This window comes from Streptomyces sp. NPDC020845, from assembly GCF_044334165.1.
Taxonomy (GTDB): Bacteria; Actinomycetota; Actinomycetes; order Streptomycetales; family Streptomycetaceae; genus Streptomyces.
On the sequence record NZ_JBIRSJ010000022.1, the window covers coordinates 1 to 196296 of the forward strand.

The window sequence follows — 196296 nt, forward strand, 5'->3', positions numbered from 1 at the left end:
CAGAATGATCAGACGATCGCGAGAAGAATCGGATCTACTCCGGCGGGTCCCGTTTCATCCGTCGTATGGCGGTCAGTTTTCGCCCGTCGCCGACAATTTTCCGTCGCGGCTCCCTGAGCATCTGATCGCTGCGAGTGCAGGACGACGGTTGATCCTGCATGCGATGCACAGCGTGGTCGACTGGTTCGCGTTCGCCGTGTGGTGCGACGGACGCCTTATCCGCTCCTTGAGCCTGTCGCCGGACGATGGGGTCATCGAGAATATCGGGGATTCGTTCCCCTTCGAGCTTCCTTACTGGTCCGGCGAGCGTCCCGCAGACGTTGTTCCCTGGCCGGGCGAGGAGAAAGAGCCATATCCGCTGCCCTTCCACCCCCTGGACCTCGGTGAGGACGCGCTGCGGGCGCTCTGCGGGTTCATTCAGGAGGGCTGCCCCGAACCTGACGACGTCGACGCGGATGGCATCGAACTTCATGGTTTCCGCGTCCAGGACCCGGACGGGCCCGGTCCCCAGGTGGGGGAAGCAGCGCTGCGGAGGGCTGTTGAGCCGACCTGGTGCGCTTCTGGTGCGGAACCTGGCGCACTGCCGACCAGTCCGCGCTGGGGTCTAGTCCCTCGAAGCGAGATTTGTTCACCTGCTAAAGATCGGAGAATGGGGGGATCACTCGCGTGATCGCGATGAGGCGCAGCCGGGGGAGGGGCAGCGCGTAGAACCAGCCGTCGACGAGCAGGGGGATGCGCCGCACTCCGCCCGGCACGCCCCGTCGCGGTCCTTGACCAAGATCCGTGACGTCAACGCCGACGTCGGCCAGTGCAACCATCTCTCCCGCAAGGCGTTCAACCTCGGCGACCACCTGCGGGGGCAGGCCCGACACGACGTGCTCGGCGTCCGGGTCATACTCCCAACGCCATGTGTCCCGGTCGCTCACGCTGCACCCTGCTCCTGGTCGATGCCGGCTTCAGCGCATGCTGTGTCAAGGATGCGGCCGATCTCCGCCGCAAGTTCGCGAGCCTCGTGGATATCGCCGGTCTCGGCTGCACGGGCTTCCAGCGCCCGCAGTCGGGCGGCTCGGTCCGGGTGGCGCTCGACGGCCACGTAGACGGCCCACTGCCCGACGAAGCGACGCATGGGTGCCGCGCTCACCTGCTCTCGGGACTGCCGGAGTGCCGCGGCGCGCTCGGCATCAAATGTCGGCAGTGCGTCCGGGGCGATCAGCGCAAGAGCAGCGCGCAGTTCCTCAGGTGTGCTCGCCGGCTGGGCGATGCGGTGGGCTTCCGGATCACTGTCGGCGATGTCGTGCATCGGATGTTCGGGCTGCGTGGTCATCGCGGTCTCCAGTAAGGATCGGCAGGTCCGCTGTGCGCCCTACGGTACGTGTTCGTCCCTCTCGTGCGCATGGAGATGGTCCGCTTCAGCTCACTCGGCGGGCTGCTGACCGCCGCCACTTTGACGGCGGCGAGTCGTCTTGACTGAGAGGGGGAGGAGTCGGCCCGCCCGGCTTGGCAAGGCGATCGGTCGGCATGCCCGGCGCTTGATCTGGCACGCAACGGGCACGGGTGCCACGGAGAGGGCTGGACAACAAACAAGGCCCGGGTCGCTGACCTGGGCCTTCGTCGTGGAGCGGGTGACGGGAATCGAACCCGCGCTCTGAGCTTGGGAATCAACGGTTGTTCAAGCCTGAATGTGGCTCTGAGCTGCGTAAATGACTCTCGATGCAGCTCAGGACCCAGGTTCGTAGTGACCGCTATTGTCCGCGGCTCACCACCCGTTCTGGCACGCATCTGGCACGCGACCTCTTCGTTCTGAAGTAACTCGGGAGCCTCTTCGACCTTGGGCGGTGTGCCTCTCACCTGCGGCGGTGTTCCGCAGGTGTGCGCGCTTGCCCGCCGCCGTTCGATGCGGTTGTCACGCGGTTAGACACTTCGGGCCGTTCCCGCTCAGGTCATGGCCGGGTCAGCCCCGTAACGTTGATAGAGCCGCTTCACTTGCTTGATCCAGAAGGCGAACTTCTCGTCCTTGGATGCGCTCATGGGGAGAAGCTGGAGCTCCTTGGCTAACTGATAAAAGCCGGGCCCAGCGTCGTTGGCGCTCAAGTAGTTCACCAGAGCCGAGAGCATCAGAGGAGGATCAGAGGGAGCGATCTCCTGATCTCGTTCCACGATCAGTCCCAGCAGACGCCCCATGGCGGCCCGCTCGTCAGCGCGTGCGAAGTTGAAGGCGCGGCAGCCGGTTCGCCCGGCCAAAGTAACGTTGAGCTCCGTGTACGAGGTGAGCTTGCCAAGTTTCGCGCGTTCAACGAGGAACTCCCGCCCGGCGGCTACGAGCAAGTCCCACTCGCTGTCTGCACGGCCGTATCCAGGCATCTCGCCCCTCCGAGCCGATTCGATCCGTAGGCGGGAACGTACAGTGCTGGCGGGGTACCCACAATCGCCCAACGGGTTTGATGACTGCGCTGCCGGCCCAGATCTGGTACGCGTGTCTCTGCGGGACCTTCGTCCATGTGGTGAGGAACGCCCTACCTTGCCCGCGCCGCCGCGCGACGGAAACCCGTTTGACCGGTTGGCCCTGACCTGCGATTTCGCTACTGGCGGCTGTGGTTCGACTGTCGCTGTTGGTCATCCTTGGTCGACCTCGGAGAGCCTCGGACGGCCCAAGAATCAGCAGCCTCGTCTGCGACGCTAGGTAGACAGCCCTCGCCGGTTACTCCATCGGCTGAGGAACGACTGGGAGCTGTTCGCTGTGGTGCCACGTGAAGGTGCGGTCTGGTTCGAGGTGGGTTTCTCCCCAGTGGATGGCATGAATGCCGTTCTCCACGTCGGCCGTGAAGAAGATGCAGACGAGCTTTGTGGATGCCCCCAACTCCTCGAACGCTTCGTGTAGCTCCAGGTACTCCTCCGTTGTCAGGTCGTCGTCGAGGTCAAACAGCCCCTCCTGAGGCTGCGGCCCGTGCGCCCGCAACAGCCGACGGCGCGTGGGGGAAGTGTTGGAGGACAACCGGGCGCGATCGAGAGGCCTCGGCCTGTCTGCGTATCTAAAGGGGAAGAGTGCGTGATCGTTGATCACCGCATATTCGTACCCGCGCACGTCTCGCACGGACTCGCCCAGCTCCCGCGCCGTGTCCGCCAGGTTCTCGCGTACGGCCTCCGCGAGGGTGACTCCGTAGGGGCTTCGCTTCTTCAAGCCCGCCGTCAGGTGCACGGCATGAGCCCGAGCGTGAGCCCGAGCCAATTGCACCGGAACCGCAGCAGCGAGCTCCCCGGCGTGCCGCCCAAACAGCTCAGCCGCCCAAGCCGATGGCACAGCTCGATCCTCGTTCAATGAAGACATGCAGCGTCCCCCTCCCCGACACCCGTTCATGAACTGTGTGACACGCCTACGAAGCGCCCACAAGGGAGCGATCTGGCCACAGGTGACGGAGCGGCTCTACATGCGTGTAGGCCCGTCCTGAGTGCTCGCGGGAAGAGCTCGCCGTTCAACAGCAATTGACCCAAAGTGTCCCATCAAGGCGTTACTGGCCCTATCATCACCACATGGCATCCGGACTGTCTCCTTTGAACCGAGCTCTCAATCTTGTACCCAAACGGGCTGAGTCGCGCCAGTCCGAGCAGTTGAGGGACACTTTTGTTGACTCGGGTGTTGCTGTCGTCATGGAAGCGGTCGATCACCAGATCATTTACGGTCGACGAGGCACGGGAAAGACTCACGCGTTCAGGTACCTTGAAACGATTTTAAGGGCTAATGGGGATATTCCTGTCTATCTTGACCTGCGTACCGTAGGATCTCCCGAGGGCCTCTTCTTGGGAGAGGAGGTGAAACCCACGGAGCGGGCCTCCAGGCTGCTAGTCGACTTGCTTAATCAATTCCATGACTCTCTAATGGAAGCAGCCCTCGAGGACGACGATCTAATCACGGATGTTGCGCTGATTTCCAAACTCGACGCTCTTCTCGATTCCATCTCGACGGTCCGAGTGTCCGGCGAGGTTGAGGTATCGAAGGAGGGTGAGAGGGTTAAGGCGTCGAAGTCAGGATTAGCTGTCAAGCTCGGCTTTAAAGCCCCTGAGGTGGATCTTTCGGCAGAAGACTCCGACGAAACCAGAAGGATGACGACGGAGATTCGTCGTGGCACTGAGGGGATATCGCTAAATTTTAGCGATATAGCGCGAAGCTTGCGTTCCCTGTTTGGGTCACTCAGGAGTCGTCGCGTATGGCTTCTACTTGACGAATGGAGCAGTGTTCCTGGTGAGATTCAGCCTTACATGGGCGAATTCCTGGTTCGATGCCTTCTGCCGATTCAGGGGCTGACCGTAAAGATCGCGGCGATCGAGCAGCAGACCAACTTCCGTGCCACGCTACCATCCGGCCAGTTGATCGGTCTCGAGCTTGGGGCTGATATTGCAGCCAACGTAAGTCTTGACGAATTCATGGTGTTCGAAGAGAACAAGGAACGGTCTCGTGAATTCTTCAAGAGCCTATTCTTCAACCATCTAACCTTGGGCGGTGCGCCCAACTCTCCCTTGTCTGGCATATCTAGTCCGCAAGGGGTTGTTCGTCAAGGGTTTACCGATACGCGCGCTTTCGATGAATTGGTGCGCGCGGCTGAAGGAGTTCCGCGTGATGCTTTGAATATCGCGGCAAAGGCGGCGGTTAGGGCTGCTATGGATAAGATTTCTGTTCACGATGTGCGGGCTGCTGGTCGAGGGTGGTTCCAGTCGGACAAGGAGGCGGCTCTCAGAAGTAAAGAAGAGGCCTCCAGGCTGTTGAACTGGATTATCGACAAGGTAATTCGCGAGCGACGCGCCCGCGGGTTCTTGGTCAATCAGCGCGATGCCAATAACTCGCTATTGCTGGCGTTGTTTGATGCACGTGTTCTCCATGTTGTCCGACGGGGTTACTCTGCGCAGGATGAACCTGGCGAAAGGTATGACGTGTATGTGATTGACTACGGCGCTTATGTCGACCTCATGCAGACTCGTTACGCGCCACAAGGAGTGCTGCCAATCGGGCCGGAGGATGAGGAGCCCCATTACGTCGAAGTGCCGACCCAGGATCTTCGCGCTATCAGGCGAGCAGTGCTTGATGTCGATACATTCATCTCGACGCTGCCGGGAACCCGCACCGTCTCCTAACGAGACACACGAAAGCCGCCGCTCGCGGTCGGTGGAGCAGGTGTGAGCGGTGGCCTGCCTGATTTGGGGTCGGGCATGGTCACGGGGTCGTACGCTGGCCCGAAACTCGGGCAGGCTTTGGACCTGCCCGCAATGAGCATGACTGGCCCCCTGGCCTTGTCCGGCGCGGACCCGGACCGGGGAAGTGCATGGAGCCGATCCCCAGCCACGACGGCGCTCTTCTCCTCAGCCAAGGTGTCTGATGCGGTCGGGCGGTCGGGCCGGAGAGGGGCGGAGCAGGAGCAGCGGTTCGTGCCGCCGGACCGCACGCCCCGCGCTTGCTAGGCGCTTGAACTTGTCGGTTCCCTTGGGCTGCGTGGGCTTGGACCCGGTGCTGCTGATGGCGGCCTCAGCGCGCACTGTGAAGTGTTGCGGGACGGCCGAACGGGGTGCGGAGCGCGGTTCAGAGCAGTTGCTGCTGCCAGTTGGCGAAGGTTTGCCGAATTGCCGTGGCCTCGTCGGCCGTGATGTCGTAGGCGGCGAACTGTTTGTCGGTGTAGCGCTGGATGCGGCCGAGCGAGTCAGCGAACATGCGGCGGTCGAAGCCGGCGTCGTTCTGGGCGGCGAGTTCCATGAGCTGTTCGCGTGTGTAGCCGACCTTCAACAGTCCCGCGACGTCGATGGCGTCGCGGACCTCGGCTCGGGTGAACAGTGCGCTGGTCTTGCCTGCGGCGACGTCGTCGCGGTGTAGTACCGGGCCGAGGTCGGATTCGACTGGTGTGTGGTGCAGGAATTCGGCGACGAGCTCCACCTTGCTCTGAGTGCCTGAAGTTGGGTCGGTGACGTTCAACCTGGTGTAGGTGCGGGTCAGATGGGCCTGCGAAACGGTGTAGCCGGCGGCTTCGTAGGCAGCGGTGATCCGCTCCGCAGCCTGGCTCATCTCGTGACTCGCCCTCTCGAAGGGGGCGAAGAGGTCCACATCGTCGCTGACTCGGTTGACGATGTGGTGGGCCTGGACGGCGTAGCCGCCCGCGAGCGCGTATCCGTAGTCCTTGGCGAGTGCGTCCAGGCCGATGCGAATCAGTTGACGGTGCAGCTCGTCCACTAGGCAGCGGCTGTCGTCGTGCCGGACTCGCGGAGTTCAGGAAAGCGGGCTTCCCAAGCGGCCCTGACAGGGAAGGGGAGAAACAGCTCCTGCCATACCTGCCGCAGAGACGTCGCGTGCAGGTACGCACTGAGGTCGTCGCGCGTCTGGGCCTCGCGGATGACGCGTTCGTACATCAGCCGGAAGTCCGCCTCGTCGGCCAGGTCGTAGACGTAGTGCGGTCCCCAGTCGATGTGGCGCGGCAGCGTGACGCCACCGGTGGTGGGCCCGTTCAGCTCGGCGAGCGACTCCGGCAGTACGTATGGCTTCGCCGCTGCATACCTGCTCATGGCTCCAGCATGCCTGATAGAGCCTGCCAACGGCACTGATATCGCAGCCGAGTGCACTACGGAGTGAACGTCGGCTGCGAGGGATTGGTCGGTATGCTCGGCGCCTGATAGGGCACGCAATGGGCACGGGCGGCATAGAGAGGTCTAGACAATAAACAAGGCCCGGGTCGCTGACCTGGGCCTTCGTCGTGGAGCGGGTGACGGGAATCGAACCCGCGCTCTGAGCTTGGGAATCACAGGGTGCTCGACGCTGATCATGCCGCTGACCAGCGTAAACGAGTGCTGACGGCGGGCTGGTGTGCCCGCCGCAGTACCCGTCATTGACCGCTGTTTACCGCTGTATCTGGTGCGCATCTGGTGCGGACCGACGTGGGGATGCGGTCGCTGTGTCGGACGCCGCTGGCCCCGCACTTACCTGTCGGCGTATCTCTCGTTGCCGTCCGTGCCTGCAGAGAATCTCGTGTACGCGGTCCATGGGGCTAGCTACGATCTCCACATGGCTAGCAGTGGTGAGCTCTTCGATGTGGGCAAGTTCCTTGCATCTTCGAGGCGTTGGATGCACGAGGCCATGCGGCATGCCGCTGCTGAGCCGCCTGCGTACGATCTCGCTGTTCACCATGCCCAAGTTGCAGCTGAGCATCTCCTTAAAGCGTTCTTGTTTAAGGTGGAGCCCGCACTTATTGCAGACAACACCACGATGCTGCTGCATCTAACAGGGGCGATTAGCCAACGAACCCAGCACGCTGCGGAACGTCGATTGGAGACGGGGGCGTCGATTACCGCGAGAGACGCCTTGGAGCTCGCGCGAGAGTTCACAAAAGGTCTCGACCGCGTAAGTAAGCAACGCTGGACATCTGCCCTAAATGCGCGCAATAGTGTTGCGCATCTCGGTGTTGTTGATATTTCCATGGCCGAGAATAATATAGCTACATGCTTCGAAATCGTAGAGGCGCTGATAAAGGAACTAGGGGAATCAAGTAGTGCTTACTGGGGTACGTGGATGGACATCCGGGAGAGTCTTGGGAAGGCGCATCTAGACGATGTCACTCGTCGTATGCGTGCGCGACTGGCAAAAGCGCGTGCGCGCATCAGGGAGAATTACGGTGAATCAAACGCGCCGGTTCCTCAAGGGCCAATCCTTTGGGGCTATACAGGGATGTTTGGTCCTGGGGGATCCGGGCACGGCGTGCCATGTCCGACGGAGGGGCACACCGGAATGCTGGTTGGCCACTCGATGCCCGCTGATGAGAACTCAGTAAGCGTATTCGTAGCGCACTCCTATTTCTGTCAGATCTGTGGGTTGAAGGCGGACGTCGATGAATTCGAACCACTTGGAATCCCCTTCAGTCTCGACGTAGGCAAGCAAGGGCTTGTGTCTTCTCCTGCAGACCGCGACCCGGTTGAGTGGCAGGCTCGCTTGGCCTCGGAGAGGGAGGCGGAGGAGGCTACACTTCGCCAGGAGATTGCTGAGGGGCGATGGTGCGGTTTTCCCGACATCGAATGCCCATGCGAACTGGGTGAACCTAAGCCAAAATTGTGCTATCAGTACGAGCAATCTTGAAGCCCAGGCGGAGCAGATGGCGGTGTGCATCGTCCGTCAGGCGGCGGCTGTCGCGATGTCGGGTCCGTCGAGTTCGGGGAAGTGCACTTCTCAAGCAGCTTTGACCGGGCGGGGGGTTTTGTGGTGGAGCGGGTGACGAGAATCGAACTCGCGCTCTGAGCTTGGGAATCACGGGGCGGCGGAGCTAGATCACTGCTTTGACCTGTGGAAACGGCTCCTGGGGTGATCTTAAGCCCGACTCGTGGTTGCCTGTGTTTACCGTGGTTCACCGCTCGTTCTGGCACGCATCTGGCACAGGCGAGCTATGCCGGGAGCCAGCGCAGGAGCCTGGGTGCTGCGGCCGTGATCCCTTAAGCGGGGACGAGCTACCGGTTACTCCAGCTTCCGTGAAGGCGGCGACGGTCAACTTGGCGCCGATCCCTCCCACGAAGTTCGAGATCATACCCACCACCACCTCTCGAATCGTCGACTTGCTGATGCGCTCCCGCGCTTTGATCGCCTTCGGCTCGATCACTCGTGTGATGAGCCATTTGGTTCCCGTTGCTATGACGATCCCGGCGACGAGATAGATGGTCAGCACTTTGCAGTCGACCACCCACGGAAGCCCCAGGGTCGAACTGGGACCACCCCCCTTAAGGGATCACGGACGCATCTGATCCTATGTGAAGCGCGGCATCGTGAAGTGAGGTCGGCGGGGTCTCAAAGACCGAGCCAAGGTCTGTCTTCTTGCCCTGGGTCTTGCCGGGGATCTTGGCGACCTGCGTTATCCCTGGTGGCCGCCCTGATCACTCCGCTCTGAGCGGCCGTCATCGGTCGTTGTTGGGTACTGCCGAGCGGCCTCGGACGGCCCAGAGACGGCCCAGCAACGAGGGGGCCGCTTCCTTGCTAAGCCGGGCTATCGTGCCCTCGTGACAAGCGCGACGGAGCATCCCCTCCTCTTCCTCGACGTCGACGGTCCACTCATCCCGTTCGGTTCATCGTCCTGCCACCCGCAGACCGCTGCCGCCGTCCCCTCGACATTTCCCGATCAGGGGAACCCACTGCTGAAGCGGCTCGATCCTGGGCTCGGAGCGCGTCTCATGGCCCTGGGCTGCCATCTTGTGTGGGCGACGACCTGGATGGAGGAGGCGAACGAGGCTGTCTCCCCACGCATCGGACTGCCGAGGCTGCCCGTGGTGGAGTGGCCGGCCCCCTGCGCCGACGAAGGCCCGCGCGGCCTGCACTGGAAGACCCGCCGCCTTGTCGAGTGGGCCGACGGCCAGCCGTTCATCTGGGTCGATGACGAGATCAGCGCCATGGACCGCCTGTGGGTCGACGCCAGTCACCTCGCGCCGTCATTGCTTCATCGCGTCGACCCAACCACGGGCCTCGTGGACGCCGACTTCTCCGCGCTCGCCGACTGGCTCCGTTCCGTCATGCTGAGATGAGCACCGCATTAGGAGTTCGATACGGGCACGGCCCGAAGGCGCCCGCGCAAGGTCGGGTGGTACGTGACAGGCCGTACGCGGATGTCTGCGTCTGCTGCTGTTGATGTCAGCCGTGGATGTCAGCCGAAGCTAGCGCTTACTGAGGATCTCGCGCTTCTCTTGGCTTCCTTCTCTCTGCCTTGGGCGAGACCGTACGGGGACCACGGTCCCTGGTGGATCGGGCACAGAGACGTGCTGGTCGGTACTGGCCGCTGGCACCGCCCCCGGCCTTGGTCGGGGCGCCACGTTTGGTCATGCTGCTTCCCCGTCGGGTCTCGTGAAGCTCTACGGTGGTTTGGCTTCGGCCGGCAGGGCCTCGGCGTTCGCTGACGGGGCACCCTGGCGCTCCACTGCTGCCACCCCATCTGGTGCGCCTAAGGTCTGGTGGCTGAGTGACGCACTGCCGAGGACACCACTGCCGCTGAGAAACTTGCAGGTTTCACTGACGGGTGCACTAGGCGATGGCAAAATTGTCGGCTCGACGGTGCCAACCTGGGAGACTGAGTGATTCCCCATACTCGTATGACAAGGTCTCGACTCTACGTTCTCGTTGACTCAGTTGAAGCCGACATGCGGAACCTCCTAGTCCGCTACGTGCTCGATCACATGGACGAAGAGTCCGCTCTGGGGCCAAACTACGACAAGGCAAATTTGCGCCGCGAGGCGGAGGGGCTAGGGGAACCCATTAGTGCAGTCCAATATTTGGACATGCGTGAGGCTTATGACGTTCTCAACAGGCATCGCGAATCTCTGCCCGCAAACCTAGGGAGAGAACTGCGCGAGAATACTCCGTCCATGGATCTACTCGTGCCTATCAGAAATCGAGTGATGCATGGGCGACCATTACGGGCTGGGGACCCGGAGACGGCTGTCAGTGTTTGCAGGAACTTCCAAACCCGTTACTGGAACACTCTAAAGGGCATTCTGGATCATCTCGACGCAGACCCCACTTGGGAACCCGCTTTCGAAACCCAAGGGCGACGCTCAGATCGAGTCTTGCATAACCTGCCTCTTCCGGAGTACGACGAAACGGGGCTGATTGGTCGATCCGAGGACTGCAAGAAGATCGTCTCTCATCTCGTCAAGCGGCGGGAATCAATGCTTACGATTACGGGCGAGGGAGGAATCGGTAAGACGGCAACCGCGCTTGAGGCGGCTTACACGCTGGCAGATGATCCAGAGTCGCCCTACGAATGCATTCTCTGGGTTTCACTCAAGACGGAGCGACTGACTGCCTCGGGAGTTGTTGGTATCGTGAACTCGATTAGAGATCTCACAGGTGCTGCGAGAGAGCTCGGTCAGGCTTTTGATGCCGATTTCCGTGGCGGCATCAACGATCTTGCAGAGGCTCTTGAAGGGATTGAGACCCTCCTCGTTATTGACAACTTGGAAACTGTTGACAGTGAAGAGGTGGTGGCGCTATACGAACGGCTACCGGACAGCGTCAATTATCTGTTCACAAGTCGTGTTGGGGTGGGGCAGTTCGAGCGTCGAATTCTTTTGGGTCCACTGAAGGAAAAGGACGCCTCAAGTCTCTTCCGTCACTTCGCTCGATCGCGAGATGTTTCTAGGCTGGTACGCCTAGCTCCCAATACAGTAAATGAAGTGGTCAAGAGGCTTAGGTATAGTCCCTTGGCTATTCGGTGGTACATCCTATCCGTGGAGGCAGGTGAACAGCCTAACTTGGCCCTGGCGAACCAAGAAGAGCTTTTGGACTTCTGTGTGAGGTCTGTATACGAGAGCACGACACAGAGCGCGCAAGGTGTTCTCTTGGCGCTGTTCGCTCTCGAAAGAGAAGTCGCCTTCGAGGAGTTGGCCGTACTCACGGAGGTTGATATTGATTCGCTGCGTAGGTCGATCCAAGAGCTCCTCAAGGGTTCTATGGTACGCCTGGAGAACGATCCAGATGGGTCGCTGATCTCGCGAGTTAGCCTCACGGAGACTGCTAAGTCGTACCTACGGCGGGTGAATACGCCGAACCCAGTCGCAGTAAACGCGATCTTGGAAAAAGAGCAAGACTTCAGGCGTTCTGCCGAGCGTCGACGTAACGACGAAAAGGCGAGGAAGCTCGCGCCTAACGTCGTGCGCACGCGCACAAATAACGATGAACCCGTGGCGCACCTTCTCCGGAAGGCTCTATCGGAATCAAAAGAGGGTGCCTTCGGGCCGAGCCTAACGTTGGTGGAGAAGGCGCGATCCATGAGCCCAGAATTTTGGGAGGTGGATCGTGTTCAAGGCTTCATCCTGTCGGCGCAAGGAAACGTTGAGACGGCGACGTCTGCTTATCTAGCGGCTTTTAGGAAGGCCAGGGCAAGTGACGGTGGTCTTGCTGAGGCGGTTGTGGCCTATTTCTTCGCCGGTCATCTCGCGAGGAAGGCGCATGAAACTGACAAAGCCGTGGAGTACGCGCGAATTGCGCACGAGTACTTCAACAGTGCAGAGACGGCGCAAACGCTCGGATCTTACTTGATTTGGGTAAAGGAATTTGGCGAAGGTCAGCAGTTGCTTGAGTGGGGGTTAGATCGCGCCGAAGGGAGGATCAAGCTCATTACGCTTACTGCCCTTGTGGACTCCTGGCGACGCTGGTCAGAGTACCTTGTCGACCACGAACACAGAGCACTGGAGGCCGCAGACAAGGCTCACGCCGGCTTCTCCATCGGCGACCAGGAGATCCGGGGCGGCGTATCCGACCTACGTCTCTTCGATGCAGTTCTGGAAAGTGTGTCGCAGTATATTCGGTGTATAACGTCACCGGGCGTTGATGGCGCCACAATGGACTCTCAAACAGTTCGCATGATGAAGCGCGTCAGCACACAACTTTTTGCATTTGAGGCATGCCGGGTGTGGCGTTACTTTCCTGGTCGTGTTGCTAAGCTGCGGCGCACGACAAGCAGTTCCGAAATCCAAGAGTTGTGTGACAGGATTTTGGAATATGCTCGACCGTCAGTAGATGCGGAGCTAACGGATCAGGATGTACAACGCGACGACGTGGTCGAAGGTGCGGTGAAAGCTTGGTGCTCTACATACGGGTTTATCGCTCACCCGCGATTCCCTAAAGACGTGTTCTTTCACGCTTCGGCACTGGAGGATGGCAATCGGGGCGCGGGCCTCGAGGACCTCGCAGGGTGCGTCGTTCGGTTCATTCCGAGGATTGAATCCGATGGACGCGTTCGCGCCAACTGGGTGCAAGTCGCCCAAGGCGACTAGCAGTATTTCGCAGAATGCTCTTGAGTACGGTGCTGTACGTAAGCGTCAGGTCGGCGGAGCGGCTTTGGGGTGGCGCTGCTTTGGGGCGAGTGATCATGGCCCCGTAAGCTTGCGGCGCGTCGGGCAGTCTGTGGACCTGCCCGGTAAAGCACGACGTTGGGGCCATGATCTTAGAGGCTCGCCCCAAAGTGGCTCCGTAAAGCCGTGGAGCCGACCGCCCCAGCCACGATGTACCCCTTCTCTGACGTCAGGCGGCTGCTTGCTGTGTGCGCGGCACGGGCGGCGGCCGGGCTGGAGCGGGGCGGAGACAGGAGCGCAGGCCCGGCCGGGGGCCGGGCCGCGCGCGGTGAGCGGAGCGAGCCGACTTGAACCTGTAGAGAAGGTTGTAACTCACTGCTTGCGCTTGGCGCTGTCCGGTCACGGGAGATGCTTGACACTTCGGTCCCAGCTGATGGTTGACAGTGGCCGTGATCGGCTTTTCTGTGCGCGTCGTTGCGGCGCGTGGCAGGAGGCCGGGATTGGCGCTGGTGGAGTTGTCGGTCGTTGAGCAGAGATATCGGGCTGTCCTGGCAGTGCTGGCGGGTGCGACGGTGACGGAGGTTGCCGCTCAGCTGGGGGTGTCGCGGCAGACGGTGAGTGGGTGGAAGTCGCGTTATGCGGCTTCGGGATTGGCGGGGTTGGCGGATCGTTCTCGTCGGCCGGCGTCGTGTCCGCATCAGGCATCTGCTGAGGTGGAGGCAGCGGTGTGTGAGCTGCGGCGCAAGCATCCCGGTTGGGGACCGCGGCGGATCGCGTATGTGTTGGAGCGGTCGGGGAAGGCGGATCCGGTGCCGTCGCGGATGACCGTGTATCGGATCTTGGTGCGGCATGGGCTGGTAGAGCCGGGTGTTCGGCGTCGGCGGCGGTCGGATTACAAGCGCTGGCAGCGGGATCGGCCGATGCAGTTGTGGCAGATGGACATCGTCGGCGGGGTGATGCTGGTCAACCCGGTGACCGGGGAGCTGACCGAGGCGAAGATCGTGACCGGTGTGGACGATCATTCCCGGTTCTGCGTGATCGCCAAGGTGGTCGAGCGGGCGACCGGGCGTGCGGTGTGCTCGGCGTTCGTGGGCGCACTGCGGGCGTTCGGGGTGCCGGAGGAGGTGCTCACCGACAACGGCAAGCAGTTCACCGACCGGTTCGGGCAGGGTGGTGAGGTGTTGTTCGACCGGGTCTGCCGGGAGAACGGGATCGCGCACCGGCTGACCCAGCCGGCATCGCCGACCACGACGGGGAAGGTGGAGCGGTTCCATCAGACGCTACGGCGTGAACTCCTTGATGACTGCGGCCCGTTCGAGAGCATTGAGGCGGCTCAGTCGGCGTTGGATGTGTGGGTGGAGGAGTACAACTCCTCGCGTCCGCATCAGGCGCTGGAGATGCAGGCTCCTGCAGACCGGTTCTCGCCAGTTCCTCAGGAGGAACGGGATGTGCTGGGCCTGAAGGTGCCCGGGGTGCTCTCACTCGTGCCGAAGCAGCGGACGGCTCCTGTAGCGGCGCCTTCTGCGGCGGAGCCGGTTGAGCGGGTGCCCGCGATGGTGGCGCCGGAGGCGTCCGACCTGCCGGTTCAGGGGCCGGATGGGGTGGCGTCGGTCGGGCATGGCGGGCCGGTGGAGTTCGATCGGGTGGTGCCTGCGAGTGGGAATCTGCAGGTCGCGGGCAAGCAGTTCTGGCTCGGTCCGGCCCGCTCAGGGCTGACGGTGACGTTCTGGGCCGACACGCAGGTGGTCCACCTGCTGGTCGCTGGGGCGCGGATCAAGACGGTGCGTTCGCACCTGTCGGTGGCGGACCTGGCGCAACTGGCGGCTCGGGGCGGGCGTGCGGCGGGGCCGTCGCCACTGCCGGCCGGGGATGGGGCCGCGTTCGAGGTGGACCGGAGCGTGAACAACAGCGGGCTGGTGGGCCTGGGCGGGCGTCAGGTGCTGGCGGCGGAGATCCTGGGCGGACGGCAGGTGGGCATCCGGATCGACGAGGCCACGCTGTCGTTCTTCGATCTGTCCTCGCGGGAGCTGCTGCGGGTGCGGCCCAACCCGCTCAGGGCTGAGGAGGTCCAGCGCCTGCGCGGGCTGCGGCCGGCCGGTCCGCCGCCCCGGACCCCGGTGGAGCCGGTGCGGGTCCAGCGGCGGGTCAGCGCGGTCGGTACGGTCATGGTCTGCCGCCAGGTCGTCTCCCTCGGCCGCCCGTACGCGGGCCGGACCGTAACCGTGCACGTGGCGGAATCGACTCTCACCGTCGAGCTGGACGGCCAGGTCCGCGTCATCCAGCGCACCACCGACATCCCTGTCCGCCACGTGAAGGCGAACAAGCCCCACAAGGTTTCCGATGTTGTCTAGGCCCACCGTCAAGCAACAGCTGGGACCAGAACGTCGCGCATCAACTGGGACTAGACAGCTTGCGCTTGGCGCGCTCGTGCTCGACCTGGTGCATGACGAACTGGGCCCCCTCGATGATCCGTTGGAGCTTGTCGAGTACATCCGTGCGGGCCGTCTGCATGAGCTGTTCGGGTGAAAGGGTGCCGTCGTTGGTGCTGGCAGGTGCCCAGAACGTCTTGTGGCTGCGGTCGCGGACGATCTGCTGACACGTGCGGATGACCCAGTTCATTGCCACGGTGATCTCGTCGCGGTGGAGCTGGTCCATCTCCCAGCCGTCGTTGCGGCCCGAGGTCGGCGGGGTGGTCATCGGGCCCCTCCTTGTGGGACGAGTGCGGTTGGTGTGAGGAGTTCGGCGGTGACGGTGCGGCCGTGCTCGTCGCCTGTGATGCCGAGGTGGTTCGCGAGGGCCATGACGATGCTCAAGCCCCGGCCGTGGGTGGCGTCCTGGTCCGGCTCGGCAGGATGGGGTGTCTCGGGTTTGCCTCCGTCGTCGGTGACGGAGATCGCTACGACCTGCTTCGACAGGGCCAGAGCGACATGGAAGGTGCCTGTGGGGCTGCCGCTGGCGGTGTGGGTCACGGCGTTGGTGCTCAGCTCGCTGACGATGAGGGCGGCGATGTCTGCGCATGGGTGGGCGCTGAGGATGTCGCGGGTCCAGCGGCGGGCGCGGCCGATCTCTTCTGGGAATCCTGGGCAAGTCAGTCCCCAGGCACGAACGCTACTCATATACTCGTGCATACAAGTTCCTCTATGCTGGTAGGGGCCATGGGTCATGGGTTCGTGCTAGATGAGTCGAACGCCGTCGTGGGCACGGACGGCCGGCGGGCTGGTGTTGTCGAGCGCGTCCAGGACGCGGATCGCGTACGCCTCGTCGGCGAGCTCGATGACCTCCTCGCGGGTGGCCCAGCGCAGTGCCCGGGTCTCCGCTCCGGTGGTCGGGGTGCCGTCGATCGCCTCGCAGCGGAAGACCATGGAGACGATCAGGCGAGTCATGTTCTTGTAAACGCCGGTAAGGGTCGCGGGAAGCGCGATCTTGACGCCGGTCTCTTCGAGGACTTCCCGTTGCAAGGCATCGGGGATGGTTTCTCCGGGTTCCAGCACGCCGCCGGGCGGTTCCCACTTACCGTTGTCCCGTCGCTTGATCAGCAACGCGCGACCGGCGTCATCGACGATGACCCCGGCGACGCTCACGGAGTGCGGGCGATCAGTGCTCACGTTCCTCTGCCCTTCCGGCTGGCTAGGCTCTCCACCGTAGCAACCAGGGTCAGCCGCTCGTCTAGACACCTAAAGGAGTACAAACACATGCCTTCTCTGACTTCCGTCCTGGGAGCGCTGGACCCGACCAGCGATCGGGCCGTGTTCCGGCAGATCGCTGACCGGCTGCGCGAAGCGATCGACAAGGGCCGCTTCAAGGAGGGTGACAAGCTGCCCTCGGAAACTGAGCTGGTCGAGCACTTCGGCGTCTCACGGATGACCGTCCGCAACGCGCTGGCCCTGCTCCAACAGGAAGGCTTGGCGGTCTCCGAACACGGCAAGGGTGTTTTCGTCCGGCCCCGGCCGCCCGTGCGGCGCCTGGCCTCGGACCGGTTCGCGCGGCGTCATCGTGATCAGGGGAAGTCGGCGTTCACGGTGGAGGCGGAAGCCGCGGGAAGCCGTCCCGAGGTGGACAGCCTGGAGGTCAAGGAAGAGCGGCCCTCGCAGGACATCGCCGCCCGGCTCGGATCGCCCCGGAAGGTGCTCGCCCGTCGGCGCCGCTATCTCCTCGATGGACGCCCGGTGGAGTTCGCCGCGTCCTATCTGCCGCTTGACCTCGCCCGGGACACCCCGATTGCTCAGCCCAACCCCGGCCCCGGCGGCATCTACGCCCGGCTGGAAGAGATGGGTCACTGCCTGGACCACTTCGATGAGGAGATCCGCGCCCGGATGCCCTCGCCTGCCGAGGTGCGGACGCTGCATCTGGCCTCGGGTGTGCCGGTGATCCATCTGATCCGCACTGCCTACGACGCCGAGGGGCGGGCAGTCGAGGTCTGCGACACCGTGATGGCCGCTGACGCGTACGTCCTCTCTTACCAGCTGCCTGCCACCTGACAGGCTCGCCGGATGGCGCGCTGCGCGGCCGTGGTGGGCCGCTTCTCTCGACTCGTACACACGAAGACACATACTCGTATAGACGAGTGGGCAAGTTGTGTGGCATGGTGGTCCCCGTTCCCGCCCGTTCGGGTCGGAGGACGGCAACTCGTCTAGATGACTAGATGGTTGAAGTGTGAGAGAAGGAGAAGAAGTTGCGTTCCATCCGTGTTGAGACGTCTACCGCGACGATCCTGCTGACTGAGGCGCCTGAGCCGAAGGTGAAGGACCGGCAGACCGGCGAGATCGCCAAGGATGCCCAGAGCGGTGAGGCCCTGATGCGCCTGGGCGTCGTCTTCATCGACGGCGGGGAGTCTTCCCTGCTTCAGGTGACCGTGCCGGAGAGCGGGGTGACCGACGGGCTGGCTCTCGGCTCGCCGGTCACGCTGATCGGGCTGATTGCTCGGCCGTGGGAGAGCGTGTTCAACGGGCAGCAGCGGCACGGCATCGCCTTCCGGGCCGACGCCATCGCCCCGGCCGTCATACCCGTGGGTGCGGGGGCCTGAGCCTGATGACCGATGTGACAACGCTGCTGGAGGTGGGTGGTCCCGTTGCCGCGACGGTCGGCGGGGCCGCCTACCTCCGGGTCAAGCACCCGGCCGCGTACTGGTCGACGGTCGGGCTGCCGGTCTCCACGGTGAAGCTGCTCGGCTCGTACGGGGCGGTCATGGATGCCTGCGGGCTGACCGTGCCACCGTCCCGGCTCCGGGCCTGGGCGATTCACGCGCTCACCCGCCGAGAAGTCCGGCCGGTCCCGCCGCGACGCGGGATCATCCGGCCGACATCAACCGGGCTTCGGGTCCGGCTGCGGCTGGCCCCAGGCCAGGAACCCGCCGACGTGGCAGCCTCGGCCGAACGGCTCCGGCACGCCTGGGGCGTCCACGGCGCGTATGTCGAGGAGATCAAGCCGGGTGTGGTCGAGTTGCGGCTGATCGGCTTCGACGTCCTGCGGAAGGTCCGGATGCCTCGCAAGACGGCGGGCGGGTTCCTCAAGGTGCCGGTGGCGCTGCGGGAGGACGCGACGCCGTTCGTACGGGACTACCGGGCTATCCCACATCAGCTCACCCTCGGCGCGACGTTGTCGGGGAAGTCGATGTTCCTGCGGCACTTGATCACCGGCCTGGCGCGGCATCCGGTCGCGCTGGTCGGGATCGACTGCAAACGGGGTGTGGAGCTGGCGCCGTTCGCTCCCCGGCTGTCGGCGCTGGCGACCGATCCTGTGCAGGCGGCCGAGTTGCTGCCTGTGCTCGTTGAGTTGATGGAGGACCGGTACGACTTGATCAAGGCTCGGCAGGGCATCGCCCCCAGCACTCCGGATGAGGAGATCACCTCTGACATCTGGGGCTTGCCGGAGGATGAGCGGCCGGTGCCGGTGGTGCTGCTCGTGGACGAGGTGGCCGAGCTGTTCCTCGTCGCGACCCGGAAGGACGAGGAGCGGCGGGATGAGATGGTCACCCAGCTCATCAGGCTTGCCCAACTCGGCCGGGCGGCGGGCATCTACCTGGAGGTGTGCGGGCAGCGGTTCGGCGCCGAGCTGGGCAAGGGTGCAACGATGCTGCGGGCTCAGCTGACCGGTCGGGTCTGCCACCGCGTGAACGATGAAGCCTCCGCCAAGATGGCGCTGGGCGACATCGCCCCGGAAGCGGTCGGCGCGGCCTGCGCTATCGCCCCCGAGCGGCCCGGCCTCGCGGTCGCCGGGGACACCTCCGGCGGCTGGTCCCGCACCCGCACCCCTTACCTGTCCCTCGCCGACGCTGCCGCCACCTGCCGCGACAACGCGCACCTGGTGCCGGACCTGCCCGCGCTCCAACCGTTCCGGCCCGCCGTGCCGGCCGTCCCGGTGAACGCTCCGACGCTGGTCAAGCCGGTCACGGTCACCAAGTAACCCGCCTTCCTCTCACGGTCGGCGCGACCGCTTCGCGCCAAGTCCCTACCCCCGCCATGCCAAAACGTGGAGATGAACCCTGATGACCGCCTCGATGGCCTTCTACGCCGACGCAGGAACCACCGTCCGCCTGAACGAATACGGCACCAAAAGCCCTCCGATCCTCACTCTCGATGGCCGGGACCACACGCTGTCCGTCTCGTCCTTCGGCCGGATTCCCGTGGCCGATCAACTCGCCTTCGCTCACGCGCTCGCCACCACCGCCGCCGACTACGTCAAGGCACTGGAGACGTACACGGCCGCGCGGGCCGACGGCGACCAGAAGCCGGACGGACAACCGTGATGCGGCTGCCTGTCCGCCTCGACGCCGTACTGATCCAAGCGGTCATCGCCGCCGCGCTGTCCTTCGCCCACCTGCACGACCTCGCCTCGGCGGCCGGACAGGACGGCTGGAAAGCCTGGGCCTATCCGGTCTCCGTGGACTTGCTGCTCGTCGCGGCCTGGAGGCGGTTGCGGTCCGGGGCTTCCAAGGCGGCGGGCTGGTGCTGGTTCCTCGTCGCCTTGGCCGCGTCGCTCGGCGCCAACGTCGCCACCGCCGGGCTGCTCGACCTGGACAACGTACCGGCCTGGCTGCGCATCCTCGTCGCCGGATGGCCCGCCGTGGCCTTCCTCGGCGGAACCCTGCTGGCCCATACCGCGCCCGCTGCCGCTTCCGTGCCGGTGGCTGTCGAGCCGGAAGCCGCGGGGCCACTCGCCGAACCGGAACCCGAGAAGCCGCAACTGCCTGTCCCACACGTTCCGGCCGCGCTCGTCACCCACGCGCGCAAGCTCGCCGACGAACACCACGCCCGTACCGGCTCGCCCATCGACCCCGACACTCTGCGCGCCCGCCTCGGCGTGCCCGCGCCGCTCGCCGACGCCATCGCCGCCCGTCTCTGAGAAGAGTCCCCATGTCGCTCCGTCGCTTCCGCAACATCGCTCGCATCGGCCCTGTCCGGGTCGGCACCGCCTACGACCAGCGGGGCCGCGAGAAGCACACCGCCGTATGCACCGCGCCGCGCTGTGACTTCTCCGCCGACTACGACACCCGGGCCGCCGCCGAGCTGGCCGCCCGTACCCACCGCTGCCCCGTTCGCTGAAGGAGATCCGTCCGTGACTATCAGCCTGCCTCTGATCTTCGTCCTCGGAGGCATCACCTGGTTCGCCATCAAGTTCCTCGGTGTTCGTGTGTGGGTGGTCGTCGTGATCGCTCTGTTCGGCTTCTGGCTCTCCCACACCGTTCTCGCCCCGGTCATTGAATCCGGTACGCGCTCCGGCGTGGACGTCGTCAACCGCTGATCCAACTCGCCTAGACGAGTAGCTGAGAGGAGATCCATCGTGTTCCGACCCAAGTTCCCCGAGGCCCCCGCCCTGCCCTCAACCCACGTGATTAGCCCGAGCGTCCCGGCCGTCCAGCACGGGCACGCCCCGGCCTGCTCCTGCCAGCACACCGCCCCCGCGCCTGCGCCCGCTCATCGGATGTTGCCCGGGCTCAGCGCTGGGACCGTCGCCGCCGTGGTCACGGTCGGCATCGTCCTGACGGCTCTGCTCGCCGCCGTCGCCGTCACGGCTATCTCCGTCGCGGTCGCCGCCGTCGTCATGCGCTCACTGCTCAGCAGCCAGCGGCGCCGCTGAACCACAACACGACTGCCGGGGCGGCCTCGATACCGCCAAGCATCCGCCACCCCGGCAGCCCAACCCCCTCCCGACCAGAGCCGAAAGAGGAGACCCCATCATCACCCGCACCACCCCGCCACCGCTGCCCGAACTGGGCACCCTGGCAGCACTCGGCACCATGCCCGCCCTGCTCCGCCAACTCTCCGGCCTCGGCGGCTGCACTCGCCCGATCCGCCTCGACGGCCACCGCACCGAGCACCAGGTCGACCGGCAGACCGGCGAGATCGGGCGCGTCCTCCGCCACCTGGACTCCGCCGAGCTGCCCGCCGGGCATCTGCTGGTCCGCTGCAACAACCGCCGTGTCACCCGCTGTCCGGCCTGCGCCGAGGTCTACCGCCGCGACACCTTCCACCTGATCACCGCCGGACTACGCGGCGGCAAAGGCACCCCTGAGGACGTAGCCACGCACCCGCGCGTCTTCGCCACCTTCACCGCACCGAGTTTCGGCCCGGTCCACAACCGGCCCACCGGCCCCGGCGGCACCGTCCGGCGCTGCCGCTGCGGCGTCCGCCACGACCAGGACGACGACGTGCTTGGCGCTCCGCTGAACCCGGACACGTACGACTACGAATCCGCGGTGCTCTGGAACGCCCACGCCGGGCCCCTGTGGCGGCGGTTCTCGATCTACCTGAGGCGAGAGGTCGCCAAGCGCGCCGGGCTCACGCAACAGGCCTTCCGTGACCATGCTCGGCTGTCCTTCGCCAAAGTCGCCGAGTACCAGAAGCGCGGCGCCGTCCACTTCCACGCCGTCATCCGGCTGGATGGTCCGGAGGGAGGTGACACCCCGCCGCCGGCCTGGGCCACCACCGAGCTGCTGACCGAAGCGATCCGCGCTGCGGCAGCAAAAGCACAGGTGAAGGGGCCGGTGATCCATGGTCGGGCTTACCGTTTCGCCTTCGGGGCTCAGCTCGACGTGCGGCCTATCCGTGGGCCCGAACTCGACGGCGGAACGGCCCTCACCGATCGGGCGGTCGCCGCGTACATCGCCAAGTACGCCACCAAAGGCGCCGAGACGGCGACCGGTGCCCTCGACCGGCCGATACGGCTCATCGCCGAACTCGCTCAGATCGACGTCCCCGAGCACACCCGCCGCCTCATCCGAACAGCCTGGGCCCTCGGCGGCCGCAAGGACCTGGAACACCTCCGGCTGCGCGCCTGGGCTCACATGCTCGGCTTCCGGGGCCACTTCTCCACCAAGTCCCGCCGCTACTCCACCACCCTCGGCGCGCTCCGTGATGCTCGCGCCGCTTGGCGTCGGGCCCAAGTCGCCGCCGAGTTGGAGCAGGAAGACACCACGCTCGTCCTCGCCCACTGGGTCTACGCCGGGACCGGTCTCACCCCTGCTGAGGAATGGCTCGCCGCCACCGTCACCCCCGCCCCTGGAACGGAAGGAGAACCTACCCATGCGTGACCGGTACCTCAGCGTCAGAGAGGTCGCCGAGCTGCTGGGCACCACCGATCGTTTCCCTCGGCGCCTGGTCGCCGAGCGGCGCATCGCCTACGTCAAGGTTGGTCGCCACGTCCGTATCCCGGCGAGCGTCATTCAGGAGTACATCGACGCCAACACCGTGCGGCCGGTACAGCCTCGGCGGCGTCGCCTCGGGAGGGCTGCCTGATGGGGAACAGGAAGGGCAACCGGCGCCGCTTCGGCTCGGTCCGTCAGTACCGGTCGGGGCGTTGGACCGCGAGCTACCTGGCGCCGGACGGGCAAGAGCAGCGTTCGCCGGGGACGTTCGACACCAAGAAGGACGCTGAGGTGTGGCTGTCTCAGGTTGAGGCGGATCTGACGCGCGGAGACTGGCAGGACCCCAACGCGGGCGCCGTCAACTTCGAGGAGTACGCCTTGCGGTGGGTGAAGGAGCGTGGGCTTTCGCCCACCACAGAAGAGCTGTACCGGCGGCTCCTGCGGCTGCACATCCTGCCGACCTTCCAGGTCTGGGACCTGGGCGAGATCACGCCTCCGCGTGTGCGGACCTGGCGCGCTGAGCGTTTGGAGGCGACTGGGACAACGACCGTTGCGAAGTCGTACCGGTTGTTGAAGGCCATCTTGGAGACGGCCGTTGAGGATGAGCTGATCCGCCGCAACCCGTGCCGGATTCGCGGTGCGGGCAAGGAGTCTGCCAGCGAGCGGCCCATAGCCACTGTTGAGCAGGTGGACGCCTTGGCGGACGCGATCGGGCCCCGGTGGCGGCTCATGGTCTACATCGCCGCGTACGGCCCTGCTCGCCCCGAGGAGCAAGCCGAGCTGCGGCGGCCTGACGTGGACCTGGACGCGGTCGGGGTGTGGGTGCGCCGGGCTGCGCCTGAGCTGACAACCGGTCGGCGGGTGGTGGGCGATACGAAGTCCGAGGCGGGGAAGCGGTTCATCGTGTTGCCCGGCTTCATGCGCAAGGACCTGGAGCGGCATCTGAAGTGGTTCGCCGAGAAGGAGCCGAACGGGCTGCTCTTCGTCGGTGAGAAGGGCGCGCCGTTCCGGCGGTCGTCGTTCGGGCGGAAGTGGCGTAGGGCGCGGGCGAAAGTCGGACTTCCTGATGACTTCCGTTTCTACGATCTTCGTCACACCGGGCACACCCTCTCGACCCAGTCCGGCGCGACGCTCAAGGACACCATGGTCCGCGCCGGGCAGTCCTCCGAACGAGCCGCGTTGATCTATCAGCACTCGACCACAGAGCGACAGAAGGAGGTGGCCGCCGGGATCGATGCTCTCGTGCGCGCCGACCGGCAGAAGGCTGCTGAGGCGGCATCTGGTGCGGATCTGGTGCGCGACGCTTAGAAGGCGCTAAATAGGTCTAGACAACAAACAAGGCCCGGGTCTCTGACCTGGGCCTTCGTCGTGGAGCGGGTGACGGGAATCGAACCCGCGCTCTGAGCTTGGGAAGCTCATGTTCTACCATTAAACTACACCCGCGAGGCACACCATCCGTCGGTGTCGCATCGTCGCACACTGTACCCCATGCCCGACCCCCGGCGCATTTGCCGTGGGGTTTTCGTGTTCTTCGGGAGGGTTTGACGGGGACTTGAGGCAGGGGCGGGACGGGCGGGAAGCCGCTATAAGGGTGGGGGAGTTGGGGCGTACCGTGGGGGCGGAGTGCCGCGTGGAGTGGTGGGTGGTTGATCCCCTAATGTGGCTTTTGTTGTCCACGTTGTTTATGGGGAAGGGACTCAATGGAGCGCACCGTCGTCCGTTGTGCCGAAGGGCATGTGTTCAGCACCGCTTCGTTCCCGATGCAGCACCTCACCGTCGACCGGATCGGCCCCGGTCGGCTGCTGCGCTGTCCGCGTTGTGCGCGGTTGCGGCAGGCGGTGCCGGTGGCCGGTGGGAAGCGGTAGGGGCCGCTGCGGTCTGATGGCCGCCGGGTTCTGATCATTGCGGCGGGGGCCCGGTCCGGATGGGCCGGGCCCAGGTCATGGGTTTGGTTGCGTATCCTCGTTGCGTGCTTCTCTCAGACAAGGACATCCGGACCGAGATCGACGCCGGGCGGGTACGGATCGATCCGTTCGATCCCGTGATGGTGCAGCCGTCGAGCATCGATGTGCGGTTGGACCGCTTCTTCCGGGTGTTCGAGAACCACCGTTATCCGCATATCGACCCGGCGGTGGAGCAGCCGGATCTGACGCGGCTGGTGGAGCCGGAGGGGGATGACGCGTTCATCCTGCATCCCGGGGAGTTCGTGCTCGCCTCGACGTACGAGGTGATCTCGCTGCCGGATGACATCGCCTCGCGGCTGGAGGGGAAGTCGAGCCTCGGGCGGCTGGGGTTGCTGACGCACTCCACGGCCGGGTTCATCGACCCCGGGTTCTCGGGGCATGTGACCCTGGAGTTGTCGAATGTGGCCACGTTGCCGATCAAGCTGTGGCCGGGGATGAAGATCGGGCAGCTGTGTATGTTCCGGCTGACCTCGCCGGCCGAGCATCCGTACGGGTCGGAGCGTTATGGCTCCCGCTACCAGGGGCAGCGCGGGCCGACGCCGTCGCGTTCGTATCAGAACTTCCACCGGACGAAGGTGTGAGCCGGTGAGTGAGCAGCGGGAGAACCTGACGTACGAGCGCTTCGGCACGGCGGTGCGGGAGCTGGCGCAGACGATCGCGGATGACGGGTACGAGCCGGACATCGTGCTGTCCATAGCGCGCGGCGGGGTCTTCGTCGCGGGTGGGCTGGCGTATGCGCTGGACTGCAAGAACATCCATCTGGTGAATGTGGAGTTCTATACCGGCGTCGGGACGACGCTCGATATGCCGGTGATGCTCGCGCCCGTGCCCAACGCGATCGACTTCTCCGAGAAGAAGGTCCTGATCGCGGACGATGTCGCCGACACCGGCAAGACGCTCAAGCTCGTACGCGACTTCTGCGTCGGCACGGTCGCCGAGGTGCGCAGCGCGGTGATCTACGAGAAGTCGCAGTCGCTCGTGAAGTGCGAGTACGTCTGGAAGCGCACCGAGGATTGGATCAACTTCCCCTGGAGCGTCGAGCCGCCCGTCGTACGGCGGGCCGGGCAGGTTTTGGACGCCTGACCTGCCTGCACCTGCCTGCACCTGCCTGCCCGAGGTCTGCCGAGGAGAGTCGGGTGAGGGGCCCTGCGGGGCCCCTCTGCGCGTTTCTTACAGGGTGCCCAGCTTCAGCAGCGACAGCAGCGCGATCAGCTGGATCGCCGACGCCCCCAGCGCCTTCTGCCACGGCAGGTCGTGCGACTTGCTCACCATCGACGTGAACAGCGCGCCCGCCGCCAGCCAGGTCGCCCACCCCAGCACCTGCACCGTCGGGCTGTCCCCGCCCAGGAACAGCGCGAACACCAGCCGTGGTGCGTCCGTGATGGACATGATCAGCATCGACAGGCCGATCGTCGGGGCGTACGAGCCGTCGCCGCCCAGCTGGCGGGCCAGGGTGTGGGTGACCGCGCCCAGGATCAGGCCGCTGATCACGACGGCGACGCCGGTGACGAGGATCCACGGGATGCTGTTGCCCATCGAGGCGTTCAGCACGTCCTCGCGGGCCTGGTCGAAGCCGAAGACCACGAGCAGGCCGTAGACGAACGTCACGATCAGGGCCGGGCCCCACATCGCGTAGTCGCGCATCTGCCAGAAGGTGGCCGACGGGCGCAGCACGATGCCGCTCAGCAGCTGCTTCCAGGGCAGGCGGGGGCCGGCCGGTGGGGCGGTGGAGGCGCCGGCGCGGTAGGTGTTGCCGTAGCCGTCGTCGTACGAGCCGGGGCCGGGGCCGTAGCCGGGGTCCTGGCCGTACGGGTCGTAGGCGTCGGGCGCCTCGCCGACACTGAACTGCTGCGTATGGCCCGGATTGTTGTTGCTGTACGAGCCGCCGCCCTGGCCATAGCCCGGGCCCTGGCCGTGGCCCTGCTGCGGGCCGTAGTACGGGTCCTGGCCGCCGAAGTACTCCGGCTCTCCGTGTGAGGCGGGCTGCTGCCACTGCGGCGGCTGCCCGCCGTGCGGCGGCGGCTGCCGGCCGTACGGCTGCTGCTGCGGTGGTTGCTGCTGCCCTTGTTGCGCGGACCGGGAGTCCCGTCCGCGTCCGATCCTGAATCCAGCCACGATTCGAACGTACCCGGTCGTAGCGACTGGGGTGCCGGACCTCTCAGAACAGGTCCGGCATTGCGGCCGACCTGTGACATCCCTTAGGGGGACCCTGAGGGGTTTTCCCCCGGGTGGGCGGGGGTTTGCCGGTCGGTCGGTGACCGTCAGTGGGTGTCCGTGGTGAAGGGCTTGGCGTTGAACGCGGTCTTGTCGGCCGTGCCGTCGGTGATCCACCACCACTCCGGCCGGTCACCGTACAGGGCGAAGACCGCCTCGCGGCCCCAGGCGAGGACGACCTCGTCCTGGTCGAAGTCGCGGGCGCCGTAGAGCCGGGCGGCGCGCCGGGTCTTCCGTATCTTCTCGCTGTCCACGTGGGCGGGGGCCGTACGGGTGAGGGTGTGGCGGCGCGCGATGTCGCCCGGGGAGTCCGGCTGGACGGTGATGAGCTCGACGCCGCCCGTATCGAGCGCCACGGCCAGCTCGTCGGTGCCGTTCCCGTCGGTGTCGGCGGCTGCCAGGCCGCCCGCCATGTTCGCGATCTTGATGGGCGCGTCCTTGGGGGTCTTCTTCGTGTAGACGGTCAGCGTGTGGTCCACATCCGGCGCTTCCGTCTCGTAGCCCGGCTCGTCGTTACGGGTGCCGCTGTCGCCGACCGCCACATCCCGCGTGCCGTCCCCGTCGAAGTCGCCGAAGGCGATCGCGTTGCCCTTGCGCAGCGTGTGCGGGTGGCGGGGTTGGCGCCGCGGGACGAGCCGTGGACGTCCCGAGTGAGCCAAAGGGCGCTCCGGTGTCGAAAGCGATGAGACCAAGGGAGCGAGGAACGAGCGAGCGCAGTGTCGAGGAGTGTCGGCACCGGACCCGAGCGCCCGGAGGCGAACCGAGGGTCATTAGGGGCGAGCCGGGTGGGCTGGGTCTCTTCCTTGCTCCCGACGAGCGGGAGCGCGAGTTCGGGGTAGCCGTCGCCGTTGAGGTCGTCGGGCAACTTGCTGCCCTTGCCCCGGGGGATGGGCGCGGTTGCGGTGGGGGTGATGACCGGGGCGCCGGAGCGGGAGCCACCGGGCGCCGTGGTCCGCTCGTCCCCCTTCTGGCCCCTGGGGTCCTTGGGGTCCTTGAGGCCGTCGTCGCCGGAACCGCCGGAGCTGCCGCATGCGGTGAGCAGCGCCGCCAGAGTCGCCGCGGCGCAGGCCAGCGCCCCGGGGCGGCGGCGGGCGCGGGGTCCTTCGGCTGCGGGGGTGCATGGGCGGGCTCCTCGGGGGTGCGGTGGTGGTACGTGTGCGGCTGTTGCTTCTTGTGACGGCGCCGCCGAGGGGGCGCGCGGGGCGTAGGGGGCGCACGGGGGAGCGCGTACGTTACGGCCTCCCGGGGGCGGCCTTATGTGGAGCCGGGAACTCCTGGCGGGTGTGACTCGTGGGGCGTTCGGAGGGTTGCGCGTCCATGGTGCGGGGGGTGTTGTGAAGGCGAACTGGCAGGGAGCGCGAGTCAGTTGTCGTTGTTCCGGGGTGAGGGGAGTGGAGCCGAAGCGCTCTCTGTATCGGTGGGACAGGGGGTGTATATCGGTATCTTCCGAGCGTTTCGGTTTCGGAAGATCTGGTTGGCTGTAGAGATGACTTTTGGTGCGGAAGGGCTGTTCAGGACATTCCTGTGCGGAGGTTTGGGGCATGATCCTGTAGAGATCCGCAACGTTGTTGTGAGAAGGGCCAATTCGCGGTCAGGATCGAGTCATGTTCGGAGCGGTTGAGGCGGGGGCGGCCATGGTCGTACTGCACGGCATGCGGGTGGTTTTTGAGCGGGTGAAAAGGACGCGGGGGAGGGGGGTGGGTGGAGCGTAGACAGATGTCGGATACAAGTGGTCGGCCGGCCGCGGCGGATGCCGCCCGCCCGCCGGAGGACGAGAGCGACAGAAGCGGTGACGGTGACACGGCCGGACCCTTCGGCCTGTCCCGGGTGCCGCTGGCCCGCGCGCTGACCGACCGTCGGCAGCGCGGGCGCCGCGCACGCCCGCGCGCGGAGGCCGAGGGCGGGGCTGGGGCCGAAGCAGGGGACGGGGCCGGGCCGTGTGCGGAAGCTGTGGCCGGGGCCGGGGCCGGGGCCGGGGCCGGGGCTGGGGCCGGGGCCGAGGTCGGCGAGCACCATGGCGAAGCGATTCCGCAGCCGTTACCGTCGCCCGACGGCGGCCCTGAGCCGCCCCCGGAGCCCGACGGCCGAGACGGCCGCGACCTGGGAAGCGATGAACCGGGCGGCCGTGCCCCGGGCGGCCGTGCCCCGGGCGGCCGTGCCTCGGAAGGTCGCGCTTCGGGCGGCCGTGCCCCACGCAGCCGAGCCCCACGCGGCCGTGCCCCACAAAGCCGTGCCCCGGAGACCCGCGAGCCCGCCGGCCGCGTCGCCCGGCCCGCCCCCGCCCCCGCCCCCGCCCCCGCCCCTGCCCCCTTCTCCCGCCCGACCCGCCCCGCCCGGTCCGTGCGGCGCGCCGTGCTGCGCGGCGTACTCCGCCTCACCCGTACGGTCGCGAGCCAGGTGTTCTTCCTGCAAGTGGCGGTCGTGCTGCTGCTCGCCGTCGCCGCCGCGGCGGCCCTCGTGCTGCAGTCCAGGCACGACACCGACCTGGAGGCCCGCCGCCGCTCGCTGGCCGTCGCCGAGGCCTTCGCCAGCGCCCCGGGCATGGTCGAGGCGCTGCGCTCCCCCGACCCCACCGCGATCCTGCAGCCGCGCGCCGAGCGCGCCCGCAACAGGGCCGGCGTCGACTTCATCGTCGTCCTGACGACGGACGGGATCCGCTACACCCACCCCACCGCGAGCGAGATCGGCCACCACTTCCGCGGGAGCTACCGCGAGGCCGCGGAGGGCGGCACCGTCACGGAGACGTCCACGGGCACACTGGGCCCCTCCGTACGGGCCGTGGTGCCCGTCACCGACAGCCGGGGCAAGGTCGTCGGACTGGTCGCCGCCGGGATCACGGTGAAGAAGGTGAGCGGCGCGGTCGACCGGCAGCTGCCGATCCTCCTCGGCGGTGTCGCCGCCGCCCTCACCCTGGCCATGGGCGGTACGGCGCTGGTCAGTCGGCGGCTGCGGCGGCAGACCCATGGCCTGGACCCGGGCGAGATGACCCGGATGTACGAGCACCATGACGCGGTGCTGCATGCCGTACGGGAGGGCGTGCTGATCGTCGACGGCGACCGGCGGCTGATGCTGGCCAACGACGAGGCGCGCCGGCTGTTCGACCTGCCGCCGGACGCCGAGGGGCGCCCCGTCGCCGACCTCGGCTTCGACGAGAGCACGGCCGAGCTGCTGGTGTCGGGCCGCGCCGCCACCGACGAGGTGCACAAGGCGGGGGAGCGGCTGCTGACCGTCAGCCACCGGCCGACCGACCGCAACGGCGGGCCGCCCGGCAGCGTCGCGACCCTCCGGGACACCACCGAGCTGCGCACGCTGTCCGGCAAGGTCGATCTGGCGCGCAAGCGGCTGAAGTTGCTGTACGACGCGGGCCTGCGGATCGGCACCACGCTGGATGTGGTGCGTACGGCCCAGGAGCTGACCGAGTACGCGGTGGAACGGTTCGCCGACTATGTGGCGGTGGACCTGGTGGACCCGGTGCTGCGCGGCGAGGAGCCGAACGGTGCGGCGACGGGCAGCGGCGCCACGGCGCGCACCTCGCTGCGCCGCACCGCCCTCAGCGGTATCCGCGAGGACGTACCGCTCTATCCGCTGGGCGGGATGATCCGTTACGGCCCGGCCACGCCCCAGGCCAAGGGCTACGCCAGCGGTGAGACGACGGTGGAGGCCGTACTTCCCGACTTCGCCGGGTGGCATGAGCACGATCCGGAGCGGGCGCGGGCGATCGTCGACCGCGGCATCCACTCCATGATCGCGGTCCCGCTGCGGGCCCGGGGCGTGATCCTGGGCATCGCCACGTTCATGCGCTCGGAGAAGCCCGAGCCCTTCGAGGAGGACGATGTCTCCCTCGCGGAGGAGCTGGTCGCCCGGGCCGCGGTGTCCATCGACAACGCGCGGCGCTACACCCGCGAGCACACGATGGCCGTGACGCTGCAGCGCAGCCTGCTGCCGCAGGTGCTGCCCGAGCAGAGCGCGCTGGATGTGGCGTATCGCTATCTGCCGGCGGAGTCGGGGGTGGGTGGTGACTGGTTCGATGTGATTCCGCTGCCGGGGGCTCGAGTGGCGCTGGTGGTGGGCGATGTGGTCGGCCATGGACTGCATGCCGCGGCCACGATGGGGCGGCTGCGTACCGCCGTGCACAACTTCTCGACCCTCGACCTCCCGCCCGACGAGATCCTTTCCCACCTGGACGATCTGATCGCGCGGATCGACCAGGACGAGACCTCGGAGAGCCTGGACGGCGGCGGTGTGATCATCGGCGCCACCTGTCTGTACGCGATCTACGACCCGGTGTCCCGGCGCTGCACGATGGCCCGGGCCGGACATCCGCCGCCCGCGGTGGTCGCCCCCGACGGCTCGGTGGAGTTCCCCGAGGTGCCCGCCGGGCCGCCGCTGGGCCTGGGCACCCTGCCCTTCGAGACGGTGGAGCTGCAGCTGCCCGAGGGCAGCCATCTCGTGCTCTACACCGACGGCCTGGTCGAGAAGCGCGACCGGGACATCGAGGAGGGCCTGGAGCTGCTGCGCGCCTCCCTCTCCCACGCCGGGCGGACGCCGGAGGAGACCTGTACGGCGGTGCTCGCCGAGATGCTGCCCGACACCCCCGGCGACGACATCGCGCTGATCGTCGCGTGTACGCGGGTGCTGGAGCCGGAGCGGATCGCGGACTGGGAGGTGCCGTCCGAACCGGCCCTGGTCTCCGCGGTGCGCGCCGCCGTGGCGGCGCGGCTGGCCGAGTGGGATCTGGGCGACGTCGCGTTCACCACCGAGCTCATCCTCAGCGAGCTGATCACCAACGCGATCCGGTACGCGACCGGGCCGATCCGGGTGCGGCTGCTGTGCGACCGCAGCCTGATCTGCGAGGTGTCCGACACCAGCAGCACCTCGCCGCATCTGCGGTACGCGGCGACGGAGGACGAGGGCGGGCGCGGGCTGTTCCTCGTCTCGCGCTTCGCCGACCGGTGGGGGACGAGATACACGGCGGAGGGCAAGGTCATCTGGACGGAGCAGACGCTGCCGGAGCGCGGTAAGCGGCGGGGGTAGGGCGGTCTGCCCCAGCAGCGTGAAGGCGCCGTGGCCCCAACGCCCGACGGGCTTGATCCGGTCAGTCGGATCAAGCCCGTCGGCACGTTCGGAGATCGGCGAGTCCGCGGTGATCGGCGGCTACTTCACCGGCTCCGGCTCCGGTTCCTCCGCCGTCTCACCGTCGTCCTCCGGCTCCGCGGGCGTCTTGACGGAGTCGAGCAGCAGCTGCGCGACGTCCACGACCTGCAGCGACTCCTTTGCCTTTCCATCATTCTTCTTGCCGTTGACGGAGTCGGTCAGCATGACGAGGCAGAACGGGCAGGCGGTGGAGACGATGTCCGGGTTGAGGGACAGCGCCTCGTCCACGCGCTCGTCGTTGATGCGCTTGCCGATGCGCTCTTCCATCCACATCCGGGCGCCGCCCGCGCCACAGCAGAAGCCGCGTTCCTTGTGGCGGTGCATCTCCTCGTTGCGCAGCCCCGGCACCTTGGCGATGATCTCGCGCGGCGGGGTGTAGACCTTGTTGTGCCGGCCCAGGTAGCAGGGGTCGTGGTAGGTGATGAGCCCTTCGACCGGGGTGACCGGGATCAGCTTGCCCTCGTCGATGAGGTGCTGGAGCAGCTGGGTGTGGTGGATCACCTCGTAGTGGCCGCCGAGCTGCGGGTACTCGTTCGCGATGGTGTTGAAGCAGTGCGGGCAGGTCGCGACGATCTTCTTCTTGGACTTCTCGACGACCACACCGTCGGAACCCGCGGCGGAGCCGCTATCGGACACAGTTTCGCCGAAGGCCATGTTCAGCATCTCGACGTTCTGCTGGCCGAGCTGCTGGAAGAGGAATTCGTTGCCGAGGCGGCGGGCGGAGTCACCGGTGCACGCCTCGTCGCCGCCCATGATCGCGAACTTGACGCCCGCGATGTGCAGCAGTTCCGCGAAGGCCTTGGTGGTCTTCTTCGCGCGGTCTTCCAGGGCGCCCGCGCAGCCGACCCAGTAGAGGTAGTCGACCTCGGACAGGTCCTCGACGTCCTTGCCGACGACCGGGACCTCGAATTCGACTTCCTTGGTCCATGCGAGCCGCTGCTTCTTCGCGAGCCCCCAGGGGTTGCCCTTCTTCTCCAGGTTCTTGAGCATCGTGCCCGCCTCCGACGGGAACGAGGATTCGATCATCACCTGGTAGCGGCGCATGTCCACGATGTGGTCGACGTGCTCGATGTCGACCGGGCACTGCTCGACGCAGGCGCCGCAGGTGGTGCAGGACCACAGCACATCGGGGTCGATGACGCCGCCCGCGGCAGAGCCGCTATCAGATGCAGCCGCCAGCGTGCCGATCAGCGGCCGCTCGGCCTCGGCGAGGGCGGCGGCGGGCACGTCCTTGAGCTGTTCAGCGCTCGCCTTCTCCTCCCCCTCGGCGTCCTTGCCGCCGCCCGCGAGCAGATACGGCGCCTTGGCGTGCGAGTGGTCGCGCAGCGACATGATCAGCAGCTTGGGGGAGAGCGGCTTGCCGGTGTTCCAGGCGGGGCACTGCGACTGGCAGCGGCCGCACTCGGTGCAGGTGGAGAAGTCGAGCAGGCCCTTCCAGGAGAAGTGCTCGATCTGCGAGACGCCGAACTGGTCGTCCTCGCCCGGGTCCTCGAAGTCGATCGGCTTGCCGGCCGAGGTCATCGGCTGCAGCGCGCCGAGCGCCACGTCCCCGCTCGACTCGCGCTTGAACCAGATGTTGGGGAAGGCGAGGAAGCGGTGCCAGGCGACGCTCATGTCGATGTTCGTGGAGACCATGATCATCCAGACCATCGTGGTGCCGAGCTTGATCATCGCGAACAGGTAGGTCAGGTTCTGCACCGTGCCGACGCTGAGGCTCTTGAAGAGCAGCACCAGCGGATACGAGGCGAAGTACTCCGGCTCGTACGAGTCGACGTGGTGCAGCGCGCCTTCCGTGCCACGCAGCGCCATGATCGCCAGGCCGATGATGAGGATGACGTACTCGACGAAGTACGCCTGCCAGGCCGTGGAGCCGGCGAACCGCGACTTGCGGCCTGCCCGGCTGGGCAGGTTGAGCAGCCGGATCACGATCAGGGTCGCGATGCCGAGCGTGGTCATCGTGCCGATGAACTCGACGTACAGCTCGTACGGGAGGAAGCCGCCGAGGATCGGCAGCGTCCAGTCCGCCTGGAAGAGCTGGCCGTAGGCGTTGATGATGGTCGGCGGCAGGGTCAGGAAGCCGATCGCGACGAACCAGTGGGCGATGCCGACGATGCCCCACTTGTTCATCCGGGTGTGCGCCAGGAACTCCTTCACCAGCGTCACGCTGCGCTGATAGGGGTTGTCGGTCCGGGCGCCCGCCGGCACCGGCGCGCCGAGTTTGAAGAAGCGCACGAACTGCGCGATGGCGCGGCCGAGCAGGGCAACGCCGACCGCGGTGAGGACCAGCGACACGATGATCGCGGCGAGTTGCATGGGGGCTCCTCGAACCTGCGAGAGCGGAATTACTAAGCAGTAACTTATCGGGTCTTGACCGAGATTACCCGGGGAAGCGCTGGCCTATGTAGTCGACCGGCCGGTGATCTGCGTCGCTTGGCCGTCGCTTGGCCGCGCCTTTGGTCGCGTCCGCGGGGGTCGTGTGGGGGTCGCATGGGGGGTCATGTCCTCGGCCCTCCCCTCCTCTTGTCCGTGTCCTGTCCATAAGAGCCATATAAAAGTTGAGCCTGCTGGACTCAGGTCTGTTGACACACAGAAGTTGATCATGCACTCTTGAGCCTGTTCCACTCAATGCTGTGTAGCTGGAGGATTGCGAAATGGCTCGTGCGGTCGGCATCGACCTGGGTACGACGAACTCCGTCGTCAGTGTGCTCGAAGGCGGTGAGCCCACCGTCATCACCAACGCCGAGGGCGCCAGGACCACGCCGTCCGTCGTCGCCTTCGCCAAGAACGGCGAGGTCCTGGTCGGTGAGGTCGCCAAGCGCCAGGCCGTGACCAACGTGGACCGGACCATCCGGTCGGTCAAGCGCCACATGGGCACCGACTGGCACATCAACCTCGACGGCAAGAACTTCAACCCGCAGCAGATGAGCGCCTTCATTCTGCAGAAGCTCAAGCGGGACGCCGAGGCCTACCTGGGCGAGAAGGTCGCGGACGCGGTCATCACCGTCCCGGCGTACTTCAACGACGCCGAGCGCCAGGCCACCAAGGAAGCCGGTGAGATCGCGGGCCTCAACGTCCTGCGTATCGTCAACGAGCCTACCGCCGCCGCCCTCGCCTACGGGCTCGAGAAGGACGACCAGACCATTCTGGTCTTCGACCTCGGCGGCGGCACCTTCGACGTCTCGCTGCTGGAGATCGGCGACGGCGTGGTCGAGGTCAAGGCCACCAACGGTGACAACCACCTCGGTGGTGACGACTGGGACCAGCGCGTCGTCGACTACCTGGTCAAGCAGTTCAACAACGGCCACGGCGTCGACCTGTCCAAGGACAAGATGGCCCTTCAGCGCCTCCGCGAGGCCGCTGAGAAGGCGAAGATCGAGCTCTCCAGCTCGACCGAGACCACCATCAACCTGCCCTACATCACGGCGTCCGCCGAGGGCCCGCTGCACCTGGACGAGAAGCTCACCCGCGCCCAGTTCCAGCAGCTGACCAGCGACCTGCTCGAGCGCTGCAAGGTCCCCTTCCACAACGTGATCAAGGACGCGGGCATCGCCCTCTCCGAGATCGACCACGTGGTCCTGGTCGGCGGCTCGACCCGGATGCCCGCCGTCGCCGAGCTCGTCAAGGAGCTGACCGGCGGCAAGGAGGCCAACAAGGGCGTCAACCCGGACGAGGTCGTCGCCATCGGCGCCTCGCTCCAGGCCGGTGTCCTCAAGGGTGAGGTCAAGGACGTCCTGCTGCTGGACGTCACCCCGCTGTCCCTCGGTATCGAGACCAAGGGCGGCATCATGACCAAGCTGATCGAGCGCAACACGACCATTCCGACCAAGCGCTCGGAGATCTTCACCACGGCCGAGGACAACCAGCCGTCCGTGCAGATCCAGGTCTACCAGGGCGAGCGCGAGATCGCGGCGTACAACAAGAAGCTCGGCATGTTCGAGCTGACCGGCCTGCCGCCGGCCCCGCGCGGCGTGCCGCAGATCGAGGTCACCTTCGACATCGACGCCAACGGCATCATGCACGTCGGCGCCAAGGACCTCGGCACCGGCAAGGAGCAGAAGATGACCGTCACCGGCGGCTCCGCGCTGCCGAAGGACGACATCGACCGCATGATGCGCGAGGCCGAGCAGTACGCGGAGGAGGACCACAAGCGCCGCGAGGCCGCCGAGACCCGCAACCAGGCCGAGCAGCTGGTCTACCAGACCGAGAAGTTCCTCAAGGACAACGAGGACAAGGTCCCCGGCGACGTCAAGACCGAGGTCGAGACCGCGCTCGGCGAGCTGAAGGAAAAGCTCAAGGGCGACGACACCGCCGAGATCCGCACCGCCACCGAGAAGGTCGCGGCCGTCAGCCAGAAGCTGGGCCAGGCGCTGTACGCCAACGCCCAGGCGGACGGCGCGGGCGCGGCGGGTGGAGCGGGCGCGGCCGGCGGCGGCCAGGCCAAGGCCGACGACGACGTCGTGGACGCCGAGATCGTGGACGACGAGAAGGCTGACAACAAGGGCCAGGGCCAGGGTGGTGCCGCGTGACGGAGGAGACCCCGGGCTTCGAGGAGCAGCCCGACGTCCCCTCCGAGGCCGCACAGACCCCTGACGATGCGGCCAAGGGTGCCGCCGGGTCCGCCGACAAGGCGGGCCCGGCAGCCCCGGCAGGGGACCTCGAGCAGGTGGCCATCCAGGCCCAGCTGGACCAGGTCCGCACCGCGCTCAACGAGCGGACGGCCGACCTCCAGCGGCTCCAGGCGGAGTACCAGAACTATCGACGCCGGGTCGAGCGGGACCGGGTCACGGTCAAGGAGATCGCCGTGGCGAACCTCCTGACCGAGCTGCTGCCCGTGCTCGACGACATCGGCCGCGCCCGTGACCACGGCGAGCTCGTCGGCGGCTTCAAGTCCGTCGCCGAATCGCTGGAGACGGTCGCGGGAAAGATGGGGCTGCAGCAGTTCGGCACGGAGGGCGAGCCCTTCGACCCGCTGGTGCACGAGGCGCTGATGCACTCGTACGCGCCGGACGTCACCGAAACCACGTGCGTGCAGATTCTGCAGCCGGGGTATCGAATCGGCGAGCGTACGATCCGCCCGGCGCGGGTCGCGGTCGCCGAGCCCCAGCCGGGCGCCCAGCCCAAGGGGGACGAGACGCCGGACGAGGAGAGCGGTGGCCCGGACGAGGGCTGACGTGACAGCTGACGTGACAGCGGTGGCAGGAAAGGAGGGACGTCGAGGATGAGCACCAAGGACTTCGTCGAGAAGGACTACTACAAGGTCCTCGGCGTCCCCAAGGACGCCACCGAGGCGGAGATCAAGAAGGCGTACCGGAAGCTCGCCCGCGAGTTCCACCCGGACGCCAACAAGGGCGACGCCAAGGCCGAGGAGCGCTTCAAGGAGATCTCCGAGGCGAACGACGTCCTCGGCGACCCCAAGCGGCGCAAGGAGTACGACGAGGCCCGCGCCCTGTTCGGCAACGGCGGATTCCGCCCGGGGCCGGGCGCGGGCGGCCCCGGCAGCTTCAACTTCGACCTCGGCGACCTCTTCGGCGGCGCCCAGGGCGGCGGCGGAGCGGCCGGCGGCTTCGGCGGCGGCCTCGGGGACGTCTTCGGCGGACTCTTCAACCGTGGCGCCGGCACCCGTGCCCAGCCGCGCCGCGGCCAGGACATCGAGTCCGAGGTGACGCTGAGCTTCACCGAGGCGGTGGAGGGCGCCACGGTCCCGCTGCGGATGTCCAGCCAGGCCCCGTGCAAGGCGTGCTCGGGCACCGGCGACAAGAACGGCACCCCCCGCGTGTGCCCGACCTGCGTCGGCACCGGCCAGGTCAGCCGCGGCGGCGGGGGCGGTTTCTCGCTCACCGACCCGTGCGTGGACTGCCGCGGCCGCGGCCTGATCGCGCAGAACCCCTGCGAGACCTGCAAGGGCAGCGGGCGCGCCCGCAGCGCCCGCACCATGCAGGTCCGGATCCCCGCGGGCGTCAGCGACGGCCAGCGGATCCGGCTGCGCGGCAAGGGCGCCCCGGGCGAGACCGGCGGCCCGGCCGGCGACCTGTACGTGGTGGTCCATGTGGACCCCCACCCGGTCTTCGGCCGCAAGGGCGACAACCTCACCGTCACCGTGCCCGTCACCCTCCCGGAGGCGGCGCTCGGCGGCGAGATCAAGGTCCCCACGCTCGGCGGCCCCCCGGTCACCCTCAAACTGCCGGCCGGCACGCCCAACGGCCGCACGATGCGCGCCCGCGGCAAGGGCGCGGTGCGCAAGGACGGCACCCGCGGCGACCTCCTGGTCACCGTCGAGGTCACCGTCCCCAAGGACCTCAGCGACGAGGCGCGCGAGGCGCTGGAGTCGTACCGAGAGGCGACCGCGGGGGAGGACCCGCGGGCGGAGCTGTTCCAGTCCGCGAAGGGAGCGTGACCCGATGGAGACGTCTGGCCGAGGGCCCGGAGGCAGAAGTGGCATGGGCGGGGCGAGGAGCCGCAACCCGTACGAGCTGACCGACGAGTCGCCGGTGTACGTCATCTCGGTCGCCGCCCAGCTCTCCGGGCTGCACCCGCAGACCCTGCGCCAGTACGACCGTCTGGGTCTGGTCTCCCCCGACCGCACGGCCGGCCGCGGCCGCCGCTACTCGGCCCGCGACATCCAGCTGCTCCGCCAGGTGCAGCAGCTCTCCCAGGACGAGGGCATCAACCTCGCCGGTATCAAGCGCATCATCGAACTGGAGAACCAGGTCGCCGCCCTCCAGGAGCGCGTCGCCGAACTCCAGTCCGCGGTCGAGGGCGCGGCCGCGGCGATGCAGCAGCGCGAGGCCGCGGTCCACGCCTCCTACCGCCGCGACCTGGTCCCCTACGACCAGGTCCGGCAGACCAGCGCGCTGGTGGTATGGCGGCCCAAGCCCAAGCGGCCGGAGTAGCCCCCGGCCTGATCCCGACTCGGTGGCCCGGTGACCGATCCTTCGGTCACCGGGCCGTTTCGCTGCCGGCCGGGCGATGGCCGCGCGGTGCGCTCTCCGCCGGTGAGCCGACGGTGAGCGCGCGGTGAGCCGCCGTCGGCACTGTGGGGCCATCGCCGGGTCCACCGAGGACCGGCCTTGGAAACGCGGAGCAGAGTGATGGGCATGCTGACCGGCAAGACGGCGCTGGTGACGGGTGGATCGCGGGGGATCGGGCGGGCGGTCGCGCTGCGGCTGGCGGCCGAGGGCGCTGAGGTCGCCGTTCACTACGGTGGCGACGAGGACGCGGCCAAGGAGACCGTGAGGCGGATCGAGGAGAGCGGCGGCCGGGCGTTCGCCGTACGGGCGCGGTTCGGCGAGGACGGTGCGGTGGACCGGCTGTTCGAGCAGCTGACCACCGGTCTGGCGGGACGCGGGCTGGACATCCTGGTCAACAACGCGGGCATCGGCTCTGGCAACCCGATCGCGCGGGTCACCGAGGAGGAGTTCGGCAGGCTGCTGGCGGTCAACGTCGCCACGCCGTTCTTCGTGATCCAGCGGGCGCTGCCGCTGCTGAACGACGGCGGTCGCATCGTCAACATGGGTTCGACGGCCAGCCGGTTCGCCGTGTCCACGCAGATCGGCTACACCATCAGCAAGGCGGCACTGGAGTCGATGGCCCCGTCGCTGGCCAACGAGCTGGGCCGGCGCGGCGTCACGGTGAACACGGTCGCGCCCGGCGCGGTGCGGACCGACATGACCGCGGGATACACCTGCGTGCCGGAGGTGGTCGCGGGGCTGGAGGCGATCACGGCGCTGGGGCGGCTGGGCGAGCCGGAAGACATCGCCGATGTCGTGGGGTTCCTGGCGGGGCCGCGGGGCCGGTGGGTGACCGGCCAGACCATCGATGTCTCGGGCGGGACCTATCTCGGTCCGATCGCCCCCGCGTGATCTTCGCCGGTGGATAATCACCGGCATGCGGTTCGGAATCCTCGGCGAGACCCGGGCGTGGCGCGACGACGGGGCCGAGGTTCCGCTGGGCGGGCCGGCCCGGCGGGCGCTGCTGGCGCTGCTGCTGGTCCGTCCCGGTGAGGTCGTGTCGTCCGACCGGCTGGCCGAGGAACTCGACCCGGGCGGCGGGGTATCGGCGCATGCGCTTCAGTCCCAGGTGTCCAGGCTGCGCACGGTACTGGGCCCGGCGGCCGCGATCGAGCGGGCCGGAGCGGGCTATCGGATCGTGGTGGCGCCCGAGGACGTGGACGCCTGCCGGTTCGAGCGACTGGCCCGGGAAGGCCGGGCCGCGCTGGGCGACGGCAACCCCGGGCACGACGACCCCGGGCGGGCGGTCGCGCTGCTGCGCGAGGCGCTGGGGCTGTGGCGGGGGCCCGCGTTGGCCGAGGTCGCCGAGAGCGAGACGGCCCGGGCCGCCGCCGTGCGGCTGGAGGAGCTTCGGCTCGGGGCGCTCGAGGACCGGATCGAGGGCGAGCTGAGGCTCGGTGAACACCGGAGCGCGGCCGTAGCGGAGTTGCGCGAGCTGGTCGACCGCCATCCGCTCAGGGAGCGGCCGGCGGGGCTGCTGATGCGTGCCCTGTTCACCGAGGGCGGGCAGGCCGAGGCGCTGGTGGTGTTCGAGGAGACCCGGAGACACTTGGCCGAGGAACTGGGCGCCGATCCCTCGGCCGAACTCGTCGCACTGCACCGGGAGCTGCTGAGCGCCGCTCCGTCCCCGTCGCCCGTCGCGCCACCCGCCCAGCTGACGTCCTTCGTGGGCCGGACCGAGGAGGTGGCCGAGGTCGCCGAGCTGTTGCGGGTGGCCCGGCTGGTCACGCTGATCGGTCCCGGCGGGGTCGGCAAGACCCGGCTGTCGGTGGAGGTCGCCGGGGTCGCGGCCGACGAGGTGTGCTTCGTGGCGCTGGCTCCGCTGCGCGACGGCTCGGGGCCGGCGCAGGCGCTGCTGGGCGCGCTCGGCCTGCGCGCGAACGGGCTCCAGCTGGGGGGCGGCCCCCAGATGCCGGTCGAGCGGCTGATCGCCGCGCTGTCGGACCGGATGCTGCTGCTCGTCCTCGACAACTGCGAGCATGTCGTCGAGGAGACCGCCGCCCTGGCGGCGCGGCTGCTGGCGGCCTGCCCGCGGCTGCGCGTCCTGGCGACGAGCCGGGAACCGCTCGGCATCATCGGCGAGCACGTCCGGCAGGTGCGGCCGCTGGCCGACGAGGCGGCGATACGCCTGTTCACCGACCGGGCCGGAGCTGTACGGCGCGGCTTCACCGCCGACCCTCGACTCATACGGCGCGTCTGCGCCGCCCTCGACGATCTGCCGCTGGCCATCGAACTCGCGGCGGCACGGCTGCGCACGCTGGACCTCGACGACCTCGCGGGCCGGCTGGACGACCGGCTCGGGGTCGCGGCCCGCGGCAGCCGTACGGCCGATGAGCGGCACCGGACGCTGCGCTCGGTGGTCGCCTGGAGCTGGGACCTGCTCCCGGAGCCCGAGCAGCGGGCCGCACGTCGCTTCGCGGTGTTCGCGGGCGGCGCGACGGCAGAGGCCGCGCTGCGAGTGTGCGGCACGGACGGCGAAACGCTGGAGTCGCTGGCCGACAAGTCGCTCCTGGACGCCGCGGGCGGCGGGCGCTACCGGATGCTGGAGACGATCCGCGCGTACGGCGCCGAGCGGCTGGACGAGGCGGGCGAACGCGAGTCGGCACGGCGCGCCCACGCCCGGCACTTCCTGGAGCTGGTGCGGACCGCCGATCCGCACCTGCGCCGGGCCGAACAGCTGGAGTGGCTGCGGGTCCTGGCGACCGAGCACGACAACCTGCTGGCGGCCCTGCGCTGGGCGGTCGAGACCTCGGATGTACCGACGGCCCTGGAACTGCTCGCCTCCGCCTCGACCTATCTGTGGATCCGCGGCGCCTCCGCCTCGGCCGCCCCGTACGCGATCGCGCTGCTCGACACGGTCGGCGACACATCCCAGCAGGGGCTCGGCGAGGAGTACGCGATCTGCGTGCTGCTTGCGGCGTCCGGCAGCGCCGGACGACCGGTCTGGCGGCGGCACCGCGCGGCGGCCGAGAAGGCGCTGGCCGCCTCCTGGCCGGGCGGCCAAGCGGGCCGATATCCGGCCGCCCTGCTCCTGTGGCTGATGCGGAACGCGAGCGAGACCGATCCGCAGGGCGCGTTCGCGCTCGTATCGTCCCAGCGGGACTGCCCCGAGCCGTGGGCACGGGCGGTCGCCTGGTACGTGACGGGGTTCGGGGCGCTCGGTGAGGGAGACTTCGAGGCGGGTGAGCGCGCCTTGGGCACGGCCGCGGACGGGTTCCGCTCGCTCGGCGACCGCTGGGGCACCGCGCTGGCCCTGGACGTGCTGGCCGGGCTCGCGGGCGGGCGCGGCGACCGGGCGCGGGCCATCGCGCTGACCGACGAAGCCCTCGCCCTCACCGGGGAGCTGGGGGCTCTGGAGGACAGCGCCGACCTGCTGGTCAACCGGGGCGACCACCTCGACGACCCGGCCGCGGCCCGCGCCGACTACGCGAGCGCCGCCGAGCTGGCTCGTCGCGCCGGCAGCCCCACGTGCCTGGGGGCGGCCCTGCGCGGACTCGGTGACATCGCCGCGCTGGAGGGAGACCTGGACGAGGCGGAACGGCTTTACGGAGAGGCCCTGGAGCGCATCGATCCGCACTGGGTCAAGAGCCTCGGCAACCGGGTGCGCACCCTCGCCGGACTCGGCCGCGTCGCCGAGGCGCGCGGCGACCGGCCGACCGCCCGGACGCGCTACCAGGAGGCGGCCGAGGCCGCGGGAGACTCGGACAGGCTCCGCCTGATGGGCCTCCCCGAGTCCGTCGTCGAGCCCGTCATCGAGGCGGTGAGTCGGCGGTGAGCGTGCGGTGAGCCCTCCCGGCCAAGCTCTCCGCCATGACAAACCACAACGCACTGAAGAACCGCAACGTACTGATCTCCGGCGCCTCCATCGCCGGCCCCGCCCTCGCCTACTGGCTCCACCGGCACGGCTTCAACCCCACCATCGTGGAACGCGCCCCGGCGCTGCGCGACGGCGGCTACGCCGTCGACTTCCGGGGCGAGGCCCACCTGTCGATCCTCCGCCGCATGGGCATCCTGGACGACCTCGAGCGGGCCCGCACCGGCATGGGCTCCATGTCGTACGTCAACAGCGCGGGAAAGCCGGTGTCCGAGATGCCCGCCGACCTGTTCGCCGGAGACCTCGAAATCCTCCGCGGGGACCTGGCCCGCATCCTCTACGACGCCACCAAGGAGTACACCGAATACGTCTTCGGAGACTCCATCACCTCGCTCACCGAGGACCCCGACGGCGTGACCGTCACGTTCGAACGCTCCGCGCCGCGCAGGTTCGACCTGGTCATCGGCGCAGACGGGCTGCATTCCAACACCCGCCGGCTGACCTTCGGGCCCGAGGAGCGGTTCGTCAAGCACCTCGGCGTGCACTGCGCGATCTTCACCACGGCCAACCACCTCGGCCTCGACCACACCGGACACGCCTACCGCACCGCGGGCAGGCTGGTCGCGATGTACAGCGCCCGCCACAACACCGAGGCCAAGGCGGTCTTCTACTTCGCCTCACCGCAGCAGGACCTCGACCGCCGTTATGTGACGCGGCAACAGGCGGTCCTTGCCGAGCACTTCACCGGCAACGGCTGGCAGAGCGACCGGCTGCTGCACGATATGCGCCACGCGCCCGACTTCTACTTCGACTCCGTGGGCCAGGTCCGCATGGACAGCTGGAACCGCGGCCGGGTCGCCCTGGTCGGCGACGCCGCCTACTGCCCCTCCTCCCTCTCCGGCATGGGCTCGGGCCTCGCCCTGGTCGGCGCGTACGTCCTCGCCGGCGAACTGGCCGCCGCGCACGGCGACCACCGCGTCGCGTTCGCCCGCTACGAGGAGGAGATGCGCGAGTACGCGACGGGCTGCCAGAAGATGGGCGACGGCGTCGCGGGGCTCATGGTCCCCCGTACCCGCGCCCTCGCCGCGCTGCTCAACGGCTACTACAGGCTTATCCCCTACCTGCCGGGGAAGAACATGGCCGCCAAGATCGCCCGCAAGACAGCCGAGAACATCACGTTGCGCGACTACGACGTCCTCGCCAGGCGCTAGGTGAGCGGAGCCCGTCAGGAGCGGTTGAGAAACGGCCGTACGTGCGGCAGCACATCCCCGGCGCGCTTCCAGCTCGCGAGGTGGTCGGCCCCGGGTACGGAGAAGAAGCCGGCGCCGATGCGCTCCGCGGCTTCCCGCAACGGCGCATGCCAAGAGTCTTCCGTACCGCAGTACATGAGCATGGGGACGGTGGCGGACTCCAGCCGGGAGGCCAGTTCTCCCTCCCGGGAGAACGCCACGAAGTTCGCGCGGAAGGCCGCCTGGTCCCCGGCGTCGATGACGGCGGCCTGGGCCGGGTCGGTGTGGGCGGCCTGGGTGAGCAGGGCGAACACGTCGGTGTCGGCGGGAAGTCCGAAGTGGTGCAGCGCGTGGGCGACGCCGGAGGCGAAGCCCTCGACGGGGTCCCAGGCGCCGACGACCAGCCGGGTGCACCGCTCGGGGGCGTGGATGGCCATGCCGAGCGCGGTCAGGGCGCCCATCGAGTACCCCCAGAACGCGGCCCGCTCCGCCCCGACCTCGTCCAACACGGCGGTCACCGACGCGACGCGCCGCTCCAGCGCGTACGCGGCGGCGTCGTGCGGGCCGTCGCTGGCACCGAGGCCGAGCGGGTCGATGGCGATCACCGTGTGGGTGGCTTCCAGGACCTCGGTGTAGCCGGCGGCGCGCCAGCTCGCGCCGGTCTGGAACATCCCCGGATGCAGGACGAGCGGCGGCCCGTCCCCGGAGACCTCATAGGAGATTTTGAACCCATGGCTGCGTGCGATCGGCACCCGTGACTCCTCTACCAGGAACGTTACGACTTGTAACGAGCGCCATCCTGAAGCAAGCTCAGGCCGTGCGGAAGGAGGCACTTTTATGTCGCAACGGCACACCGAAGTTACGGACCAGCTCACCCCACCCCTCGATGGCGCTCCCCACTCCCACCCGCTTGCCGACTGCCCCCTGCGCGAGGTGCTGGCGCTGATCGGCGACAAGTGGAGCACCCAGGTGCTGGTCCAACTGGGTTCCGGCCCGCGCCGGTTCACCGAGCTGGAGCGGGCCATCGAGGGCGTCAGCCGCCGCATGCTGACCCTGAGCCTCCGCAGCCTCGAACGCAACGGCCTGATCACCCGCACCGTCCACCCCGACGCGCCGCCCCGCGTGGAGTACGCCACGACCCCGCTGACCAACGGGATCCGCGAGCCCCTGGAGGCCCTGGCGGCCTGGGCCGACCGCAACCGCCCGGCCATCGCGGCCGCGCGCCGGGCGTACGACACGCATCACTGAGGCGGCATTCCCCGCAGGGAATTGCCGGCTGCGCGCGGCTTCCGCAGGATCGTTCCCCTCACCACGAGAGGGGAACGAATCCATGTCAGACATCGACACCGCTGAGGTGATCCGCCGCTTCAACGAGGCGTTCACCAGCCATGACCCCAGCGGCCTGGGTGACCTGCTGGCCGACGACTGCGTGATGGTGTCCGTCCAGCCCGCCCCGGACGGCACGCGCTACGAAGGCCGCGAGGAGTGCCTGAAGTTCTGGGCGGCGCTCGCCGCCGACCTCAACACCAGCTTCACTCCGCACGACGTCTTCGTCGCGGGCGACCGCGCGACCATCCAGTGGCGGGCCACCTTCACCGACGGCGAGGCCACGTTCGGCGAGGGGCATACGACATCGGTGCTCGGCGTCAACGTCATGCGGGTGCGTGACGGCCGGATCACCGAGGCGCTGGGCTACTCGAAGACTCCGTGACGACCGATGACTTTCGCCCTGTCGCGACGTCCTACCTGCTGACCGGACCGCCCGCAGACAGCAGGGAGCTTCCCATGTACGCAGCCCTGGTGACGTTGACCATCGACCCGGCCCAGGCCCCCGCTGCCGCCGCCGCGCTGATGGACGACATCCTGCCGAGGATCCGCTCGGCGCCCGGCTTTCTCACCGGGTACTGGCTGGAGCCTGTCGACGGCCGTGGCTTCTCGATGACCGTCTTCGAGACCGAGGAGCAGGCCCGCGCGGCCACCCCGCCCGCCGTCGGCTGGACGGCACCGGGCGTCACCATCGAGTCCGTCGAGTTCCGCCGCGTGGCCGTCGCCGTCCCCTGACGGCGCCGGGCCCGCTCAGCCCCAGCCTGGGGGCGGCGTCCGGCTGATCTCGCACCAGACCACCTTGGACGCGGGACCCCACAGCTCGCCGGTGAGCGGGAAGTGATTCCAGCTGTCGGCGAGCAGTTCCAGCAGCTGCAGCCCCCGCCCGCATTCGCTGTCCACGCGGATCTCCCGGCGGCTGGGAGGCGTCGCGCTGGTGTCCCAGACCGTCATGCGCAACCTTTCGGCGTACCACTTCACCCGCAGGTCGGCCTCCCCTTCGGCGTGCACGATCGCGTTGGTGAGCATCTCGCTGGCCAGCAGCTCGGCCCGGTCGATCAGTTCGGGTAGCTCGTGTGTGGTGAGGGCGGTACGGAGGGAGGCCCGGGCGACGCGGATGGCACGGGGGTCGTGGGGGATGTGCAGGCAGTATTCGAAGGGCGCGACGGCAGGGGTGACGAGGGGCATGTGGGCCTCCTGGGGCGCGGTGGGGTGTGCGAGCTCGGGTCTGCCGAATGTTTCATTCGGTGAGCGTCGCGATACTCAACGTAGGGTGCTATGTAGCACCGGCGCAACGTAGTACGCCAAGTTCGCCCAAACGGGGTGGCTCATGGCATCGTGGCGCCGCAGCCGCTGAGTAGCAGGGAGTAGGCACATGCCGCCAAGGAGTAACCCCACCGCCCGTCAGGAGCGGCTGGGCGCCGAGCTGCGGAAGATGCGGGAGCGGGTCGGTATGACCGCACGAGAGGCCGCCAAGCGCCTGGGCGTGAGCCCCATGCAGATGAGTCACATGGAGGTCGGCCGTCTCGGCGTCAGCGAGGAGCGACTGCGCACGCTCGCCGACCAATACCGCTGCGGGAACGGCGAGTTGGTGGACGCGCTGGCCGCGCTGGCGACGGAGCGGGTGCGCGGCTGGTGGGAGGGGTATCGCGGCACCCTCGCCTCGACCTCCCTGGACCTCGCCGCCCTGGAGTGGCACTCCATCCGCATGGAGAGCCTGCAAGTGGTGCACATCCCGGGCCTGCTCCAAGTGGAGCCGTACATGCGGGCACTGTTCACCTACGCGGGCTCCATCCACGCCTCGGACCACCTTGAGGCGGTCATCGACTTCCGTCTACGGCGTCGTGACGTGCTTGAACGTGAAGATCCGCCCGGCTTCGCAGCGATCATCCACGAGGCCGCGCTGTTGATGAAGGTGGGCGACCGTAAGGCGGCGCGTGAACAGTTGGACTTCATCATGGAGAAGTCGGAACTCCCCAACGTGACCGTGCGGGTGGTTCCCTTCTCGGCAGAAGGATTCGCGGGCATGGGGTATGCGATGACCTACGCGGCCGGCCGCCTCCCTCAACTCGATACCGTGCAGATCGACCACATGCACGGCATCGACTTCCTGCACGCCGAGGCCCAACTCGACTACTACCGAGCCCTGCTGCGCACCGTCGAGGCGTCGGCACTCAATCCGGAGAAGTCGCGAGACTTCATCCACCGCATCGCACGAGAGCTGTAAGGGATCAGGACATGCATCAGGCCCACTGGCGAAAGTCCTCCTTTTCCGGGACTGGCCCCGACAACAACTGCGTAGAACTCGCGGCCGCCGACGGCGCGATACACCTCCGCGAGAGCGAAACCCCCGGCACAGCCATACGTACCGCCCGGCGCCCGCTCGCGGCCTTCATTCGGGCGGCCAAGGCGGGGGAGTTCGACCGCTTGCGGTGAGTAAGGGGGCCGGTCTCGCTGACCGGGCTGGTCGGCGCCGAGGGCGGCGTGGTGCTGACGGCGCAGGCTTTGGCGGGCGGGTGGGAGGCCGTAGTCCTATCATCGGCCGATGCGCGCACACCCTATCGACCGCCCGGCCGATCTCGACGTGGTTCGTGAGTCCTATGACCGCGTGGCTGACAACTACGCCGACATGGTGGTGACGACGGGAGTCGGCGACATCCGTCGCCATCCATGGCTCAAGGCGTCAATCGACGCCTTCGCCGATACCGTGAGCGACTTTGGGCCCGTTCTCGACGTCGGTTGCGGACCCGGAACGGTGACGGCCTACCTTGCCGAACGCGGACTCGACGTGTCCGGGGTGGATCTCTCCCCTCGTATGATCGAGAACGCACGCCGTCTTCATCCGCAATGCCGCTTCAGCGTCGCCTCTGTCACCGACCTCGACCTTGATGAAGCGTCCCTTGGCGGCGTGCTCGGGTGGTGGTCACTGTTCAACCTCCCCCGCGACGTCCTTCCTCAGGTTCTCGCCCTGTTCGCGCGCGCCCTGAAGCCAGGCGGGCACTTCATCACGGCAACACACGTCGGCGACGAAGACGCGGTGCGCACTGAGGCATACGGGGGCGTACCCGTTCGTTGGACGACGCACAAATGGCGGCCGGAACAACTCGTGGACCTGATCGAGCAGGCCGGCCTGCACCCGGTCGCCGAACTCCGGCTCCCCCCGGAGGAGTACAGCGGGCCGGGTCTGATCGTCATGGCCAAGCGACCCGGCTGAGAATCAGACGTCGGAAGCGGCACAGGATCCCGTGCCGGGCAAGGCTCCACCGGACCGCCCCGCCCCTTCTTAAAAAAATGCTTGCTCTACATCAAGTACTGCATCAAGCGATTATTTAAGAGGGGGTGGGTGGAGAGCCGACTGACCGGCTTGGCCACCGCGCGGCAGCAGCTGCGGCGGAGCGCAGCGGAGCCTCCTTGAGCCCAGCCACCCACCGGGCCGAGGAACCAGGACGTAGGGCCAGCCGCCCCCGTTCCCCCTTCTCGCCGGCGCTTTGGACCCGGAGGGTCCGAGACGAAAGCCGTACTCGCGTGAGCCGAATGCCGCGAGACGGCGCACAGGCGCAGGCGAAGCGAAGCGCAGCCCACGCGCAGCGCAGCGGAGCGCTGTCCGCACAGGAGCCGGACGATGAGCAGGCCACGGCCGTGGGTGTCGTCGACCTTGGTGGCGGCCTCGGTGGGGCGGTGAAGCGGTCGAGGCGTCCGGGTGGGGTGTCGAGGGTGCGGGGACGAGCGGGTTGGTGTCCCAGATGCCGGTGTCCCAGATGCCGGTGTCCCAGATGCCTCCCCGAAGGCGGCTCTCGCAGAGGTGCCGCAGGTGCTGGCTAGCGGGTATGGACTTGCGATGAGCAGGGGCTCTTCACCGCAGTGCGGAGGCGAGCGCAGGCCGGTTAATGACCGTGAAGGCGTGTTCGCGTTCCGACCATGCGATGCGGGAGAGGATTTGCTCTGCTGAAGCGACCCGGGAACGCCTCGGACCGTCAAGCTGCTCGCGCCACCAGCGGGCATTGCGCGTTTGGCGGTCGAGCATGGCGTCAATGAGGTCGCCACGCTCATGCGCGTGAAGTCCGTAGGCGTCGGCCACGGTTCGTACCTGCGCGGCTTGCTCGTCGGCGGGTGGGGCATCGGGTTTGGATGAGACGCACCAGGTCCAGGCCATGTATCCGAGGTCTTCGAGTGGGTCGCCGGGGGCTGCGGTGTCGAAATCGATGAAGGCCGCGGGCCGGTTGCCCACGAAGACGGTGTTGTTCGGTCCGGGGTCGTGATGGCACACGACGGGAGAAGACGCCGCAAGCGTGCTGCCGCGGGTCGCGTCGTGCAGTGAGCGGAGCAGGGCGCCGGCGGCGGCCACTTGGGCATCCGTCCAGCGCTGGAACCTGGCCGGGACCCACCCGGGCAGGTAGCTGAACGTGTCCCGCCCGGCCTCATCGAGGCCCAGATATCGCGGTGCACCTGCGAATCCGCGCTGCTTGAGCTGGTCGAGCAGTGCAGCGACGAACGCCGACGCGGCCGTAACGGGCCGCCGGACAGTGTCGCCCACCAAGACCACTCCCGGCGTGACACGCCCGCCCGACAGCCGCACTTCCCGCTCCATGCCTTGATCCTGCCCACGCCTGTGGAGTGACCTGCCTCACAAGGTGTCACAGCGGTCGATGACCCGGTGTCTTGAGCCCGAACCCTCGCAACGGAGGAGACACCATGGCTGAGAACACCGAGAACACCGAGAACACCGAGAACACCGAGAACACCAATGTGATCGTGATCGGCGGCGGATACGCCGGCGTCATGGCGGCCAACCGCATGACGCAGCGCGACGACGTGACAGTGACCCTGATCAACCCGCGCCTGAACTTCGTCGCACGGCTCCGCCTGCACCAGCGGGTGGCCGGGACCCATGACGCGGTCGTCGACTACCAGGACATCCTGGGCAAGGGCATCCGGTTGGTCGTCGACACCGTGACGCGGATCAACGCTTCCGAGCGCAGCGTGACCTTGGCGACCGGCGACAGCGTCGGCTACGACTACCTGATCTACGCGGTGGGCAGTGGCAGCGCCGACCCGCGCGTGCCCGGGGCGGCCGAGTTCGGATACCCGATCGCCACTCTGGAGGAGGCGCAGCGGCTGCGGCCGGTTCTCGACGCCGCGTCCGCCACGGCCGCGGTGACCGTTGTCGGAGCCGGTCCGAGCGGCATCGAGACTGCCGCGGAGCTGGCGGAGCAGGGGCGCCGGGTGACCCTGGTCTGCGGAGGTCTGCTCGGCCCGTATCTGCACCCTCGGGGGCGACGCGCGGTTGCCAAGCGGCTCGCCAAGCTCGGTGCGACCGTGCTCGACGGCCCGGACACGAAGGTGACGGCCGTGACGCGCGATGCCGTGCGGCTCGGCGATGGCCGCGAGCTCCCGAGTGAAATCACCATCTGGACCGTCGGATTCGGTGTGCCGGACCTGGCCGCGCGTAGCGGGCTGAGCACCGATGCCCTGGGACGACTGCTCACGGACGAGACGTTGACCAGCGTCGACGACGAGCGCATCGTCGCGGCCGGGGATTCGTCGGCGCCGTCGGACCTGCCGTTTCGGATGAGCGCCTATGGCGCGGGTTGTCTGGGCGCACACGCCGCCGACACGGTGCTCAACCGGATCGCGGACAAGCGGCCCGCGCCCATCAACCTGTCGTTCCCGGCCATGTGCGTCGGCCTGGGGCGTGGCGCCGGTGTCTTCCAGCTCGCCAACAAGGACGACATCGCGATAAGGCTCTACATCGGCGGCCGCCCGGGCGCGAAGCTCAAGGAAGTCTCCTGCAACTTCAGCGTCAAGCATTTGGCGGTCGAGGCACACAAGCCCGGTTCGCACCACTGGCCCAGGGGCGACAAGCGCCGGCAGCTGCTGCAGGCCGAGCGCGGTGCGGCCTCGGCCACCCTGAACGCCGAACCGGCAGCCTGACCAGGAGCAACATATGAGTGACCACTCCGTCAACGAAGCCACCGAGACCTTCGTCGGCTACCGCAACCTGCTCTTCACCGTCGCCTACGAGATGCTCGGTTCGGCCGCCGACGCCGAAGACGTCCTCCAGGAGACCTGGCTGCGCTGGGTCGAGGTCGACCTGGAGCAGGTGCAGGACCAGCGCGCGTATCTGGTGCGGATCACGACCCGCCAGTCGCTCAACCGGCTGCGCACCATGACGCGCCGCAAGGAGGCGTACGTCGGACCCTGGCTGCCCGAGCCGCTGTTGACCTCGCCGGACGTGGCCCGGGACGTCGAGCTCGCCGAGAGTGTGTCGATGGCGCTCATGCTTGTGCTGGAGACGCTGTCGCCGACGGAGCGCGCGGTCTTCGTGCTGCGCGAGGTCTTCGACGTCGGCTACGACGAGATCGCGGCCGCCGTCGACAAGAGCCCCGCGGCCGTGCGTCAGATCGCGCACCGCGCCCGTCGGCACGTGGATGCCCGCCGGCCTCGTACGGTGGTCTCCGCGAGCAGGACTCAGGCGGCCCTGGAGTCGTTCCAGCGGGCGCTCGCCACCGGGGACATCCAGGGTCTGCTCGACGTACTCGCCCCCGAGGTCGTCCTGATGACCGACGGCGGCGGCGTCAAGCAGGCCGCGCGGCGGCCGGTCGTCGGCGCCGACAAGGTGGCCCGTTACATCGTCGGCGGCTCGGCCGGAGTCACGCTCACCGGTGAGCCCACCGTGGTCAACGGCAGCCCGGGGCTCGTCCTGCGGGTGGACGGTGAGACGGACGGTGTCATCGCGATTCGTTTCGAGGACGACCGCATCGTCGGCCTCTACTACGTCCGCAACCCCGAGAAGCTGACCCGCGTAGGGTCCGAGACCCCGCTCACCCTGCGGTAGTCACTCGGACACGCACCGGGCGGCCCGTTCCAGCAGAAGTTGGCGTTCGCGGGCGTTGTGGGTCTGGGTGGCGGCCCGCTCGAATTCGGCGCGGGCCTCCGCGGCGCGGCCCAGGCGTTCCAGGAGGTCGCCGCGGACGCTCGGCAGCAGGTGGTAGCCCTTGAGAGCCGGTTCGTCGGCGAGGGCGTCGACCAGGGGGAGGGCGGCCGCGGGGCCCTGGGACATGGAGATGGCGACGGCGCGGTTGAGCTCGATCACGGGGGAGGGGGTCAGGGCCATCAGCCGGCCGTACAGGGTGGCGATGGTGGCCCAGTCGGTGTCCTCGTAGCGGACGGCCTGGGTGTGGCAGGCGGCGATGGCGGCCTGGAGCGAGTACGGACCGTGGCCGGCGCGGTGGAGGGCTTCGACGCCGCGGCGGATGAGGAGGCGGTTCCATTTGGCGCGGTTCTGGTCGGCGAGGAGTACGGGTTCGCCGTCGGCGCCGGTGCGAGCCGGGATACGGGAGGCCTGGAACTCCAGGAGCGCGGCGAGGCCGTGGACCTCGGGCTCCTTGGGCATCAGTCCGGCCAGGACGCGGGCCAGGCGGAGGGCGTCCTCGCACAGGGCGGGGCGGACCAGGTCGTCGCCCGCGGTGGCGGAGTAGCCCTCGTTGAAGATGAGGTAGATGACTTCGAGGACGGAGGCGAGGCGGGCGGCGCGGTCGGCGCCGTACGGGACCTCGAAGGGGACGTCGGCCTTGGCCAGCGCGCGTTTGGCGCGGACGATCCGCTGGGCGACGGTCGGCTCGGGGGCCAGGAAGGCGCGGGCGATCTCCTGGGTGGTCAGCCCGCCGAGCAGCCGCAGGGTGAGCGCGGCCCGGGCCTCGGTCGACAGCACGGGGTGGCAGGCGGTGAAGATCAGCCGCAGCAGGTCGTCGTCGATGTCCTCGGCGGGATCCTCGGAGTACTCGGGCGGGGAGGTGTCCGTGAGGGCCCGGCCGACCTCGGCCAGCTTGCGCGCGTACGTCTCCTTGCGGCGTACGAGATCGATCGCGCGGTGCTTGGCGGTGGCCATGAGCCAGGCGCCCGGCTTGTCCGGGACGCCCGACTCCGGCCACTGCTCCAGCGCGGCGACCAGAGCGTCCTGTGCGAGCTCTTCGGCGATGCCCACATCCCGCACGATGCGGGTGACACCGGCGATGATCCGCGCGGACTCGATTCTGAAGACCGTCTCGATCGCCTGCGTTGCCTGCGTCGCCTGGGTCGCCTGGGTCGCTTCCGAGCTTGCTCCCGTCACGTCCACCCATCAGAGCAGCCGCACCACAACGGGGCAAGCGCGACCGGTCAGCCCTCGGCGATCTCGCGGACCTCGGCGGTGATGGTCCAGTAGTCCTCGTGGGTCTGGAGGAACCGCTTGGTCCACTCCAGCGCCTCGGCCTTGTCCTTGGCCTGGACGATCGAGTAGCCGCCGATGACCTCCTTGCTCTCGGTGAAGGGCCCGTCGGTGTAGCTGAGCTTGCCGCCGGACCAGGTGACCCGGGTGCCCTCGGAGGTCGGGGTGAGCCCGGCGGTCTCCAGCATCACCCCGGCCTTGGTGATCTCCTCCAGCAGCGCGCCCATGCGCTCCATGAGCTCGGGGCTGGGGCCCTCGGCGGGGGCGTTCTGCTCGTCGATGCGGATCAGCGTCATGAAGCGCGGCATGGTGACTCCTTGGTTCCTTGGTTCTTTGTTTCCTGCTCTCACCCTTGCGTCGAACGGGAGTCGGCCGGATCGACAGCCCCGGCAAAAAATCTTGGAAGAGTTTTCGCCCCGTGCGGCCCCGTGCGGCCCCGCGCGCGCGGGCGCACGATGGTAGGGACGTCGGCAGGGAAGTAGGGACGTCGGCAGGGAAGAGGATGAGTACCGGTCGCCCACCACCCCGTCATCCCCTACGCCGCACCCGCCAGGCGGTGCGCGGCGGCGGGAGCGAGCGCACCGATCGGATGCTGCGGACGCTGCTGCGCCGCCGCAAGGAGCCGCTGACCATCTCGGATGTCACGGTCGTCGACCGGCCGCGGCTGCGCCGGGCGGTCGCCGCGACGGCGGTGGGCAACATGATGGAGTGGTTCGACTTCGGCGTCTACGCGTATGTCGCGGTCACCCTCGGCAAGGTCTTCTTCCCGTCGAGCTCACCGGCGACCCAGGTGGTCTCGACCTTCGCCACCTTCGCGGTCGCGTTCCTGGTGCGCCCGCTGGGCGGGCTGGTCTTCGGGCCGCTGGGGGACCGTATCGGGCGGCGGCGGGTGCTCTCGACCACCATGATCATGATGGCGATCGGCACCTTCGCGGTGGGGCTGCTGCCCAGTTACGCGTCCATCGGCTTCGCGGCCCCGCTGCTGTTGCTGGCGTGCCGGGTGGTGCAGGGGTTTTCGACCGGGGGTGAGTACGCGGGGGCGACCACGTATATCGCCGAATTCGCCCCGGACCGGCGCCGCGGCTTTCTGGGCAGCTGGCTGGACTTCGGGACGTTCGTCGGTTACTCGCTGGGGTCCGGGGTGGTCACAGTACTGACCGCCGTGCTCGGCGACCGGGGGATGGTGGACTGGGGCTGGCGGGTGCCGTTCCTGATCGCGGGGCCGCTCGGGCTGATCGGGCTGTATATGCGGCTGCGGCTGGAGGAGACCCCGGCGTTCCGGCAGGAGGCCGAGCGGGCGGCGGAGGCGGTCGGCGCCGGGCGCGGGGATGTGGACCCGGTGGAGGAGGCGCGCCAGTCCGGCAAGGGCAGGCTGAAGGAGATCTTCACCCGGCACTGGCAGGCCGTGCTGGTCTGTATGGGTCTTGTGCTGCTCTACAACGTCACCAATTACATGGTGACGTCCTACCTGCCGACGTATATGACCTCCACTCTCGGCCAGGACGCCACCACGGCGCAGGTGCTGGTGCTCGCCACCATGATCCTCGTCGCGCTGACGATCACCGTGGTGGGCCGCTCCTCCGACCGCTGGGGGCGGCGGCCGATGTTCATGGCCGGCAGTGTGGCGATGATCGCGCTCGCGATCCCGGCGGTGCTGCTGATCCAGGCGGGCGGGATTCTGATGCCCGCGGTGGGCTGTGTGATCCTCGGGCTGCTGCTGGTGATCTTCGCGGGGACCAGCGCGGCCACGCTGCCCGCGCTGTTTCCGACCCGGCTGCGCTACGGCGCGCTGTCGATCTCGTTCAATATCTCGGTGTCGCTGTTCGGCGGCACCACCCCGCTGGTCGCCTCCTGGCTGGTCGCCACGACCGGCGACAACCTGGTGCCGGCGTACTACCTGATGGCCGCGGGCCTGATCGGGCTGGTCTCCGCGCACTTCCTGCACGAGACGGCGGGCAAGCCGCTGCGTGGTTCGGGGCCCATGGTGGAGACCGTCGAGGAGGCGCGGAGGCTGGTGGCCGTGAGCCGGGCCCGGGCCGGGCGGCGGGCGCGGGATGTGTGGATCAGGCTGCGCCACCCGTGGGCGGCGCAGCGGTACCGGGACCACGACGGGGACGGGGAACGGTGACCTGGGCCGGGGGCGCGCCGGCGGCAGACGGTCATGATCAGTTCCCCACTTTCCAGAGGACTACGGCCGCGATCACCATGATCAGGAACGAGGTGGTGACCCAGGCCATCGCCCCCTTGCCCGGCTTCGTCGTCGGGTCCTGGACCCACCGGTAGTAGTCGCGGGTGATCTGGCGGCGTACCGGGGCGAGCGTGACCGGCATGATGATCATGAGGGCCGTGTACTGGTAGCACGTGCTGGCCGGCCCGTCGCCCTGGGCGAGGCTGTTCCCTCCCACCGCGATGATGCCGATGACCGGCATCCAGAGCTGCCTCGTGCGGTACTGCGGGATTTCGATGATCCACTGCATGGCGGCGAGGTTGAAGAGAGTGGCGCCTGCGGCGATCAGTATCCATGTGCTGGTGGACAGCGACTGGAACATGGAAGTCCTCCAAGCCGGTGCGTGACGCCGCGTTATATCAGCGTTGGCCTGGACTTTACGCGGAGTGACCCGAGTTGCCGTCGGCTGCCCTCTGATCGGGCTGTATATGCGGCTGCGGCTGGAGGAGACCCCGGCGTTCCGGCTGGAGGCCGAGCGGGCGGCGGAGGCGGTCGGCGCCGGGCGCGGGCCGGGCGGCGGGCGCGGGATGTGTGGATCAGGCTGCGCCACCCGTGGGCGGCGCAGCAGCACCACGACGACAGCGACCACGGTGGTGGGCGGTGAGCTTCGCCGGTTTGTCCGGCATGTGCGCGGGCGGGGTGTTCAGGCGCACGATGGAAGTACGGCATAGGAGGTACCGCCATGTTGGAAGTCAAGACGATCGAAAAGCCCGACGAGCGGCGTGACTTTCCCCGGGGCCATATCGAGGTCCTGCACCTGAGCGGTCTCGATTTCGCCGTGGGCACCTTCGAGCCCGGCTGGCGCTGGACGGAGTCCGTCAAGGAGATAGCCGGGACGGACAGCTGCGAGGTGGAGCACCGCGGGATCGTGACCCAAGGGCGGATGCGCATCCGGATGGACGACGGGGCGGAGTCCGAGGTCGGACCCGGCGATGTCTTTGTCGTCCCGCCGGGGCATGAAGCGCGGGTGGTCGGTGACGAGGCCGTCGTGTTGTACGACGTCGCCGGCGAGATGGCCACCGAGTACGCGAAGGCGAAAGGTCCGAGCTGAGTGGCGATGGGGGACAGGGGCGGCGCCGGGCGAGGCCCGGCGGCGTCCCTCGTGTTCACCCCCGGCCCAGCGCCCTGGTGAGCGTGATCTCGATCAGCACCCGGTCCGGGTTGGGGGAGGGGGTGCGCTCGTAGCGCTCGGCGTAGCGCCGCACCGCGTCGTCGATGAGTTCGGCCTCGGTACGGATCACCGCCCGGCCCTCGAGCGTCGCCCACCGCCTCCCGGCCAACTGGCAGACGGCGACAGGTGCGCCGGAGGGGCCGGCCGCCTGGATATGGGCGACCTTCCGGCTGTGCTTGTTGGCGATGACGCGAGCGATTCCGGCCGCCGGGTCGTATGTGACACCGACGGGGACCACATGCGGCGTGCCGTCGGGGCGCGGTGTGGTCAGGGTGCACACATGGCGCTCGCGCCAGAAGGCGAGGTAGTCGGGGCCGGGGTCGCGGGGGTCGAGGGCCATGGTGGTCAATCTATCGGCTGTGCTGTTCATGGTGGCCGCCGCTCCGACCTCTCGCACTCGAGCACTTGAGTGGAATAGACTCAACTTTACGGATGTTGGGCACGGCAGGGATTGAGTGCCACCAGCGCGATGAGGAGGAGCACGGGGACGTGGACGCCGAGCTGACGAACAAGAGCCGGGCGGCGGTGAGCGCCGCCAATGACCGAGCCGTCTCCGCGGGGCATGCGGACCTGACGCCCGCGCATCTGCTGCTGGCCCTGCTGCAGGGCCAGGACAACGAAAACCTGATGGATCTGCTGGCCGCCGTGGACGCCGATGCGGCCGTCGTACGGGACGGCACCGAGCGGCTGCTGGCCGGACTGGCGAGCGTGCGCGGGTCGACCGTCGCCCCGCCGCAGCCGAACCGCGAGCTGCTGGCGGTGCTCGCGGACGCCGCCGAGCGCGCCAAGGACCTGGGCGACGACTACGTCTCCACCGAGCATCTGCTGATCGGTATCGCCGCCAAGGGCGGCCGGGCCGGGGAACTGCTGGCGGAGCAGGGGGCGGGCGCCAAGAAGCTGCTCGCCGCGTTCGAGAAGGCGAGGGGCGGACAGCGGGTGACCAACGCGGACCCGGAGGGCACGTACAAGGCCCTGGAGAAGTTCGGCACCGACTTCACCGCCGCCGCGCGCGACGGCAAGCTCGACCCGGTCATCGGCCGGGACCAGGAGATCCGCCGCGTCGTACAGGTGCTGTCGCGGCGCACCAAGAACAACCCGGTGCTGATCGGCGAGCCCGGCGTCGGCAAGACGGCCGTCGTCGAGGGCCTGGCGCAGCGGATCGTCAAGGGCGATGTGCCCGAGAGCCTGCGGAACAAGCGGCTGGTGGCGCTGGACCTGGGCGCGATGGTCGCGGGCGCCAAGTACCGCGGTGAGTTCGAGGAGCGGCTGAAGACCGTCCTGGCCGAGATCAAGTCCAGCGACGGCCAGATCATCACCTTCATCGACGAGCTGCACACCGTGGTCGGCGCGGGCGCCGGCGGCGACTCGGCGATGGACGCGGGCAATATGCTCAAGCCGATGCTCGCCCGCGGCGAGCTGCGCATGGTGGGCGCCACCACGCTCGACGAGTACCGCGAGCGGATCGAGAAGGACGCCGCGCTGGAGCGCCGCTTCCAGCAGGTGCTGGTCGCCGAGCCGACCGTCGAGGACACCGTCGCCATCCTGCGCGGGCTCAAGGGCCGCTACGAGGCGCACCACAAGGTGCAGATCGCGGACGGCGCGCTGGTCGCCGCCGCGACCCTGTCCGACCGCTACATCACCTCCCGCTTCCTCCCCGACAAGGCCATCGACCTGGTCGACGAGGCGGCCTCCCGGCTGCGTATGGAGATCGACTCCTCGCCCGTCGAGATCGACGAGCTCCAGCGCTCGGTCGACCGGATGAAGATGGAGGAGATGGCGCTCGCCCGGGAGACCGACGAGGCCAGCAGGCAGCGGCTGGAGAAGCTGCGCCGCGACCTCGCCGACAAGGAGGAGGAGCTGCGCGGGCTGACCGCGCGCTGGGAGAAGGAGAAGCAGGGCCTCAACCGGGTCGGCGAGCTGAAGGAGAAGCTGGACGAGCTGCGCGGCCAGGCCGAGCGGGCCCAGCGCGACGGGGACTTCGACACCGCGTCCAAGCTGCTGTACGGGGAGATCCCGGCGCTCGAACGCGAGCTGGAGGAGGCCTCCGAGGCCGAGGCCGAGGTCCAGGAGGGCCGCGGCACGATGGTCAAGGAGGAGGTCGGCCCGGACGATGTGGCCGATGTGGTCGCGTCCTGGACCGGCATCCCCGCCGGGCGGCTGCTGGAGGGCGAGACCCAGAAGCTGCTGCGCATGGAGGACGAGCTCGGCAAGCGGCTGATCGGCCAGCTCGAGGCCGTACGGGCCGTCTCCGACGCCGTACGCCGCACCCGGGCCGGAATCGCCGACCCGGACCGGCCGACCGGATCGTTCCTCTTCCTCGGCCCGACCGGCGTCGGCAAGACCGAGCTGGCCAAGGCGCTCGCAGACTTCCTCTTCGACGACGAGCGGGCCATGGTCCGCATCGACATGAGCGAGTACGGCGAGAAGCACAGCGTCGCGCGGCTGGTCGGCGCGCCCCCCGGCTACGTCGGCTACGAGGAGGGCGGCCAGCTGACCGAGGCGGTGCGCCGCCGCCCGTACAGCGTGGTGCTGCTTGACGAGGTCGAAAAGGCCCACCCCGAGGTCTTCGACGTGCTGCTCCAGGTCCTGGACGACGGGCGGCTCACGGACGGCCAGGGCCGGACCGTGGACTTCCGGAACACCATCCTGGTCCTCACCTCCAACCTCGGCAGCCAGTACCTGGTGGACCCGCTGCTCGGCGACGAGGAGAAGAAGCAGAGCGTGCTGGAGACCGTGCGGACCTCCTTCAAGCCGGAGTTCCTGAACCGGCTGGACGACCTGGTGGTCTTCACCGCGCTCAGCGGCCCCGAGCTGGCCCGCATCGCCGAGCTCCAGATCGACCGGCTTGCCGAGCGCCTGGCCGAGCGGCAGCTGAAGCTGGATGTCACCCCGGCCGCGCTGGCCTGGCTCGCGGAGGAGGGCAACGACCCGGCGTACGGGGCGCGGCCGCTGCGCCGGCTGATCCAGACCGCGATCGGCGACCGGCTCGCCAAGGAGATCCTGGCGGGCGAGGTCAGGGACGGCGACACGGTCCGGGTGGACCGGATCGGCGACGACCTGCTGGTGGGCCCGGCGCAGTAGGGGCGAGGGAGCGGCGGATGGCCCGCGGCGGAGGTTTCGCCGCGGGCCATCCGTGTGCTCACCCCGCATGCTCACCAGCGGGCCGCCGTGGATTGGATACGGGAACAGCCCGCCCGCACTTGCACGCCGGGGGCGGGTGTGAGGGAGGATGGCGGTATCCAGACGAAGGGAAATCCACGGTGAGCATCGACCCGTCCTCGATTCCGAATTTCGGGGGCCAGCCCGAGCCGCAACCGACGGGTCCGACGGGCCCCGTGCTGCCCGACCAGGACCTGGTCAAGCAGCTGCTGGAGCAGATGGAGCTGAAGTACGTCGTCGACGAGGAAGGGGACCTCGCCGCGCCGTGGGAGCAGTTCCGCACCTACTTCATGTTCCGTGGTGAGGAGGAGCAGCAGGTCTTCTCGGTCCGGACCTTCTACGACCGGCCGCACGAGATCGACGAGAAGCCGCGACTGCTCGAAGCGATCGACGACTGGAACCGTCGCACGCTGTGGCCGAAGGTCTACAGCCACACCAACGACGACGGCACGGTCCGGCTGATCGGCGAGGCGCAGATGCTGATCGGCACCGGCGTCAGCCTGGAGCACTTTGTGTCCAGCACGGTCAGCTGGGTACGGGCCTCGATCGAATTCGACAAGTGGTTGGTCGAGCAGCTGGGCCTGGAGGCCGATATCGAGTCCGACGGCGACGACAAGCCGGACGACGACGAGGCCTGACGGCGACGAGGCCTGACGGCGAGGTGGCCTGAAGGCCTGAACCGCCCCGGCTTGATGAGGCTTGTCTACATCGGGATGCGGGCCACGGTCAGCAGATACGTCCCATAGACGAAGGAGAGCCCGGCCAGCGCGCCGCCGGTCAGCATGGCGGTGCGCGGCCGGGCTTTCGCCATCGCCACGGCCACCGGGAGCAGCAGCGGGAAGGCGGGCAGCAGGAAACGCGGCTTGGAGGCGAAGTAGTTGCTGCCGCCGAGGGTGATGGTGACCAGCACCAGCGTGTAGATCAGCAGCGAGAGCGGCGGCCGGTCGGCCGTGAGCAGCGCGAACAGCACCAGCGCGACGCCCAGGATCACCAGCGCCACGAAGTACGCGAACGACGCCTTGCTGATCAGCAGGTACCGGATGAACCGGAGGGCGTTCACCCCGAAGTCGAACCGGGACCCCCATTCGTCCTGGACGGCGAAGTAGCCGTGCCAGCTGCCGCGCCGGTAGCCCACCCAGGCCAGATAGCCGAGCCACCCCAGCGGCGAGAGCGCGGCGCCCGCCCACACCCGCCACGACGACCGCCAGGACGTACGGCGCTCCCACAGCTCGGCGGCGGCTGAGCAGCAGACCGCCGCCACGACGGCGATGCCGTTGGGCCTGGACGCCCCGGCCAGCAGGGCCAGCGTCCCCGCCCACAGCCAGCGCCGGGTCAGGACCGCGTACAGCGACCAGGCGGCCAGCGCGGTCAGCAGCGGTTCGGTGTACGCCATGGACTGCACGATCGCGTGCGGCAGCAGCCCCCACAGCACCACCAGCGCCGTGCCCACGCGCCGCCCGTGCAGCCGCTCCCCGACGGCGTAGATCCCCCAGGCCGCCACCCCCGCCGATACCCAGGCGACCACAAGCCCGGCGGTCACCGCGGTGATGGGCAGGAGGGTGGTGAGGGTCCGCATGAGCATCGGGAACAGCGGAAAGAAGGCCATGTCGCTGAAGGTGACGCCGTGCTTGGCGGGGTCCGGCGGGAGGGTGCTGTTGTAGCCGTGCCGGACGATGCCCACGTACCAGACGCTGTCCCAGGAGTAGCCGAGCAGCGTACGCGGATGCTTGCCGACCCACCCGGCCCAGACCGTCATGCACACCAGCCCGATCAGCCGGCCGGCGGCGTACAGCCCGAGCGCGGGCGCGGCCCGGCGCAGCGATGCGCACAGGCGGGTTGTGGCACTGAGCGGCGCCGGGGGCGGCGCCGGGGGCTCCGGGGCCCGTATGGGCGCGCTGGTGTCGGCGGACACGGGGCACCTCCGGAGAGGGTACACGCGGCTGTCGCGTGCCGAGCCCCGGGAATGCGGCGGGGCCCGGCACACCACGACCATGCGCGACGCCGCGCCCGCCCGCGACCGGGGTGACCCGTACGGGGGGCTGGGGCCGGCTCAGCCCGCGAGGCTCTTGAGGCGGGTCGCCGCCTCTTCGAGGACGCTCTCGCGCTTGCAGAACGCGAAGCGGACGAAGGGGGCGCCCTGGTCCTGGTGGTCGTAGAAGACGGCGTTGGGGATCGCCACGACGCCGCAGCGCTCGGGGAGGGCGCGGCAGAAGGCGAAGCCGTCGGTCTCGCCGAGGGGGCGGATATCGGTGGTGATGAAGTACGTACCGGAGGGGCGGAAGACCGTGAAGCCCGCGTCGGCGAGGCCGCCGGCCAGCAGATCGCGCTTGGCCAGCAGGTCCTCGCGGATGGTGTGGAAGTAGCTGTCGGGCAGGCGCAGCGCCTCGGCGACCGCGTACTGGAAGGGGCCGGAGGAGACGTAGGTGAGGAACTGCTTGGCGGAGCGTACGGCCGCGACCAGCTCCGCCGATCCGGTCACCCAGCCGACCTTCCATCCGGTGAAGGAGAAGGTCTTGCCCGCCGAGCTGATGGTGACGGTGCGCTCGCGCATACCGGGGAAGGAGGCGAGGGGGGTGTGCTCGGCGCCGAACACCAGGTGCTCATAGACCTCGTCCGTCACCACCAGCAGATCCCGCTCGGTGGCGAGCTGGGCGACGGCGGCCAGCTCCTCGCGGGTGAGGACGGTGCCGGTGGGGTTGTGGGGGGTGTTGAGGAGGATGAGCCGGGTGCGGTCGGTGACCGCGGCGCGCAGCTCGTCCAGGTCGAGCCGGAAGGCGTCACCGTCGGGACGAAGGGTGACCGGGACGCGGGTGCCGCCGGCCATCGCGATGCACGCCGCGTACGAGTCGTAGTACGGCTCCAGGGCGATCACCTCGTCGCCCGGCTCCAGCAGCGCGAGCAGCGATGCGGCGATGGCCTCGGTCGCGCCCGCGGTGACCAGCACCTCGCGGTCCGGGTCGTACGACAGTCCGTACCACCGCCGCTGATGCTCGGCGACGGCGGTGCGCAGCTCGGGGATGCCAGGACCCGGCGGGTACTGGTTGCCGCGGCCGTCGCGCAGCGCGCGGACCGCCGCCTCGCGCACCTCTTCGGGGCCGTCGCTGTCGGGGAAGCCCTGGCCGAGGTTGATCGAGCCGGTCTCCACGGCGAGCGCCGACATCTCCGCGAAGATCGTGGTGCCGAATTCGGCCAGGCGGCGGTTGAGCAGCGGTCGTCCCATGGGGGTCATCCTCCGCCCAACCTCTGGACTTCCTCAACTCCGCTTTGACCCCTCAGGGGCCCGGGCATCGTTCTTAACAGGTACGGACCGGTACCTCGCTACGGGGGAAACGGAAGGGAGAGTGAGGTCCGATGGCCTTCATGGTCGTGCTGATCGTGGTGGCGTTCGCCGTCGCGGCGCTGGCCGCGCTCGGCACCGCGCGGACCCGGCGGGCCAGGGCCTGGGGCACTTCCGCGTACGGCGGCAGGTCCCATGGCAGCTGGTGGGCCGGCTCCGACGGGTTCGGGGGACACAGTCACGGGGGACACGGGGGACACAGCGGAGGACATCACCACTCTTGCGGTGGCGGCGGGTCGTCGTGTGGGGGCGGCTCGTCTTGCGGCGGCGGCGGAGGTGGTGGCTGCGGAGGGGGCAGCTGACTCACGGGGGGTCGGCTTCTCCATCCGCTCCGTGCGCCCGGCGTGCCAAGGCACGCCGGGCGCACGGCTGTTGAGCGCCAGTGCCTATTGAACACATGAACTGATAGGCGCCCGCAGGGGTGGAAACCTGGCGAAGATGGGTAAAAACGATGTGGCGCGCGCTCATTCCATGATTCTGTATACCACCGACCCTACGGACCCCGCGTGAGCCCGAGTCGGCGCATCCGAACGCGCCCGGCTCACGGCGGGGCGGGCCGGCCCATCTCTTCCCCCTGCGCTGTTTGCGGAGCCGACCCATGCTCACGACCCTCAAGACTGCCTACACCGACACCCGCGCCGACGACCTCGCCTGGTCCCTGGGGCGGGAGCCGCTCCCGGCCCTGGCCGTGCTCGATCTGCGACTGCGCGAGTTCTCCGTACAGTTGAGGCTGCTCGGGGCCTCCCATCAAGTCCTCATGGAGGGCGAGGAGGGCTCCTGTTCGGAGACCGTGGCCTGTATGTCGGGGAACAGCACCCCGCTGCCGATGGGCGTCTCCACGGTCGTCGACGGCCGCGAGTACGAATTCGCGGCGCGCGTCGAGGAGCTGTCGCGCGGTTCGTTCGCGGGGCGCGCGCAGGAACTGCTCGCGCTGGTGGCGGACCATCCACACGGGCTGGCCGGCACCTTCCCCGGCAGTCCGCACGCGTTCACGGCGATGGTCGCGCAATGCCGCGAAGGGGCGCTGAGCTGGCGGACCTGGCACGCCTATCCGCAGGAGGGGCGGCTGGTCGCGACGCGTACATGGGTGGGGGCGCGGGTGGCGGCGGCGCTGTGAAGTCCCCTTCCGGTAGGGGGCTATGCACGGATGAGCGGCGGGCAATGCATCCGTGTGGGTGACGGGGCGTGGGTGATATGTAACGTAGCGTGCCCTTCGTGATCGATTCGCCGGTGCCCGCCGCCCCGAGTACCGCCCCGAGTGCCGACGGGAGTACTGCTCCGATTCCCGCCCCGGGCGCGCCGTCTCTCGCCGAGCCGGAGCGCCCGGCGCCGCTGCCCGTCCCGGCCGGGCTCGGCCGCTTCCTCGTGCTCGGCACCGTCTTCGTCTGCGCCGCCTGCGGGCTCGTCTACGAGCTCGAACTGGTCGCCCTCGCCTCCTACCTGATGGGTGATTCGGTCACCCAGGCGTCCGTCGTGCTGTCGGTCATGGTCTTCGCCATGGGCCTCGGCTCGCTGCTGGCCAAGCGGCTGCGCTGCCGCGCCGCCGTCGGCTTCGGCGCGGTCGAGGCGGTGCTCGCGCTGGTCGGCGGCTGCTCGGCGATGGCGCTGTACGCGTGCTTCGTATGGTCCGGGCAGTCGCGCGCCGCGCTCGTCGGCTTCTCGCTGGCGATCGGGGTGCTGATCGGCGCCGAGGTGCCGCTGCTGATGACCCTCATCCAGCGGGTGCGGCGGCAGGACGCGGGCGGCGCGGTCGCCGATCTGTTCGCGGCGGACTATGTGGGCGCGCTGGTCGGCGGGCTGGCGTTCCCGTTTCTGCTGCTGCCCGCGCTCGGCCAGCTGACCGGCGCGCTGGTGACCGGCGCGGTCAACGCGGTCGCGGGCGGGGCGCTGGTGCTGTGGCTGTTCCGCCGCGATCTGAGCGCGCGGGCGCGGTGGACGCTGGTCGTGACCAATGTGGTGGTGCTCGCGCTGCTGGCCGCCGCCGCGGCGCTGACCCCCGCCTTCGAGCGGGCCGCCCGGCGGGCCGTGTACGGGCCGGACATACGGGTCGCCGTACGGACCGGCGTCCAGGAGATCGTGCTGACCGGCGGCGGGGCGGACGGGCGGACGCTGTCCCTCTTCCTCGACGGCCGGCTGCGGGTCAGCGGGCGCGATGAACTCCGCTACCACGAGGCGCTGGTCCACCCCGCGATGACCGGACCGCACCGGCGCGTGCTGGTGCTGGGCGGCGGCGACGGACTCGCGGTGCGCGAGGTCCTGCGGTACGGCGGCGTCGGCTCGGTCACCGTGGTCGAAATCGACGCCGAGGTGGTGCGGTTGGCCCGCACCGACCCCGGGCTGACCGCCCTGAACGCGCACGCCTACCGCGACCCGCGGGTGCGGGTGGTCACCGCCGACGCGTTCGACTGGCTGCGCCGGGCGGACGGCGGGGGCGGTGCGTACGACTCGGCAGGCGAGCCCGCCTCGCTTACGCCCGGTGCGTACGACGTGGTGGTCTGCGATCTGCCCGACCCCGGCATCACGCCCAGCACCAAGCTCTACTCCCAGGAGTTCTACGGGCTGGTGGAGCGCGCGCTGGCGCCCGGCGGACGGCTCGCGGTGCACGCGGGAACGCTGAGTGCGCGCCCGCGGGCGTACTGGACGGTCGAGGCGACGGTGCGCTCGGTCGGCCTGCGGACCGCGCCGTACACGGTCGGCAGACAGCCGCCGGGCTCCTCCGGCGGGCCGGACCGCACCCCGGACCGCGCCCCGGGCGGGGCCGCCGCGGCGCCGCAGGACTGGGGCTTCGTCCTGGCCGGGCGCACCCCCGTACGGCTGGGCCTGCCCGGCCACGGTCCGCGCCCGCGGTCCCTCACGCCGGGCGCGCTGCGCGCGGGCGGGCGGGAGGCGGCGCGGCAGCGGGAGCCGGGGCTGCCCGCCTCGACGCTGACGCACCCCCGGTACACGCCATGACGGCACCGCACACGCCATGACGGCACCGCACACGTCATGACGGCACCGGCGCACTCGCCGTATCGCATATCGCCGGGTCGCGGGGAATTCATGGCCGCACACGGGGAAAGTCGCGCCGGAACGGGTCTCACGGGAGGCGCGATGGGTAGTGTCTTGAGCTATGGAGCATGAGGTGTTCGTTCCGCTTCCCGTCGACACCGTCCGGCTGGCGCTCACGGAGTCGGACCGCGTCGCCCGCTGCGTCCCCGGGCTCCAGCAGGACGCCGACGCGGCGGCCGGGGGTCCGCTCGCCGGGCGGCTCCGGGTGCGGATCGGCGGCTCGACCATCACCTACCGCGGCTCGCTTCGGATCGCCGAGCGCGGCGCCGGCTTCGAGGTGGCGGGCGAGGGGACGGAGGCGCGCGGCAGCGGCTCGGTGAAGCTCGCGCTGACCGTGGTGCCCAAGGCCGTGTCCGGCGGGACCGCGCTGGTCTGCTCGGGGACGGTGCGCAGCGAGGGGCGGCTGGCGGAGTTCGATGAGCAGGCGGCCGTCATGGTCGCCCGCCGGCTGCTGGACCGCTTCGGCGCGGCGCTGGCCACCGGCCTGGAGAAGGAGCCGGTCGCCACGCCCGACGATGTCGAGGACGTCGAGGACATCGATACGGCCGACGACGGGGTCGCCGTGGACGACGTCGGGGACCTCGACGACATCGACGATGTCGAGGACGTGGCCGAGGTCGGCGACCTCAGTGAGCTGAGCGAGCTCGAAGAGCTGGGCGAGCTCGACGACGAGCCCCCCGCCGAGGCCGCGCACGCGCGCCGCACCATGATCGGCCGCAGCACGGAGGAGGTCGACCACGCCCCGCCGCGCGGCCGCTACGCCCCGGTACCCGCGCCCCAGACCGTGTCCTCCGGTATCGCGCTGCGCTGGGCCGCGCCCGCCGCCGCGGTGGTCCTCGCCTCCGCGGTCGTGGTCAGCCGGGTGCTGCGCCGCAGAAAGTGACCGCCGCAGAAAGTGACCGCCGCGGAAAGTGACCGCCGCAGAAGGCTCGGAGAAGGTGAGCGAGGCGCGCGCGGGCGCATAAAGTCGGGGCGTGACCACCGAAGAGAGAACGGATACCCGCGGCGTACGGCTGAGCGCCGGGGATGTCGAGCTGACCGTCGCCCCCGACAACGGCTGCCGCGTCGCCTCGCTGCGCATCGACGGTACGGAGCTGCTGCGGCAGGGCCCGAGGTTCGGATCGTTCCCGATGGTGCCCTGGTGCGGCCGGGTCGAGCTCGGGCGGTTCCGCACCGGCGGCCGTAGCCATCAGCTGCCCGTGAACGCGCCCCCGCACGCGATCCACGGCACCGGGCGGGAGGTCGCCTGGCGCACGATCAGCGCCGACACCACCGCCGCGGCCTTCGCCTACGACCTCGCCGACCCCTGGCCGTACAGCGGCCGGGTCAGCCAGACCTTCCAGCTGACCCCGGACTCGCTGACCACCACGATGAGCGTGGAGACCGAGGGCGACTCCTTCCCGGCGCAGGCGGGCTGGCACCCGTGGTTCCTGCGTGATCTCGGTGAAGAGGCTGCTGACGGCGCCGGCGGTGGCGAGGCGGAGATCTCCTTCCAGCCCGAGTGGCAGGAGGAGCGCGGCGAGAACCACCTGCCCACCGGCCGCCGGATCGAGCCCCGCCCCGGGCCCTGGGACGACTGCTTCGGCATGCCGGACGGCGTGGACGTCACGCTCACCTGGCCGGGGCGGCTGGAGCTGAAGGTCACCAGCCGCAGCGAGTGGGTCGTGGTCTACGACGAGCAGGCGGAGGCCGTCTGCGTGGAGCCGCAGTCCGGCCCGCCCAACGGTCTGAACACGCTGCCGCGCCTCGTCACCCCCATCGACCCGCTGGAGATGTCCATGACCTGGAGCTGGCGGCGGCTCGGGTAAAGCACTAGAGGGGCAGCGCCTAAGCTCATGTCCATGAGCGATGCGCGTGACGCCCTGCTACAGCAGATCAAGGACAAGGCCGTGGTCCACGGCAAGGTGACCCTCTCCTCCGGGCTGGAGGCCGACTACTACATCGACCTGCGCCGGATCACCCTGGACTCCGAGGCGGCGCCGCTGGTCGGCCAGGTCATGCTCGACACCACGGCCGACCTGGAGTACGACGCGGTGGGCGGGCTCACCCTCGGCGCCGACCCGGTGGCCACGTCCATGCTGCATATCGCCGCCGCGCGGGGCCGCAAGCTCGACGCCTTCGTCGTACGCAAGGCCCAGAAGACCCACGGTATGCAGCGGCGCATCGAGGGCCCGGACATCAAGGGCCGCCGGGTGCTGGTGGTCGAGGACACCTCCACCACCGGCGGGTCGCCGCTGACCGCCGTCGAGGCGGCGCGCGAGGCGGGTGCGGAGGTGGTCGCGGTGGCGACGATCGTCGAGCGCGGGGCCGCGCCGGCGATCGCGGAGGCAGGGCTGCGGTACGTACCGGCGTACTCGCTGGCCGACCTCGACCTGGGCTGAGTTGAACGGCGGTGGTGGTTTCACGTGAAACCACCACCCTCCGTCCGAGTCATCCCGCCGTGCGCCGTGTGGAGCAATCCGCAGAGTCTGGGAGGATGGCCACGACGGCGACGTCGCCCCCACATCCCTTAGGTCAGGGCCAAGAAACAACACCCCGCACATCACAAGGAGCGGACAGATGCCCATCGCATCCCCCGAGATCTACAACGAGATGCTCGACCGGGCGAAGGCAGGCAAGTTCGCCTACCCGGCGATCAACGTGACCTCCACGCAGACTCTGCACGCCGCGCTCCGCGGCTTCGCCGAGGCGGAGAGCGACGGCATCGTCCAGATCTCCACCGGTGGTGCGGAGTTCCTGGGCGGTCAGTACAGCAAGGACATGGTGTCCGGTGCGGTCGCCCTTGCCGAGTTCGCGCACGTCGTCGCCAAGAAGTACCCGGTCAATATCGCCCTGCACACCGACCACTGCCCCAAGGACAAGCTCGACGGGTATGTGCGCCCGCTGATCGCGATCTCCCAGGAGCGCGTCGCGGCCGGGCAGAACCCGCTCTTCCAGTCCCACATGTGGGACGGCTCCGCGGAGAAGCTCGACGAGAACCTTCGGATCGCGCAGGAGCTGCTGGCCGAGGCCGTCAAGGCCAAGATCATCCTTGAGGTCGAGATCACCCCGACCGGCGGCGAGGAAGACGGCGTCAGCCACGAGATCAACGACGAGCTGTACACCACCGTCTCCGACGCCGAGCGGACCGCCGAGGCGCTCGGCCTGGGCGAGAAGGGCCGCTACCTGCTGGCCGCCTCCTTCGGCAACGTCCACGGCGTCTACAAGCCCGGCAATGTCGTGCTGCGCCCCGAGCTGCTGCGCGAGCTGCAGGACGGCGTGGCGGCGAAGCACGGCAAGACCGACCCGTTCGACTTCGTCTTCCACGGCGGCTCCGGCTCCACGGAGGAGGAGATCCGTACCGCGCTGGAGAACGGCGTGGTGAAGATGAACCTCGACACCGACACGCAGTACGCCTTCACCCGCCCGATCGCGGACCACATGTTCCGCAACTACGACGGTGTGCTGAAGGTCGATGGCGAGGTCGGTGACAAGAAGACGTACGACCCGCGCAGCTGGGGCAAGCTGGCCGAGAAGGGCATGGCCGCCCGCGTCACCAAGGCCTGCGCGGACCTGCGCTCCACGGGCACCAAGCTGAAGTAACCCGCGCCGCGGTTTCTCGGCTTCTCCGGGCCCGGCACCCCACCGTGGGGTGCCGGGCCCGCTGGTTCCCCTTTGCTGGCTTTCCTCGTTGCCGAGGTGGCGGGGAGGGGTGGGGGCGGGGAGGATCCAGATATGGGTGACTCCGGGCCGGGGCCCGGCCCACGGCGTGAGCATCGCGCTCCGCCCGGCGCGCCGGCGGTGGTGGGAGGGGCCGGGGGCGCGGGCACGATGCGCGTGTCCTCGCCGGTCGGGCGCTGGGTCCTGCTGACCACCGTGCTCGGGTCGTCGATGGCGCTGCTCGACAGCACCGTCGTCAATGTCGCGCTGCCCCACATCGGCCTCGACCTGAACGCCGATCTCCCCGTCCTGCAGTGGACCATCAACGCCTACATGCTCACCCTCGCCGGACTGATCCTGCTGGGCGGTGCGCTGGGGGACCGGTTCGGGCGGCGGCGGGTCTTCGTCATCGGTGTGGTGTGGTTCTCCGTGGCCTCGCTGCTGTGCGGGCTGGCGCCCAACGCCGGATTGCTCATCGCCTCCCGCGCCCTTCAGGGCATCGGCGGGGCGCTGCTCACACCGGGGTCCCTGGCGCTGATCCAGGCCACCTTCCACCCCGACGACCGCGCGCGGGCGGTCGGCCTGTGGTCCGGATTCGGCGGGGTCGGGGCGGCGATCGGGCCGTTCGTCGGCGGCTGGCTGGTGGACGGACCCGGCTGGCGCTGGGTGTTCTTCCTCAATGTGCCGCTGGCGGCGGTGTGTGTGCCGGTCGCCCTGCGCCATGTGCCCGAGTCCCGCGATCCGCGCGCGCACGGGCGGTTCGACGTCCTGGGCTCCGCGCTGGGCGCGCTCGCGCTCGCCGGGGTGACGTACGCCCTGATCGCCGCGCCCGGCCAGGGCGTCTCGCCCGCCGTGATCGTCCCGGCCGTCCTGGGGGTGCTGCTGGGCGTGGCCTTCGTGTACGTGGAGCGGCGGCGGCCGGACCCGATGCTGCCGCTCGACATCTTCGCCTCCCACCAGTTCACCGCCGTCAACGCGGTGACCCTGTGTGTGTACGCGGCGTTCAGCGGCTTCTTCTTCCTGTCCGTGCTCCAGTTCCAGGTGGTCGTCGGCTACTCCGCGCTCGCCGCGGGCACCGCGCTGCTGCCGACCACCGTGCTGATGCTGCTGCTGTCCGCGCGCTCCGGCGAGCTGGGGCGGCGTATCGGGCCGCGTATCCCGCTGACCGTCGGCCCGCTGCTGGCTGCGGCCGGGATGCTGCTGATGACGCGGGTCGGGGTGGGGGCGGTCTACTGGCGCGATGTGCTGCCCGCGCTGCTGGTGCTGGGCCTGGGCATGGTGGCGTTGGTCGCTCCGCTCACCGCGACCGTGCTGGCGTCGGTGGAAGTCGAACGCGCGGGCCTGGCCAGCGGCATCAACAACGCGGCGGCGCGGGCGGCGGGCCTGATCGCGGTGGCGGCGCTGCCGCTGCTGGCCGGTATGGGGCCGGAGGCGTACCGCTCGGCGGCCCGGTTCTCGGAGACGTTCGGACGCGCGATGCCGATCTGTGCCGGGGTGCTGGTCGTGGGTGCCATCATCGCCTGGTGCACGGTGCGGTCCGATGTGCTGGAGCAGGCGCCCCCCGAGGCCGCCGCCCCGCCCGCCGGTGCGCCACCGGTGGAGAAGGCTGCGGAAGAGGCTGCGGGGGAAGCTGCGGAGGAGAAGGCTGCCGTGCCGCGGCGGCCGTGCCGCCCCGAGTGCGCGTACCACTGCGGCGTCGGCGCCCCGCCACTGGACCCCGGCAATCTGGGCAACCCCGGCGGCCCGGGCACCTGAGCGCGCCGGGCGAGCCCGGGCGGATCGGCCGGCCCCGCCCCGCCGCGCCCCGCCCCGCCCCGCCGCGCCCACCCCGCCGCGCCGCGCTGCGCGCGGCCCGGGCCGCTGACCCGCCGAGCGGGTGTTCCGGACGTGCCCCGCCCGGCCGCGGACCAGGCAGACTGGGGGTCATGGCCATTCATGAGAACCTGCTCGGGGGACCGCCCCCGACCCAGCTGCCCGATGACCCCGAGCCGCGTGAGCTGCTTGCCTCCGGTGCCGCTCCGACCGAGGTGGCGGCGAAGTATCCGGCCTCCTCCCTCGCCTGGGCGCAGCTCGCCGACGAGGCCTTCGAGGCCGGACGCGTGGTGGAGTCGTACGCGTACGCGCGTACCGGATACCACCGTGGGCTGGACGCGCTGCGGCGCAACGGCTGGAAGGGGCATGGGCCCGTGCCCTTCGAGCACGAGCCCAATCGCGGTTTTCTGCGTGCCCTGCATGCGCTGGCCCGCGCCGCCCAGGCGATCGGCGAGCAGGAGGAGTACGAGCGCTGCTCGACGTTCCTGCGGGAGAGCTCCCCGACGGCGGCGGACACCCTCTCCTGACGTCCGTCCCGCTGCTTGGGCCCGTCTCTGCTGAGAGGCGGGCCGCTTCCCCTGTCAGGCCCTCCTCTGGCCGACAGCGCACTTGCGGATGAGTGCGCATGACACGCATGATGCGCTCGGGGCCCGCCCAGGGCGGGTCCCGAGGGGACCGGGGCTCCGATGCCGAGTACGAAGGGGCGGACCGCTACCCGGTAGCAGCATTCTCAGGAGACGGCGATGTCGCATCAGCCTGCCCCGCACGAAGCCGAGCCGGATACCCCGAATCTCGACTTCCAAGGCACGACCCCATACGAGGACTACGTCCAGGCGTCCGTGCTCACCCACCTCCAGCACCCGCTCTCCGACGACCCCGGAGAGATGGTTTTCCTGGTCACCACCCAGGTCATGGAGCTGTGGTTCACCGTGATCGTCCACGAGTGGCACACCGCAGCGCAGGCGCTGCGCGAGGACGATCTGCCCACCGCGCTGGCCGCGCTCAAGCGCTCCACGTACGAGCTCGAATCGCTCAACGCGTCGTGGAAGCCGCTCGCGCATCTCACGCCCGGCCAGTTCAACTCCTACCGCTCCGCGCTCGGCGAGGGCTCCGGCTTCCAGTCCGCGATGTACCGGCGGATGGAGTTTCTGCTCGGTGAGAAGTCCGCGTCGATGCTCGTCCCGCACCGGGGTGCGCCGCGCGTGCACGCGGAGCTGGAGAAGGCCCTGACCGAGCCCAGCCTGTACGACGAGGTGCTGGGCTATCTGGCCCGCCAGGGCTTCGCGGTCCCCGACTCCGTGCTGGACCGCGATCCCACGCGGCGGTACGAGCCGGACGGCGCGGTCGAGCGGGTGTGGCAGGAGATCTACTCCGGCCCGGACGACACCGCGCCGGCCCGCCTGGGCGAGGCGCTGACCGAGGTCGCCGAGCTGGTGTGGCGCTGGCGCAACGACCATCTCGTCGCGACCCGGCGGGCCATGGGGGCCAAGGCCGGTACGGGGGGCTCGGCGGGGGTCGCCTGGCTGGAGAAGCGGGCGGCGAAGAACGTCTTCCCCGAGCTGTGGACGGCTCGCAGCCATGTCTGACCTGTCTGAGCAGCACACGTCCGCCGCGTCCGCCGCGTCCGCCGCGTCGGCCCGGCCGCTGGCCGAGGAGGCGGCGAAGCTGGACGCCGCCGACGAGCTCCACGCCAAGCGCGCCGACTTCGTCCTCGACGACACGATCTACCTCGACGGCAACTCGCTCGGCGCCCTGCCGGCCGCCGTCCCCGCCCGGCTGGCCGACGTCGTGGCCCGCGAGTGGGGGGAGCTGCGCATTCGCTCCTGGGAGGAGAGCGGCTGGTGGACCGCGCCGGAGCGGATCGGCGACCGCATCGGGCGGATCGTCGGCGCCGCGCCCGGGCAGGTGGTGGTCGGCGATTCGACCAGCGTCAATGTCTTCAAGGCCCTCGTCGGCGGAGTACGGATCGTCCAGGGGCGAGATGCGGCCCGGGACGAAATTCTCGTCGACGAGTCCACCTTTCCCACTGACGGCTATATCGCCGAGTCCGCCGCCCGGCTGACCGGCTGCACCCTGCGGCCCGTACCCGCCCCCGAGATGGCCGCCGCCGTCGGCCCGCGCACCGCCGTCGCGCTCGTCAACCACGTCGACTACCGCACCGGCCGCCTTCACGACCTGCCCGGCACCACGGCGGCCGGGCACGCCGCGGGTGCCCTCGTCGTCTGGGATCTGTGCCACAGCGCGGGCGCGCTGCCGGTCGGGCTCGATGCGCACGGGGTCGACCTCGCGGTCGGCTGTACGTACAAGTACCTCAACGGCGGACCCGGTTCGCCCGCCTATCTGTACGTCGCGCACGAACACCAGCCCCGCTTCGACTCCCCGCTGCCCGGCTGGAACTCCCACGCCGACCCGTTCGGCATGGCGCCCGCGTACACCCCGGCCGACGGCGCCGTCCGCGGCCGGGTCGGCACCCCCGACATCCTGTCCATGCTCGCGCTGGAGGCCGCGCTGGACGTCTGGGACGGCGTCTCGACGGCCGCCGTACGGGCCAAGAGCCTCGCCCTGACGGACTTCTTCCTGCGCTGTGTGGACACCTACGTCCCGGTGGGGCGCGTCGAGTCCGTCACCCCCGCCGCGCATGAGCGGCGCGGCAGCCAGATCGCGCTGCGCTGCGCCGATGCGGGTGAGGTGATGGCCGAGCTCATCCGCCGCGGCGTCGTGGGCGACTTCCGCCGTCCCGATGTGCTGCGCTTCGGCTTCACCCCGCTCTACACGGGCTTCGCCGACACGGAGCGCGCGGCGCGCGTGCTGGCCGCGGTGCTGGCGGGCGAGCCGGGTGCGCCGGGCGAGCCGGGGGAGGTGGCCTAGCCGTGCCGCGCCGCCGCGCCTGGTCATGCGTGGGGCATCACCCCGTCTGGCCCGACGCACCGATGACCGGCCAGGCCGGCCAGGCCGACCTGGCCGACCAGACCGGCCCGACGGCGTCCGCCGAGGCCGAGGAGGCGTCCCTCTTCGGCCTCGCGCCCGTGTCCCCTGACCGCGTCGCGGCGTACGGCGACCACCGCGACCAGATGGTCGACTTCTATCTGCCCGAGGCGGAGGCGGAGGCGGGCGCGGCGGCGCTGCCCGCCCCGCTGGTGCTGCTGTTCCACGGCGGCGCCTGGCGCGCCCCGTACGACCGGCGTCATATCTCGCCGTTCGCCGCGTATCTGGCGGGGCGCGGGTTCGTGGTGGCGTCGGTGGAGTACCGCCGGGGCGGCCCGCACAGGGGAGACGGCTCCCCGCCGCGGGCCGGGCGGTGGCCGGAGACGCTGGACGACATCGCGGCCGCCGTGGACACCGTGCCCGGGCTCGCGCGGGGTCTTGCGCTGCCCGTGGACCCTGCGCGCGTGGTGCTCGTGGGGCACTCGGCGGGCGGGCATGCCGCGCTGTGGGCGGCGGCCCGCCATGTCCTGCCGCCGGACTGCCCCTGGTATCTCCCCTCGCCTCCCCCCGTGTGCGGCGTGGTCGCCCTCGCCCCCATCGCGGACTTCGCCACCGCCCGCGAGCTGCGGGTGTGCTCGGACGCCGTCAGCCAGTTCCTCGACCTCGACATCCCCGGCAACCAGGCCCACCACGAGGACCGGCTGCCGCTCGCCGATCCCGCCGCGCTGCTCCCCACCGCCGTCCCCACCGCCATCGTGCAGGGCGCCACCGACATCGACGTCCCGCCGCAGGTGGCGTACGCGTTCACGGAGACCGCGCGGCGCGCCGGACAGCCGGTCCGGGCGGTGCGCCTCGCCTCCACCGGGCACTTCCCGCTGATCGACCCCACGGCTGCCGCCGTACGCACGGTCGCCGACGAGATCGCCCACGTCGCCCGTAACACCCGTAACACCCGCCGCTGAGGCGATGGGAAAAGGAAGTAGCGTCCCCGGCATGAGCAGCAGCGCAGCCCCCGCCCCCGTCTTCGATCCCTGGCAGCCCTCCTTCGTCGCCGACCCCTACCCGGCGTACGCGGCGCTGCGCGAGCGTGGCCGCGCGCACTATTACGCCCGCTCCCGGCAGTGGCTGATCCCGCGCCACGAGGACGTCCGGGCCCTGCTGCGGGACCGCCGCCTCGGCCGTACCTATCTGCACCGTTTCAGCCATGAGGAGTTCGGCCGCACCGCCCCGCCGCCCGAGCACGAGCCGTTCCATACGCTCAACGACCACGGGATGCTGGACCTGGAGCCGCCGGACCACACCCGGCTGCGCCGTCTGGTGTCCAAGGCGTTCACGCCGCGTACGGTCGAGCGGTTGGCGCCGGTCGTCGAGCGGCTGGCGGACGAGCTGGCGGAGGCGTTCGTCGCCGAGGGTGGTGGCGATCTTGTCGCGGCGGTAGCCGAGCCCCTGCCGGTGGCCGTCATCGCCGAGATGCTGGGCATTCCGCCGGAGGATCGTTCGGCGCTACGCCCCTGGTCGGCGGATATCTGCGGGATGTTCGAGCTGAACCCGAGCGACGAGGCCGCGCGGCGCGCGGTCCGTGCCTCCGTCGAGTTCTCGGCGTATCTGCGTGAGCTGATCGCCGCTCGCCGCCGGGCCCCGGGGGAGGATCTGATCAGCGGGCTCGTCGCGGCGTACGACGAGGGGGACCGGCTCACCGAGCAGGAGATGATCTCCACCTGTGTGCTGCTGCTGAACGCCGGTCACGAGGCCACGGTCAACTCCACGGGCAACGCCTGGCTGGCCCTCTTCCGCCACCCCGATCAGCTCGCGCTGCTGCGGTCCGACCCCGATGCGCTGCTGCCCACCGCCGTCGACGAGCTGCTGCGCTACGACACGCCGCTCCAGCTGTTCGAGCGGTGGGTGCTGGACGATATCGAGGTCGGCGGGACGGTCATCCCGCGCGGCAGTGAGGTCGCGCTGCTCTTCGGTTCGGCCAACCGGGACCCGGAGCGCTTCCCCGCCCCCGACCGGCTGGACCTGTCCCGTACGGACAACGCCCACTTCAGCTTCGGCGGCGGTATCCACTACTGCCTGGGCGCGCCCTTGGCCCGCCTCGAACTGGCCGCGTCCTTCGGTGCGTTGCTGCGGCGGGCGCCGGGGCTGCGGCCGGTCGCGGAGCCGCGGTGGAATCCCGGGTTTGTCATCCGGGGGCTCCGGGAGCTGCTGGTCGAGGTCTGAACCCGCGAACGGCAGAACCCGCGAACGGCAGAACCCCCGTCGTCGTCCACAGCCTGTGGACGACGACGGGGGTTCTGCCATTCAGGGACCGGTCAGTTGGTCATGTCGCGGCGCCGCAGCCCCCACAGCCCCGCGGCCGTCAGCACGGCCGACCCCAGGATCAGCCATACGAAGGGCGCCGCCGAGACGCTTTCGCCCGGGAGCTTCGGCAGATGGCTGAAGGGGGAGATGTTCAGGACGCCCTGGGGCGCGTCGAGCGCCGGGCCGAGCCAGCCGATGGCGACGACCACTCCGACCACGGCCCAGCCGAGGGACGTGGTGTACGAGGGCAGCAGGCCGAAGAGCAGGACCACGACGCTGGTGACGAGCCACACCGCCGGGATCTGGGCGAGGTAGGCGCCCAGGACGCGCGGCAGTTCACCGCCCAGGTCGTCGGCCCCGACTCCGTAGACGATGGCCGCCCCGAGGCCGCCGGCGGCGAGGATGACGACCGGGCCGAGGTAGGCGAAGACGAGGTGGCTCATGGCCCAGTGCAGTCGGCTGACGGCGTTGGCCAGCAGCGGTTCCGCGCGCTGGTCGGTCTCCTCCGCGCGCAGCCGCAGCACGGCGGTGGCCGTGTGGACCGTGACGATCACGCCGATGACGCCGATCATGGCGGCGAGGAAGGCGTCGTCGATGTTCTGCGCCCCGCCCATCCGCTCGATGATCTCGCGGTTCTTGTCGCTGTCCCCGACGACGTCGCCGGCGCCGTTGGCGACGCCGGCGAGCATGGCGGCGGAGAGGGCGACGCCGATGACCCAGCCCAGCAGGGTGCCGCGCTGGAGGCGCCAGGCCAGGCCGTACGCGCCCGTCAGAGAGTTACCGGCAGTCGCGGGGCCGGGGCGCGATGCGAAGAAGCTGGCACCGACGTCACGGCGCCCCGTGAGGGCGTAGGCGACGGCGAACGAGGCGGCCGCGAGGACGGCCAGCAGCAGCAGCGTCCACCACCGCTCCTGTGCGTAGGGCCGTGTGTTCTCCGCCCAGCCGATGGGCGAGAGCCACACCAGCACATGGCTGGAGCCCTCCGAGGCGTCCTTGGCCGCGTCGCCCGCCATGCGCAGCAGATACGCGACGCCGACCGCGGCGGCGGCCAGGCCCCTGGCCAGCCGCGCGTTCTCGGTGATCTGGGCGGCGACGGCGGCCAGACCGCCGAAGACCATGCCCGTGAGGCCGATGGACAGGCCCAGGGCGAGCGCGCCGCCGCTTCCCTCTCCCGCGAGGGTGGCCACCACCAGCAGGGTGATGGCGGCGTTGGCGATGGCGACGGTGAGCAGGGCGGCGGTGAGGCCGGCGCGGCGGCCGACCATGCCGGCGGACAGCGCTTCCTGGCGCCCCGTCTCCTCTTCCTCACGGGTGTGCCGGATCACGATGAGCACGCTCATGATCCCGGCGAAGGCCATGAGGAAGGTGCTCACCCGCCAGGCGGTGAGGGCGCCGTACGAGTCGCCGAACGCGACCCCGAGCATGGACCGCATGGCGCCGTTGCCGTTCATGTCCTCGGCGACCTTGGCCCGGTCGGCGGCCGTCTCGTACGAGCTCTTCATCCGGCTGAGGGTGCTGCTGCCGGTCATGCCGAGGGCCAGCACCCACACCGCGATCATGATCCGGTCGCGGCGCAGCGCGAGCCGCAGCAGCGTGCCGGTGCCGGCCAGGTCGCGGGAGCCGGTGCGCTCGGGCGCCGAGACGCGGGTGTCGGCTACGGCGGTCATCGGGCGACCGCCTCTGCCTCGTCGTGGAGGTCGTCCTGGTAGTGGCGCAGGAAGAGCTCTTCCAGGGTGGGCGGGGTGCTGATGAGGCTGCGCACGCCCGACTCGCCGAGCTGCCGCAGCACGGCGTCCAGCTTGTCGGTTTCGACCTGGAGCTTGACGCGCTTGCCCTGGACGTCGAGGTCGTGGATGCCGGGGAGGGCGGAAAGACCGTTGGGCGGGCCGGACAGTTCGGCGGTGACGGAGGTGCGGGTGAGGTGGCGGAGCTCGGCGAGCGAGCCGGTCTCGACGGTGCGGCCCTTGCGGATGATGCTGACCCGGTCGCAGAGCGCCTCGACCTCGCTGAGGATATGGCTCGACAGCAGCACCGTACGGCCCCGCTCCCGCTCCTCGATCACACAGTCCCGGAAGACCTCCTCCATGAGGGGGTCGAGCCCGGAGGTGGGCTCGTCCAGGATCAGCAGGTCGACGTCCGAGGCGAAGGCCGCGACCAGCGCGACCTTCTGCCGGTTGCCTTTGGAGTAGGTGCGTCCCTTCTTGGTGGGGTCGAGCTCGAACCGCTCCAGCAGCTCCGTGCGCCGGTCGTGGTCGAGGCCGCCGCGCAGCCGCCCGTACAGGTCGATGACCTCGCCGCCGCTGAGGTTGCGCCACAGGGTGACGTCGCCGGGCACGTAGGCGATGCGGCGGTGCAGCTCGACCGCGTCGTGCCAGGGGTCCTTGCCCAGGAGCTGGACCGCTCCGCTGTCCGCCCGCAGGAGGCCGAGCAGGACGCGGATGGTGGTGGACTTGCCGGCCCCGTTGGGCCCGAGGAAGCCGTGGACTTCGCCTGTCTCGACCTCCAAGTCGAGGCCGTCCAGCGCATGCGTGCGGCCAAATGACTTGTGGAGGCCGGAGGTGGAGATTGCCGTTGTCATGCTTCTGAAGCTACGCTAGTTTCACAAAATTGTGAAGTTAGCGAAGTGTATAAACTGATATTGAACGAGTGAACGAGTGAGCGAAGGGAGATGAGGCGGCGGTGACGGAGGTGACGCGGCAGGAGAGCGCGCGCGACGGCGAGGGCGAGGACTTCGAGCGCGACGAGGAGGCGGTGTCGCAGTTTGTTGAGCGGTTCGCCGCGGACATGACCGAGGCCGGGATGCAGCGGATGGGCGCCCGGGTCTTCGCCGCCCTTCTCGCCTCCGACTCCGGCAAGCTCAACGCCGCCGAGATCGCCGAGATGCTGCGGATCAGCCCGGCCGCGGTCTCGGGCGCCGTCCGCTACCTCGCCCAGGTGAACCTGATCACCCGCGAGCGCGAGCCGGGCTCGCGGCGCGACCAGTACCGCCTCTACAACGAGGTCTGGTACGAGGCCGTGTCCAACCGCGACCAGATCCTCACCCGCTGGCACCACACGATGCAGGACGGTGCGAAGATCCTCGGCCCGCACACCCCGGCGGGGGCGCGGGCGATCAGGACCGCGGAGTTCTACGAGTTCATGCAGCAGGAGCTGCTCGACATGCTGGCGCGCTGGCGGGCCCACTTGGAGAACACCCGCCATGAGGCGCCCCGCGTGGGAGATCAGAAGACGGGCTAACTCTCCCGGCATCCGCTCACTCCCCCCGGGGGACCATCAGGCGCCAGGCCTCGGTGAGGACCGTCCAGGTGCGGGTGCGCACCGGGCCACGGGTCAGGGTGTCCGCGTGGTAGCGGAAGTCCGGGCCCGAGACGGTGACCGCCCGCGCCCGCGCGCGGACCGGGCCGGACCCGGCACACGGGTGCACCACGACATCGGCCAGGCCGCCGCGGCCCGCCACGGACGTGGACACCGAGACCCGTTCGACCGGCCGGTCCAGATCGGCCAGCAGCATCCCGTCCGCCTCCACCCGCAGCCGCTGCGCGGGCGGCCGGGTCCGCCGCCGGGAGCCGCCCAGGCCGCCGCCCGGCAGCGACAGCAGCGTCAGCGCGGTGCGCGCGGTACGGGCCGCGGGGGTCCACCACGGCTGATGGCCGCCGTCGTACCCGTCCGTACCGCCGCCCGCGCCGCTGCCCGCCCCGCTTCCCTCCCCGTCCCCGTCTCCGTCTCCGTCCCTGCTCCCGTCCTCGTCCGCGCCCCTGCTCGCGTCCCCAGCCCCGCTGACGTCCCCGTCCCCGCTGCCCGGCTGCTCCCCGCCGAAGATCCGCAAGCCTCCGAGGACCACCCCGCCGCTCTCGTCGACCAGCAGGTCACGCCGGTGCGCGGTGCCGTCGAGCGCCGTACGCGCCGCGCTCACCGCGTCCGTGGGCAGGCCCAAGGCGCGGGCCAGGGCCACCGTGGCCGAGCCGCCCACCGGCACCACCGACAGCGCCGCGTCCGCCAGCTCCCGCTTGCGGTGCAGCAACTCCACGGTGCGCAGCAGGGCCCGGTGGTCACCGACCACGACGGGCCGGCGGCTGCCACGGCGGGCGAGCGCCCGCTCGACCTCGTCGGGCCCCTCCGGCAGGCAGATTTTCGCAGGCGCGCCCGCACACAGCACATCTTTCGCGATCCGCACCGACTCCCCGTCGGTTCGACGGGCGGTGGGGTCGATGAGCACAAGCAGGGGGCGCCCCCGGACGGCGTCCGGGGAAACCTGCCAGGGATCTGGAGCCGACACCTCGGTCCTTCCTCAGGTAATCTCTCGGTGCAAGAGCCCCTGTCGCTGTTGCGCCAGGGGCTTCGTCTATCCGGGGCACCGGTTCGACGGCTCTTGTGGTGGCACAAGCCACCGCGCACGTTGGACATGCCCCGCCCGGAAGGGGTGTACGCCTGTGCCCGCACTTGTGCTGCTCGGTGCTCAGTGGGGTGATGAAGGCAAGGGAAAGGCCACCGACCTGCTCGGTGGCTCGGTGGATTATGTGGTGCGCTACCAGGGCGGCAACAACGCCGGCCACACGGTCGTCGTCGGCGACCAGAAGTACGCGCTCCACCTCCTCCCTTCCGGAATCCTCTCCCCGGGATGCACCCCGGTCATCGGCAACGGCGTCGTCGTGGACCCGGCGGTCCTGCTCTCCGAGCTGAGCGGGCTGAACGCGCGCGGCATCGACACGTCCAAGCTGCTGATCAGCGGTAACGCGCATCTGATCACTCCGTATCACACCACCCTCGACAAGGTGACCGAACGCTTCCTCGGAAAGCGCAAGATCGGCACCACCGGTCGGGGCATCGGCCCGGCGTACGCCGACAAGATCAACCGTGTCGGCATACGGGTGCAGGACATCTTCGACGAGTCGATCCTGCGGCAGAAGGTCGAGGCGGCCCTCGACTTCAAGAACCAGGTCCTCGCCAAGCTCTACAACCGGCGCGCCATCGCCGTCGAGCAGGTCGTCGAGGAGCTGCTGGGCTATGCCGACCAGCTCAGCGGCTTTGTCGCGGACACCACGCTGCTCCTGAACAACGCCATCGACGACGGCAAGGTCGTCCTCTTCGAGGGCGGCCAGGGCACGCTGCTCGACGTCGACCACGGCACGTATCCCTTCGTCACCTCCTCGAACCCCACCGCGGGCGGTGCCTGTACGGGGACCGGGGTCGGCCCGACGAAGATCAACCGCGTGATCGGGATCCTCAAGGCCTACACCACGCGCGTGGGCGCGGGCCCCTTCCCGACCGAGCTCCTCGACGAGGACGGCGAGAAGCTGCGCACCATCGGCGGTGAGCGGGGCGTGACGACCGGCCGCGACCGGCGCTGCGGCTGGTTCGACGCGGTCATCGCGCGCTATGCGACCCGGGTCAACGGCCTGACCGACTTCTTCCTCACCAAGCTGGACGTGCTGACCGGCTGGGAGCGGATTCCGGTGTGCGTCGCGTACGAGATCGACGGCAAGCGGGTCGACGAGCTGCCGTACAGCCAGACCGACTTCCACCACGCGAAGCCGATCTACGAGACGCTGCCGGGGTGGTCGGAGGACATCACCCAGGCCAAGTCCTTCGACCAGCTGCCGAAGAACGCGCAGAAGTACGTATCGGCGCTGGAGGAGATGTCGGGCGCGCCCATCTCGGCGATCGGTGTCGGACCGGGCCGCGACGAGACGATCCAGATCAACTCGTTCCTGTGATGAGCCGCTGAGGTGCGGCCTTGAGCCTGTGAGCCACGGCAAGCCTGTGAGCCACGGCCGCACCTCAGGGGCCACGGCCCGAAGGGCCTCCTGGCGCATGACGGGCCCGAAGGGCCTTCCTAGCGCATGACGGGAGGCCCGAAGGCCGCCCCTTCCGGCTGCCACTGCTGGGGCTGCTGCATCTTGGTGATACGGGCCACCACGACCATCGCGAGCACGGACGCGGGGATCGAGACCAGATCGTCGAAGATGGCCAGGCCGGCGACGACCTGGTTGTCCTCGGGCGACCGGGCCAGGGCCTCCGCCAGCGTCGAGACGGCGACGATGACGAACATCGCCACGTACAGCACCCACCACCAGTTCAGCACCGCGCGGGAGGCGGGCCGGGTGCCCGGGGCGGTGCTGGAGGTCCAGATGTCGTTGGCCATCTGCTTGGGCATCCACAGCTGGGCGACCGGGATGAACCACGAGCCGATCGCCATGCCGCTGTCGTAGCGCTGGCGGCCGGGCGCGAGGAAGGTGGCGTTCAGGTACACGCGCCGGAACCACACCGGGAACGTCACGACGAGCACGATCGCCAGCACCCCGGTGAAGACCTCGAAGATCTCCAAGGAGTTCTTGGCGTCGTTGATCGCCCCCTTGGCATCGTTGCCGGCCAGGTAGTCGTCGTACGCGCCGAACAGCGTGCCGCTCAGGCCCAGATGGGCGACGGACAGCAGCGCGAAGGCGCCGAGCAGCCATCTCAGGGCGGAGCCCAGGCCCCGCGAGGTCCGCAGGCTCCGGGCGGGCGGGGAGGAGATGGGGCCCGGAAAGTGGTGGTGGGCGGCGCCCGGCCAGGGCTGCCCGGCTCCGCCGGCCATCGGATATCCCGGCTGGGCGGCGGAAGCGGGGTAGCCGGCCGCACCGGGTGTGGCTGGGGTCGCGTAGCCGCTCGGCGTGCCGGGCGTCGCCGGGCCGGGCGCAGCGGCCCCCACGGCCCCGATCGGCCCGGTGGTCCGCAGCGTGGCGGTGTCGGAGTCCGTAGCTGACTCGGCTGAGTCGTCTGAGTCTGCTTCCATCTCGAGCAGCTGGAGCGCGTCCCGCCCGAGTTTGGCGAGCAGTTCGCCCGGCAGCCAGGTGCCCGCTGTGGCCGGGTCGGCCTCCGGGGCCGTACGCGCCACCACGTCCTCGACCGAGAGCCGGACGGCCGGGTCCTTGTGCAGACAGCCGGTGACCAGCTCGCGCAGCCCCTCCGGCAGGCCCGCGAGGTCGGGCTCCTCCTGGGCTATCCGGTACAGCAGGGCGTGCACCCCGCTGGTCACATTGCCGAACGGCTGCCGGCCGGTGGCCGCGAACGCCAGCACCGACCCGAGGCAGAAGACATCGCTCGCGGTCGTCACGGTCTCGCCGCGCACCTGCTCGGGCGACATGAAGCCGGGCGAGCCGACGACCCCGCCCGCCACCGTCAGATTGGTGCCCACACCGGCGATGGTCTCCAGCGCCCGCGCGATGCCGAAGTCGATGACGCGCGGCCCGTCGATGGTGATCAGGATGTTGGAGGGCTTGAGATCGCGGTGGATCAGCCCCGCGCCGTGGATATCGCGGAGCGCGAGGGCCAGTCCGTGCGCGAGGGTCCGTACGGAGTGCTCGGGCAGCGCCCCGAACTGCTCGGCGACGACGTCGTGCAGGGAGGGGCCGCCGATATAGCCGGTGGCCACCCAGGGCACCTCGGCCTCGGTGTCGGCGTCCAGGACGGGGGCGGTCCACTGTCCGCCGACCCGTCTGGCGGCCGCGACCTCACGCTTGAAGCGGCTGCGGAAGTCGGCGTGGCGGGCGAGTTCGGCCTTCACCAGCTTCACGGCGACCGTGCGACCGCGGGCGGAACGGGCCAGGTAGACCCTGCCCATTCCGCCCTCGCCCAGCCTGCCGAGCAGCCGGTACTCGCCTATCCACCGCGGGTCCTGGGCCCCGAGGTTCTCCATTGCCGTGCGGCTCCTGTCCGTGTGCGCTCGGTCGACGACGGGGCGATCGACTGACGGACGCTCAGCCTACGCGGGTGAACGTCTGCGTCTTGGTCTCATCGCTGCTGTAGTCGTCCGGATCGTCGTACTGCACCCGGAGTTTGTCAGATCCGTCGGCGGTGAAGGTGAGCATGCTGCTCGCCGGACAGGAATCCGCCGGAGTCTCGTCGACGATCTCGCCGACGCTCAGGACCAGTCCCTTGTCGACCGAGACCAGAATCCGCTTGGTCTCGCACTGGTACCTTTCGCTCTCCCCGAGGTCCTCGGTGACCACCGTGCCGATCGCACCCTGCTTGATGGTGATCTTCAAGGTGGCGCCGGACACCCCGAACGCGTCCTTGGCCAGCCAGGTGCCCAGGTACTTGTCGGGGATCGGCTTGTCGTCGGGCTTCGACGGGCTCAGCGTGGCCGAGGCGGAGCCGTCCGAGTTGTTCCAGGCGATGGTGCCGTTGTTGCCGAGCTTCAGGGTCTGTTCCCCGACTGCGCTGCAGTCGTCCGTGGGGATGCTGGTGTTCACCTCCTCGTCCTCGATGACCAGAAGGCTCTTCACCTCCTTGAGCGTGGCCTTGCTCGCGCAGAAGGAGCTCGAGGTGGCGGTGAAGGTCTCGATGATCTTCGAACCGGTGGTGCCCTGGCTGATCACGATGCGGCGGATCTTGCCGGTGGCCGAACCGCTCTCCATGATCTCGCCTTCCCAGGCGCCCACGTACTCGTTGGGGACATCGCCGCTGGAGCCCAGGGACGTCGAGGACGGCTCGGGCGAGGCCGAGTCGTCGCCGGACGGTGACGCCCCGTCCGAGGGCGAGGACTTGGCGGGGGGTGTGTGGGTCATCTTGCTGTAGTCCCGCTTCTTGTCCTTGCCGTCGTTGGAGGCGATGTAGGCGAAGGTGGCCGCGCCCGCGACGACCAGGGTCGCGGCGATGGCGGAGGCGATGATGACCGGCTTGCGCCTGCTGCGCTTGGCGGCGGGCGGGGGTGTGGGCGTAGGCGTAGGCGCGGGTCCGAACGGCCCACCGGGTCCGCCGGGTCCGCCGGGTACGCCCGGGCCGCCGGGTCCGCCCAGGCCGACGGAGCCCAGGCCCGCGGGGGGTGTGCTGGGCGTGGCGTCGAAGGAGGTGACCTCAGGCGGCCCGAACGCCTGCGGCGGCGTGGGCGCCGGTTCGGCGCCCTGCGGGGTCGCGGCCTGCGGGGCCGCGGCCTGCGGGGTCGCGCCGGGCGGGGTCGCGCCGGGAACCGCGGCCTGCGGAGTGGCGGCCGGCGGAGTGGCGCCCGGCGGCGTCGCGCCCGGAGTCGTGGCCTGTGCCGGCTGGGCGGCCTCCGGGGTCGGCGCGCCCGGCGCGGCGGCGGCGTTCTCCGCCCGCGGCTCGGGCACCGCGCCCGCGGGCGCGGCAGCCGCCTGTGGCGGTGCGGCGGGCGTCTGCGGCGCCTGCGGCGTCTGGGCCGCGGCGGCGGGCGCCACGGGCCCCACCGGCGGTGCGGCGGGCATGGCGGGCGGAGCGGCCGGAGGCGTGGCCGGGGGAGCGGCCGGGGGAGCGGCCGGAGGCGTGGCCGGGGGAGCGGCCAGAGGCGTGGTGGGGGCCGTCTGCGGCGGCGGGTTGGTCGGCGGCGGGGGCGTCGGCGGCTCCGCGGGCGCCAGCGGGTACGACGTGGCCGTCGGCGGCGTGGCGGGGGGTGCCGGAACGCTCGGCTTGGCCGGCGGGAAGGCGGGCGGGCCGACGGGCGGGGTGGACGGCGGCGCGGGGACACCGTGCGCCGCCGGCGCGGCCGGGGTCTCCGCGTCCAGGAGCTGTACGGCGTGCCGCCCGAGCTGGGCGACGAGGCTGCCCGGCAGCCAGGGCTCGTCGGCGTCCTCCGCGTCGTCGGCGCCGTCTGCGTTCTCGGGTCCGGCCGTACGGGCCAGCAGCTGCTCCAGGGTCGGCCGGGCGGCCGGGTCCTTGTTCAGGCAGTCGGTGACCAGGTCCCGCAGCCCCTCGGGCAGCCCGTCCAGGTCGGGCTCCTCCTGCGCGATCCGGTACATCACCGCGTGCACCCCGCTGTCGCTGGTGCCGAACGGCTGACGGCCGATCGCCGCGAACGCCAGCACCGACCCGAGGCAGAAGATATCGCTGGCCGGGGTGACCCGCTCGCCGCGCACCTGCTCGGGGGACATGAAGCCCGGCGAGCCGACCACGGCGCCGCTGCGGGTGAGGATGCCGTCGGTGACGGTCTCCAGGGCGCGCGCGATGCCGAAGTCGATGACGCGGGGCCCGTCGATCGTGATCAGGACGTTGGAGGGTTTGAGGTCACGGTGGATCAGGTTGACGCCGTGGATGGCCTGCAGCGCCTTGGTGAGTCCATGGCCCAGGATGCGCACCGACCGCTCGGGCAGGGCACCCGATTCGGACACGATCGAGTGCAGGGACGGCCCGGCGATATAGCCCGTGGCGACCCAGGGAGTGGCGGCCTCGGTGTCCGCGTCGAGTACGGGCGCGGTCCACTCACCCCCGACCCGCTGCGCGGCCCGCACTTCCTGCTTGAACCGACGCCGGAATTCGGCCTGTTGCGCGAGTTCGGTCTGTACGAGTTTGACCGCGACTGTACGGCCGCGCGGTGAATGGGCGAGGAACACCCGTCCCATACCGCCCGCCCCCAGCCGACGGATCAACCGGTACTCGCCGATCCAACGAGGGTCCTCGGGCCCCAGGTCTTCCATGCGTAGCTGTCCTTCCCCTGTTCCCCTGATCAGCCCCTGTGATCAGCCCCTGCGATCAGCCTCTGGCCAGAGAATAAAGGGGGCTGAGAGCGAAGTGGACGACGCATGGGATCCGTTATCGGTTCCGTATCTGACCGTGTCGATTCTCCGGTGCCGCGCCCGGGCCGCCGATCCGTACCCTGGGCGCGACAGACCCGCGAGCGATCCCGAGCGATCAGAGGTACCGAACGTGGCCGCACAGCCCGCGCACTCCGCCCCGACCCCAGGCCCCGTGCCCGACCCCGCCACCGGTGCCGCCGTCAAGGCGGCGGACCGGGCGCATGTCTTCCACTCATGGTCGGCCCAGGGGCTCATCGACCCCCTCGCCGTCGCGGGCGCCGAGGGCTCGTACTTCTGGGACTACGACGGAAACCGCTACCTCGACTTCTCCAGCCAGCTGGTCAACACCAACATCGGCCATCAGCACCCCAAGGTCGTCGCCGCCATCCAGGAACAGGCCGCCAGGCTGTGCACGTTCGCGCCGGGCTTCGCCGTGGACGTACGGTCCGAGGCGGCGCGGCTGGTCGCCGAGCGCACACCCGGCGACCTGGACAAGATCTTCTTCACCAACGGCGGCGCCGAGGCCGTCGAGCACGCCGTCCGCATGGCCCGGCTGCACACCGGCCGCACCAAGGTGCTCTCCACCTACCGCTCGTACCACGGCGCCACCGCCGCCGCGATCAACCTGACCGGCGATCCGCGCCGCTGGGCCTCGGACACCGCCTCGGCCGGCGTCGTCCACTTCTGGGGGCCGTTCCTCTACCGCTCCCCCTTCCACGCCACCGACGAGCGGCAGGAGTGCGAGCGCGCCCTCGCGCATCTGGAGCAGACCATCGCCTTCGAGGGCCCGCAGTCCATCGCCGCGATCATCCTGGAGACCGTCCCCGGCACCGCGGGGATCATGGTGCCGCCGCCCGGCTATCTCGCCGGGGTCCGCGAGATCTGCGACCGCTACGGCATCGTCTTCATCCTCGACGAGGTCATGGCGGGCTTCGGCCGCACCGGCCACTGGTTCGCCGCCGACCACTTCGGCGTCACCCCGGACCTGCTGACCTTCGCCAAGGGCGTCAACTCCGGCTATGTCCCGCTCGGCGGGGTCGCGATCAGCGCCGCCATCGCCGCCGACTTCGACCAGCGGCCCTACCCCGGCGGCCTCACCTACTCCGGCCACCCGCTGGCCTGCGCCTCCGCCGTCGCCACGATCAACGCGATGGCGGAGGAGGGCATCGTGGCGAACGCCGCCGCGATCGGGGAGGAGATCATCGGCCCGGGGCTGCGCGAGATCGCCGAGCGCCACGCCTGTGTGGGCGAGGTCCGCGGCCTGGGCGTGTTCTGGGCGGTCGAACTCGTCAAGGACAAGGCCACCCGCGAGCCCCTGGTCCCGTACAACGCGACCGGCCCGGCCAATCAGCCCATGGCCGACTTCGCGGCGGCCTGCAAGCGCGGCGGTCTGTGGCCGTTCGTGAACATGAACCGCACGCATGTGGTCCCGCCGTGCACCATCACCGAGGCCGAGGCCAAGGAGGGTCTGGCGATCCTGGACGAGGCCCTTTCCGCGGCCGACGCCCACACCACCACCGCCTGACGGTACCCCGTACGACGCCATCGCCGACCCGTATCGCCGCGCCCGTAGGCTCAGATGGAGATCAAATAACGGTGTAGACCGCTTCACCCGCGCACTCTTCGCGTACTTCGCGCAACGCCCTCGCATATCGTGATGCGAGGGCCGTCCGCATCCGTACGACACGACGGCCGCGGAAGGAGACGGTCCTCGATGCCCGTGCCCGGCACCAGCCCGGTGAAGCGCAATACGCTGCGGCAGCAGATCGCCGACGCGCTGTGTGACGAGGTGCTGGCGGGCCGGCTTCCGGCCGGACGGCAGTTCACGGTCAAGGAGATGGCGGACCAGTACGGGGTCTCCGCCACCCCCGTCCGCGAGGCCCTGCTCGATCTGTGCGCACAGGGGCTGCTGGACGTCGAGGAACACCGTGGCTTCAGGGTCCACGAGTTCACGTTCGAGGACTTCCGGCACATGATCAACGCCCGCAACATGGTGGTCGAGGGGCTTTTCCGGCACTCCGTCGAGGAGACCCTGCGCACCATGACCCCGCAGGCCCTGGCCTCGGTGCGGCGCCGGGCGGAGGAGGCCGAGCGCGCCGCGCGCTCCGGCGACCTCGACATACTGATCGGCTACGACCTGCGCTTCTGGCGTGAGCTCTGCGGGCTCGTCGGCAATCCGTACATCCTCGACTTCCTGCAACGGCTGCGGGTGCAGTCCTGGGTCTTCACGGTGCCGTATCTGCGGCGCGTACCGGATCTGCGCGGGCGGCTGTGGGCCGGGCACTGCGAGCTCACCGCGGCCGTCACCCGCGGCGACGCCGAGGTCTCCGAGCGGCTGATAGCCGCGTACAACGCGCACTCCGTCGCCCTGATCGAGCGCCTGGTCAGCGGAGACGAGAAGGACTGAACCACCCCACCCTCACGGTGATGTGACGCAGGACACACAACCTGTCGGGGGTCCGGAGCGGTCACCCTCATGTGCTGCACACTCCGCCCGCCCGGTCCCTGGCCCTTCGGCCCGCGACCGGCACCGGCATCGACACCGACACCGTCGATCTGACTGTTGTCGTGCCCGCGTACAACGAGGAGCACCGGCTGCCCCGGACCCTCGACGCGATCTGCCGCTATCTGCGCTCCTCGCCCGGCCGCCACGCCGAGTGGGAGCTGATCGTCGTCGACGACGGGTCGAGCGACGCCACCGCGGCCGTCGTCCGCGACGCGGCGGTGACTGAGCCGCGCATCCGGCTGCTGGCCCCGCCCCCGACCTCCGCCGGGCGGGCGCGCAACCACGGCAAGGGCCATGCGCTGCGCCTGGGCGTGCTCGCCTCGCGCGGGCGCCGGGTGCTGCTGACCGACGCCGACCTCGCCACCCCCATCGAGGAGTTGCCTGCGCTGCACGACCGGCTCGACGCTGGCTTCGCCGCCGCGATCGGCTCCCGCGCGCACCCCGACGCGCTGATCGAGGTCGACCAGCACCCGCTGCGTCGGCTGGCGGGCCGCGCGGGCAACCGCGTGATACGCGCGGTCGTCCTGCCCGGAGTCGGCGACACCCAGTGCGGCTTCAAACTCTTCGACGGCGACCGGGCGCGCGCCGCCTTCGGGCGGTCGCGGCTCGACGGATGGGGTATCGACGTGGAGATCCTGCGGGCCTTCCGCCGCGCGGACTGGCCGGTCGCCGAGGTGCCGGTGCGCTGGGCGCACCAGGCGGGCTCCAAGATCCGTCCGCTGGACTACGGCCGGGTGCTGCTGGAGCTGCTGCGCCTGTGGCGGCGGGGCGTACGGGAGCGGCTGCGCGCGGGCGATATGGCCGTGCTCCTCGGCTATCTGCTGCTGTCGGTGCTGCTCTACAAGGGGCTGTGGGCGGACGTCGGCCACCGCTATCTCGTCGACAGCGGGCAGGACCAGAACCAGTGGGAGTGGTTCTTCGCGGTCACCGCCGACAAGATCTTCGGGGGATCCGGGCTCGGCGACCCGTTCTTCACCGAGCTCCAGAACACCCCGCTCGGGGTCAACCTGATGGCCAACACCGCCATGCTCGGCCTCGGCGTCCCGCTCGCGCCCGTCACCGCGCTCTTCGGCCCGGGGGCCACCTGGGCGCTGGTGCTGACGTGCGGGCTGGCCGGGACCGCGGGCGCCTGGTACTGGCTGCTGCGCAAGCGGTTCGTACGGGCGCGCCGCGCCGCCGCGCTCGGCGGCGCCCTGTGCGCCTTCGCTCCGCCGATGGTCTCCCACGCCAATGCGCACCCCAACTTCGCGGTGCTGTTCATGATGCCGCTGATCATCGACCGGCTGCTGCGGCTGTGCGCGGGCGCCCGCGTCAGACGCGACGGGGTCGTCCTCGGCCTCTTCCTCACCTACCAGGTCTTCCTCGGCGAGGAGGCGCTGCTGCTCGCCGCCGTGGGCCTCGTCCTCTTCGCGGTCGGCTACACGGCCGTACGCCCGGCCGAGGCGCGCGCGGTGGTGCGCCCGCTGGCCCGGGGGCTGGCCTTCGCCGCCGCGGTGTGCGTACCGCTGCTCGCGTATCCGCTGCTGTGGCAGTTCTTCGGCGCGCAGAGCTATCACAGCGTGCTGCACGGTCCGGTCGGCAACTCACCACGCGCGTTCTGGGAGTTCGCGGGCCGCTCGCTGGCCGGGCACGAGGACACCGCCGACGCGCTGGCGATCAACCGCACCGAGCAGAACGCCTTCTTCGGCTGGCCGCTGCTCGCCCTGACCGCCGCCGTGGTGGTGTGGCTGTGGCGGGATCCGCGGGTGCGGGCGCTCGGGTGGGTGGCGTTCGCGGCATCCGTGCTCTCCCTCGGGCGCACGATCCCCGTGCCCTGGACGGGGATCGTGCTGCCGGGTCCGTGGCGGGCGCTCGCCGATCAGCCGCTGTTCGAGTCGGTCATCGAGTCGCGGGTGGCGATGGCGGCGGTGCCCGCGCTCGGCATCCTGCTGGCCCTGGCCTGCGACCAACTGTGCGCGCTGGCGCGGGAGCCGGGCACGCTGGCGCGGCAGCCGGGCGCGGGGGCACCGGGCACCGGCAAGGCCGGTGAGCCGGGCGGCATCGACCGGGCGTTGCGGATCGCCGGATGGGCCGCCGTCACCGCCGCCCTGCTGCCCCTCGCGCCCACGCCGTTCACCACCGCCGACCGCGTCCCCGTCCCGTCCTTCGTCGCGGACGGCATCTGGCGCGCCCACGTCCCCAAGGGCCACTCCCTCGTCCCCGTACCGCTGCCCAGCCCCGGAAACGCCGAGCCCCTGCACTGGCAGACCGCCGCCGGACTCGGCTTCCCGCTCCCCGGCGGCTACTTCAACGGCCCCGGCGGCCCCGACCGGAGGGGCATCTACGGCCCGCAATACCGCTACACCTCCGCCCTCCTCGAGGAGGTCCACCGCACCGGACGGGTCCCGCACATCGGCCAGAAGCAGCGCCGCGCCGTCCGCGCGGACCTCGAATTCTGGCGCGCGGGCGCGGTTGTGCTGGCTCCGCAACCGGGGGACGAGGCGCTGCGTGTCACCTTGGAGCGGCTGTTGGGGTGGCAGGGGGAGTGGATCGGGGGCGTGTGGGTGTGGGAAGTGCACGGAGGAACATGAGCCGGAGGGCCGGGGACAGGGCTTCCGAGGACAGGGCGGAGGCCGAGGGGGCGTACACCGCGTACGTCTCCGCGCGGCTGCCCGCGCTCCGCCGCATCGCGCATCTGCTCTGCAAGGACCCGCACCGCGCCGACGACGTCGTCCAGACCGCCCTGACCAAGCTGTACGTCCACTGGAACCGCGCCCGCGCCGCCGACGACCTGGACCGCTACGTCCACACGATCCTCGTCCGGTGTTTCCTCAACGAGCAGCGCCTCGGCTGGGCCCGGGTCGTCCGGCTCTCGGGCGCGCCGCACGAGACGCCGGGGCTGCCGCCCGTCGGGGGCGTACCGGACATCGAGACGCGCACGGTCGTGCACACCGCGCTCTCGCGCATCCCGGCGCGCCAACGCGCCGTGCTGGTGCTGCGCTTCCTGTGCGATCTGCCGGTGGCCGAGGTGGCCGCGGTCCTCGGCTGTTCCGAGGGGAATGTGAAGAGCCAGACCGCCCGGGGCCTGGCCCGGCTGCGCGCCCAACTCGGCGGTCAGCCGATTGTTCCGATGCCACCTGTGGGGAAGGAGTAGCCGCCATGCGGGACGACGAGCTGGAACGGGAGGCCGCACGGCTGCTCTCCCCGCTGCGCGGTCTTGAACCGGGCCCCGCGGCGCCGGGAGTGGACGTGGCCCGGGCCGTACGGCACGGCCGGCGGCGGGTGCGGGCGCGCCGGGCGGCGCTGCCCGTGGCCGCGGGGCTGGTCGTCGCGCTGGTGGCCGTGGCGCTGGCCCTGGCCGTACAGGTGCTGCCCGGCCGCGGCGCCCCGCCCGCCGGCCCGGGCCCGACCCGCACCGTGACGACGACCGTGCACCAGAGCCCGACGCCGTCGCCCACCGAGCCCACCGGGACATCGTCCGCGTCGCCGAGCGGATCACCGAGCGGATCACCGAGCGGATCGGAGTACGTGCCGACCACGGAGCCGCCGAGCGGATCGCCCACCGGGTCCCCCAGCGGATCGCCGGACGCCCCGACGGATACGGCGTCGGGCACGCCGTCGGGCACGCCGTCGGGCGCGGACAGGGGCGCATTCACGTCACCGGCGAGCCCGTCCGGGACGACATTCGCCACCACCGCGCCCCCCTGACGTACAGGGCCCTTCGCGCGGCGTACGGGGAGCATTACGCTGGGCCGACCACCGACCGTACGGATACGAGAGTGAGATCGCGTGGCATGTGACCTCTGGCTGGTCCCCCTCGTCGATGTGCTGTGTCACAGCCCCGACAACCCCTTCGCGGAGGAGATCGCCGCGTACGACAAGGCGCTCGGTGACGCCGGACTGCCGCCCGTGCCCGTCTTCGGCTATATGCCGGGCCTGTCCGGGGACGTCGCCCCGGTCGCGGCCTTCGACTACGACGCCCTGCACTTGCTGCGCCGCGCCTATCTGCTGCAGGTCTGCGGGCTGGCCGTCACGCCGGTGGACGAACTCGGCGGGGACTACGAACAGTTGCTGGAGATGTTCGAGCCCACGGCCCAGCAGTCGCATCTGGTGTGGCACTACGACCACGCCGGCGCCTATGTCCCCGTCGACTTCGAACGCCCGCTGTCCAACGACGAACTCCTCGAAGGCGGTGGCCCCCTGGGGTCGAGCCACGGCCTGCTCAGAGAGCTGGAGACGGTCGCCACGGCCCTCGGCATCGACCCGGCCAACCCCCCGGCCACCCCCGCACCCCCGGCCCGCCCCACCACCCTGGAGGAACCGGCGGCGCCGATCCCGTACGAGGACAGTCCCTTCGCCCGTGAGCGCCATGTCTGGCTGGGCCTCCACGCGGCGGCGACACGCAGCCTGGGCCAGGGCTCGATGATCGTCTTCAGCTAGGCCCGCCCGCCCCCGTGCCGGTCCCGCCCACCAGCGGACCGGCACGGAGACGATCCATCGGCCCGCTCAGATCTTTCCGACCCCGGCCCCGGCGGGGACGGTGCTGGGCAGGCTCGTCGGGTTGTCGAGGCGATACGCGTAGTACGTGGCCGGCTCCTGCACGGTGCCCAGCGTCTGCGGCGTACCGCTGTTCACATACACGTTGTTCCGCTCCACCACCCGGCCCGGTCCGCTCTCGTCGTACCCGGAGTAGATCGGATGGGGCACGTTCTCGAAGTAGTTGCCCTCCACCAGCACCCCGGCGTCCATCGTGGAGGCCACGCCGTACAGGGTGTTGTTCCGGAAGTAGTTGTTGTAGACGTGCACCGGCTCGCCGAAGCGGACGCGTGGGTTGCGCTGGGTGGTGCCGTCGAAGAAGTTGTGGTGGAAGCTCACCCGGAGCGCGCCGGTGTCCTGGGAGCCGTTGGCGTCGGAGTGGCCGAGGAGCATGTTCTTGCTGTGGTCGTGGAAGTGGTTCCACGAGACGGTGATGTAAGTCGCCCCGCGCACGATGTCGATCAGGCCATCGGCGCCCGTGGAGAACTCGCAGTGGTCGATCCAGATGTGGTGCGAGGACTGCTGGATGCTGATGGCGTCGTCATCCGCGCCGGTGAACCGCAGGTTGCGGATGATCACGTTCTGTCGGCGGTACATGTCAAGACCGCCGCCGGTGATCTCCGCGCCCTTGCCGAGCCCGACGATGGTCTTGTTCGAGCGCACGCCCTGCTTGCTGGAGATGCGGATGGTGCCCGAGACCTGGATGACATACGGCTCGTTGCGGTCGCAGTAGTCCAGGAACGTATCGGCGTCGCTGACCGTCACCACGGGCCCGCCGACCCCACCGGTGGTGCCGTTCTGCCCGAGCGTGTCGATCCCGGCATAGCCGTCGGGGCCCGCGGCGGCCACGGCGGCTCGCTGCCCGGCGGAGGCGGGCGAGCCGCCCATGAGCAGCGCGGCTGAGGTGGCGGCTGCACCGGCGAGCAGACGCCGACGGCCGAGCGGAGGCGGGGGTAATGCGGACATCACGGGCTCCCTTCGGGGCGTTCATGCGTGGGCCTTGGCTGATGTAAGCGCTTTCCGTGAAGGCGATACGTAGTGGCCCTGAACGCACCAAAGGTTGCCGCCTGAACCGGCCGTTCAAGCCCGCCAGTCGGCGGCGGGGGGGGCATGGTCATGCGGGCCTATTGCCAGTAGCACTCATCGATCACGATCTGCGGGTCGGTGGTGCGGGGTGCAAAGTGGTATCGGAGCCAGTCGCGCCCGTGGTCGAAGTAGAGGACGTGTTCGCCGCTGGGGCGGGTGGACTGGACTCGACGCTCATTCCGACTGGTAGGTCGCGGTCGGCGTCGATGCCCCGGAAGGTACGGGTCCTTCGCGGTGACGAGTTCGGCACGGGCGGCGTCGACCCAGGCGCGGCCTCCACGGGGAGGACGTTGCCCTTGTACTCCGCTTCCTTGGTCCAGTCGGCTTGCCAGGGTGGCCCCAGGAATTCGCTTGTCACTGGCCGGGTTCCGGCTTCGCGGCTTCACGGCGGAGCCGTCCGGCCTCTTCGATCATGGCCTTGGCGCGGGCGTAGTCGGGTTGCTGCGCGGCCTCGTCCTCCAGGCGGTGAACTTCGGCCTCAAGGCCGGGGTTGCGGGCCAGCGCGTACTCGCCCCACCAGCGGGCCATGAAGGCGGGGACGGGGGCGAGGCCGTAGGTGTCCATGATGTCCCGGCGCCAGTGTCGTTCGAAGTCGACGAGGAGCTTCGGGGTGTGCCGGGCGGTGGCGGCACGGAGCGCCTTGGGCGTCTTCTCGGGCATGGGGGGACGGTGGCCCCTGTGATGCCGGCGGTCGTCATGAGCGGCAGGTTCCTTCGGCGGCGCGGTCAGGCTGCCGCCGGCTTCATCTGATCGGCGAGGACGTTCTCATCATCGCTGGCCGATGGCTTTGTGCCGTCGTCCGCCTCGGAGTTCTCGGTGAACGACTTCTCGGCTCGTTGGATGCTGCGGTCTCGCATCCGGTACAGGTTGCTGTTGTCTTCGTAGCCGAAGAGAAGCTGAAGGCGCTTCACCCGGCCGTAAGGGAGCTTTTCGCCGACGGGTGGCGTCAAGGCTGCGCGGACATCGTCGTCGCTGCTCGCGTAGCTTGGCCAGCTCCCTTTCCGCGTCCGCAATGGCCTTCCTGGTGGCCTCTACGCAGACTGCTGATCACAAGACGACTGATACTGACACTGCTGTGTCGTGCTCAGTAATAATGTCGAGGGTCAGGGCCCAGGGTCGCGTGCTGGGTCGATTTATTCGATGGCTCCGCGCTCGTTCGTTCCTTTACGTTGACGCGATGTCCGAGCTGCGCACCGACCGTCTTGTGCTCCGCGGGTGGCGGGAATCCGATCTCGCGCCGTGGGCCGCCATGAATGCCGATCCCGAAGTCCGCGAGTACTTCCCGGGCACCCTCACCCGCGAGCAGAGCGAGGCGTCGGTGGCCTGCTTCCAGGCCGACCTCGACCAGCGGGGCTGGGGGTGGTGGGCGGTGGAGGTGAAGGCCACCGGTGCGTTCATCGGGTTCACCGGGCTCGATCCGGTGGACGAGGACATGCCGTTCACCGGAGTGGAGGTCGGCTGGCGGCTGGCCCGCCCGCACTGGGGGCACGGCTACGCCACCGAGGCCGCCCTCGCGGCGCTGGACCACGGCTTCGGAAGCGTCGGCCTCACCGAAATCCTCGCGATCACGACGGCCACCAACCTCCGTTCGCAGGCGGTGATGCGCCGCCTCGGTATGACCCGCGACCCGGCCGACGACTTCGACGACATGACCGTGCCCGAGGGGCCGCTGCGCCGGAGCGTGGTGTACCGGCTCCAGGGCGACGATCACCGGTCGGCGGTGCGCGGTTGAGCGTCGGCGCGCTGGTGCGCGCGGAGCTGGAGCGGCATGACTGGGCGGCGCTGAGATGCGGCTGCGGTGAGCTGGACACGCTGTGCCATCTGGTCAGCGGTGACTCACACGCCACCGAACAGGTGCTGGGGCGGACGCGTCTGGGCGACGAGTGCCGGGCTCGGGCCCGCGAGGGCTACTGGCTGATCGCGCGGATCGGACTTACGGGCAGCGCGGACGACGCCGAGACGGCGGCGGATATCTGCGAGCTCATCGACTTGGACGACGAGCGGTCCCGCTACTACCAGGACCTGCTCCGCGAGCGTGTGAGCGCGAAAACCAAGCGCCGGCGGATGGGCTGGGGGCAAGGCAAGGGCTGAGGGCAGGGCCCAGCCCTGGCGGGGCGGCTCCGCCTTACCGGGACGGCGTCCGGGGCGCCCTTACCGGGGCGGCTCCGGCGGGCGCTGGCGCGGCATGTTGGGGCGGGCGGTGGGCGGCATCGGGAGGCGGTTCGCGGGGCCTCCGCCCTCCGGGCGGGAGCCCTGGGCGACCAGGGCCTGGGTGAACAGCGGCGCAGAGCCGGAGCCGAAGTCCACCATCCAGCCCGCGGTTTCGGTCCGTACGAGTTCCGACACGTCCTCACAGAAGCGGCGCAGCACGGCCAGGCAGCGCTCCACGGCCTCGGCCGCGGTGCCCTCGGTCGGGCCGAGCACTTCGCGTACGCTCTCCGACGCCCAGTCGAACTGCAGGCCCTCCAGCCGCCGCTGTACGGCCTGCGCGGTCGCCACGTCCCGCATCCACCCCGACGTCAGCCCGAAGAACCGGTCGCACGCCACACACGCGGCGGCGATCAGCAGCACCAGGCAGCCCCAGGCCGCCCCGTCGCCCAGCACCCCGTTCAGATCCAGCAGCGGCAGCGACGCCCCCACGACCCCCAGCACCGCGGCCCCCACGCGCAGCGCCCGCGCGGTCCGCCGCTTCCACACCCGGTCCGCGAGATACCACTCCGCGACCTGCAGCGCGCCTTCCTCAACCCACCGGTACAGCGAGTCAAGGCGCTCGGCGGGCTCGCCCCAGTCGCCGTGCGGGAAGGGCCGACCGAGCAGGTCCCCTTGCTTCTTCGTGCCCTCCTGCCGAGGAAGCCCCTCGGGTTGCATCTCCGGCTGACTCACCCGTGGCACTCCCTCTGCGCTGCATGTACTCGCTGCGTCTCTCTTGGCGCGCGGCTGATGCGCAACCACCTTACCTACCGCCGAACGGCTGGCCACACGGCCGAGATCGCAAGATAACCGCCCGTACGAGATGCGTCATCCGATAAAAGGGCCGTCCGCCACCTCACCCGAAAGGGTGCCAGAGGCGACCGGCGGCGGTCTCACCCCAGCGACCGGCCGGCGACGTACGCCACATGCTCCTCGAACCGCTTCCGGGCATCCGGGGTCAGGCTGGCCAGCGCGACCATGGCGGTCAGGATCACATCGCACAACTCCCGCTCCACATCAGCCCAGGTGTGGCTGGCGCCCTTGCGCGGATTGCCGCCCATGACGCCGTGGATCGCCTCGGCGACCTCCCCGGCTTCCTCGCTGATCTTCAGTACGCGCAGCAGCCGCGCGACCTCCGGCGACATGGCCGTGCTCTCCGCGTCCAGCCATGCGACGAGGCGCTGGACGGTGTCCCAGGTGTGTTCCATGGCGGGCGAAGGTACCGGGTCAGCCGCTCAAGGTCAGCCGCTCAAGGTCAGCAGCACTTCCTCGATCTCCTCACCCCGTGCGTTCGCGAAACCGCGCTCCCTGCTGGTCAGCACGAATCCGCACTTCTCCAGGACCCGGATGGAGCCGCCGTTGTCCGCCGCCGCCCGGGCGTGCAGCGGCCGCTCCGGCACGACAGCGAGAAGCTCTCGCATGGCGGCGGTAGCCGCTCCACGACCCCAGTGCTGCCGTCCGATCCAGTACGTGACCTCGCGCTCCTCGGGCGGGCCGAACACGGCGGCGTGCCCGACGATCTCACCGCTCTCGCCGACGATGGTGCGCGACACGATCGCCGGGTCCTGGCGGATCCGCGCCCAGTGGGCGTCGAAAGCGGCGCGGTCCGAGGGGTCCTTGGCGGTGAAGGCCGCCATATGAATCCCCTCGGGCTCATTGCTCTGAGCCCAGAAGACGGAGAGGTCACTGTCTCCTACGTCGCGCAGGGTTACTCGCATCAGGGCATCTCCTTTTGGGTGCGGCCGACTTCCCGGGCCACACGCTCCAGCCGGCCCCGGTACTCCTCCCACCACGACTGCTCGCCCGGCGGCATGTTTTCGTTGCCGGCCCGCAGTCCGACGGACCCGTCGATGAGCTCCCGGACGATATCGGCGTGCCCGGCGTGCCGCTGAAGGTCGGCTATCACATGCACAAGGATCTGCTGCAGCGTCACCTCGCGCCGCTCCTCCGGCCACCAGGGCACCTGACCGCTGGCGTCGAGCGGTAGCGCCTCGATCGTGGCGTCCGCATGGGTCCATACGCGCTGGCACAGCCCGACGATGTCCTCGCGCGACTCGTCGGCGGTCGCCCACATGTCCGCGTTGGGCTCGGCGTCCTCCGCCATCCAGGGCAGCGGCTCGTCGTACGGCCGCCCGAAGACATCGCCGAAGTAGCCCACCTCCACTCCGGCGGAGTGCTTGACCAGCCCCAGGAGGTTGGTGCCCGTCGGCGTCAGCGGGCGGCGGATGTCGTACTCCGAGAGTCCGTCGAGCTTCCACAGCAGGGCTTCGCGGGCGGTGCCCAGGTAGCGGCGGAGATGGGCCTTCGCATTCGATTCCGGCATGGTGGGCAGTGTCGCAGGCGGCACTGACAGCGCGGGTTCTCCGGCCGGCGACCGACGTCCTATCGGCCGGCGACCGACGTCCTATCGGCCGGCGACCGACGTCTCATCGGCCGGCGACCGACGCGTGTCATCCGCGTTCGCGCAGATACGCCTCCAGCTCGGCCGCCCCGGCCAGCATCGCCCGCCCGCGGGCGGACAGCCGGCCGTGCCAGTCGCGCAGTGCCGCCTCCAGCGGCTCCAGCCCACCGGCCGCCCGCACCTGGGCGATCAGCGGGGCGATCTGCTCCAGCAGGTAGCCGCCCCGCCTGAGCTGGTGCGTGAGGCGGGCGTCCCGTACGGCGGCCTCGTCGTAGACGCGGTATCCGGTCAGCGGGTCGCGGGGCGGGCGGACCAGCCCGGCGCGCTCCCATTTGCGCAGCGTCGCGGGCCGGAGGCCGAGTTCTTCGGCCAGCGGCCCGATGAACGTGCCACCGGGCCCGGACGCCGTCGGGTCGGGTGTGGACGTCGTGGGTGCCAGGTCGCGGAGGGCGTTCTCCACGGCCTGGAGGGTCCGCCGGTCGTCGAGCAGTTGGGCGTGGCTCTCGTCGATGAGGCGGAACGCCTCGTCGACCGCGCCCTCGTTCACCGCCCGCATGATCGACGTCGCCGTGTGGTGGCCGTGACCGGGCACCAGGGCGAGGAACGCGTCCAGGGCGCGCGCGTGCAGTGGCGTGTAGGCGCGGTAGCCGTGGGGTGTGCGATCGGCGGCCGGGAGGATGCCGGCCTCCTCGTAGTTTCTGATCGCCTGCGTGGACAGACCGTGCCCACGTGCCAGGTCAACGGGCCTGAGCCGTTCGTCGTTTTGAAGGTTTCGTCCCATGAGCCTGCCGATATCGCAAAAAAGTTTCAACCGGAGGTTCAACGATACCGTTTAAGGCATGGCTACCGACATCAAGGACACCACCCATGCCGTCGAGGCCGAAGCCGTCATGAGGCTGTTTCCGGCCCGGCCCCGGCTGCTCGCCCTGGGCGAGCCCACCCACGGCGAGGACACGCTGCTCGATGTGCGCAACGACCTCTTCCGCCAACTCGTCGAGCAGGAGGGCTACCGGACGATCGCGATCGAGAGCGACTGCATGATGGGCCTGGTCGTGGACGACTACGTCACCTCGGGCACGGGCTCCCTCGACGACGTCATGGAGCGCGGATTCAGCCACGGGTGGGGCGCGTCCGCGGCCAACCGCGAACTCGTCCGCTGGATACGGGAGTACAACGACGGCCGGCCCGAGCCCGATCGGCTGCGCTTCGCCGGTATCGACGGCCCGCTGGAGATCAGCGGCGCCGCGAGCCCCCGGCAGGCCATCACCGCACTCCACGGCTACCTCACGGCCCACGTGGCCGCGGATCTGCTCCCCCGCACCGCGGAAACCCTCGACCGCCTGCTCGGCGCCGACGACCAGTGGACCAATCCCGACGCGATGATGGACCCGGCACAGTCCGTGGGGCAGTCGGCCGAGGCGAGGGAGTTGCGGCTGCTCGCCGACGATCTGGTGGCGCTGTTCGACGAGCAGACGCCACACCTGATCACGGCGACCTCGCGGGAGGCCTGGGGCCGGGCCCGCCTGTACGGGCGCGCCGCCACCGGTCTGCTGCGCTACCACTACTGGATGGCCGACACCTCACCGGCCCGCATGACCCGGCTGTGCGCGCTGCGGGACCGGATGATGGCCGACAACCTCCTCGCCATCGTCGAACGGGGCCCGGTACTCATCCACGCCCACAACTCTCATCTCCAGCGGGAGAAGAGCACGATGCAGATGTGGCAGGGGCCGGTGGAGTGGTGGAGCGCCGGTGCGCTGGTGAGCGCCCACCTGGCCGAGGGGTACGCCTTCGTGGCCACGGCGCTCGGCACGATCCGGCACCAGGGCGTGGACACCCCGCCCCCGGATACCCTCGAAGGCCTCCTGTACGCCCTCCCGGAGGACCGCTACCTCATCGACACTCCCCGGCTGGCCACGTCCCTCGCCGACCCGCGGCCCGCCGCCCGCGTCTCCCCCTGGTTCGGCTACGCCCCCCTCGACCCGGCCCGCCTGGCCGACTACGACGGGATCGTGTTCGTCAAGGACGTCCCCTCAGATCGCTGAGGAGGTCGAGAAGGTCATCGAGGGCCTTGTTGAGGGCTTCGGAGTTGGCAGGGGTGAACCACGTGGTGCGGATGCGTTCGTTGCTTCCGTTCGGGGTCTCGTGGTCGGCCGCGAGCTGGTGCAGTGAGCGGGTCTGGTCGCTCAGGGAGCGGCCGACCCCCTGGAAGAGGCCGCGAATGTAGCGGTCCGCGTCGTCGGGGGCGATGCCGTGGTGGCCGGCCCATGACGTGAGTGCGGCGAGGTACGCGTAGTGGGTGGTCAGCGTTCCCGTCAGCGCGGAGAACACGTTGAAGGCCGCCTCGTCCGCGACCGGGAGCGCCCCGCCCAGGCCCTCGAAGAGGGAATCCACCACCGGGTGCGACGGGTACGTCACCGTGACGGAGCGGCGTTCGCGTATGGCGGGCAGGGGGATGGCGCGTACCAGCGGGGCGTCGGTGGCCAGTGTCCGGCGCAGGTCGTCGTTGCCGACACCGGCCATGACGTTGACCACGATCTTGTCGTCGGCCACCCGCAGGTCTGCGAGCGCTTCGTGCCGGTCCTGGCCGCGTACGGCGATGAGCACGATCTCGGAGCGGTCCACCACCTGCTGGTTGTCGGCGCAAACCCGCACGCCCTCGTAGCGCTCGGACAGTTCCGCGGCCGTACGGGCTCCCCGGGGGGAGAGGAACACCTCCGGCGGCCCGTCGGCCCCGCTGGCAGCCTCCGCCCCGTTGGTCCCCTCCGCCCCGTCGCACAGGCCCATCACGATGGCCCGGCCGATCTCGCCCACTCCGATGATGCCGATGCGCTTCACTGTGTCCGCCTCCATGCTGGGTGTGGTGTTCGCTCAGGATCGAGCCTGGTCCCAGTGGGCGCTGGTGCGGAAGTAGGTGTCGTAGAGCTCCTGGACCTCCAGCAGACTCTCCGGCGGCACCTTCCCGTAAGCGATGCGCTCCAGGTGGCGGAAGTACTCGAACCGCTCGACGCCGGGGGTGATGACGATGAGGATGTCGGCGTTGTGCCCCGGTGCGGCGGCGAAGGCGTGTGCGAGGCCGGGCGGGACGATGACCAGATCGCCGCGTTCGGCGGTCACGACCTGCTCGCCGGACAGCAGTTGAGCGGTGCCGTCCAGCATGTAGAACAACTCGGCCGAATTGGCGTGGTGATGGGGCCTGGCACCGTCCGCGCCGTCGGTCAGCGTGACCCGCTGAGTGGACAGCGCGCCGCCGGTCGAGCCGCTGTCGGCCAGCAGCTTGATGGTGGTCGGGGCCTGGCCGATCACCTCGGCCTCGGCGTCGCGGACGATCACGGTCTCGTTGAATTCCGGCACGATCAGAGACATTTGCGTAGCTCCCTTTGGGCGATGGGTTCTGAGGTGTTCTGAGGTGTTCTGAGGGGTTCTGAGGTTCAGGCGACGGCTCAGACGGCGAAGAAGGTTCAGGCGGCGAAGAGGAGGGCGGCGCTGATGAGGACCACCATGGCGGTGGCGAAGTGGATGCCGAAGGCCGCCGCCTTGGTGCCGCCGTTGCGCAGGACGATGAGGGTGTCGCCGAGCGGGGTGAGTGCGACGGCCAGCATGTACCAGCCCACGGCGTGGGCGTCCGCGAAGGCGAGCAGGGCGAGCCCGATCACGCCCGAGGTGAGGTCGCGCAGGCCCTTGACCGTCAGGTAGGCGGCGTCTCCGTGCGGCTTGGCGGGTACGCCGAAGCCGGTTGCGGCGGCCTGGGGGCTCACCAGGAACCGGGCGCCGATGAAGACGACGAAGAGGGTGAGGAAGACGGCCAGTCCGTAGGCGATGGGCGTGAGCATGATTTCTCCCGTTTGCTAGCGGCGCTAGGAACATGGTCGACGCTATCAGGTCGACGACAGTAAAGCTAGCGCTGCTAGAAACTGGAAGTGGAGTGGTCAGCGTCCGTCGTCCGCGCGCAGCTGTCGACGACGGATGGTGGGGACGGTGGGGTGGCGGCTGGCCCGGTGTCGAGATTCCTTGGCCCGGTGGGCGGCTGAGCTCAGGACGGGCTCCGCTGCGCCTGCTGCCGCGCGGTGGCCGACCACTGCATTCAGCGGTGCGCTGGTCCGGGGTGCGGGAGCGCGACGGACGGGCCGGCGCCGTTGGGCGGCATGGTCCGGTCGCCGAGTGCGGGCATCGTCTCGCGCCTTCGGCGCAAAGCGGCCAGCAGCGGGGAGGGGAGGGGGCGCCGGAGGCGTCGTCGCCGTCTTGCCCAAGTGGTGTTCACCGGCTGGTGGGCGGTGGGACGGTGGGCGGTCGCCCGGAGCGGTGGGTGCCGGTCCGGTTGGGCTCTCCTCCCACCCCCTCTTAAAAAAATGCTTGCTTTATATCAAGTACTGCATCAAGCGTTTTTCTAAGAGGGGGTGGGGGAGGGGCGGTCCTGCTCGTCGGTGCTGGCCTGTCCGTCGCGCTCCCGCGTCCCCGGCCGAGCGCACCGTTGGGCTGATTGGTCGGCCACCGCGCGGCAGCAGCTGCGGTGGAGCGCAGCGGAGCCTGTTTTGAGCTCGGCCGCCTGCCGGGCCGAGGGATCGGGACGCCGGGTCGGCCGCCCCCTTCCCCCTTCTCGCCAGCGCTTTGGACCCGGAGGGTCCGAGACGAAACCCGCGCCCGCCTGAGCCGAATGCCGCGAGACGGTGCCTAGGCACAGGCGCAGCGAAGCGCAGCCGACACGCAGCGCAGCGGAGCGCCAACACACCCGTACCTGCGAAGGGCTCCTGTACGCGCTCTTGGAGGACCGCTATCCGGCCCACTTGGCGGACAGCGACGGCATCGTGCTCATGAGGGACATCCCGCAGAGCCGGTGGCCCCAGTGTCCTTCGCCTGCAGTGTGAGGTCAGGTGCCTCCATGGCGCACGCCGGGCCCGCCGACAGGGTGCGGCCGGGCCCCGGGGCGCGGGGGGCCGTCGGCGAGGCAATAGGCTGCACACCGTGAAGGTCCTCGTCATCGGCAGCGGCGCCCGCGAACACGCCCTGTGCCGCGCACTGTCCCTCGACCCCGACGTCACAGCTCTGCACTGCGCGCCCGGCAACGCCGGCATCGCGGAGGTCGCCGAGCTGCATACGGTCGACGCCCTCGACGGCGCGGCCGTCGCTGAGCTGGCTGCCTCGCTGGAGGCGGAGCTGGTGGTGGTCGGCCCGGAGGCTCCGCTGGTGGCGGGGGTGGCGGATGTGTTGCGGGAGCGGGGGATCCCGGTGTTCGGGCCGTCCGCCGACGCGGCGCAGCTGGAGGGGTCGAAGGCGTTCGCGAAGGATGTGATGGCGGCGGCTGGCGTGCCTACCGCGCGTGCTTACGTCTGTACGAACGAGGCGGAGATCGACGAGGCGCTGGACGCCTTCGGCGCGCCGTACGTCGTGAAGGACGACGGGTTGGCGGCCGGTAAGGGCGTCGTCGTGACCAGCGACATCGCCGCCGCCCGCGAGCATGCGCTGGCGTGCGGGCGGGTGGTGATCGAGGAGTATCTGGACGGCCCGGAGGTGTCGCTGTTCGCCGTCACGGACGGCGAGACGGTCGTGCCGCTGCAGCCCGCTCAGGACTTCAAGCGCGCCTACGACGGCGACGAGGGGCCGAACACGGGCGGCATGGGTGCGTACTCCCCGCTGCCGTGGGCGGACCCCAAGCTGGTCGACGAGGTGCTGGCCACCGTGTTGCAGCCGACCGTGGACGAGTTGCGCCGCCGGGGGACGCCGTTCTCGGGGCTGCTGTACGCGGGGCTGGCGATCACCTCGCGCGGGGTGCGGGTGATCGAGTTCAACGCGCGTTTCGGCGACCCGGAGACCCAGGTGGTCCTGGCCCGGCTGAAGACCCCGCTGGCCGGTGTGCTGCTGGCCGCCGCGACCGGTCGGCTCGACTCGCTGGCGCCGCTGCGCTGGAGCGATGGCGCGGCGGTGACCGTCGTGGTCGCCTCGCACAACTATCCGGGGACGCCCCGTACGGGCGATCCGATCACCGGTCTGGCGGAGGTGGCGGAGCAGGACGCGCCCAAGGCGTACGTCCTGCACGCGGGCACCAAGCGGGACGTTGCGTCGGGTGACGTGGTGAGCGCGGGTGGCCGGGTGCTGTCCGTGACCGCGACCGGCTCCGACCTGGTCAAGGCGCGCGAACGGGCGTACCGCGCGGTCGCCCGGATCGGCCTGGACGGCTCCCACCACCGCTCGGACATCGCCGCCAAGGCGGCGGAGGACGCCGGGCCCGGGGTGGCGTCGGCCTGAGGCCCTGGAGGTCCGGTCGAGAGAGGGTAGAGCTGGGGTCGAGGCGGGCCTGTAGGCGTCCAGAAGGTTCCTCGAGAAGTTCCCGGTTCTGGCCAAGGCCATTCCATCGGGTGAGCCCTCCCGGCATCCTGCTGACGCACGCGCGGACCCCCAACTAGTGTGCCGCTCAGGCGCGGTGCGGCAACTGGCCCACCGGTATTGCGGCGCGGGCGGCCGGTGCGACAGTGGGGGGAGTAAGGGCACAACACCGCCGTCGTCCGCTGTTCATTCATGGCTGGACAGCAGGGGGTGATGGAACCGTGGCAGGTCCAGAAGCAGGCGCGCTTTCCGCGCGCGCTCGCGCTCTCGCGGTGTTGCGGATCCGGAGCACCGCGCTCGCAGTGGCGCTTCTCCCGGCGGCGGTCGCCGCCGTGCTGCTGGTCGGCGGGGCCACGGGGCGGCTCGGCGGCTCCCATGGCGAGGAGTGGACCGCCGTCCGCTGGGCGGTGGTCGGCGGGGCCGTGGTGGTCCTGCTGCTGGCGGCGGCAGTGGCCGCCGTGGTGGTCCGGGCCAGACCGGCGCTCAGCCCCACCGTGCCCATCGCCGAGGAGACGGCCCCGGACCTCTACCGCCTGGTCCGCGACCTGGCCGATCGGCTGGAGGTGCCCGCCCCGTCCGCGATAGCGCTCACGCCGGACTGCGACAGCTGGCTGGAGGACCGTACGCATCGGGCGCACGGCGCCAAGAGCAGCGGTGGCATGGGCAGCGTGCCCGCTGGTGCTTCGGTCGTGGGGAGAGGTGAGCGGCGGGGCCCGCAGGCCCCTGTGCTGGTCATCGGCTCGCCGTTCCTGTGGTGGATGCGGGTCGCCGAGCTGCGCGCCCTGCTCGCGCCCGTCGTCGCGGGCACCGGCCCTTCCGTACACCCGGACATAGCGGCCGCCCGCCGCTTCGTCCGTGGCCTGGACGCCGCCGTCGCCGTCGCCGCCCGGGGCTCCGGGGGCGTGGGCAAGGCCGGGGATACGGGCCGTACAGCCCCTGTCGCCGCCCTCGGCCGGGCGGTTCGCCGCCCCGCCCTCGCGTTCCTCGGCTGGATCGCCCGGCTGCTGCTGCGCGGCTGCCGGGACCACGCCGCCGAGATGGAGCGGGCCGTCGCCGCGGCCGCCTCCGAGCGCGCCCAGACCGTCGACTACGGCCTGCGGATCGTGGCCCAGGAGCAGGTCGGCCTGGCGTACGCGGGGTGGGACCGGCTGCTGACCAGGGTCGCGCTGCCCGCGTGGCGGATGGGCCGCTGGCCGGCCCGGCTGGACGCGGGCGTGGTCGCGGCCCTCACCGAGCTCTCCCGCCGCGACCGGCTGGCCGAGGGGTTCGCCTCCCGGCTCAGCGAGCGGCCCGCCTGCGATCTGCTGGAGGAGCCGGGGCTGATCGACGAGGCGACGTCTCTGCTGGCCGCCCGGCTGTTCCACGGCGGCCCGAGCGAGCCCGGCCCGGACTGGGCGCCGGTCGACTGGGGCGAGTATCCGGAGGAGGTCGTGGACCGCAAATGGCGCGTGGAGGCCGCCCGTCTGCACCGCGTGCTCGATGAGCAGACCCGCTCCAGCGGCCCCGTACCCGGCGGCGCGGTGCCCCATGAAGGGGCGCCCCATGAGGCGACGCGCGGCCAGGGCCCGGAGCCCGGGCCCGCCGCGCCCACCCTCGCCCGCGTCATGGACCGGCTCACCGCCGCCCCCGGCCTCGCCCCGACGGGGCAGCTCGGCGAGGAGGTCGCGGCCCGGCTCAGCACGGAGGTGGCCCGCGAGGAGGCCGCCCACCAGGCGGCGACCCGGTCGACCGGCCAGGCCGGCCTTACGGACCCGGGGGCCGGGTCCGGCGGCGGTGACCCGTGGATCGACGGCTTCGCGCCGCTCTTCCCGCTGCAGCCGCCCCGTACCGGCCGGGAGCTGCTGGCCGACCATGTCACGGCCATGGTGTGCTGCGCCGCCATAGACACCGCGGGAGCGGCGCCGGGGCTCGACTGGCTGGACGGGCCCACGCTGCTGTTCGGCGGGCGGCGGCGGGCCGATCTGGCGCATCCGGTGCTGAGCCTGGTCGAGGACGGGGACGCAGAGCCGCTGCGCACCTGGCTCGGCGAGGTGGGCGTACGGCCGGAGAAGCCGGTCCGGCTGGTGTGACGTCGGGCGCCACCGCCCGCGCGATCTCGCAGCTCAGCACGTTGATCAAGGTCCGCAATCAAGGTCCGCCCGGATGGCACTCAGACGTGAACGCCCTGGGTCTGGGTTCGGCAAATTCGCGACGATCAGTGATGGACTGAGTGCGTAATGTGATGTGCTGGGGCTGGTGGCGATATGCCGCCAGGGGAGGCAGGGAGGGGAGCCAGTCGTGGACGCCACGGAACCGGTCCGGCGCTGGGAGTCGGGAGCGCTCGCACACGCGGTGACGGACCCTTTTGGCCAGGGCCCGCTGCCCTGGCTGCGGGGCAGGCAGACCTACTTCAGCGAGACGGGCCGCCTGGTGCCGTGGTACGTGGACCACGACCCGGCTACCGGGGCCACCGAGACCGCCGACCCCGGGTCCGGCCATATCCCCCCCACCCGGACCGCCGACGACGTACACCGCCAGATCAAGGGCTTCACCTCGGCCTCCGCCGCCGCCCCCGGCGAGTCCATCGACTTCCGGATCACCGTCGACCCGCCCCAGCAGTTCAGCGTGGACGTCTACCGCATCGGCCACTACGGCGGCGACGGCGCCGCCAAGATGACCAGCAGCCCGCGGCTGGCCGGTATCGTCCAGCCGCCCCCGCTCGCCGCCGACCGCACCGTCTCCTGCCACCACTGGTGGCTGTCCTGGCGGCTCCAGATCCCCTCGTACTGGAACCCCGGCGCCTATGTCGCCGTGCTGACCACCGCCGACGGCTATCGCAACCACATCCCCTTCACCGTCCGCGACACCCACCCCGCCGATCTGCTCCTCGTCCTCCCGGACATCACCTGGCAGGCGTACAACCTCTACCCGGAGGACGGCCGGACCGGCGCCAGCCTGTACCACGCGTGGGACGAGCGCGGCCGGCTGCTCGGGGAGTCGCGGGCGGCGGTCACGGTCTCCTTCGACCGGCCGTACGCGGGCGCCGGGCTGCCGCTGCACGTGGGCCACGCGTACGACTTCATCCGCTTCGCCGAGCGGATGGGCTACGACCTCGCGTACGCCGAGACCCGCGATCTGCACGCGGGCCGTATCGACCCGACCCGCTACCGCGGCCTGGTCTTCCCCGGCCATGACGAGTACTGGTCGGCCCCGCTGCGGCGCACCGTCGAGGAGGCCCGCGACGCCGGCACCTCGCTGGTCTTCCTCTCCGCCAACACCATGTACTGGCAGGTCGGCCTCGTGCCCTCGCCCTCCGGTCCGGACCGCCTGCTGACCTGCCATAAGCGCCGCGGCCCCGGCCGCTCCGCGCTGTGGCGGGAGACGGCGCCCGAGCAGCAGCTGCTGGGCATCCAGTACGTGGGCCCGGTGCCCGAGCCGGCCCCGCTGATCGTGCGGAACGCGAGCCACTGGCTGTGGGAGGCGACCGGCGCCGACGAGGGCGACGAGCTGCTCGGTCTGGTCGCGGGCGAGGCCGACCGCTACTTCCCGCGCACCTGCCTGCCCGCGCATCTGCGCCGGATCCTGCTCGCCCACTCCCCGTACCGGGATGCCGAGGGGGCCGTCCGGCATCAGGACACCTCGCTGTACCGGGCTCCCAGCGGAGCCCTCGTCTTCGCCTCCGGCACCTTCGCCTGGACCCCGGCGCTCGACCGGCCCGGCCACACCGACGTACGGGCGCAGCGGGCCACCGCCAACCTCCTGGACCGCATCTGCAAACGGGGCTGAAGCCCCAGGCCACGCCCGGTGCGCCCCGCTTCGGCCGGGCGGTGGGACGTGGGGCAGAATCGTGGGGTCTTGGACAAAGCCACCAGGAGGAACCGTGTCCGGATTCGTGGAGAAGCCCGAGCCGGTGGAGGTGCCCGGCCTTGTGCATCTGCACACAGGCAAGGTGCGCGACCTCTACCGGAACGAGAAGGGCGACCTCGTCATGGTCGCCAGCGACCGGATGTCCGCCTATGACTGGGTACTGCCGACCGAGATCCCCGACAAGGGCAGGGTGCTCACCCAGCTCTCCCTGTGGTGGTTCGACCAGCTGATCGACGTCGTGCCCAACCACGTCCTGTCCACCGAGGTGCCCGAGGGCGCCCCCGCCGACTGGGCGGGCCGCACGCTGGTGTGCCAGTCGCTGAGCATGCTCCCGGTGGAGTGCGTGGCCCGCGGCTATCTGACCGGCTCGGGCCTGACCGAGTACCGGGAGAGCCGTACGGTCTGCGGGATCGCCCTGCCCGAGGGCCTGGCCGACGGCTCCGAGCTGCCCTCCCCGATCTTCACCCCGGCCACCAAGGCCGAGGTCGGCGAGCACGACGAGAACGTGCCGTACGAGGAGGTGGCCCGCCGGGTCGGCACCGAGACCGCCACCCAGCTGCGCCAGGCCACCCTCGCGGTCTACAACCGGGGCCGCGATATCGCGCGCGACCGGGGGATCATCCTGGCCGACACCAAGTTCGAGTTCGGCCATGCGCCGGCCGAGGGCGGCGCGGACGGGCATGAGCTGGTCCTCGCCGACGAGGTGCTGACCCCCGACTCCTCCCGCTTCTGGCCCGCCGACCAGTGGCAGCCGGGGCGCCCGCAGCCGTCGTTCGACAAGCAGTTCGTCCGCGACTGGCTGACCTCCCCGGCCTCCGGCTGGGACCGGCACAGCGAGCAGCCGCCGCCCCCGCTGCCGGAGGAGATCGTGGAGCGGACGCGGGCGAAGTACGTCGAGGCGTACGAGCGACTGACCGGCACCCGCTGGTCCTGACAACGGCGAAAGCCCTGGCCGACATGGCCAGGGCTTTCCTTGTAAGAGCGGACGACGAGGCTCGAACTCGCGACCTCAACCTTGGCAAGGTTGCGCTCTACCAACTGAGCTACGTCCGCATGCGCCGGTCACTTCCGTCCGGATTCGGGACGGATTCCGTCCGGCGCGCCTCCACTATAACCAAACCCGAGACGGGGGAACTACCTCGTTCCCCGCGCGGGCCCGGTTCTCGCCATCAGGCGACGTTGTGCGGCCGGAACTGGACGCTGATCCGCGGCCCCGTGGCCCGGGTGCTCTTCGGGATCGCATGCTCCCAGGTCCGCTGGCAGGAGCCGCCCATCACGATCAGATCGCCGTGCCCGAGTGGCTGCCGCACCCCGGTCCCGCCGCGGAGCGGGCGCAGCACGAGGTCGCGCGGTGCGCCCACGGACAGGATCGCGACCATGGTGTCCTCACGGGCGCCCCGGCCGATCCGGTCGCCGTGCCAGGCCACGCTGTCCCGGCCGTCCCGGTAGTAGCAGAGTCCGGCGGTGGTGAACGGTTCGCCCAGCTCGGTGGTGTAGTGCGCGGAGAGCGCGGCCCGCGCCTCGTCCAGGACGGGGTGCGGCAGCGGGTCGTCGGCGCCGTAGAAGGCGAGCAGCCGCGGCACGTCCACGACCTGGTCGTACATATGCCGCCGCTCCGCCCGCCAGGGCACCTCGTCGGCGAGGTGCGTGAACAGGGCGTCCGCCCCGCTCAGCCACCCGGGCAGCAGATCGATCCAGGCCCCGTCGCCGAGCACCGTTCTGCGCATATCGCCCAGCGGGCCGAGACGGATGTCGTCGGCCTGGTCGAAGAGCGAGCCCTGGAGGTACGGGGGCATGGGTCCAGGGTAACCCGGTCGACCGAATGTGTGTGCGATTTTATGGTCTGGCTGCGGGGTGTCGTACCCCTGCGCTACGGTTCCCCGCATGGCTGAATTCGTACTGGTGTCGGGTGCGTGGCTGGGCTCGTGGGCGTGGGACGAGGTGGTGCCGGAGCTACGGGCGGCCGGGCATGGCGCCCATCCGCTGACGCTGTCCGGCGTGGCCGAGAAGCGGGGCGCGCCGGCCGGGCAGCAGACGCATGTGGCGGACATCGTCGACGAGGTCGAGCGTCTCGACCTGCGCGATGTCGTGCTGGTCGGCCACAGCTACTCGGGCATCCCGGTCGGCCAGGCCGCCGAGCGGATCGGCGACCGGCTGGCTCATGTGGTGTTCGTCGACTCCAATGTGCCGACCGACGGGGAGTCGTTCGTCTCCGGCTGGGCTGACGGGCGGGAGGTGACCGAGATCGCCGAGAACGGCGGCTTCTGGGCGGTGCCCCCCGCGGCCGACTTCGCCGGTCAGGGCCTCACCGACGAGCAGATCGCCCACTTCGTCGACCGCGCGACCCCGCACCCGGGCGCCTCCCTGATCGAACCGGCCCAGCTGTCGCGCCCGCTCGGCGAGCTGCTGACGACATACATCAAGTGCCTGCTCGACTGGCCCCAGCCGAACGACGACGTGGTCGAGCTGCTGAAGAGCGAGCGGTGGCGGCTGGTCGAGATGGACACCGGCCACTGGCCGATGTTCTCCCAGCCCCAGGAGCTGGCCCGGATTCTGTGCGAGGCAGTCGCTTAGACCAAGTCGTTAGATCCAGCCGCGCTCGCGCGCCATCCGGGCCGCCGCGTGGCGGTTCTCGGCCGGGATCTTGGACGCGGCCGAGGACAGATAGTTGCGGACCGTCCCCTGCGACAGCGCGGCCCGCTGGGCGATCTCCGCGATGGACGCGCCGTCCGCAGCCAGCTCCAGCAGCTCCGCCTCCCGCGCGGTCAGCGGGGAGTCGCCCGCGCTGATCGCGTCGGCCGCCAGATCGGGGTCGATATAGCGGTTGCCGCCGTGCACCGTGCGGATGATCTCGGCGAGCCGCTGCGCCGACGCGGTCTTGGGCAGAAAGCCCCGTGCCCCCGCCTCCAGCGCCCGTTTGAGATGGCCCGGGCGGCCGTGGCTGGTCACGATCATGGATCGGCAGCCGGGCAGCTCGGACCGCAGGGAGGCGGCCACCGACACCCCGTCCGTCCCCGGCATCTGCAGATCCAGCACCGCCACATCGGGCCGGTGCGCCCGGGCCATCGCCAGCGCCTCGGGCCCGGACGCGGCCTCCGCGACCACCAGCAGATCCTCTTCGAGGGACAGCAGGGCGGCGAGGGCGCCCCGGATCAGATGCTCGTCATCCGCGAGCAGCACCCGGATCGCGGACGTCCCGCTCATACGCCGGCCCCCTCATGCCTGTTGTTCGTCTCGGGCCCCTCGTGTCCCTCCAGCGGGAGTTCGGCCCGCAGCTGGTACGTACCGCCCTCCCCGGGGCCCGACCACAGCGTGCCGCCCAGCGGCGCCAGCCGCTCCCGCAGCCCCTTGAGCCCGTTGCCCCACGTACCGTTGCCCCACGTACCGTTGCCCCACGTACCGTTGCCCCGCGTACCGGGCACGCGTGGCTCGGTCTCCGGCACCCCGTCATTTTCCATGACCAGCACCGCCGTACGGGCCCCGTCCGCCGCCCGCCCCGTCTGCACCCGCACCGTGCAACGGGCCGCCTCCGCGTGGCGCAGCACATTGGTCGTGCCCTCGCGCACCACCCACGCCAGCGCCGACCGCACCGCCGAAGCGGGCCGTGCGCCTTCGCCTTCGGCGTCGCCCTCGTTCGGGATCTGGTAGTCGATACGGCAGTCGACCTTGGCCGCCCGCAGCACCGATCGCGCTCCGGCCAGCTCCACTTGCAGATCCGCCTCCCGATAACCGCGCACCACGTCCCGGATCTCCCGCTGCGACTCCTGCGCGATCCGCTGCACCTCCACCATCTGCTCGGCGGCCTCCGGCCGTCCGCGCCGCGCCAGTTGCACCGCGAGCTCGCTCTTGAGCGCGATCACGGCCAGGTTCCGGCCCATCACATCGTGTAGATCGCGGCCGAACCGCAGCCGCTCCTCCGCCACCGCGAGCCGCGCCTGCACCCCGCGGCTCGCGTCCAGCTCCCACAGCACCTCCAGCATCCATGTCGAGCTGCGGACCGTGAACGCGGACAGCGCGGCCATGAGGAGCACCGCGAGGGCGGACGCCACCGTCAGGAAGGCGCCCGTCTGCGCGACGGCCAGCGCCCCGAGCGTCGCCGTGCCGATCCCCGCGTGCAGCAGGGTGAAGGTGCGTGGGGACAGCAGCAGGGCGCATGAGAGGGAGAACGGCAGCGTGTTCATCGTCGCCGCCGTCATGAACGCCGAGCCGTCCGGGGCCCCGGCCACGGACAGGAGCGCCACCCCCGCGCACTGCCCCGCCACCATCGGCGCCGCGGCGAGCACCAACAGCCCCCGCCGCATCTCGCGCTCGCTCCTCCGGTGTTCGATGCCCCGCCGCAGCAGCGGGATCGCGAGCGCGTTCTGGACCACCGCAAGGCAGAGCTGCGTCCAGGCCAGTCCGTTCGCCGGCGCCTCCAGCCGCAACATTCCGGGCAGCGGACCCGCCATGACGAACAGCATGATCCAGGGCAGCGCGTACAGCGTCCACCGGGTGAACAGCTCCACGCGCACCTGCTGGCTGCGCCGCTTCCATCGGCGTATCACGAACCCCGTCCCTCCCCCTCGGGCCCCACAGACCACGACCGGTCAGCGCCGCGGCTCCCAGGGGAACCGCCGGCGTACGGTCCACCCTGCCAGGGCCGTCCAGGCCGCCGCCGTGGCCAGGGCCGTCAGCGCCTCGCCGGCGCCCATCCCGCCGGTCCACCCGGCCCGTACGAGGTCGACCACCGGGGTCAGCGGCGCCCATTCGCACACCGCCGCCACCCGGTCCGGCATGACGTCGAGCGGTACGAACAGACCCGAGGCCAGCATCGACACCAGCATCATCGGCATGGGGGTCAGCTGCGCTGACTCCGCGGTCTTGGTGAAGGCCGCGGTCGCGGCGGCCAGCGCGGGCATGAGGACCAGACCGGCCGCCACCCCGAGCACGGCCAGAAGCGGCGCCTTGGGCGCCGGCGCGTCAAGCGCCGGGCCCACCGCGGCGACCATCAGCACACACTGCACCAGCCCCATCAGCACGGCGGGGAGCGCCGCCCCGGCCAGAATCTCCGGGTCGGTCAGCTCACCGGCGCGCAGCCGCTTGAGGACCAGCTCCTCGCGCCGGACGACGTAGACGCCCACGAGGTTCATATAGACGGCGAGGATCAGCGCCAGGCCGATCGAGCCGGGGAGGATCAGCGTGGGCAGATCCAGACCGACCTTGTCGAGGTCGATCTCGCTGGTGAAGGTGGTCATGCTGAGGGTGAGCGAACCAGGCAGCAGCAGGGCGTAGGTCAGCGCGGCCTTGTTCCGTACCAGCAGCGTCAGTTCGGCGCGGGCGAGGGAGGCGACGCGGGTGCGCGCGGTCGTGCGGCCGGCGGTCGTCGCGGCGCCGGTGGTGGTGTGGATCGTGGTCATCGGGCGTTCCCCTTCGCCGTTTCCGTCTTCTCCAGGCCCTGGGCGATATGCAGGAATGCCTCTTCCAGCGACGCCGACCGGGCGTCGAGCCCGCCGAGTTCGAGCCCCTTGTCCCGCGCCCACACCAGCACCTCGGTGGCCGTGCGCTGGAGGTCGCGGGTGCGCAGCCGTACCGTCCGCCCGTCCGTCTCGCGCCCGGCGGCGCCGAGTTGGGCGAGCGAGGGCAGATCGGCGGCGGAGAGGGGGGCCGGGAGCGCGAAGGAGAGCTGCGAGGGCCGCTCGGCCACGATGTCCGCGACCCGCCCGGAGGCGGCGATCCGCCCCTCGTGCATGATCGCGAGCCGTTCGGCCAGCGCCTCGGCCTCCTCCAGATAGTGCGTGGTCAGCAGCACCGTGGTGCCCTGGTCGCGCAGGGAGCGCACCAGCTCCCAGGTCTCCCGCCGCCCCTCCGCGTCGAGGCCGGTCGTCGGCTCGTCGAGGAAGAGCACATCCGGGTGGCCGAGCAGCGCGAGCGCCAGGTCCAGGCGGCGCCGCTCGCCGCCGGAGAGCATCTTGACCCGTACGTTCCGGCGCCGTTCGAGCCCCACCAGCTCCAGGGCCTCGCCGACCGGCCGCGCCCCGCTGGTGCACCCGGCCCACAGCCGTACGGTCTCGCTCACGGTCAGCTCGGACGGGAAGCCGCCCTCCTGCAGCATCACCCCGATCCGCGGCCGGACCTCCGCCCGCTCGCGGTACGGGTCACGGCCCAGCACCCGCACCTGGCCGCCGGTCGGGGCGGCCAGGCCTTCCAACAGCTCGACGGTGGAGGTCTTCCCGGCGCCGTTCGTGCCCAGCAGCGCGAACAGCTCACCGTGCTCGACCGAGAAGGAGACGCCGCGCACGGCCTCGTAGCCCTGGGCCGAGGAAGGACCTGATGGGCGTCCGTACCTGCGTCGAAGTTCTGTGACATGTATCGCGCTGTCGTTCAGCGCACTGTCCCCGAGATCCATGTCTCCAGGCTTCCGGCGTCCGCGGGGCGCGGGTAGTGCGGGCTGTCATGGGCCCGGATGACAAATGTCAGCAGGAGCGGGAGACCACGAGGCCATAAAAGCCTTGAGGCGCCGGTCGATTCGACCGGCGCCTCAAGGCCATGGAGCGGACGACGAGATTCGAACTCGCGACCCTCACCTTGGCAAGGTGATGCTCTACCAACTGAGCCACGTCCGCATGCATCCGACTGGCTTTCACCAACCGGCGCGGCATCACTCTACCCCATCCACCGAAGTGGTCGAGGCGATGATGAGAGCGGGTGACAGGGATTGCACACTGCGCCTCCCCCTTGGAAAGGGGGCGCTCTACTACTGAGCTACACCCGCATGGCATCCGACCGGCTCTCGCCGATCGGCGTGTCCATCACCCTACCCGATCCACCGGAGTGGTTCGGTAAGGCGATGAGAGCGGGTGACAGGGATTGCACACTGCGCCTCCCTCTTGGAAAGAGGGCGCTCTACTACTGAGCTACACCCGCATGTTCCTCGGGGTTTGCCTTCCGGCCTCGCCCCTCGGCGTGATCCAGACTCTAGCGGATCACCAGGGTGGGTGTGCAACTCGGCGGCGGAGGCCGCTCAGTGGCCGCTCAGTTCGATGCGTTGAACGCCTCGTAGACCTTCTTGGGGATCCGGCCGCGCGGCGGGACCTCCATGCCGTGCGACCGGGCCCAGGCGCGGACCGCGGCCGGGTCGGGGGCGACGGAGGTGCGGCGGTACGCCTTGCCGGAGCGGGCCCGCTTGCGGCCGGCTTCCACGTAGGGCTCGAGAAGGCCGCGGAGTTTCTCCGCATTGGCAGCGTTGAGGTCGATCTCGTACGCCTTGCCGTCAAGTCCGAACGAGACCGTCTCCTCCGCCTGACCCCCGTCGATGTCGTCGGAGAGCGTGACTACTACGCGCTGCGCCACGGGATATCGGTCCTTTCGGGCTGCATCGATGCGTTGACGTGCAAAGATGGCAGCTGTCCTGTTGTTAGTGAACAATGCTTTTTCATTTGTACAGCGGCGAGCAATGCATTGTGAAGCCCCACTAATTCTGCCCGCGTGTCACGCCGCAATCGGGACCATACGTTTTTCCTGGAACTTTCCCCAGTGGATGGTGGCGCCGATGCTTAAACGTGACGGAAGGCGAGGCTGATCTACTCGCGTAGATTTTGGGCCGGGGTACGCTGGGCGAACCGCCTTACGCACCAGCACCACACCACCGGGAGTGCCAGTGGCACGCGTCGTAGTCGACGTCATGCTCAAGCCGGAGATCCTCGACCCCCAGGGACAGGCGGTGCAGCGCGCGCTGCCCCGTCTCGGTTTCGAGGGGATCGCCGACGTCCGTCAGGGCAAGCGCTTTGAACTCGAGGTGGAGGGCCCGGTCGACGACGCCGCCCTCGCCCGTATCCGCGAGATCGCGGAGACCTTCCTCGCCAACACCGTGATCGAGGACTTCACCGTGCGGATCGAGGCCGACCAGGCCGCGGATGCCGCCCTCGCCGCGCGGGCGGAGTCGTGACCGCACGCGTCGGAGTCATCACCTTCCCCGGCACGCTCGACGACCGCGACACCCAGCGCGCGGTCCGGGTCGCCGGTCTCGAGGCCGTACCGCTGTGGCACCGCGACAAGGACCTCAAGCAGGTCGACGCGGTCGTGCTGCCGGGCGGCTTCTCGTATGGCGACTATCTGCGGGCCGGAGCGATCTCCCGCTTCTCCCCGGTAATGGAGTCGGTGATCGAGCAGGCTAAGGCGGGCATGCCCGTACTTGGCATCTGCAATGGTTTCCAGGTTCTCACCGAGACTCATCTGCTGCCCGGTGCGATGCTGCGGAACAACCATCTGCACTTCATCTGCCGTGATCAGAAGTTGCGAGTGGAAAACGCCGAGACCGCCTGGACCCGCTCCTACGAGCAGGGCCAGGAGATCAACATCCCGCTCAAGAACATCGACGGCCGCTATGTGGCCGACGAGCGGGTTCTGGATGAACTCGAAGCCGAGGGCCGCGTCGCCTTCCGGTACATGGGCTTCAATCCGAACGGCTCGCTGCGCGACATCGCCGGCATCACCAACGAGGCGGGCAATGTCGTCGGCCTCATGCCGCACCCCGAGCACGCCGTCGAGCCGCTGATCGGCACCGGGCGCACCGACGGGCTCGGATTCTTCACCTCGATCCTCAAGAAGCTGGTCGACGCATGAGCCTCGATGCCGGAACAGCCGAGGGAGCGACTGAGCGCCCCAGCCCGCGAACGCAGAACCACATCGCGCGAAGGAGCGACCGAGCGTGACCCTCGATACCGTCAAGCACGCGGAGCAGACTCCGGACGTCCAGCAGCCCTGGGCCGAGCTCGGCCTCAAGCAGGACGAGTACGAGCGCATCCGCGCCATCCTCGGCCGCCGCCCGACCGGCGCCGAGCTGGCCATGTACTCCGTCATGTGGTCCGAGCACTGCTCGTACAAGTCGAGCAAGGTCCATCTGCGGCAGTTCGGCGAGAAGGCCCCCGAGAACGACGCGCTGCTCGTCGGCATCGGCGAGAACGCGGGCGTGGTCGACGTCGGCCAGGGCTATGCGGTCACCTTCAAGGTCGAGTCGCACAACCACCCCTCCTATATCGAGCCGTACCAGGGCGCGGCCACCGGCGTGGGCGGCATCGTCCGCGACATCCTCGCCATGGGCGCCCGCCCGGTCGCGGTGATGGACCCGCTGCGCTTCGGCGCCGCCGACCACCCCGACACCAAGCGGGTGCTGCCCGGCGTGGTCGCGGGCATCGGCGGCTACGGCAACTGCCTGGGCCTGCCCAATATCGGCGGCGAGGTCGTCTTCGACCCCTGCTACCAGGGCAACCCGCTGGTCAACGCGCTGTGCGTGGGCGTGATGAAGCACGAGGACATCCACCTCGCCAAGGCCTCGGGCACGGGCAACAAGGTCATCCTCTACGGCGCCCGCACCGGCGGCGACGGCATCGGCGGCGTCTCCGTGCTCGCCTCCGAGACTTTCGATGACACAAAGCCGACGAAGCGCCCCGCCGTCCAGGTCGGCGACCCCTTCCAGGAGAAGCTGCTCATCGAGTGCACCCTGGAGATCTTCAAGGAGAACCTGGTCGCCGGCATCCAGGACCTCGGCGGCGCCGGGCTCTCCTGCGCCACCAGCGAGCTGGCCTCGGCCGGCTCCGGCGGTATGCGGGTCGAACTGGACACGGTGCCGCTGCGCGACGCGACCCTCTCGCCCGAGGAGATCCTCATGAGCGAGTCGCAGGAAAGGATGTGCGCGATCGTCGAGCCCGGCAAGGTCGACCGCTTCCTGGAGATCTGCGAGAAGTGGGACGTCATCGCCACCGTCATCGGTGAGGTCACCGAGGGCGAGCGGCTGGAGATCTTCTGGCACGGCGAGCAGATCGTCGACGTCCCGCCGCGCACGGTCGCCCACGAGGGCCCGGTGTACGAGCGTCCGTACGCCCGCCCGGAGTGGCAGGACGCGCTCCAGGCCGACGACGCGAACAAGCTGCCGCGCCCGGCGACCGCCGACGAGCTGCGCGAGCAGATCCTCAAGGTCGTCTCCTCCCCGAACCAGGCGTCCAAGTCCTGGATCACCGACCAGTACGACCGCTTCGTCCAGGGCAACACGGTCCTCGCCCAGCCCGAGGACTCCGGCATGGTCCGTATCGACGAGGAGACCGGCCTCGGCGTCGCGGTCGCCACGGACGGCAACGGCCGCTACGCCAAGCTCGACCCGTACGCGGGTGCGCAGCTGGCGCTCGCCGAGGCGTACCGCAATGTCGCCGCCTCCGGCGCCAAGCCGCTGGCGATCTCCGACTGCCTGAACTTCGGCTCGCCCGAGGACCCGGCGGTCATGTGGCAGTTCGCCGAGGCCACCCGTGGCCTGGCCGACGGCTGTCTGACCCTGGGCACCCCGGTCACCGGCGGCAATGTCTCCCTCTACAACCAGACCGGGGACGTGGCCATCCACCCGACGCCGGTCGTCGCCGTCCTCGGCGTGATCGACGATGTGGCGCGCCGCACCCCGATCGGCTTCGCGGACGAGGGCCATCTGCTGTACCTGCTCGGCGACACCGAGGAGGAGTTCGGTGGTTCGGCCTGGTCGCAGACCGTCCATGACCACCTCGGCGGGCTGCCGCCGAAGGTGGACCTGGAGCGCGAGCGGCTGCTCGGCGAGATCCTGATCTCGGCCTCGCGCGACGGCATGGTCGACGCGGCGCACGACCTGTCCGACGGCGGTCTGATCCAGGCCCTCGTCGAGTCGTGTCTGCGCGGCGGCAAGGGCGCCCGGATCGTCGTACCCGACGGGATGGACCCGTTCGTCTTCCTGCTGTCGGAGTCGGCGGGCCGGGCCGTGGTGGCCGTTCCGCGCAGCGAGGAAGTCCGCTTCAACGACATGTGCGGGGCGCGGGGGCTTCCGGCGGCCCGGATCGGCGTGGTGGACGGGGACGCGATCGACGTCCAGGGCCAGTTCGGCATCCCGCTGGCGGAGCTCAAGGAAGCCCACGAGGCGACGATCCCGGGCCTGCTCGCCTGAGGCACAGAACTCGCCTGAGGCACAGAACTCGCCTGAGACATAAACGCGCCTAAGGCATAGACCCGCCCAAGGCATAGACCCGCCCAAGGCATAAAACAAGCCCCGTTCCCTGCCGTCACACAGGGAGCGGGGCCGCTTCTTGGCGGCGGCGCTCAGCTCCAGAACGCGTTCGAGGCGTCGATGTCCTCATGGCATTCGTCAATGTCGCTGATCTTCCCGCCGACGATCGTGAAGAACATGCCGTCCTTCATGTCGAGGCCGCGGTCCTCGCGCTCCGCGCGGCACCGGTGGACGGAGATCACATGCCCGCGCCCGTCGGCCGCCAGCGTCTCGAGTTCGACGCGCAGGGTGCCGCCGGTGACGTCGTACTGGCGTCGGTACAGCTGGACGCAGGCCTCGCGGCCCTTGTGATGTCCGGATATGAGGCTCTCGCCGGGGACGTGATGGGTCACGTCGGTGGTCATCAGCCCGGCCAGGGTGTCCATGTCGCCGCTGATGAACGCGTCGTAGCCGCGGCGGATCAGGGCGCAATCCGGGTGCTCACCCATGGCGGTTCACGCCTTTCGTGCTGATTTCTCTCGCCTTCTCTTCCATCCTCTGCCGCCGTCCCCGGGCTGTCCATGTTCGTCGGGGGCTTCTCGGGGCTCCCCTGTCAGGGCTGCTCGATAAGCTCGGCCGTATGCCGCCCCGTGCCCGCGCCCGCACCTATGACCTGGCCAAGACGCGCGCCGCCGTGACCGCGCAGTTCGAGCACGTACGGGAGGCGGTGCGCGGCCTGGACGAGGAGCGGCTGGGCGCGCCGACCCGGCTCGGCGGCTGGACGGTCCGCGAGCTGGTCGCGCATCTGTCGATGGCCGTGGGGGCGGTCGCCCGCCATCTGGAACAGCCCCCGCCGCCCGCGCGGGAGGTCACCGCCACCGGCTGGGTGGCCGCGACGGCGGCGCTCGGCGGGGATATCGACGAGGACACCCGATCGCTCGCGGCGAGCGCGGCGCCGGCCGAGCTGCTGGACCGGGCCGCCGCGCGCTTCGCCGAGCTGGTGCCCGAGGCCCCCGGCGACCGGCTTCTGGCGGCCCGGGTGGGGGCGATACGGCTGGACGACTTCCTCGTCACCCGCTGTGTCGAGCTGGTCGTGCACACCGACGACCTGGCGGCCGCGCTCGGCGCCTCCCTCCCGTACGACCGCCAGGCCCTGGCCGCCGCCACGCGCCTGCTCGCCGACGCGCTCGCGGCGAAGGCGCCCGGGGGCTCGGTCGAGGTCCGCGTCCCGCCGTACGCGGTCGTGCAGTGCGTCGAGGGCCCGCGGCACACCCGCGGCACGCCCCCGAACGTCGTCGAGACGGCCCCGCTGACCTGGATCCGCCTCGCCACGGGCCGTCTGGACTGGTCCGAGGCGGTCGAGGAGGCCGAGGTCACGGCGAGCGGCGAGCGGGCCGATATCGCGCCCTACCTGCCGTTGCTGGGCTGACGGGCCGCGTCGCCAGAAGGCGTGACGGGCCGCGTCGCCCGAAGGCGCCCGGGGGCGTCCGAGGGCGTCCGAGGGCCTGCGGGAGCGTTCGAAGGGGCCTTCCGGAAGGTCCGGAAGGTCTTCCGGGAATGTGACTTACGCCCCCCTGGCGGTCCCTCGTTCGGCGGTGCCGCGGAACTGGCCTAGACTCGATGCCGTGCCACGTGGTGACGGACGACTCAGCCACGACCTGCTCCCCGGAGAGAAGGGCCCCCAAGACGCCTGTGGCGTCTTCGGAGTCTGGGCTCCGGGCGAAGAGGTCGCCAAACTCACCTATTTCGGGCTGTACGCACTGCAGCACCGCGGACAGGAGTCCGCGGGCATCGCGGTGAGCAACGGCTCCCAGATCCTGGTCTTCAAGGACATGGGCCTGGTCTCCCAGGTCTTCGACGAGACCTCCCTCAGCTCTCTCCAAGGTCATATCGCGGTCGGTCACGCCCGCTACTCCACCACCGGTGCCTCGGTGTGGGAGAACGCGCAGCCGACCTTCCGCGCGACCGCCCATGGCTCGATTGCGCTGGGCCACAACGGAAACCTGGTCAACACCGCCCAGCTCGCCGAGATGGTCGCGGCGCTGCCCCGGGACAACGGCCGCGCCACCCAGGTGGCCGCGACCAACGACACCGACCTGGTCACCGCCCTGCTCGCGGGGCAGGTCGACGAGGACGGCAAGGCGCTGACCGTCGAGCAGGCGGCCCCGATCGTGCTGCCCGACGTCAAGGGTGCTTTCAGCCTCGTCTTCATGGACGAGCAGACCCTCTACGGCGCCCGTGACCCGCAGGGCATCCGCCCGCTGGTCCTCGGCCGCCTGGAGCGCGGCTGGGTGCTGGCCTCCGAGACCGCCGCCCTCGACATCTGCGGCGCCTCGTTCATCCGGGAGATCGAGCCCGGCGAGATGGTCGCGATCGACGAGAACGGACTGCGCTCGACGATGTTCGCGGAGCCGCGCCCCAAGGGCTGCGTCTTCGAGTACGTCTATCTGGCCCGCCCGGACACCGATATCGCCGGCCGGAACGTGTATCTGTCCCGGGTGGAGATGGGCCGCCGGCTGGCCGCCGAGGCCCCGGCCGACGCCGACCTGGTGATAGCCACTCCGGAGTCCGGCACCCCGGCCGCCGTGGGCTACGCGGAGGCCAGCGGGATCCCGTACGGCTCGGGGCTGGTCAAGAACGCGTATGTGGGCCGGACCTTCATCCAGCCCTCGCAGACCATCCGCCAGCTGGGTATCCGGCTCAAGCTGAACCCGCTGAAGGAGGTCATCCGGGGCAAGCGCCTGGTGGTCGTCGACGACTCGATCGTCCGCGGCAACACCCAGCGCGCGCTGGTCCGGATGTTGCGCGAGGCGGGGGCGGCGGAGGTGCACATCCGCATCAGCAGCCCGCCCATCAAGTGGCCGTGCTTCTTCGGCATCGACTTCGCGACCCGGGCCGAGCTGATCGCCAACGGGCTGTCGGTCGAGGAGATCGGCAAGTCGCTGGGCGCGGACTCGCTCGCGTACATCTCCACGGACGGGATGATCGAGGCGACCACGATCGCCAAGGGGAACCTGTGCCGGGCCTGCTTCGACGGTGAGTACCCGATGGAGCTCCCGGACCCCGAACTGCTCGGCAAGCACCTCCTGGAGGCCGAGACGCAGGCTCCGGTCCGCAGCGACGCGGACGGTGTGGCGACCCTGACCGCGGGCGTCGGCGGTGCGGACGCGCTGCGGCGTCCCTAGGCGTCCCCCAGGCGGCCGGTCGCCCGTAGGCGGCCGGTCGTAGGGCGGGCCGGCCCCCGGGCCGACCAGACGTCCAATGCGGCCGTACGTCCCAGTGCGCGCGGAGAGCGCCTTAAGAGCCCCCTTTTCACCACCACACGAAAGATCTCAACGTCATGTCTGAGCCTTCCCCGGGCGCGGCCGGGTCCACGTACGCGAGCGCGGGCGTCGACATCGAGGCGGGCGACCGCGCGGTCGAGCTGATGAAGGAGTGGGTGAAGAAGGCCACCCGCCCCGAGGTCGTGGGCGGCCTCGGCGGCTTCGCCGGGCTCTTCGACGCCTCCGCCCTCAAGCGCTACGAGCGGCCGCTGCTGGCCTCGGCCACCGACGGGGTCGGCACCAAGGTGGACCTGGCGCGCCGGATGGGGGTCTACGACACCATCGGCCGCGACCTGGTCGGCATGGTCGTGGACGACCTGGTGGTCTGCGGCGCCGAGCCGCTGTTCATGACCGACTACATCTGTGTCGGCAAGGTGTATCCGGAGCGGGTCGCCGCCATCGTCAAGGGCATCGCCGAGGGGTGCGCGCTGGCGGGCTGCGCTCTGGTGGGCGGCGAGACCGCCGAGCACCCGGGGCTGCTGGGCGCCGATGAGTTCGATGTGGCCGGCGCCGGTACGGGCGTGGTCGAGGCCGACCGGGTGCTGGGCGCGGATCGTATCCGGACGGGTGACGCCGTGATCGCCATGGAGTCGTCCGGACTTCACTCGAACGGGTACTCACTCGTCCGCCATGTGCTCTTCGAGCGGGCCGGCTGGTCGCTGGACCGGGAGGTTCCGGAGCTCGGCCGGACGCTGGGGGAGGAGTTGCTGGAGCCCACCCGGATCTACTCGCTGGACTGTCTGGCCCTCACCCGGACCACCGAGGTGCACGCCTTCTCGCATATCACCGGCGGCGGGCTCGCGAACAACCTGGCGCGGGTCATCCCGGACGGGCTGCACGCGGTGGTCGACCGCTCCACCTGGACCCCGGGCCCGGTCTTCGGCCTGGTCGGGACCGCGGGCTCGGTCGAGCGGGCGGAGCTGGAGAAGACCCTGAACATGGGCGTCGGCATGATGGCCGTCGTGCCCGGGGAGTCGGTCGATGTGGCGCTTGCCACACTCGCGGACCGCGGCGTCGAGGCATGGGTCAGCGGCGAGATCGTCGAGCGGACCGCCGAGCACGCCGAGGCCGTGTCCATGACCGGCGACTACGCGAGCTGACGGCGAGCCGAGCGTGAAGACGGCGCCGACCGTGAAGACAGCACAGAAGCCGGTCCGAGGCGGATGCCCCGGACCGGCGGAGGTGCGGCTCGCAGCCGAGCGCCTGAAACGACCTGAAATGAATGGTCAGGCGCGACGACGTTGTGCGGACGGCCCCGACTGTTCGTCGGCGTCGTCATCGTCCTCGTCGTCGTTGTACAGATCCGCGTACTGTGCGTACGGGTCGTTGTCCAGCTCATCGTCTTCGAATTGCTCGCCATTCGGCGGCTGGTTCGATGGCGATGCGCCCAGCTCCTCAGCCAGGCGTGAGAGGTCAGTCCCACCGCTGTTGTACTTCAGCTGGCGGGCGACCTTCGTCTGCTTGGCCTTGGCCCGGCCGCGCCCCATGGCTCGACCCCCTCAACGACGGGGCTCGACGGCCCCAGAGTCTTGACACGCGTTCACGTTCATAATTCAGAGCGGACTCTCGAAAGAGAACCCGGCCCGTAGGGCTTCAACGGTACCTGCTTCTGTGGCCATACGGTACGTCGCCCGCATGACGTGCCACGTCGCACAACCGGTGGGCAGCCCTGTACCCGCTGGTCAGCTGCGATTTTAACGTGTCCTGGACGCCGACCCGCCGACGGGCCGTGAGGGATCTCTCCCCGATGGCCCCGTACGGCCCTGTATACGTCCCGTACGCGCTCCGTACGGGCCCCCGGACACAACCCCGCACCACCGGGCGGGCCCCGGGCGGCGCGAGGCCGTGCCGGGGCCCGGTACGCCCTTCGGGCGCGGCTGTCGGGGACACTTTGAGACAGGCCCTAGGCGTGGCGGCCCTCGGCCATGCGCTGTTCGGCCAGCCGGTCGGCGGCCGCGGCGGGCGGAATTCCATCGGCCTGTGCCCGATCGAATATGGCCAAAGTCGTGTCGAAAATCTTTGCCGCCTTGGCCTTGGCCCGGTCGAAGTCGAAACCGTGCAGTTCGTCCGCGACCTGGATCACACCGCCTGCGTTCACCACGTAGTCCGGGGCGTACAGGATCCCGCGGTCGGCGAGGTCCTTCTCGACCCCGGGGTGGGCCAGCTGGTTGTTGGCGGCCCCGCACACCACGCGCGCCGTCAGCGCGGGCACGGTGGCGTCGTCGAGGGCGCCGCCGAGCGCGCACGGAGCGTAGACGTCGAGGTCGGACCGGATCAGGGCGTCGGTGTCCGCGACGGCCGTCACCTCGGGGTGGCGGACGCGGACCCGCTCGACCGACTCGGCCCGCACATCGGTGACCACGACCTCGGCACCGTCCTCCAGCAGGTGGGCGACGAGATGGTGGCCGACCTTGCCGACGCCCGCGATGCCGACCCGGCGGCCGCGCAGCGTGGGCGCGCCCCAGGACGCCTGGGCGCTGGCCCGCATGCCCTGGAAGACGCCGTAGGCGGTGAGCACGGAGGAGTCGCCCGCGCCGCCGGCCTCGGGGGAGCGGCCGGTGGTCCAGGGGCATTCGCGGGCGACGACGTCCATGTCGGCGACATAGGTGCCGACGTCGCAGGCGGTGACGTAGCGGCCGCCGAGGGAGGCCACGAAGCGGCCGTAGGCCAGCAGCAGCTCCTCGGTCTTGATCTGCTCCGGGTCGCCGATGATCACGGCCTTGCCGCCGCCGTGGTCGAGCCCGGCCAGCGCGTTCTTGTAGGACATGCCGCGGGCGAGGTTGAGCGCGTCCATGACGGCCGCTTCTTCGGGGCACGTCTCGGAGGGGTAGGCGTGGAAGCGGGTGCCGCCGAGGGCCGGGCCCAGGGCGGTCGAGTGGATGGCGATGACGGCCTTCAGGCCGCTCGCGCGGTCCTGGCAGAGCAGGACCTGCTCATGGCCGCCCTGATCGGAGGCGAAGAGCGTGGTGAGGGCGGACGAAGAATCGGGTACTGCGCTGCCCGTCGGACCGTCGACGCTGACGGTATGACGTACGTCGGTCACTGTGGTGACTCCCATATGCCGCGTTGTGGACGCCCTCCTTGCTGGTGGGGAGGGCCGGTGGGCAAGAGCGTAAGCCCTTGGGGTCGGCTCGGAACGGCACGGTCCGTGCCGAGTCCCGATGGGGGGCGGCGAGCGCCCGGGACGGGCGTGGGACGATGCGGGCAGCCGGGGACAAGCAGCCCCCGGCGGACCGTCTCGTCGGCCTTGAGGGAGCGCGCGTGACCCTGGCGTCATCGGTGGTTGTCCCGTACGCGGCGTACCTGAGGGTCTACGAGCCGCTGGCGGCCTTTCCCGAGCCCGAACGCTCCCACTGGGCACGTTACGCCAAGCGGGACGATCTCCCGGGCGTCCAGGACGAGCTGCGGCGCTCGCTGGCCGACCTGCTGCCGGTGCCGCCCGTGGCGGTGCCCGTGCACGAGAGCAGCGACGCCTTTGTGGCGGTCGTGGACGGGGTCACCTGCGTCTGTCCGTGGCGTACCCGGCTGCGCGGCTGGCTGGCCCTGGAAGAGCTCACCGAGCGGTTCCCGGCGTCGCTGCTGGACGCCGTGCTGCCCCCGATGGTGCGCCGGCAGGCGGCGGCGGACTACGAGCAGTGGCTGGAACGCAACCCGGACGCCCGGCCGTGGATCAGATCGGCGACGTGGCATGTGCCGGTGCGCTGGTTCGTGCTCTTCGCGGACGACGAGCGGGAATACGAGAAAAGCTACAAGGGCGAACACGGGCCGCTGCTCCGCTACCGGACCCCCATGGTCCAGGCCAGGCGTCGAGTGGCGCGCGGACTGAAGGTGCTCAAAGATGGCCTTGGTGAGGGTCCACTGATCGACGGCCTGGTAGATGTTGGTCGGTGGCTCGAGGAATTCCATCCGCGTTCGCTGGTCGAGCTCGACTACGGCGGCCTGGTGCACGCGGTGCCCCCGGGGCAGCTTGACGACGACCGTTCCGCCGCCGATGTGGCGGAGGGTCTCGCGGCGCTGCGCGACGGGGACGGGGAGCGGGCGGGGAGCGTGTACCAGCGGCTGACGGAGCGCTGGACAGCGGTCCGCGGCCGTCAGAACGCGAGCTGAGCCGGCCGGCTCGGCTGGGCCACTGGCACGGGGACGCACGGGGACGCACGAGGAATACAGGTTGAACGGGGACACGGGGACACGGGGATGGCGTGGCGATGGCGCGCGCATGCGCGGAAGACCAACAGGGTCGGCGGAGCCGCCGAACGACGGCGAGCCCGGCGAGGCCGATAAGACCGCTAAGCCGGACAGCATTGGACGGGCAGGACGTAGGTCCCGATCCGGGCCTATGCCTCAATCGTGACCTAAAGCACTGACTTCGGGCCTTGCGGCAATCCCCCACCCTCGTGTCAAAATAGGACAAGGAGTCCGGGAAGGCCTCCTTCCGCTCAACTATGGGCGGAATCATCGGTATTGCACTCCTTGGCGGGGTCTGTTGCCCCTGATCCTGTTGTGACTGATCGTCACGGCCGCGTGACTGTCCGCTATGACATGGTCCATCGGCTTCCGTCGAGGTTGAACACCTGAGAGGGCAATTCCATCGGTTTGGCCGACGGGGCTGGACAGATGGTGTAGTTGTAGTGCCGAGGACAAGCCGTTCGTCCTATAACCGACTCGGCCCGCGTCCGCCATTTCGGGCAACGTGGGTCAAGGTGCAGAATTTAGAGGAAAGAACCGTGATGGTTCGGTTCTCCCGAGGAGGCCGCTCATGACCGCTCGCACCCCTGATGCCGAGCCGCTGCTGACCCCGGCTGAGGTTGCCACGATGTTCCGCGTGGACCCGAAGACGGTCACGCGGTGGGCCAAGGCAGGCAAGCTCACGTCCATCCGCACGCTCGGAGGGCATCGGCGCTACCGCGAAGCGGAGGTCCGCGCGCTTCTGGCGGGCATCCCGCAGCAGCGCAGCGAGGCCTGAACAACCGCTTAACCGGGCATTTTCCGGCCCCCCAGTCGGAATCCCGCCCGTGGCTCCAAACGACTGGCGCCTGCCCCAACAGGCCCACGCCCGCTCGACACATGGGTGCGTCGTCGATCGCGCTGGACTCCGCCGGGTCCAGCGCGATCTTTTTATGCCCTGCTTGTGGTGTCTGCCGAGGTCCGCCCAGGTCTGCCGGGGTGCTAGGGGGGCTTGGTGACTCACCGGTAACACGCCGTGGCGCGACGTTGTGAGGGGGCTGGAACGGCTGGGCGGGTCGACCCGGAATCGCCCATTCCGGAAGCCTTCCGGGGCCTTGGATGGGCGGTGCAATTGCACATATTAAATTGACTTGTTGTAGGACGGGTGTAAGTTCCCTCACGCCGCAAGCCCATTCGGTGACTCCCGTCACACCGCACAATACTTGTCGCGCGCTCGGCAACTGCGGTAAGGGCTTACCGAGTTGTCGCCGAGTCGCCATCGGTCTCCGCGGATCGGGAATCCGCCGCCGCGTCCCTCGCCGGTTCCATGGCGAGCCGCAGCAGTCGATGGCAGATAGGACAGTGCCGGGTGAAGTGGCGATAGCCCGTGGCGGCCGCTAGATGCGCACGGAGCAACGCCCTGGTTTCATGCCTCGCGGATGTCGTCATGAGCCGTACCTCCCGCGCGCGCCCCCATGTCGCCTTCTAGCTTGGGTACCCCTGGTACGTGCCGCCGTCAAGACGCCGAAAGGCCCGGACCTCTGTGCGGGTCCGGGCCTTTCGCGCTGCGGTCCTGACGGGATTTGAACCCGCGGCCTCCACCTTGACAGGGTGGCGAGCACTCCAAACTGCTCCACAGGACCATACGGCTTGCGCCGTTTGGCTGCCGCGCTCTTTCGTGCGCTGCGGAGACAGACTCTACAGCAGGTCAGGGGGTGCGGTCGAACTCGCGCCCGGCGGCGGTACGGGGCGCTCAGCGGGGCTCCGTACGGGGCGCCGTACGGGGGTGGGGCTCAGCGCCCCGCCGAGGCCCGTAACGAGCCCTGGGGCGCCCGTAAAGGCGCCCCAGAGGCCGTCTGAGCGCCTTCCAGGGCTCCCGGCCCGGATGGCCCGGGAGCCGCGCGCCCGCTCCCTCACACCCGCTACGGCGCGTCCGCTACGGCGCCGCCGCGTCGATGGCCTTCACGATGCGCTTGTCGGAGATCGGATAGGCGGTGCCGAGGGCGTGCGCGAAATAGCTCACCCGCAGCTCCTCGATCATCCAGCGGATCTCCAGCGCCTCCTGAGGCACCGGCCGGCCCGCCGGGAACTGCTCCAGCAGCCACGCGTATTCGTCCCGCATCTCCTTGACCTTCGCCATCCGCGCGCGGTCCCGCTCGGCGTTGGTCGGGAGCTGCTGCAACCGCCGGTCGACGGCCACCAGATAGCGCATGAGGTCCGGGAGGCGGCGCACCCCGTGCTCGGTCACGAAACCGGGCTTGATGAGCTCCGCCAGCTGCTCCTTGACGTCCGCGAGGGACGCCAGCAGCACGGGGCTCGTGGTGGCCTTCAGCCGCCGCTCACAGGACTGCCAGGCCGCCAGCACCTCCTGGACCTTCCGCACGGTGTCCAGCGTCGCGTCCATGATGTCGGCCCGAACCCCGTCGAAGAGCTTGCGGAAGCCCTCCTCGTCCCACGCCGGGCCGCCGCGCGCCGCGATCAGCCGGTCGGCGGAGGCGGCGACACAGTCCTCGAAGAGGGCCGGCACGCTGCCGTGCGGGCTGCGCGAGAGCGCCAGCTTGGCCTGGTTTGACAGCTGCCCCTGGGCGAACTTGGCCGGGCTCGCGGGCAGCCCCAGCAGGATCAGCCGGCGGGTGCCGCGCCACATCGCCTGCCGCTGCTCGGCCTCGGTGTCGAAGAGCCGTACGGCCACCGAGGCACCCTCGTCCACGAGCGCCGGGTACGCCTTGACGGGCTGGCCCGCGCGGCGGGTCTCGAAGGTGCGCGGAAGGGTGCCTACCGACCACTGGGTGAGCCCGGTGCGCTGCTCGATGCCGCCGCCCTCTTTGGAGCTCTCGAAGGCTTTGGAGATGGCGGCCCGGGTCTTGGGCTTCAGCTGTTGCTTCAGCGCCTCGAGGTCCTTGTCCTCAGCGAGTTTGCGGCGCCGCTCGTCGACCACCCGGAAGGTGATCTTGAGGTGGCCCGGGACCTTGTCCGGATCCCAGTCCTCCGGGTCGATCCGCACCCCCACCATCCGCTGGAGCTCGCGGGAGAGCGCGGCCGTCAGCGGCTCCTGTAGGGGGACCGTGGTGTCCAGAAAACGCTGGGCGTAGTTCGGCGCCGGGACGTAATTGCGGCGGATGGGCTTGGGCAGCGACCGGATCAGCTCGGTCACCAAGTCCTCGCGCAGCCCCGGGATCTGCCAGTCGAAGCCGTCCGGGGTGACCTGGTTGAGCACCTGGAGCGGAATGTGGACGGTGACGCCGTCCGCGTCCGCACCCGGCTCGAACTGGTACGTCACCTTGAACTTGAGCTTCCCCTGGCGCCAGGAGTCCGGATAGGCGTCCTTGGTGACGCCCGCCGCCCGCTCGTTGATGAGCATCGACTTCTCGAAGTTGAGAAGCTCCGGTTCTTCGCGGCGTTTGTGCTTCCACCAGGAGTCGAAATGCGCCCCGGACACGATGTGTTCGGGCAGCCGCTGATCGTAGAAGTCGAACAGCGTCTCGTCGTCCACGAGGATGTCGCGCCGCCGGGCGCGGTGTTCCAGTTCCTCGACCTCGCCCAGCAGTTTGCGGTTGTCGTGGAAGAACTGGTGGTGCGTGCGCCAGTCGCCCTCCACCAGGGCATTGCGGATGAACAGATCCCGGCAGGTCTCCGGGTCGATCCGGCCGTAATTCACCTTCCGCTGGGCGACGATCGGCACGCCGTACAGCGTGACCCTCTCGTACGCCATCACGGCCGCCTGCTTCTGCTCCCAGTGGGGCTCGCTGTAGGTGCGCTTGACCAGATGCTGGGCGAGCGGTTCGATCCACTCCGGCTCGATCTTCGCGTTGACCCGCGCCCACAGCCGCGAGGTCTCCACGAGCTCGGCCGACATGACCCAGCGCGGCGGCTTCTTGAAGAGCGCGGAACCGGGGAAGACCGCGAACTTGGCGCTGCGCGCGCCCAGGTACTCGTTCTTCTCGGTGTCCTTCAGGCCGAGGTGGGACAGCAGCCCCGCCAGCAGCGACGTATGGATGTGGTCCGGCGCCGCGTCCTGGTCGGACGGCTCGATGGCGATGTTCATGGTCTTGGCGACCGTACGCAGCTGGCTGTAGATGTCCTGCCATTCGCGTATGCGCAGGTAGTTCAGGAACTCCTGGCGGCACATCCGGCGGAACGCGGACGACGACAGCTCCTTCTGCCGCTCCCTGATGTACTTCCACAGGTTGAGGAAGGCCAGGAAGTCGCTGCTCTCGTCCTTGAAGCGGGCGTGCTGCTGATCGGCCTGCTGCTGCTTGTCGGCGGGCCGCTCGCGCGGGTCCTGGATGGACAGCGCCGCCGCGATCACCATGACCTCGCGGACACAGCCGTTGCGGTCGGCCTCCAGGACCATCCGGGCCAGCCGCGGGTCCACGGGCAGCTGGGCGAGTTTGCGCCCGACCGGGGTGAGCCGCTTGCGGGGGTCCTTTTCCGTGCCGTCCAGCGCGTGCAGCTCCTCCAGCAGCTGCACGCCGTCCTTGATGTTGCGCCGGTCCGGCGGGTCGATGAACGGGAACTTCTCGATGTCCCCGAGCCCGGCGGCGGTCATCTGGAGGATGACGGAGGCCAGATTGGTCCGCAGGATCTCCGCGTCGGTGAACTCCGGGCGGGTCAGGAAGTCGTCCTCGGAGTACAGCCGGACGCAGATGCCGTCGCTGGTACGGCCGCAGCGGCCCTTGCGCTGATTGGCGCTGGCCTGGGAGATCGGCTCGATGGGCAGCCGCTGCACCTTGGTGCGGTGGCTGTAGCGGGAGATCCGGGCGCTGCCCGGGTCGATCACGTACCGGATGCCGGGGACGGTCAGCGAGGTCTCCGCCACGTTGGTGGCGAGGACGATCCGGCGGCCGGCGTGGCGCTGGAAGACCCGGTGCTGCTCGGCATGCGACAGCCGCGCGTACAGCGGCAGTACCTCGGTCGACCGCAGCTGCTTCTTGTTCAGCGCGTCGGCGGTGTCCCGGATCTCCCGCTCCCCGGAGAGGAAGACCAGGATGTCGCCGGGGCCCTCGGCCTGAAGCTCGTCCACGGCGTCGCAGATCGCGGTGATCTGGTCCCGGTCGCTGTCCTCGCCGCCCTCCTCGAGCAGCGGGCGGTAGCGCACCTCGACCGGGTACGTACGGCCGCTGACCTCGACGATCGGCGCGTCGCCGAAATGGCGGGAGAAGCGCTCGGGGTCGATGGTGGCGGAGGTGATCACGACCTTGAGGTCGGGGCGGCGGGGCAGCAGCTGGGCCAGATAGCCGAGCAGGAAGTCGATGTTGAGGCTGCGCTCATGGGCCTCGTCGATGATGATCGTGTCGTACTGGCGCAGCTCGCGGTCGGTCTGGATCTCGGCCAGCAGGATGCCGTCCGTCATCAGCTTGACGTGGGTGTCCTGGCTCACCTGGTCGGTGAAGCGGACCTTCCAGCCGACGGACTCGCCCAGCGGCGACCGCAGCTCCTCGGCGATGCGCTCGGCGACCGTACGGGCCGCGATGCGGCGCGGCTGGGTATGGCCGATCAGGCCCTTGACGCCGCGGCCCAGCTCCAGACAGATCTTGGGGATCTGGGTGGTCTTGCCGGAGCCGGTCTCGCCCGCGACGATCACGACCTGGTGGTCCCTGACCGCGGCGAGGATGTCGTCCTTTTTCTGGCTGACCGGCAGCTCTTCGGGGTAAGTGACGGCGGGCACGGCGGCGCGGCGGTCGGCGACCCGCAGCTCCGCCCGCTCGATGTCATCGGCGATCTCGCCCAGCACGGCCGCGCGGGCCTCGGGCTTACGGATCCGGCGCGTGCCGTCGAGCCGGCGCCCCAGCCGCTGCTGGTCGTGCAGCATCAGCTCGGGCAGCCGCTCCAGCAGGGCGGACAGGGCGGGGGCAGGCGTGGTGGACATACGGGCTCCAGGATCTCACCTCTCGAAAACGGCTGGCGAACCTATTTCCGTCCTGTGTTGTCCAGGCCACGTCGAGAGGTATGTCCTCGATGTCCGTTCTAGCGTGACCTCATGGGCAACGAGGCGAGCGACGACACGGCCGACGGGGGGAAGGACGGCGGGCATGAGCAGGCCGAGGGTGGGCAGCGGGAACAGGCCCAGGGCGGGCGGCGGGGAAAGGGGAGCCGATCTTGGTGGTCGACTTTCAGACACTCTCCGTACTTCCCCGCGACGGTCGTCGTAGTGATCATCGCCGCGGGCGCGGGCCTCTTCGCCGGCTCGTACACCTACGCCTTCGCCAACCCCACCCCGCACCGCATCCCCACCGCCGTCGTGGTCCCCGGCACCCCTACCGAGAAGGCTTTCGTCGCCGGCATGGAAAAGGCCCTCGATGCCTCGCTCCGGCTGCATGTCTACCCCACCTACCAGCGCGCCCTGGAGGCCGTCGACCAGCAGACCGTCTTCGCGGTGCTCCGGCCGCACGGCCGCGGCGTGGGCATGGACGTCTCCAGCGCCTCGGGCTCGTCGGTGGCGCAGGTGCTGACCGCGGCCGGGCCGAAGGTGGGCCGGGCGCTGGGGGTACCGGTCCTGGTCAGGGACGTGAACCCGCTGCAGCCGGGCGATCCGCGCGGGCTCGCGATCTTCTATATCTCGCTCGCCGCGGTGGTCATCGGCTTCATCGGCGCCATCCAGCTGAGCGTGAACGCCCGGGCCCTCGAACCGGCGGAGCGGATCGCCTTCACCATCGCGTACGCGCTGCTCGGCGGCTTCGCGATCGCGGCCATCGTCGACTGGGGCCTCGGCGCGGTCGACCTGCCCTTCGTGGAGTCCTGGATGATCCTGGCGCTGACGATGTTCACCTCCGGGATGGTCTTCTCCATGTTCAACGTCCTCTTCGGACGGTGGTCGCTCATCCCGACCTGGGGCCTGATGGTGCTCCTCGGCAACCCCTCCTCCGGCGGCGCGGTCTCCTGGCCCCTGCTGCCCTCGCTCCTCGGCCACATCGGCCGCTGGCTGCCCCCGGGCGCCTCCGTCAACGCGCAGCACACCGCGGTCTACTTCCGCGAGTACCAGCACGCCTTCCCGTTCCTGGTGCTGGCCGGATGGTCCCTGCTGAGCTGCGCCGTCTTCTGGACCTGGCGCCACCGCCACCCCGGCGGCCGCGAAACACCGGTACGCCGGCCCGATGACCGCTGACGCTGTAGCCGCTGGGGCGGTCCGCCACTCGGAGCAGTTCCGGTTGTCGGCCCATCCAAGATCGACTGTCCTGGGAGCATGCTCAAGGGCTTCAAGAACTTTCTGATGCGTGGTGACGTCATCATGGTGGCGGTGGGGCTGATCATCGCCCTGGCGTTCTCCACCTTGATCCTGGCGTTCACCGACAACGTCATCAATCCGATCATCGCCCGCGCCCAAGGCGGCAAGTCGGCCGGCCTCGGCTGGCAGCTCGGTCAGGCCGGGAACAAGTCCACCTACCTCAATGTCGGCTCGTTCATCTCCGCCCTGATCTACTTCGTCATCTTCATGGCGGTGGTCTACTTCGTGATCGTCCTCCCGTACAAGGCGATCCAGACGCGCCGCGGAGTCACCGTGTTCGGCGATCCCGCGCCCGTCAAAACCTGCCCGGCCTGCCTCTCCGCCGACATCCCGGAAGCCGCCGCCAAGTGCCGATACTGCGGAACCGATCAACCGGCGACGCCCGAGCGGGCAGCGGGCTGACAGGCAGCGGACTGACGGGCGGCAGGCCGATACGAGAACACCCCCTCCAGGAGATCCCGGAGGGGGTGTACGCCCTTGACGGGCTGCGGTGGCTGGGGCCGGGGTCGAACCGGCGACCTTCCGCTTTTCAGGCGGACGCTCGTACCAACTGAGCTACCCAGCCGCAGCGGTCCTGACGGGATTTGAACCCGCGGCCTCCACCTTGACAGGGTGGCGAGCACTCCAAACTGCTCCACAGGACCAAGCTTGTGCGAGCTCTAGTCTCGCACATGGTGTTGCGTGCCCCCAACGGGATTCGAACCCGTGCTACCGCCTTGAAAGGGCGGCGTCCTGGGCCACTAGACGATGAGGGCTGATGGCCCACCTGGGCGCCTTCCGGCGCCGTCGGGGACGTGAGAAGCATATGGGATGCCGGTGAGGTTCGCCAAAACGGTTTCCGAGGATGCGGGTGTCGGGCGCGCCCCTGGGCTGTTCTCGGCAGGGAGGTGACGGCTGGCCCTGCCGCCGGTGGGTCAGCCCCACCCCAGCTCGTGGAGCCGTTCGTCCTCGATGCCGAAGTGGTGCGCCACCTCGTGCACGACCGTCACGGCCACCTCCTGCACCACGTCTTCCGGCGTCTCGCAGTAGCGCAGGGTCGGGCCCCGGTAGACGGTGATCCGGTCTGGCAAGACCCCGGCGTACCACTCGCCGCGCTCCGTGAGCGGTGTCCCCTCGTAGAGGCCCAGCAGCTCAGGGGCGGACGGGTCGGGTTCTTCTTCCACGAACACGGCCACGTTGTCCATGACCCGCGTCAGCTCCGGCGGGATCTGGTCCAGGGCCTCACTCACCAGCTCTTCGAACGCCTCGCGCGTCATCTCCAGCACACAGCCATTGTCAGGGACGGGCGCGTGAAGGGGTATGCAGAGGCCGCCCATGCGCCACGGGAACATATCTGGCCGGCGGCCCATGCACCTTGCAAACCCTGTCGGGGACGGGCTACGCGTCGCCGCTGGGGAGTGTGCGGGGTACGCCGATGTCAGCTGGCTCCTCCTCACCTACCCACCAGAATCGGAAGCGGCCCAGGGAGGGCTTCACACCCGACGTGGGGGCCTTGAAGAGCCAGACCCGGTTGAGTTTGAGCCGCAGGATCTCGCGCTTCTCGCTGAGCGGCCAGGCTTGCCACGCCTCGGTGAACAGCTCCGCCTCGCGCAGAAACGTGATGTCCAGGGTCTGAGCGCTGGGCAGAGCGGCAAGTTCCACCTCGTACTGCTCCAACCGCTCGTTACTGGCGTCATAACGGCGCCGGAACCGCTCCTCGCCATGCTTGCCCCGGAACAGGCCATTCAGCTTCTCCTCCTCCAAGCGGTCCAGGAACTCCTCTTCACTCTGAATGCGGGTTTCCAGCTCCTGCCATTGCGCCCGTCGCTCCGGATGTCGCAGGTCCGCCCAGCGTTCCGCGATGGCCAGCAGCGCTGGGGCGTCGTCCTCCAGGGCCGCGAGGTGGCCCACCAAGGCATCGGTCACCAGCGCGTCGGCGTGGTCGCCCTTCATGAGAGTTCCGGGGCACCTGCCGCTCATCTGGCGGCGTGAGCAGCGGTAGCGCGGCCAGGGTTTTCCGTTCCGGATCCAGTACGCGTCGTACGACATGCGGGCCCCGCACTCCCCGCAGTACAGGATGTCCGAGAGGAGTCCCGTCACGGCTCGCCCTGTGTCCTTTGACTTACTGCCCGGTGTTGCGTCGCGAGTCCAGTGCACCGGAACGCGGGTGCCGAACATCGCCCGGAGGCGGGTGTAGTCCGCGAGGGAGATGATCTCGGGGCCGACCCGGACCATCTCGCCCGTGCGCGAGTGACGGTAGATCTCGCCCTTGTGTGGCAGGTAGCCCGTCATGAGCGGTGAAAGGATCATGTTCCGGACCACAGGCCAGGACCAGGAATTCGGGTCCTTGAGCGGCTTCTCCCGGAGCTTCTGGGCCTTGAGCGGTTCGCCCTTGGCCTCCAACTGGGCAATGCGGATCTTGCGGCTCGCCCAGCGCGGAGAGTCGTGGCCCTCTGAGTTGATCCGTGCCGTGACCGACCGCAAAGACTCACCGTTGAGGAGCTTGCGAGAGATGGCCCGTATGACCTCCGCCTCCTCCTTGTGCAGCTCCAACTTTCGCTCCGAGGTGACCAGGAAGCCGTACGGGCGTGAACCCATCCAGCGGCCCGCATCCCGCTCGTCGGCCCGCAGGTCAGCCACTCGGGTGGCTGCGTTTTTGGACTCTTGGTGCGCCTGGTGAGCAGCGATCGTGAGCTGAAGCTCCCACCCCTCGTTCTCGGAGTCGATGCCGTCCGCGATGGAGATGAAGCGGCATCCCGTCTCGTAGACGACGCGGATGATCTCCGACGCCTGCAGGATGCCCTGGCGCGTGGCGCGATCCACCTTGAAGACGATCAGCACGTCCGCCAGGCGCTCGCGGAGCATGGTCAGTGAGGCTTCCCAGTCAGGGCGGTCCACGTACGTGTGGTAGCCCGACTTGGCCACGTCCTTGAAGACCTTCACGACGTCTGCGCTGAGATCGTCCGCCTTCGAGCGGCCCGTCTTCTCCTGACGCGGTATCGAGGTGGACGTGTCCGTGAGGTCCGATATGCGCAGGTACAGGATGGCCCTGAGTGCTGCTGAAGCGGTACGGATGAATGCCTCGCGTGGTGACACAGAGCCCCCTTGTCGTTACTCGCTGTAGCTCATCGTAAGCGTGTTCGTGGTTCGACGAGACGTGCGACGACGAACGGCTGCACGCGCTCGGCTACGGCTGATCCGGCCGGCGCGTGTCCTGGGCGGGGCGGGTCCAGTTGGGCAGTGCGTCCCGTCCGTACGCGCCCTGGAGGCCCGCCCCGCATGCCCGGATCGCCCGCTCCCCGTCCCGACCGTCCCGCCCGCACCTCCGGGGCGCCCCGGACCTCTCGCGTCCAGCGGGGCCCATGCGTGATGGCGGCCCTCGTCGCCGCGGCCATGGCCCTGGCGGGCTGTACGAGCGTGTCCGACGGCCCGAAGCGTCCGGGCCCGCAGCACGGCGCCCGCGACCGCGACGGGGCGGCTGAGCCGGGCGGGGGCGTGGCGACGTCGGACGGCAGGGCGCGTACGTATCCGGACGCCGGACCGGACGGGGACCGCGAAGGGGACGCCAAGAACGGGAAGGATGGGAAAAAGGGCGAGAAGAAGGACGGGAAGAAGGGGAACGAGAGGGAGAAGGAGGCGAAGCGGTCGGCCTCGGCCTCCGCGCCGGACGCGGCCGAGCCCTCACCCGCCAAGCCCCCCAAGAGCGGACCGGGCCCGCAGCGGCCGGTGCCGTCCGCGCCCTCGTCGCCGACATCGCCGTCTGGGGGCTCCCCCTCCACCGCGGCCCCCTCGAGCCCGTCGTCGAGCGCCCCGGAGCCGCCGCGGCCGACCACCTCCGCCCCGGCGTCCCCGCCCGCGTCGCCGGCGCCGGAGGCCGAAGATATGGAGTGACGGAGTGACGGAGGGCACGTCAGGCGCCGCGCGGCGGATTTGCTCTTGAGGGGTGGAAGTGCGTATGGTGGTAGATCGTTTGATCCCATTTGCCCGGCGCCAAACCGAAGAGCGCCGCGTGGCGCGTTCCTTACCTTCCCGTGGCTGACCGCACTGAGGCGGTTTTTTGCGACATCACACGGAGTTTGGGCGCGTGCCGAAACTCCGGAAGGTTTCGCATTTCGCATGTCCGTTGCCACTGACCACGCCGTCATGCCCGCTGCCGACGACGAGCAGAACGAGCTGGCCGAGCAGGCCGAGCGCACCCAGACCGCCGAATCCGCCCAGTCCACCGAATCCGCCCAGGCCACCGAAGACAGCCAGACCGCCGAAGACAGCCAGACCGCCGACCAGCCGCAGGCTCCCGAGGAGCCCCAGATCACCTTCGGTGACCTCGGCCTCCCTGAGCAGATCGTCCGCAAGCTGGCGCAGAACGGCGTCACCACGCCCTTCCCGATCCAGGCCGCGACCATCCCGGACGCCATGGCCGGCAGCGACATCCTCGGCCGTGGCCGCACCGGCTCCGGCAAGACGCTGTCCTTCGGCCTCCCGCTGCTGACCACGCTGGCCGGCGGCCACACCGAGAAGAAGCGCCCCCGCGGCCTCATCCTCACCCCGACCCGCGAGCTCGCCATGCAGGTGAGCGACGCGCTGCAGCCGTACGGCGACGTCCTGGGCCTCAAGCTCAAGGTGGTCTGCGGCGGCACCTCGATGGGCAATCAGATCTACGCGCTGGAGCGCGGGGTCGACATCCTCGTCGCCACCCCGGGCCGGCTGCGCGACATCATCGACCGCGGCGCCGCGTCGCTGGACAAGGTCCAGGTCGCCGTCCTGGACGAGGCCGACCAGATGGCCGACATGGGCTTCCTGCCCGAGGTCACCGAAATCCTCGACCTGGTGCCGCAGGGCGGTCAGCGGCTGCTGTTCTCCGCGACGCTGGAGAACGAGATCGACACCCTCGTCAAGCGCTACCTGGTCGACCCGATCACCCACGAGGTGGACCCCTCCGCCGGCGCGGTCTCGACCATGACTCACCACGTGCTCGTGGTGAAGCCGAAGGACAAGGCGCCGGTCACCGCCGCCATCGCCGCGCGCAAGGGCCGCACGATCATCTTCGTACGGACCCAGCTCGGCGCCGACCGCGTGGCCGAGCAGCTGCGCGACGCCGGGGTGCGGGCCGAGGCGCTGCACGGCGGCATGACGCAGGGGGCCAGGACCCGGACGCTGGCCGACTTCAAGGACGGCTATGTGAACGTGCTGGTCGCCACGGATGTCGCCGCGCGCGGTATCCACGTCGACGGCATCGACCTCGTCCTGAACGTGGACCCGGCCGGCGACCACAAGGACTATCTGCACCGGTCCGGCCGTACGGCCCGGGCGGGGCAGAGCGGCACGGTCGTCTCGCTGGCGCTGCCGCACCAGCGGCGGCAGATCTTCCGGCTGATGGAGGACGCGGGCGTCGACGCCTCGCGCCACATCGTCGGCGGCGCCGGTGTCTTCGACGAGGACGTGGCGCGTATCACAGGCGCCCGCTCGCTGACCGAGGTGCAGGCCGAGTCGGCCGCGAACGCCGCCAAGCAGGCCGAGCGCGAGGTCCAGGAGCTCACCCGGGAGCTGGACAAGGCGCAGCGGCGGGCGGCGGAGCTGCGTGAGGAGGCCGACCGGCTGACCTCGCGTGCGGCGCGGGAGCGCGGCGAGCACGTGGCCCCGGCGTCGGACGCCGGGGCGGAGGCCGGGACCGAGGCCGCCGCTGCCGCTCCGGAGGGCGCCGCCGACGCCCCCGCGGACGTTGTGGTGCCCGCCCAGCGCTCGGCCGAGCCCGCGGTGGCCGAAGCCGCCCCTGCCGCCTCTGTCGCCGCCCCCGTGGCCGACGAGGCGCCGCGGCGCTCCTCGTACGAGCGCCGTGACGAGCGGGGCAACTTCGAGCGCCGGGATCGCCGGGACGGCGACCGTGGCGACCGTCCGTTCAACCGCGACCGCCGTGACGACCGCCCGCGCTCCTCGTACGACCGGCGCGACGACCGCGGTGGGCGCCCCTTCGAGCGCCGTGAGGACCGGGACCGTGGCGGCTACCGCCGCGACGACCGCGGTGGCCGCTCGTACGACCGGCGTGACGACCGCCGTGATGACCGTGGTGGGTTCGAGCGTCGGGATCGCCGGGACGGCGACCGTGGCGACCGTCCGTTCAACCGCGACCGCCGTGACGACCGCCCGCGCTCCTCGTACGACCGGCGCGACGACCGGGGCGGCCGTTCTTTCGAGCGCCGTGAGGACCGGGACCGTGGTGGCTACCGCCGCGACGACCGCCGTGACGACCGTCCGGGGCGTCCGTTCGAGCGCCGCGACCACAACCACCGTGGCGGCGACCGTCCGTTCAACCGCGACCGCCGCGACGACCGCCCGGCCCGCCGTGACGACCACCGGTCCGGCAACACCGGCGGTCGGTCGTACGAGCGCTCGTACGACCGACCGCACAACCAGTCCTTCGACCGCCGCGCCGACAAGCCGCGCTGGAAGCGCAACGGCTGACGGGCCGCCCTTCGGCCGGCCGTGATGCCGACCGAACGGCCTACTGAGGGGCCGTGCAACACCCGGTTGTTGCACGGCCTTTCGACCCCGTGGGGTATTGGCTCGGGTCTTCGCCCTCGGCCGAGCTATGCTGCGGGGGTGCGGGTCATTAGCTCAATTGGCAGAGCAGTGGACTTTTAATCCATTGGTTCAGGGTTCGAGCCCCTGATGACCCACTGGCGAACCGCAGGTAGGCACCGCTGACCTGCGGTTTTCGTCGTTCTTGGCACATGGTGTCACCCACCTGCGCCCGAGCGGATGCCGTCCCCCGGCGCTCCGCTCAGGCTGATCTTGCTGCTTCGAGCCATCCGGACTCCAGCAAGGCGAAGGAGACACCTCGTGCGACTTGTGACAACGCTCCGCGGCCTCGTCCCGGCGATGATGCTGGCGGTGACGGTGTGGGGCGGCCCCGCGTCGGCGGCGGCCGAAGGCAACGGCGGCGGGGGCGGTGGGCATGGGCACAGCCACGACGAGGGCTTTGCCCATCACCATGGCTACAACGACGAACGTGACCGAGGCAACGGCAAAGGTGACGGCGGCGAAGGCGGTGGCCGCGGCGGTGACGAAGATCATCCGGATGTGGCCTGCGGGGACGTCGCCGCGCTGATCAGTGCCATCAACGATGCCAACAGCACGGGGGCGGGAGTGATCACACTCGCGCCGAGCTGTGTTTACACCCTCACCGGTGCGGCGGTGGCCCCCGGGGCGAACGGGCCCGACGGGCTGCCGGTGATCACGGGGAACGTAACCCTCATCGGGGCCGATACGACCATCACCCGGAGCTCGGGCACGGCATTCCGTATCGCGGAGGTCGCCCCGGGAGGAACCCTGAGCCTCTATGGCATCACGGTCTCCAACGGGGCGGCGACCACCGCGGCCGCGGGGCTCAACGGTGGCGGCATCCTCGACGCGGGAACGCTGATGCTGACGTCGAGCGTGGTCACCGGAAACACTGCGAGCAACCTTGGCGGGGGAATTGAGGTCGCGAACAATTCCTCACTGACGCTCAGCTCCAGTCAGGTGACGAACAACACCGCCGGTGACGGTGGCGGCATTCACATCAACACGGCGGGATCGCTGACGGCCCTCAGCAGTCGGATCTCCAACAACACCGCCAGCGGTTCGGGCGGCGGAATCTCCAACTTCGGAGACGTGACGCTGACGTCGGTGGAACTGCGGGGAAATCGCGCCCTTGGCTTCGAGGGCGGTGGAATCACCACTAACGGCGGCAATTTCAACATCACTAGCGGCATCATCGACGGTAATACATCCGGAAGTCACGGAGGCGGTATCGCGAACTTTGGAAGCCAACTGCTGTTGCAATCCGTAGCCGTAACCAACAACACCGCCGGACAGAACGGCGGCGGTCTGTACAACGACTCGGGAACCGCCCAGCTCATCGGTGACCAGGTGACCGGAAATACGGCCAACGGCGGCCAGGGCGGCGGTATTTTCGTGGCCGGCGGAACGGTGACGCTGCCCGGGACCACCGTCTCCGGCAACATCCCGAACAACTGCGTGCCGGGCCTCCCCGGCTGCTGATGCGCCCTGCAGCGGCGATGAACGAGTGCGGCCCCCGGCAGAAAATTCCTGCCGGGGGCCGTGCTCATCGACCGGGGAGGTGGTGCCGTGATCCCGCCTGGGCGGGCACACGGCACCTGCTATGGCATCAGTAGCTGTGGCCGCGGTGCGACTTCTTGCTGCTCTTCTTGGCCTTGTTGCCGTTGCCGTTCTGGGCGAGAGCGATGTTGGTGCAGGGGCGGCCGACGTTGATGTCACCGGTCGGCGACGGGTTGCCCGTCGCGGCGATGGGGCCGGTGGTGACGTCGCAGTCGTTGCGCTGGGCCACCGCAGCGGAGTTGGTGAAGTTGGTGCACTCGCTGCCGACGTTGATGTCACCGTTCCCCGACACGTTGCCCGTCGTGGGGATCGCGCCGGTGGTGGTGTCACAGTCATTGCTCTGGATGGCGCCGCCGCCGATCAGGGGTCCGAAGCCGTAGGCGCTCGCGCCCCCCGCGGTGCCGATGACGATCGCGCCGGCCGCTGCGGCCATGAGAGCGGCCTTCTTGCCAATCTGCATTGGTTGGTGCCTCCATTTAGGGTCTCCGCGAATTCCGCAGACGCCTTAACAACGAAGGCAATTGGCGAAGGATCCGGTGTCGATCGCAGCTTCACCCGTCCGTCGCAGTAAGGATATCTTTCCCTCATCGCCCGGCTCCATGAGTGCGGCCCCCGGCAGAAAATTCCTGCCGGGGGCCGTGCTCATCGACCGGGGAGGTGGTGCCGTGATCCCGCTCGGGCGGGCACATGGCACCTGCTATGGCATCAGTAGCTGTGGCCGCGGTGCGACTTCTTGCTGCTCTTCTTGGCCTTGTTGCCGTTGCCGTTCTGGGCGAGAGCGATGTTGGTGCAGGGGCGGCCGACGTTGATCTCGCCGGTCGGCGACGGGTTGCCCGTCGTGGCGATGGGGCCGGTGGTGACGTCGCAGTCGTTGCTCTGGGCCACCGCAGCGGAGTTGGTGAAGTTGATGCAGTCGCTGCCGGCGTTGATGTCACCGGTCGACGACACGCTGCCCGTCGTGGCGATCGCGCCGGTGGTGGTGTCACACGAGTTGCTCTGAACGGCGCCGCCGCCGCCGATCAGGGGTCCGAAGCCGTAGGCGCTCGCGCCCCCCGCGGTGCCGATGACGATCGCGCCGGCCGCTGCGGCCATGAGAGCGGCCTTCTTGCCAATCTGCATTGGTTGGTGCCTCCATTTAGGTTCTCCGCGAATTCCGCAGACGGCCTGACAACGAAGGCAGTTGGCGAAGGATCCGGGGTCGGCCATAGCTTCACCCGTCCGTCGCAGTAAGGCTATCTTCGCCATGATTCCGCGCCGTTCGGCCAATAGCACGGCCCCCGGCGGGAGGTGCCACCGGGGGCCGTGCGAAGCCGTCAGGAAGTCAACGCCCGGAGCGCTTCCCGCTGTTGCCGTTGCCGTTGCCGGCCCCGGACACGTTGGCGCAGGTGGTTTCCTGAGTGACCTTGGGCCCAGGGGCGAGCGGCGAGATCGTGATGGGCCCGATGGTGGAGTTGGTCTCGCACTTGTTGCTCTGCTTCAGCGCTCCACCGGTCTTGCTGTAGTTGATGCAGTTGGTCCGGCTGGTGATATCGGGTGAGCCGGCGAGACCCGCGTTAATGGTGATGGGTCCGATGGTGGAGTTGGTCCGGCACCGGTTGCTCTGCTCCAACACTCCCGACTCGGTGTAGTTGACGCAGTTGGTCTCGGTCGAGAGGTCTCCTGTCGGACCCAGACCGACGATGTTGATGGGCCCGAGCACGGAATTCGTGTCACAGCGGTTTTTCTGGCTGCCGCCCTGACTGCCGGATGCGGACGGGGCACCCGAGCCGTTGTCGGTCGCGCTGGCGCTGCCCGCGCCACCGATGGTCAGCGCACCGACAGCCGCCAGAAGCAGCGCCGTCCTCTTGCGCCCGTGCATAAAGCCTCCAAATGGGTTCTCGACGGTTATCCGTGAACATCTGACCAACGAGGGCAGGCATCGATGGGTCCCCGAGCCGCCGCACCTCTACCCGTCCGGCGCATTAGAGACATCGTCAGTCTGCGCTGGCCGATTCCTCCTCGCAACGCCAAGGCGGCCCCGGACGAAGCAGTGTCCGGGGCCGCGATGGAAGCCAGAGATGCGTTCACCCTGCTTTTCTCATTCGGGGGAACACAGCGAACTTGGCATGGGGTCAGCTGCCGTAGCTGCCGTGCTGCTCGGTGCCGTAGTTGCCGTGGCCGTCGCTGCGGAGTCCGTCGCTGTAGTTGTTGTTGTAGCTGCTGCCGCCGGAGCGGACGGACGTGGTCGCCTTGGGGTAGGAGATGTTGGAGCAGCTGCTGCCGAGCTTGATGTCGCCCGAGGGAGCGGCCCCAGCCGTGTTGGTGACGATGCCCGCCGAGGTGTCGCAGTCGTTGCTCTGGAACGCCGAGCCGCCGTAGTCGATGTTGATGCAGCTGGAACCGACTTCGATGTCACCGGTGGGCCCTGCCACGGCGGGGTCCAGGATGGAGCCGACGCGCGTGTCACAGTCATTGCTCTGGACGCCGCCACCGCCACCGCTGGCGGCTGACGCGCCGGTGGCGCCGGCGAGCACGATCGCGCCGGCGGTGGCGGCCAAGAGGGCGGCCTTCTTTACGATGTTCACTTAATTCCTCCCGGTGGGTGTCTGCCGCGGAATCACGGACATCCACGTCAACGACGTAAATCTGTAAAAGCTTCGGGCTGGCTTTCACCTTCACTCATCCGGCATAATTAGTCGCCCCTTTGCCTCGTTCGCCTTGCGCCTTTGAGCGGGAGAATCCGGCCGATCGGGCCAGGGACGATGCGCGAGTGCGGAGGCTGTTATGCGAATTGCGAAAGAGGTGCCGTCAACCCGGCGCGGGACCGGAATCCCACCGTCCGGGTTGTTCGACGGGCCGAACGAGTGATATATCCGAGCTTCCCGACGCAGGACTGAGTGAGGCACGGCCCACAGACGGCTTCGCCGAACCGCACGCGCGGCCTGTGTTCGCGCCGCTACGGTAAGTGCGCGAGAAACAGTCGCCGGGGGGACGGCGAGGGGACGGCCGGGAGGCGGGAGGAGACAGGTATGGGGCACTCACGAGCTGGCGCGGGTGGCGGCACTCCTGCCGAGCACCTGGACGGGCTTCTCGCCCGCGCGCAGAACGGCTTCGAGATCGACGAGGCGGTGCTGGGCCGGGCCCGGGACGCCTTGATGCACCAGTCCGAGCTGCGCTCCTGCCGGCAGTGCAACGAGCCGGCCGGTCCGCTCGGCTACAGCACCTACCGCCATATCTTCCTGCTCCCCGACGGCAGCAGCCTGCTGCTGTGGGAGCTGGAGCACAACACCGGCCAGGACCGCCGCCCGCTCTTCGAGGTCTACGCCGACGAGGACGCCCTGGCCCTGGCCGAGCGCCGGGTGCACGAGCGGATCGGCGGCGGCGCCCGCTGGGACGAGCTCGAGGGGTTACCACTGTGGCTGCCCGAGCAACTGCTGCACGCCGTCGCGCCGGTGGAGACCCCGCGCGCGTATGTGGCCGACGACTCGGCCGACCACGCCCGCCGCGTGCTGCGCCGCGCGGAGAACCCCGACCGCCCCGGCGCGGACACCGAGCAGCTGCTCGCCACGGCGTTCGCCCATGACATCGCGCTGGCCCCGAAGCCGCGCCGTCGCCCCGGCGGCCCCGACGCCACGTGGTGCCGTTTCTATGAGCACGCGTTCCTCCTCGCCGGCGGGGACGAGATCGTCCTGTGGGAGCTGGAGCACAACCTGACCGCCGACGGGCGGCTGGTGTGCGAGGTGTATCTCGACGAGGTCTCCGCCGAGCTGGCGGCGGACCGCCACGCCCGCGCACTCGGCGTCGACCTCTGACGCGTCCCGTCCCCGTCCGGCCCCTTCCCTTTCCCTGTCCCCGCGCCGTGTTCTGACGCACCCACCTGGCCGACACCGGCTCGCCCGACGCCCCGTCACCCGGGAGTCTGATGGGGTGCGTACGAACCGAACCCGCGTATGAGACGGCGTACAGGGCCATGAGGCGGCGTACGGGACGCCGTACGAGACCGTGTGCGCCCCAGCGCGGGGAACCACCGCGCGCGGACCTGGCCCGCGCGGACGGACCCCGGGCCGATGTGCCCCGCGCCGACAGACCCCGCGTGGGCGATGAGGCGCCCATGGGCGCCTCCGGCCGCCGCTTCGCGCCCTGGCTCCCCGGCGTGCTGATCGTGGGCGGGGTCATCTACGACATCAGCACCCCGGCCGCCTACACCGCTGCCCCCTTCCTCGCCGCCGCCCCCCTGGTCGCCGCCCCGTTCTATCCGCTGCGGCTGACCGCCCTCATCGGGACCCTCACCGTCGCCGCCTCCTGCCTGCTGGCCGAGTTCCACGGCGTCCGGGACTGGGCCCAGTCGGCCACCGAGGTCGCCACCGTCGTGACGGTCGCCCTGCTGGCCCTCCTCATCAACCGTGTCGTCCGCCGCGGCTCCCGGCGGCTGGCGTCGGCGCGCGGCATCGCGGAGGCGGCCCAGCGCGCGGTACTGCCCGTGCCGCCGGCCCGGCTGGCCGGCCTGGACATCGCGGCCCGCTATGTGGCGGCCGAGCGGGACGCCGCGATCGGCGGCGACCTGTATGCGGTGCAGGACACCCCGCACGGCGTACGGATGGTCATCGGCGACGTACGGGGCAAGGGGCTGGGGTCGGTCGAGGTGGTCGCGATCATCATCGGCGCTTTCCGGGAGGCCGCCGAACAGGAGGCCACGCTGGAGGGGCTGACGCTGCGGCTGGAGCGGGCGCTGCAGCGGGAGCGGGCCCGGCGGGCCGATATCGAGCAGGCCGAGGGGTTCATCACGGCGGTGCTGGCCGAGATCCCCCGCGGCGACTCCATGCTCCGCCTGATCAACCGTGGCCACCCGGCGCCGCTGCTGCTGGACGGGGAGGGTGCGGTGCGCCAGGCCGATCCCGAGATGCCGGCGCTGCCGCTGGGGATGGGCGATCTGGGGGCGTGGCCGGACCGGGTGGAGGAGCTGCGGTTCGCGGAGGGGGTGACCCTGCTGCTGTTCACCGACGGGGTGAGCGAGGCGCGCGATGCGGAGGGCACGTTCTACGATCCGGCGGTCCAGCTGCGCGGCCGACGCTTCGCCGGACCGGTGGAGCTGCTCGACGCGTTGGTGGCGGATGTGGAGCGGCATACGGGCGGCGGGACCGCGGACGACATGGCGCTGCTGGCGCTGCGCCGCGCCCCGGTGGCGCCGGGGGCCGAGCCCGAACACGTTCCGTAGCGGAGCATGATCCCTCCGGATAACGATTGACGCACGATCAGTTCGGGGGCGTTTCCGGGTGTGCTCGGGTCGCTGCCGACTCACCCCCATCTGTCCCATGTTGGTCGTTAACGTCACCTCAAAGGTTGCTCTGATTCCCGGGAACGGCTTGGAATCGGGTCGTGCTCTCTATTAACGTTCGATAACGCAGCGCGGTCGTCACTGCCGCCGCAAGAGGCGGCACCGTGCGCCGTCGCCGAATCCCGTACGCACAGCAGCACCAGCAGCAGAGCGACAACAGCAACACCAAGGGAACCGGGGAACCACCAACCTTGGGGTGAATCGGGTCGAACCTGACCCGTAGGAGACCTTCCTGCTCCGAACCCGTCAGCTAACCCGGTAGGCGAGAGGGAAGGAAAGGAGTGCGCCCGCGTGGCGTCCAACAGGTCTGCCCTAGAAGAAGCTCCGTCCCGCACGTCCGGCGCCGGAGCGGGGACAGCCACCCGCTACGGCTCCTGGTTCGAACCGGCCGCCGAGGCGAGGAACGGGCAGGACACCGAGACGTGGGACGAGTGGAATCCCACTGAGGAATCCATAGCCCCGGTGCGCGGCCGGCACCGCGTCGCCAAGCAGCGCGGCGGCACGATGGCCCGCAGCGGCGCCGTTCTCGGCGTCGGCGTGATCGCGGCGGTCGGCGCGGGCGGGATGGCGAGCGCCAAGGACCGCCCCAAGGCCCCCATAGCCATGCCGGACCTCGCACACGTCGCCGACAAGGTGACGGACGTCCTCCCCGACGCGGCGGACCTGCCCGGCATCGGCTCGCTGCTCTCCTCGGACTCCGGTTCCAGCTCCGACGGCACCTCGGCCGCCCCCCTCTCCCAGGCGGGTCTGACCTCCCAGGACGAGGAGAACGGCACCACCGACGCGGGCGAGGCGCTGCGCGCCCGCATCCTCCAGCAGGCCGAGAACCAGCAGAACGCCGCCGACGAGTCGCAGCGCGAGGCCGCGGCCGACGCCGCCGCCAAGCAGGCCGCCGAGAAGGCTGCCGCCGTGGCCAAGAAGGCCGCCGACGCGGAGGCGAAGCGGAAGGCCGAGGCGGAGGCGGAGAAGAAGGCCGCCGAGGCCGAGGCCAAGCGGAAGGCGGAGGAGGCGGCCAGGAAGAAGGCCGAGGCCGAGCGCCTGGCCAAGCTCGCCGCCCAGTACACCCTCCCCGTCGCCTCGTACACCCTGACCGCGTCCTTCGGCCAGGCAGGCGACATGTGGTCGGCCGACCACACCGGCCAGGACTTCGCCGCCCCGACCGGCACCCCGGTCAAGGCGCTGCACGGCGGCACGATCACCTCGGCCGGGTGGGCCGGTTCGTACGGCTACCGCATCGTGCTCAAGCTGAGCGACGGCACCGAGATCTGGTACTGCCACCTGTCGTCGATGGTCCGTACGTCGGGCTCGGTGACGACGGGCGAGGTCGTCGGCCGCGTCGGCGCCACGGGCAATGTGACCGGCCCGCACCTCCACCTGGAGGTCCGGCCGGGTGGCGGCAGCCCGATCGACCCGATGCCCTGGCTCCGCGCGCACGGGTTGAACCCGTGACCGCCGCGACCCCGCCGTCCCTCGCGACCCCGTCCCCCGCGGGCATCGGCCCGATGACCTTCGGCCCGATGACCTTCGGCCCGATGACCTTCGGCCCGATGACCTGCTGACCGGGTCCCTTTACCCCGGCGGCCTTGGCGCTCTCTCCCCCCTTGACGCCAGGGCCGCCGGTTTTTTGCCGCTCATTGGCGCCCGTACGACGGAATACCCCTCTCCGCCTCGGCGCTGAAACAACGCATGGCTGACACCAAAGACACCCAGAACACCAAGCAGACCAAGCAGGCTGAGAGCCGCAGGCAGATCGGCGATCTGTCCGTCTTCCCGCTCTCCCTCGGCGGGAACGTCTTCGGCTGGACGGCGGACGAAGCCGAGTCCTTCGCCGTGCTGGACGCCTACGCGGCGGCGGGCGGCAACTTCGTCGATACGGCGGATGTGTACTCCGCATGGGTGCCGGGCAACTCGGGCGGAGAGTCCGAGACCATCCTCGGCAACTGGTTCGCCTCACGGGGCAACCGCGCCGACATCGTCCTCGCGACCAAGGTGGGCGCAGGCGTGCCGACGCCCCGCGGGCTGTCCGCCGCGGCGATCAAGGCGGGCCTTGACGAGTCCTTGAAGCGCCTGCGCACCGACTACATCGACCTTTACTACACCCACTACGACGACACCTCGGTGCCGGTGGAGGAGATCATCTCCACGCTGGACGAGCTGGTGAAGGCGGGCAAGGTCCGCCAGATCGCGGCCTCCAACATCTCCGCCGAACGCCTTGAGGCATCCCTGGACTTCTCGGCGAAGGAGGGACTGGCCCGTTACGTGGCCCTCCAGCCGCACTACAACCTGGTCTCCCGCGACACCTTCGAGGGCCCGCTCGCCGATGTCGCCGCCCGCCATGGCGTGGTGACCCTCCCGTACTACGCCCTCGCATCCGGCTTCCTCACCGGCAAGTACCGCCCCGGCGCCTCGGTGGACAGCGCCCGGGCCGAGGGCGCGGCCAAGTACCTGGAGACCGAGCGCGGCCAGAAGGTCCTCGCCGCCCTCGACGATGTGGCCGCAAACCACGGCGCCGCGCACGCTACGGTCGCCCTGGCCTGGCTGGCGGCCCAGCCCACGGTCGTGGCCCCGATCGCGAGCGCGCGTACGGTGGATCAGCTGCCGGCGCTGCTGGCGGTGGCGGACCTGAAGCTGACGGAGGAGGAGCTGGCGCTGCTGACGTCGGCGTCGGAGTAGCGCCCCTTACGCGTCCGTTTACGCGTCCGTGGTGGATACGGGACAGGGACACGCCGACGTCACGGCGTGTCCCTGTCCCGTATCCACCACAAGTGTCCGGGCCGCGTGGCGAGTGGTCAGGCGGCCGCCCCGGCGCTCCGCCGGTCGGCGGCGGCCCAGGACGCGGCGGCGACCCCGCCGGCCACGGTGAGGACGGACGGCCAGGCGCCGAGCTTCTTGGCGAGCGGATGCGACCCGGCGAAGGCCGCGACGTACAGCCCGCTGAGCGCCGCCGCCGTCCCGGTCCCCGCCTTCCGCTGCCACCCCCGCGCGGCCACGACCCCGGCCGCCGCCAGCGCCACCCCGCCCAGCTGCCGCTTCTTGGTCCAGCGCGCGACCCCGTATCCGCCGACGAGCCCGCTCGCGGCCACCACACCTGCCGGGATTCCGGCCATGACCTCTTACCTCCACTGTGAGGGTCTCTCCTTCCTCGACCCTATGCCTGGCGGGGTGGCCGTACGCGCCGATGGGGTCATGATCGAGCACCGACTCTGCAACAGGGGTTTGGGGCCGGGCCGGCGCGGGTGGGCTACGCGTCCGGGGGCTGCCTCCCGGGTTCACTCCTGGGCTTACTGCCGTGCGTCTACTGGGCTTCCTGCCGGACTTCCTGTTGGGCCGTCTGCCGGGCCGTCTGCTGGGCGGGGGGCAGCGCGGCCCCGTGCTCCGTGGCCCACTCCGCGAAGCCGGTGACCCGCAGCCCGAGCGCGCGGGCGTACCGCGGCGATGCGGGCTCGTCCACGAGGTTCAGCCGCTCATGCCCGACGGCGAACTCCGGCATCCCGGCGGCCAGTGCCTCCTCCGCGGTCATGTCCGGGGCGGTCAGTTCGGTTCCACTGGCGCGGGAGAGCACGGCGGCGATCTCGGCCATGGTCAGCTCGTCGCCCGCGAGTTCCAGCTCCACGCCGTTGAACCGCTCGGGGTCGGCGAAGGCGGCCGCCGCGGCGTTGCCGATGTCCTGGACGGCGATCAGCTTCAATACCGTGTCGGGCTTGATGAGGGACACCAGCCGGCGGCCGTCGGGGCTGAAGATGAAGCCGGGTACGAGGAAGTTCTCCATGAAGAAGCCCGGCTTGAGGAGCGTCCAGTACCGGAATCCCGCATCACGCCCCCGGTCCTGGAGCGCGGCCTTGGTCTCGAAGACGTGCTCCATGCCCTTCCAGCGCTCGTCGCCCCAGCCGGGTGTCTCACGGTGCTGTCCGGCGCCGGAGACCGAGGTGTGGACAAGGTGTTCGACGCCCGCCTCGGCCGCCGCGTCGATCAGATTGCTCCCGCACACCCACTCCGTGTCGCCCAGTAAGTCGGTCAGGTCCGGCATCTGCACCGAGAAGACGCCGCGCGCGCCGTCCACGGCACGCCGTACGGCGTCGCGATCGCGGAGATCGCCGACGACGAGCTGCGCCCCGAGCGCCTGTACGGCGCGGGCCGGGGCGCTGTCGGGGTCACGGACGAGGGCGCGTACTGGCACACCCTGCGCGAGCAGGGCCCGAGCGGTGGCGCCGCCCTGTTTTCCGGTGGCGCCGGTGACGAGTATGGGTGCGGTGGGCATGCTGCGGCCTCCCTAAATGGCGGGGTCCTCCGTTTATCTGCCGGATACGATACGGAGGGGTCCGCCATTTATGCAAAGGTCAAAGGTCAAAGCTCTGAAGGTCAAAGGTGACGACGTGCCCGACGTGTCCCACACTCAAGCCCACACTCAAGCCCGCCCCCAGCGCGCCGACGCCCGCCGCAACTACGCGCGCCTCCTCGCCGCCGCGGAGGCGGAGGTCGCCGTGCACGGCGCGGAGGTCTCCCTGGAACAGGTCGCCCGCACCGCCCAGGTGGGATCGGCGACCCTGCGCCGGCACTTCCCCAACCGGCAAGCCCTGCTGAGCGCGGTCTTCCAGCAGCGGATCGAAGCCCTGTGCACCCTCGCCACGGACCTGGCCACGAAGGACGACCCCCGGACGGCGCTGCTGGAATGGCTGCGCGCCCTCGCGCACTACGTCGCCTCCGCACGCGGCATGGCGGCATCCCTGACCATCGCCGAATCCCCCGACGAAGCCGCGCACTGCTTCAGCTACCTCGCCACCGCGGCTGACCCGTTGGTCCGCCGCGCCGCGACCGCGGGCGCCGTACGGGCGGACGCGACCGCCGCCGACCTGCTGACCGTGGTCATCGGCATCGCCCTGGCGACGGAGCACCACCCCAACGGGGCGGCCGAGGTCGACAGGCTGCTGACGCTGGTCACGGAGGGGCTGAGCCCGCGCGCGTAGACCGGCGGGGCATCGAGGGGCGGGGGAGGGCTAGAACCTCCCCACACCCCAGTTGAGCACGGCGTGATTCCCACTTCCGCCGGAGAGCCTGGTGCCGAAGGCCCCGCCGCCGTCCGTGTTGAAGCTGTTCATCCCGTTGTACGCAACGCCGAAGGTCAGCCGGGTCGCGTGACCGTCGCGCCAGCTCGCATCGCAGTTGTCGGCCGTGTACTCGACCGTGCCCGCGACCCCCTTGAGCGACCCCTCCCGCGACCGCGCCTCGAACACGCCGTCCTGCCCCTTGCTGAGCGTCGCCGGAGGCCGGGCGACGAATTCCCCGGACCTCAGCCCGTAGTCGGTCCGCGTGAGCCGGCACCCCGTCGCATTGTGCAGACGAACCTGAAGCCCGCGGCTCGTCTCGTCACCCTCACCATCACCCCGTACCCCGCCAACCCCAACGGCCTGCGCGGAAGCGGAGACGGCCAGCACGCCGACCACCGCCCCCATCACCACGGCTGCGGCCCAACGCGTCAGTGTCCTCATGGCGGCCTTCTCCTCTCGGCACAGGTGCCACCACGATGCCCACCCCGACCGAACCACCGCCGGACCGACACGGCCGCCTGCCCCGCATGGCGGTCACCCGAGTCACCCGAGTCACCCAGCCGCGAAGCCCCGAAGCCGCGAAGCCCCGAAGCCCCGAAGCCTAGGCGCCATCTCCTTGCCCGGGCCGCACGGCTTCGCCGAGGTCCCGGCCCGCCCTGGAGGCGGGTGGTTCGGTGCGCAGGGAGACCTGCTCGAGTCCCAGGAGGATGAGGAAGGCCAGGGCGACAATGCCGCCGGCCGTGAGCATCACCTGGCCCAGGGCGTGGGCGAAGCCGTCCAGGAAGGGCCTGGCCAGGGCCGGGTCCAGGTGGTCGAGGAACGCGGTGTCGTTGAGGTCGGGATGGTGCACCTCGGCCAGATCGTGCGGGTGCTGGGCGGCCGCGTGCCGGAAGGCCGGTGAGGTGCCGGCGGCCTCGTAGCGGTCGGCGATGGCGGGGCCGGCCTGCGCGAACAGCAGGGCCAGCAGCAGGGCGGCTCCGGCGGTGCCGCCCAGACCGCGGAACAGCGACAGGCTGGAGGTGCCCGCGCCCATGTCGGCCGGCGGCAGCGAGTTGGTCAGCGCGGTCATCAGCGCGTTGCCGGCCAGGCCGGCGCCCGCGCCGAAGGCGAACATATAGCCGCCGGTGATCCACAGGGAGGTGTCGGCAGAGACCGAGGCCATGGCGAACAGCCCGCACCCCAGCAGCGCCGTACCCACGATCGCCAGGCTCTTGTACCTGCCGGTGCGGGCGGTGAACCGTCCGGCGGCGAAGGACGCGGCGGTCTGCCCCAGGGCGATCGGCAGGATGAGCAGCCCGGCCTTGGCGGGGGAGGCGCCCTTGACCAGCTGCGGATACAGCGGCAGCACGCCTAGACCGCCGAACTGGGCCAGGTCCAGGACGAAAGTGCCGATGATCGAGACCGTGAAGTTGTTGGTACGGAACAGCCGCAGCGGAATCAGGGCGTCGGCGCCCCTACGGACCGATACGGTCAACAGCCCGGCCAGCCCGAGGGCGGCGACGGCGTAGCAGCCGACCGCGCGGCCGGACGCCCAGCCCCAGGCGTCGCCCTGTTCGGCGATCAGCAGCAGCGGGGTCGGCCCGAGCGCCAGCAGGGCCGCGCCCCACCAGTCGATGTGCCGGTCCCGGCGGGTGGCGGTCAGGCGCAGAACCCGCTGCCACACCATCAGGGCGACCAGGCCGACCGGCACATTGATCCAGAAGATCCACCGCCAGCCGGCGATGCCCAGGATCGTGCCCTGCCCGGCCAGCAGCCCGCCCAGCACCGGGCCCAGCACGCTGCCCAGCGTCATCGCGCTCATGGCGTGGCCCTGGTACCGGCCGCGTTCACGGGGCGAGACCAGATCCCCGATCACGGCCACGACCAGCGCCAGCATGCCGCCACCACCCAGGCCTTGCAGGGCGCGGAAGGCGGCTGTTCGCCTACTTCCTCAGCAAGGAATCGCTGGTCTTCGACCAGGAGGCCACGCACGAACGGCAGTTGGCCTCAGCGGTGCGCGACCGTACGGCGGGAACGACGATCCTGGACGCGCTGGAGACCTATCTCGCCGCGCCCAAGCCACGCGACCCCGGCGACCCCTCCCGCGAGGAGTTCCTGGACCTGGTCCACGCCACCCCCGCACTGCGCGACCACTTCATGCGCATGCAGCGCAACTGGGAGACCACCCTCGCCCACGCCATCGCCGAGGAATCCGGACTGCCCGACGACGACCTCCAGGCCCGCGCCCTGGCCCGCTTCGCCCTGGACATCGGCGCCCTGGCCCAGGAAAGCCCCGACCCCGCCCACGCGCTGCGCACCCTGTTCGCCCGACTCCGCAACGGCTGGACGGACTTCCCCCACCCCGGCCCTTGAACCCGGCACCAGCACCCGGTAACAAGCCCCGGTCGGCCCGCACGGCGGACCGAGGGGCCGGTGCCCAGCTGTGTGGTGCGGCGTCGCGCGCTCGCCCTCAGCGGGGCCGTAGCCGCGCCGCGCATCCCACAGACCGGCGTGGCTCTGTCCGCGCGGGGCGGCCTTTTTAGCCGCGGTGCCGGCTTCCGGTGCGGGTCATCGACATCAGCAGTTGGTGGGTTTCGAGGTCGGCGGCCACGACGAGTCCGCGGCCCGCGGGTCCGATCGGGGCGCCGTCGATTCCGGTGACTACGCAACCGGCGGCCTGGCACAGAGCGATACCGGCGGCGAAATGTACGCTCCCGGACAGGTTGCCGCCGTCGGTGACGTACGCGGCGCGTTTGCCGGCGGCGACCCAGGCCAACGCGAGCGTCGTGGAGACGACCCGCGGCCGGAACCGTTCCACGAACCCGGGGTGGGCCAGCAGGTCCACGGTCCGGAACGTCGGCGCGCTGGGGAAGGGCGGGTCCAGGTTGACATCCACGAGTCGGGTGGCGGGCGTCGGCGCCAGCTGGGCATCGGCGCCGTCATGCCGCACCCAGGCGGTCTCACCGTTGGTGAAAAAGACCTCGCCGCTGAACGGGTCGGCCACGGCCGCCGCACCGCCGCGCAACGCCACGTTGACGGCCACCAGCATGTTGCCGACGGCGTAGTTCACCGTGCCGCACAAGGGGTCCACCAGCCACTGGCGCGCAGCCTCCGCGGCACCCTGCTGCCCGCCCTCCTCGCCGAGCACAGCGTCATCGGGCCGGGCGGCACGGATGACGCCGAGGATCGACTTCTCGGCCTCGACATCGGCGGTGGTGGCGAAGTCCCCGGCGCCCTTGTCGATACGGGTGAGCCGCCGGCCGTACATGGTGCGCACGACCTCCGCACCAGCACGTACCGCAGCTATCGCAACCCCGGCATCGTCAAGGGCGCCATATGAGTTGGTCACAGGGCGCAGGGTATCGGTGCCAACAGCCCGGATCGTCGCCTGCCAGGCCCGTCCCGAACATGCGCATCGGCGGGCCCCGGTGGGTCGTCGATGCGGGCAGCCGACGGCGCTTGCTCAGCTCTCAGGTTCCACAGGGACAGTCCCGGGAGGCGTGGCGAGCCCAGGGAGCCCAGCAGGCCACCGACAAGGCGCGGGACCGGCGGCAGCTCCGTCCTGGGCGCACTGGACTTCACACCACAGCGACGTTATGACCGACAACGCCGCGCCCGCATGGGCTCAACGCCTCCCTGATCGGGATCTTCCGCGCTTGCGCCCCTGCCGACCGGGCGGACCGTGCGGCCCGCACCAGGGGCGTGGAGTGCCCCGGTGCGGGCGGGCGGCGGTGCGCGGTCGCCCGGCGCGGCTGGAACGGCGGTATCAGCCCGTCGTTGTTCCCACGCCCCCTTCCAGGGCCTGGCACATGACCACCGAGCCCTGTTCCACGAACTCCGCGATCGGGGCGGCGAGGGTGTCGGGCAGGACGTCGGTGTGCCAGACGAATCTGGTCCGGCCGCCGGCTTCGGCGAGCGCCTGCATCGAGGCGTGGTGGTGGGCAGGGTGGAGGCTTCCGCCGACCACGGTGTAGGCGACACGTCTGGCCTCGTGATCGAGGTCGACGAGTCGCTCGTGGACGATCGTGCCGTCGGAGAAGGTGACCGTACGGGTGTCCGAGCTCAGCTGTGTGTCGGTCACGAAGCCGGGCGCGAGGCGTTCATGCACCGCGCCGTAGTCGCTGAGCACGTCCCAGACGGCGTCGGGCGTGGCGTCGACGACGAATTCCTTGTGAATGGAGGCCATGTGTGACTCCTACTCCTGGTCAGGCCGCGGAGATACAGAAGGGGTGTCCTTCGGGGTCGGCGAGGACGGTCCACTGGCCGTCGCCGGGCTGGAGGCCGGGCTTGCTCGCGCCGAGCGCGATCAGCTCCTTCGCCGTGGCCTCGGGGTCGCTGACCTGGAAGTCGAGGTGGGCGTGCGGGGCGGTGTCGGGCCAGGCGGGCCCGCGGTAGTCGGCGACCCGCGAAAAGGTGAGCTGCAACGAGCCGTTGCCCAGACAGGCGTACTCGTCGTCGCTGTGGCTGATCTCCCAGCCGGTGAGGTGACGGTAGAACTCGGCGAGTTCCTTCGGGGCGGCGCAGTCGATGACGATCGCGGTGAGCTCCGCGTGGACGGTCATGCCGATGACTCCTCGGTGTCGTGGTTTGCCCGCCCAGCATCGGCGTGCCAAGTGCCGAGGGTCTTGAAGATCCTTGCGGCCTCTCGGTACCCGGATCGGTGTCGTACCCCCGACGTAGGGTCTGCGGCGTGTTGTCAGCCGTAACCCTTGCCGCCCGGCCCGATTTCGCCGTGGCCACGGTGGTTTGCCGCTCCGACCACACCCGGTGGTCAGCACCAGAGGCCCGCGACGATCACCGCATGGTGCTCGTACGGCGTGGCAGATTCCAGCGGTCGGCCGACGGATCAGACGCCGATCTGGACCCGACGGTCGGATACCTGGGCACCCCGGTCGAGGAGGAGCGCTTCGCACATCCCGCAGGCGGTGACACCTGCACCTCCCTCACCTTCACGCCCCGGCTCTGGGAAGGGCTCGCGGGCGGTAAGAGCGTCTACGTGGACGCGCGTATCGACCTTGCCCACCGACGCCTGCTCACAGCCGCCGCCGGCGGCGACATCGACTACGCGCTGACGGAAGAACTGCTCCGCCTCGTCGCAGCAGCCGCCGGCAAACCGGCCGAGCGGCCGAAACCCGCCGACCGGACCCTGGTCGCAGCGGCCCGCGAGGCAATCACCGAGGAGGCTTCGCAGTCGGTGGACCTGTGCTCACTGGCCCGGCACCTCAAGGTCTCCCCCTACCGGCTGAGCCGCGTCTTCTCCCAGGAGATGGGGGTCTCGCTCACCCGCTACCGCAACCGCGTCCGCGTCGGCCTGGCCATGGACCGCCTCACCCAGGGCGAACCCAGCCTCGCCAACCTGGCCACCGACCTAGGCTTCGCCGACCAGGCCCACATGACCCGCACCATCCGCGAACACCTGCACCACACGCCGACCGCGCTCCGCCGACTCCTCGGCTCGGCATCCGCGCAGCGCGACGCCCTGTCGCCCGGCCCCGGAGCCTAGAACCCATCCGCCTGCCCACGCCGCACCAGCGCGATGACGCGGCCACGTTCGATGAGGGCGGAAGAGCGCTTGGGCCAGCCACGGTTTGTGGGGTCCTCACGCCACACTGACGTCGTGACCGACTACGTCTTCGTGATCACTTCCGGCCTGCCAGCCAGTGGGAAGAGCACTATCTCCCACGCCCTGGGTGACTGCCTGGGATGGCCGGTCATCGGCAAGGACGCAATCCTGGAATCCCTCTTCGACTCCCTCGGCACCGGCGACCCCACATGGCGACACCGGCTCAGCCGCGCCGGCGACGACGTCCTCTTCACCATCGCTGCCCAAGCCAAACGAGCCGTACTCGACAACTGGTGGCACCACGACACCGCCCCTGAACGGCTGCGTCGACTCAACGCGCGCCTGATCGAGATCTTCTGCGACTGCGACCCGGCCCTCGCCGCTGAACGATTCCAGCGACGGACCCGCCACCCTGGCCACCTCGACCCGCAACTGACCCCTGAGCAAGTCGCCGAGCGTGTCGCCACGCTCCGCGCCACGTACCCGGGCCCTCTCCGTCTGGGCGGCCCCTTGCTGACCATCGACACCAGTCAGCCGGTCGACATCACCGCGGTCGTCAAAGAGGTCAACGCCCTCCTCGCAGCCTGAGGAAACCGGTGATCAGCCAAGCGCGCCCAGCGCAAGGCGATGCGAACCCCGGCTAGGCAGATCCGACTTGTTCGCGGCGCAGGGCCGCTACGAAGTTCCGCCAGACGCGATCCGAGAACGCGAGCACGGCCCGCTCCGGCTCCTTCGAGTCCCGGACGGCGGTCCCACCGCTCGCCAGACCGGCTATCTCGACGCAGTTGCCACCGCTTCCATTGCTGTAGCTGCTCTTCCGCCACTGGAGAGGCGATATATCGGTCATCAACAGAGTCCTTGTGCCGCTTGTCTGATCAGGTCACTCGACCGCTGAGGACTCAAGGACAGAGCACGCAGATTGTCAAACGCCTTGCCGTAGCGGGCGATCTCTTCCGGACTCTCCAGGTACACCGCGTCTGTCAGACCGTCGCGGTACACCATGTCGGGATCCTCCTGATCCGGAAACCCCAAGATCGAGAATGCGGCAACAGCGGGGTAGCTGCCGGCGTCGAACGGCAGTACCTGGAGTGTGACGTTCTTCAACCGCGCCACGTCCAGCATGCGCTCGAACTGCGCGCGCATGATCTTGGCGCTGCCGATGGTGTGCCGCAACACGCTCTCGTGCACGATCGCCCACAGTTCGAGAGGCGCAGCGCTCGTCAGCAGAGCCTGCCGCTCCATCCGTACGGTGATCATGCGCTCAACATCATCAGGGTCCTGGCCAGGCGTGGCGAGGTGGAGTTCCCGTGCGTAGTCGGCCGTCTGAAGCAGGCCAGGCACGAACTCGCACTCGTACGTCCGCAGCCCGGAGGCAGCCTGCTCCAGCCCGACGTAGACCGAAAACCATGAGGGCACGGCGTTGCCGTACGCGTGCCACCACCCCCGCGTCTTGGACTGTTTGGCGAGCTCTTTGAGAAGTTCGCGGAGCTCGTCGGACGTTCCGTAGAAACGGCAGAGGGCGTCGATGTCCGACGGCTGCACGCGGCCCTGGCCGGTCTCAAGGCGGTTGACCTTGGAACCGCTCCAGTCCAACTCCTTGCCCACCTGGTTGCAGGTGAGCTGGTGCTCCTCGCGGAGCTTCTTCAGCTCGATGGCCAAGCGGCGACGTCGGGCAGTAGGCGATCCAGGCACATGAACTCCTCGTGTGGAAACGAACGTTCAGTCTCGTCCGGCGGGTACGACCCGTCAGTCACCCATTCGAGCGTATCCCGTCGTGCACATTGCACGACGGGATACGCGGTGCCATGCTCTCACACGGAGTAACCGCCCGGCCACCGAACGATTGCTGCAGGTGACCGCTGCAAGGCAACGCGACCGCGAGGGGTTGAGAGATGGCCATCGAGCACTGCATGCCGAGGAAGGCGTGGCGCCTTCCCTTCCTGGCTGAACCTGGTGAAGTCCCCGCTCTCCGCCGCAGCATGCGTACGTACCTGACGCGCTGGGGCCTGCCCGATGTCATCGACGCGGCTCTGATCTGCGTCAGCGAGCTCGTCACGAACGTCATCGTCCACGTCGGCGCCGGCACGCCCGCGACGATGGCCGTCTCCATGAACGGCACCTACCTGCGCATCGAGATCCACGACCCGGACCGCAGCGCCCTGCCCACACTCCTGGGCGCGACGACCACGTCCGAGTCCGGTCGAGGGCTGGCCTTGGTAATGGCGGTGACGGACCGATGGGGCGTGATGCCGACCGACGCCGGCAAGACGACCTGGTGTGAGATCGCCACGGAACTGAGCGAGGCTGACGCCCACCTAGAGGGGCCTCAAGTTGATCGTGCGGAGGCTCTGCTCACCCTCTACGGCCGGTCGGCATATCGCAGGGAATCCTCACCGCACGTCGGACACGCCATCGCGGAAGAGGCAGCAATCGCCCTGATCTCGGACCTTCTCCACTGGTTCCGCGCCCACGGCCAGGACCCGGACACGGCCCTGGACCGCGCTCAGCTGCACTTCGAAGCTGAGGTGGGACACTCGGGTGACGATTCGAGTCCGTACGTACCGGTGATCTGACACCCTGTGGGGGCAGGCGTTTGCCCATGCCTGCATCCTCAGCCTGCGGCGGCCCGGAGCATCGCGCCGGCGTCATCGATCATCCCGTGCTCATGAAGCTGAAGAGTGGCGCGGACGATGTCCTTCTCGGGTGATCGCGCCCGTAGATCGTGATCAGCATGTCGGCCGGCTGATCACGATGCTCCTTCCGGAGAGGCGAGAGAGGGTGCGCTCTCCAGGGCCTGGACGCGGCCCGCTTACCTGCGCTGCACGGCTGCGACGAAGTTCCCCCAGGCGTGGGCGGAGAACGAGAGAACGGCCCGATCCGGCTCCTGAGAGTCCCGTACGGCGATGCCGCCCGGGAGGAAGGCTGCTTCGACGCATTCCGTGTGGCCAGCGCCGCTGTACGACGACTTGAACCAGGCATCGTCTGCAACGGATGCTGAAGCTTCGGCCATCAGCGCTGAGCGGGAGTCGTGCGAGCGCGACAGCCCGTTCCTTGTTGCAGGCACGTCGTTGATCGAGATCCTCACGGGCCGGGCGGTGGAGTCCACGACGATGGCGGTGCCTCCCTCGGCATGATGGAGCGTCACGGTCGCAGGATGGGCCTTCTCCACCTCGAAGGTGTACTCGACGCGTGCCGGTTCGGACATGAGCTGAACCCTTCGGTCAGGGGCGATGCCGGTTGCTGGCGCAGGAGTTGGCGTGTGGCGGCTGCACTACGGTAGCACCCTTTTCGAACATCGCGTCAACCTAAATTTGACGTGCCTGCCCATGTCAAATAACCTCGGTGGCTCATGGCGACAGGGGAACGGGGAGGTTCGGTGGGCGAGCTCGACTCCTTCGGCGCTTGGCTGGAGCGCCAACTACGGCGGAGCAGGGTCAGTCAGGCGGAGTTGGCTGCGGCCTTGAACATGACCCGAGCCGGGGTTTCGGCGTGGGTCAACAACCGTGCCATGCCGAGAGCCGACAAGCTCAGGTTGATAGAGGAGTTCTTCGGTCTTCTGCCCGGGGCTGCTACATCTCTGCAGGACGCCGAAAAACGGGCTGTTGACCGGATCTGGTACCACCGACGTGCGCACGCGGACGGAGGGAGGGAGTTCGGTAACGCTGCCGCCTTCGCCTTCGAGGCCGATCTGGGTACGCTCGCCCGAGAGGCCACCCAGAACAGCCTCGACGAACGACTCGATCTCACACGCCCCGTTCGTGTCCGCTACACGCTCCACGAGGTGAGTGGCGATCAACTGCGCGCGTTCAAGGAGCACCTGCGGTGGGACGACCTCGAGCCGCACTTCCGGGCAGCGGCCCGCCACCGTCAGAAGGTGGGGCGAGTACTTGCTGAGGGACTGCGGGAACTCGACGAGAGCGACAGCCTGTTGCTCCTACGGATCGACGACTACAACGCTGCCGGACTGACGGGACCGGAGTACGACGACGGCAGGTTCTCCGCTGTTGTGCGGCGTCAGTTGGACAGTCACAAGACAACAGGGCGCGCCGGCGGGTCGTTCGGCCTGGGTAAGGCGACCCTGTGGGCGAACAGCCGCCTGGGGCTCGTCTTGATCAACAGCGTTCTCTCCGAGCCATACGAGGGTCATCAGGAACGGCGCATGATCGGGCGTCTGGATCTGCCGTGGAGACGGGTGGACGGTGAGTCGTTCGCCGGACCCGCATGGCTTGGGGAGCCGGACGAGACACCAGGTTTCAGGAGAGTGGCTCGGTCATGGTGGGCGGACGAGGAGACCGCCCGTGCCTTGCATTTGGAGCGCGAGAGCCAGGATCCGGGCACGTCCTTTTTGATCGTTGGTGCTCATGACATGGGCAGCGAAGGGGAACGAGGACGGCCCGATCTCGCCGACATGCACACTAAGTTGACTGTGGCGCTGGCCGACAACTTCTGGGCCGCCATGACGGCTGGAGAGAGCACGCCGCCACTGCTGCAGGCCTCGGTCGCGGCACTGCGCAACGGCGAGGTCGTGATCCCGGAGCAGCGCGTGGACCCCGGCGAGCGCTTTCCGGCTCAGGTAAGGGCATTGAAGGCGTATCTGGACGGCGTCACCGTGGAAAAGCTCACTGCGGTGGATCAAGTGGCGCTCGTCCGAGTCCCTTTGTCGGTTCCTCCGTTGCGAGGCACGGGGGACAAGACGGTGGAGCATCAGGCCGTGTTGCTGGTGACTCCTGCGGACGACATGGATCAGGAACACAGCAGGGTCGTCTACATGCGTGGCAGCCGGATGACGGTCATGACCCGTCGACCGCGGGAGGTCCCTTTGGGGACCGACCCCTTCCAAGCCATCCTTCTGGCCGGCTATGCCACCGGCGAGGACGGGCCGGTGGTGGCGTCGGCGGAGGCGTTCCTGCGAGCATCCGAGCCGCCCGAGCACGACAAGTGGGACAGAACCGAAGAGCTCGCGGTTGCGTACGCTCGGGGTGCACTGACGCGTCCCAAGAAGTTCCGAGCCGATGTGGACGCTGCGCTGCGCGAAGTTGTCGGACGCCGTGAAGCACGAGCCAATGGGGGTCCGTCCGCCCTGAGAGAACTTCTCCAGTTGGATACTGCGGCCGGGGCACGCCGCACTGAGGGATATCCGACCATTCGCCATCTGGAGGGGGCGATCGACGACACCGGGGCCTGGAGAGTGAACATCGAATTGCGAGTTCCACAGCGGGACGACCCTTGGTTGCTGACTCCCGTCGCCTGGTTCGATTCGCAGCAGGGCGGGAAGGCCACGATCACCTGGGCAGCACTCACTGCGGTGGAGAACTGTGAGGTCGACGGGAAGAATTTGCGGGTTCAGTCTGGCGTACGCAGCGCGTCGTTTGCTGGCGTGACGGCGGTCGGCAGTCACCTGGTCTCGGCAGGTTGGGCGCGTCTCGCCGTGGACATCAGGCGAGCAAAGGGGGCGCGGATATGAAGACATTGATGCCCTACCCCACGGTTGTCGGCGATATAGATGTGACAATCGAGAAGGTTGCGCTCGATGGCCGAGATCTTTCCTATTCGATGATCTCCCGAACCGAGCATGTCGTTGCCTTGCACGAGATCGAGCGGACCAAGTGGGACGAGGCAAGGATCGAGGTGCGCGTCTCACTGCCGGAGCGTGAGATCGAGACGGGCCCATGGACCGACGTCGGCTGTGTTGTGGTACTCACCGAAGGAGCGACCAACACCCGACTGGCGCGTCCGCTGCGCAAGAAGCCGGATGGGGCTTGGGTCGGCAGCGTCCCTGTGTCACGCGCGCTGTATCGTGCTCGCGCCTCCCTCATGGTGAGTGTCGTTGCCACCGTCGGAGGCGTGGCCGGCCGAGTGATCGGTACCGCTGACACGGTGTGGACGATCGACCTCACTGCTCGTGTTCCCGAGCGCAAGAAGGAACTGAACATCGTCGAGATCGACTTCCGCGACGGTACCGAGGAGTGGTTGGTCAGGTTCAAGGACTCTCCATGGCTGGTGGAGACGAGTGGTGAGATGCCGACTGTCTATCTCAACACCGGGTTCGAAGGTCTCGCGCCACTGCTCAATGGCGCGGGAAGCGAGATGGAGAGGGGTGCGCGAGGGTTGGTGGCGTCACAAATCGCTGACGAGGCGTGGACGGCCATGTTCCATGCAGCTGTGAGTGATCTTGATATTGATGACGATGGAACTCCTCAAATCCCGTCGGGTTGGCGCGAAACGGTGTTGCGCCACATGTTGCCGGATGTGATGCCCGGAGCCTCGTTGGCCGATGCCTTGCTTGAGGTGCATGAGCGCCGCACGGACGATCAGGGGTGGTCGGAGTTGCAGACCTATATTCATCACGCAGCAGCCAAGCGCGCCCGTGTTCCGAAGCACCTCAGAACTGCCGTTCGCGCACTCGACCGAGCGGAGGTGACAGACCGGTGAGCCGGATTTCCCCTGCACTTCCGGAGGTTCTTGCCCTGCTGCCCACCCCCGCAGCCACACAGTATCTGACTCGTAGCGTGCTCACTGGCCAAGAGAATCCGCCCAGGGTCGCCCTCCAGCGCGCCAGTAAGCCTATTGGCGTGTCCGCTGCGCGTTGGCGCACCGCTCCGGTGAGGGAATTGGTCGAAGAGGCCATGCGGAGGTTTGCGGAAACACGCACGCGAGCCGACGCTTGGCTGGCACCACGCCTGCACGCCACCCTACGTATGACGCGAGCCGAAGCGGCCAATCCGGAGCTGTGGAACTTTATGTCCTTGGCGGTGGCGCCGGACTACGTGATCTGGCGCCACCGGGGGCCGGCTACGTCAGCCACGCCCAGTCCGACTGCCCCCGCGGACCGGTTCGTGGGGTTGCACTATAAACATGCCTTCGCAAGGCTGTGGTGGGCCGCAGAAATGTTCCGGGATGGGGAAGACTACAGGAGTGCGGAATTCGCGTGCAGTAACCAGGACGTGCTCCATACAGCTCTCAGGCTGAATACGATCGATCACCGCCCGACGGCACTGGCGCTTCTTCAGGTTCTTCGAAATATGGCGGCACGTAAGGTGTCTCTCCTCGGTGATCACGTCAATGCATTGGCGCACGAAATAAACATCGTCGGGAGCACCTTGATGTACGACGTCATCGCGCCAGCGGAACCACCTGATGTCGATGCCGTTCTTGATTGGATCGCGGAGGGAGAATCAGCTCCGTCTGTTCCACTGGAATCGCTCCCGGATGGTCCGAGAGATGGAAGAGTTCTCAAATCATCAGTGGAAGCTCTGGTGAGAATATTTGAGAAGGTCCATGCGGAGTCCCCCTACCTTCGCCGTAGAGGAGCGACCGCTGAAGAGTCGGGTGCCGGAGTCAGCCTCGCAAAGCCTGGTGGATGACCCCCGCCAGCGCCCGCGAGAGGCCGACCGGCACGGCATTCCCGATCTGACGCCCGATCTGGATCTTGCTGCCACACCATTTGAATGACTCAGGAAAACCCTGAATGAGTGCGGCTTCATAGTGGGTGATGGGACGCCATGCGAAGGGGTGCAGGTAGCGACCCTTTTCTGGCTTATAGAACTCCGTTCGGATAGTTACCGATGGTCGATCCCAATACATGCGCCCCATGACGTCGTGGGATCCGTTTCGGTGGGCCAGCCAGTTCGGAGTCGACAGTTCCGGAGGAAGATCGTGTCTGTTGCCGCCTCGAGGAATTGCTTTGTATCGGGCCAAGGACACATCTGTTGGCGTCCGCCCGAAATGCAAGTCCGTGGTTCTGAAAGTTCCCGGCAGGATGAAGTCCTTCAGTCCGAGTGGATTGCAGGTTCCTTCCGGGAGTTCAGTGGTGACAGGTGTCACCAGGGAGCGTGAGAAGACCGCGGGGCCGACTGCCACCCAAGGTTTTTTGGACTCGATTCCGGGCAGCGTCGTTCCCATGGTTTCGGGCGCCTTGGCGTGGCTGGTATCGGGGTAGCGGAGTCCGTTGAGATATTCAAGATCTCGACGGACTCCTATGACGATGGTTCTGCGTCGTGATTGGGGTACACCGTAGTCCGCCGCATTAAGGACGGAGTACTCGACGAGTTTGTAGTCTCGCAAACCACCGTTGGGCTTCTCTGTGGCCGCGTAAAGTGCCTCGAACTCGGCGGACCTCAAGAACCGATCAACATTTTCGACGATGAAAATCTTGGGCTCGATCTCATTGACGACCCGCATATATTCGCGCCACAGTTTGTTACGAGGATCGTTGACATCCCCCAGCCCGAGCCCGGAGAAGCCCTGGCACGGAGGGCCACCAAGAATGACGTCTGCTTTGATGCCGTGGTCGCGAGGTTGCCAGTCCTCGATGTCACCCGCGTGGATGTGATGCAGCCCGCCAGCGTCGTCCGCGAAGTTGGCGGCATACGTCGAGGCCGCCGCCAAGTCGTGCTCGACGGCCGCAACTGATCGGAAGACCGGAGCCGTCCCGCCAGGGGTGCGGAAGGACCGGAAACCTTCCGTGAAGCCCCCGCATCCCGCAAAGAGATCAACAACGTTGATCGGCTCCGGGGCTTCCTGGTTGTTCATGACCGTGAGTTTAGCCGGCCGCTGGGAGTGATCACGAACATACCTGGTGATCGGCCGGAAGGCACTGCCGGAAAGCCGGCAAATCACACTCAACTGCCCCCTGCCTGCGCCTTCACCCCAAGTGCGTGGGCGATGCACAGTCCTACAGCCTCAGCCACCGGCGGTGGTGAGGCATGTCCGACCTGCCGGTACACGGAGGTTTTTCGGCCGAAGAACCTCCACTCGTCAGGGAAGGACTGCAACATCGCGACCTGGCGCACATTGAGCTTTGGCAAGGCATCGACGGGGAAGTCGGGGCCTGGCACACCGTCTCCGATGCTGTTGCCGTTGACGCCCAACCTTGCCCAGGCGCGCTTGGAGCCGGTCGGTCCGAGATCGGCCCCGCCCCTGAAGGCGGAACCACCCACGATGGCGGGTGCCGGCTCATTCGCTCGTCCAGCCCATGCAGAGGCTCCGGGCCAACCGTCTCGGGCCATGGATGCTTCCAGCATCTCTCCGACCGAAGGCGCCGGTTCGGCCGCGGGTTCGGGCCAGTCGAATCGGCTGAGCTCCGGGTGACGCATGGCCACCAGAAACCCTTGTCGGCGGTGCTGAGGGACGCCGAAGTCCGCCGCATCGAGCACACGCCACTGGACTTCGTAGCCCACGTCGGCGAGGTTTTCGACGATCCAGGACCTGATGTTCTCGAACTTGTCAGAGGTGACAAGGTCTGGGACGTTCTCCAGCAGGACGGCACGTGGCTGCACCGAGTGTGTGAGCCACACCGCCGCCTCCAGGAGTTTCCGCTCCGTGTCGCTCTCGCGGCGCTGAACCGTCGCCGCCGACTTGACGCGTGGCAGGCCACCGGCAAGGAGATCCACGTCATAGACAGAGGGATGTTCTTCCGGGTCGAAGTCGATGACATCGGTGCGCAGGACTTGCCAATTCGGGCGATTCAGCTTCAGCGTCTTCCAGGAGTTCTCGTCGTTCTCGATCAACATGACCGGATCGAACCCTGCTCGTTCCAGCCCCAAGGCCTGGCCACCGGCTCCCGCGCAGATTTCGAGGGAGGAGAGTCGTGGTGAGGTCAATGCGGCTTTCTCCTTGAGGCAACGATGGTGGGCCGGTGACCGGGCGGGTCGGAGCAGGCCAGGACATTTCTGGTGCCGGACGTGTCTGGTGTCAGGTTGCGTCGATGATCGCCTCGTTCTCCTGGGCGGAGTCGATGGTGGTGAACCGCACGACCTTTTCGTCGTGGCCGTGTGCTGTAGCGGGGGCCACGAAGGCGAAGGCCATGACCAAGCGCTTCAGGTCGGCCTCGCCCGTTGCTGTGACAGGGGGGCGTTGCTCGAGTACGGGATACAGGGTGATCACACCGCGTCGGGGAGCCATGTGTTGCTCTGTGGCCGGATCATTGCTGTGTGTGAGGGAGCCGGCGATCCGCATGGCCACTGCTCGGTGCTTCGGGTCGCTGATGGCGCCGAAGAGCGGATATCGCTCGGGCCGTCGCTGCCGGCTGAACCAGGACAATGAGCGTTTGCGTGTTCCCAGCGGGACGCGCTGACCCGAGGAGGAGTGCTGAGGTGCGAGCACCAGCCAGTCGTCCACGTCTCGACGGGACTGTGAGATGGCCTCCAAGTAGGCGAGGCTCGGGGCGAAGTGCTCTCCGTGCCATTTCAGTGTCCGAAAGACAGTGATGGCCTCTTCGGGGGTCAGTAGCCCGGTGAAGGCCTCGAATCCGTGAGTGGTCCCGGAATCTGTTTTGTGAAACGAGAAATGTGTCGGAGTGTCCGACAGCCGATCCAGCACCGGGAGCCACCGGTCGGTGTTGTGGCGCAGGGCAGCAGTCTGGTTTTCCGTCGGATATGCGGTGGGTTCTGACCACTGGCCCGGCGATCTGACCTCGACCAGGCGTGCATTGTACATCTTATTGCGACTCGTCGGCTTCAATTTCGGGAAATGCTGGGAGACCAGAGGCGGCACTTGAGCCGGTGTGACCTGTGGCTTACCCTTCACCATGACGGAGTATTGTTCGAGCTGTGCTCGGAAGCTCTCCTCGTCTCGGCAAATTGCCTCGAAGGCGTCGTAGAGGTCGATTTCCTGTGGGCGCAGTCCGCCCGACGACTCCCTGCGGCCGACCCACAGGCGGACCAGGTCTCGGTAGCCCTTGCGGAATCCGAACCAGCGACCCATCTGCATCATCGTGGACGCGTTGCCCGCGCGTCGGCGGAAGTAGGTGACAGTCAGGCCCTCGACGGTGAATCCTCGCGACAGTTTTTGCCCGCCGATAAGGATCTTCCAGATAGCGCGACGGTCGAAGTCTGCTTCGCCTCTCTCGATGTCCTTGTCGCCGTTGACCACGATGACCGGTCGATCGTCGGCGCCGATGCGGGCCCAAGCCGCTCCGATGTAGGGTGCCAGGGCGTCATAGGAACTGGGGACCGCGAAACCGTTGGCTCGGACGCGGGAAACGGGAAGAAGGTCGGACTCGAAGAGTTCACGCAACCGCTGCCGGCCGGAAGGGCCGGTGTATCCGCCCTCGTCCCACAGGCGCAGCAGCCTTCCTCGCAGCTCGCTGTGCTCTGCCGTCAGCCGGGACTCGTGCACCAGCATGGTGTGGTGTCGGAAGTGGTTCTCGTCCACCCGAGGATCCTCGGCCTCTCGGTAGATCTTCATGGCTCCCGTAAGGACGAACATGTCCAGGGCCCTGCGCAGGCTGACGTCGTCCTCTTCCTCGGTGGAGCCACCGATTTCACGAACGTAGGCCTTCTCGTTCGAGTTCGCCACGGTGCGCTGCTGTGGCGGAATCTTCGACTCCAGGTCGTGAAAATCTTGAATCCCCATGTAGCCATGGGGCCGACGGAGAGAGATCAGGAAATCCCTAGGGAAGATGTCCCTGGTGTCGCTGGGGTCGATGAATACGTTCGCGAACGGTGTTGCTGTGTAGCCGACGTACTGGGCTCGCGGAAGAAGTCCCAGCAGCTCGGACACCTTCTGATTGATGGCTGTACGATCGGGGCCGTCACTCCTGTTGGGATTGGCGGTGTTCGGAGACGCCTCGTCGGACTCATCATCGATGATCAAGGCTGGGATCTCGCCCAGAATTCCCTTGATCTTTTCCAGGTCATTCACCAGCTTGTTCAGTACGCTCTTATTCTTCTTGACCACCATCAGGCGAGCGGCCGCGTGGTCGAGGTTACGCGGGTCGTACAGTGGGAGTGCCTTCTCCCGCTTCTCGATCTGGAGCGCGCGGATACCTTGAGCCAAGGACTTGTAGTCATTGGCGCGTGTGGTGAGCCGTTCGACATCGAAGGCGCCAAGTTCTGACGGCATCCCACCGTGAGTCAGGAATTTTCTGCGGAGCCATGCGGTGTCGTCCGCGTAGTCGGAATCAACCTCGTTGCTGGCCCCACGCAGGATGTTCTCCCGCCCCACCAACTCCATGTCGAGGCGGCGTTGGGTCTGGGCACGCAGTAGATTCAACGTCCCCCCGAGCACGATGACCAGACGATACCCGGCGTCGATGGCCTTCGCGATGACGCCCGTGAAGTTGGCAGTCTTCCCGGACTGCACGTAGCCGACAACCAACCCCTTCGACTGATAAGCCTCGGGCGAGGTCGGGTCCGCCAGGCGCTCGACAACCCGTTCGGCGGCGTCACCCAGGTCCGTTGTGGTCTCTGGACTCCAGCCCTTCTGCTCCTGCAGGTAGCGCTGGTACGCCGGCCAATACCAGTCGACGCCATGCTGAGTGCCGATCCCGCGCCAGGGCTTCCGTTCTTGGCTGATGACGACTGGACCGGCGGTCTTCTGCACCGGGATCTCGGCATCCAGAACCTTGCGGGTTACGGGCTCAAGGCCGAGTCTGTCGTGGACCACGGTGCGACGTTCGTCCGTACGTGGCTCGGTATCGGCGGCCCAGTCGGTTGTCGTGGGGCCGGTCGCGTAGTCCCAGTCGGTGAGCTGAATGCGCCATAGGCGCTTCAATGCTTCGGCGCCATCGCTGCCTGCGACCAAGATGTCCCTGAATGCTGTCTCGGAGACGTCGTGCCCGGATGCCTGCATCTCGGCGTAGAAGGCAACGGCGCGCCCGAGAGGTGCGGGGCCGGCTGCTTGCATGCCGGCCAAGGCAGCCTGATGCACCTTGAGAAGTAGGTCGGCGTTGGCGTTGTCCGCTGTGCTCATGTGGCGCTTCCTCAAGGGCGGTGGCTCACGGTAGGAAGAATTGACTCTGGAGCGCTGCAGGCGGTTCGAGGCCGGCCGGCAGACCTGTCACGTCGATGTTGTAGTCGACCTTGCTTATGCGGGCGGCCGACTCGGCCGGCAGCAGGCGAAGGAGTGACTGGTCCAAGCGTGGCAGATGGTCGTCGACCATGAGGACCAGCGGCGTGCTGCGGAGCGACCAACGTTCATCGTCCGTGGACAGGATGTTCGAGCTGTCGGGTTGGAGGATGGCCGCGAGACGTTGCTCGAGTGTGTCGAGGGCGGCACCCGTTGTGTGTTGTGCGAACTGCTCTCGAACGGACGAGGCGCACTGGGTGAAGGTGCGACCGTGAGCACCGCCTCGGGTGAGCTGGATAGACACCAGCCAGAGCGGCCGGTCTGTACTCGGGGTGAGTTGAGAAAGGCCATGGATGGTGTGACTGCGTTCCTCCGAGGATGTGGTCTTGACCTCGATGTCATAAGACGGCAGACCGAAATCGTGCTCCTCGCCGTACGACCCTCTCCAGGATTCTGCGGCGGTTTGCCATCCATGCGAGGTGGCGATGGCTGTCAGCATCACCAGTTCGCCCATCAAGCCGATTCGTTTCTCCAAGCTCATCGCCCGGGGTTTGTCGAGAAGGGCACGCCAGGCCTGCACCGTCTCATTGAAGGCTTGATCCGGGGTCCGCCCCCGGTCAACGACGCGATCGGCGACGGCGCACAGGAGGTCGTGAAAGTCGCGCAGCAGCTGTCGTTGGGTGGTCCTGAGACGAGCCATGCGCAGGCCGTCGTACGCTATTTCCTCGACACGTATCAGCGGATGTGGCGAGCGCGGCAACCTCTGACGGGACGTGAGCTCCAAATGGAGGGCGATGTCGCGATCGTCCGTCACGACGTAGTCGACACGGGGCAGGGTACTGCCACCGAGAGGGATGGTCGTTCCTCGGCCGGCGTGAAGAAAGTGTTCGATCTGCGACCAATCGGCCTTGGAATCAGCCGTCATCGTCGGCCACCCGGTCCAGTTCACTGCGTGCCGCAGCCACCAATACCGATTGCCACAGCTGTAGGTTGTCCTTCTCGCGACGGCCGCTGTACTCCTTCTCGAAAACTTCATGCAGCAGCAGGTACATCAGCGACTTAAGAAGTGGGGCATCGTTGAGACTGCCGTCATGGCCGCCCAGGATCGCCTTGCGGTAGTGCTTGTTGAGCACGATGGTCCGCTGCTTGCGATCGACGTGGAAGAACAACTCGTTGTCCAACTTGTCCCAGCGGACGCCGATCGGGTCCTCATAGGGGAGGAGAGGCAACTCCTCCTCGATGGCCGCCCGTACGTCCGGAGCGATCCCCTTGCCCGGGCCGATCACCGCCTTGCGTGTGACACCTACTCGTCTGCGGGCCTCGCGGTAAGTGGTGTCTGCGGCCGTCAGGTACTGGGAGAACTTGGTGCCCGACTCGTCCACCGCTTCATCGAGTGCGGCTGTGAACTCTGGGGACAGGTCGACGCCTGACTTCTTGACTGTGAGTCGAAAGACATCGCCCAGCATCTCGGGTAGATCGATCGCCACGCGAGCAAGAGAAAGATGCTGTTCGGGCTGGCGGTAGTTGTTCCAGCCGCCGGCCTGGACGAGGCGGTCGTTTCGGTAGAAGTAGAAGCCCTGTCGATCGATGACGGAGCCCACGGCCCGGTACTCGTCGATGTTGGACTTGGGGGGCCAAATGTGGGCGTCGAGCACGATGTGGGAAGCGAGACTCTTGATCGAGGCGCCGAACTTCCGCGGGTAGTCCGCAGCACCGGTAACGGGGTAGGCGAACGGGTCCAGGGGGTCGACACCGAAGTCCAGGTAGACCGTGCCGGTCAGGACGTCCTCGACGGCGATAGTGATGTTGAAGTCCGCGCGAGCCAGAAAACGATGCAGGTAGAGCCCCAAGTGGAGGCCCAGTTTATTGATTGTGCGCTGTAGGTAGCGATCTGTCTGCCCGCTGCCGCCGTGCTTGGGGAAGTCCTTCACTCCGTCCCAGCGAACAATTGTGCCCTGCCATGTGATGGGCTTGTCGTAGTAGCGGTCGACGAGTCTCTGTGCGAAGTCGGAGTCGACAATATCGCACTGGAATCCGGACTTGGCGTGCTCCATCAACCAACGGCGTCCCGCGGCGCGGGTGCGTTTGGTGGTGCTCACCACTGTGACGGCGTCGGTGTGAGAGAGGGACGCCGACTTCAGGCCGGTACCGAACATCCCGAGAGACTTGGCGCCGTACGACTGGCGACCGCCGATCGTCATGGCGACGTCCAGCGCTTCGTCGTCCATGCCACGTCCGTCGTCCACGACGAGGAGGGAAACGAGTTGCTCGCCGTCACGAAGGAAGTGGATCACAACGTCTTTCGCGCCTGCGTCGATCGAGTTGTCGACGAGGTCGGCAATGGCCACCTCGAAGCCGTACCCTTGGCTGCTCAGCGCCTCCATGTACCGGGCATCCGGAGGTAGGTGCTTGCTACCGGTTGTGGGGACGTCGAACTGCCAGCCTGTCATCATCCGCCTTGAGATCCGGGAGTGCGAGGAGTGTGATCACTCGCAATCGCATGATTCGTACGAGTAATGGTGACGGTAGAGCAGGGGACCGACAAGTGGGTTGGAAGTTCTGAAACCGCGCTCTTCCGGCACGGGTCTATGAACTGTGTGGCCTTCTCGCGTCGGCGACGGCGGCAGCCACCCGCCCTGCCACATCGGACGGCGCTTCGTGCTCCCAGAAGCGCAAAACCGTCCATCCGTCCGTCGTGAGGCGTTCGGTGGTTTCAAGGTCGCGCGCCATGTTGCGATTCAGCTTGTTTCGCCACCAGTCGGCGTTCGCCTTCGGATGGGTCGCGTGCTGGGGGCAGCCGTGCCAGAAGCACCCATCGAGGAAGACAGCGATCTTGAGGCCAGGAAAGGCGATGTCGATGCTCCGACGTGGGAGCCCCGGGACGGGGCGGTGCAGACGGTAGCGATGCCCGCTGGCATAAAGGAGACGGCGCACAGCCATCTCTGGGGTGGTGTCCTGGCTGGCCTGGCGGCTCATGCGGGCGGAGACACCGGGGGAAGACGGTGTGACGGGCACGTGGCCATTGTGCCGGCCAGGGCAGATGTCACTGAGTCCGGGCAGCTGGACGGCGGCTTGTGCGCCACGGTCCGGCCTCTGCGGAAGGCATGCCTGAGCGGCGGGGCGTTACTGCTGCCCCTGCGGGTACGGCGGCTGGTGCGCCGGTGGCCAGGCCGGGTAGCCGTATGGGCTGGGCTGGGCGTACGTGGTGTGCGGCGCGTACGCGGCCTGGGGTGGGGTGGGCCAGTACGGCGGGGGCATCATTCCCGGGTGCGGGCGGGGGATTGGGCGGCGGGGGAGGGGGACGGAGAGGGCGGCGTGGGCCAGGGCCGGTTGGGCGGTTTCGCGGTGTTGCCAGAGGCGGTCCAGGAGCTCGCCCTCGCGGGTGGTGAAGTCGGGGCCCGCCGTGCCGAGGTAGGCGCGGTGGCGGAGGAAGGCGAGTGAGGTGGCGGTCGCGGTGTACTCGGCGACGATGCGGGCCGCGGCCGGGCCCTGGGTGCGGCGGGCGAGGTCGCGGGCTATGCCGCGGGCGCGCATGGAGGAGAGGGCGATGGGTTCTGGTGGGGTGAGCCAGCCGGCGGCCTGGTAGGTGGTGAGCTGGGTGCGTATGGTGCGCAGCTGGTTGTTGCGGGACCAGATGGTCAGCCAGGTGAGCAGGCCGAAGACGGGGACCATGAAGAGGGCGTAGACGGCGAGGAAGCCGTAGCCGCCGAAGGTGGCGGAGCCGTTCCAGAGGCCGTGCAGGACCATGGCGCCGAGCAGGGCGGCGAGGGGGACGAGGACGCGGCGCGCTCGCTGGTGCTGGGCGGCCGCGGCGGCTATGCCGAAGCCGATGCCGGTGGCGGCGGTGAAGAGGGGGTGGGCGAAGGGGGACATCACCGCGCGGATGAAGAAGGTCGCGGCGGTGGTGGAGCGGATGCCGGAGTAGCCGAATTCCTGGTCGCTGACGAAGGCCGTGCCGAGGTAGAGGATGTTCTCGGTGAAGGCGAAGCCGGTGGCGGTGATTCCGGCGATGACGACGCCGTCGACGATCCCGTTGAAGTTGCGGCGCCGGAAGAGGAAGAGGAGCAGTACGGCGGCGGCCTTGGCGCTCTCCTCGACGACGGGGGCGACCAGGGTGGCGCCCCAGGCGTCGACGTCGGCCTGGCTGGAGGAGGAGTCGGCGACGTTGGTGATCAGCCAATCGGTGGCGAAGCCGTTCGCGATGAGGGCGACGAGGGTCGCCGCGCACGCCCCCCAGGCGAAGGCGAAGATCAGGTTCCGCCAGGGTTCGGGTTCGATGCGGTCCATCCAGCGGAACGCGGCGATCAGCAGCGGTACGGGCAGGATGGCCAGGCCCAGGCCCACCAGGAAGCCCTCGGTGCCGGTCTGCTGGCGGACCAGGGCCAGGATGATCAGCCCGGAGAGGGAGAGCAGGACGATCAGGGCCGTGGCGCGCAGGGACTTGTTGGCCCACAGTGCGCTCAGCCGGCCGCCCCACGGGCCGCGGCCCGGCGGCGGGTGTGGCCAGTCGCCTCCGGCCGGCGGCACGGACGTGGGGCCGGTCCACGGCTGTTGTCCGTATGCCGTGGCCGGGGGGCCGGGCTGCTGGTGCGGGGGCGGGGACTGGTGCACCTGACGACCCTAACGAACGGCGGAATGGCGGACCGAAGGATTATGCCCAGGCGCTAAAGGGCGCTATGTCTCCGCTGTGTCCCGCGCTATGCCCCCGCTATGTCTCGCTGCGGCGGAAGATCAGATCGTGGACGATATGGCCCTTCTCCAGGCCCTGGCCCTCGAACTTGGTCAGTGGGCGGAAGGCCGGGCGCGGGCTGTAGCCGCCGTCGGGCTGGGTGTTCTCGAAGTGCGGGTCGGCGGTGAGGACCTCGAGCATCTGCTCGGCGTACGGCTCCCAGTCGGTCGCGCAGTGCAGCAGCGCGCCGGGGCGCAGCCGGGTGGCGGCGAGGGCGATGAACTCGGGCTGGATGAGGCGGCGCTTGTGGTGCCGCTTCTTGGGCCAGGGGTCCGGGAAGTAGACGCGCAGCCCGGCGAGGGAGGCGGGCTCCAGCATCTCGCGCAGCAGGATGATCGCGTCGCCGTTCGCCACCCGGATGTTGGAAAGATTCTTCCGCTCCGCGAGAGCGAGCAGATTGCCCTGGCCGGGGGTGTGGACATCGGCGGCCAATATGCCGGTGCCGGGGTCGGCGGCCGCCATCTGGGCGGTGGCCTCGCCCATGCCGAAGCCGATCTCCAGGACGACGGGCAGGCCCGGGTCGCCGAACAGCTCGCCGAGGTCGATACGCGAGAGGCCGTCGATGTCCAGGCCCCACTGGCCCCACAGGCGGCGCAGCGCCTCGCCCTGGCCCAAGGTCACCCGGCCGCGACGGGGGCGGAACGAGCGGATGCGCCGCTCGTGGTGCGAGCCGGCGGGGTCGGCCAGCGGGCCGCCCGGGAACATCGGCTCGGCGCGACGGTCGCGCGGGGTCGGCAGGGTGCGCTCGGCGCAGGGCTCGGGGGCGGTGTGGTTCTCGGACACAGTGCTTTCGATTCTACGGGCCCAGGCAGCCGCGCCCGGGCCCCTCATGCCCGAGCCCGAAGTGCCCGGGCCCCAGCGCTCAGGCCCGCATGCCCGACCGTTCAGCGCCCGACCGTTCAGCGCCCGACCGTTCAGCGCCCGGGCCCCAGCGCCCAGGCCCGACTCACAGCCGCTCCAGCACCCGTCTCGCGACCTCCCGCCCGATCGGCAGCGATGCCGTCGCCGCCGGCGAGGGTGCGTTCAGCACATGGACGACGCGGGGGGACTCCTTGATCAGGAAGTCGTCCACCAGCGTGCCGTCGGGCAGCACCGCCTGGGCGCGCACGCCCGCCGGGGCCGGTATCAGGTCGTCGGCCGTGACATCCGGCAGCAGACGGCGGACGGCGTCGGTGAAGGCGCCCTTGGACAGCGAGCGGCGCAGCTCGCCCGCGCCGTAACGCCAGTGGCGGCGGGCTATCCGCCAGGAGCCGGGGTACGCCAGCGTCCCGGCCAGCTCGCGCGGGCGGACCGTGTGCCAGGTGTAGCCCTCGCGGGCGAGGGCCGGCACCGCGTTCGGCCCGATGTGGACGGAGCCGTCGACGCCGCGGGTCAGATGGACGCCGAGGAAGGGGAAGGCCGGGTCGGGGACGGGGTAGACCAGGCCGCGCACGAGGGAGGCGCGCGAGGGGACCAGCTCGTAGTACTCGCCGCGGAAGGGGACGATCCGCATGCCGGGGTCGTCGCCCGCCAGCCGGGCGATCCGGTCGCAGTGCAGACCGGCGCAGTTGACCAGGGCGCGGGCCCGCAGCACCGTCCCGTCGCCCGTACGGACCGCGACCGCCGACGGGCGCCGCCCGATGGCGTGCACCCCCGCCCCGTACCGCACCGACGCCCCGGCGTCGCGCGCGAGGCGGGCCAGCCGGGCCGCCACGGCCTTGAAGTCACAGATGCCCGTCGTACCCACATGGATGGCGGCCAGGCCGCGCACCCATGGCTCGTGCTCGGCGAGCTGGGCGGGGCCGAGCTCGCGGACCGGGATTCCGTTCTCCCGGCCGCGCTGGACCAGGGCGTGCAGCCGGGGCAGCTCCGCCCGCTCCGTCGCCACGATGAGCTTGCCGGTCACCTCATGGGCGATGCCGTGCTCGGCGCAGAACTTGACCATCTCCGCCGCGCCCTGGGCCGCGAACCGCGCCTTCAGCGACCCGGGGCGGTAGTAGATGCCGCTGTGGATCACGCCGCTGTTCCGCCCCGTCTGGTGGCAGGCGGGGCCGGCTTCCTTCTCCAGGACGGTCACCCGGGTGCCGGGCGAGGCGCGCGTGATCGCATACGCCGTCGACAGGCCGACGATCCCGCCCCCGACCACCAGCACATCGCAGTCCAGCGCCCTCACGTCACCTCACCTCCCCACGCCGCGCACAATCCACTCACCGAACTTGATGACTATCATGACCCGCGCCACTGACAGCCATCAGAAACCCGCGTCACCCCCCGTGATCTGCCACTCCGCCGGTACCGAACGATCACGGCAGACGATCGCGTGCTCCGCCTCACCATCACGTGATCAGGCTGCCGGGCCGGAGCCGTCAGCCGTCCGGCCCGGCATGTCGCCCCCATCACGCGTCACCCCCGTCACACCGCCCCCTTCAGGCGTCACGCCGGCGCCATCAGCAGCGGCCGCGCCCGCTCCCGCAGTTCGGCGACGCGCGGCTCGTCGCGGTACGCCTCCAGGCGGTGCATCAGGTCCCGTACGTACTCGGTGGTGCGCGCGGACGATATTCGATTGGCGACCTCCACCGCACGGGCGCCCGCCGCGCACGCGGCGTCCAGATTGCCGGACTCCAGTTCGGCCACGGCGGACACGACGAGCCGCAGCCCGTGGGAGCGGACGAACTCCTCGGTGGGCCGGGCCAGCGCCTGCTCCGTGAACCGCCTTACCTGGCGCGGAAGTCGGAGGTCGCGATAGCACTCGGCGGCGTCGGCGGCGAACCGCTCGTGCGAGTAGAAGTCCAGCCAGGACGGGTCGGGATCGCCCGAACGGGACCGCTCGAGCCAGCCCTCCGCGGACTTGAGCGCCGCGCCGCAGGCCGGCCCGTCCCCGGCCTTGGCCTGGGCGCGGGCCTCGACGAGGCGGAAGAAGCTCATGGTGCGGGCGGTGGCCAGGCCGCGGTTGCGCTCGACGGCGGCCTGGGCCAGGTCCACGCCTTCGTCGGCGAAGCCCCTATAGGTGGCCTGCAGGCTCATGGAGGCCAGCACATAGCCGCCCAGGGGCACGTCGGCCGCGGCGCGCGCGAGGCGCAGCGCCTGGATGTAGTAGCGCTGGGCGGCCTCCTGCTGGCCGGTGTCGAAGGCCATCCACCCGGCGAGCCGGGTCAGTTCGGCGGTGGCGCCGAACAGGGAGCGGCCGACCTCGTCGCTGTACGAGCCGAGCAGCAGGGGCGCCGCGTCGACCCGTAGGCACTCGGGCACCATCGACGAACGCCAGTCGCCGCCGCCGTACTTGGAGTCCCATCGGCGCGCATCCACAGCGGCCTCGCGCAGCTTGGTGACGTCGCTGTGCCCGACGCGCTGCGGTAAGCCGTCCAGTCCCACGCTGCCCTCGGCGTCCTTGGGCTCGCGCGCGACCGACGGGTCGGCCGGGGTTATCAGCCAGCGGGACGCGGGCGTGGCATATGCGCTGACCGCGAAGGATCCGGCCAGACTCTGCCAGATCCCGCCCCCACCGCGCCGACCCGCCAGATCCAGCCGGTAGAGCTCGGTCGCCGAGCGCACGGCCTGGCCGATGTCGCGCGGGAAGGCGAGGCCGACCTCGGGCGCCGGATCGGCGTCGGCGAGCCCGATCTCATGGAGTGGTACGGGCCGCCCGAGTTTGCTCCCGATCGCGGCCGCAATCAGATGGGGCGCGGCGCCTTGGGGCACCATGCCCTTCGAGACCCAGCGGGCCACGGACGTCTTGTCGTAGCGAAGGGTCAGGCCACGCTGGGCTCCGAGGTCGTTGACTCTCCGCGCCAGCCCGGCATTGCTGATCCCCGCGAGGGCGAGAACGGTGCCGAGCTTCTCGTTCGGCCCGCGTGGCTCCCTGGTCATGCGTACCCCTCGACAGCACCGACGGCCGCCCCGGCATAGGCACGGGGCATTCGTAAACCCAGCGTAGTTCGCCGGATCCCGACCGTTAAGAGGTGGTGTCCCGGATGGCGAGATTCTTGTACGAACGGACGTGCGGAGCGTGGTGCGTGCTCCTGCTGTGTGTGGCTGTGCGCCTGTCCGTGCGCTCTGTCTCAGGGTTCGCGGGAACGTTTCGATGGGTCCTGCGTGGGTCGGCCCGCTGTACGGAATCAGTGGGCTGGGGGACGCCGCCGCCTCATTCCCCGCGGGCGGCGGAGCGGTCCGGGAGGCGGATGCCGCCTCCCGGACTGACGTACCGTCAGGTGTGATGCGGGGGAGAGGGCTTCCCGCCAGGCTGTCGTCGGGGCGCTGCCGGGGCGCCGCTGGGCGGTCGCAAACCGCCGCGAGATTTCCGTAAGTTCATCAAGAACGCTACGGAAATTTGGCCGAATATCGCCGGTCGACACCTGCCGTCGCCCTGTGTGGTGCTGATCACGGCCGGGCTCCCGCGCCGGGCCGGGGAGGGGAAGGTCCGGCGCGGCAGTCCTCCCCGTGGCGTCTGCGGCGTTCCTGCGGCGTCCTGCGCGTTCCTGCGGTGTTCCTGCGGCGTCCTGCGGTGTTCAGTGCATGCGCCCCGCGTCGACGGCTGCGCCCCGCGCCCGACGACTCGTACGGCTTGTACACCTCGTTCCAAGCGCGCCTCACGGGCGCCCAATTGGCGTCTCTGCGCCCTTGCGCGCCCCCTTGCGCCCCTCTCGTGGCAGCATGGGCCACGGCGGAGCGGTCCGTCGCGCCGACGACGGTTCCCGCGTGCGCGTCCGCGCTTGGCGGGATCACGTCTTGTGATCAACCCTGTTGTTCCTGTGGTCGACTGCGGTCAAAGGACATCCAGGAGATCCATGTAGTTGTCCGGTTCGATGCCGAAACCGTCGACGTGCTGTGCATGATGGCACCTACTTCTTGGTTGCCTTGTTTGCCCACACCCTGTGGAGGCGCGATGCGGTGGTTGGTGGGTTGGAGCAGTACCGCATCGGGGCCAGACCCCTCGCAGGGCCGCGCGGTCCAGCCGGTCGGCGCCCATCTCCTGTGGTCGGACCCCGATCCGCTGTGGGCGGTCGGCGACTGGCGGCCCGACGAGGTACGCGTCGTCCAGGCCGACCCCTTCTCCCGCCTCGCCGTCTTCGGCTGCTGCGGCGCGTCCGACGAGGAGCTGCGCGTCGGCCTGTTCGCCGCCCGCGGCGGCGCCCTGCGCCACCTCACCGCCTGGTCCGGCAGCTACACCGCCGTCGCCCAGATCGGCCGCCGCACCACCATCGTCGGCGACCTGGCCGGCGCCCGGCCCGTCTTCCACACGGACTGGGGCGGCGGCACCGCGTACGCCACGGCCGCCCTCCCGCTCGCCGACCTCATCGAGGCGCAGCTCGACGTCGGCCACCTCGGCGCGCTGCTGGCCTGCCCCGACTCCCCGGAGGCGATGGGCGACGGCACCCCGTACATGGGCGTCAGACGGGTGCCCCCGGGACACGCGCTGATCCTGCGCGACGGGGCCCGCGACATCGTCGGCTACGAGCCCACCGCCTCGCTCGCCGTCGCCGCGCCCCAAGTGGACCAGGAAAAGGCCGTGGACGGCGTACGGGACGCCCTCGTGGAGGCCGTACGGGCCAGGCTCACCGCGCCCCGCCACGCCCCCGACACCAGCGGCGGCCTCGACCCCGGCCCGGTCCCCGGCATGGGCCCCGCCGAACGGCGCGCGGCCCGCGGCGCACCCGCGCCCGGCATCGGCGCCGACCTCTCCGGAGGCAGCGCCTCCGCCACCCTGGCCCTGCTGGCCGCCGGACTGCCCGGAATGCCCGGCACCCTCCTCGGCCACGGCGCCGAAGCGGGCGAACGCCTCCTCGCCGTCACCTTCAACGACCTGGCCACCGCGGGCGGCGCCCGCGCCCGCGAGGCCGAGCTGGAACGGGCCGGCACCATCGCCGCCAACCCGCGGCTGCACCACGTCGTCGTCACCGCGGGCGAGGAAGCGCTCCCGTACGCCGCCCTGGACAGCGGCCCGCTCACCGACGAACCCGGCCCCTCCATCGTCAGCGCCGAACGCCACCGCCGCCGGCTCGTCGCGGGCAGCGCGGACCACTTCGTCGGCCACGGCGCCCGCCAGGCGCTCGACGCCCACCCGGCGCGCCTCGCCGACCTGCTCCTCGACCGAAGACGCCGCCACCTGCTACGCCCCGCCACCGCGCTTGCGAAGGCCGACGGGCCCTCCGGCCACTCCTTCTTCGTGCCCTTCACGGTCTACCGGGCGGCGCGCAAACTGGCCCGTACGTCCTACCGGGACGGCGTCGAGGACGCCGCGAGCCGCCTCCTGGAACGGCGCTTCACCGACGACGGCAGCGGAGGGCGAGACGGCGGCAGGTCCGGGCCCGGGGTCGTCTCCGCCTCCCTCGCCGCGCTCGCCTGGTGCCGGCCAGGACCCGCCGCCCGCTGGCTCACCGGCGAGGCGCTGGCCGAGGTGTCGCTGCGCCTGGAGCAGGCCGCGGCCCGCCCCGTCACCCTGCGCCGCCCCGGGGAGCGGCGCGCCGACGCGGCCCTGGCCAGGCACGCCGCCGACCACCGGGTGTTCGAGCAGGCGGCCGAGGTACGCAGCCAGCGCCTCCACGCCCCCTTCCTCGACAACCAGGTCGTACGGGCCTGCCGCGCGCTCCCCGAAGCGCTACGGGTGCAACCCGGGGCGCGCGCGGCCACGCTGCGCGCGGTCCTCGCGGGAGCCGGCATCCGCGACCTGCCACCCGGCTGGGGAGCCACCTCCCATGCCGCCCACGCCGCCGCCGTACGGGCCGGGCTGCGCGCCTGGGTCGGCGAGGTCGTCAACCTCTTCGACGCGCCGCTGCTCGCCGACGCGGGCCTGGTCGAGGCCCGCGTCGTACGCAAGGCGCTGCGCGCGGCGGCGGAAGGGGAGCGGCTGCCCCTGGACGGGCTGGCCGAACTCGTCTCCACGGAGGTCTGGCTGCGGCGGCTGCTGGCCCGGCGCGGCACCTGCTGGACGGGGACGGCGGCGCCGCGGCAGCGGGCGGTGGCGGGTGGAGTGGTGCCGCGGCCGAGCCTGTAGGGCTGCGGGTGGGGGTATGGGTGTGGGTGTGCGGTTATGGGCGTGTGGTGCTGCGGGTGTGGGTGTGGTGCTGCGGTTTGTCTTCGGGCCGTGGGTCCGGTCCGGGTCGGGTAACGGCACGCCAATTGACCACGTGTTCGTATGGTCCTACCGCTGACCCGAGGACAATGACCCCGTGCGGTATCTGATCCTCGGCTCGGCCGAAGCACGCGACGACAACGGGAACCCCCTGCCGCTGGGCGGTTCCCGTCTCCGCGCGCTGCTCACCGCGCTCGCCATGCGCGCCGCACGCCCCGCTCCCGTAGCCGTGGACGTCCTCATCGACGAGGTGTGGACCCACGACCCGCCCCAGGACGCCCCGGCCGCGCTCCAGGCGCTCGTGGGCCGTCTGCGCAGGGCCATCGGCCGGGACGCGGTGGTCTCCTCGCCCGGGGGCTACCGCCTCGCCACGAACGGCCAACAGGACGTCGACCTCCTCCACTTCGAGGCGCTGGCGAAGCACGGCACGCGGGCCCTCGGCGCCGGTGACGCACAAGAGGCGGCCGACGTGCTGCGGGAGGCGCTCGCGCTGTGGCGCGGCCCCGCGCTGGCCGATCTGCCGGACCGGGAGGCCGCCGCCGCCCGCCCCGAGGCGCTGCGGCTCACCGCGCTGCACCGCCGTATCGACGCCGACCTCGCGCTCGGCCAGGCGGCGGACGTCATACCGGAGCTGCGCGAGCTCGTCATGGACCACCCGCTCGACGAGACCTTCCACGCGCAGCTGATCCGCGCGCTGCACGCGTCGGGCCGCCCGGCCGACGCGCTCGCCGCGTACGAGGCGGTCCGCCGGACGCTCGCCGACCACCTCGGCACGGACCCGGGCACGGACCTCAAGGCGCTGCACGGGTTGCTGCTGTCGGGTGCGCCGCTGTCCTCCAGTGCGCCGCTGTCTGGCGCGCCGCTGTCCGGGGGGCCTGTGCCGCCCTCGGCGGGCGCGGGGCCCGCGGCGGTACGGCGTCCCGGCGGGCCGACCGGCCCGGTAGGCGACGGCGGCGCTGGCGGTGGCGGCGCTGGCGGTGGCGGCGGTGGCGGCGGTGGCGGCGGTGGCGGCGAACGGGGGGCGGCGCGCGGCTCTGAGGCGGCCTTTGGGGCGGGCGCCGCCTACGACGGTCGTGACGGTGGTGGGGAGGCCGGGGCATCCTCTTCCGGCGACGAGGCGAGGCACGGGCCGTACGGTCCTGTGGCGCCGCACGCGTCGGAGCCGACCCGTGTCGCGCACGCCGACCGCGTGCCCGAGGCGCCCCACGGTCCGGGGACGCCGGGCGGGATCCCCGGCGGCGACCGGCTCGCCGCCGGGGATCCCGCCCATGAGCCCAATTCGGCTCCTGGCTCAGCGGCGGCGGGCGGGGCTGCGGTGCCTCGCGCCTCGGAGTCAGTCGGCGGCGCGGCGGCGGGCCGTGGGGGAGCGGGCGCCCTGGGGCCGTACGCCGAGCGCGGTCCTGAGACACCCCAGGATGGCGGGCCGGCCGCCGGGTACGCCGCCCACGTGCCTGAGGCCGCCTATGGCAGCGGGCCGGCCGCTGGGCACGCCGCCCACACGCCCGAGGCCACCTACGGTGGCGGGTCGGCCGCCGCTGTCCACGGCGCCCGCGCCCCTGAAGCCGGCCCCGTCATGGCCCGCCCCGCCAGGGCGGCTCATGACGCCGGAACCGCCCTCATCGGCACCCCGCCCGCGCCGTCGAACGGCGGACCGGGACCGAGCGGGCCGCAAGGCGGCGGCTTGCGTCCGCGCGGGAACCTCCGGGCGCGGCTCACCAGCTTCGTCGGGCGGCAGAGCGAGATCGGGGACCTCCACGGGGATCTGCGCGGCGCTCGGCTGGTCACGCTCACCGGCCCGGGCGGCTCCGGCAAGACCCGGCTCTCCGAAGAGGCCGCCTCGACCGTCACAACTGCCTACCCCGACGGGGTTTGGGTCGCCGAACTCGCCAAGCTCGACCATCCCGCCGCCGTCCCCGGAACCGTCCTGAGCGCTGTAGGCGACCGTGAGACGTCCCTGCTCGCCACCGGGCTGGAAGGGCGGATCGGCCCGGCGGACGGCGCCGATCCGACCGCGCGCCTCGTCGAGCTCTGCGCGCACCGCCGTCTGCTGCTCCTGCTCGACAACTGTGAGCACGTCATAGACGCCGCGGCGCGGCTCGCCGAGACGCTGCTCGCGCACTGCCCGGGGGTGACCGTGCTGGCCACCAGCCGGGAGCCGCTGGGCGTGCCGGGCGAGACCGTACGGCCCGTGGAGCCGCTTCGGCCCGCGCCCGCCCACCAGTTGTTCGCCGAGCGCGCCGCGGCCACCCTGCCGGGGTTCGACCCGGCGCGGGACGCGGACACGTCGGCCGCGGTCGCGGAGATCTGCCGTCGGCTGGACGGTTTGCCGCTGGCGATCGAGCTGGCGGCCGCGCGGCTGCGGCTGTTGACCCCGCGCCAGATCGCCGACCGGCTCGACGACCGCTTCCGCCTGCTGACCAGCGGCAGCCGGACCCTGCTGCCGCGCCAGCAGACGCTGCGGGCCGTCGTCGACTGGTCCTGGGACCTGCTCGACGAGCGCGAGCGCACGGTGCTGCGCCGGGCTTCGGTGTTCGCGGGCGGATGGGGGCTGAGCGCGGCGGAGGCGGTGTGCGCGGACGCGCCGCCCGCCACCGACCTGCCCGCCACCGACCTGCCCGCCACCGACCGGCCTGCCACTGACCTATCCGCCACCGACCGGCCTGCCCGCCCCCACGAGCACATAGCCCCCGGCGATGTGCTCGATCTGCTCGGGGCGCTGGTCGACAAGTCGCTCCTGGTCGTCGACCATCCGACGGCCGACCGGGCCTCAGACGACCCGATCCCGGAAGACCCGGCCCCGGAAGACCCGGCCCCAGAGGGCCCGGCCCCGGAGGCGGCCCCGGCCCCGGAGGCGGCCCCGGCCCCGGAGGATTCCGTCGGCGCCCCGGGCGCGGCCCCCTCCGAGGTCCGCTACCGCATGCTGGAGACGATCCACGAGTACGTCGGCGAGCGGGCCGTCGAGGACCCCGCCGCCCGGGCCGACCACGCCGCCGCCGTCGCCCGCCACACCACCCACTTCCTCGACTTCGCCCGCACCGCCGAGCCACGGCTGCGCTCCGCGGAACAGCTTTCCTGGCTGCACCGCGTCGAGGCGGAACTCGACAACATCCGAGCCGCCCTGAAGCGCTCCCTTGAGGCGTGCGACGAGCAGACCGCGATCGACTTCGTCACGGCCATGAGCTGGTTCTGGTGGCTGCGCAACTACCGGGACGAGGGCATTGCCTGGACTCGTGAGGCGTTGATCCTCGGCGGCTCCATGGGGCGCGGCGACATCTACAGCATGCTCGGTTCGATCCCCGAGGAGGTCCCGTCCGGGCAGGATGGCGTCGACGCGGCCGTCACGCGCTACTGGGACCAGATGGACCTGCGGCTCCTGCTGTTCTTCTTGAACGCCGACAACGCCGATGGGCCGACCCTGAGCAGCCCCGAGGCCGTGACCGCGGCCCTTCGCATCCGCGATGCCTACATGGCCCACCCCAGCCCGCGCACCGCCCGCTTCCCCGGCATGCTGTGGCCGTTCGCCGGGTTCGTCATCGACGGCCACACCGGGGCGATGCCACTGATGAGCGAGGTGGTGGCCCACTGCAGGGCGTATGGCGACGACTGGGCGGTCGGCGTGGCGCTGATGTTCCGTACGCACGTGACCATCGATTCGTCGGGCGGTATGAAGAACGCCGAGGCGGACTGGGCGGAGCTGCGGGAGCTGAGCAGACGGGTCGGCGACCGGTGGATGCTCGCCCAGGTCGAGACCGCCGCGGGCGAGATGGCCGCGAGCCGCGCCCGGCTCGACGAGGCGCGGGCCTCCTACGAGCTGGCGCGGCGGCTCGCGCGGGAGATCGGCGCACACACCGAGACGCCGTTCCTCATCACCCGGCTGGCTGACGTGGCGATCAACGCCGGGGACTTCGACCGCGGCGAGAAGCTGCTGGACCAGTCGGACCAGGAGGCGGGGCGCCGCGGCTCCAGGGACGTCCAGTCCTTCAACCGCTTGCTGCGCTCACTGATCGAGCTGCACCGCGGAGATCTGGCCCGGGCGCGGACGCTGTGCGACGAGGCGCGGCGCACCGGTGAGCAGGCGACCCCGCCCCCGCAGTTCTGGATCATCATGGACGGCGTGGACGCCCGCATCACCGCCGACGAGGGCGATGCGCCCGGCGCGCTGTGCAAGGTGCGCGACAACCTGAGCAGGGGCGTCGAGGCCGGTTGTACGGAGCTCCTGCTGGCCCGCCAGGCGGAGACCGCCGCCCACGCCCTGGTGGGTTGCGACGAGGAGCGCCTTGCCGCCCGGCTGCTGGGCGCGGCCGACGCCTGGCGCGGCGAGCTGCAGCGCACCCCGCTCATGCTGCGCGAGGACGAGAGGACCGTGGCGGCCGCGCACCGCGCCCTGGGCCGCGAGGCGGCCCAGGCGCTGCGCGCCGAGGGCGCGGGCCTGTCCGTCGAGCAGGTCATCGCCCTGCTCGACGAACTGGTGACCGCTGCCTAGCCCGACGCCCGACCGTTGCCACAGCCTCAGACGACCGCTGCCGCAGCCTCAGACGACCGCTGCCGCTGCCCAGCCCGACCACTGCCTGGCCCCGGATGACCGCCGTTCAGCCCGACAGACCCCCGCCTGGCCCGACAACTACCCAGCCCAGATGACCGCTGCCCAGCCCAGGGCGCGTGTCACCCCTCAGAACGCGTGTCACCCCGCAGGGCGCGTCACCCCGCAGGGCGCGACCGCAGCCCGTCCAGGAGGATGTCCAGCAGCCGCGCCGACGCCGCCGCCTGCTGCACCGCGTCCGGCAGCGAGGGCGCCGCCGTGGCGATCACCAGCAGTACGTCGGCCACCGTCACGTCCGGCCGCAGCTCGCCCGCTTCCCGCGCCCGGTCCACCAGCTGCCCGACGACCTCCAGCAGCGCCGCGGCGCCCGCGTCGTCAGGGCCGCCCGGGACGACGGGGCTGGGCTGCTCCACCAGCCGCAGCTCCGGCTGGGGAGGGTCGGCTAACCCCACCTGCCGCTGCTGCGGCACCCGGACCTCCGCCTCCACCTCGACCCCGACCCGCAGCACCTGGGGCGGCAGCAGCCGGCCCGCGCCGGAGGCCACCGAGGTGCGCAGGAACCGGGCCAGCGCCGACCATGGCTCGTTCTCCTGGCCGAGGGCGGCGCGCGCCTGGTCGGTCAGCCGGGCGGTCTCCTCCTCGGCTATGCGACGGACCAGGACGTCCTTGCTGGGGAAGCGCCGATAGACGGTGCCCACCCCGACCCGCGCGCGCCGCGCGACGTCCTCCATGGGAGCGCCGTACCCCAGCTCCCCGAAGACCTCGCGCGCCGCCCGCAGCACATGCTCGAGATTGCGCTGCGCGTCCACGCGCAGCGGAGTGTTCCGGCCGCCGGCACCGTCCACCGATGCGACGGCTGACGACCAATGAGAACCCTGAAGCTGCATAGTGATCCCCCGGTAATGACGTCTCCCCCCGGAGACTCCCCGCCCAGAACGCCGGGGCAGTCACGACCCCGACGGAGTACGAACATAGTTGAGCGCCGGTCAAGAAAGAAGGGGGTAGGTCCGGACAGATCGACCCCCGTTCGGAGTACCGCACCGCCCATCACCGCTTCCCCACCCGCCCACTACCTCGCGCCCCCCTACTGACCTGCGCACCTTCCGTACGCTTGACCGAATGGGCGCGGCGGGGCGCGCCGAAGCCGCCGGTCACACAATTCGTCGGGCCTGTGGACAAACCGCGGCTGTGCGTGCCTCATGGGAGGGTGAAGGAACCTGCGCGCATTCTCGTTGTCGGCGGTGGCTACGTCGGGATGTACACCGCGCTGCGCCTCCAGCGGAAGCTGAAGAGGGAGCTGGGGCAAGGCGACGTACAGGTCATCGTGGTCGACCCCGAGCCGTACATGACCTATCAGCCGTTCCTCCCGGAGGCCGCGGCCGGATCGATCTCGCCACGCCATGTCGTCGTGCCGCTGCGTCGCATCCTGCCCCGCTGCCAGGTCGTGATCGGCGAGGCCGTGGCGATCAACCACGGCAAACGCACCGCGACGATCAAAACCCTCGCCACTGCCGAGGAGAGCACGGGCGCGGTCGAGATCCACTACGACGAGCTCGTACTGGCGCCCGGCTCCGTCTCCCGCACCCTCCCGGTCCCCGGCCTGGTCGACCACGGCATCGGCTTCAAGACCGTGGAGGAGGCCATCGGCCTGCGCAACCACGTCCTGGAGCAGCTGGACATCGCCTCCTCCACCCGGGACCCCGATGTCCGGGACGCCGCGCTCACCTTCGTCTTCGTCGGCGGCGGATACGCGGGCGTCGAGGCGCTCGCCGAGCTCGAGGACATGGCCCGCTACGCCGTCCGCTACTACCACAACATCGCGCCCGAGGACCTGAAGTGGATCCTGGTGGAGGCCACCGGCCGCATCCTCCCGGAGGTCGGGGAGGAGATGGGCAAGTACGCGGTCCGGGAGCTGCGCGGCCGCAATATCGACGTACGGCTGGAGACCCGCCTCGACTCCTGTGTGGACCGGGTCGCGGCGCTGAGCGACGGCTCGCGCTTCCCCACCCGCACCCTGGTGTGGACCGCGGGGGTCAAACCGCACCCCATCCTGGCCTCCACCGACCTCCCGGTGAACGCGCACGGCCGCCTCAAGTGCACCGCCGCCCTCCATGTGGACGGAGTGGAGCACGCCTGGAGCGCGGGCGACGCCGCGGCGGTCCCGGACCTGACGGCGGAGGAGCCCGGCAAGGAGTGCGCCCCCAACGCCCAGCACGCGCTGCGCCAGTCGAAGGTGCTCGCCGAGAACGTGATCGCCTCCCTGCACGGCCGGCCGCTGAAGGATTACGAGCACCAATACGCCGGCTCGGTGGCCTCCCTCGGCCTCCACAAAGGCGTCGCCCATGTGTACGGGCGGAAGCTGAAGGGCTACCCCGCCTGGTTCATGCACCGCGCCTATCACCTCAGCCGGGTGCCGACCTTCAACCGGAAGGCGCGCGTTTTGGCCGAGTGGACCCTGTCGGGGCTCTTCAAACGGGAGATCGTCTCGCTCGGGTCGCTGGAGAACCCGCGGGCCGAGTTCAAGCTCGCCGCCGACACCGGCCGCCATCCCGAGGCCAGTTGACGCCAGCCGACGCCGGTTCGGGCCCGTTCGGCCCGTTGGAGCGGAGGCGGGAACTGCCCCCACCCGACCGGCGTCTCACGGATGTCAGTCCGGTCGGTCACACTGGACGTGTGACCATGGGTGGGCTCGTACCTGCAAAGAGTGACAATCGCGAGGATTCGGAAGTTTGCTGCATTCCCCTGGGGGCCGTCCCCCCGCACCCACACCCTTTCCGTACCCCCGCGCCGGCGCGCCGCTCAGCCACAACCTCGCGAGGTAACCCCCGGTGAACTTCACACGCTGGAGCGCCCGGCTTCCCCGAACACAGCGACGCACCGCCGCCCGGGCCGACCGCGCCGCGCGGCGGCCCCAGCCCGCGGCCGCGGGCGGCGGCAGCGGCTCAGTCCCGGCTGCCCGGGGCGAGCGCTCCGACCCCTCGGACCGCGGCGAGCCGCCGCCGGGCGCGGCGGCCCAGGCCCTGGAGGACGGGCTCCCCACCGCCGTCCCCACCCTCGACGGGCTGTCCGTCCATGACGTCCTCGGCCAGGTCCCGGCCCTGGTCGCCGTCGTTTACGGCCCCGATCACCGCATCGCGTACGTCAACGACTCCTATACGGCCATCTTCGGCGCCCGGACCCCAGGCGCCGCCGCCCGCCAGGCCCTGCCCGAGCTGCAGGAGCTGGGGCTGCTGCCGCTCATGGACCAGGTCCTGCGCAGCGGTCGGCCGCGTACGGTCAAGTCCCGGCGCGTCTCCGGGGCGAGGGCCGGGGCCGCGCCGGGCGCTGAGGCGGCGGCAGCGGGCTCCGGGGCCGCGAGCCCGGCGAGCGCGGGCGGCCGGGTGCGCCACGGCTACTACACCTTCACCTGCTCCCCGATCGAGATGGCCGCCCCGCTGCCCGCTCCGGCTCTGGCACCGGCCGTGGCTCCTGCCGCCGCATCCTCCGGGCCCGACAGCGCGTCCAGCAGTACGCCCGAGGCCGATGCCGATACGGTGACCCACACCGAGGCGGATGCCGGGACTGTCGCGGATGCCGCTGCCCCAGTGGCCGCACCCGGTACGGGCCAGGCGCCGTCGATGCTCGGCCCCAGGGCCGAGCAGCCCCGGCTGCGCGGCGTGCTGGTCTTCGGCGCCGACGTCACCGACCAGGTGGAGGCCGCCGAGCGGCTGCGCGCCAGCGAGCGCCTGCAGCGCCAGGCCGCCGTCACCCTCCAGCGCAGCCTCCTCCCGCAGGAGCTCGAGCAGCCCGACGACCTCAGGGTCGCCGCCACATACCAACCGGGCGGCACGGACGCCGCTGTGGGCGGCGACTGGTACGACGTCATCACGCTCGGCGCCGGCCGTACCGCCCTGGTCATCGGGGACGTCATGGGGCGCGGCGTCCGCGCCGCCGCCGTGATGGGCCAGCTGCGTACCGCCGTCCGCGCGTACGCCCGCCTCGACCTCCCCCCGCACGAGGTCCTGCAGCTCCTGGACGGCCTGGCCGCCGAGATCGACCCCAGCCAGATCGCGACCTGCGTCTACGCCGTCCACGACCCGAACGAGAACCGCCTGGTCTACGCCTCGGCGGGCCATCTGCCGATCCTGGTCCGCGACCCGGACGGCACCGTGAGCCGCGCCGCCGAGCCCACCGGACCACCGCTGGGCACCGGCGGCTGGCTGCACACCTCGGCCTCGCTCCCCTTCGGCCCCGGCTCCAGCGCGGTGCTGTACACCGACGGGCTGGTGGAGCGGCGCGACAAGGACATCTACGAGGGCGTCGCCGCGCTGGAGCGCGTCTTCGCGGGCGCCACGGGCACGCCCCAGGTGATGTGCGACCGCTTGATCCGGGCGCTCGGCATCACCGCGGAGCACGACGACGACGTGGCCGTGCTGGTCCTGCAGCACCCCGCCCGCACCGGCCATGACGCCGAGCTGTTCCACAACGCGGCCCTGGATCTCCTCGGCGGTGTGGAGGCGGCCCCTCGGGCGCGGGCGTTCGCGTCCGGCGTCCTCGCCAGCTGGCGCTTCCCCATGGAGCTGCGCGACCTGGGTGTGCTCGCCGCCAGTGAGCTGGTCGCCAATTCGCTCCAGCACGGCGTGCCGCCGATGCGCCTGCGGCTGCGTCGTACAGACCGCCGCCTGATCATCGAGGTGACGGACGGGGACGAGCATCTGCCGCGCCGCCGCCGCGCCGAGCCGGCGGACGAGGCCGGGCGCGGTATCTCGATCGTCGCGACCATCGCCTCGTCCTGGGGCTCGCGCCGCACACCGGGCGGGGGCAAGGCGGTGTGGTGCGAGTTCGCCCTCCCGGCGGGGTAGACCGCCCGCGGCCCAGGGTGAGCGACGGAACCCCGTCCCTCCGGCGGAGGGACGGGGTGAGGGTGAGCAGGGCTTGGGCCTGATACGCGGCTCCGGCGCGTCGGCCCGCCACAAGCGCCAGACCGTCGGCCCGCCACAAGCGCCGGACCGACGGTCTGGCGCGGGCGCGGCGCCAGGCCGACGGTCGAGCCGCCGCCCCGACCGTCAGGCCGCGGTGGTCACCGGCTCCACCGCCGCCGACTCCACGCGCTGCGCGGGCACCGTGGCCTCCTGGACGCCGCGCAGCGGGTTGTCCTGGCGGGCCGTGAGCCGCCCGCCCAGCCGCAGCGCGAGCGCCGCGATGCCGAGGGAGCAGCCGACGAGCATCGCGATGTACGCCACGTACATCCCGGCCCCGGCCATCAGTCCGCCCACAGCCGGGCCGACGGCCAGCGCCAGCTGCTTGACCAGGGCGAACCCGGAGTTGTACTGCCCGACCATGGTCGGCGGCGCCAGATCGGCCACCAGCGGGGCGACGGTCGGCGACAGCATCGCCTCGCCGAGCCCGAAGAGCGCGTACGACGAGATGATCGCGCCGGTCGCGACGGCCTGGCTGCCCGGCACCAGACCGGAGGCCCCCGCCGCCAGCCAGGCCACCGTCCAGACGAGCCCGGTCAGCGCGATGACCCGGCTGCGCCGCCGCCCCTCGACCAGCCGGAGCACGACGAACTGCGCCAGCACGATGGCCATCGTGTTCGCCGCCAGCGCGGCGCCGAGCATCGCGGGCGAGATATGGGCGACCTCCACCGCGAACGCCGCCAGCCCTGATTCGAACTGCCCGTAGCAGGCGAAGAACATCACGAAGCCCAGCACACACAGCTGCACCATGGCCCGGTTACGCAGCATGGCCCGCCAGCCGCCTCCGGATCGTTTTCCCACGGCCGACGCCGGGTCGAGCTTCGAAACCGCTGGCAGTCGTACGGTCGCCACGGCAGCGCCCAGCACCAGGAACATCACCGATTCGATCGCGAACAGCCGGACGAAGCTCGACGGCTCGGAGGGATCGACCAGCAGCCCGCCGAGCAGCCCGCCGACGCCGAGGCCGAGGTTGTTGAGGAAGAACTGGGTGGCGAACGCGCGCGAACGGGTGGTCGTGGTCGAGCACCACACGATCATGGTGGCGAGGGCGGGCTGGATCACCGCGATCCCCGCTCCGAGCAGGGCCACCGCGGCGATGACGGACGCCTCGTCGGCGGCCAGCCCCAGTCCCATGGACCCGAAGGCCGAGGCCACGGCACCCGCCAAGGCCACTGGCAGCGGCCCTCGCCGGTCGATCACCCGACCGGTGAAGGGCAGCACGGCCAGCGCCGCGACGGCGAACACCGCGAGCACCATGCCCGCGGTACTCGCGCCCAGGTCCCGCACCTGCGCCACATAGACGAACAGGAACGGAACGGTGAAGCCGTTGCCGAACGCGCTCAGCGCGTTCCCCAGCTGGATCCGGCGCAGCGCAGCGCCCATCGCGGTGGTCACACTCACCTGCCTAGGTCGAAAACGTTCGATGACGAGTAGGAGAACTTCGAACAGTCGAAGCATCAAGACTTCAACAGTAAAGTTCGAAGCTAAAGAGTACATGGCGAAGGACTTCAACGCGAATGGGTTACGTGCCATACTGCGCGGCATGTCTGAGACCCCCGGCCCGGCCGAGCCGAGCCTCGAGGAGCAGATCGCGGCCTACCAGCGCGAGTTCCAGGATCTGGACCCGCAGGTGGAGCAGGTCGTCAGCGCCCTCAGCCGGCTCAATCGGCGGATGAACGTCGCGTACAGCCGCCAGACCGCGACCTTGGGCATCAGCAACGCCGAGTGGGAGGTGCTGAAGGTCCTCGTCGTCTCCGGAGCCCCGTATCGACTGGGCCCCGGCGACCTCGCCAAGCGGCTCGGCCTCACCCCGGCCGCGATGACCCACCGCATCGACCGCATGGCGAGCGACGGTCTGGTCACGCGCGAGCGCGATGAGGCCAATCGGGTGCGCGTCATCGTGGAGCTGACAGCCGAGGGCCGGGAGAAGTGGCTGGAGGCCATGCGGATGGCGTCCGTCTTTGAGGAAGATCTTCTCCAGGACCTGTCGAGCGAGGAGCGCGCGGCGTTCGGCGAGATGCTGATGCGGGTCCTGCGCCGTGTGGAGGAGACCCAGCCGGACGCCGGCGGACGGCTGAGTGACCTGGACTGACATCGCACGCCGGGGGTGTTTGACACGCACCGGAGCGATGCGTAATGTACTCCGAGCTGCCACGGAGCCTTAACGGTTCTTCGGTAGCCGCTCGCGCCGCATCGGCGCAAACCACTACTGCACGGCCCCTCATCGGGATGGATTTCGGCGTGCCCGGAATTCGTCCGGGAGGCTCGATTA

Annotated in this window: 174 protein-coding genes, 10 tRNA genes, 1 pseudogene and 1 riboswitch; of the genes and pseudogenes, 100 read left to right on the plus strand and 85 right to left on the minus strand. The window is 69.7% G+C overall.

What is annotated here, in order from left to right; genetic code table 11:
• The coding region (locus ACH4U7_RS44160) for a DUF6928 family protein (protein ID WP_398533423.1) at positions 1-670 on the plus strand (670 nt) is incomplete at its 5' end.
• Here the strand turns inward: ACH4U7_RS44160 and ACH4U7_RS44165 are convergent.
• From ACH4U7_RS44165 to ACH4U7_RS44180, 4 genes are all read right to left on the minus strand, one after another.
• Positions 636-926, minus strand: a complete 291-nt coding sequence (locus ACH4U7_RS44165) for a hypothetical protein (protein WP_398533424.1) — start codon at positions 924-926, stop codon at positions 636-638. The two genes, ACH4U7_RS44160 and ACH4U7_RS44165, sit on opposite strands and share 35 nt — an antisense overlap.
• Positions 923-1324, minus strand: coding sequence for a DUF6247 family protein (locus tag ACH4U7_RS44170; RefSeq protein WP_398533425.1), 402 nt, complete (start codon positions 1322-1324; stop codon positions 923-925). The genes ACH4U7_RS44165 and ACH4U7_RS44170 overlap by 4 nt, the downstream gene beginning before the upstream one ends.
• 611 nt (positions 1325-1935) lie before the next feature.
• Entirely contained in the window at positions 1936-2361 is a 426-nt protein-coding gene (locus tag ACH4U7_RS44175; RefSeq protein WP_398533426.1) for a hypothetical protein, read from the minus strand.
• Between the two features lie 337 nt (positions 2362-2698).
• The gene (locus ACH4U7_RS44180) at positions 2699-3196 is read right to left on the minus strand and encodes a hypothetical protein (RefSeq protein WP_398533427.1); all 498 of its coding nucleotides are present in this window, start codon (positions 3194-3196) and stop codon (positions 2699-2701) included.
• Positions 3197-3528: 332 nt separating this feature from the next.
• On the opposite strand from ACH4U7_RS44180, the gene ACH4U7_RS44185 reads away from it, so the two are divergent.
• Positions 3529-5124: a hypothetical protein gene (locus ACH4U7_RS44185; protein WP_398533428.1), complete on the plus strand. Its 1596-nt coding sequence runs from the start codon at positions 3529-3531 to the stop codon at positions 5122-5124.
• Between the two features lie 442 nt (positions 5125-5566).
• Here the strand turns inward: ACH4U7_RS44185 and ACH4U7_RS44190 are convergent, their stop codons facing one another.
• Positions 5567-6208 (minus strand): nucleotidyl transferase AbiEii/AbiGii toxin family protein, encoded by a 642-nt coding sequence (locus tag ACH4U7_RS44190; protein ID WP_398533429.1) that lies wholly within the window; start codon positions 6206-6208, stop codon positions 5567-5569.
• Entirely contained in the window at positions 6208-6537 is a 330-nt protein-coding gene (locus tag ACH4U7_RS44195) for a hypothetical protein (RefSeq protein WP_398533430.1), read from the minus strand. The genes ACH4U7_RS44190 and ACH4U7_RS44195 overlap by 1 nt, the downstream gene beginning before the upstream one ends.
• Before the next feature lie 496 nt (positions 6538-7033).
• Here ACH4U7_RS44195 and ACH4U7_RS44200 point away from each other — a divergent pair, with 496 nt between their 5' ends.
• The 4 genes from ACH4U7_RS44200 to ACH4U7_RS44215 all read left to right on the plus strand — a co-directional run bounded on the left by ACH4U7_RS44200 (position 7034) and on the right by ACH4U7_RS44215 (position 15140).
• Positions 7034-8098, plus strand: a complete 1065-nt coding sequence (locus ACH4U7_RS44200; RefSeq protein WP_398533431.1) for a hypothetical protein — start codon at positions 7034-7036, stop codon at positions 8096-8098.
• 908 nt (positions 8099-9006) lie between these two features.
• Positions 9007-9525, plus strand: a complete 519-nt coding sequence (locus ACH4U7_RS44205) for an HAD domain-containing protein (RefSeq protein WP_398533432.1) — start codon at positions 9007-9009, stop codon at positions 9523-9525.
• Positions 9526-10170: 645 nt separating this feature from the next.
• Positions 10171-12771, plus strand: coding sequence for an NB-ARC domain-containing protein (locus ACH4U7_RS44210; RefSeq protein WP_398533433.1), 2601 nt, complete (start codon positions 10171-10173; stop codon positions 12769-12771).
• 533 nt (positions 12772-13304) lie between these two features.
• Complete coding sequence (locus ACH4U7_RS44215; protein WP_398533573.1) at positions 13305-15140, plus strand: IS481 family transposase; 1836 nt, start codon at positions 13305-13307, stop codon at positions 15138-15140.
• A gap of 40 nt (positions 15141-15180) precedes the next feature.
• Here the strand turns inward: ACH4U7_RS44215 and ACH4U7_RS44220 are convergent, their stop codons facing one another.
• The 3 genes from ACH4U7_RS44220 to ACH4U7_RS44230 are packed head-to-tail and all read right to left on the minus strand — an operon-like array spanning position 15181 to position 16370.
• Positions 15181-15486 (minus strand): hypothetical protein, encoded by a 306-nt coding sequence (locus ACH4U7_RS44220; RefSeq protein WP_398533434.1) that lies wholly within the window; start codon positions 15484-15486, stop codon positions 15181-15183.
• Complete coding sequence (locus ACH4U7_RS44225) at positions 15483-15917, minus strand: ATP-binding protein (protein WP_398533435.1); 435 nt, start codon at positions 15915-15917, stop codon at positions 15483-15485. Before ACH4U7_RS44225 ends, ACH4U7_RS44220 begins: the two co-directional genes overlap by 4 nt.
• A 45-nt stretch (positions 15918-15962) precedes the next feature.
• Complete coding sequence (locus ACH4U7_RS44230; protein ID WP_398533574.1) at positions 15963-16370, minus strand: NUDIX hydrolase; 408 nt, start codon at positions 16368-16370, stop codon at positions 15963-15965.
• A 111-nt stretch (positions 16371-16481) separates the two neighbouring features.
• Here ACH4U7_RS44230 and ACH4U7_RS44235 point away from each other — a divergent pair, with 111 nt between their 5' ends.
• The 11 genes from ACH4U7_RS44235 to ACH4U7_RS44285 all read left to right on the plus strand — a co-directional run bounded on the left by ACH4U7_RS44235 (position 16482) and on the right by ACH4U7_RS44285 (position 23680).
• Positions 16482-17267 (plus strand): GntR family transcriptional regulator, encoded by a 786-nt coding sequence (locus tag ACH4U7_RS44235; protein ID WP_398533436.1) that lies wholly within the window; start codon positions 16482-16484, stop codon positions 17265-17267.
• A 194-nt stretch (positions 17268-17461) separates the two neighbouring features.
• Complete coding sequence (locus ACH4U7_RS44240; protein WP_398533437.1) at positions 17462-17812, plus strand: hypothetical protein; 351 nt, start codon at positions 17462-17464, stop codon at positions 17810-17812.
• A 5-nt stretch (positions 17813-17817) separates the two neighbouring features.
• A complete protein-coding gene (locus ACH4U7_RS44245; RefSeq protein WP_398533438.1) occupies positions 17818-19191 on the plus strand; it encodes an FtsK/SpoIIIE domain-containing protein in 1374 nt (457 codons plus the stop codon).
• Positions 19192-19273: 82 nt separating this feature from the next.
• Positions 19274-19534 (plus strand): hypothetical protein, encoded by a 261-nt coding sequence (locus ACH4U7_RS44250; RefSeq protein ID WP_398533439.1) that lies wholly within the window; start codon positions 19274-19276, stop codon positions 19532-19534.
• Entirely contained in the window at positions 19534-20130 is a 597-nt protein-coding gene (locus ACH4U7_RS44255; protein ID WP_398533440.1) for a DUF2637 domain-containing protein, read from the plus strand. Before ACH4U7_RS44250 ends, ACH4U7_RS44255 begins: the two co-directional genes overlap by 1 nt.
• A gap of 11 nt (positions 20131-20141) precedes the next feature.
• Complete coding sequence (locus ACH4U7_RS44260; RefSeq protein ID WP_014177726.1) at positions 20142-20330, plus strand: mobile element transfer protein; 189 nt, start codon at positions 20142-20144, stop codon at positions 20328-20330.
• Positions 20331-20343: 13 nt separating this feature from the next.
• A complete protein-coding gene (locus ACH4U7_RS44265; RefSeq protein ID WP_398533441.1) occupies positions 20344-20529 on the plus strand; it encodes a hypothetical protein in 186 nt (61 codons plus the stop codon).
• 39 nt (positions 20530-20568) lie between these two features.
• Positions 20569-20865 carry a hypothetical protein gene (locus ACH4U7_RS44270; RefSeq protein ID WP_398533442.1) on the plus strand — a complete coding sequence of 99 codons (297 nt, stop codon included), beginning with the start codon at positions 20569-20571 and terminating at the stop codon, positions 20863-20865.
• A gap of 160 nt (positions 20866-21025) precedes the next feature.
• A complete protein-coding gene (locus tag ACH4U7_RS44275; RefSeq protein WP_398533443.1) occupies positions 21026-22318 on the plus strand; it encodes a replication initiator in 1293 nt (430 codons plus the stop codon).
• Positions 22311-22523, plus strand: coding sequence for an excisionase family DNA-binding protein (locus ACH4U7_RS44280; RefSeq protein ID WP_361192641.1), 213 nt, complete (start codon positions 22311-22313; stop codon positions 22521-22523). Before ACH4U7_RS44275 ends, ACH4U7_RS44280 begins: the two co-directional genes overlap by 8 nt.
• Positions 22523-23680, plus strand: coding sequence for a tyrosine-type recombinase/integrase (locus ACH4U7_RS44285; RefSeq protein ID WP_398533444.1), 1158 nt, complete (start codon positions 22523-22525; stop codon positions 23678-23680). Before ACH4U7_RS44280 ends, ACH4U7_RS44285 begins: the two co-directional genes overlap by 1 nt.
• Before the next feature lie 61 nt (positions 23681-23741).
• On the opposite strand, the gene ACH4U7_RS44290 is transcribed toward ACH4U7_RS44285, so the two are convergent.
• A tRNA-Gly gene (locus tag ACH4U7_RS44290) sits at positions 23742-23815 on the minus strand.
• Positions 23816-24072: 257 nt separating this feature from the next.
• Between ACH4U7_RS44290 and ACH4U7_RS44295 the strand changes: the two genes are divergently transcribed.
• From ACH4U7_RS44295 to ACH4U7_RS44305, 3 genes are all read left to right on the plus strand, one after another.
• Positions 24073-24237 (plus strand): hypothetical protein, encoded by a 165-nt coding sequence (locus ACH4U7_RS44295; protein ID WP_014178225.1) that lies wholly within the window; start codon positions 24073-24075, stop codon positions 24235-24237.
• 104 nt (positions 24238-24341) lie between these two features.
• Complete coding sequence (gene dcd, locus ACH4U7_RS44300) at positions 24342-24917, plus strand: dCTP deaminase (protein ID WP_385622171.1); 576 nt, start codon at positions 24342-24344, stop codon at positions 24915-24917.
• A 4-nt stretch (positions 24918-24921) separates the two neighbouring features.
• Positions 24922-25419: a phosphoribosyltransferase gene (locus ACH4U7_RS44305; RefSeq protein ID WP_398533445.1), complete on the plus strand. Its 498-nt coding sequence runs from the start codon at positions 24922-24924 to the stop codon at positions 25417-25419.
• An 87-nt stretch (positions 25420-25506) separates the two neighbouring features.
• Here the strand turns inward: ACH4U7_RS44305 and ACH4U7_RS44310 are convergent, their stop codons facing one another.
• Together ACH4U7_RS44310 and ACH4U7_RS44315 are read right to left on the minus strand one after the other, a co-directional pair.
• Positions 25507-26454, minus strand: coding sequence for a Yip1 family protein (locus ACH4U7_RS44310; RefSeq protein ID WP_398533575.1), 948 nt, complete (start codon positions 26452-26454; stop codon positions 25507-25509).
• Positions 26455-26597: 143 nt separating this feature from the next.
• On the minus strand, positions 26598-27209 hold the full coding sequence (locus ACH4U7_RS44315; RefSeq protein ID WP_398533446.1) for an FG-GAP repeat protein: 612 nt from the start codon (positions 27207-27209) through the stop codon (positions 26598-26600).
• Positions 27210-28266: 1057 nt separating this feature from the next.
• Here ACH4U7_RS44315 and ACH4U7_RS44320 point away from each other — a divergent pair.
• Positions 28267-31584 (plus strand): SpoIIE family protein phosphatase, encoded by a 3318-nt coding sequence (locus ACH4U7_RS44320; RefSeq protein ID WP_398533447.1) that lies wholly within the window; start codon positions 28267-28269, stop codon positions 31582-31584.
• Between the two features lie 120 nt (positions 31585-31704).
• On the opposite strand, the gene ACH4U7_RS44325 is transcribed toward ACH4U7_RS44320, so the two are convergent.
• Positions 31705-34017, minus strand: a complete 2313-nt coding sequence (locus ACH4U7_RS44325) for a (Fe-S)-binding protein (RefSeq protein WP_398533448.1) — start codon at positions 34015-34017, stop codon at positions 31705-31707.
• A gap of 338 nt (positions 34018-34355) precedes the next feature.
• Between ACH4U7_RS44325 and dnaK the strand changes: the two genes are divergently transcribed.
• From dnaK to ACH4U7_RS44360, 7 genes are all read left to right on the plus strand, one after another.
• Positions 34356-36230, plus strand: coding sequence for a molecular chaperone DnaK (gene dnaK / locus ACH4U7_RS44330; protein WP_398533449.1), 1875 nt, complete (start codon positions 34356-34358; stop codon positions 36228-36230).
• The gene (gene grpE / locus ACH4U7_RS44335; protein ID WP_398533450.1) at positions 36227-36874 is read left to right on the plus strand and encodes a nucleotide exchange factor GrpE; all 648 of its coding nucleotides are present in this window, start codon (positions 36227-36229) and stop codon (positions 36872-36874) included. The genes dnaK and grpE overlap by 4 nt, the downstream gene beginning before the upstream one ends.
• Before the next feature lie 48 nt (positions 36875-36922).
• Positions 36923-38098 (plus strand): molecular chaperone DnaJ, encoded by a 1176-nt coding sequence (gene dnaJ, locus ACH4U7_RS44340; RefSeq protein ID WP_398533451.1) that lies wholly within the window; start codon positions 36923-36925, stop codon positions 38096-38098.
• Positions 38099-38141: 43 nt separating this feature from the next.
• Positions 38142-38594, plus strand: a complete 453-nt coding sequence (locus ACH4U7_RS44345; protein ID WP_398533452.1) for a heat shock protein transcriptional repressor HspR — start codon at positions 38142-38144, stop codon at positions 38592-38594.
• Between the two features lie 198 nt (positions 38595-38792).
• A complete protein-coding gene (locus ACH4U7_RS44350; protein WP_398533453.1) occupies positions 38793-39563 on the plus strand; it encodes an SDR family NAD(P)-dependent oxidoreductase in 771 nt (256 codons plus the stop codon).
• Between the two features lie 25 nt (positions 39564-39588).
• Complete coding sequence (locus ACH4U7_RS44355) at positions 39589-42486, plus strand: BTAD domain-containing putative transcriptional regulator (RefSeq protein WP_398533454.1); 2898 nt, start codon at positions 39589-39591, stop codon at positions 42484-42486.
• A 35-nt stretch (positions 42487-42521) separates the two neighbouring features.
• Entirely contained in the window at positions 42522-43736 is a 1215-nt protein-coding gene (locus ACH4U7_RS44360) for an FAD-dependent monooxygenase (protein WP_398533455.1), read from the plus strand.
• Positions 43737-43750: 14 nt separating this feature from the next.
• Here the strand turns inward: ACH4U7_RS44360 and ACH4U7_RS44365 are convergent, their stop codons facing one another.
• Complete coding sequence (locus tag ACH4U7_RS44365; protein ID WP_398533456.1) at positions 43751-44506, minus strand: alpha/beta fold hydrolase; 756 nt, start codon at positions 44504-44506, stop codon at positions 43751-43753.
• An 85-nt stretch (positions 44507-44591) separates the two neighbouring features.
• Between ACH4U7_RS44365 and ACH4U7_RS44370 the strand changes: the two genes are divergently transcribed.
• The 3 genes from ACH4U7_RS44370 to ACH4U7_RS44380 all read left to right on the plus strand — a co-directional run bounded on the left by ACH4U7_RS44370 (position 44592) and on the right by ACH4U7_RS44380 (position 45815).
• A complete protein-coding gene (locus tag ACH4U7_RS44370; RefSeq protein WP_398533457.1) occupies positions 44592-45002 on the plus strand; it encodes a winged helix-turn-helix transcriptional regulator in 411 nt (136 codons plus the stop codon).
• Between the two features lie 82 nt (positions 45003-45084).
• A complete protein-coding gene (locus ACH4U7_RS44375) occupies positions 45085-45465 on the plus strand; it encodes a nuclear transport factor 2 family protein (RefSeq protein ID WP_398533458.1) in 381 nt (126 codons plus the stop codon).
• A gap of 74 nt (positions 45466-45539) precedes the next feature.
• Positions 45540-45815 carry a hypothetical protein gene (locus tag ACH4U7_RS44380; protein ID WP_398533459.1) on the plus strand — a complete coding sequence of 92 codons (276 nt, stop codon included), beginning with the start codon at positions 45540-45542 and terminating at the stop codon, positions 45813-45815.
• A gap of 15 nt (positions 45816-45830) precedes the next feature.
• Here ACH4U7_RS44380 and ACH4U7_RS44385 read toward each other — a convergent pair whose 3' ends face one another.
• The gene (locus ACH4U7_RS44385; RefSeq protein ID WP_398533460.1) at positions 45831-46265 is read right to left on the minus strand and encodes an ATP-binding protein; all 435 of its coding nucleotides are present in this window, start codon (positions 46263-46265) and stop codon (positions 45831-45833) included.
• 187 nt (positions 46266-46452) lie between these two features.
• On the opposite strand from ACH4U7_RS44385, the gene ACH4U7_RS44390 reads away from it, so the two are divergent.
• From ACH4U7_RS44390 to ACH4U7_RS44400, 3 genes are all read left to right on the plus strand, one after another.
• Positions 46453-47304: a helix-turn-helix domain-containing protein gene (locus ACH4U7_RS44390; RefSeq protein ID WP_398533461.1), complete on the plus strand. Its 852-nt coding sequence runs from the start codon at positions 46453-46455 to the stop codon at positions 47302-47304.
• An 11-nt stretch (positions 47305-47315) separates the two neighbouring features.
• Positions 47316-47513, plus strand: coding sequence for a DUF397 domain-containing protein (locus tag ACH4U7_RS44395; protein WP_398533462.1), 198 nt, complete (start codon positions 47316-47318; stop codon positions 47511-47513).
• A 109-nt stretch (positions 47514-47622) separates the two neighbouring features.
• Positions 47623-48291 (plus strand): class I SAM-dependent DNA methyltransferase, encoded by a 669-nt coding sequence (locus ACH4U7_RS44400; protein WP_398533463.1) that lies wholly within the window; start codon positions 47623-47625, stop codon positions 48289-48291.
• Between the two features lie 639 nt (positions 48292-48930).
• Here ACH4U7_RS44400 and ACH4U7_RS44405 read toward each other — a convergent pair.
• Positions 48931-49665, minus strand: a complete 735-nt coding sequence (locus tag ACH4U7_RS44405; RefSeq protein WP_398533464.1) for an aminoglycoside phosphotransferase family protein — start codon at positions 49663-49665, stop codon at positions 48931-48933.
• Positions 49666-49769: 104 nt separating this feature from the next.
• On the opposite strand from ACH4U7_RS44405, the gene ACH4U7_RS44410 reads away from it, so the two are divergent.
• Positions 49770-51008 carry an NAD(P)/FAD-dependent oxidoreductase gene (locus ACH4U7_RS44410; RefSeq protein ID WP_398533465.1) on the plus strand — a complete coding sequence of 413 codons (1239 nt, stop codon included), beginning with the start codon at positions 49770-49772 and terminating at the stop codon, positions 51006-51008.
• A 13-nt stretch (positions 51009-51021) separates the two neighbouring features.
• Complete coding sequence (locus ACH4U7_RS44415; protein ID WP_398533466.1) at positions 51022-51912, plus strand: RNA polymerase sigma-70 factor; 891 nt, start codon at positions 51022-51024, stop codon at positions 51910-51912.
• Here ACH4U7_RS44415 and ACH4U7_RS44420 read toward each other — a convergent pair whose 3' ends face one another.
• Together ACH4U7_RS44420 and ACH4U7_RS44425 are read right to left on the minus strand one after the other, a co-directional pair.
• On the minus strand, positions 51913-53187 hold the full coding sequence (locus tag ACH4U7_RS44420) for an RNA polymerase sigma factor (protein ID WP_398533467.1): 1275 nt from the start codon (positions 53185-53187) through the stop codon (positions 51913-51915).
• Between the two features lie 47 nt (positions 53188-53234).
• Positions 53235-53591, minus strand: coding sequence for a YciI family protein (locus ACH4U7_RS44425; protein WP_089504702.1), 357 nt, complete (start codon positions 53589-53591; stop codon positions 53235-53237).
• Between the two features lie 281 nt (positions 53592-53872).
• Between ACH4U7_RS44425 and proP the strand changes: the two genes are divergently transcribed.
• A complete protein-coding gene (proP, locus tag ACH4U7_RS44430; protein ID WP_398533576.1) occupies positions 53873-55411 on the plus strand; it encodes a glycine betaine/L-proline transporter ProP in 1539 nt (512 codons plus the stop codon).
• 37 nt (positions 55412-55448) lie between these two features.
• Here proP and ACH4U7_RS44435 read toward each other — a convergent pair whose 3' ends face one another.
• Positions 55449-55832, minus strand: coding sequence for a hypothetical protein (locus ACH4U7_RS44435; protein WP_398533468.1), 384 nt, complete (start codon positions 55830-55832; stop codon positions 55449-55451).
• A gap of 64 nt (positions 55833-55896) precedes the next feature.
• On the opposite strand from ACH4U7_RS44435, the gene ACH4U7_RS44440 reads away from it, so the two are divergent.
• Both ACH4U7_RS44440 and ACH4U7_RS44445 read left to right on the plus strand, forming a co-directional pair.
• Positions 55897-56181: a hypothetical protein gene (locus tag ACH4U7_RS44440; protein WP_398533469.1), complete on the plus strand. Its 285-nt coding sequence runs from the start codon at positions 55897-55899 to the stop codon at positions 56179-56181.
• Positions 56182-56192: 11 nt separating this feature from the next.
• Positions 56193-56561, plus strand: coding sequence for a cupin domain-containing protein (locus ACH4U7_RS44445; protein WP_398533470.1), 369 nt, complete (start codon positions 56193-56195; stop codon positions 56559-56561).
• Between the two features lie 55 nt (positions 56562-56616).
• Here ACH4U7_RS44445 and ACH4U7_RS44450 read toward each other — a convergent pair whose 3' ends face one another.
• Positions 56617-57021 carry a pyridoxamine 5'-phosphate oxidase family protein gene (locus ACH4U7_RS44450; protein WP_398533471.1) on the minus strand — a complete coding sequence of 135 codons (405 nt, stop codon included), beginning with the start codon at positions 57019-57021 and terminating at the stop codon, positions 56617-56619.
• Between the two features lie 149 nt (positions 57022-57170).
• Here ACH4U7_RS44450 and clpB point away from each other — a divergent pair, with 149 nt between their 5' ends.
• Both clpB and ACH4U7_RS44460 read left to right on the plus strand, forming a co-directional pair.
• Positions 57171-59762, plus strand: a complete 2592-nt coding sequence (clpB, locus tag ACH4U7_RS44455) for an ATP-dependent chaperone ClpB (protein WP_398533472.1) — start codon at positions 57171-57173, stop codon at positions 59760-59762.
• A 179-nt stretch (positions 59763-59941) separates the two neighbouring features.
• Positions 59942-60478, plus strand: coding sequence for a YbjN domain-containing protein (locus ACH4U7_RS44460; protein ID WP_385629453.1), 537 nt, complete (start codon positions 59942-59944; stop codon positions 60476-60478).
• 65 nt (positions 60479-60543) lie between these two features.
• Here ACH4U7_RS44460 and ACH4U7_RS44465 read toward each other — a convergent pair whose 3' ends face one another.
• Together ACH4U7_RS44465 and ACH4U7_RS44470 are read right to left on the minus strand one after the other, a co-directional pair.
• On the minus strand, positions 60544-61752 hold the full coding sequence (locus tag ACH4U7_RS44465) for a hypothetical protein (protein ID WP_398533473.1): 1209 nt from the start codon (positions 61750-61752) through the stop codon (positions 60544-60546).
• Between the two features lie 138 nt (positions 61753-61890).
• Positions 61891-63069, minus strand: a complete 1179-nt coding sequence (locus ACH4U7_RS44470) for a pyridoxal phosphate-dependent aminotransferase (RefSeq protein ID WP_398533474.1) — start codon at positions 63067-63069, stop codon at positions 61891-61893.
• Between the two features lie 706 nt (positions 63070-63775).
• Here ACH4U7_RS44470 and ACH4U7_RS44475 point away from each other — a divergent pair.
• The 12 genes from ACH4U7_RS44475 to ACH4U7_RS44530 all read left to right on the plus strand — a co-directional run bounded on the left by ACH4U7_RS44475 (position 63776) and on the right by ACH4U7_RS44530 (position 76824).
• A complete protein-coding gene (locus tag ACH4U7_RS44475; protein WP_385629443.1) occupies positions 63776-64294 on the plus strand; it encodes a DUF2617 family protein in 519 nt (172 codons plus the stop codon).
• A 98-nt stretch (positions 64295-64392) separates the two neighbouring features.
• On the plus strand, positions 64393-66129 hold the full coding sequence (locus ACH4U7_RS44480; RefSeq protein ID WP_398533475.1) for a polyamine aminopropyltransferase: 1737 nt from the start codon (positions 64393-64395) through the stop codon (positions 66127-66129).
• 160 nt (positions 66130-66289) lie between these two features.
• Positions 66290-67111, plus strand: coding sequence for an SRPBCC domain-containing protein (locus ACH4U7_RS44485; RefSeq protein WP_398533476.1), 822 nt, complete (start codon positions 66290-66292; stop codon positions 67109-67111).
• Between the two features lie 91 nt (positions 67112-67202).
• A complete protein-coding gene (locus ACH4U7_RS44490; RefSeq protein WP_398533477.1) occupies positions 67203-68036 on the plus strand; it encodes an aldose 1-epimerase in 834 nt (277 codons plus the stop codon).
• Positions 68037-68063: 27 nt separating this feature from the next.
• Positions 68064-68609: an orotate phosphoribosyltransferase gene (pyrE, locus tag ACH4U7_RS44495; protein WP_014178258.1), complete on the plus strand. Its 546-nt coding sequence runs from the start codon at positions 68064-68066 to the stop codon at positions 68607-68609.
• Between the two features lie 178 nt (positions 68610-68787).
• The gene (fbaA, locus tag ACH4U7_RS44500) at positions 68788-69810 is read left to right on the plus strand and encodes a class II fructose-bisphosphate aldolase (RefSeq protein ID WP_398533478.1); all 1023 of its coding nucleotides are present in this window, start codon (positions 68788-68790) and stop codon (positions 69808-69810) included.
• Between the two features lie 228 nt (positions 69811-70038).
• Positions 70039-71622, plus strand: a complete 1584-nt coding sequence (locus tag ACH4U7_RS44505; RefSeq protein WP_398533577.1) for an MFS transporter — start codon at positions 70039-70041, stop codon at positions 71620-71622.
• 170 nt (positions 71623-71792) lie between these two features.
• Positions 71793-72206 carry a DUF3151 domain-containing protein gene (locus tag ACH4U7_RS44510; protein WP_089504690.1) on the plus strand — a complete coding sequence of 138 codons (414 nt, stop codon included), beginning with the start codon at positions 71793-71795 and terminating at the stop codon, positions 72204-72206.
• Between the two features lie 216 nt (positions 72207-72422).
• A complete protein-coding gene (locus ACH4U7_RS44515) occupies positions 72423-73265 on the plus strand; it encodes a tryptophan 2,3-dioxygenase family protein (RefSeq protein WP_398533479.1) in 843 nt (280 codons plus the stop codon).
• Positions 73258-74547, plus strand: a complete 1290-nt coding sequence (gene kynU, locus ACH4U7_RS44520; protein ID WP_398533480.1) for a kynureninase — start codon at positions 73258-73260, stop codon at positions 74545-74547. The genes ACH4U7_RS44515 and kynU overlap by 8 nt, the downstream gene beginning before the upstream one ends.
• Before the next feature lie 62 nt (positions 74548-74609).
• Positions 74610-75566: an alpha/beta hydrolase family protein gene (locus ACH4U7_RS44525; RefSeq protein WP_398533481.1), complete on the plus strand. Its 957-nt coding sequence runs from the start codon at positions 74610-74612 to the stop codon at positions 75564-75566.
• 31 nt (positions 75567-75597) lie between these two features.
• Positions 75598-76824, plus strand: a complete 1227-nt coding sequence (locus ACH4U7_RS44530; RefSeq protein WP_398533482.1) for a cytochrome P450 — start codon at positions 75598-75600, stop codon at positions 76822-76824.
• A 92-nt stretch (positions 76825-76916) separates the two neighbouring features.
• On the opposite strand, the gene ACH4U7_RS44535 is transcribed toward ACH4U7_RS44530, so the two are convergent.
• Together ACH4U7_RS44535 and ACH4U7_RS44540 are read right to left on the minus strand one after the other, a co-directional pair.
• A complete protein-coding gene (locus ACH4U7_RS44535; protein ID WP_398533483.1) occupies positions 76917-78572 on the minus strand; it encodes an ABC transporter permease in 1656 nt (551 codons plus the stop codon).
• The gene (locus ACH4U7_RS44540) at positions 78569-79483 is read right to left on the minus strand and encodes an ATP-binding cassette domain-containing protein (RefSeq protein ID WP_398533484.1); all 915 of its coding nucleotides are present in this window, start codon (positions 79481-79483) and stop codon (positions 78569-78571) included. The genes ACH4U7_RS44535 and ACH4U7_RS44540 overlap by 4 nt, the downstream gene beginning before the upstream one ends.
• Before the next feature lie 101 nt (positions 79484-79584).
• Between ACH4U7_RS44540 and ACH4U7_RS44545 the strand changes: the two genes are divergently transcribed.
• The gene (locus tag ACH4U7_RS44545) at positions 79585-80142 is read left to right on the plus strand and encodes a GbsR/MarR family transcriptional regulator (RefSeq protein ID WP_398533485.1); all 558 of its coding nucleotides are present in this window, start codon (positions 79585-79587) and stop codon (positions 80140-80142) included.
• A 16-nt stretch (positions 80143-80158) separates the two neighbouring features.
• On the opposite strand, the gene ACH4U7_RS44550 is transcribed toward ACH4U7_RS44545, so the two are convergent.
• Positions 80159-81181 (minus strand): hypothetical protein, encoded by a 1023-nt coding sequence (locus ACH4U7_RS44550; protein WP_398533486.1) that lies wholly within the window; start codon positions 81179-81181, stop codon positions 80159-80161.
• Between the two features lie 154 nt (positions 81182-81335).
• On the opposite strand from ACH4U7_RS44550, the gene ACH4U7_RS44555 reads away from it, so the two are divergent.
• Entirely contained in the window at positions 81336-82619 is a 1284-nt protein-coding gene (locus tag ACH4U7_RS44555) for an adenylosuccinate synthase (RefSeq protein WP_398533487.1), read from the plus strand.
• 119 nt (positions 82620-82738) lie between these two features.
• On the opposite strand, the gene ACH4U7_RS44560 is transcribed toward ACH4U7_RS44555, so the two are convergent.
• Positions 82739-84580 (minus strand): DUF4328 domain-containing protein, encoded by a 1842-nt coding sequence (locus ACH4U7_RS44560; protein WP_398533488.1) that lies wholly within the window; start codon positions 84578-84580, stop codon positions 82739-82741.
• Between the two features lie 61 nt (positions 84581-84641).
• Positions 84642-87311, minus strand: coding sequence for a protein kinase (locus ACH4U7_RS44565; protein ID WP_398533489.1), 2670 nt, complete (start codon positions 87309-87311; stop codon positions 84642-84644).
• Between the two features lie 229 nt (positions 87312-87540).
• On the opposite strand from ACH4U7_RS44565, the gene ACH4U7_RS44570 reads away from it, so the two are divergent.
• From ACH4U7_RS44570 to ACH4U7_RS44595, 6 genes are all read left to right on the plus strand, one after another.
• Positions 87541-88935: an aspartate aminotransferase family protein gene (locus ACH4U7_RS44570; RefSeq protein WP_398533490.1), complete on the plus strand. Its 1395-nt coding sequence runs from the start codon at positions 87541-87543 to the stop codon at positions 88933-88935.
• Positions 88936-89124: 189 nt separating this feature from the next.
• Positions 89125-89817, plus strand: a complete 693-nt coding sequence (locus tag ACH4U7_RS44575; RefSeq protein WP_398533491.1) for a GntR family transcriptional regulator — start codon at positions 89125-89127, stop codon at positions 89815-89817.
• A 71-nt stretch (positions 89818-89888) separates the two neighbouring features.
• Entirely contained in the window at positions 89889-92486 is a 2598-nt protein-coding gene (locus ACH4U7_RS44580; RefSeq protein ID WP_398533492.1) for a glycosyltransferase, read from the plus strand.
• Positions 92483-93049: a SigE family RNA polymerase sigma factor gene (locus ACH4U7_RS44585; RefSeq protein WP_398533493.1), complete on the plus strand. Its 567-nt coding sequence runs from the start codon at positions 92483-92485 to the stop codon at positions 93047-93049. The genes ACH4U7_RS44580 and ACH4U7_RS44585 overlap by 4 nt, the downstream gene beginning before the upstream one ends.
• A 5-nt stretch (positions 93050-93054) precedes the next feature.
• Positions 93055-93603: a hypothetical protein gene (locus ACH4U7_RS44590; RefSeq protein ID WP_398533494.1), complete on the plus strand. Its 549-nt coding sequence runs from the start codon at positions 93055-93057 to the stop codon at positions 93601-93603.
• Between the two features lie 81 nt (positions 93604-93684).
• On the plus strand, positions 93685-94335 hold the full coding sequence (locus tag ACH4U7_RS44595) for a hypothetical protein (protein WP_398533495.1): 651 nt from the start codon (positions 93685-93687) through the stop codon (positions 94333-94335).
• Positions 94336-94401: 66 nt separating this feature from the next.
• Here ACH4U7_RS44595 and ACH4U7_RS44600 read toward each other — a convergent pair whose 3' ends face one another.
• The 3 genes from ACH4U7_RS44600 to ACH4U7_RS44610 form a co-directional block, all read right to left on the minus strand.
• The gene (locus ACH4U7_RS44600) at positions 94402-95397 is read right to left on the minus strand and encodes a polysaccharide lyase family 1 protein (protein ID WP_398533496.1); all 996 of its coding nucleotides are present in this window, start codon (positions 95395-95397) and stop codon (positions 94402-94404) included.
• Positions 95398-95871: 474 nt separating this feature from the next.
• Positions 95872-96177, minus strand: a complete 306-nt coding sequence (locus ACH4U7_RS44605) for a hypothetical protein (RefSeq protein WP_398533497.1) — start codon at positions 96175-96177, stop codon at positions 95872-95874.
• A gap of 65 nt (positions 96178-96242) precedes the next feature.
• Positions 96243-96467 carry a hypothetical protein gene (locus ACH4U7_RS44610; RefSeq protein WP_398533498.1) on the minus strand — a complete coding sequence of 75 codons (225 nt, stop codon included), beginning with the start codon at positions 96465-96467 and terminating at the stop codon, positions 96243-96245.
• A 227-nt stretch (positions 96468-96694) separates the two neighbouring features.
• On the opposite strand from ACH4U7_RS44610, the gene ACH4U7_RS44615 reads away from it, so the two are divergent.
• Together ACH4U7_RS44615 and ACH4U7_RS44620 are read left to right on the plus strand one after the other, a co-directional pair.
• Entirely contained in the window at positions 96695-97249 is a 555-nt protein-coding gene (locus tag ACH4U7_RS44615; protein ID WP_398533499.1) for a GNAT family N-acetyltransferase, read from the plus strand.
• A complete protein-coding gene (locus tag ACH4U7_RS44620) occupies positions 97246-97608 on the plus strand; it encodes a hypothetical protein (RefSeq protein ID WP_398533500.1) in 363 nt (120 codons plus the stop codon). Before ACH4U7_RS44615 ends, ACH4U7_RS44620 begins: the two co-directional genes overlap by 4 nt.
• Positions 97609-97668: 60 nt before the next feature.
• Here ACH4U7_RS44620 and ACH4U7_RS44625 read toward each other — a convergent pair whose 3' ends face one another.
• The 5 genes from ACH4U7_RS44625 to ACH4U7_RS44645 form a co-directional block, all read right to left on the minus strand.
• Positions 97669-98400: an SLATT domain-containing protein gene (locus ACH4U7_RS44625; protein WP_398533501.1), complete on the minus strand. Its 732-nt coding sequence runs from the start codon at positions 98398-98400 to the stop codon at positions 97669-97671.
• Positions 98401-98600: 200 nt separating this feature from the next.
• On the minus strand, positions 98601-98915 hold the full coding sequence (locus ACH4U7_RS44630; protein ID WP_398533502.1) for a MazG-like family protein: 315 nt from the start codon (positions 98913-98915) through the stop codon (positions 98601-98603).
• A 33-nt stretch (positions 98916-98948) separates the two neighbouring features.
• The gene (locus tag ACH4U7_RS44635; protein ID WP_398533503.1) at positions 98949-99425 is read right to left on the minus strand and encodes a GNAT family N-acetyltransferase; all 477 of its coding nucleotides are present in this window, start codon (positions 99423-99425) and stop codon (positions 98949-98951) included.
• On the minus strand, positions 99425-100030 hold the full coding sequence (locus tag ACH4U7_RS44640) for a DinB family protein (protein WP_398533504.1): 606 nt from the start codon (positions 100028-100030) through the stop codon (positions 99425-99427). The genes ACH4U7_RS44635 and ACH4U7_RS44640 overlap by 1 nt, the downstream gene beginning before the upstream one ends.
• Positions 100031-100157: 127 nt before the next feature.
• Positions 100158-100889, minus strand: coding sequence for a TioE family transcriptional regulator (locus tag ACH4U7_RS44645; RefSeq protein ID WP_398533505.1), 732 nt, complete (start codon positions 100887-100889; stop codon positions 100158-100160).
• A gap of 58 nt (positions 100890-100947) precedes the next feature.
• Between ACH4U7_RS44645 and ACH4U7_RS44650 the strand changes: the two genes are divergently transcribed.
• Positions 100948-102153, plus strand: a complete 1206-nt coding sequence (locus ACH4U7_RS44650; RefSeq protein WP_398533506.1) for an erythromycin esterase family protein — start codon at positions 100948-100950, stop codon at positions 102151-102153.
• On the opposite strand, the gene ACH4U7_RS44655 is transcribed toward ACH4U7_RS44650, so the two are convergent.
• From ACH4U7_RS44655 to ACH4U7_RS44665, 3 genes are all read right to left on the minus strand, one after another.
• The gene (locus tag ACH4U7_RS44655; protein WP_398533507.1) at positions 102128-102961 is read right to left on the minus strand and encodes an NAD(P)-binding domain-containing protein; all 834 of its coding nucleotides are present in this window, start codon (positions 102959-102961) and stop codon (positions 102128-102130) included. The two genes, ACH4U7_RS44650 and ACH4U7_RS44655, sit on opposite strands and share 26 nt — an antisense overlap.
• Positions 102962-102979: 18 nt before the next feature.
• Complete coding sequence (locus ACH4U7_RS44660) at positions 102980-103474, minus strand: cupin domain-containing protein (RefSeq protein WP_398533508.1); 495 nt, start codon at positions 103472-103474, stop codon at positions 102980-102982.
• 95 nt (positions 103475-103569) lie between these two features.
• Entirely contained in the window at positions 103570-103941 is a 372-nt protein-coding gene (locus ACH4U7_RS44665; protein WP_398533509.1) for a DUF4267 domain-containing protein, read from the minus strand.
• Between the two features lie 1129 nt (positions 103942-105070).
• Here ACH4U7_RS44665 and purD point away from each other — a divergent pair.
• The 4 genes from purD to ACH4U7_RS44685 all read left to right on the plus strand — a co-directional run bounded on the left by purD (position 105071) and on the right by ACH4U7_RS44685 (position 111209).
• A complete protein-coding gene (gene purD, locus ACH4U7_RS44670; RefSeq protein ID WP_398533510.1) occupies positions 105071-106351 on the plus strand; it encodes a phosphoribosylamine--glycine ligase in 1281 nt (426 codons plus the stop codon).
• Between the two features lie 350 nt (positions 106352-106701).
• A complete protein-coding gene (locus ACH4U7_RS44675) occupies positions 106702-108498 on the plus strand; it encodes a hypothetical protein (protein ID WP_398533511.1) in 1797 nt (598 codons plus the stop codon).
• 208 nt (positions 108499-108706) lie between these two features.
• Positions 108707-110194, plus strand: a complete 1488-nt coding sequence (locus ACH4U7_RS44680; protein ID WP_398533512.1) for a N,N-dimethylformamidase beta subunit family domain-containing protein — start codon at positions 108707-108709, stop codon at positions 110192-110194.
• Between the two features lie 94 nt (positions 110195-110288).
• On the plus strand, positions 110289-111209 hold the full coding sequence (locus ACH4U7_RS44685; protein WP_398533513.1) for a phosphoribosylaminoimidazolesuccinocarboxamide synthase: 921 nt from the start codon (positions 110289-110291) through the stop codon (positions 111207-111209).
• Between the two features lie 46 nt (positions 111210-111255).
• Here the strand turns inward: ACH4U7_RS44685 and ACH4U7_RS44690 are convergent.
• Together ACH4U7_RS44690 and ACH4U7_RS44695 are read right to left on the minus strand one after the other, a co-directional pair.
• Positions 111256-111328 (minus strand) — tRNA-Gly (locus ACH4U7_RS44690).
• A 116-nt stretch (positions 111329-111444) separates the two neighbouring features.
• Entirely contained in the window at positions 111445-112071 is a 627-nt protein-coding gene (locus ACH4U7_RS44695; protein ID WP_398533514.1) for an alpha-ketoglutarate-dependent dioxygenase AlkB, read from the minus strand.
• 88 nt (positions 112072-112159) lie between these two features.
• Between ACH4U7_RS44695 and ACH4U7_RS44700 the strand changes: the two genes are divergently transcribed.
• Positions 112160-112849, plus strand: coding sequence for an alpha/beta fold hydrolase (locus ACH4U7_RS44700; RefSeq protein ID WP_398533515.1), 690 nt, complete (start codon positions 112160-112162; stop codon positions 112847-112849).
• 9 nt (positions 112850-112858) lie between these two features.
• Here ACH4U7_RS44700 and ACH4U7_RS44705 read toward each other — a convergent pair whose 3' ends face one another.
• The 8 genes from ACH4U7_RS44705 to ACH4U7_RS44740 all read right to left on the minus strand — a co-directional run bounded on the left by ACH4U7_RS44705 (position 112859) and on the right by ACH4U7_RS44740 (position 117604).
• Entirely contained in the window at positions 112859-113479 is a 621-nt protein-coding gene (locus tag ACH4U7_RS44705; protein WP_398533516.1) for a response regulator, read from the minus strand.
• Positions 113476-114819, minus strand: a complete 1344-nt coding sequence (locus ACH4U7_RS44710; RefSeq protein ID WP_398533517.1) for a sensor histidine kinase — start codon at positions 114817-114819, stop codon at positions 113476-113478. Before ACH4U7_RS44710 ends, ACH4U7_RS44705 begins: the two co-directional genes overlap by 4 nt.
• A 42-nt stretch (positions 114820-114861) precedes the next feature.
• Positions 114862-115671 (minus strand): ABC transporter permease, encoded by an 810-nt coding sequence (locus tag ACH4U7_RS44715; protein WP_398533518.1) that lies wholly within the window; start codon positions 115669-115671, stop codon positions 114862-114864.
• Complete coding sequence (locus tag ACH4U7_RS44720; protein WP_398533519.1) at positions 115668-116660, minus strand: ABC transporter ATP-binding protein; 993 nt, start codon at positions 116658-116660, stop codon at positions 115668-115670. Before ACH4U7_RS44720 ends, ACH4U7_RS44715 begins: the two co-directional genes overlap by 4 nt.
• A gap of 141 nt (positions 116661-116801) precedes the next feature.
• Positions 116802-116877: transfer RNA gene (locus tag ACH4U7_RS44725), tRNA-Gly, on the minus strand.
• A gap of 77 nt (positions 116878-116954) precedes the next feature.
• Positions 116955-117026: transfer RNA gene (locus tag ACH4U7_RS44730), tRNA-Gly, on the minus strand.
• Positions 117027-117106: 80 nt separating this feature from the next.
• A tRNA-Gly gene (locus ACH4U7_RS44735) sits at positions 117107-117178 on the minus strand.
• 108 nt (positions 117179-117286) lie between these two features.
• Positions 117287-117604 (minus strand): Lsr2 family protein, encoded by a 318-nt coding sequence (locus ACH4U7_RS44740; protein ID WP_385629505.1) that lies wholly within the window; start codon positions 117602-117604, stop codon positions 117287-117289.
• A 307-nt stretch (positions 117605-117911) separates the two neighbouring features.
• On the opposite strand from ACH4U7_RS44740, the gene purS reads away from it, so the two are divergent.
• From purS to purL, 3 genes are all read left to right on the plus strand, one after another.
• Positions 117912-118199 carry a phosphoribosylformylglycinamidine synthase subunit PurS gene (purS, locus tag ACH4U7_RS44745; RefSeq protein ID WP_089504656.1) on the plus strand — a complete coding sequence of 96 codons (288 nt, stop codon included), beginning with the start codon at positions 117912-117914 and terminating at the stop codon, positions 118197-118199.
• On the plus strand, positions 118196-118876 hold the full coding sequence (purQ, locus tag ACH4U7_RS44750) for a phosphoribosylformylglycinamidine synthase subunit PurQ (RefSeq protein ID WP_398533520.1): 681 nt from the start codon (positions 118196-118198) through the stop codon (positions 118874-118876). The genes purS and purQ overlap by 4 nt, the downstream gene beginning before the upstream one ends.
• An 85-nt stretch (positions 118877-118961) precedes the next feature.
• Positions 118962-121211, plus strand: coding sequence for a phosphoribosylformylglycinamidine synthase subunit PurL (gene purL / locus ACH4U7_RS44755; RefSeq protein WP_398533521.1), 2250 nt, complete (start codon positions 118962-118964; stop codon positions 121209-121211).
• A 152-nt stretch (positions 121212-121363) separates the two neighbouring features.
• Here purL and ACH4U7_RS44760 read toward each other — a convergent pair whose 3' ends face one another.
• Positions 121364-121759, minus strand: a complete 396-nt coding sequence (locus ACH4U7_RS44760) for a nuclear transport factor 2 family protein (RefSeq protein ID WP_398533522.1) — start codon at positions 121757-121759, stop codon at positions 121364-121366.
• A gap of 131 nt (positions 121760-121890) precedes the next feature.
• On the opposite strand from ACH4U7_RS44760, the gene ACH4U7_RS44765 reads away from it, so the two are divergent.
• The 3 genes from ACH4U7_RS44765 (at position 121891) to purM (ending at position 125673) form a co-directional block, all read left to right on the plus strand.
• Complete coding sequence (locus ACH4U7_RS44765) at positions 121891-122679, plus strand: sterol carrier family protein (RefSeq protein ID WP_398533523.1); 789 nt, start codon at positions 121891-121893, stop codon at positions 122677-122679.
• A 196-nt stretch (positions 122680-122875) separates the two neighbouring features.
• Positions 122876-124435: an amidophosphoribosyltransferase gene (purF, locus tag ACH4U7_RS44770; protein WP_398533524.1), complete on the plus strand. Its 1560-nt coding sequence runs from the start codon at positions 122876-122878 to the stop codon at positions 124433-124435.
• A gap of 155 nt (positions 124436-124590) precedes the next feature.
• The gene (gene purM, locus ACH4U7_RS44775) at positions 124591-125673 is read left to right on the plus strand and encodes a phosphoribosylformylglycinamidine cyclo-ligase (protein ID WP_398533525.1); all 1083 of its coding nucleotides are present in this window, start codon (positions 124591-124593) and stop codon (positions 125671-125673) included.
• 126 nt (positions 125674-125799) lie between these two features.
• On the opposite strand, the gene ACH4U7_RS44780 is transcribed toward purM, so the two are convergent.
• Positions 125800-126060 carry a DUF3073 domain-containing protein gene (locus ACH4U7_RS44780; RefSeq protein WP_014178315.1) on the minus strand — a complete coding sequence of 87 codons (261 nt, stop codon included), beginning with the start codon at positions 126058-126060 and terminating at the stop codon, positions 125800-125802.
• 416 nt (positions 126061-126476) lie between these two features.
• The gene (locus ACH4U7_RS44785) at positions 126477-127631 is read right to left on the minus strand and encodes a Leu/Phe/Val dehydrogenase (RefSeq protein WP_398533526.1); all 1155 of its coding nucleotides are present in this window, start codon (positions 127629-127631) and stop codon (positions 126477-126479) included.
• Between the two features lie 203 nt (positions 127632-127834).
• On the opposite strand from ACH4U7_RS44785, the gene ACH4U7_RS44790 reads away from it, so the two are divergent.
• Positions 127835-128680, plus strand: coding sequence for a hypothetical protein (locus ACH4U7_RS44790; protein ID WP_398533527.1), 846 nt, complete (start codon positions 127835-127837; stop codon positions 128678-128680).
• A gap of 649 nt (positions 128681-129329) precedes the next feature.
• Positions 129330-129536: a developmental transcriptional regulator BldC gene (bldC, locus tag ACH4U7_RS44795; RefSeq protein ID WP_003949541.1), complete on the plus strand. Its 207-nt coding sequence runs from the start codon at positions 129330-129332 to the stop codon at positions 129534-129536.
• Between the two features lie 455 nt (positions 129537-129991).
• Here the strand turns inward: bldC and ACH4U7_RS44800 are convergent, their stop codons facing one another.
• From ACH4U7_RS44800 to hrpA, 3 genes are all read right to left on the minus strand, one after another.
• Positions 129992-130186: a DUF6274 family protein gene (locus ACH4U7_RS44800; protein ID WP_398533528.1), complete on the minus strand. Its 195-nt coding sequence runs from the start codon at positions 130184-130186 to the stop codon at positions 129992-129994.
• Between the two features lie 119 nt (positions 130187-130305).
• A tRNA-Asp gene (locus tag ACH4U7_RS44805) sits at positions 130306-130380 on the minus strand.
• A 293-nt stretch (positions 130381-130673) separates the two neighbouring features.
• Positions 130674-134606 carry an ATP-dependent RNA helicase HrpA gene (hrpA, locus tag ACH4U7_RS44810; RefSeq protein WP_398533529.1) on the minus strand — a complete coding sequence of 1311 codons (3933 nt, stop codon included), beginning with the start codon at positions 134604-134606 and terminating at the stop codon, positions 130674-130676.
• Positions 134607-134717: 111 nt separating this feature from the next.
• Between hrpA and ACH4U7_RS44815 the strand changes: the two genes are divergently transcribed.
• On the plus strand, positions 134718-135842 hold the full coding sequence (locus tag ACH4U7_RS44815; RefSeq protein WP_398533530.1) for an ABC transporter permease: 1125 nt from the start codon (positions 134718-134720) through the stop codon (positions 135840-135842).
• Positions 135843-135920: 78 nt separating this feature from the next.
• Positions 135921-136364 carry an MscL family protein gene (locus ACH4U7_RS44820; RefSeq protein WP_398533531.1) on the plus strand — a complete coding sequence of 148 codons (444 nt, stop codon included), beginning with the start codon at positions 135921-135923 and terminating at the stop codon, positions 136362-136364.
• An 89-nt stretch (positions 136365-136453) separates the two neighbouring features.
• Here ACH4U7_RS44820 and ACH4U7_RS44825 read toward each other — a convergent pair.
• The 5 genes from ACH4U7_RS44825 to ACH4U7_RS44845 form a co-directional block, all read right to left on the minus strand.
• Positions 136454-136527, minus strand: a tRNA-Phe gene (locus ACH4U7_RS44825).
• A gap of 4 nt (positions 136528-136531) precedes the next feature.
• Positions 136532-136606: transfer RNA gene (locus tag ACH4U7_RS44830), tRNA-Asp, on the minus strand.
• 38 nt (positions 136607-136644) lie between these two features.
• Positions 136645-136717 (minus strand) — tRNA-Glu (locus tag ACH4U7_RS44835).
• A gap of 159 nt (positions 136718-136876) precedes the next feature.
• Complete coding sequence (locus ACH4U7_RS44840; protein WP_398533532.1) at positions 136877-137227, minus strand: metallopeptidase family protein; 351 nt, start codon at positions 137225-137227, stop codon at positions 136877-136879.
• Between the two features lie 112 nt (positions 137228-137339).
• A complete protein-coding gene (locus ACH4U7_RS44845) occupies positions 137340-139037 on the minus strand; it encodes a recombinase family protein (RefSeq protein WP_398533533.1) in 1698 nt (565 codons plus the stop codon).
• A 273-nt stretch (positions 139038-139310) separates the two neighbouring features.
• On the opposite strand from ACH4U7_RS44845, the gene ACH4U7_RS44850 reads away from it, so the two are divergent.
• From ACH4U7_RS44850 to ACH4U7_RS44865, 4 genes are all read left to right on the plus strand, one after another.
• Positions 139311-139832, plus strand: a complete 522-nt coding sequence (locus tag ACH4U7_RS44850) for a hypothetical protein (protein ID WP_398533534.1) — start codon at positions 139311-139313, stop codon at positions 139830-139832.
• A gap of 225 nt (positions 139833-140057) precedes the next feature.
• A complete protein-coding gene (locus ACH4U7_RS44855; RefSeq protein ID WP_398533535.1) occupies positions 140058-142400 on the plus strand; it encodes a DEAD/DEAH box helicase in 2343 nt (780 codons plus the stop codon).
• A gap of 142 nt (positions 142401-142542) precedes the next feature.
• Positions 142543-142615 (plus strand) — tRNA-Lys (locus tag ACH4U7_RS44860).
• 163 nt (positions 142616-142778) lie between these two features.
• A complete protein-coding gene (locus ACH4U7_RS44865) occupies positions 142779-143981 on the plus strand; it encodes a right-handed parallel beta-helix repeat-containing protein (protein WP_398533536.1) in 1203 nt (400 codons plus the stop codon).
• 127 nt (positions 143982-144108) lie between these two features.
• Here ACH4U7_RS44865 and ACH4U7_RS44870 read toward each other — a convergent pair whose 3' ends face one another.
• From ACH4U7_RS44870 to ACH4U7_RS44885, 4 genes are all read right to left on the minus strand, one after another.
• Complete coding sequence (locus tag ACH4U7_RS44870; protein WP_398533537.1) at positions 144109-144519, minus strand: hypothetical protein; 411 nt, start codon at positions 144517-144519, stop codon at positions 144109-144111.
• Positions 144520-144764: 245 nt separating this feature from the next.
• A complete protein-coding gene (locus ACH4U7_RS44875; protein WP_398533538.1) occupies positions 144765-145178 on the minus strand; it encodes a hypothetical protein in 414 nt (137 codons plus the stop codon).
• Positions 145179-145380: 202 nt separating this feature from the next.
• Complete coding sequence (locus ACH4U7_RS44880; RefSeq protein ID WP_398533539.1) at positions 145381-145917, minus strand: hypothetical protein; 537 nt, start codon at positions 145915-145917, stop codon at positions 145381-145383.
• Positions 145918-146170: 253 nt separating this feature from the next.
• Complete coding sequence (locus ACH4U7_RS44885; RefSeq protein ID WP_398533540.1) at positions 146171-146623, minus strand: hypothetical protein; 453 nt, start codon at positions 146621-146623, stop codon at positions 146171-146173.
• 444 nt (positions 146624-147067) lie between these two features.
• On the opposite strand from ACH4U7_RS44885, the gene ACH4U7_RS44890 reads away from it, so the two are divergent.
• The 4 genes from ACH4U7_RS44890 (at position 147068) to ACH4U7_RS44905 (ending at position 152046) form a co-directional block, all read left to right on the plus strand.
• A complete protein-coding gene (locus ACH4U7_RS44890; protein ID WP_398533541.1) occupies positions 147068-147850 on the plus strand; it encodes a DUF6227 family protein in 783 nt (260 codons plus the stop codon).
• 299 nt (positions 147851-148149) lie between these two features.
• On the plus strand, positions 148150-149253 hold the full coding sequence (locus ACH4U7_RS44895; RefSeq protein WP_398533542.1) for a PP2C family protein-serine/threonine phosphatase: 1104 nt from the start codon (positions 148150-148152) through the stop codon (positions 149251-149253).
• A gap of 223 nt (positions 149254-149476) precedes the next feature.
• Positions 149477-149653, plus strand: a riboswitch (cyclic di-AMP (ydaO/yuaA leader).
• An 11-nt stretch (positions 149654-149664) separates the two neighbouring features.
• Positions 149665-150822 carry a M23 family metallopeptidase gene (locus ACH4U7_RS44900; RefSeq protein ID WP_398533543.1) on the plus strand — a complete coding sequence of 386 codons (1158 nt, stop codon included), beginning with the start codon at positions 149665-149667 and terminating at the stop codon, positions 150820-150822.
• A 237-nt stretch (positions 150823-151059) separates the two neighbouring features.
• Positions 151060-152046, plus strand: a complete 987-nt coding sequence (locus ACH4U7_RS44905) for an aldo/keto reductase (protein ID WP_398533544.1) — start codon at positions 151060-151062, stop codon at positions 152044-152046.
• Between the two features lie 116 nt (positions 152047-152162).
• On the opposite strand, the gene ACH4U7_RS44910 is transcribed toward ACH4U7_RS44905, so the two are convergent.
• Complete coding sequence (locus ACH4U7_RS44910; protein ID WP_398533545.1) at positions 152163-152480, minus strand: hypothetical protein; 318 nt, start codon at positions 152478-152480, stop codon at positions 152163-152165.
• Between the two features lie 188 nt (positions 152481-152668).
• Entirely contained in the window at positions 152669-153631 is a 963-nt protein-coding gene (locus ACH4U7_RS44915; RefSeq protein WP_398533546.1) for an NmrA/HSCARG family protein, read from the minus strand.
• Between the two features lie 115 nt (positions 153632-153746).
• On the opposite strand from ACH4U7_RS44915, the gene ACH4U7_RS44920 reads away from it, so the two are divergent.
• The gene (locus ACH4U7_RS44920; protein WP_398533547.1) at positions 153747-154337 is read left to right on the plus strand and encodes a TetR/AcrR family transcriptional regulator; all 591 of its coding nucleotides are present in this window, start codon (positions 153747-153749) and stop codon (positions 154335-154337) included.
• A 30-nt stretch (positions 154338-154367) separates the two neighbouring features.
• Here the strand turns inward: ACH4U7_RS44920 and ACH4U7_RS44925 are convergent, their stop codons facing one another.
• Both ACH4U7_RS44925 and ACH4U7_RS44930 read right to left on the minus strand, forming a co-directional pair.
• Positions 154368-154859, minus strand: a complete 492-nt coding sequence (locus tag ACH4U7_RS44925; protein WP_398533548.1) for a hypothetical protein — start codon at positions 154857-154859, stop codon at positions 154368-154370.
• A gap of 160 nt (positions 154860-155019) precedes the next feature.
• Positions 155020-156321, minus strand: a pseudogene (locus ACH4U7_RS44930) (MFS transporter); the annotation flags it as partial.
• A gap of 77 nt (positions 156322-156398) precedes the next feature.
• Between ACH4U7_RS44930 and ACH4U7_RS44935 the strand changes: the two are divergent.
• The gene (locus ACH4U7_RS44935) at positions 156399-156770 is read left to right on the plus strand and encodes a hypothetical protein (RefSeq protein ID WP_398533549.1); all 372 of its coding nucleotides are present in this window, start codon (positions 156399-156401) and stop codon (positions 156768-156770) included.
• Between the two features lie 166 nt (positions 156771-156936).
• On the opposite strand, the gene ACH4U7_RS44940 is transcribed toward ACH4U7_RS44935, so the two are convergent.
• From ACH4U7_RS44940 to ACH4U7_RS44950, 3 genes are all read right to left on the minus strand, one after another.
• Positions 156937-157746 (minus strand): inositol monophosphatase family protein, encoded by an 810-nt coding sequence (locus ACH4U7_RS44940; RefSeq protein ID WP_398533550.1) that lies wholly within the window; start codon positions 157744-157746, stop codon positions 156937-156939.
• A 417-nt stretch (positions 157747-158163) separates the two neighbouring features.
• Complete coding sequence (locus ACH4U7_RS44945; protein WP_398533551.1) at positions 158164-158583, minus strand: SRPBCC family protein; 420 nt, start codon at positions 158581-158583, stop codon at positions 158164-158166.
• Between the two features lie 19 nt (positions 158584-158602).
• A complete protein-coding gene (locus tag ACH4U7_RS44950; protein WP_398533552.1) occupies positions 158603-158959 on the minus strand; it encodes a VOC family protein in 357 nt (118 codons plus the stop codon).
• A gap of 239 nt (positions 158960-159198) precedes the next feature.
• Here ACH4U7_RS44950 and ACH4U7_RS44955 point away from each other — a divergent pair, with 239 nt between their 5' ends.
• Positions 159199-159900: a helix-turn-helix domain-containing protein gene (locus ACH4U7_RS44955; protein WP_398533553.1), complete on the plus strand. Its 702-nt coding sequence runs from the start codon at positions 159199-159201 to the stop codon at positions 159898-159900.
• A 114-nt stretch (positions 159901-160014) separates the two neighbouring features.
• Complete coding sequence (locus ACH4U7_RS44960; protein WP_398533554.1) at positions 160015-160548, plus strand: AAA family ATPase; 534 nt, start codon at positions 160015-160017, stop codon at positions 160546-160548.
• Between the two features lie 52 nt (positions 160549-160600).
• Here ACH4U7_RS44960 and ACH4U7_RS44965 read toward each other — a convergent pair whose 3' ends face one another.
• Both ACH4U7_RS44965 and ACH4U7_RS44970 read right to left on the minus strand, forming a co-directional pair.
• Positions 160601-160807, minus strand: coding sequence for a DUF397 domain-containing protein (locus tag ACH4U7_RS44965; protein ID WP_398533555.1), 207 nt, complete (start codon positions 160805-160807; stop codon positions 160601-160603).
• Positions 160807-161652 (minus strand): helix-turn-helix domain-containing protein, encoded by an 846-nt coding sequence (locus ACH4U7_RS44970; protein WP_398533556.1) that lies wholly within the window; start codon positions 161650-161652, stop codon positions 160807-160809. Before ACH4U7_RS44970 ends, ACH4U7_RS44965 begins: the two co-directional genes overlap by 1 nt.
• 200 nt (positions 161653-161852) lie before the next feature.
• On the opposite strand from ACH4U7_RS44970, the gene ACH4U7_RS44975 reads away from it, so the two are divergent.
• Positions 161853-162533 carry an ATP-binding protein gene (locus ACH4U7_RS44975; protein ID WP_398533557.1) on the plus strand — a complete coding sequence of 227 codons (681 nt, stop codon included), beginning with the start codon at positions 161853-161855 and terminating at the stop codon, positions 162531-162533.
• Between the two features lie 236 nt (positions 162534-162769).
• On the opposite strand, the gene ACH4U7_RS44980 is transcribed toward ACH4U7_RS44975, so the two are convergent.
• A complete protein-coding gene (locus ACH4U7_RS44980; protein ID WP_398533558.1) occupies positions 162770-163165 on the minus strand; it encodes a DUF397 domain-containing protein in 396 nt (131 codons plus the stop codon).
• Positions 163166-163336: 171 nt separating this feature from the next.
• Between ACH4U7_RS44980 and ACH4U7_RS44985 the strand changes: the two genes are divergently transcribed.
• From ACH4U7_RS44985 to ACH4U7_RS44995, 3 genes are all read left to right on the plus strand, one after another.
• Positions 163337-165424 (plus strand): helix-turn-helix domain-containing protein, encoded by a 2088-nt coding sequence (locus ACH4U7_RS44985; protein WP_398533559.1) that lies wholly within the window; start codon positions 163337-163339, stop codon positions 165422-165424.
• Entirely contained in the window at positions 165421-166392 is a 972-nt protein-coding gene (locus ACH4U7_RS44990; RefSeq protein WP_398533560.1) for a hypothetical protein, read from the plus strand. Before ACH4U7_RS44985 ends, ACH4U7_RS44990 begins: the two co-directional genes overlap by 4 nt.
• 194 nt (positions 166393-166586) lie before the next feature.
• A complete protein-coding gene (locus ACH4U7_RS44995; RefSeq protein ID WP_398533578.1) occupies positions 166587-167324 on the plus strand; it encodes a DUF6339 family protein in 738 nt (245 codons plus the stop codon).
• Here the strand turns inward: ACH4U7_RS44995 and ACH4U7_RS45000 are convergent.
• From ACH4U7_RS45000 to ACH4U7_RS45045, 10 genes are all read right to left on the minus strand, one after another.
• Positions 167299-168492: a DNA cytosine methyltransferase gene (locus ACH4U7_RS45000; RefSeq protein ID WP_398533561.1), complete on the minus strand. Its 1194-nt coding sequence runs from the start codon at positions 168490-168492 to the stop codon at positions 167299-167301. The genes ACH4U7_RS44995 and ACH4U7_RS45000 overlap by 26 nt on opposite strands.
• An 89-nt stretch (positions 168493-168581) precedes the next feature.
• Positions 168582-169562 carry a DNA cytosine methyltransferase gene (locus tag ACH4U7_RS45005; protein WP_398533562.1) on the minus strand — a complete coding sequence of 327 codons (981 nt, stop codon included), beginning with the start codon at positions 169560-169562 and terminating at the stop codon, positions 168582-168584.
• Between the two features lie 91 nt (positions 169563-169653).
• Positions 169654-172653 carry a Z1 domain-containing protein gene (locus ACH4U7_RS45010; RefSeq protein WP_398533563.1) on the minus strand — a complete coding sequence of 1000 codons (3000 nt, stop codon included), beginning with the start codon at positions 172651-172653 and terminating at the stop codon, positions 169654-169656.
• A 25-nt stretch (positions 172654-172678) separates the two neighbouring features.
• A complete protein-coding gene (locus tag ACH4U7_RS45015) occupies positions 172679-173674 on the minus strand; it encodes a PD-(D/E)XK motif protein (protein ID WP_398533564.1) in 996 nt (331 codons plus the stop codon).
• Positions 173664-175202: an ATP-binding protein gene (locus ACH4U7_RS45020; RefSeq protein WP_398533565.1), complete on the minus strand. Its 1539-nt coding sequence runs from the start codon at positions 175200-175202 to the stop codon at positions 173664-173666. Before ACH4U7_RS45020 ends, ACH4U7_RS45015 begins: the two co-directional genes overlap by 11 nt.
• A gap of 133 nt (positions 175203-175335) precedes the next feature.
• Complete coding sequence (locus ACH4U7_RS45025; RefSeq protein ID WP_398533579.1) at positions 175336-175725, minus strand: very short patch repair endonuclease; 390 nt, start codon at positions 175723-175725, stop codon at positions 175336-175338.
• A 147-nt stretch (positions 175726-175872) separates the two neighbouring features.
• Positions 175873-177360, minus strand: a complete 1488-nt coding sequence (locus ACH4U7_RS45030) for a PrsW family intramembrane metalloprotease (protein ID WP_398533566.1) — start codon at positions 177358-177360, stop codon at positions 175873-175875.
• 97 nt (positions 177361-177457) lie between these two features.
• Positions 177458-178183: a tRNA (guanosine(46)-N7)-methyltransferase TrmB gene (gene trmB, locus ACH4U7_RS45035; protein WP_398533580.1), complete on the minus strand. Its 726-nt coding sequence runs from the start codon at positions 178181-178183 to the stop codon at positions 177458-177460.
• A 241-nt stretch (positions 178184-178424) separates the two neighbouring features.
• A complete protein-coding gene (gene lhgO, locus ACH4U7_RS45040; protein ID WP_398533567.1) occupies positions 178425-179630 on the minus strand; it encodes an L-2-hydroxyglutarate oxidase in 1206 nt (401 codons plus the stop codon).
• Positions 179631-179890: 260 nt separating this feature from the next.
• Positions 179891-181324: an MFS transporter gene (locus ACH4U7_RS45045; protein ID WP_089504617.1), complete on the minus strand. Its 1434-nt coding sequence runs from the start codon at positions 181322-181324 to the stop codon at positions 179891-179893.
• Between the two features lie 1015 nt (positions 181325-182339).
• Between ACH4U7_RS45045 and ACH4U7_RS45050 the strand changes: the two genes are divergently transcribed.
• Both ACH4U7_RS45050 and ACH4U7_RS45055 read left to right on the plus strand, forming a co-directional pair.
• On the plus strand, positions 182340-184448 hold the full coding sequence (locus ACH4U7_RS45050) for an asparagine synthase-related protein (protein WP_398533568.1): 2109 nt from the start codon (positions 182340-182342) through the stop codon (positions 184446-184448).
• Positions 184449-184623: 175 nt separating this feature from the next.
• Positions 184624-189009, plus strand: a complete 4386-nt coding sequence (locus tag ACH4U7_RS45055; RefSeq protein WP_398533569.1) for a BTAD domain-containing putative transcriptional regulator — start codon at positions 184624-184626, stop codon at positions 189007-189009.
• 215 nt (positions 189010-189224) lie between these two features.
• On the opposite strand, the gene ACH4U7_RS45060 is transcribed toward ACH4U7_RS45055, so the two are convergent.
• Positions 189225-189953 carry a TetR/AcrR family transcriptional regulator gene (locus ACH4U7_RS45060; protein WP_398533570.1) on the minus strand — a complete coding sequence of 243 codons (729 nt, stop codon included), beginning with the start codon at positions 189951-189953 and terminating at the stop codon, positions 189225-189227.
• A 368-nt stretch (positions 189954-190321) separates the two neighbouring features.
• Between ACH4U7_RS45060 and ACH4U7_RS45065 the strand changes: the two genes are divergently transcribed.
• Both ACH4U7_RS45065 and ACH4U7_RS45070 read left to right on the plus strand, forming a co-directional pair.
• Positions 190322-191629 carry an NAD(P)/FAD-dependent oxidoreductase gene (locus ACH4U7_RS45065; protein ID WP_398533581.1) on the plus strand — a complete coding sequence of 436 codons (1308 nt, stop codon included), beginning with the start codon at positions 190322-190324 and terminating at the stop codon, positions 191627-191629.
• A gap of 265 nt (positions 191630-191894) precedes the next feature.
• The gene (locus ACH4U7_RS45070) at positions 191895-193907 is read left to right on the plus strand and encodes a SpoIIE family protein phosphatase (RefSeq protein WP_398533571.1); all 2013 of its coding nucleotides are present in this window, start codon (positions 191895-191897) and stop codon (positions 193905-193907) included.
• Positions 193908-194111: 204 nt separating this feature from the next.
• On the opposite strand, the gene ACH4U7_RS45075 is transcribed toward ACH4U7_RS45070, so the two are convergent.
• Positions 194112-195419 carry an MFS transporter gene (locus tag ACH4U7_RS45075; protein WP_398533582.1) on the minus strand — a complete coding sequence of 436 codons (1308 nt, stop codon included), beginning with the start codon at positions 195417-195419 and terminating at the stop codon, positions 194112-194114.
• 148 nt (positions 195420-195567) lie between these two features.
• Here ACH4U7_RS45075 and ACH4U7_RS45080 point away from each other — a divergent pair, with 148 nt between their 5' ends.
• Positions 195568-196116, plus strand: a complete 549-nt coding sequence (locus tag ACH4U7_RS45080) for a MarR family winged helix-turn-helix transcriptional regulator (protein WP_398533572.1) — start codon at positions 195568-195570, stop codon at positions 196114-196116.
• The last annotated feature ends 180 nt before the right edge of the window (positions 196117-196296 follow it).

Excerpts from the sequence above, each read along its gene's own strand:
- ACH4U7_RS44645 (WP_398533505.1), bottom strand. The coding sequence starts at position 100,889 with ATGGGACGAAACCTTCAAAACGACGAACGGCTCAGGCCCGTTGACCTG.
- ACH4U7_RS44605 (WP_398533497.1), bottom strand. The coding sequence starts at position 96,177 with ATGCCCGAGAAGACGCCCAAGGCGCTCCGTGCCGCCACCGCCCGGCAC.
- ACH4U7_RS44395 (WP_398533462.1), top strand. The coding sequence starts at position 47,316 with ATGCATCAGGCCCACTGGCGAAAGTCCTCCTTTTCCGGGACTGGCCCC.
- ACH4U7_RS44650 (WP_398533506.1), top strand. The coding sequence starts at position 100,948 with ATGGCTACCGACATCAAGGACACCACCCATGCCGTCGAGGCCGAAGCC.
- ACH4U7_RS44355 (WP_398533454.1), top strand. The coding sequence starts at position 39,589 with ATGCGGTTCGGAATCCTCGGCGAGACCCGGGCGTGGCGCGACGACGGG.
- ACH4U7_RS44530 (WP_398533482.1), top strand. The coding sequence starts at position 75,598 with ATGAGCAGCAGCGCAGCCCCCGCCCCCGTCTTCGATCCCTGGCAGCCC.
- ACH4U7_RS44450 (WP_398533471.1), bottom strand. The coding sequence starts at position 57,021 with ATGGCCCTCGACCCCCGCGACCCCGGCCCCGACTACCTCGCCTTCTGG.
- ACH4U7_RS44665 (WP_398533509.1), bottom strand. The coding sequence starts at position 103,941 with ATGCTCACGCCCATCGCCTACGGACTGGCCGTCTTCCTCACCCTCTTC.
- ACH4U7_RS44220 (WP_398533434.1), bottom strand. The coding sequence starts at position 15,486 with ATGACCACCCCGCCGACCTCGGGCCGCAACGACGGCTGGGAGATGGAC.
- ACH4U7_RS44390 (WP_398533461.1), top strand. The coding sequence starts at position 46,453 with ATGCCGCCAAGGAGTAACCCCACCGCCCGTCAGGAGCGGCTGGGCGCC.
- ACH4U7_RS44895 (WP_398533542.1), top strand. The coding sequence starts at position 148,150 with ATGGGCGCCTCCGGCCGCCGCTTCGCGCCCTGGCTCCCCGGCGTGCTG.
- ACH4U7_RS44385 (WP_398533460.1), bottom strand. The coding sequence starts at position 46,265 with ATGCCCCTCGTCACCCCTGCCGTCGCGCCCTTCGAATACTGCCTGCAC.
- ACH4U7_RS44295 (WP_014178225.1), top strand. The coding sequence starts at position 24,073 with ATGGAGCGCACCGTCGTCCGTTGTGCCGAAGGGCATGTGTTCAGCACC.
- bldC (WP_003949541.1), top strand. The coding sequence starts at position 129,330 with ATGACCGCTCGCACCCCTGATGCCGAGCCGCTGCTGACCCCGGCTGAG.
- ACH4U7_RS44445 (WP_398533470.1), top strand. The coding sequence starts at position 56,193 with ATGTTGGAAGTCAAGACGATCGAAAAGCCCGACGAGCGGCGTGACTTT.
- ACH4U7_RS44470 (WP_398533474.1), bottom strand. The coding sequence starts at position 63,069 with ATGACCCCCATGGGACGACCGCTGCTCAACCGCCGCCTGGCCGAATTC.
- ACH4U7_RS44415 (WP_398533466.1), top strand. The coding sequence starts at position 51,022 with ATGAGTGACCACTCCGTCAACGAAGCCACCGAGACCTTCGTCGGCTAC.
- ACH4U7_RS44855 (WP_398533535.1), top strand. The coding sequence starts at position 140,058 with ATGTCCGTTGCCACTGACCACGCCGTCATGCCCGCTGCCGACGACGAG.
- ACH4U7_RS44485 (WP_398533476.1), top strand. The coding sequence starts at position 66,290 with ATGGAGCATGAGGTGTTCGTTCCGCTTCCCGTCGACACCGTCCGGCTG.
- ACH4U7_RS44185 (WP_398533428.1), top strand. The coding sequence starts at position 3,529 with ATGGCATCCGGACTGTCTCCTTTGAACCGAGCTCTCAATCTTGTACCC.
- ACH4U7_RS45045 (WP_089504617.1), bottom strand. The coding sequence starts at position 181,324 with ATGACCAGGGAGCCACGCGGGCCGAACGAGAAGCTCGGCACCGTTCTC.
- ACH4U7_RS44915 (WP_398533546.1), bottom strand. The coding sequence starts at position 153,631 with ATGCCCACCGCACCCATACTCGTCACCGGCGCCACCGGAAAACAGGGC.
- ACH4U7_RS44870 (WP_398533537.1), bottom strand. The coding sequence starts at position 144,519 with ATGCAGATTGGCAAGAAGGCCGCTCTCATGGCCGCAGCGGCCGGCGCG.
- ACH4U7_RS44410 (WP_398533465.1), top strand. The coding sequence starts at position 49,770 with ATGGCTGAGAACACCGAGAACACCGAGAACACCGAGAACACCGAGAAC.
- ACH4U7_RS44245 (WP_398533438.1), top strand. The coding sequence starts at position 17,818 with ATGACCGATGTGACAACGCTGCTGGAGGTGGGTGGTCCCGTTGCCGCG.
- ACH4U7_RS44375 (WP_398533458.1), top strand. The coding sequence starts at position 45,085 with ATGTCAGACATCGACACCGCTGAGGTGATCCGCCGCTTCAACGAGGCG.
- trmB (WP_398533580.1), bottom strand. The coding sequence starts at position 178,183 with ATGTTCCCGGGCGGCCCGCTGGCCGACCCCGCCGGCTCGCACCACGAG.
- ACH4U7_RS44980 (WP_398533558.1), bottom strand. The coding sequence starts at position 163,165 with ATGTCCGAACCGGCACGCGTCGAGTACACCTTCGAGGTGGAGAAGGCC.
- ACH4U7_RS44565 (WP_398533489.1), bottom strand. The coding sequence starts at position 87,311 with ATGGAAGACCTGGGGCCCGAGGACCCTCGTTGGATCGGCGAGTACCGG.
- hrpA (WP_398533529.1), bottom strand. The coding sequence starts at position 134,606 with ATGTCCACCACGCCTGCCCCCGCCCTGTCCGCCCTGCTGGAGCGGCTG.
- purM (WP_398533525.1), top strand. The coding sequence starts at position 124,591 with ATGTCTGAGCCTTCCCCGGGCGCGGCCGGGTCCACGTACGCGAGCGCG.
- ACH4U7_RS45025 (WP_398533579.1), bottom strand. The coding sequence starts at position 175,725 with ATGAGCCGCCAGGCCAGCCAGGACACCACCCCAGAGATGGCTGTGCGC.
- ACH4U7_RS44820 (WP_398533531.1), top strand. The coding sequence starts at position 135,921 with ATGCTCAAGGGCTTCAAGAACTTTCTGATGCGTGGTGACGTCATCATG.
- ACH4U7_RS44380 (WP_398533459.1), top strand. The coding sequence starts at position 45,540 with ATGTACGCAGCCCTGGTGACGTTGACCATCGACCCGGCCCAGGCCCCC.
- ACH4U7_RS44955 (WP_398533553.1), top strand. The coding sequence starts at position 159,199 with ATGGTGCTCGTACGGCGTGGCAGATTCCAGCGGTCGGCCGACGGATCA.
- ACH4U7_RS44695 (WP_398533514.1), bottom strand. The coding sequence starts at position 112,071 with ATGCCCCCGTACCTCCAGGGCTCGCTCTTCGACCAGGCCGACGACATC.
- ACH4U7_RS44225 (WP_398533435.1), bottom strand. The coding sequence starts at position 15,917 with ATGCACGAGTATATGAGTAGCGTTCGTGCCTGGGGACTGACTTGCCCA.
- ACH4U7_RS44370 (WP_398533457.1), top strand. The coding sequence starts at position 44,592 with ATGTCGCAACGGCACACCGAAGTTACGGACCAGCTCACCCCACCCCTC.
- ACH4U7_RS44655 (WP_398533507.1), bottom strand. The coding sequence starts at position 102,961 with ATGGAGGCGGACACAGTGAAGCGCATCGGCATCATCGGAGTGGGCGAG.
- ACH4U7_RS45050 (WP_398533568.1), top strand. The coding sequence starts at position 182,340 with ATGCGGTGGTTGGTGGGTTGGAGCAGTACCGCATCGGGGCCAGACCCC.
- ACH4U7_RS45065 (WP_398533581.1), top strand. The coding sequence starts at position 190,322 with ATGTACACCGCGCTGCGCCTCCAGCGGAAGCTGAAGAGGGAGCTGGGG.
- ACH4U7_RS44765 (WP_398533523.1), top strand. The coding sequence starts at position 121,891 with ATGCCGCCCCGTGCCCGCGCCCGCACCTATGACCTGGCCAAGACGCGC.
- kynU (WP_398533480.1), top strand. The coding sequence starts at position 73,258 with ATGTCTGACCTGTCTGAGCAGCACACGTCCGCCGCGTCCGCCGCGTCC.
- ACH4U7_RS44990 (WP_398533560.1), top strand. The coding sequence starts at position 165,421 with ATGAAGACATTGATGCCCTACCCCACGGTTGTCGGCGATATAGATGTG.
- ACH4U7_RS44250 (WP_398533439.1), top strand. The coding sequence starts at position 19,274 with ATGACCGCCTCGATGGCCTTCTACGCCGACGCAGGAACCACCGTCCGC.
- ACH4U7_RS44435 (WP_398533468.1), bottom strand. The coding sequence starts at position 55,832 with ATGTTCCAGTCGCTGTCCACCAGCACATGGATACTGATCGCCGCAGGC.
- ACH4U7_RS44785 (WP_398533526.1), bottom strand. The coding sequence starts at position 127,631 with ATGGGAGTCACCACAGTGACCGACGTACGTCATACCGTCAGCGTCGAC.
- ACH4U7_RS44200 (WP_398533431.1), top strand. The coding sequence starts at position 7,034 with ATGGCTAGCAGTGGTGAGCTCTTCGATGTGGGCAAGTTCCTTGCATCT.
- ACH4U7_RS44875 (WP_398533538.1), bottom strand. The coding sequence starts at position 145,178 with ATGCAGATTGGCAAGAAGGCCGCTCTCATGGCCGCAGCGGCCGGCGCG.
- ACH4U7_RS44945 (WP_398533551.1), bottom strand. The coding sequence starts at position 158,583 with ATGGCCTCCATTCACAAGGAATTCGTCGTCGACGCCACGCCCGACGCC.
- ACH4U7_RS44350 (WP_398533453.1), top strand. The coding sequence starts at position 38,793 with ATGGGCATGCTGACCGGCAAGACGGCGCTGGTGACGGGTGGATCGCGG.
- ACH4U7_RS44505 (WP_398533577.1), top strand. The coding sequence starts at position 70,039 with ATGCGCGTGTCCTCGCCGGTCGGGCGCTGGGTCCTGCTGACCACCGTG.
- proP (WP_398533576.1), top strand. The coding sequence starts at position 53,873 with ATGCTGCGGACGCTGCTGCGCCGCCGCAAGGAGCCGCTGACCATCTCG.
- ACH4U7_RS44905 (WP_398533544.1), top strand. The coding sequence starts at position 151,060 with ATGGCTGACACCAAAGACACCCAGAACACCAAGCAGACCAAGCAGGCT.
- ACH4U7_RS45060 (WP_398533570.1), bottom strand. The coding sequence starts at position 189,953 with ATGCAGCTTCAGGGTTCTCATTGGTCGTCAGCCGTCGCATCGGTGGAC.
- ACH4U7_RS44345 (WP_398533452.1), top strand. The coding sequence starts at position 38,142 with ATGGGCGGGGCGAGGAGCCGCAACCCGTACGAGCTGACCGACGAGTCG.
- ACH4U7_RS44255 (WP_398533440.1), top strand. The coding sequence starts at position 19,534 with ATGCGGCTGCCTGTCCGCCTCGACGCCGTACTGATCCAAGCGGTCATC.
- ACH4U7_RS44815 (WP_398533530.1), top strand. The coding sequence starts at position 134,718 with ATGGGCAACGAGGCGAGCGACGACACGGCCGACGGGGGGAAGGACGGC.
- ACH4U7_RS44585 (WP_398533493.1), top strand. The coding sequence starts at position 92,483 with ATGAGCCGGAGGGCCGGGGACAGGGCTTCCGAGGACAGGGCGGAGGCC.
- fbaA (WP_398533478.1), top strand. The coding sequence starts at position 68,788 with ATGCCCATCGCATCCCCCGAGATCTACAACGAGATGCTCGACCGGGCG.
- ACH4U7_RS44715 (WP_398533518.1), bottom strand. The coding sequence starts at position 115,671 with ATGACCACGATCCACACCACCACCGGCGCCGCGACGACCGCCGGCCGC.
- ACH4U7_RS44275 (WP_398533443.1), top strand. The coding sequence starts at position 21,026 with ATGCCCGCCCTGCTCCGCCAACTCTCCGGCCTCGGCGGCTGCACTCGC.
- ACH4U7_RS44800 (WP_398533528.1), bottom strand. The coding sequence starts at position 130,186 with ATGACGACATCCGCGAGGCATGAAACCAGGGCGTTGCTCCGTGCGCAT.
- ACH4U7_RS44760 (WP_398533522.1), bottom strand. The coding sequence starts at position 121,759 with ATGGGTGAGCACCCGGATTGCGCCCTGATCCGCCGCGGCTACGACGCG.
- ACH4U7_RS44325 (WP_398533448.1), bottom strand. The coding sequence starts at position 34,017 with ATGCAACTCGCCGCGATCATCGTGTCGCTGGTCCTCACCGCGGTCGGC.
- ACH4U7_RS44780 (WP_014178315.1), bottom strand. The coding sequence starts at position 126,060 with ATGGGGCGCGGCCGGGCCAAGGCCAAGCAGACGAAGGTCGCCCGCCAG.
- ACH4U7_RS45000 (WP_398533561.1), bottom strand. The coding sequence starts at position 168,492 with ATGAACAACCAGGAAGCCCCGGAGCCGATCAACGTTGTTGATCTCTTT.
- ACH4U7_RS44660 (WP_398533508.1), bottom strand. The coding sequence starts at position 103,474 with ATGTCTCTGATCGTGCCGGAATTCAACGAGACCGTGATCGTCCGCGAC.
- ACH4U7_RS44925 (WP_398533548.1), bottom strand. The coding sequence starts at position 154,859 with ATGAGGACACTGACGCGTTGGGCCGCAGCCGTGGTGATGGGGGCGGTG.
- ACH4U7_RS44510 (WP_089504690.1), top strand. The coding sequence starts at position 71,793 with ATGGCCATTCATGAGAACCTGCTCGGGGGACCGCCCCCGACCCAGCTG.
- ACH4U7_RS45010 (WP_398533563.1), bottom strand. The coding sequence starts at position 172,653 with ATGAGCACAGCGGACAACGCCAACGCCGACCTACTTCTCAAGGTGCAT.
- ACH4U7_RS44890 (WP_398533541.1), top strand. The coding sequence starts at position 147,068 with ATGGGGCACTCACGAGCTGGCGCGGGTGGCGGCACTCCTGCCGAGCAC.
- ACH4U7_RS44525 (WP_398533481.1), top strand. The coding sequence starts at position 74,610 with ATGACCGGCCAGGCCGGCCAGGCCGACCTGGCCGACCAGACCGGCCCG.
- ACH4U7_RS44260 (WP_014177726.1), top strand. The coding sequence starts at position 20,142 with ATGTCGCTCCGTCGCTTCCGCAACATCGCTCGCATCGGCCCTGTCCGG.
- ACH4U7_RS44910 (WP_398533545.1), bottom strand. The coding sequence starts at position 152,480 with ATGGCCGGAATCCCGGCAGGTGTGGTGGCCGCGAGCGGGCTCGTCGGC.
- ACH4U7_RS44515 (WP_398533479.1), top strand. The coding sequence starts at position 72,423 with ATGTCGCATCAGCCTGCCCCGCACGAAGCCGAGCCGGATACCCCGAAT.
- ACH4U7_RS44475 (WP_385629443.1), top strand. The coding sequence starts at position 63,776 with ATGCTCACGACCCTCAAGACTGCCTACACCGACACCCGCGCCGACGAC.
- ACH4U7_RS44640 (WP_398533504.1), bottom strand. The coding sequence starts at position 100,030 with ATGCCGGAATCGAATGCGAAGGCCCATCTCCGCCGCTACCTGGGCACC.
- ACH4U7_RS44630 (WP_398533502.1), bottom strand. The coding sequence starts at position 98,915 with ATGGAACACACCTGGGACACCGTCCAGCGCCTCGTCGCATGGCTGGAC.
- ACH4U7_RS44560 (WP_398533488.1), bottom strand. The coding sequence starts at position 84,580 with ATGGAGAACCTCGGGGCCCAGGACCCGCGGTGGATAGGCGAGTACCGG.
- ACH4U7_RS45080 (WP_398533572.1), top strand. The coding sequence starts at position 195,568 with ATGTCTGAGACCCCCGGCCCGGCCGAGCCGAGCCTCGAGGAGCAGATC.
- ACH4U7_RS44705 (WP_398533516.1), bottom strand. The coding sequence starts at position 113,479 with ATGAGCGGGACGTCCGCGATCCGGGTGCTGCTCGCGGATGACGAGCAT.
- ACH4U7_RS44600 (WP_398533496.1), bottom strand. The coding sequence starts at position 95,397 with ATGTCCGCATTACCCCCGCCTCCGCTCGGCCGTCGGCGTCTGCTCGCC.
- ACH4U7_RS44590 (WP_398533494.1), top strand. The coding sequence starts at position 93,055 with ATGCGGGACGACGAGCTGGAACGGGAGGCCGCACGGCTGCTCTCCCCG.
- ACH4U7_RS44400 (WP_398533463.1), top strand. The coding sequence starts at position 47,623 with ATGCGCGCACACCCTATCGACCGCCCGGCCGATCTCGACGTGGTTCGT.
- ACH4U7_RS44405 (WP_398533464.1), bottom strand. The coding sequence starts at position 49,665 with ATGGAGCGGGAAGTGCGGCTGTCGGGCGGGCGTGTCACGCCGGGAGTG.
- ACH4U7_RS44195 (WP_398533430.1), bottom strand. The coding sequence starts at position 6,537 with ATGAGCAGGTATGCAGCGGCGAAGCCATACGTACTGCCGGAGTCGCTC.
- ACH4U7_RS44720 (WP_398533519.1), bottom strand. The coding sequence starts at position 116,660 with ATGGATCTCGGGGACAGTGCGCTGAACGACAGCGCGATACATGTCACA.
- dnaK (WP_398533449.1), top strand. The coding sequence starts at position 34,356 with ATGGCTCGTGCGGTCGGCATCGACCTGGGTACGACGAACTCCGTCGTC.
- ACH4U7_RS44850 (WP_398533534.1), top strand. The coding sequence starts at position 139,311 with ATGGCGGCCCTCGTCGCCGCGGCCATGGCCCTGGCGGGCTGTACGAGC.
- ACH4U7_RS44965 (WP_398533555.1), bottom strand. The coding sequence starts at position 160,807 with ATGACCGATATATCGCCTCTCCAGTGGCGGAAGAGCAGCTACAGCAAT.
- ACH4U7_RS44535 (WP_398533483.1), bottom strand. The coding sequence starts at position 78,572 with ATGACCGCCGTAGCCGACACCCGCGTCTCGGCGCCCGAGCGCACCGGC.
- ACH4U7_RS44975 (WP_398533557.1), top strand. The coding sequence starts at position 161,853 with ATGGCCATCGAGCACTGCATGCCGAGGAAGGCGTGGCGCCTTCCCTTC.
- ACH4U7_RS44360 (WP_398533455.1), top strand. The coding sequence starts at position 42,522 with ATGACAAACCACAACGCACTGAAGAACCGCAACGTACTGATCTCCGGC.
- pyrE (WP_014178258.1), top strand. The coding sequence starts at position 68,064 with ATGTCCATGAGCGATGCGCGTGACGCCCTGCTACAGCAGATCAAGGAC.
- ACH4U7_RS44280 (WP_361192641.1), top strand. The coding sequence starts at position 22,311 with ATGCGTGACCGGTACCTCAGCGTCAGAGAGGTCGCCGAGCTGCTGGGC.
- ACH4U7_RS44995 (WP_398533578.1), top strand. The coding sequence starts at position 166,587 with ATGCGGAGGTTTGCGGAAACACGCACGCGAGCCGACGCTTGGCTGGCA.
- ACH4U7_RS44615 (WP_398533499.1), top strand. The coding sequence starts at position 96,695 with ATGTCCGAGCTGCGCACCGACCGTCTTGTGCTCCGCGGGTGGCGGGAA.
- ACH4U7_RS44700 (WP_398533515.1), top strand. The coding sequence starts at position 112,160 with ATGGCTGAATTCGTACTGGTGTCGGGTGCGTGGCTGGGCTCGTGGGCG.
- ACH4U7_RS44425 (WP_089504702.1), bottom strand. The coding sequence starts at position 53,591 with ATGCCGCGCTTCATGACGCTGATCCGCATCGACGAGCAGAACGCCCCC.
- ACH4U7_RS44540 (WP_398533484.1), bottom strand. The coding sequence starts at position 79,483 with ATGACAACGGCAATCTCCACCTCCGGCCTCCACAAGTCATTTGGCCGC.
- dnaJ (WP_398533451.1), top strand. The coding sequence starts at position 36,923 with ATGAGCACCAAGGACTTCGTCGAGAAGGACTACTACAAGGTCCTCGGC.
- ACH4U7_RS44635 (WP_398533503.1), bottom strand. The coding sequence starts at position 99,425 with ATGCGAGTAACCCTGCGCGACGTAGGAGACAGTGACCTCTCCGTCTTC.
- ACH4U7_RS45015 (WP_398533564.1), bottom strand. The coding sequence starts at position 173,674 with ATGACGGCTGATTCCAAGGCCGATTGGTCGCAGATCGAACACTTTCTT.
- ACH4U7_RS44235 (WP_398533436.1), top strand. The coding sequence starts at position 16,482 with ATGCCTTCTCTGACTTCCGTCCTGGGAGCGCTGGACCCGACCAGCGAT.
- ACH4U7_RS44285 (WP_398533444.1), top strand. The coding sequence starts at position 22,523 with ATGGGGAACAGGAAGGGCAACCGGCGCCGCTTCGGCTCGGTCCGTCAG.
- ACH4U7_RS44880 (WP_398533539.1), bottom strand. The coding sequence starts at position 145,917 with ATGCACGGGCGCAAGAGGACGGCGCTGCTTCTGGCGGCTGTCGGTGCG.
- ACH4U7_RS44575 (WP_398533491.1), top strand. The coding sequence starts at position 89,125 with ATGCCCGTGCCCGGCACCAGCCCGGTGAAGCGCAATACGCTGCGGCAG.
- ACH4U7_RS44950 (WP_398533552.1), bottom strand. The coding sequence starts at position 158,959 with ATGACCGTCCACGCGGAGCTCACCGCGATCGTCATCGACTGCGCCGCC.
- ACH4U7_RS44175 (WP_398533426.1), bottom strand. The coding sequence starts at position 2,361 with ATGCCTGGATACGGCCGTGCAGACAGCGAGTGGGACTTGCTCGTAGCC.
- ACH4U7_RS44210 (WP_398533433.1), top strand. The coding sequence starts at position 10,171 with ATGGACGAAGAGTCCGCTCTGGGGCCAAACTACGACAAGGCAAATTTG.
- ACH4U7_RS44320 (WP_398533447.1), top strand. The coding sequence starts at position 28,267 with ATGTCGGATACAAGTGGTCGGCCGGCCGCGGCGGATGCCGCCCGCCCG.
- ACH4U7_RS44170 (WP_398533425.1), bottom strand. The coding sequence starts at position 1,324 with ATGACCACGCAGCCCGAACATCCGATGCACGACATCGCCGACAGTGAT.
- ACH4U7_RS45020 (WP_398533565.1), bottom strand. The coding sequence starts at position 175,202 with ATGATGACAGGCTGGCAGTTCGACGTCCCCACAACCGGTAGCAAGCAC.